General features: G+C 48.5%; 200 protein-coding genes, 6 pseudogenes and 2 riboswitches (2 of these 208 cut by a window edge). Of the genes and pseudogenes, 63 read left to right on the top strand and 143 right to left on the bottom strand.

Features of this window, described 5'->3' with window-relative positions; all coding sequences use genetic code 11:
• A protein-coding gene (locus tag D5E69_RS19975; protein ID WP_159130112.1) for a hypothetical protein crosses the window boundary here: on the top strand, nucleotides 1-1,595 show its 3' portion. The gene continues 664 nt to the left of window position 1, outside the view; the window shows 1,595 of its 2,259 coding nt (coding positions 665-2,259); the start codon falls outside the window, past its left edge; its stop codon occupies nucleotides 1,593-1,595.
• Nucleotides 1,596-1,633: 38 nt separating this feature from the next.
• Here D5E69_RS19975 and D5E69_RS19980 read toward each other — a convergent pair whose 3' ends face one another.
• Nucleotides 1,634-1,936, bottom strand: a complete 303-nt coding sequence (locus D5E69_RS19980; RefSeq protein ID WP_048006498.1) for a DUF3817 domain-containing protein — start codon at nucleotides 1,934-1,936, stop codon at nucleotides 1,634-1,636.
• A 360-nt stretch (nucleotides 1,937-2,296) separates the two neighbouring features.
• Between D5E69_RS19980 and D5E69_RS23720 the strand changes: the two genes are divergently transcribed.
• The gene (locus D5E69_RS23720) at nucleotides 2,297-2,356 is read left to right on the top strand and encodes a putative holin-like toxin (RefSeq protein ID WP_231578717.1); all 60 of its coding nucleotides are present in this window, start codon (nucleotides 2,297-2,299) and stop codon (nucleotides 2,354-2,356) included.
• A 189-nt stretch (nucleotides 2,357-2,545) separates the two neighbouring features.
• On the opposite strand, the gene D5E69_RS19985 is transcribed toward D5E69_RS23720, so the two are convergent.
• The 4 genes from D5E69_RS19985 to D5E69_RS20000 all read right to left on the bottom strand — a co-directional run bounded on the left by D5E69_RS19985 (nucleotide 2,546) and on the right by D5E69_RS20000 (nucleotide 9,509).
• The gene (locus tag D5E69_RS19985; RefSeq protein WP_159130113.1) at nucleotides 2,546-4,537 is read right to left on the bottom strand and encodes a sigma 54-interacting transcriptional regulator; all 1,992 of its coding nucleotides are present in this window, start codon (nucleotides 4,535-4,537) and stop codon (nucleotides 2,546-2,548) included.
• Between the two features lie 16 nt (nucleotides 4,538-4,553).
• The gene (iadA, locus tag D5E69_RS19990; RefSeq protein ID WP_063190704.1) at nucleotides 4,554-5,714 is read right to left on the bottom strand and encodes a beta-aspartyl-peptidase; all 1,161 of its coding nucleotides are present in this window, start codon (nucleotides 5,712-5,714) and stop codon (nucleotides 4,554-4,556) included.
• 27 nt (nucleotides 5,715-5,741) lie between these two features.
• Nucleotides 5,742-7,169, bottom strand: coding sequence for a Na+/H+ antiporter NhaC (gene nhaC / locus D5E69_RS19995; RefSeq protein ID WP_159130114.1), 1,428 nt, complete (start codon nucleotides 7,167-7,169; stop codon nucleotides 5,742-5,744).
• A 366-nt stretch (nucleotides 7,170-7,535) separates the two neighbouring features.
• Nucleotides 7,536-9,509 carry an acyltransferase family protein gene (locus tag D5E69_RS20000; RefSeq protein WP_159130115.1) on the bottom strand — a complete coding sequence of 658 codons (1,974 nt, stop codon included), beginning with the start codon at nucleotides 9,507-9,509 and terminating at the stop codon, nucleotides 7,536-7,538.
• Between the two features lie 190 nt (nucleotides 9,510-9,699).
• Between D5E69_RS20000 and D5E69_RS20005 the strand changes: the two genes are divergently transcribed.
• Nucleotides 9,700-10,236 (top strand): hypothetical protein, encoded by a 537-nt coding sequence (locus D5E69_RS20005; protein WP_159130116.1) that lies wholly within the window; start codon nucleotides 9,700-9,702, stop codon nucleotides 10,234-10,236.
• A 48-nt stretch (nucleotides 10,237-10,284) separates the two neighbouring features.
• On the opposite strand, the gene D5E69_RS20010 is transcribed toward D5E69_RS20005, so the two are convergent.
• From D5E69_RS20010 to manA, 22 genes are all read right to left on the bottom strand, one after another.
• The gene (locus D5E69_RS20010; RefSeq protein WP_159130117.1) at nucleotides 10,285-10,725 is read right to left on the bottom strand and encodes a hypothetical protein; all 441 of its coding nucleotides are present in this window, start codon (nucleotides 10,723-10,725) and stop codon (nucleotides 10,285-10,287) included.
• Nucleotides 10,726-10,797: 72 nt separating this feature from the next.
• Complete coding sequence (locus tag D5E69_RS20015) at nucleotides 10,798-11,556, bottom strand: ABC transporter ATP-binding protein (protein WP_048012434.1); 759 nt, start codon at nucleotides 11,554-11,556, stop codon at nucleotides 10,798-10,800.
• A complete protein-coding gene (locus D5E69_RS20020; RefSeq protein WP_048012435.1) occupies nucleotides 11,553-12,347 on the bottom strand; it encodes an ATP-binding cassette domain-containing protein in 795 nt (264 codons plus the stop codon). Before D5E69_RS20020 ends, D5E69_RS20015 begins: the two co-directional genes overlap by 4 nt.
• Nucleotides 12,347-13,156: a nickel transporter permease gene (nikC, locus tag D5E69_RS20025; protein WP_249931625.1), complete on the bottom strand. Its 810-nt coding sequence runs from the start codon at nucleotides 13,154-13,156 to the stop codon at nucleotides 12,347-12,349. The genes D5E69_RS20020 and nikC overlap by 1 nt, the downstream gene beginning before the upstream one ends.
• A 10-nt stretch (nucleotides 13,157-13,166) precedes the next feature.
• Nucleotides 13,167-14,108 (bottom strand): nickel ABC transporter permease, encoded by a 942-nt coding sequence (gene nikB / locus D5E69_RS20030; RefSeq protein WP_048012437.1) that lies wholly within the window; start codon nucleotides 14,106-14,108, stop codon nucleotides 13,167-13,169.
• Nucleotides 14,105-15,640, bottom strand: coding sequence for a nickel ABC transporter substrate-binding protein (gene nikA / locus D5E69_RS20035; RefSeq protein ID WP_197082213.1), 1,536 nt, complete (start codon nucleotides 15,638-15,640; stop codon nucleotides 14,105-14,107). The genes nikB and nikA overlap by 4 nt, the downstream gene beginning before the upstream one ends.
• Nucleotides 15,641-15,750: 110 nt before the next feature.
• On the bottom strand, nucleotides 15,751-16,023 hold the full coding sequence (locus D5E69_RS20040; RefSeq protein WP_053072174.1) for a hypothetical protein: 273 nt from the start codon (nucleotides 16,021-16,023) through the stop codon (nucleotides 15,751-15,753).
• A gap of 124 nt (nucleotides 16,024-16,147) precedes the next feature.
• Nucleotides 16,148-17,599, bottom strand: a complete 1,452-nt coding sequence (locus tag D5E69_RS20045; protein WP_048006492.1) for an ABC transporter substrate-binding protein — start codon at nucleotides 17,597-17,599, stop codon at nucleotides 16,148-16,150.
• Between the two features lie 48 nt (nucleotides 17,600-17,647).
• Nucleotides 17,648-18,502: a carbohydrate ABC transporter permease gene (locus D5E69_RS20050; protein ID WP_082139787.1), complete on the bottom strand. Its 855-nt coding sequence runs from the start codon at nucleotides 18,500-18,502 to the stop codon at nucleotides 17,648-17,650.
• Nucleotides 18,503-18,633: 131 nt separating this feature from the next.
• The gene (locus D5E69_RS20055; RefSeq protein WP_048006490.1) at nucleotides 18,634-19,572 is read right to left on the bottom strand and encodes an ABC transporter permease; all 939 of its coding nucleotides are present in this window, start codon (nucleotides 19,570-19,572) and stop codon (nucleotides 18,634-18,636) included.
• 318 nt (nucleotides 19,573-19,890) lie between these two features.
• Nucleotides 19,891-21,351: a response regulator transcription factor gene (locus D5E69_RS20060; protein ID WP_048012439.1), complete on the bottom strand. Its 1,461-nt coding sequence runs from the start codon at nucleotides 21,349-21,351 to the stop codon at nucleotides 19,891-19,893.
• Entirely contained in the window at nucleotides 21,352-23,103 is a 1,752-nt protein-coding gene (locus tag D5E69_RS20065) for a sensor histidine kinase (protein ID WP_159130119.1), read from the bottom strand.
• Nucleotides 23,104-23,166: 63 nt separating this feature from the next.
• On the bottom strand, nucleotides 23,167-26,253 hold the full coding sequence (locus D5E69_RS20070; protein ID WP_159130120.1) for an alpha-mannosidase: 3,087 nt from the start codon (nucleotides 26,251-26,253) through the stop codon (nucleotides 23,167-23,169).
• Nucleotides 26,254-26,265: 12 nt separating this feature from the next.
• A complete protein-coding gene (locus tag D5E69_RS20075; RefSeq protein ID WP_159130121.1) occupies nucleotides 26,266-27,579 on the bottom strand; it encodes a glycoside hydrolase family 125 protein in 1,314 nt (437 codons plus the stop codon).
• A 12-nt stretch (nucleotides 27,580-27,591) separates the two neighbouring features.
• Nucleotides 27,592-30,267, bottom strand: a complete 2,676-nt coding sequence (locus tag D5E69_RS20080; protein WP_159130122.1) for an alpha-mannosidase — start codon at nucleotides 30,265-30,267, stop codon at nucleotides 27,592-27,594.
• Complete coding sequence (locus D5E69_RS20085) at nucleotides 30,267-30,890, bottom strand: YesL family protein (protein ID WP_053429510.1); 624 nt, start codon at nucleotides 30,888-30,890, stop codon at nucleotides 30,267-30,269. Before D5E69_RS20085 ends, D5E69_RS20080 begins: the two co-directional genes overlap by 1 nt.
• Nucleotides 30,883-31,776 (bottom strand): ROK family protein, encoded by an 894-nt coding sequence (locus tag D5E69_RS20090; RefSeq protein WP_238284482.1) that lies wholly within the window; start codon nucleotides 31,774-31,776, stop codon nucleotides 30,883-30,885. Before D5E69_RS20090 ends, D5E69_RS20085 begins: the two co-directional genes overlap by 8 nt.
• Complete coding sequence (locus D5E69_RS20095; RefSeq protein WP_159130124.1) at nucleotides 31,754-33,154, bottom strand: glycoside hydrolase family 1 protein; 1,401 nt, start codon at nucleotides 33,152-33,154, stop codon at nucleotides 31,754-31,756. Before D5E69_RS20095 ends, D5E69_RS20090 begins: the two co-directional genes overlap by 23 nt.
• A gap of 195 nt (nucleotides 33,155-33,349) precedes the next feature.
• Entirely contained in the window at nucleotides 33,350-34,807 is a 1,458-nt protein-coding gene (locus D5E69_RS20100) for a cell wall-binding repeat-containing protein (RefSeq protein WP_159130125.1), read from the bottom strand.
• Between the two features lie 218 nt (nucleotides 34,808-35,025).
• Nucleotides 35,026-36,981, bottom strand: a complete 1,956-nt coding sequence (locus D5E69_RS20105) for a PTS fructose transporter subunit IIABC (RefSeq protein ID WP_048006481.1) — start codon at nucleotides 36,979-36,981, stop codon at nucleotides 35,026-35,028.
• A gap of 436 nt (nucleotides 36,982-37,417) precedes the next feature.
• On the bottom strand, nucleotides 37,418-39,343 hold the full coding sequence (locus D5E69_RS20110; RefSeq protein ID WP_159130126.1) for a BglG family transcription antiterminator: 1,926 nt from the start codon (nucleotides 39,341-39,343) through the stop codon (nucleotides 37,418-37,420).
• A gap of 670 nt (nucleotides 39,344-40,013) precedes the next feature.
• Nucleotides 40,014-40,961 (bottom strand): mannose-6-phosphate isomerase, class I, encoded by a 948-nt coding sequence (manA, locus tag D5E69_RS20115; protein WP_159130127.1) that lies wholly within the window; start codon nucleotides 40,959-40,961, stop codon nucleotides 40,014-40,016.
• Nucleotides 40,962-41,224: 263 nt separating this feature from the next.
• Here manA and D5E69_RS20120 point away from each other — a divergent pair, with 263 nt between their 5' ends.
• Complete coding sequence (locus tag D5E69_RS20120) at nucleotides 41,225-42,436, top strand: SGNH/GDSL hydrolase family protein (RefSeq protein ID WP_159130128.1); 1,212 nt, start codon at nucleotides 41,225-41,227, stop codon at nucleotides 42,434-42,436.
• A gap of 71 nt (nucleotides 42,437-42,507) precedes the next feature.
• On the opposite strand, the gene D5E69_RS23430 is transcribed toward D5E69_RS20120, so the two are convergent.
• Nucleotides 42,508-42,669 (bottom strand): hypothetical protein, encoded by a 162-nt coding sequence (locus tag D5E69_RS23430; RefSeq protein WP_200843171.1) that lies wholly within the window; start codon nucleotides 42,667-42,669, stop codon nucleotides 42,508-42,510.
• Nucleotides 42,670-42,810: 141 nt separating this feature from the next.
• On the opposite strand from D5E69_RS23430, the gene D5E69_RS20125 reads away from it, so the two are divergent.
• Together D5E69_RS20125 and D5E69_RS20130 are read left to right on the top strand one after the other, a co-directional pair.
• Entirely contained in the window at nucleotides 42,811-44,532 is a 1,722-nt protein-coding gene (locus tag D5E69_RS20125) for a pyruvate oxidase (RefSeq protein ID WP_048012449.1), read from the top strand.
• A gap of 63 nt (nucleotides 44,533-44,595) precedes the next feature.
• On the top strand, nucleotides 44,596-46,176 hold the full coding sequence (locus D5E69_RS20130) for an FMN-binding glutamate synthase family protein (RefSeq protein ID WP_063191887.1): 1,581 nt from the start codon (nucleotides 44,596-44,598) through the stop codon (nucleotides 46,174-46,176).
• A gap of 36 nt (nucleotides 46,177-46,212) precedes the next feature.
• Here the strand turns inward: D5E69_RS20130 and nadR are convergent, their stop codons facing one another.
• From nadR to D5E69_RS20155, 5 genes are all read right to left on the bottom strand, one after another.
• Nucleotides 46,213-47,235, bottom strand: a complete 1,023-nt coding sequence (gene nadR / locus D5E69_RS20135; protein WP_063191888.1) for a multifunctional transcriptional regulator/nicotinamide-nucleotide adenylyltransferase/ribosylnicotinamide kinase NadR — start codon at nucleotides 47,233-47,235, stop codon at nucleotides 46,213-46,215.
• A 1-nt stretch (nucleotide 47,236) separates the two neighbouring features.
• Nucleotides 47,237-47,932, bottom strand: a complete 696-nt coding sequence (gene pnuC / locus D5E69_RS20140; RefSeq protein WP_063191889.1) for a nicotinamide riboside transporter PnuC — start codon at nucleotides 47,930-47,932, stop codon at nucleotides 47,237-47,239.
• Nucleotides 47,929-48,480 (bottom strand): cysteine hydrolase family protein, encoded by a 552-nt coding sequence (locus D5E69_RS20145; protein WP_048012453.1) that lies wholly within the window; start codon nucleotides 48,478-48,480, stop codon nucleotides 47,929-47,931. Before D5E69_RS20145 ends, pnuC begins: the two co-directional genes overlap by 4 nt.
• 18 nt (nucleotides 48,481-48,498) lie before the next feature.
• On the bottom strand, nucleotides 48,499-49,275 hold the full coding sequence (locus D5E69_RS20150) for an NUDIX domain-containing protein (protein ID WP_159130129.1): 777 nt from the start codon (nucleotides 49,273-49,275) through the stop codon (nucleotides 48,499-48,501).
• Nucleotides 49,276-49,820: 545 nt separating this feature from the next.
• Nucleotides 49,821-50,468 carry an SDR family oxidoreductase gene (locus tag D5E69_RS20155; protein WP_159130130.1) on the bottom strand — a complete coding sequence of 216 codons (648 nt, stop codon included), beginning with the start codon at nucleotides 50,466-50,468 and terminating at the stop codon, nucleotides 49,821-49,823.
• A 220-nt stretch (nucleotides 50,469-50,688) separates the two neighbouring features.
• Here D5E69_RS20155 and D5E69_RS23435 point away from each other — a divergent pair, with 220 nt between their 5' ends.
• The 5 genes and pseudogenes from D5E69_RS23435 (at nucleotide 50,689) to D5E69_RS20175 (ending at nucleotide 55,464) form a co-directional block, all read left to right on the top strand.
• Nucleotides 50,689-50,859 (top strand): hypothetical protein, encoded by a 171-nt coding sequence (locus D5E69_RS23435; protein WP_187427033.1) that lies wholly within the window; start codon nucleotides 50,689-50,691, stop codon nucleotides 50,857-50,859.
• 96 nt (nucleotides 50,860-50,955) lie between these two features.
• Nucleotides 50,956-52,296, top strand: a complete 1,341-nt coding sequence (locus D5E69_RS20160) for a sigma-54 interaction domain-containing protein (protein WP_249931526.1) — start codon at nucleotides 50,956-50,958, stop codon at nucleotides 52,294-52,296.
• A gap of 225 nt (nucleotides 52,297-52,521) precedes the next feature.
• A complete protein-coding gene (locus D5E69_RS20165) occupies nucleotides 52,522-53,817 on the top strand; it encodes a CitMHS family transporter (RefSeq protein WP_159130132.1) in 1,296 nt (431 codons plus the stop codon).
• Between the two features lie 17 nt (nucleotides 53,818-53,834).
• Nucleotides 53,835-55,166: an acyclic terpene utilization AtuA family protein gene (locus D5E69_RS20170; RefSeq protein ID WP_159130133.1), complete on the top strand. Its 1,332-nt coding sequence runs from the start codon at nucleotides 53,835-53,837 to the stop codon at nucleotides 55,164-55,166.
• Nucleotides 55,148-55,464: pseudogene (locus tag D5E69_RS20175) on the top strand (AtuA-related protein). Before D5E69_RS20170 ends, D5E69_RS20175 begins: the two are co-directional and overlap by 19 nt.
• Before the next feature lie 114 nt (nucleotides 55,465-55,578).
• Here D5E69_RS20175 and D5E69_RS20180 read toward each other — a convergent pair.
• Together D5E69_RS20180 and D5E69_RS20185 are read right to left on the bottom strand one after the other, a co-directional pair.
• Nucleotides 55,579-55,986 carry a hypothetical protein gene (locus D5E69_RS20180; protein WP_053072179.1) on the bottom strand — a complete coding sequence of 136 codons (408 nt, stop codon included), beginning with the start codon at nucleotides 55,984-55,986 and terminating at the stop codon, nucleotides 55,579-55,581.
• 262 nt (nucleotides 55,987-56,248) lie between these two features.
• Nucleotides 56,249-57,367, bottom strand: a complete 1,119-nt coding sequence (locus tag D5E69_RS20185) for a transglutaminase-like domain-containing protein (protein ID WP_213085563.1) — start codon at nucleotides 57,365-57,367, stop codon at nucleotides 56,249-56,251.
• Between the two features lie 229 nt (nucleotides 57,368-57,596).
• Between D5E69_RS20185 and D5E69_RS20190 the strand changes: the two genes are divergently transcribed.
• The 3 genes from D5E69_RS20190 to D5E69_RS20200 all read left to right on the top strand — a co-directional run bounded on the left by D5E69_RS20190 (nucleotide 57,597) and on the right by D5E69_RS20200 (nucleotide 59,183).
• Nucleotides 57,597-58,466: an alpha/beta fold hydrolase gene (locus D5E69_RS20190; RefSeq protein ID WP_249931527.1), complete on the top strand. Its 870-nt coding sequence runs from the start codon at nucleotides 57,597-57,599 to the stop codon at nucleotides 58,464-58,466.
• Nucleotides 58,467-58,519: 53 nt separating this feature from the next.
• On the top strand, nucleotides 58,520-58,723 hold the full coding sequence (locus D5E69_RS20195) for a hypothetical protein (RefSeq protein WP_048012463.1): 204 nt from the start codon (nucleotides 58,520-58,522) through the stop codon (nucleotides 58,721-58,723).
• A gap of 214 nt (nucleotides 58,724-58,937) precedes the next feature.
• Entirely contained in the window at nucleotides 58,938-59,183 is a 246-nt protein-coding gene (locus D5E69_RS20200; protein WP_048012464.1) for a hypothetical protein, read from the top strand.
• Between the two features lie 158 nt (nucleotides 59,184-59,341).
• Here D5E69_RS20200 and D5E69_RS20205 read toward each other — a convergent pair whose 3' ends face one another.
• Nucleotides 59,342-59,962 (bottom strand): hypothetical protein, encoded by a 621-nt coding sequence (locus D5E69_RS20205; protein ID WP_079514432.1) that lies wholly within the window; start codon nucleotides 59,960-59,962, stop codon nucleotides 59,342-59,344.
• Nucleotides 59,963-60,264: 302 nt separating this feature from the next.
• Here D5E69_RS20205 and D5E69_RS20210 point away from each other — a divergent pair, with 302 nt between their 5' ends.
• Complete coding sequence (locus D5E69_RS20210) at nucleotides 60,265-60,843, top strand: hypothetical protein (protein WP_159130136.1); 579 nt, start codon at nucleotides 60,265-60,267, stop codon at nucleotides 60,841-60,843.
• A 114-nt stretch (nucleotides 60,844-60,957) separates the two neighbouring features.
• On the opposite strand, the gene D5E69_RS20215 is transcribed toward D5E69_RS20210, so the two are convergent.
• From D5E69_RS20215 to D5E69_RS20230, 4 genes and pseudogenes are all read right to left on the bottom strand, one after another.
• Nucleotides 60,958-61,407, bottom strand: coding sequence for a DUF1569 domain-containing protein (locus D5E69_RS20215; protein WP_148794628.1), 450 nt, complete (start codon nucleotides 61,405-61,407; stop codon nucleotides 60,958-60,960).
• A 49-nt stretch (nucleotides 61,408-61,456) separates the two neighbouring features.
• Nucleotides 61,457-61,776 (bottom strand): annotated as a pseudogene (locus D5E69_RS20220) (hypothetical protein); the annotation flags it as partial.
• 394 nt (nucleotides 61,777-62,170) lie between these two features.
• Nucleotides 62,171-62,752, bottom strand: coding sequence for a class D sortase (locus D5E69_RS20225; RefSeq protein ID WP_159130137.1), 582 nt, complete (start codon nucleotides 62,750-62,752; stop codon nucleotides 62,171-62,173).
• Between the two features lie 23 nt (nucleotides 62,753-62,775).
• Nucleotides 62,776-68,994, bottom strand: coding sequence for a SpaA isopeptide-forming pilin-related protein (locus D5E69_RS20230; protein ID WP_159130138.1), 6,219 nt, complete (start codon nucleotides 68,992-68,994; stop codon nucleotides 62,776-62,778).
• Between the two features lie 110 nt (nucleotides 68,995-69,104).
• On the opposite strand from D5E69_RS20230, the gene D5E69_RS23505 reads away from it, so the two are divergent.
• Nucleotides 69,105-69,242, top strand: coding sequence for a hypothetical protein (locus tag D5E69_RS23505; RefSeq protein ID WP_187427022.1), 138 nt, complete (start codon nucleotides 69,105-69,107; stop codon nucleotides 69,240-69,242).
• 497 nt (nucleotides 69,243-69,739) lie between these two features.
• On the opposite strand, the gene D5E69_RS20235 is transcribed toward D5E69_RS23505, so the two are convergent.
• The 3 genes from D5E69_RS20235 to D5E69_RS20245 are packed head-to-tail and all read right to left on the bottom strand — an operon-like array spanning nucleotide 69,740 to nucleotide 71,566.
• Complete coding sequence (locus D5E69_RS20235) at nucleotides 69,740-70,069, bottom strand: tRNA-Val4 (RefSeq protein ID WP_159130139.1); 330 nt, start codon at nucleotides 70,067-70,069, stop codon at nucleotides 69,740-69,742.
• A gap of 16 nt (nucleotides 70,070-70,085) precedes the next feature.
• Nucleotides 70,086-71,276, bottom strand: coding sequence for an EndoU domain-containing protein (locus tag D5E69_RS20240; protein ID WP_159130140.1), 1,191 nt, complete (start codon nucleotides 71,274-71,276; stop codon nucleotides 70,086-70,088).
• Nucleotides 71,273-71,566, bottom strand: coding sequence for a hypothetical protein (locus D5E69_RS20245; protein ID WP_159130141.1), 294 nt, complete (start codon nucleotides 71,564-71,566; stop codon nucleotides 71,273-71,275). The genes D5E69_RS20240 and D5E69_RS20245 overlap by 4 nt, the downstream gene beginning before the upstream one ends.
• Nucleotides 71,567-72,025: 459 nt before the next feature.
• Here D5E69_RS20245 and D5E69_RS20250 point away from each other — a divergent pair, with 459 nt between their 5' ends.
• Nucleotides 72,026-72,829, top strand: a complete 804-nt coding sequence (locus D5E69_RS20250) for a polysaccharide deacetylase family protein (protein WP_159130142.1) — start codon at nucleotides 72,026-72,028, stop codon at nucleotides 72,827-72,829.
• A gap of 143 nt (nucleotides 72,830-72,972) precedes the next feature.
• Nucleotides 72,973-74,010 carry a LysM peptidoglycan-binding domain-containing protein gene (locus D5E69_RS20255; RefSeq protein ID WP_159130143.1) on the top strand — a complete coding sequence of 346 codons (1,038 nt, stop codon included), beginning with the start codon at nucleotides 72,973-72,975 and terminating at the stop codon, nucleotides 74,008-74,010.
• 292 nt (nucleotides 74,011-74,302) lie between these two features.
• Here the strand turns inward: D5E69_RS20255 and D5E69_RS20260 are convergent, their stop codons facing one another.
• The 7 genes from D5E69_RS20260 to D5E69_RS20290 all read right to left on the bottom strand — a co-directional run bounded on the left by D5E69_RS20260 (nucleotide 74,303) and on the right by D5E69_RS20290 (nucleotide 80,443).
• The gene (locus D5E69_RS20260; protein WP_159130144.1) at nucleotides 74,303-74,713 is read right to left on the bottom strand and encodes an IS3 family transposase; all 411 of its coding nucleotides are present in this window, start codon (nucleotides 74,711-74,713) and stop codon (nucleotides 74,303-74,305) included.
• Nucleotides 74,714-75,036: 323 nt separating this feature from the next.
• Nucleotides 75,037-75,615, bottom strand: a complete 579-nt coding sequence (locus D5E69_RS20265) for a hypothetical protein (RefSeq protein WP_159130145.1) — start codon at nucleotides 75,613-75,615, stop codon at nucleotides 75,037-75,039.
• Nucleotides 75,615-76,205 (bottom strand): hypothetical protein, encoded by a 591-nt coding sequence (locus tag D5E69_RS20270; protein ID WP_159130146.1) that lies wholly within the window; start codon nucleotides 76,203-76,205, stop codon nucleotides 75,615-75,617. The genes D5E69_RS20265 and D5E69_RS20270 overlap by 1 nt, the downstream gene beginning before the upstream one ends.
• Nucleotides 76,206-76,272: 67 nt before the next feature.
• Nucleotides 76,273-76,839, bottom strand: a complete 567-nt coding sequence (locus D5E69_RS20275; protein WP_160140911.1) for a TasA family protein — start codon at nucleotides 76,837-76,839, stop codon at nucleotides 76,273-76,275.
• A gap of 138 nt (nucleotides 76,840-76,977) precedes the next feature.
• Nucleotides 76,978-77,526 (bottom strand): signal peptidase I, encoded by a 549-nt coding sequence (locus tag D5E69_RS20280; RefSeq protein ID WP_142129539.1) that lies wholly within the window; start codon nucleotides 77,524-77,526, stop codon nucleotides 76,978-76,980.
• Nucleotides 77,527-77,913: 387 nt separating this feature from the next.
• A complete protein-coding gene (locus D5E69_RS20285; RefSeq protein WP_159130148.1) occupies nucleotides 77,914-79,059 on the bottom strand; it encodes a hypothetical protein in 1,146 nt (381 codons plus the stop codon).
• Between the two features lie 1,195 nt (nucleotides 79,060-80,254).
• Nucleotides 80,255-80,443: a hypothetical protein gene (locus D5E69_RS20290; protein ID WP_159130149.1), complete on the bottom strand. Its 189-nt coding sequence runs from the start codon at nucleotides 80,441-80,443 to the stop codon at nucleotides 80,255-80,257.
• A gap of 48 nt (nucleotides 80,444-80,491) precedes the next feature.
• Here D5E69_RS20290 and D5E69_RS20295 point away from each other — a divergent pair, with 48 nt between their 5' ends.
• Complete coding sequence (locus tag D5E69_RS20295) at nucleotides 80,492-80,998, top strand: SGNH/GDSL hydrolase family protein (protein ID WP_159130150.1); 507 nt, start codon at nucleotides 80,492-80,494, stop codon at nucleotides 80,996-80,998.
• A gap of 102 nt (nucleotides 80,999-81,100) precedes the next feature.
• On the opposite strand, the gene D5E69_RS20300 is transcribed toward D5E69_RS20295, so the two are convergent.
• From D5E69_RS20300 to D5E69_RS20350, 11 genes are all read right to left on the bottom strand, one after another.
• Nucleotides 81,101-81,724, bottom strand: coding sequence for an acyltransferase (locus D5E69_RS20300; protein WP_159130151.1), 624 nt, complete (start codon nucleotides 81,722-81,724; stop codon nucleotides 81,101-81,103).
• Between the two features lies 1 nt (nucleotide 81,725).
• Nucleotides 81,726-83,336 (bottom strand): ATP-binding cassette domain-containing protein, encoded by a 1,611-nt coding sequence (locus D5E69_RS20305; RefSeq protein ID WP_159130152.1) that lies wholly within the window; start codon nucleotides 83,334-83,336, stop codon nucleotides 81,726-81,728.
• A gap of 17 nt (nucleotides 83,337-83,353) precedes the next feature.
• Nucleotides 83,354-84,157: an ABC transporter permease gene (locus D5E69_RS20310; protein WP_159130153.1), complete on the bottom strand. Its 804-nt coding sequence runs from the start codon at nucleotides 84,155-84,157 to the stop codon at nucleotides 83,354-83,356.
• An 11-nt stretch (nucleotides 84,158-84,168) separates the two neighbouring features.
• On the bottom strand, nucleotides 84,169-85,281 hold the full coding sequence (locus D5E69_RS20315) for a capsular polysaccharide export protein, LipB/KpsS family (RefSeq protein WP_159130154.1): 1,113 nt from the start codon (nucleotides 85,279-85,281) through the stop codon (nucleotides 84,169-84,171).
• A 2-nt stretch (nucleotides 85,282-85,283) separates the two neighbouring features.
• Nucleotides 85,284-88,523 carry a capsular polysaccharide export protein, LipB/KpsS family gene (locus D5E69_RS20320; RefSeq protein ID WP_159130155.1) on the bottom strand — a complete coding sequence of 1,080 codons (3,240 nt, stop codon included), beginning with the start codon at nucleotides 88,521-88,523 and terminating at the stop codon, nucleotides 85,284-85,286.
• Nucleotides 88,524-88,612: 89 nt separating this feature from the next.
• A complete protein-coding gene (locus D5E69_RS20325; RefSeq protein ID WP_159130156.1) occupies nucleotides 88,613-89,038 on the bottom strand; it encodes an HIT family protein in 426 nt (141 codons plus the stop codon).
• Between the two features lie 14 nt (nucleotides 89,039-89,052).
• Nucleotides 89,053-89,580 carry a KdsC family phosphatase gene (locus D5E69_RS20330; RefSeq protein ID WP_056538928.1) on the bottom strand — a complete coding sequence of 176 codons (528 nt, stop codon included), beginning with the start codon at nucleotides 89,578-89,580 and terminating at the stop codon, nucleotides 89,053-89,055.
• Between the two features lie 12 nt (nucleotides 89,581-89,592).
• On the bottom strand, nucleotides 89,593-90,570 hold the full coding sequence (locus tag D5E69_RS20335; RefSeq protein ID WP_159130157.1) for a KpsF/GutQ family sugar-phosphate isomerase: 978 nt from the start codon (nucleotides 90,568-90,570) through the stop codon (nucleotides 89,593-89,595).
• 47 nt (nucleotides 90,571-90,617) lie between these two features.
• Nucleotides 90,618-91,445 (bottom strand): 3-deoxy-8-phosphooctulonate synthase, encoded by an 828-nt coding sequence (kdsA, locus tag D5E69_RS20340; RefSeq protein ID WP_159130158.1) that lies wholly within the window; start codon nucleotides 91,443-91,445, stop codon nucleotides 90,618-90,620.
• Entirely contained in the window at nucleotides 91,445-92,173 is a 729-nt protein-coding gene (gene kdsB / locus D5E69_RS20345) for a 3-deoxy-manno-octulosonate cytidylyltransferase (RefSeq protein ID WP_159130159.1), read from the bottom strand. The genes kdsA and kdsB overlap by 1 nt, the downstream gene beginning before the upstream one ends.
• On the bottom strand, nucleotides 92,145-93,350 hold the full coding sequence (locus D5E69_RS20350) for a capsular polysaccharide export protein, LipB/KpsS family (RefSeq protein ID WP_159130160.1): 1,206 nt from the start codon (nucleotides 93,348-93,350) through the stop codon (nucleotides 92,145-92,147). The genes kdsB and D5E69_RS20350 overlap by 29 nt, the downstream gene beginning before the upstream one ends.
• Nucleotides 93,351-93,856: 506 nt before the next feature.
• Here D5E69_RS20350 and D5E69_RS20355 point away from each other — a divergent pair.
• Nucleotides 93,857-94,825, top strand: a complete 969-nt coding sequence (locus D5E69_RS20355) for an LCP family glycopolymer transferase (RefSeq protein ID WP_283957839.1) — start codon at nucleotides 93,857-93,859, stop codon at nucleotides 94,823-94,825.
• Between the two features lie 36 nt (nucleotides 94,826-94,861).
• Here the strand turns inward: D5E69_RS20355 and D5E69_RS20360 are convergent, their stop codons facing one another.
• Nucleotides 94,862-96,217, bottom strand: coding sequence for a PTS transporter subunit EIIC (locus tag D5E69_RS20360; protein ID WP_159130161.1), 1,356 nt, complete (start codon nucleotides 96,215-96,217; stop codon nucleotides 94,862-94,864).
• Between the two features lie 255 nt (nucleotides 96,218-96,472).
• On the opposite strand from D5E69_RS20360, the gene D5E69_RS20365 reads away from it, so the two are divergent.
• A complete protein-coding gene (locus D5E69_RS20365) occupies nucleotides 96,473-97,672 on the top strand; it encodes an enolase C-terminal domain-like protein (protein WP_159130162.1) in 1,200 nt (399 codons plus the stop codon).
• Between the two features lie 17 nt (nucleotides 97,673-97,689).
• On the top strand, nucleotides 97,690-98,394 hold the full coding sequence (locus D5E69_RS20370) for a GntR family transcriptional regulator (protein WP_159130163.1): 705 nt from the start codon (nucleotides 97,690-97,692) through the stop codon (nucleotides 98,392-98,394).
• 28 nt (nucleotides 98,395-98,422) lie between these two features.
• Here the strand turns inward: D5E69_RS20370 and D5E69_RS20375 are convergent, their stop codons facing one another.
• The 4 genes from D5E69_RS20375 to D5E69_RS20390 form a co-directional block, all read right to left on the bottom strand.
• The gene (locus D5E69_RS20375) at nucleotides 98,423-98,605 is read right to left on the bottom strand and encodes a hypothetical protein (RefSeq protein WP_159130164.1); all 183 of its coding nucleotides are present in this window, start codon (nucleotides 98,603-98,605) and stop codon (nucleotides 98,423-98,425) included.
• A gap of 20 nt (nucleotides 98,606-98,625) precedes the next feature.
• Nucleotides 98,626-99,159 carry a DUF6241 domain-containing protein gene (locus D5E69_RS20380; RefSeq protein WP_159130165.1) on the bottom strand — a complete coding sequence of 178 codons (534 nt, stop codon included), beginning with the start codon at nucleotides 99,157-99,159 and terminating at the stop codon, nucleotides 98,626-98,628.
• Between the two features lie 113 nt (nucleotides 99,160-99,272).
• A complete protein-coding gene (locus D5E69_RS20385; RefSeq protein ID WP_159130166.1) occupies nucleotides 99,273-100,814 on the bottom strand; it encodes a glycosyltransferase family 2 protein in 1,542 nt (513 codons plus the stop codon).
• Nucleotides 100,815-101,022: 208 nt separating this feature from the next.
• Nucleotides 101,023-102,009, bottom strand: coding sequence for a C40 family peptidase (locus D5E69_RS20390; RefSeq protein ID WP_159130167.1), 987 nt, complete (start codon nucleotides 102,007-102,009; stop codon nucleotides 101,023-101,025).
• A gap of 337 nt (nucleotides 102,010-102,346) precedes the next feature.
• Between D5E69_RS20390 and D5E69_RS20395 the strand changes: the two genes are divergently transcribed.
• Nucleotides 102,347-102,808, top strand: coding sequence for a hypothetical protein (locus D5E69_RS20395; protein ID WP_213085564.1), 462 nt, complete (start codon nucleotides 102,347-102,349; stop codon nucleotides 102,806-102,808).
• A gap of 318 nt (nucleotides 102,809-103,126) precedes the next feature.
• Here the strand turns inward: D5E69_RS20395 and D5E69_RS20400 are convergent, their stop codons facing one another.
• The 3 genes from D5E69_RS20400 to D5E69_RS20410 form a co-directional block, all read right to left on the bottom strand.
• Nucleotides 103,127-104,563: a HAMP domain-containing sensor histidine kinase gene (locus tag D5E69_RS20400; protein WP_159130169.1), complete on the bottom strand. Its 1,437-nt coding sequence runs from the start codon at nucleotides 104,561-104,563 to the stop codon at nucleotides 103,127-103,129.
• Nucleotides 104,547-105,233, bottom strand: coding sequence for a response regulator transcription factor (locus D5E69_RS20405; RefSeq protein WP_048014367.1), 687 nt, complete (start codon nucleotides 105,231-105,233; stop codon nucleotides 104,547-104,549). The genes D5E69_RS20400 and D5E69_RS20405 overlap by 17 nt, the downstream gene beginning before the upstream one ends.
• A gap of 111 nt (nucleotides 105,234-105,344) precedes the next feature.
• A complete protein-coding gene (locus D5E69_RS20410; RefSeq protein WP_159130170.1) occupies nucleotides 105,345-106,115 on the bottom strand; it encodes a hypothetical protein in 771 nt (256 codons plus the stop codon).
• A 253-nt stretch (nucleotides 106,116-106,368) separates the two neighbouring features.
• On the opposite strand from D5E69_RS20410, the gene D5E69_RS20415 reads away from it, so the two are divergent.
• The 3 genes from D5E69_RS20415 to treC all read left to right on the top strand — a co-directional run bounded on the left by D5E69_RS20415 (nucleotide 106,369) and on the right by treC (nucleotide 110,736).
• Nucleotides 106,369-106,698: a hypothetical protein gene (locus D5E69_RS20415; RefSeq protein ID WP_159130171.1), complete on the top strand. Its 330-nt coding sequence runs from the start codon at nucleotides 106,369-106,371 to the stop codon at nucleotides 106,696-106,698.
• Between the two features lie 298 nt (nucleotides 106,699-106,996).
• A complete protein-coding gene (gene treP, locus D5E69_RS20420; RefSeq protein ID WP_048007554.1) occupies nucleotides 106,997-108,412 on the top strand; it encodes a PTS system trehalose-specific EIIBC component in 1,416 nt (471 codons plus the stop codon).
• A gap of 629 nt (nucleotides 108,413-109,041) precedes the next feature.
• Nucleotides 109,042-110,736 carry an alpha,alpha-phosphotrehalase gene (gene treC, locus D5E69_RS20425; RefSeq protein WP_159130172.1) on the top strand — a complete coding sequence of 565 codons (1,695 nt, stop codon included), beginning with the start codon at nucleotides 109,042-109,044 and terminating at the stop codon, nucleotides 110,734-110,736.
• Nucleotides 110,737-110,792: 56 nt separating this feature from the next.
• On the opposite strand, the gene D5E69_RS20430 is transcribed toward treC, so the two are convergent.
• On the bottom strand, nucleotides 110,793-111,245 hold the full coding sequence (locus D5E69_RS20430; RefSeq protein WP_159130173.1) for an NUDIX hydrolase: 453 nt from the start codon (nucleotides 111,243-111,245) through the stop codon (nucleotides 110,793-110,795).
• The gene (locus tag D5E69_RS20435; protein WP_159130174.1) at nucleotides 111,242-111,784 is read right to left on the bottom strand and encodes a histidine phosphatase family protein; all 543 of its coding nucleotides are present in this window, start codon (nucleotides 111,782-111,784) and stop codon (nucleotides 111,242-111,244) included. The genes D5E69_RS20430 and D5E69_RS20435 overlap by 4 nt, the downstream gene beginning before the upstream one ends.
• A 221-nt stretch (nucleotides 111,785-112,005) precedes the next feature.
• On the opposite strand from D5E69_RS20435, the gene D5E69_RS20440 reads away from it, so the two are divergent.
• Entirely contained in the window at nucleotides 112,006-112,371 is a 366-nt protein-coding gene (locus tag D5E69_RS20440) for a YwqH-like family protein (protein ID WP_048014360.1), read from the top strand.
• 27 nt (nucleotides 112,372-112,398) lie between these two features.
• A complete protein-coding gene (locus D5E69_RS20445) occupies nucleotides 112,399-112,890 on the top strand; it encodes a hypothetical protein (protein ID WP_048014359.1) in 492 nt (163 codons plus the stop codon).
• Nucleotides 112,891-112,923: 33 nt separating this feature from the next.
• On the opposite strand, the gene D5E69_RS20450 is transcribed toward D5E69_RS20445, so the two are convergent.
• The gene (locus tag D5E69_RS20450; RefSeq protein ID WP_159130175.1) at nucleotides 112,924-113,496 is read right to left on the bottom strand and encodes a YybH family protein; all 573 of its coding nucleotides are present in this window, start codon (nucleotides 113,494-113,496) and stop codon (nucleotides 112,924-112,926) included.
• Between the two features lie 148 nt (nucleotides 113,497-113,644).
• Here D5E69_RS20450 and treR point away from each other — a divergent pair, with 148 nt between their 5' ends.
• Nucleotides 113,645-114,367: a trehalose operon repressor gene (gene treR, locus D5E69_RS20455; protein WP_048004934.1), complete on the top strand. Its 723-nt coding sequence runs from the start codon at nucleotides 113,645-113,647 to the stop codon at nucleotides 114,365-114,367.
• 84 nt (nucleotides 114,368-114,451) lie between these two features.
• Here treR and D5E69_RS20460 read toward each other — a convergent pair whose 3' ends face one another.
• Together D5E69_RS20460 and D5E69_RS20465 are read right to left on the bottom strand one after the other, a co-directional pair.
• The gene (locus D5E69_RS20460; protein WP_048004933.1) at nucleotides 114,452-115,132 is read right to left on the bottom strand and encodes a response regulator; all 681 of its coding nucleotides are present in this window, start codon (nucleotides 115,130-115,132) and stop codon (nucleotides 114,452-114,454) included.
• A 30-nt stretch (nucleotides 115,133-115,162) separates the two neighbouring features.
• Entirely contained in the window at nucleotides 115,163-116,305 is a 1,143-nt protein-coding gene (locus D5E69_RS20465) for a sensor histidine kinase (protein ID WP_048004932.1), read from the bottom strand.
• A gap of 458 nt (nucleotides 116,306-116,763) precedes the next feature.
• On the opposite strand from D5E69_RS20465, the gene D5E69_RS20470 reads away from it, so the two are divergent.
• A complete protein-coding gene (locus D5E69_RS20470) occupies nucleotides 116,764-117,396 on the top strand; it encodes a YigZ family protein (protein WP_159130176.1) in 633 nt (210 codons plus the stop codon).
• A 324-nt stretch (nucleotides 117,397-117,720) separates the two neighbouring features.
• Entirely contained in the window at nucleotides 117,721-118,917 is a 1,197-nt protein-coding gene (locus D5E69_RS20475) for an LCP family protein (protein WP_249931528.1), read from the top strand.
• Between the two features lie 276 nt (nucleotides 118,918-119,193).
• On the opposite strand, the gene D5E69_RS20480 is transcribed toward D5E69_RS20475, so the two are convergent.
• The 3 genes from D5E69_RS20480 to D5E69_RS20490 form a co-directional block, all read right to left on the bottom strand.
• Complete coding sequence (locus tag D5E69_RS20480) at nucleotides 119,194-120,243, bottom strand: glycosyltransferase family 4 protein (protein WP_159130393.1); 1,050 nt, start codon at nucleotides 120,241-120,243, stop codon at nucleotides 119,194-119,196.
• 80 nt (nucleotides 120,244-120,323) lie between these two features.
• On the bottom strand, nucleotides 120,324-121,433 hold the full coding sequence (locus tag D5E69_RS20485; protein WP_159130178.1) for a glycosyltransferase family 4 protein: 1,110 nt from the start codon (nucleotides 121,431-121,433) through the stop codon (nucleotides 120,324-120,326).
• A gap of 17 nt (nucleotides 121,434-121,450) precedes the next feature.
• On the bottom strand, nucleotides 121,451-122,179 hold the full coding sequence (locus D5E69_RS20490) for a WecB/TagA/CpsF family glycosyltransferase (protein WP_159130179.1): 729 nt from the start codon (nucleotides 122,177-122,179) through the stop codon (nucleotides 121,451-121,453).
• Between the two features lie 262 nt (nucleotides 122,180-122,441).
• On the opposite strand from D5E69_RS20490, the gene D5E69_RS20495 reads away from it, so the two are divergent.
• The 5 genes and pseudogenes from D5E69_RS20495 to D5E69_RS20520 all read left to right on the top strand — a co-directional run bounded on the left by D5E69_RS20495 (nucleotide 122,442) and on the right by D5E69_RS20520 (nucleotide 131,983).
• On the top strand, nucleotides 122,442-123,902 hold the full coding sequence (locus tag D5E69_RS20495; protein ID WP_048015256.1) for an O-antigen ligase family protein: 1,461 nt from the start codon (nucleotides 122,442-122,444) through the stop codon (nucleotides 123,900-123,902).
• Nucleotides 123,903-123,911: 9 nt separating this feature from the next.
• A complete protein-coding gene (murJ, locus tag D5E69_RS20500) occupies nucleotides 123,912-125,432 on the top strand; it encodes a murein biosynthesis integral membrane protein MurJ (RefSeq protein ID WP_159130180.1) in 1,521 nt (506 codons plus the stop codon).
• A gap of 2 nt (nucleotides 125,433-125,434) precedes the next feature.
• On the top strand, nucleotides 125,435-126,607 hold the full coding sequence (locus D5E69_RS20505) for a glycosyltransferase family 4 protein (protein WP_159130181.1): 1,173 nt from the start codon (nucleotides 125,435-125,437) through the stop codon (nucleotides 126,605-126,607).
• 87 nt (nucleotides 126,608-126,694) lie between these two features.
• Nucleotides 126,695-128,466 (top strand): annotated as a pseudogene (locus tag D5E69_RS24115) (LTA synthase family protein).
• A gap of 715 nt (nucleotides 128,467-129,181) precedes the next feature.
• Nucleotides 129,182-131,983: a glucosaminidase domain-containing protein gene (locus D5E69_RS20520; protein WP_159130184.1), complete on the top strand. Its 2,802-nt coding sequence runs from the start codon at nucleotides 129,182-129,184 to the stop codon at nucleotides 131,981-131,983.
• A 24-nt stretch (nucleotides 131,984-132,007) separates the two neighbouring features.
• Here D5E69_RS20520 and D5E69_RS20525 read toward each other — a convergent pair whose 3' ends face one another.
• The 3 genes from D5E69_RS20525 to D5E69_RS20535 form a co-directional block, all read right to left on the bottom strand.
• Nucleotides 132,008-133,180, bottom strand: a complete 1,173-nt coding sequence (locus D5E69_RS20525) for a CDP-glycerol glycerophosphotransferase family protein (protein WP_159130185.1) — start codon at nucleotides 133,178-133,180, stop codon at nucleotides 132,008-132,010.
• Complete coding sequence (tagD, locus tag D5E69_RS20530; RefSeq protein WP_056539031.1) at nucleotides 133,173-133,571, bottom strand: glycerol-3-phosphate cytidylyltransferase; 399 nt, start codon at nucleotides 133,569-133,571, stop codon at nucleotides 133,173-133,175. Before tagD ends, D5E69_RS20525 begins: the two co-directional genes overlap by 8 nt.
• A gap of 430 nt (nucleotides 133,572-134,001) precedes the next feature.
• On the bottom strand, nucleotides 134,002-135,540 hold the full coding sequence (locus D5E69_RS20535; RefSeq protein ID WP_159130186.1) for a glycosyltransferase family 2 protein: 1,539 nt from the start codon (nucleotides 135,538-135,540) through the stop codon (nucleotides 134,002-134,004).
• 236 nt (nucleotides 135,541-135,776) lie between these two features.
• Here D5E69_RS20535 and D5E69_RS20540 point away from each other — a divergent pair, with 236 nt between their 5' ends.
• The 7 genes from D5E69_RS20540 to D5E69_RS20570 all read left to right on the top strand — a co-directional run bounded on the left by D5E69_RS20540 (nucleotide 135,777) and on the right by D5E69_RS20570 (nucleotide 147,920).
• Nucleotides 135,777-136,364: a hypothetical protein gene (locus tag D5E69_RS20540; RefSeq protein WP_159130187.1), complete on the top strand. Its 588-nt coding sequence runs from the start codon at nucleotides 135,777-135,779 to the stop codon at nucleotides 136,362-136,364.
• Between the two features lie 8 nt (nucleotides 136,365-136,372).
• On the top strand, nucleotides 136,373-139,111 hold the full coding sequence (locus tag D5E69_RS20545) for a CDP-glycerol glycerophosphotransferase family protein (protein ID WP_159130188.1): 2,739 nt from the start codon (nucleotides 136,373-136,375) through the stop codon (nucleotides 139,109-139,111).
• Nucleotides 139,112-139,283: 172 nt separating this feature from the next.
• Nucleotides 139,284-140,105 carry an ABC transporter permease gene (locus tag D5E69_RS20550; RefSeq protein ID WP_159130189.1) on the top strand — a complete coding sequence of 274 codons (822 nt, stop codon included), beginning with the start codon at nucleotides 139,284-139,286 and terminating at the stop codon, nucleotides 140,103-140,105.
• A gap of 17 nt (nucleotides 140,106-140,122) precedes the next feature.
• The gene (tagH, locus tag D5E69_RS20555; RefSeq protein WP_159130190.1) at nucleotides 140,123-140,932 is read left to right on the top strand and encodes a teichoic acids export ABC transporter ATP-binding subunit TagH; all 810 of its coding nucleotides are present in this window, start codon (nucleotides 140,123-140,125) and stop codon (nucleotides 140,930-140,932) included.
• Nucleotides 140,933-141,173: 241 nt separating this feature from the next.
• Complete coding sequence (locus D5E69_RS20560) at nucleotides 141,174-143,324, top strand: CDP-glycerol glycerophosphotransferase family protein (protein ID WP_159130191.1); 2,151 nt, start codon at nucleotides 141,174-141,176, stop codon at nucleotides 143,322-143,324.
• A 213-nt stretch (nucleotides 143,325-143,537) separates the two neighbouring features.
• On the top strand, nucleotides 143,538-144,602 hold the full coding sequence (locus D5E69_RS20565; RefSeq protein ID WP_159130192.1) for a C40 family peptidase: 1,065 nt from the start codon (nucleotides 143,538-143,540) through the stop codon (nucleotides 144,600-144,602).
• 198 nt (nucleotides 144,603-144,800) lie between these two features.
• Entirely contained in the window at nucleotides 144,801-147,920 is a 3,120-nt protein-coding gene (locus D5E69_RS20570; RefSeq protein WP_159130193.1) for a S8 family peptidase, read from the top strand.
• Between the two features lie 79 nt (nucleotides 147,921-147,999).
• Here D5E69_RS20570 and D5E69_RS20575 read toward each other — a convergent pair whose 3' ends face one another.
• Together D5E69_RS20575 and D5E69_RS20580 are read right to left on the bottom strand one after the other, a co-directional pair.
• A complete protein-coding gene (locus D5E69_RS20575; protein WP_159130194.1) occupies nucleotides 148,000-148,674 on the bottom strand; it encodes a hypothetical protein in 675 nt (224 codons plus the stop codon).
• 31 nt (nucleotides 148,675-148,705) lie between these two features.
• Nucleotides 148,706-149,584: a helix-turn-helix domain-containing protein gene (locus D5E69_RS20580; RefSeq protein ID WP_063191946.1), complete on the bottom strand. Its 879-nt coding sequence runs from the start codon at nucleotides 149,582-149,584 to the stop codon at nucleotides 148,706-148,708.
• A 532-nt stretch (nucleotides 149,585-150,116) separates the two neighbouring features.
• Between D5E69_RS20580 and D5E69_RS20585 the strand changes: the two genes are divergently transcribed.
• The gene (locus D5E69_RS20585; protein ID WP_156183346.1) at nucleotides 150,117-150,440 is read left to right on the top strand and encodes a hypothetical protein; all 324 of its coding nucleotides are present in this window, start codon (nucleotides 150,117-150,119) and stop codon (nucleotides 150,438-150,440) included.
• A gap of 30 nt (nucleotides 150,441-150,470) precedes the next feature.
• On the opposite strand, the gene hutG is transcribed toward D5E69_RS20585, so the two are convergent.
• The 8 genes from hutG to D5E69_RS20620 form a co-directional block, all read right to left on the bottom strand.
• Entirely contained in the window at nucleotides 150,471-151,412 is a 942-nt protein-coding gene (gene hutG / locus D5E69_RS20590; RefSeq protein WP_063191947.1) for a formimidoylglutamase, read from the bottom strand.
• Complete coding sequence (gene hutI, locus D5E69_RS20595; protein ID WP_159130195.1) at nucleotides 151,396-152,664, bottom strand: imidazolonepropionase; 1,269 nt, start codon at nucleotides 152,662-152,664, stop codon at nucleotides 151,396-151,398. Before hutI ends, hutG begins: the two co-directional genes overlap by 17 nt.
• Nucleotides 152,661-154,334 (bottom strand): urocanate hydratase, encoded by a 1,674-nt coding sequence (gene hutU, locus D5E69_RS20600; protein WP_048004905.1) that lies wholly within the window; start codon nucleotides 154,332-154,334, stop codon nucleotides 152,661-152,663. Before hutU ends, hutI begins: the two co-directional genes overlap by 4 nt.
• Nucleotides 154,327-155,856, bottom strand: a complete 1,530-nt coding sequence (hutH, locus tag D5E69_RS20605) for a histidine ammonia-lyase (protein ID WP_159130394.1) — start codon at nucleotides 155,854-155,856, stop codon at nucleotides 154,327-154,329. Before hutH ends, hutU begins: the two co-directional genes overlap by 8 nt.
• Nucleotides 155,857-155,965: 109 nt before the next feature.
• Entirely contained in the window at nucleotides 155,966-156,412 is a 447-nt protein-coding gene (hutP, locus tag D5E69_RS20610; protein ID WP_048014200.1) for a histidine utilization transcription antiterminator HutP, read from the bottom strand.
• Nucleotides 156,413-156,547: 135 nt separating this feature from the next.
• Entirely contained in the window at nucleotides 156,548-157,021 is a 474-nt protein-coding gene (locus D5E69_RS20615; protein ID WP_048004902.1) for a hypothetical protein, read from the bottom strand.
• Nucleotides 157,022-157,428: 407 nt separating this feature from the next.
• Nucleotides 157,429-157,755: a hypothetical protein gene (locus D5E69_RS24000; RefSeq protein WP_347566717.1), complete on the bottom strand. Its 327-nt coding sequence runs from the start codon at nucleotides 157,753-157,755 to the stop codon at nucleotides 157,429-157,431.
• Entirely contained in the window at nucleotides 157,752-159,914 is a 2,163-nt protein-coding gene (locus D5E69_RS20620; RefSeq protein WP_347566718.1) for an NEW3 domain-containing protein, read from the bottom strand. Before D5E69_RS20620 ends, D5E69_RS24000 begins: the two co-directional genes overlap by 4 nt.
• Nucleotides 159,915-160,359: 445 nt before the next feature.
• On the opposite strand from D5E69_RS20620, the gene D5E69_RS20625 reads away from it, so the two are divergent.
• Genes D5E69_RS20625 through argH form a run of 5 tightly spaced genes read left to right on the top strand, consistent with a single transcriptional unit; the run spans nucleotide 160,360 to nucleotide 166,935 of the window.
• Nucleotides 160,360-161,529: an ROK family transcriptional regulator gene (locus tag D5E69_RS20625; RefSeq protein ID WP_249931529.1), complete on the top strand. Its 1,170-nt coding sequence runs from the start codon at nucleotides 160,360-160,362 to the stop codon at nucleotides 161,527-161,529.
• 16 nt (nucleotides 161,530-161,545) lie between these two features.
• Nucleotides 161,546-162,628 carry an extracellular solute-binding protein gene (locus D5E69_RS20630; protein ID WP_159130197.1) on the top strand — a complete coding sequence of 361 codons (1,083 nt, stop codon included), beginning with the start codon at nucleotides 161,546-161,548 and terminating at the stop codon, nucleotides 162,626-162,628.
• 15 nt (nucleotides 162,629-162,643) lie between these two features.
• Nucleotides 162,644-163,753, top strand: coding sequence for an ABC transporter ATP-binding protein (locus D5E69_RS20635; RefSeq protein WP_048015276.1), 1,110 nt, complete (start codon nucleotides 162,644-162,646; stop codon nucleotides 163,751-163,753).
• Nucleotides 163,750-165,441, top strand: coding sequence for an ABC transporter permease (locus tag D5E69_RS20640; RefSeq protein WP_159130198.1), 1,692 nt, complete (start codon nucleotides 163,750-163,752; stop codon nucleotides 165,439-165,441). The genes D5E69_RS20635 and D5E69_RS20640 overlap by 4 nt, the downstream gene beginning before the upstream one ends.
• A gap of 12 nt (nucleotides 165,442-165,453) precedes the next feature.
• Nucleotides 165,454-166,935, top strand: coding sequence for an argininosuccinate lyase (gene argH, locus D5E69_RS20645; RefSeq protein WP_048014197.1), 1,482 nt, complete (start codon nucleotides 165,454-165,456; stop codon nucleotides 166,933-166,935).
• A 157-nt stretch (nucleotides 166,936-167,092) separates the two neighbouring features.
• On the opposite strand, the gene D5E69_RS20650 is transcribed toward argH, so the two are convergent.
• A complete protein-coding gene (locus D5E69_RS20650; protein WP_156183347.1) occupies nucleotides 167,093-167,242 on the bottom strand; it encodes a YwzD family small protein in 150 nt (49 codons plus the stop codon).
• Nucleotides 167,243-167,507: 265 nt separating this feature from the next.
• Nucleotides 167,508-167,582: riboswitch (cyclic di-GMP riboswitch) on the top strand.
• A gap of 15 nt (nucleotides 167,583-167,597) precedes the next feature.
• Here D5E69_RS20650 and D5E69_RS23920 point away from each other — a divergent pair.
• The 6 genes from D5E69_RS23920 to D5E69_RS20675 all read left to right on the top strand — a co-directional run bounded on the left by D5E69_RS23920 (nucleotide 167,598) and on the right by D5E69_RS20675 (nucleotide 176,016).
• On the top strand, nucleotides 167,598-167,726 hold the full coding sequence (locus tag D5E69_RS23920; RefSeq protein WP_258523289.1) for a hypothetical protein: 129 nt from the start codon (nucleotides 167,598-167,600) through the stop codon (nucleotides 167,724-167,726).
• A 165-nt stretch (nucleotides 167,727-167,891) separates the two neighbouring features.
• Nucleotides 167,892-168,557, top strand: coding sequence for a hypothetical protein (locus D5E69_RS20655; protein WP_079514307.1), 666 nt, complete (start codon nucleotides 167,892-167,894; stop codon nucleotides 168,555-168,557).
• A gap of 9 nt (nucleotides 168,558-168,566) precedes the next feature.
• A complete protein-coding gene (locus D5E69_RS20660; protein WP_159130199.1) occupies nucleotides 168,567-169,793 on the top strand; it encodes an efflux RND transporter periplasmic adaptor subunit in 1,227 nt (408 codons plus the stop codon).
• A 105-nt stretch (nucleotides 169,794-169,898) separates the two neighbouring features.
• On the top strand, nucleotides 169,899-171,476 hold the full coding sequence (locus tag D5E69_RS20665; RefSeq protein ID WP_159130200.1) for an alkaline phosphatase: 1,578 nt from the start codon (nucleotides 169,899-169,901) through the stop codon (nucleotides 171,474-171,476).
• Nucleotides 171,477-171,578: 102 nt separating this feature from the next.
• Complete coding sequence (locus D5E69_RS20670) at nucleotides 171,579-173,204, top strand: SWIM zinc finger family protein (protein ID WP_159130201.1); 1,626 nt, start codon at nucleotides 171,579-171,581, stop codon at nucleotides 173,202-173,204.
• A complete protein-coding gene (locus D5E69_RS20675; RefSeq protein ID WP_048015281.1) occupies nucleotides 173,197-176,016 on the top strand; it encodes a DEAD/DEAH box helicase in 2,820 nt (939 codons plus the stop codon). The genes D5E69_RS20670 and D5E69_RS20675 overlap by 8 nt, the downstream gene beginning before the upstream one ends.
• A gap of 184 nt (nucleotides 176,017-176,200) precedes the next feature.
• Here the strand turns inward: D5E69_RS20675 and D5E69_RS20680 are convergent, their stop codons facing one another.
• Together D5E69_RS20680 and D5E69_RS20685 are read right to left on the bottom strand one after the other, a co-directional pair.
• A complete protein-coding gene (locus D5E69_RS20680) occupies nucleotides 176,201-176,365 on the bottom strand; it encodes a hypothetical protein (protein WP_156183348.1) in 165 nt (54 codons plus the stop codon).
• Between the two features lie 18 nt (nucleotides 176,366-176,383).
• Nucleotides 176,384-176,746 (bottom strand): single-stranded DNA-binding protein, encoded by a 363-nt coding sequence (locus D5E69_RS20685; protein WP_048004891.1) that lies wholly within the window; start codon nucleotides 176,744-176,746, stop codon nucleotides 176,384-176,386.
• Nucleotides 176,747-177,006: 260 nt separating this feature from the next.
• Here D5E69_RS20685 and D5E69_RS20690 point away from each other — a divergent pair, with 260 nt between their 5' ends.
• On the top strand, nucleotides 177,007-177,450 hold the full coding sequence (locus tag D5E69_RS20690) for a YwpF-like family protein (RefSeq protein ID WP_048004890.1): 444 nt from the start codon (nucleotides 177,007-177,009) through the stop codon (nucleotides 177,448-177,450).
• A 94-nt stretch (nucleotides 177,451-177,544) separates the two neighbouring features.
• On the top strand, nucleotides 177,545-177,865 hold the full coding sequence (locus D5E69_RS20695; protein WP_048004889.1) for a helix-turn-helix domain-containing protein: 321 nt from the start codon (nucleotides 177,545-177,547) through the stop codon (nucleotides 177,863-177,865).
• Nucleotides 177,866-177,923: 58 nt separating this feature from the next.
• Here D5E69_RS20695 and D5E69_RS20700 read toward each other — a convergent pair whose 3' ends face one another.
• Both D5E69_RS20700 and D5E69_RS20705 read right to left on the bottom strand, forming a co-directional pair.
• Entirely contained in the window at nucleotides 177,924-178,067 is a 144-nt protein-coding gene (locus D5E69_RS20700; protein ID WP_079514301.1) for an anti-repressor SinI family protein, read from the bottom strand.
• Nucleotides 178,068-178,098: 31 nt separating this feature from the next.
• Nucleotides 178,099-178,221, bottom strand: a riboswitch (cyclic di-GMP riboswitch).
• Between the two features lie 313 nt (nucleotides 178,222-178,534).
• On the bottom strand, nucleotides 178,535-179,197 hold the full coding sequence (locus D5E69_RS20705; RefSeq protein ID WP_159130202.1) for an LPXTG cell wall anchor domain-containing protein: 663 nt from the start codon (nucleotides 179,195-179,197) through the stop codon (nucleotides 178,535-178,537).
• 245 nt (nucleotides 179,198-179,442) lie between these two features.
• Here D5E69_RS20705 and D5E69_RS20710 point away from each other — a divergent pair, with 245 nt between their 5' ends.
• Complete coding sequence (locus D5E69_RS20710; RefSeq protein ID WP_159130203.1) at nucleotides 179,443-179,664, top strand: hypothetical protein; 222 nt, start codon at nucleotides 179,443-179,445, stop codon at nucleotides 179,662-179,664.
• Nucleotides 179,661-180,224: a class D sortase gene (locus D5E69_RS20715; protein ID WP_159130204.1), complete on the top strand. Its 564-nt coding sequence runs from the start codon at nucleotides 179,661-179,663 to the stop codon at nucleotides 180,222-180,224. Before D5E69_RS20710 ends, D5E69_RS20715 begins: the two co-directional genes overlap by 4 nt.
• Before the next feature lie 48 nt (nucleotides 180,225-180,272).
• Here D5E69_RS20715 and fabZ read toward each other — a convergent pair whose 3' ends face one another.
• The 9 genes and pseudogenes from fabZ to spoIIQ all read right to left on the bottom strand — a co-directional run bounded on the left by fabZ (nucleotide 180,273) and on the right by spoIIQ (nucleotide 188,097).
• The gene (gene fabZ / locus D5E69_RS20720) at nucleotides 180,273-180,707 is read right to left on the bottom strand and encodes a 3-hydroxyacyl-ACP dehydratase FabZ (protein WP_048004885.1); all 435 of its coding nucleotides are present in this window, start codon (nucleotides 180,705-180,707) and stop codon (nucleotides 180,273-180,275) included.
• Between the two features lie 101 nt (nucleotides 180,708-180,808).
• The gene (locus D5E69_RS20725; protein ID WP_048004884.1) at nucleotides 180,809-181,066 is read right to left on the bottom strand and encodes a DNA-directed RNA polymerase subunit beta; all 258 of its coding nucleotides are present in this window, start codon (nucleotides 181,064-181,066) and stop codon (nucleotides 180,809-180,811) included.
• A 15-nt stretch (nucleotides 181,067-181,081) separates the two neighbouring features.
• Nucleotides 181,082-181,900 carry a flagellar hook-basal body protein gene (locus tag D5E69_RS20730; protein ID WP_148794514.1) on the bottom strand — a complete coding sequence of 273 codons (819 nt, stop codon included), beginning with the start codon at nucleotides 181,898-181,900 and terminating at the stop codon, nucleotides 181,082-181,084.
• Nucleotides 181,901-181,957: 57 nt separating this feature from the next.
• Nucleotides 181,958-182,770, bottom strand: coding sequence for a flagellar hook-basal body protein (locus tag D5E69_RS20735; RefSeq protein ID WP_048015314.1), 813 nt, complete (start codon nucleotides 182,768-182,770; stop codon nucleotides 181,958-181,960).
• 65 nt (nucleotides 182,771-182,835) lie between these two features.
• A complete protein-coding gene (gene mreB / locus D5E69_RS20740; RefSeq protein WP_048014190.1) occupies nucleotides 182,836-183,846 on the bottom strand; it encodes a rod shape-determining protein in 1,011 nt (336 codons plus the stop codon).
• Between the two features lie 296 nt (nucleotides 183,847-184,142).
• Complete coding sequence (spoIIID, locus tag D5E69_RS20745) at nucleotides 184,143-184,403, bottom strand: sporulation transcriptional regulator SpoIIID (RefSeq protein WP_048004881.1); 261 nt, start codon at nucleotides 184,401-184,403, stop codon at nucleotides 184,143-184,145.
• Between the two features lie 348 nt (nucleotides 184,404-184,751).
• Nucleotides 184,752-186,418: pseudogene (locus D5E69_RS20750) on the bottom strand (sodium:solute symporter family protein).
• A gap of 56 nt (nucleotides 186,419-186,474) precedes the next feature.
• A complete protein-coding gene (locus tag D5E69_RS20755) occupies nucleotides 186,475-186,777 on the bottom strand; it encodes a DUF4212 domain-containing protein (protein WP_048004879.1) in 303 nt (100 codons plus the stop codon).
• A 486-nt stretch (nucleotides 186,778-187,263) separates the two neighbouring features.
• Complete coding sequence (gene spoIIQ / locus D5E69_RS20765; protein WP_231579012.1) at nucleotides 187,264-188,097, bottom strand: stage II sporulation protein SpoIIQ; 834 nt, start codon at nucleotides 188,095-188,097, stop codon at nucleotides 187,264-187,266.
• Between the two features lie 239 nt (nucleotides 188,098-188,336).
• On the opposite strand from spoIIQ, the gene D5E69_RS20770 reads away from it, so the two are divergent.
• The gene (locus D5E69_RS20770) at nucleotides 188,337-188,771 is read left to right on the top strand and encodes a VanZ family protein (RefSeq protein WP_048014188.1); all 435 of its coding nucleotides are present in this window, start codon (nucleotides 188,337-188,339) and stop codon (nucleotides 188,769-188,771) included.
• 41 nt (nucleotides 188,772-188,812) lie between these two features.
• On the opposite strand, the gene spoIID is transcribed toward D5E69_RS20770, so the two are convergent.
• Entirely contained in the window at nucleotides 188,813-189,826 is a 1,014-nt protein-coding gene (gene spoIID, locus D5E69_RS20775) for a stage II sporulation protein D (RefSeq protein ID WP_048004876.1), read from the bottom strand.
• A 250-nt stretch (nucleotides 189,827-190,076) separates the two neighbouring features.
• On the opposite strand from spoIID, the pseudogene D5E69_RS20780 reads away from it, so the two are divergent.
• A pseudogene (locus D5E69_RS20780) lies at nucleotides 190,077-191,449 on the top strand (IS3 family transposase).
• 541 nt (nucleotides 191,450-191,990) lie between these two features.
• Here D5E69_RS20780 and murA read toward each other — a convergent pair.
• The 23 genes and pseudogenes from murA to D5E69_RS20895 form a co-directional block, all read right to left on the bottom strand.
• Nucleotides 191,991-193,295 carry a UDP-N-acetylglucosamine 1-carboxyvinyltransferase gene (murA, locus tag D5E69_RS20785; RefSeq protein ID WP_048004875.1) on the bottom strand — a complete coding sequence of 435 codons (1,305 nt, stop codon included), beginning with the start codon at nucleotides 193,293-193,295 and terminating at the stop codon, nucleotides 191,991-191,993.
• A 32-nt stretch (nucleotides 193,296-193,327) separates the two neighbouring features.
• Complete coding sequence (locus D5E69_RS20790; RefSeq protein ID WP_053072104.1) at nucleotides 193,328-194,077, bottom strand: YwmB family TATA-box binding protein; 750 nt, start codon at nucleotides 194,075-194,077, stop codon at nucleotides 193,328-193,330.
• A gap of 215 nt (nucleotides 194,078-194,292) precedes the next feature.
• Nucleotides 194,293-194,529, bottom strand: a complete 237-nt coding sequence (locus D5E69_RS20795) for a DUF1146 family protein (RefSeq protein WP_048004874.1) — start codon at nucleotides 194,527-194,529, stop codon at nucleotides 194,293-194,295.
• 268 nt (nucleotides 194,530-194,797) lie between these two features.
• Nucleotides 194,798-195,202 carry a F0F1 ATP synthase subunit epsilon gene (locus D5E69_RS20800; protein ID WP_048004873.1) on the bottom strand — a complete coding sequence of 135 codons (405 nt, stop codon included), beginning with the start codon at nucleotides 195,200-195,202 and terminating at the stop codon, nucleotides 194,798-194,800.
• A gap of 22 nt (nucleotides 195,203-195,224) precedes the next feature.
• Complete coding sequence (gene atpD / locus D5E69_RS20805) at nucleotides 195,225-196,628, bottom strand: F0F1 ATP synthase subunit beta (RefSeq protein WP_048004872.1); 1,404 nt, start codon at nucleotides 196,626-196,628, stop codon at nucleotides 195,225-195,227.
• A 44-nt stretch (nucleotides 196,629-196,672) separates the two neighbouring features.
• Nucleotides 196,673-197,533 (bottom strand): ATP synthase F1 subunit gamma, encoded by an 861-nt coding sequence (gene atpG / locus D5E69_RS20810; protein WP_048004871.1) that lies wholly within the window; start codon nucleotides 197,531-197,533, stop codon nucleotides 196,673-196,675.
• A gap of 83 nt (nucleotides 197,534-197,616) precedes the next feature.
• Complete coding sequence (atpA, locus tag D5E69_RS20815) at nucleotides 197,617-199,125, bottom strand: F0F1 ATP synthase subunit alpha (RefSeq protein ID WP_048004870.1); 1,509 nt, start codon at nucleotides 199,123-199,125, stop codon at nucleotides 197,617-197,619.
• Nucleotides 199,126-199,152: 27 nt separating this feature from the next.
• Nucleotides 199,153-199,689: a F0F1 ATP synthase subunit delta gene (locus D5E69_RS20820; protein WP_048004869.1), complete on the bottom strand. Its 537-nt coding sequence runs from the start codon at nucleotides 199,687-199,689 to the stop codon at nucleotides 199,153-199,155.
• The gene (locus D5E69_RS20825; RefSeq protein ID WP_048004868.1) at nucleotides 199,686-200,204 is read right to left on the bottom strand and encodes a F0F1 ATP synthase subunit B; all 519 of its coding nucleotides are present in this window, start codon (nucleotides 200,202-200,204) and stop codon (nucleotides 199,686-199,688) included. Before D5E69_RS20825 ends, D5E69_RS20820 begins: the two co-directional genes overlap by 4 nt.
• 182 nt (nucleotides 200,205-200,386) lie before the next feature.
• Nucleotides 200,387-200,599, bottom strand: a complete 213-nt coding sequence (atpE, locus tag D5E69_RS20830) for a F0F1 ATP synthase subunit C (RefSeq protein WP_048004972.1) — start codon at nucleotides 200,597-200,599, stop codon at nucleotides 200,387-200,389.
• Between the two features lie 79 nt (nucleotides 200,600-200,678).
• Complete coding sequence (gene atpB, locus D5E69_RS20835; RefSeq protein ID WP_048004867.1) at nucleotides 200,679-201,392, bottom strand: F0F1 ATP synthase subunit A; 714 nt, start codon at nucleotides 201,390-201,392, stop codon at nucleotides 200,679-200,681.
• 22 nt (nucleotides 201,393-201,414) lie between these two features.
• Nucleotides 201,415-201,900, bottom strand: coding sequence for an ATP synthase subunit I (locus D5E69_RS20840; protein ID WP_375540480.1), 486 nt, complete (start codon nucleotides 201,898-201,900; stop codon nucleotides 201,415-201,417).
• Nucleotides 201,795-202,016 (bottom strand): AtpZ/AtpI family protein, encoded by a 222-nt coding sequence (locus tag D5E69_RS20845; protein WP_048004865.1) that lies wholly within the window; start codon nucleotides 202,014-202,016, stop codon nucleotides 201,795-201,797. Before D5E69_RS20845 ends, D5E69_RS20840 begins: the two co-directional genes overlap by 106 nt.
• 694 nt (nucleotides 202,017-202,710) lie before the next feature.
• On the bottom strand, nucleotides 202,711-203,862 hold the full coding sequence (gene wecB / locus D5E69_RS20850) for a non-hydrolyzing UDP-N-acetylglucosamine 2-epimerase (protein ID WP_148794738.1): 1,152 nt from the start codon (nucleotides 203,860-203,862) through the stop codon (nucleotides 202,711-202,713).
• A gap of 17 nt (nucleotides 203,863-203,879) precedes the next feature.
• Nucleotides 203,880-204,509, bottom strand: coding sequence for a uracil phosphoribosyltransferase (upp, locus tag D5E69_RS20855; RefSeq protein ID WP_048004863.1), 630 nt, complete (start codon nucleotides 204,507-204,509; stop codon nucleotides 203,880-203,882).
• 199 nt (nucleotides 204,510-204,708) lie between these two features.
• On the bottom strand, nucleotides 204,709-205,950 hold the full coding sequence (locus tag D5E69_RS20860) for a serine hydroxymethyltransferase (RefSeq protein ID WP_048015285.1): 1,242 nt from the start codon (nucleotides 205,948-205,950) through the stop codon (nucleotides 204,709-204,711).
• Nucleotides 205,951-206,137: 187 nt separating this feature from the next.
• Nucleotides 206,138-206,680, bottom strand: a complete 543-nt coding sequence (locus D5E69_RS20865) for a TIGR01440 family protein (protein WP_159130205.1) — start codon at nucleotides 206,678-206,680, stop codon at nucleotides 206,138-206,140.
• Nucleotides 206,681-206,692: 12 nt separating this feature from the next.
• Nucleotides 206,693-207,133, bottom strand: coding sequence for a ribose 5-phosphate isomerase B (rpiB, locus tag D5E69_RS20870; protein WP_048004860.1), 441 nt, complete (start codon nucleotides 207,131-207,133; stop codon nucleotides 206,693-206,695).
• A 119-nt stretch (nucleotides 207,134-207,252) separates the two neighbouring features.
• Nucleotides 207,253-208,542 (bottom strand): methyl-accepting chemotaxis protein, encoded by a 1,290-nt coding sequence (locus tag D5E69_RS20875; protein ID WP_048004859.1) that lies wholly within the window; start codon nucleotides 208,540-208,542, stop codon nucleotides 207,253-207,255.
• A gap of 21 nt (nucleotides 208,543-208,563) precedes the next feature.
• The gene (locus D5E69_RS20880) at nucleotides 208,564-209,007 is read right to left on the bottom strand and encodes a low molecular weight protein arginine phosphatase (RefSeq protein WP_048004858.1); all 444 of its coding nucleotides are present in this window, start codon (nucleotides 209,005-209,007) and stop codon (nucleotides 208,564-208,566) included.
• A 1,282-nt stretch (nucleotides 209,008-210,289) separates the two neighbouring features.
• Entirely contained in the window at nucleotides 210,290-210,835 is a 546-nt protein-coding gene (locus D5E69_RS20885; RefSeq protein ID WP_079514545.1) for a manganese efflux pump MntP, read from the bottom strand.
• A gap of 133 nt (nucleotides 210,836-210,968) precedes the next feature.
• A complete protein-coding gene (locus D5E69_RS20890) occupies nucleotides 210,969-212,468 on the bottom strand; it encodes a tagaturonate reductase (protein ID WP_159130206.1) in 1,500 nt (499 codons plus the stop codon).
• Nucleotides 212,469-212,483: 15 nt separating this feature from the next.
• Nucleotides 212,484-213,976, bottom strand: a pseudogene (locus tag D5E69_RS20895) (UxaA family hydrolase).
• A gap of 131 nt (nucleotides 213,977-214,107) precedes the next feature.
• Here D5E69_RS20895 and D5E69_RS20900 point away from each other — a divergent pair.
• Nucleotides 214,108-215,091, top strand: a complete 984-nt coding sequence (locus D5E69_RS20900; RefSeq protein ID WP_159130207.1) for a LacI family DNA-binding transcriptional regulator — start codon at nucleotides 214,108-214,110, stop codon at nucleotides 215,089-215,091.
• Nucleotides 215,092-215,102: 11 nt separating this feature from the next.
• Nucleotides 215,103-215,768, top strand: a complete 666-nt coding sequence (locus D5E69_RS20905) for a rhamnogalacturonan acetylesterase (protein ID WP_159130208.1) — start codon at nucleotides 215,103-215,105, stop codon at nucleotides 215,766-215,768.
• Nucleotides 215,769-215,814: 46 nt separating this feature from the next.
• Here the strand turns inward: D5E69_RS20905 and D5E69_RS20910 are convergent, their stop codons facing one another.
• From D5E69_RS20910 to D5E69_RS20980, 15 genes are all read right to left on the bottom strand, one after another.
• On the bottom strand, nucleotides 215,815-216,996 hold the full coding sequence (locus D5E69_RS20910) for a GTP-binding protein (RefSeq protein ID WP_079514271.1): 1,182 nt from the start codon (nucleotides 216,994-216,996) through the stop codon (nucleotides 215,815-215,817).
• Nucleotides 216,997-217,015: 19 nt separating this feature from the next.
• The gene (locus tag D5E69_RS20915) at nucleotides 217,016-218,158 is read right to left on the bottom strand and encodes a SidA/IucD/PvdA family monooxygenase (RefSeq protein WP_079514269.1); all 1,143 of its coding nucleotides are present in this window, start codon (nucleotides 218,156-218,158) and stop codon (nucleotides 217,016-217,018) included.
• Between the two features lie 80 nt (nucleotides 218,159-218,238).
• Nucleotides 218,239-219,129 carry a TIGR03943 family putative permease subunit gene (locus tag D5E69_RS20920; RefSeq protein ID WP_079514267.1) on the bottom strand — a complete coding sequence of 297 codons (891 nt, stop codon included), beginning with the start codon at nucleotides 219,127-219,129 and terminating at the stop codon, nucleotides 218,239-218,241.
• Between the two features lie 13 nt (nucleotides 219,130-219,142).
• A complete protein-coding gene (locus tag D5E69_RS20925) occupies nucleotides 219,143-220,132 on the bottom strand; it encodes a permease (RefSeq protein ID WP_159130209.1) in 990 nt (329 codons plus the stop codon).
• 230 nt (nucleotides 220,133-220,362) lie between these two features.
• A complete protein-coding gene (locus D5E69_RS20930; protein WP_159130210.1) occupies nucleotides 220,363-220,998 on the bottom strand; it encodes a YesL family protein in 636 nt (211 codons plus the stop codon).
• A gap of 28 nt (nucleotides 220,999-221,026) precedes the next feature.
• Nucleotides 221,027-222,319, bottom strand: a complete 1,293-nt coding sequence (locus D5E69_RS20935) for a Gfo/Idh/MocA family protein (RefSeq protein ID WP_063191971.1) — start codon at nucleotides 222,317-222,319, stop codon at nucleotides 221,027-221,029.
• Between the two features lie 33 nt (nucleotides 222,320-222,352).
• A complete protein-coding gene (locus D5E69_RS20940; protein ID WP_063191972.1) occupies nucleotides 222,353-223,468 on the bottom strand; it encodes a glycoside hydrolase family 88/105 protein in 1,116 nt (371 codons plus the stop codon).
• 33 nt (nucleotides 223,469-223,501) lie between these two features.
• Nucleotides 223,502-224,344, bottom strand: a complete 843-nt coding sequence (locus tag D5E69_RS20945) for a carbohydrate ABC transporter permease (protein ID WP_048004850.1) — start codon at nucleotides 224,342-224,344, stop codon at nucleotides 223,502-223,504.
• A gap of 17 nt (nucleotides 224,345-224,361) precedes the next feature.
• The gene (locus D5E69_RS20950) at nucleotides 224,362-225,282 is read right to left on the bottom strand and encodes a carbohydrate ABC transporter permease (protein WP_142245814.1); all 921 of its coding nucleotides are present in this window, start codon (nucleotides 225,280-225,282) and stop codon (nucleotides 224,362-224,364) included.
• Between the two features lie 152 nt (nucleotides 225,283-225,434).
• Complete coding sequence (locus D5E69_RS20955; protein WP_053072105.1) at nucleotides 225,435-226,745, bottom strand: ABC transporter substrate-binding protein; 1,311 nt, start codon at nucleotides 226,743-226,745, stop codon at nucleotides 225,435-225,437.
• 598 nt (nucleotides 226,746-227,343) lie between these two features.
• A complete protein-coding gene (locus tag D5E69_RS20960) occupies nucleotides 227,344-228,627 on the bottom strand; it encodes an IS110 family RNA-guided transposase (protein WP_048007797.1) in 1,284 nt (427 codons plus the stop codon).
• A 305-nt stretch (nucleotides 228,628-228,932) separates the two neighbouring features.
• Nucleotides 228,933-229,604, bottom strand: coding sequence for a hypothetical protein (locus D5E69_RS20965; RefSeq protein ID WP_159130211.1), 672 nt, complete (start codon nucleotides 229,602-229,604; stop codon nucleotides 228,933-228,935).
• The gene (locus tag D5E69_RS20970) at nucleotides 229,601-230,020 is read right to left on the bottom strand and encodes a permease prefix domain 1-containing protein (protein WP_048014163.1); all 420 of its coding nucleotides are present in this window, start codon (nucleotides 230,018-230,020) and stop codon (nucleotides 229,601-229,603) included. The genes D5E69_RS20965 and D5E69_RS20970 overlap by 4 nt, the downstream gene beginning before the upstream one ends.
• The gene (locus D5E69_RS20975) at nucleotides 230,017-230,346 is read right to left on the bottom strand and encodes a PadR family transcriptional regulator (RefSeq protein ID WP_053429650.1); all 330 of its coding nucleotides are present in this window, start codon (nucleotides 230,344-230,346) and stop codon (nucleotides 230,017-230,019) included. Before D5E69_RS20975 ends, D5E69_RS20970 begins: the two co-directional genes overlap by 4 nt.
• 148 nt (nucleotides 230,347-230,494) lie before the next feature.
• Nucleotides 230,495-230,686, bottom strand: partial view of a response regulator gene (locus D5E69_RS20980; protein WP_249931626.1) — the end only. The gene runs 1,371 nt beyond the window's last position; only the last 192 of its 1,563 coding nucleotides appear in the window; its start codon lies beyond the right edge, outside the window — the gene reads right to left on this strand; it ends in the stop codon at nucleotides 230,495-230,497.

Genomic DNA, 230,686 nt, shown 5'->3' on the forward strand with positions numbered 1-230,686 from the left:
ACAAAGATCACCTCAGTGTCTACGTTGCCGACGAAGAGGACCAGTTCCCCATCATGGGAGATGCGGTCGAGAAGCAAATGCAGCGCGACATCGGCCGGGAGCAGGAGATGGCCGTGGATGTAGAATGGGAATACCCCAACAGGGCCCGACTGGTGAAGGCTGACGGGGAACTCGGAAAAGTCGTACCGACACCAGAGCCGGTTTATCAAACAAAGGTGTACCAGCTGAACGACGAGGAAGTGCTGATTGCAGGATCCACCGAAGAGGACGATGCGAAAGGAAAACTGACCGGGTTCATATACAACCACAACACAGGCAAAGCCGCCTCTGTAGACCCCATTTTCAACTCGTTATCCTTTAAGTACCTTGAAGACAGCGGGCTTTCGTTCCATAAAAACCTGGAGAGTACCTCCCTTTACTATGCATACAACAACCGATCCACAGGTGTATACAATATGGATTCTAAGATAATGAACGAATGGACGGCGGCAGATATTGTTGCTATGGAAAACGCCGATCCTTCCCATGAAAAATCGTTCAATTCCTTCAAAGGCTATATACTCGAAGGAGGGGCACTCGTGCTGAACTGGGTGATCTGGATTGTCATCCCGCTTCTGCTTCTTGCTGTCGTGTTCATTCTTCCTCCTATTTTCAGGATCATCAGAAGGAAGAAGCTTTCAGAAGGTGAAACAATGACTGCCGAGATCATAGAAATAGAGGAGACGGGCAGCTATCTGAACGAGCAGCCGGTTGTGAGAATCCAGCTCAGATTCATACATGAAGGGGAGCGGATCGAGAAGACGGTCAAAACCGTCGTTTCCTATGTTCAGATGCCACGTCCGGGACAGCAGATCCTGATCCACTATCACCAGAAAAAACAAAAGGTGACGCCGCTTAAAGAAGGGGATGAGATCAGGAAGACCCAACCGGAAATGATCAACGGGGCCGTGTTGCAAAAAGTGGAGTCCTACGGGATGGTCGGACGGGGACATGTCGTCCTGCTCACATTTGAAGACAATCGGGAAAGCTATCCCATCCCTACCGTCCAAGCTCCCGGATTTGCGTTTAAAGAGGGAGAAAAAGCCGATTTGATGCGAATCAACGGGCAACTGAAGATGGTCGCTTACGGTGACGAAATCATGAACCGATCCGGAAAAGACGTCACCGTCACGGGGACCGTCCTCCGTGCCCAGACGTTCCCGATCGCCCTGCATGATCAGACCCCGGTCCTCCTGGATCTGACGATATCCTCCAGTGGAAAATCCGTTCAAAGGACCGTGAGTCAGTTCATCCCGAGTCATATTACGGTCGAACCTGGCACCACCATCCAGATTCAAACCAAACAAGAAGACCTGGATAAAGAGCTTGCCCTCGCAAACGAAAAACAAGGAAGCGCCACGATCACCAGTGTGTCCTTTATCGGCGTGGTAGGAAACCTTCCTCTCGCCACCATTCACGCTGATCGAAACGGCATACAGTATGAAATCAAGCAGACGATCGACCCGATCACGGGTGTCATGCCAGGCGATGAATGCTGGATTGCCTATAACGAAAGGACGCATCAAGCACTCATCATCAAATACGCGTCCATATAAAAAAAAGCGTTCCTCTTCTGGAGGAGCGCTTTTCACCTTTATGCACGTGTTTCAAACTTGCGGAGGACCCTGTCATAGATAAAATTCCCGAACGGGATGAAGGCGACCAACACTCCTGCCACGGACCATTTCAGATGCCAGCGCACTTTGAACGTCACGTAAGCGAGGATCAACAGATAGATCACGAACAAACCACCATGAAGTGAGCCGACAATCGTGACGGCCATGGGGATATCCGCCATATATTTAAGCGGCATGGCGATCAAAAGCAGAATCAAAAGCGACATTCCTTCAACAAAACCGGCCTGACGAAGCCGACCGATACTCGTTGTATGTTGCATACTCAAACCTCCCTGAGCTAAAGCTTGTTTTCCTCCTTCTAATATAAACGAAAGAAGTGAGGTACATGCCTGAATCGGTCAAAGATTCGAAATTTGTTCATGATTAAGGAATGAAATCCCTTGTCCTGATCGAAGCAGAAAAAAATCGGGAACAACCCGCGACTCCTGGTAGAGCGACCAAAACAATCCGCAAGCCTGTCAAATATTCAACATGGGTCCTTTGTAAGAGAGTAGGACAATCCCAAAACGTGTTATAATAGAGGTACACAACATATATGGGGGCAGCGGCTCACCCACTCCTGATTTCATTCGGAAGGGGGTGATACGCTTATGATAGCAATAGGTGATGTGCTTCATCTGATGATTGCGTTTGGTTCGCTTATTGTGGCGATTATCGCGGTTACCGAAAAAAAGAAGTAACCATCGTCCCCATGGCCTTGAGGAAAATCAATGATTACTTCACTTTCGATTGACTCTTGTGAGCCGCTGCATTCATGCAGGTTATGTTGTGAAGGAGTCCCGATGGCAGTCGGGGCTCCTTGTTTTATTTTGGTTTCGTACTTCTATTATATACGCTAAGCCTGGATTTAGTAAAGAAATTACACAACATCAGCCGAATGAGACAAGCTTTTTCGCTTCATTTCTTCCCTCTTTTGTCACCGTGCATCCACGAGCCCCTTTATGGATGGTGATCCAGCCCCGCTCCTTGAGCTCTTGAATGATTGATTTCACTTTGGATTCTCCGATCGACATGCCCTTTTGCCTGAGCTGGTCGACCATTTTTCTCCGTCCTATTCCATATGTATGATAAATCGTGAGCAGCACCTGCTCTTCTTCGGAAAGGGCAGATGATGAAAATCCCCGGCCCTCTGCCTCCCTGATCAAATATGGAGGGAGATCAGGAAGCTCAATTCGTTCACCAGGGGGTCTGATATTGATGACGTACTCCACTACATTAGTCAGCTCCCGGATATTTCCCGGCCAGGGGTGCTGAACAAGGAACTGAAGGGCTTCCTCTGTAAACACCTCGTGCAGATGATAATGTTCTTCCTCTGAATAAACATTCAGATAGCTCAGCAATAATGAGGTGATGTCTTCCCTCCTCTGCCTCAAAGAGTGTGTCTGCAGGGGAAGGACGTTCAAGCGGTAATAAAGATCCTCCCGAAAACTCCCCTCCGCCACTCTTTCCTCCAGATTGATATTCGTGGCCGCAATGACCCGGACGTCGATCGGTACAAGTTCTGTTCCTCCGACTCTCCTCACGACCCCTTCCTGAAGGACGCGAAGCAGTTTCACTTGGAGGGACAGCGGCGCATCCCCGATCTCGTCCATGAAGATGGTCCCCCCATGGGCTTCCTCGAACAGCCCATGTTTCCCTCCTTTTTTCGCACCAGTGTAGGCCCCTTCTACATAACCGAATAGCTCGCTCTCGAGTATCGACGGGGAAAGGGCAGCGAAATTCACCGGCACAAACGCCTGCCCCGCCCGTCCCGAACCGTTATGGATCGCTTGGGCCAGCAGCTCCTTCCCTGTCCCGCTTTCTCCCTGAATCAGGATGGTGGAGTTGCTTTTGGCCATACGCTTCGCCATGTCGATCATCCGAGTGACCTCAGGATTCTTCGATGACAGTTCGTCGAATACGTGTCGCGGAATGAACCTGTGATGCTGGATCTTAGACCTGAGGGCCGTATCTAGGCGCCTGAAGCTATCATAATTCCGACATTCCACCAAATAGCAGATGACTCCCTCCTGATTTTCAACCCGGTCGACGGAGACAATGAACAAATTGCCGCCGATCTCGACGATTTCTTCCTCCCCCAGCTGATCAAGAGGCGTTTCTTCACCCATCAAGTCCGAAATCTTCTCCCCGTCGAAGATCCACTTCATTTTTTCGTTGGCGTAGGTAATGTTTCCATGCGGATCACAGAACATCAGGGCTTTGGAGTATTTATCAAAGATCGTCGTCAGCAACAGGTTGGAGCGGTCCAGCTTACGGTTGAGGGTGGAAAGGTAGCGCGTGAGATGCACAATCTCACTGACGAACTCTGAAGAAGCCAAGGCTCCTGCGTCTTCCAGGATCTCAAGCTGGGCCATGACCTCCGTAATGGTGGTGATATCCACTTGCCGATGACCGATGTTGATGACCTGCTTGACCCCTTCAGGAACAAGATGAGGTTCACCTGGTGTAATGGAGACATCGCAAGGTCGGTATTCCTTGATCCCCGGGTAATACGGATGGAAGTTGAACGAGTGGAATCCCTGGCTCTTCAGTTGTGCGATCGATTCGATGCAGCTTTCCTCTGTATCATTCACAAGAAGGATATCAGTCGTCTCCTGAAGGGAAAAGACGGGTTCAATGAACTCATAGCTCATGGTCCTCCTTGCCACGATGAGCTTTTGTCCGGAAGAAAGGTTGTTTGATATCATCCTGCCGACCAGGTCGCTTGTCACCAGGATGAGGGGACAGGACCGGTCTGGCTCCATCCCTTTCTCCAGTGCAAACCCCTTTACCTGTACCCGATCGCCCAGGTAGCGGTTCAACTGTTCCATCATGCTGTTCAATGTATTCTTCCCAAGGGAGACCACCGCTAATTCCTTCATCCATTACACTCCTTCTTTACTCAAACACACCACGCTTCACCACGTCATACCCTTCTACAAATACCTCACCATTTATAAAGACGTCGCGTACGGCCAACGCATCATCAAGGAGGATGAAGTCAGCAGCTCCTCCCTCCACGAGCATCCCCCGCCCATGCTCAAGTCCAAGTCCTTTTGCAGGGTTGGCGGTGAAAGGCTTGATGGCCTCCTCCAATGAGAGTCCTTCTTCAACAACGAGCTCCTGAAGGGCAGTCAGATTCGGTTCGACTCCAGCCACTTTCAGTCCGATCAGCTGACCGTTTTCATCAAAGGTCGGCAGGCTCCCATTCGCATCGGAGCTGACAGTGATCGCATCGATTGAAACGCCTTTATCGAGAAGGTAGGTGACGCCCTGTGCAGGCGAAAGACTCCCAGCTGCCGTCTTTGTCTGGATATTCGACGTCAGGTCGATCAGCCCGCCCCGACCTGCAAATTCAACTGACGCATCGAGCAGCTCGCTTGTACGGTTGATATGGGTCGGACTGAACAAGGAAATCGGTAAATCCGTCGACTCCAGTACGTCGTAAATCTGTTGGTACCGTCCTTTTCCCGAACCCATATGAAGGTGGATGAATCCTTTTTTCTTGGACAGCATCGATGCCACCCGGACATAGGAGGCGAGTCGTCTCAGTTCCTCGGTGGTCACGTAGGAAGCGCGGTGGTCTTCGATGGCCAGCTTCAACCCAAGTACTTCACTGAAGAACATGATGTCTTCCCGGATATCACCGGTGATCGAGTTCGGCGGATAGCCGTAGCCCCCCGTCAGCATGAAGGCGTTCATTCCCTCTTCCCGAAGTGACTTCACTTTGGACAGCAGACTTTTCGTGCTCCTACCCACGTCGTTGGTCCCCAACAGCCCCACCACGGATGTGATACCGTTCTTCACAAGGGAACTGAGTCGGACCTCCGGCGTGCTGGATGAAAATCCGCCTTCGCCTCCCCCTCCGGTCAGATGGACATGCCTGTCAACCAATCCTGGGATCATATGCATCCCGTTTGCTTCAATCACAGTATGATCAGTGGAGCCGAGGCTCAGGTCCGTTCCGATCTCGATGATCTTACCGCCCCCGACCAATACATCCCGGACTCCGGCGAATTGTGGTGTATATACGTTTGCTTGTTTAATCAATTTTAACATGAGTGATTTCCTTTCTGTCGTTGAACTTTAGATCGCTGATTTCTTAGGGTCTTCCAATGTCACAGGCTCGGTCTTTGCAATTCCAAACCCCGTATATCCATAGATGATGGCGAACACAAAGCCCATGTAACACATCACTGCCCAAGGAAGATAGTCGAGAACGGGTACGCCGAGCGTACTGGACATGTAGACGCCTGCCAGTGACCACGGGACGATTGGAACAATGACCGTTCCGGAATCCTCCAATGTACGGGATAGGTTCTTGGCATCCAGTCCCCTCTCCGCATAGACTTTACGGAACAGCTCACCAGGAATGAGGATGGACAGATAGGAGCTCCCGGTTGTCACCGCCATCGTGATACACGAGAGGACGGTAGCGAGGATGAGACTGCCAGTGGACTTCGCCTTTTGATTAATTTTCTCGAGAACCACCTCCAATGATCCTGTTTTACTCAGGATTCCGGCGAACGAGAAGGCACAGAAGGCAATCAGCGTCGTGCCCATCATGGAGCTCATGCCCCCTCGATTCAGGAGGTTGGCCACTTCGGGTGAAATCCCTTCCGATCCCGTAAGCATGTCGACATTGAACCCTGAAACGGATGAGAGCAGGGCGTTTTCAAGGCTTGCTCCCTGAATCCCCACCCCCAGGATGATGGCGACAATCGAGGATCCAAGCATGATCGGTATGGTCGGGTATTTCATGATCGAGCCAAGCAGGACGATGAGGACGGGAATGACCAAAAGGATATTCCACCCAAACATGGACGTGAGGGCCGACATCATAGCCTCCAGCTTGGCCGGGTCTCCGGCACCTTCTGTCATGGCAGATTTACCGACGAACAGATAGATCACCATTCCCACCAATGCAGCCGGGATGGTCGTGTACAGCATATGACGGATATGATCATACAGATTGCTCCCTGCGGCAGCAGGAGCGAGATTCGTCGTATCAGAAAGTGGGGAGATCTTGTCCCCGAAGTATCCACCTGCCACAATGGCCCCTGCTGTAACCGGGAGGGACACTCCCTGCACCATGGCAATCCCGATGACCGCCACTCCGATGGTCCCTACCGATCCCCAGGATGTACCGGTAAAGGTCGAGACCACGGCCGTTACCAGGAAGGCCGTGATGATCAGGTAATCAGGATTGATGAAACGGATACCGTAGTAGATCATCATCGGGATCGTCCCTGAAATCATCCATGTGCCGATCAGGATTCCGACCGTGATCAGAATGAGGATCGCCGGCATGGATTTAGCCACTTTCTCCACAATCCCCTCCTGCATCTCCTCCCACGATAGCCCTAAAGCAAGGCCGATCAAGCCGGCAATGATGGTGGCTGTTATCAACAATGGCTCTGCTTTCAAATGGAATACCCCGTATCCGACACCCAAAAGCACGAGCATAGAGACAATTGGCAGCAGTGCAAGTAACAAACCTGGTTTCTTCGTCATCTTTCATTCCCCCTCTTCTTTATTCTTTTCACAAGCAAGAACCGTGCCAACTTCACTTTTTACTGATTTATCTGAATTATCAAGAAAAACGGATACAATACACACACTTCAAACGGAGTCGAAACGGGATGAATGGGATGATTGAACACCCATTTATGTTGTACTGCATGATTCTGAACATAAAAAAAACGTTCCGAGCACCCTCAGAACGTTTCCATTTCCTTTATTCATTTACATTAACTCCACGCCAAGGACCTCAATGAGCGAAGGTAAAAACAGGTACAATGATCAGGACCCATCCTGACACCTCATCATCCTATCCATCGTACCCTATAGGTTCAAAAAAGGCCTGGCACATCTCAAATCTCAATTCAATGCCTCTCTCAGCGGTTCCTCCAACGGTCCGGCAAGCGTTCTGGAGAACAAAGTCGAGATATGGTGATAATCGCGGTATACATACACATTCCCGACCACAGGAGGGCAAGATCCATCCTGACAGAAAGAATCTGAAAGATCAGCGAACGTTACATTGGAAGGTTTTTCTTCGAGACTCTCCCATGGGGCTTTAGGGGAAAGGACGTCAGAGCGTTGGGCACTGCATCCCTCTATTCCATTCTTCTCCACACAGGCGACCGGGTCACCTTCCATGGCAGGGTTATCACGTACGGCAAAGATGTCCGTCACCCCCTCAAGCTTTTTCCACTGATCCAGATAGCCCTGAGGGACCGTATCCCCACTGCCGACATTCGCCGTCGTGAACACAAGGTCCGGTGGATCTTTTTTGATCATCTTCACCACCGATCTGTTCCAGTCCATGCAGGAGCTGTTCAATGCCCCGTCAAAATCATCAGCGGAGAATCGGCAGGCATCTTTATTGTAAATGTCGATCTGGAGGTGAAGTTCATCTGCCAGCTCCTCCAGTGCAGGGAACCAATGGCCGGAGTGTGAGCCTCCTACAAGGGCAATCGTATGTTCCGGATTCTTCGTTTCCCCCATGGAACACCTCGTCACCCGGTCATCCTCCATGTTGGAGAAGCAGTCAGCCTGGTCGTAAAAGGCGGGCAAATCTTCTTTCACGACCGTAGGTGACGGAGCGGGGGCTTTCCCTTTTGCAGGAGCGATGCCTTCCGATACCGCCCTCGCTCCCGGATAATCCGCGATGGCATACGTTTCTTCCCCTTTTTGATGAACGTAGTAGCCCCAAGCCGTATTAGAACCCATTACAGTAAAGAGAAAGAGCGCCAGCGTGAAGATGAGTTTCTTCTTCGATGTCCGGACGCTCATCTTGCGGACGGGCTTCTCCATCATCCTGACCGAAATATATGCCAGGATGGCAGCAGAGATCATAATGGCGAGACCCGGGATGAAGGTCATATTATTGGCACCCGTTTTGGCATAATAAAAAATCAACAGTGGCCAATGCCATAGATAAAAACCGTAGGAAATCGACCCGAACGCCTGAAACGGTTTGGATCCCAGGAGCTTTTCCACTCCGAAGCGGCTTCCATTCTCTGCTGCGATGATGATCATGATGACACCGCCTGTGGGAAGAAGCGCTGCATATCCCGGGAATACCGTCGATACCGGAAGCAGGATCCCCGTCAAGCAGATGATGGAGAGACCGATCCAACCGAAAACAAATCCCATGGCTTTCGTGAAACGCAGATACGGAAGCAGAAGGGCGAGAATTCCACCAAGGCTGAACTCCCATGCCCTGGCGAACGTATCAAAGTATGCCCAAGGCTGTTCCACGGCCGTCCGGTAGATCGAGTACGCCATGGATAGCGTGAACAAGACAAGAAGGACCCCGAGGAGCGTTTTCCTTTGAGGCTTCTTCCACACTTTCCGGGCAAGCCAAAAGGAAAACAGGATCACAAACGGCCATGTGAGGTAAAACTGCCCCTGAATGGAGAGAGCCCAGAAGTGCTGCAACGGGCTTGCCTGATTCGTCTGTCCGAGATAGTCCACGGCACTGGTCGCGAGATACCAGTTCTGAGTATAGGTGCCTGAAGCGACGACCTCTCCAATGATCTGTTTCCACTGACTTTCCGGAACAAGCAGGATTGATCCCACCACCACAAACAGGAGGACCGTGAAAGCAAGCGGGAATAATCGCCGCGCCAGACCGAGCCAATACTCTGCAAACTGGATCCTCCCCTCACGTTCCATCTTGGACACAAGTGAGGTGGTGATCAGATATCCAGAGACGATGAAAAATACATCCACCCCTCCGGAGACCGCTCCAATCCATATGTGATAGACTGCCACCAACAAGGCGGCAACCGTCCGAACCCCCTCTAATTCCGGGCGGAACTTTTTCTCGGGTACTCGTAAATCCATCTTCCCCACTCCCTGAAGTCATGTTGCTTCGATCATAGATCATGTGTGTAAAGAGAAGGTATGGAGAGTGTTAGATCTTTGTAAAGGATCTCTCTCCCCTACCGGTTTTATCTGCAAAGCATCCTCGCTTTTATTTTGTACTGCTCGTTCCACACCCTCCGTGGTAAACTTTAACAAAGGAGGAGATGGGATGATTAAGATGATCAAGCAGACCGACGAGGATACGTTTTATTGGGAGATCTGGGAGGAGGAAGAAGACCAGGAACTCTTGGAGCACTTCGGTATCGTGGGAGATCAGGGTGAGTCCCGGCGTTTTGTACTACCAACTGGAGAAGATGCGGAAGTATGGATGGAAGAAATCGCAGAGGAGAAAGAATCAGAAGGCTATGAATACCTCGACGAAGAAGAACTGCATGAGCTGGTGGTCCAATACAGCTATGAAGAAGACCAGATCGAGGAAGCCCTCGAACGGAGACATGCCGTGGAGGAATTGATGAACGAGTGCCTCGGATGGACGGGGAACGGTCACTGTGACGGAGGGGACATCGGGAGCGGAACAACCAATATCTTCACCTATGTGGTCCATGTAGAGCGAGCCGTCAAGTCGATCCTCGAGGATCTTCAGGAAAACGACTTGATGGAGGGCGTCAAGCTGGCATACGCCAACCAGGATAACGAAGAGTATGAAGCCCTCTATCCAAAAGGAGCTCAATTCGAACTCATCTGAAAAACAGAGCCCTATCCCCTGAAGCTTCTTCAGGGGGAGGAACGAAAATCACCAATATGCAGCAACCGTCATCAGGATCGTCACGAGAACTATTCCGAAGGTTGCAGCCATGAAAGGTGTGACAGGAAGGGATAGGCCCTTGACATTCCTGTCTGCCGATGCGGAGCTCGATATGTATCGCCGCTGAACGGTTTCCGTATTCAGTACCGGCCTGGCAAGAAACGGAGCTACCACCGCCGGAAGCACCAAAAAGAAACTGGAGATGAACATCGTGTTGAGGAGCTGGAAGTGATACGTGTAGTTAATCGCCACCACTACACTCAAAAGCAGGAAGAAGATCAGGCCCGACATCAAGGTGAACTGGCCCTTATACCCCCACCTCCCGTCCAGCTTTTTGTAAAACCAGGATTCAAACTTCACCCATCCCTTCGAGAGCAAGAAGATCAGGACTATGAGAAGTAATACATTCAGCACTCCAATCCACAGCAATTGGAACCCCTCCTTTTTTTACCATTATACCAAATAAACCCAATTAATGGGATGGGATTTGTCCAGACTCCGTCAAAAGATGGATATGAGCTCTTTTGTGTAGGTATCCCGATTTGGAGAGAAGATGTCCCCTCTGTGAAAATCGTCCACCAGCCTTCCATCCTTCATGACCATGATGCGATCGCTCATCTCATGAAGAGCGGCCAGGTCATGAGAGATGAAAAGATAGGATAGACCCAGCTCTTCTTTCAAATCAGTCAGAAGATCGAGGATAGAGGCCTGAGATACGACATCGAGACTAGCTGTCGGCTCGTCAAGGACGAGGACATCCGGTTCGATGCTGATGGCCCTTGCGATATTGACCCGTTGCCGCTGTCCCCCGCTCAGTTCATGAGGATAACGGGCGGCAAGTTCTCCCGGCAGCTCGACTGCATCCAGCAGTTCTTTGACAAGGAGTGATTCAGAAACGGCCGAAAAATGCTGGAGTCGGACATGCTTTCCAAGAAATAAGTAGGGATCGAGGAGGGAATCGGCAATTTTCTTCTTCGGATTCAGTGCTGCTGCAGGGTTCTGGAGGACAAGCTGCAGTCTTTTCCTGAAAGGTCTCAGCTTTCGATCAGATAAATGATCGATCCGTTCCCCCATCAAGTGGATCGCCCCCTTGTCCACCCGCTGCATTCCCATGATACAGCGGGCGAGGGTGCTCTTTCCGCTTCCACTCTCACCCATGAGGCCGAGACACTCCCCTTTTTCCAGTTCAAACGATACATCATTCAACACCGGACTCCCGTGGAACTGCTTAGTGACCCCTTTCACCAACATTGCATTCATACCGTTTCTCCCCCTTCCACGCCAGAACGAAGGCCGCGTCCCAATACCGGGGCCGATTCAATCAAGCGCTTTGTATAGTGATGGTGTGGATGATCGAGGATCCGATGTTTTCCACCTGTCTCCACGATGACCCCTTCTTTCATGACGGCAATCCGGTCGGCGTATCGCCGGACGGTACGCCAATCATGTGTGATGAAGAGGATGCCACATCCTGTCTCCTTTTGCCTCGAGGCGAGGAGCTGCAAGACCCGATGACCCGTCACGCTGTCGAGAGCAGTCGTGATTTCATCCGCAATGACCAGGCAGGGGGAAAGGAAGAGGGCGAGGGCAATCGCGATCCGCTGCAGCTGTCCACCACTCAGTTCTGAGGGGTATCTGGATTCCATGCCTGAAGCCAGCCCCACTGACTCCAGAGCTTCTCCCATCTTTCTCTTACACTCTTCGCGGCTCACCCCGTGAGCTTTACCGTACTCCTTAAAATGTTCCCCTATCGTCAGGAAGGGGGTGAACGAGCCATGATAATCCTGTGAAATATAAGCAATATCCCTGCCGAGCATCGACCTCATTTCACTCTTTGAAAGTGAGCCGAGATCACAGTCACCCAGCATCAGCCTCCCCGACACCTCCATTCCCCGGGGGAGCATGCGCCCGATTGCCTGGGATAACAGGCTCTTCCCACTTCCGCTCTCTCCGACAAGAGCGAGCCACTCCCCTTGCTTGACCAGGAGGGAGACATCATCCACGATCTTCTTACCTCTACTGGTTATCGAGACCCGTTCCATCGTAAGCATCAGCTATCCACCTCCCTTTTCACATCGTACAGATCCCTTACATGATCACCCAACAGATTCGTCACAAATACCGTGATGACGATGGCCATGCCAGGCGCGAGCATGAGCTGCGGCATCGTTTGGAAATATGGCCTTGCTTCATTGAGCATCGCCCCCCACTCCGGCGCCGGCGGCTGGGCACCCAGTCCGATGTAGGAGAAGGCAGATAGGAGCAGGATGATCTTCCCCAGGTCCAGACTGGCAAGGACCACGACATTCCCTACGAGATGGGGGAGGAGATACCTCCTCATGATGGCGCCTTGAGTCAGCCCATTGACCTTCGCCATCAGGACATAGTCTTTTCCTGACTCTGTGAGTACCGTACTCCTGACCAACCGGGCGTAATTCACCCATTTCACCAGCATGATCGAAAGGACGAGGTTCACGATGCCTGGACCCATCATCCCCGCCAATACGATGGCCACGATGGTATCAGGAAACGACAGGAAGCCATCAGCTATCCGCATGAAGATCCGGTCGACAAGTCCTCCTTTATATCCCGCATAGATCCCCACCGGAATCCCGATCAACAGGGCCGCTCCAAGGGCGAGCAGGCTGAAGCCCACTGTCGTCACCCCTCCCGACAGGATTCTCGATAATACATCCCGGCCAAGATGATCCGTACCAAGCAGATGATCCATGCTCATCCCCTTCAAGCGTCGAGCCAGATCCGCGTCATCCGGGGCATGGCCGAGGATGAGGAAGGTGTAGACAGACAAGGACCCGAAGAAAACGATGGCCAAAAGAATCAACAGACCCCGCTTATGCATCCCTTTCATATCAAACCCCTCCCCCTGCACGTCTCCACTCCGGTCTCAGAAGCCGGTAGGAGAGATCGACCGCTGTATTGACGACGAATACAAATAACGCCATGACCATGATATAGCCCTGGATGAGGGGATAGTCCCTCTGCCGAATCGCATCCACTACCATCTTGCCGATCCCCGGATAAGCGAAAAGGACTTCGATGACGACGACGCCTCCGATCAAGCTCCCAAGACTCACCCCGAAGACCGTGATCACAGGAGGAAGGCTATACCGCAGGGCATGGGCAAAGAACAGCCGGGTTTCTCCGATTCCCCTCGCCCTCCCGGAACGGATGAATTCCTGGCTGAGGGCGTCCGATAGATTGGATCGGAGGAGCCTGACGTACACGCTCGATATGGCGACACCAAGCGTCAAAGCAGGAAGGATCAACGTGGACAGCCCCTCCCTCCCCATCGTAGGGAACCATTGGAGACGCACTGCAAAAGCATCGATGAAGATCAATCCAAGCCAAAAGCTCGGTACCGCAGCACCGATCACAGAGAGGAATCGACTCAGGGAATCGATCCAGCTCCCTTGGTACAGGGCGGAAAGAGACCCTAAAGGCAAGGAGATGAAGATCATCACAAAGAGTCCCCCAGCCGTCAGCTCAATCGTGGCGGGGAGCCCTGCTTTGATCATGCTCATCACTGGCTGTCCTGTTACATATGAAGTTCCTGCATCGAGCTGGACAAAACGGAGGAGCCACTGCCCGTATTGCACAAGCAGCGGCTTATCGAAGCCCATTTCCTCACGGAGGGACTCCACCTGTTCCTGACTGACAGACACCTCGTCGACATTAAGGATGGTCAACACGGGGTCTCCCGGTGCCAACCTGACAAAAGCAAAACTTGCAAACGTGAGGAAGAGAAGGAACAAGCCCGTTTCAGCGAACTTCCTCCCTATGATGCGGATCATGGTTCCTTCACATCCAGTTCATTGGTGATCATATAGTACTCACTCTTGGTCGTCACCCAATTCTTCACACGATCACCGTTGTACGCCACGATGGTGGATGGGTGGAGGATAAAGGAGTTGATCATATGATCATGCACATAATCTGCAGCCGCTTCCGACAGCTCTGCCCGCTTCTCTTGATCCACAGTACGATTCAGTTCATCGATGATCGAGGTAAGCTCAGGCTCTTCTGCTCCGCTGAAGTTCAGCGCCCCTTTGGGATGATACGTCGCATTCAGGTAATACCCTGCATCTCCCCTGGGGGCCGTCAGATTACTGTAAGTGGCCAGATCCCAATCACGATTGCCCCCCATATAGTCTTCCGGCACATCGATCTGACGGATCTTCACCGCGATCCCGATCTTCTTGGCATCAGATTGGAACACCTGGGCAATCAACGGAAGGTCTGCACGGGCAGAGTAGGTAAGTAGCGTCAAGCTGAGGGGCTTCCCATCCTTCTGCATCACTCCATCTTTGATGGTATAGCCCGCTTTTTTCAAGTAAGCCACCGCATCCTCTTGGCCATCCTCTTCATACGAAGGAGCAAACGGCAGTGAAGGCAGGAATGGTCCGATGGCAGGCTCCCCATGTCCAAGCAGGATCGTATCGACGATTTCCTTACGGTCGATCAGCGCATCAATCCCGCGGCGGACGTTTACATCCTTCATTTCCTCCCGCTGCATATTCATCGTCATCTGATGAACACGGAAGGTCGAAGTGGAATCCACGATCATCCCCTTTTCCGCTTTGAGGGAATCAAGACTTTCCACTTCAGGACGATAGACGACATCCACCTGACCCGATTTGAGGGCAAGGGTCCGTGCGGAGGCATCTTCATTGAAGGCAAACGTTACAGCATCCAACTTTGCCGCTCCGTCCCAATAGTCCTTATATCTCTCGACTTCAAGCTTGCTTCCTGGGGAAAAAGAAGACAGCTCGAACGGTCCCGTTCCCACAGGACGATTGATGATATCATCCTCTGACACATCGATGATCGCCGTGTTCGGGTTCACAAGCTCCGAGATGAATTCAGGGAATGGCTCCGTCGTTTGGATCTTCAAAATCTGACCATCCGCTTTCATTTCTTTGATCTTCAGGGCATTCTTCACCGCTATGCTCTCTTTCACCGCTCGCGCCAACGAATCCTTGACGGCATCGGCATCAAGCTCTTTCCCATTATGGAATGTCACACCTTCACGAATATGTATCGTCCAGTTCTGACCGTCCTCCCCTTCAAAACTTTCGGCCAGCCATGGCGTGACCGTGAGCTTCTCTTCATCCAATTTCATCAGTGTTTCCGTAATACCTGCCCTCAAAGGGACATAGCTGGAATCCACATGGGGGTCCAATGAATTCGTGGCAAAATTATAGAGGAAGGATAGATGCTTCCCTTCTGTTTCTTCTCCCTTTGTCGCAGTGGCACCCTGACAGCCCGTCAACATGAGGGCTCCTGCCAGTAAACCAACCAGTATCATAGATTGAAATGTGCGCATAACATCGGTTCTCCTTAATACGTAATGATTTCGATTTAAATATATCGTAACCATTACGATTTATCAACAAGAAAATAAAAAAGACTCCTAGAATAGAAGTCTCTCTCCCTTTAAGCCCCTGCAGCCACAAGCAACCAGAAGCCGAATTTATACACAAACGTCACGATACCAAGAATCAAGCCGGTGTAGCTCATCCCCTTTGATTGATTCTGCCTGATGCCCACCGCACCGAATATAATCGCCAAGATCCACGCAGGCATAAAGAACCAGCCGATGATTGGGATAATACCGATCACAAATCCCACGATTCCCAACACCAGCGACGTCACGGCCATACCGTTATGATGCGGATCCTCCACCACTACTGCTTTTTCTGTTTCCATTCCATCACCCCCAGTTCACTTTATGAGGATGACTTTTGGATTATTCGTTGGTTTTTCAGAATGACACAAAGGGACGGTTCCTGTGCGTCATTTTTTGACGCATCGGAACCGTCCCGTGCTTCACTTATTGTTTCTTCTTCCACTCATCGTACTGTTTCTGGATTTCATCGAGTACTTTTTCCATTCCGGCTTCTTTCAGCTTTTTATTGAAAGCTGGGAGATATTCTTCCGGATCAACCGCGCCTTTGAGAAGGGCTGGTGAGAATTCGCTTGTTACGTTGGAGATGGCTGCAATTTCTGTACGTACGGGATTGGAGTCAAAATAGAATCCAAGAGCCGGTGACGGGGTAGAGTTCTTGTTGAACTCCTCGAATTTTTCCCATTTGTCCTTCGGATCATCTTCGTACAGCTTCAGGATCAGCTGGTTTCCGATGGCGAAGCTTGGCATGTTGTAGTTTTCTACACGTGCGGGAAGATCTTTGATTGTACCATCTTCGTTTTCTTCGTAGTGGGTTCCTTTAATCCCTTTATCAAGAAGGTTCCGGAGGTATTCATCGGAGTTCAATAGATTCAGGAACATCATGGAACGTTCAGGATTCTTCGATGTGGCAGAGATCGCCTGCATGGATCCTGTTACAGAGTTATTGAAGATATACGGTTCGTGAAGTTCCCTTGTCACAATCTCATAACCGGCAGAGCGGGACCATACGTCTTCAGCATACGGTTGATAGATTTCTTTGCGGACGAACCAGTTCGGCGTTTCAAGCGGCCAGGAATCCGTGCTAGTGGCAGCATCTTTTTGGATATAGCCTTTTTTATAGTACTCATGCATGGTTTTTAATGTTTCCATGGTGATCTCTTCTTCATATTTGTTCACGACTTCATCTGTATCCCCATCTAAGCGGAAAGCAAACGGAAGCTCTTCTTGAAGAATGGAATCGAATGGAAGATAGGCATCGAATGTTGCGATTGGTGTGACATTCTTCTCTTTCTCTTTGATGACTTTTAAAAGAGGCTCGAGATCTGCAATGGAATTCACATTCGAGATATCAAGATTATGCTTTTTAACGAGTTCGTTGTTAAAGGAAAGTACAGCCTGCTGACCTACCTCTTTGTTAGCCGGGACCGCATAGAGTTCTCCATCGATCTGAGCCCCTTCCAGGAAGGCCGGGTCGATGAGCTTCTTCATGTCCTTCCCATACTTGTCCATAAGATCGTTCAGGCCAAGGAAGGCGCCTTTTCTTGCATTGAGGGCATAGTTATTCGCCCATGAGCTTGTGAAGGCGATATCATAATTTTCCCCAGAGGTCGTGATGACCTGCATGCGATCATTGTATTCGCCCCAATCGAGCATTTTCATATCGATGGTGGCGTTGATTTTTTCCTTTGTATACTTGTTGACTTCCTTCATGACGTCTTTTGTATCCTTTTGAGGCGTACCGATCATATACCATGTAAGTTTCACTTCTTCATCAGTCGAGTCTCCCGATGATTTTTCACTTCCCCCTCCGCTACATGCAGCAAGGACACCAGTGAGCAGAAGCAAGACGAGCGACAGAATTCCGATTTTCTTCATGTTTCATCCCCCAATTCATAGTTTTGTTTCAAAAACATACAGAGGTGATCAGTCTTTCACACCGCCGATGGTCAATCCTTTAATGAAATATTTCTGGAAGAATGGATAAGACAAGGCGATCGGCAGGGTCGCAATGACGACCATGGCCATCCTTGCAGAATCCTGCGGTATCGACTTCAAAATGGCACTGTTCTGGTTGGAAAGCATGGCATTCTGCTTAATGAAGTCCATGTTATTCTCGATCCGCATCAATAGGGACTGAAGCGGGATCTTGTTGGGATCATCAATGAATAGCAGAGCATTGAACCAGTCATTCCAATACGCGAGCGTACTGAAAAGGGCGATGGTAGCAATACCCGGTATGGATAACGGCAGTACGATCGTGAGGAAGATCCTCATCTCTCCTGCACCGTCAATTCTGGCTGATTCGAGAATGGCCTCCGGCACTGAACGAAGGAAGAATGTCCTCATGATGATAATGTAGAATGCATTCACGGCCATCGGAAGGATGAGGGCCCACATCGTATTCTTCAGATCAAGGAACTGAGTCATGACGATGTAGAACGGGACCATCCCCCCGCTGAACAGCATGGTGAAGAAGGCAATGAATGTAAACTGTTTACGGAACTTGAATTGCTTGCGCGAGATAGCGTAGGCATACATGGAGATGACCGTCACGCTGAGGAAGGTTCCCACTACAGTCACAAAGATGGTGACACCATAGGCCTGTAACACTTGGGCCTTCATATCCCACAGATACTTATATGCATCCAGGCTCCACTGCTCCGGAATGAGCTGATAGCCATTCTCCGCAAGGGATTGCTCGTTGCTGATTGAGATAATGATGACGTACAGGAATGGGAAGATGCACATGAAAGCAAAGCTACCGAGCAGCACATGCATGAGGACGCTTGTCTTACCTGTGAATCCATAGGGGTTATACGATTTGGGCTTCTTGACGGCCGGCTTCCCCTTAAGTCCGACCTCCGTGGTCTTGGTCGTCGTTTCCACCTGACACACTCCTTTCGTTCAGATTAGAAGAGGGCATTGTCTTCGTCGATCTTCCTGACAATGTAGTTGGTGATCAAAATGAGGACGAATCCGACAGTAGCCTGATAAAGACCTGCCGCTGTGCTCATCCCGATATCCCCCATGGTCATGAGTCCACGATAGACATATGTATCAATGACATTCGTAACGGAGTAAAGCGGTCCGGAATCACGCGGAATCTGATAGAATAATCCAAAGTCTGCGCTGAAGATGCTTCCGATGTTCAAGATGGTCAGGATGACGATAAGCGGCATGATCATCGGGATCGTCACATGGCGGATTTGCTGCCACTTGTTCGCGCCATCGATCATGGCGGCTTCATAATGCGTCCGGTCAATACCTACAATGGCTGCCAAATACACGATCGAACTGAATCCGACCCCTTTCCACTGGCTGATGAAGGTGATGAAATACGGCCAGTATTTGGGCTCGTTATACCAGGAGACGGGCTCGATGTTGAAGTAACCGAGTACGCTGTTGAACAATCCCCTATCGACGCTCAGGAAGGCGAAGACGAAATAGCTTACGACCACCCAGGAAAGGAAATGCGGGAAAAGCATGCCCGTCTGATAGATTTTCGCCAGCTTCTGCTTGGTAATTTCACTAAGAATGATGGCTACTGCTACGGATAGGATTAGGCCGACGACGATGAAAAGAATGTTATAAAGCAGGGTGTTCCGTGTGATGACGAATGCGTCATTCGTGCTGAACAAAAATTTGAAGTTTTCGAATCCGACCCATTCACTCGTAAAGACGCTGGCAAAGAATCCGTCCGGGTGAAACCGGAAGTTTTTGAAGGCGATCACTTGACCGAACATGGGAATGTACTTCATGACGATCAGCCAGATGAGGCCTGGCAGGATCATTAAAAGCCAGATCCGGTTGTCGTATAGATCTTTGAAAAATTGTTTGACTCTGTTCATGTTTCTCCTCCCCTCGGTGCTATACTCTCATTATATGAAAACCCTTTCATTTGAAATAGTTGAGATATCTTAGATTTACTGGTCAAAGTAAATAGTTGTTTTTTTCAGTCAAAGGAATGGTGGATACGGCTTTTGGATTTGGAGGTTTTTTTGTAATGAGTGCATCTGTTAAACCGTTTATCTTCAGCGGTTTTAAAGCTTCCAATCTACTTTCCTGAATCAAAACGCAGGAGATAGCTGAGTGCTTTACAGTGGAAGAATTCTAACCAATCATCATCCCCCGATTCCCCTATAAAAAAATCCCTTTAATAAAAGGGATCAAACTCGCTGCTTCCTCCATTCTGAAGGAGTGGCGTTTTCGTATTTTTTAAACTGCTTATAGAAGTAGGTGGCGTCGGTATAGCCTACACGTTTACCGATTTGGCCAGCTTTCTCATGAGAGTTTAATAGGAGTTTCTTGGCCCGGTCAATGCGAAGTTTATTCAAGTACTTGGTGAAAGAGTCCCCGGCTTCCTTCTGGAAGAGCTGTCCAAGGTAGATAGGATTGATGTGGAAGCGATGGCCCAACGTTTTGAGGGACATATCCTCCGAATAATGTTGATGGATATACGTCAGGACCGTCTGGATGATCGGACTTCTCTTTTCTTCACCTTGACCTTCTCTTTCCATCCATTTCATACACGTGTCAAGAAGCCTCATCGCATCCTCCTCTCCTTCTATATGGAGGATCTCATGGATGATCTGGACATACTGACCGTATTCCAAAGATAAGAGGAAGCGCCCCTTCATCTGGAAGAAGGTATCAAGGAACACACTTTTCAATAGGAAGGGGTCAGAGGAGAGCTGAATGAAGACGTTGCCGAGTTCCTCGCGTACGCGTCCATACTCCTCGTTTGCCAGCCCCTCGAGCATCTCCGGCTTCAAGTAGTTCCGGACATCGATTGTCTTGATGGAAGGAGAGAGAATCATATCCTCTGCAAGGTGTTGCTCCTGATCGGGAAGGATCATCTTTAATTCACTCGCACGCTCCAGCTCCTTCATCACTCTTGGGGTTTCACCGATCTCTTCCACTCTTCCGCTTGTCACCAGGATCCCTTTCCTTTCGTCTACAATCGGGGTTATTCGCTCTAGCTCAGCTTCAACATGTGCAGGGTCCCATAAGATCATCAAGTCCCCTTGTGGAGTGGTGACGCAGATGGATGGCCCGGTTTCAATCTGTTTCTGAACCTTTACACTGTCACTGTCCTCGACTTTGAGAAGCCCGAGATGAAAGGGGACCGGGAGAGTCAATTCAGGATAGAGCGCCAGCCTTTCCTGAAATTCACGGAGGGGCATCTTCCCCATCATGTACCTCCAGATGGAGTGATCCCGCAGGATGAGAATCGATTCCTCTCCAAGATCCTGCTGATCGAGTTTATCTTTTATATGAAGAAGGGAGGAGACCAGTTCATCCTCATTCACCGGCTTCAATAAATAGTTTTCGATTCCCAGGACGAGCCCCTTTTTAATTAAATCAAACTCCTGGAATCCAGAAAGGACAATGGCTTTCACTTCCTCCTGTTCTTCCTTCAGTGCTTCAATGAGCTCGAGCCCCGTCATTTCCGGCATTTTTATGTCGGTGATCAGAACGTCGAATGCAATCGTCCTGGATAATTCCAGAGCTTCTCTGCCGTTTCTCGCTTTGGCCACCACTTCAAATCCAAGGGACTCCCAATCCAATAGATAGGTCAGTCCATCCAAGATCAATGGTTCGTCGTCTACAATCATCACCCGGATCATTTATTGCACCTCTTTCATGAATGGTAGAGTGATCTGTACGGTCGTCTTTACACCCGCTATGCTTTTTATCTCCACCCCGTATCCTTCTCCATATTTCAGTCGGATCCGGCGATGGACATTCCCCACACCGATGGAGCTGGTGGATCCCACTTCCTCCTTTAACCTTTCCATGATGCTGTGAAGTCGATCCTGCTCAATCCCGGTACCATTATCTTCAATAATGATTCTGGCCGTATCGCCCATTTTATGGATCGAGACACTCAAGTGATTATCCTGCCTATCCCTCCTGAACCCATGAATCAAAAAGTTTTCGATGAAGGGCTGCAAGATGAAAGGTGGTAGATAAAGGGACTTCAGCTCCTCTTCCACATACAGTTCAGTCGTCAGCTGATCAGGGAAGCGGACCTTGAACAGCTCGATGTATTGATGGGCATGATTGATTTCATCCTCTACAGGCACCAGGTCTGCGGACTTCAAGGAGTAGCGGAACAGGTGGGCAAGCTGTACGATCATTTTTGCAGACGTCCTCCCTCCTTCAGATAGCGACTTCATGCGGATCGCTTCCAAGGTATTGTAAAGGAAGTGTGGGTTGATCTGTGACTGAAGGTTGGCGAGTTCCGCTTCTGTCTGCTTCAGCTTGGAACGATACACTTTATCGATGTAATCATTCAGATCGTCCAATGTCTTATTGATGGTGTGCGAGATGTCAGTGAGATCATCGTCTACATGGGTCGTCTCGATACGTGCATCGATGTTCCCTTCCTGGACTTCCTTCATCTTGTTCATGATTTCATCCAACCGCTTGGAGTACCCCCTGAGTGCAAAGTAAGGAAGGATGATGGCTATGGTCGTAAGCAGGATCAAAAGGAAAAAGATCGTCGTTTTATACGTGAACAGCTGAGCGATCTCTTTCTCAGGTACAATGGCCGTCACCATGTGCCCGCTCACCGGCTCTATGGATGACTGGATATAATACCGGCCATGATCATCCACCTTCTTTTGCACGGCACTGTAGGAAAGACCGTCAATGAGGGATGTGGGGGCTTTTCCATAGCTGTACAGAATATCCCCCTCCTCATTCGTGATGATAAACGCACTTTTCGCAGGCATATCCGTAAGGGTGAGGAGACCGTCAATGGAGTCGTACCCGAAGTACACCATCGCTTTCCCAAGACGGTCCATGGAGACAGGATCATTGATCTGCTCCTCCACGACAAACATATCCTTAGGCTCTGATGGTTCATCGGTAATGGGAGAAGCTCCTTCTTTATAATGATTCCCCTGTTTCCATCGGCTATGGTCGAATAGATACATATATTCTGTCCCCAGACTTTCATTCCGGATCCGCAGGGCGATCGATTCAGGGTCTCTGGAAAAATAGTTCTTCACGAAGATATCAAAGTTGTATGGGACGAATGAATCACTGTTGGAAAACTTATCGAGCCGGTAGCCGATATAGTCTTGATAGTCATGCTGCAGGGCAAATGCCAGATCCTCGATGAGGGGCTGCTCCTGATACAGTTGCTGGATGCCCTGTCTTACGAACTGATGCTTGCCCTGCAGCTCCGATTTGATCTCGTTGATGATCGTTTCCTGGCGGTCAATTTCCCTTTGAACGATAAAATCAGAATAATAGTCTGTCAGAAAGACAAATAAGACGGTCATCGTCAGAAAAATGATGAGGGAGTATGTAAGAAAGACCCGGTAAAACATCCTTTTGCTGATACGTCTAATCGGCTGTAACGCTTTCATTTCATCACTTCCTCATCAAGGTAAAAAGGGAACAGGAGCTGTGAGCTCCTGTTCACCCTGAAATCACTTTTCCAGTTCGATTGTTTTTATTTCATATGGGTGGAAGGTGAGGTCGATTGGACCTGAAGTGTATTCCGAAAGATACTCATCTTCCATGAGGTTCACTTCCCGCCATTTCCTCACGTCCATGTTGATCCTGCAGGACGTGGTGGCTCCTTCCATTTCATGAAGGCGCACAATGAGCGTACCCCGCTCTTCCGCCTTCTTGACTGTATCGACGATGACGCCCGTTCCGCTGATGGAGAGGAGGGAATTTGTAAACTCCTCAGAGGCCGTTCCCTTCATAACCCTGATGGGGGCATTCAGGTAGGTGGCTTCCCTTTCTACATCATGCTTGGCCGTTTGTCCCGCAAATGGATACAGGGAGTAGACAAAATGATGGTGACCGATATCGGCCTTCGGATCCGGATAAACCGGACCTTTGAGAAGGGAGAGGGCCATGACATTGTCTTTGATCGAATAGCCGTATTTGCTGTCGTTCATGAGGCTGACGCCATAGAATGGTTCTGAAAGGGCCGCCCACTTGTGAGCGACGGATTCGAAGCGTGCCACATCCCAGGACGTATTCCAGTGGGTCGGTCGTTTGACGTTCCCGAACTGGATATCATAGATGGCTTCCGTCGACCGTATCGCTACGGGGAATTCCACCTTGAGGAGCTGTTGACGGGCTTCCCAATCCACATCCGTTTCAAAATCGATCCGTTTGGAATGGGCATAACAATGGATCCGCTGAATGATCTTCACCTGCGGGGCTTCCCACCTGAACTCGATGGTCGTCTGCAGGGGCCCATTATCAAGTATAGTACAGTCCTTCAGTAAATCAATAGACTTGGATTTTTCCATATAATACAGATCAAGATCCCAGGCATCATGGGCCATCGGCTTATCTTCATAGAGTTTCAGGACATTCCCTGCACGTCCCGGCTCGATCATTTCGCGCCCTTCCGCTTTATCGAATATGCTTGTGAATTGACCTTGTTCATTCCAGGATAATCGATAGAATGGCGTTTCCCATGATCGATGGGTAAGATCAATTTCGCTCAAAGGAGATTCCTCTGAAGGACTTGCTCCCGTTGCGGTCAGCGTGCCATATGCAAATGCCTTCACATCCGGCACCAGTACAAGCGTGCCCCCTCCTGACAAGGGTTGGGTCCGTACCGGTTTCCCCTCGTGTTCATAGGAGTCGTGCTCACCCGGGACTGTCATCAGGACCGGTGCTGTGTATTGATGGGGATGCATGAATGACCAGTTCTGCTTTTTGCTGATAATCTGTGATTCCAAGTCGGATACAACACCCTTTTGGATGATTCTCGCCTCATCATACTCAAGATGGGCGTCCTCATACACTTCGTTGATGGAGGAACCCGGGATGATGTCATGGAACTGATTGAGGAGGATTTTCTTCCACCCTTCTTCCAAGGCTTCCCCGGCATACCGCTCCCACCCGTTTAGCAAAGCATGCCAGGCAGCAAGGAACTCCGCTTCCCTGTAGGACAGTTCAAGCTGCCGATTCTGTTCTTTCATCCTGGCTTGGGATGTGTATGTTCCACGATGGTACTCGAGGTACAGCTCTCCGTCCCATGTGTGTACATACTGATCGGTTCCATCCACGGTCTCGTGAAGCTCATCAAAGAAATCCGAGGCACGCGTGGATTGAACATGAGGCATGCCCGGCACATCAGACAGCTTCCGCTTCATCTCGATCATCTCGCGGTTCACTCCGCCCCCACCGTCCCCATAGCCGTAAGCAAGGAGCAGATTCCGGTTCACATCCTTATCCCGGTATTTTTCCCAGATGCCCTTCACCGTCTCTCCAGTGACGAGCCCGTTGTACGTATAGAACCAGGAGTCTGCAGGCCTGCCCGGTTCCGGGGTCGTGATGAAGTGGGTCAGGATCTCGGAACCGTCGATCCCCCGCCACCTGAACGTATCATGAGGCATGCGGTTATACTGATTCCAGCTGATCTTGGTGGTCATGAAGGTATCAATCCCTGATTTTCGCAGAATCTGCGGGAGCGACCAGCTGTAGCCGAAGACATCCGGAAGCCATAGCGTGCGATTTCGTCGATCGAATTCCTTCTGGAAAAAGGCCTTTCCATAGAGGAGCTGCCGGACGAAGGATTCGCCCGACGGGATGTTGCAGTCGGCTTCCACCCACATGGAGCCTTCCACTTCCCATTGACCCTCTTCGACTTTTTTTTGGATGGCTGTGTAAAGCTCAGGCTCTTCCTCCTTCACCCATGCATACAGCTGCGGTTGACTCTGAATGTAGGTGTAATCCGGGTACAGCTCCATGAGGCGGAGAACGGTTGAGAATGTCCTTTTCGCCTTCTCCTTTGTATGTTTGGTGCGCCACAACCAGGCAAGGTCGATATGGGAATGACCAATCGCATGAACCGTCACTTCGGAGTGCTTCTGCCACTTGTTCTTTTCCGCTTCCAGGACAGCTGCTGCCTTCCTCACGCTTTCATAAAAAGACTCTCCCCGATCGGTCCAGTCAATTTCGTAAAATACCCTGTTCAGGAGGGCAATCAAGTTGGAGCGCACACCATCATGTTCGTCCAGCTCCTTGGCCGTTTCCAAAATGGCTTTGGATTTGAAATAGAATTCGTCGACCTCACCATCAAGGAAGCCCCACCACGCTTCTTTCAACCGGTAGTATTGCTCCGACGGGTTCCCACCGCCTTCAAGACCCGACCATAGCTGAATCGTCACATCGAATCGGCCTCCTTCAGGGAGGATCACTTCACGATGATTGGAATCTACCCCCTGAAACGGTCGTCCGTTCAGGTAAAGGAGTGACTCGAACCCGGAGTTGTTTCCCCCGCCGGTTCGCCCGAGGTCGAGATAAAGCACTGCTCTCCGCTCATCCTCGGGTACATGCAGAGTAGTGTGGAGCCACAAATACCGGTCCCGCCCGGACCACGTATCGTGTACATTCATTTCTCCCTCGAAATGGGTTGGAAGGAGATTCTCTTCTCCCTGCTTCGGTTCGTGGACGCTAAATGGGCCGAGCCCCCTGCAATCACGGTAACGAAGTCGATCCAGTTCGTTCAGTCTATTTTCGATTTTTTGGATTGAGTAAAACATACGGACCCTCCGTTATGAAGTGTGGTGTGATTGGGCAAGCGGGCTTTCCGGAACATGGATGCCCAACTCACTCAGGATGAATTCACTGAACATCGAGTTCGCCCATGCGAACCAATCGCGTGTGAATTCTTCCGGACGATCGGCATCAAATCCTTCATGCATGAAACCTGTTCCCCCGTGGGTGTTCTTGAACATATCCACGATTGCGTCCCGTTCTTTCCTGGTGATGGCTGTCATCCCCTGAACCGCCAGGCCGATATGCCAAATGTAGTGATCCGGGGTATGCGGGCTGCCGATTCCGGAAGCCTTTTTGCCTTCGTAATAGTAAGGGTTGTGACGGCTGAGGATGAAGTTTCGGGTATTCACGTACGTCTCATCTTCTGCGTCTGCATACCCCATATATGGAATTGCCATGAGGCTAGGTACGTTCGCGTCGTCCATCAGGTTGTATCGTCCTGCACCATCTGTTTCGAACGAGTAGATCTTCCCGAATTCCGGATGGTCCACTACGGCATGTGCTTCGATGCCATCGCGTATTTCACGACCGAGTGCCGCCATCTTTTCACCCAGATCAGATTCTCCCATCGTAACGAGCATTTCCTTTGCATAGCCGAGGACAACGGCTGCGAACATATTGGCAGGCACAAGATACCCGTATAGGCAGGCATCGTCACTCGGACGGAATCCGGACCACGTCATGCCTGTCGGTACGGAATAGCCGCCCTTTCCGTCGCGCAACAGCGTATCGGATACGCGGCAGTCATCACGTTGGAACCGGTAAGGGGAGTTTTCTTCATGGTCCTGCTCCACCCTCCATAGATCATGGATCACAGCAAGGACTTCCTTAAGCGTCTCATTCAGAACCGTCTCGTCTCCCGTCGCCTTCCAGTATAGATAAGTGAGCTGAATCGGATAGCAGAGGGAATCCACCTCGTACTTACGCTCCCAGATCCATGGTGTCATGTCGGTGTGATCCTGTTGATGCCCTTTATTGTCCGCTGTCCTGTTGAACGCATTGGCATAAGGGTCCATGAGGATGTACTTCCATTGTCGCTGGATGACTTCCTTCAGCATGGAGGCGATTTCCCTGTCCTCTTTGGCCAGGATCAAGTAAGGACGAACCTGTGCAGATGAGTCACGGAGCCACATGGCCGGGATATCACCTGTAATGACAAAGGTTCCCTCTTCATCCTTCTTCAAGGTGGTCTGGTACGTATTCAAAAAGCATTTTTCGAATAAAGTATACACTTCGGGATCGTGCTCGTAGGCTTTCTTTACCTTCTCCAGTATGTGTTGAAATGAGGCTGGTATCACTTGTTCTGTCATCGTCTCCACTCCTTATTCTTCATCAATGATCATGGTGATGATCTCATACGGTCGAACGGCGCATGCCGCTTTTCCTGTACCGATCTGTTCCTTCTTTTCTTCAAGTATGGTAGAACGGTAGATCACGCTGCCCTCTACGGTCAACAACTGCTCCTCCGCTGTCGGATTGAACCAGCGGACGATGATCCCAGTTCCCTTCAGTGATGGTTTGATGGCCGTAAGCGTAAGGGACTCTCCTGTCCACTTGAAGGGGGCTTCACCTCTTGAGCCGTTCCCATCATTCCGCTCGACCTGGACCACGGTCGGATCGAGCGGATAGCTGTACGCTCTGTTATACATGTTGGATTCAAGAACCGATCCTGCATGAGGAATGATCATGAAGGATGCCGATTGCTCCCCGATGCACTGTGCTTCCGGAGTATCGAACACACCCCAGTCACCCAGTTCCCCGACAGACCGCAATAAGGTGAGCTCCACGACGTTTCCTCCTGTGATCTCGTATTCATGGAGACCGATGCCTGCCACCGTGAGACCCTGAATCCCGTCATCAAGACTCGCGAATCGTTGCATATGGTGGTCGAATGTCGGATTCGCCCACTGCCTTTCCGGTTGATTGGGACGCTTGACAATTTCGAAGATGCTGTCCGCATAGTGATGGTCATTTCCCTTGCCGACCGGGAATCGGGCCCGTATACGGTGATCCCTTACCTGATTATCCATCTTCACATCCACCTTCAGCCCCTCTGCTCCTTTCAGGAGGGTGAGGGTCGTCGTGATCGTGAATTCCGTCAACTCTTCTGATCGCGTTGCAGTCCGCTCCGGGTGCCATACCAAGTTTTCACGTTCTTGCTGGAGATGTTCATGAGCGCTTTTCGGGATGATCATGGTTGTGCGGATCTCAACGATGGATTTGTATGGGGTATCCGTGACGACATCGATAGCAGACAGGGCATCTTCCGTCGTAAACCTGAGGCGATCTCCGGTTTCCTTGAACATGTATTCGTTCCCGATATCACCGCTATCCTCATAGACGCCGAGATTCGGATATTCATAGCCTGTGCGTTTATCCACAAGGCTATAGCTTCCATTCTCATGGATGGTCACCAGAAGGTTCCCGTTTTCAAGCTGACGCTTCTCCTCGTTCCACATCCCTTTTCCCACTATTCTTTCATCTGAAGGAATGAGGTGTACCACTTCATAGCCGAGAGCCGTCGTGAAGTCGATGGGGAACGTGATGCTGATCTCCCTGCCGTAGTAAGGACGCCTGAAGCCATCACGCGGCAGATCATATCCGAAGGAAACGCCATGGTCCTCTACATGGACCGGGATCAACGTCCCATCAGCGCGCTCCAATGCATATACCGGAAGCTCACGACCTTTTAATAACCCAGGGATCTCACGGAAATCCCTGTCGCTGAAGTAGATCTTATCCACCATCACCTTTTGGGTGATCACCCGGGATGATGCTTCCGTATGTAAAAGGATAAGGGGTACTGCCAACGGATCGGCATGCCCGGTATCAAGGCCTGACGCCATGTCGCGGAGCTGCTCATGGATAAAGCGCTGCGCTCCCTTCTCCACCTTCTCGAATCGCGTCACCATCTCCCTGTGGACTTCATCGACACTGCACCCGCAGATGCTATCGTGTGGATGATTCTCCATGAGGAGCTTCCAGTAGTATTCTGAGAAATCCCGATGCAGATCCCGATCCCCCACAAGAACACCAAGGGGTTCAAGCACTTTCTCCAGCAGCAGCTGGCAGCGGTCGTTCGCCTGCTTCAAATAGATGCGCGCTGAAGCCGTGTTCACAAGCGTTGACCAACCATCGGTCTTTTGATTCCTCAGCTCCCCACGGATCGTTTGCAGATCATCGGGCAGCTCGTTTTTCACGTCGTCTATGTATGCTTTGAAGCTCGAATGCTTAAACGTCACATCCGGCATGAGTTCGTTGGCGACTTCAATGGCCGTCGTAATGTCTGCCTGCAAGGGTTGATGATCGCATCCGTTCATATACAGGAGCTGGGAAGTCGAGGCAAACCGCTCCGACTCCGCGAGCTTCTTCTCCCAATAGACCCTCGCCTCTTCACGGTCTGAAGGAACTTCATTTCCATTCGAGTACCAGTTGGCAAACAGGATCCCGAGCACCTGCGATCCGTCCGGTGCTTCCCAAACCATCTCGGAATAAGGCGACGAGAACTCATCATGGTGCACCTGGTTATTAAAGCCCGTCGGGGTCACGCCCCTTCCGAAGGCGGCTGTATCAATATTGGCCTGCTTAAGGAGCTGGGGTGCCTGACCGTAGACGCCGAACGTATCAGGGTAGTAGCCGAGATACCCGTCCTGCCCCCACTCTGCCGTGTCCTTCATCCCATACAGGAGATTGCGGACATTGGCCTCCGAGCTTGTAAGAAAGGCATCCTGCAGAATGTACCACGGTCCGACGATGAGCCTGCCCTCCCGGATATACGCCTTCACTTCCGCCTCCCTTTCCGGCCGGACGCCAAGGTAGTCATCTACCATGATGGTCTGCCCATCAAGGTGGAAACTATGAAAATCAGGATCTTCCTTTAATTTCGCGAGAAGATCATCGAACAGTTTGACCAGATAATATTTATGTTCTTCCAAGGACATGTACCATTCCCGGTCCCAGTGGGAATGAGAGATGATATGCGCTGTCTTTTTCCCCATCAAGCTTTTCCTCCTGTCGCTGCAAATTGGTTATAGCGGTTCATGGATACCTTCATGATCCAGTAGGCCGGCATGACGCCCAAGGCAAATGGAATCAACCCAGGCATCTGATAGATGAGATAGCCTACCATCGTGAGGCCGATCGTGATGACCAGGTTCTGCTTGAAGCTGATCAGGGTGAGGATGAATGGCTGGATCAAATAATGTTTGAGCGATTGCTCAAAATGGACGTAATACGGGAAAACATATAAAAATGAAAAAACATATAGGATTGAGAGGAATAGGATGATTGCCGTGCTGAACAACACGACGATTCCTTTCAGTTGGGTAACGAGATATAGATCCAGGGCAAGGAAAACACCGATTGATGTATAAATCCATCCGATTGCATTCGTCTTCCAGAAATGCGCCTTGTAGTAGCGATGATAGCCATCGTAGATCGGCTCTTCGAGACCGCCCTTCAGCCATCTCCGTGTGGTGGCGAATAGGGCCGTTGTGGCAGGAAAGAAGCCCAGAACGACTCCACCAAGAAGGATATGCATGAACCAGATCACATTGAGCTGCATCGTCTTCCAGATCCAGAGGCTCGCTTCTGTGAACAGACTTCCCAAGCGATTAAACATGTACATCTTCCTTTCCGTATGTCTTCCTCCACACATAGGCTGCCCCTATGAGCTGAGCCTGGTCCAAATGGGTACAGACTTCCACAGTCGGCTTCACCTTTGCAATCGGCTTGGCCGTCATGACATGATCAAGCTCAGTCTGCAACCGCTGAAGGAAGCTCGGCTGTCTCGTAATGCCTCCGCCCACGAGGATTTTCTCGGGATCAAGCATATATTGAAGATTGAATATCCCGACAGCCATCGTATGGAAGAACTGATTGAGGGATTTCTCTGCTGCTGCATGACCCTTTTCAGCCTCTTCGAACACACGCGAGCCGGTCCATGCGGCTCCATGTGGGGGCTCATCCTTCAGACGCTTCGTCAGGGCAAATGATGATCCACGTTCACTCCACGTTTCATGGCCTTCCATCAGGGAATAACCGAATTCTCCACCATGGAGATTCGCTCCCTTATGCAGCCGACCGTTGATGACGATCCCTCCGCCGATCCCTGTGCCACACACGATGCAGGCAAATGTATCACAACCGGCACCAGCCCCGCTCCACTGCTCTGCAAGGGCCGCACAATTGGCGTCATTCTCCATTGTGACCGGCAACCCGTATCGTTCGTGGAATAAAGCACGCAGATTCACGACATGGATGAAATTCACCGCACTATGCCCGAGGACAAAACCGGCATCCGTTACGCTGCCTGGAGAACTGATGGCGATCCCCTCTATATGGTGGTCCCTCTGCCATCTTCCCAGAACCTGATCGACATGAACGCTGAATTCCTCTACACTGACAGGCGTCGGGACCTCCTCTTTCAGAACAATGTCAGCATGACTGGTGACCAGGGCGAATTTCGTGAACGTCCCACCGATATCAATGGCGAATAGATGTTTCATCACATGCCGCCTCTCCCGGTAATCGATTCGATTCCGCCAGTTTCCTGAACCAGTCAGCACTCTTCTTTTTCCTGCGTTCGCCACTATCAAGATCGAACTCAACAAGACCGTAGCGGTTTTTGTATTCATTGAGCCATGACCAGTTATCGATATAGGTCCATACATGGAATCCATAGCAATTGGAGCCTTCACCAATTCCCTTATGGAGCCATTTCAGGTGCTCTTCAAAAAACTCGATCCGGTACTCATCCTGTATGGATCCCGCCTCGTCCCTGAAACGGCCTTCCCCCTCGACACCCATGCCGTTCTCAGCGATAAACCAAGGGATATTCCCGTATTCATCACGGATCTGAATGGCGATGTCATAGATCCCCTTCTCATAGATCTCCCATCCCCGGTGCGGATTCATCTTTCTATCAGGCCACTCGTAATGGAGGAAGGAACGATCCAAGACATGTTCAGCCCCCTCATCCCCTGCCTTCACCCTTCTCGGCTGATAATAATTGACCCCGAGGAAATCCACCGGGTTGTCTTTGATCAACTTCAGGTCATCGGGGTACATGTTGACATTGATGCTTTCATTCCGTATAAACTCACATAAGACATGTGGGTATTCACCCTTGACGACTGGGTCAAGAAAACTCTTATTGAATAGGGCGTCTGCTAGTTCTGCCGCCTTCACATCATCCACATTCTCTGATCTCGGATAACTCGGCGTCAGATTCAGTACGATGCCGATCCTTCCCCGATGCTCATTCTTCCGGAAAGCCTGTACTGCCTTGACATGGGCAAGCAAGGTGTGGAACCCAGCCTGACAGGCTCTCCTGATGTTGAACACACCAGGTAGATGCTTATCATTCAAGTAGCCCATCTCTACAGGGACAATCGGTTCATTGAAGGTCACCCAGTCCTCTACAAGATCCCCAAAACATTTAAAAGCCGTTTCCGCATATAAGGCGAAAGCTTCCGCTGACTCCCTGATATCCCATCCACCTTTCTCATAAAGCCAATACGGCATGTCAAAATGAAAAAGATTCACCACGGGGCGGATGCCCTGGTCAAGCATTCTGGTGAACACATCACGGTAAAACTCCACTGCTTCGTCATTCAACGTGTGACCGTCGGGCATCAGCCTCGTCCATGAAATCGATGTACGATAGGAATTGAACCCGAGCTCTTTCATCAGTGAAATATCTTTTTTATAATTGGCATAAAAACCTGTTGTCTCCTCAGGCCCAATCCTTTGATAAAAGACGTGTGGCTCTTTCTGGAACCAATGATCCCAAACGCTCGGAGACTTCCCCCCTAGGCTTGAAGCCCCTTCCATCTGAGGCGCCGATGAAGCCGCTCCCCACATAAAACCTTTCGGGAATTCCATTATCCCCACCCCCCTTTTAGAAATCGCTTACATTTTCTCTTATCCCTATCATATAGACAAAAAATCAACCATGGAACTGCCTGGCAGGAAGTCCTTTAATAAAGGCAGGAAAACTTTAATATGGACAGTTTATGAGAGCGAATTGGTGGCACCCAAGAAAAAAACCTTCCGCCATAAGCGGAAGGTTCACCTTGATTACTTCACATATTTCTCGAACGTCATGTTCTTGGAGTAAATCTCTTTAGCTGCATCTTTCCCAACATAGCGCAGATGCCACGGCTCGTAAGCATACCCGGTTTCATTTTCTTTTCCTTTAGGGTAACGGATGATGAACCCATATTTATGGGCGTTTTTCGCGACCCATTTTCCTTCTTTCGTGTTGGCGAATTTTTCTACGAGGCCATAGCCGACGGATGGACTGGTCACATCCATGGCAAGACCGGTCTGGTGCTCGCTTGTTCCCGGTTTGGCACTGATTCGGCTTGCGTACTTTTCCCCGTAGGTGCGTTTGTAGTAGTTATACAGTTCCGCCTGTCTGTCGTAGGAGCGGTAGCCGGACTGTGCGTAAAGCTTCACGTTATCTTTCCAAGCCGCCTTCATGAGGGCCTCGAAGTTCGGGACGGCGCGGCTGTCCATGAGACGCTTTGGATCGTTGTAGCTGAAGGCGAATTTAACCTTTGGTTCTACGAGTTTCGCAGCTTTATAGTCTTTCCCTACAGCGACTTTTTTGTTCACGAGGAGATGCTCGATCGGCTGTTTGAGCTCGGCGCCGACTTTGTTGTCAATGATATTCGTACCACCTATGACGGTGAACTGCGTCAATTTGTTTTGATCGATGACGACTTTGACAGGGGTGGAGACGTAGGTTTTCTCCACGAAGAGGAGCCCCCCTCCGTCTTTCGCTGCCAGAGCGGATGCCGATACTGCATCGGTCATATCCTTTCCAGTGACCACATACGATTTCTTTTTCGTGCCCATGAGCTTGGCGATTTGTGCAGATGTGTCGTAGCGATCGCTGCCACTGATCCTGATTGGTTTAGGAAGCTGTTTCTTCACTTTTTCCGAAACGGCTTTTGTACGACCGATCACGATGGTGCTTTTCTTCCCTTTCAGCGCTTTTTTCGTAGCTGCCGGAAGACTGTCGGACTTGGTTAATAGAATCGGCATCTTATTCTTAGCTGCATACGGGGCAGCAGCCAATACATCGTGCAGGTAACCACTGTAAGCGACCACAGCCTTAGATGAAGCCGGAAGCTCCTTTGCCACCAAAGCAGCCGTCTCGTAGCTGTCTTTCCCGCCGATCCGCTTCACCTTTGCCTTGATCGTTTCATCGATCACCTTGTCAGAAAGGTTCTTTTTTCCACCAAGGAGAATGATGGTTTTCGGGTTCAGCCGTTGAATTTCCTTGCGTGTGGCTGAAGACAGTGCGGTTGGATTCGTCAGAAGCACCGGGGCATCCAGATGCTTGGCAAGCGGTGCAGCAACAGCTGCTTCCGAAAGATCCTTCCCATTCACGAGGATGACGGTCTTCGCCCCGCTCTTCCATCCTTTTTTGGATACAGCGACCGACGTCTGGTACCGGTCATTGCCACTGATACGGTCAAGGGAATATGCAGATGCAGTCTGGCCGCCGACGAGTATCAAGATAATCACAGCGAACAGGCTTGATAATGATATTTTATACATGCTCTTCAATTGTTTTCCTCTTTTCACTAATCAACTAGTTACATGAAAAATATTCCTGTTCCCTAGTATAATAGTTTCATATGGAGATAACTAGCAAAATTTGCTTTTTTTCGACAACATGACACATGGGGACGGTTCCTTTGCGTCATTTTTTTGACGCATCGGAACCGTCCCCTTGCTTCACTCTATTCTATTTTTTCCAGTAGTGTGTAGGCTTGTTCTTTTGTTTGGACGGCGAGGAGCTGGTTGCGGAAGTCGTCGTCCATGAGCTGGCGTGATAGGAGCTGAAGGATCTTCAGGTGTTCGTTGCCGGCGCTTTGCTTCGGTACGGCGATCATGAAGATGAGCTTGGCTTCGGATCCGTCGAGGCTCTTCCAATCTACTCCGTCCCGTTTGATGCCGAAGACGACGCTTGGCTTCTGGACCGAATCGGACTTACCGTGCGGAATGGCGATGTTCATGCCGATTCCGGTGGAGCTTTCTTCTTCACGGGCAATGATGGCTTCCTTGAAGTCTGCGGTTGAAGCGATGCTTCCATTGGCGTGAAGCTTGGTGATCATTTCGTCGATGACGTCATCACGGGTCTCCCCGGCGAGGTCGATCTCGATCAGATCGAGGTTCGTGATATCGGTCAGGCGGTTGATTTCAACCGGTGCTGCAGCCTGTGTTGCCTCAGGCGCAGTTTTGTGTACGGCAGGTTCTTCCACTTTCTCTTCTTCCGGTACGCTGACTGAGACACCTTCAGGAGTAAGGGCTTCTTCCACAATGTCTTTTTTCAATAGATTCACAACGATGGCTGCGACGAATGAGCCGACGATGACGGCGACGAAGAACATGAATACATTATCCACGGCACCAAGTACGGCAACGATTGGACCACCGTGTGCCACGCGGTCTCCTACGTGACCGAGCATGGCGATGACGGAACCGGTCATGGATCCGATCATGATGCTCGGGATGACGCGGAGTGGATCTTGTGCAGCAAACGGGATTGCTCCTTCGGTGATCCCGAAGAGTCCCATCGTGAACGATGCTTTTCCTGTTTCTTTCTCGGCGGCATGGAATTTCTTGCGGCCGATGAATGTTGCGAGTCCCATGGAGATCGGCGGGATACAGATGGCCGCGGCAATCGGGCCCATGATCTCATAGTTTCCTTCTCCGATCATGGCAGATCCGAAGAGGAAGGCGACCTTATTGACCGGCCCACCCATATCGAATGACACCATGGCTCCAAGGATCAAGGCAAGAAGGATGGAGCTTGTTCCCTGCATACCGGCGAGCCAGTCTGTCAGGACTTCAAAGATATTCGCAACCGGCGCCCCGATCAGATAAACGAAGGCAAGGCCGACGATGAGGGAGGCGAGTACCGGGATGATGATGATCGGCATGATCGGCATGATGGCTTTTGGTACTTTGATCTTCTTGATCAAGAGAGCGGCATACCCTGCAAGGAAACCGGCGATGATCCCACCGATGAATCCGGCTCCTGCTTCACTTCCATAAAAACTTCCGTTGGCGGCGATGAATCCTCCGACGACACCTGGTGCAAGACCCGGCCTGTCGGCGATGCTGTAGGCGATGAACCCGGCGAGGATCGGCACCATGAACGTGAAGGACGCAGAACCGATGGCTTCGATATGCTTCCAGAATGAATCATCCGGAATGACGAGTCCGCCCGGCGTTTTCTGGCCTCCGAGTGTCAGGGCCACGGCGATGAGCAGACCGCCGATGACGATGAACGGAACCATGTACGATACGCCGTTCATAAGGTGACGATAGATTGGGTTTTCTTTCTTATCGGACTTCTTCTCGGTCTGTCCGCTTGATTGATGGATCGGAGCATCTCCGTCGATCACCTTTTGGATGAGTTCCTTCGGCTTGCGGATCCCGTCCTGCACGCCCGTGACGAGGAGCTGCTTGCCGTTGAAGCGGTCTTTATTGACGGTTTTATCAGCGGCGATGATGATGCCTGCTGCTTCCTGGATGTCTTTATCGGTCAGTTCGTTCTCGACACCGATGGAGCCCTGTGTCTCGACTTTTATTTCGACGCCCATTTCTTTGGCTGCTTTTTCGAGGTTCTCGGCGGCCATGTATGTATGGGCAATTCCATTTGGACATGAGGTGATGGCTAGTATTTTCATAGTGTTTGTCTCCTTTATCGAAATCGCTTACATTTACTATACACCGAGAATCCTGTCGAAAAAGGTCAAGTTGTTACCGGAGGTTGTGGTAAAAGTGGATATATTGTTTTTCCCGGGGTTATGATGCTTGGCTACAAATACCTTGGTTCCATAGATTGGATGTGTCTTTCCGCTTCGGTCGACCGCTTTCCTGCGAGGCGGGCGGTGAGCCGCTTCGGCAGGCCTGCAGGGTCTCACCTGCCCGCTACTCCCGCTGGAGTCGGTCGACCTCCACTGCAAGACACTTGTGCGAAATAGTAGAATAAATTCCTGACGATTGGTCTGTAAATAGAATCCCGCACGCATACTTATGTCTCTTTTCATCACGAGCCGAGGAATTACTAACCCTTTCATCTCTGTGTTTCATTTAAAATACTAAATAAAAAAAGAGGCCGTTTCACACGGCCCCGAGATGGGTCAGGAATGTCATGGCGTCACGGTCGGAGAGGAGCTGCTCGATCCGTTCCGGGTTCTCGGTGAGGTGCGAGATTTCCTGGAAGAGCTGGCGGGATTCGGCCGGTTCGGTGCTTTTGACGGCGAGGAGGAAGACGAGGGAGACTTTCTCCTCGCCCCATTCGATCGGTTCACGCAGGGTGGCGATGGCGATGGCCGACTGGTGGATGAGGTCGGGATGACCATGGGGAATGGCGATCCCTGCCCCGATGGTGGTTGCCGACATCCGTTCGCGGATCATGGCATTTTCTATGTAGGCATGATCGACGAACCCTTTGTCCACGAGGGTCCCTGCAAGCTTCCGGATCAACTCGTAGCGGCTGGAACCTTCCTGTTGAAGAAAGACGAGGAATGGGTTGGCGAACTTCAGGATGACCGATTCCTTTTGTCCCCTCTGCACCGGGTCCTCGAGGTACGTCAATCGCTCCTTCAGCCTTTCTTCATCTTGTTTTCCGAGCAGCGGGGAAACGACGATCGCCGGGACGCCCATGTCGGGAAGGCTGATCGTGGAAATGATGAGATCCGCCTCGCTTGTCTCGAGGAAGGACTGCAGCTCCCCTTTACCGATGCTTGCCAGCACAAGGACAGACGTGAATTTCCGCTCGATTTTTGTACGAAGGAGCTGGGACATCCCCATCCCCATATGACAGACGATGACGACTCTTTTCACGTCTGTTATGGATTGTTGCAGGCGCTCGAGTGATGCCTGGAAGTGTAGGGTGATATAGGCGGCTTCCTCTTCCGGCACCTCGATGCCTGCCAGTTCTTCAAGGACGAGCATGATCCGGTCGAACATGAACGGATACATCCGCTTGATGTCCCCGAGCATCACATTTGTGACTGGAAGTCCGTATGTCAGGCGATTCAACGTGGAATTCAAGTGCACGGTCAGACCGTTGAAGAGTTCCGGGTCACTGTAAAAATCCACGCCGTGCATCTCGGACAGCTTCCCGAGAAGAAGATCCGTCACTTCCCCGAGTCGATTGTCGTGGCCGGTGAGCTCGCGGATCGCTTCGTCGTCCTGATATCGGAACTTCCCACCAAGGAAGTGCAGGGCCAGGTATGCCTGCTCCGCTTCGGGGAAGCGCACGGAAAAATACGGCTCGATTCCTTCGAGGAATGCCACCGTCCACCCATATTCTTTTTTCACCATAATCATCGTTTTTTCTTTTTCCGAAAGGGAGATCGTCTGCTGCAGCTTCGTCCGCTTGATCATGAGGAGGGTATGAACGACGATCCGTTCGAAGGTTTCATCGGTCAGATGAAGATCGAACCTCTCCTGCAGCTCTTCAAGCCTCCGCCGCACGATGGTGATCTCATGCTGGGTGAATTGAGCGCTAATGAAGGAATCCGCCCCATCATCCACGAGTTGTGAAAGCCGCGTCAAAGCCAGACGACGGTTCAGCTCGGTCCCTTCGATCGTGAGCCCCACCTTCTGCTTTGACAGAAGCTCCAGATCAAACCGTTTCAACCAGTCCCCGATCCGTTCGAGGTCCTTCCTGATCACCGACTTGCTTACATAATACCGGTCTACCAGGTTCTGCACGACGACAGGGTCTGTATTCATGAGAAGAAAGTACGCAATCTGGACGATCCGATCCTCCTCATCCACATGACTGCTTCCCCTCGTTTGCAGTTCGCGGTATAGCTCCGCACGGTCGCGTCCGCCGATTTCCAGGCAGATTCCCTGACCCGGCTTCCGGATCAACTCCGCCGTCGGATAGGCTGCAATGGATTCCTGTATCACCTTGAGGTCGTTCCGCACCGTTTTTTCGGAACAGTGCAGCTCCTCACTGAATTCTTTGATCAAGACATATTCATGATGCCGGCTCACCAGCATCCGCAAGATCTCCTGCTGTCTTTCATTCATGCTCGTCACCTTCTCTGTTTTGACAGGGAGTTTTATCTATTTATGATACTTTTTGCTTACGGAAATGTAAACAAACGTTTGGATGGGGGGCATGGATTGAGTACTGTCCCGGGTGGTGGGGTTAAACAGTTGTTTAGGTTTGGTGGTGGTATGAGATGCTCCACCCGTTTGTAGTGGGTGTGAACAATAATCGGAATGTAGAATGGCTGGGCGTGTTAGCAGAGCTCTTATTTGCTTCTTTTTTCAAGACCTAGCGGAATGGTTCGCTTATTTGCAAATTGGGTCCTGATATCAGCGATACTAAAGGTCGAAAACACTCCATCCCACCTCTATGACATCATTCGACAATTCTCGCAGCCGCTTTTCCCTGTTTTAAGGGTTCGGTCACTGTCTGGTAGGTCCAGTGACCGCAAATACTTGCGAATCCCCAAAAAATATTTGCAAAAATCCAAAAATTATTTGCGGAACTGAAAAATTTATTTGCGAGTCTGATTTCAGGTCTTTTTTTTATTTGCGAACGAAGGTGTTTACATATGATTGAATGACATCTCTTGCACTCAACATGATTTCCATACGAACCCCGCCTAATATTTGCGAACCCGAACCTGATCCAGCCAACACAAAAAAAGAAACGCAAAACCAAAAGGTCCTGCGCTCTTCCCTTAATCCATTACACATGAGAAACAATCAATTCAACCTGACCTTCCACTTCAAACGTTTCCACATCGGCAGGGATGATGAGATGCATGCCCTTTTCCAAGACGTGGTCTTCTCCCTGCACGCGCAATGTCCCGGCTCCGCTCAGTACGCTGGCGAGCTGGAACGGCTTGTCCTGGATGAAGGATGCGTGGCCGTTCACTTCCCATTTATGCACGGTGAAGTATTCTGCTTCGACGAAGGTGGTGATGGTCACGCCGTCGCGGCTGTCGACTTCCGGCTCCACGGATTCCGCGGTATGTGGGATCGTGGTCACGGCGATGGATTTGTCGATGTGAAGCTCACGGGTGTTGCCGTCTGCATCGGTACGGTCGTAGTCGTATACGCGGTACGTCGTATCAGAGCTCTGCTGCGTTTCAAGGACGAGGGTCCCGGTGCAGAGGGCGTGGATCGTGCCGCTTGGTACATAGAAGAAGTCGCCGGGTTTGATCTTCACGCGACGGAGCAGATCGCTCCACACACCTTTTTCGATCATGCTTGTGAATTCCTCTTTTGAAAGGGCGTTGTGGCCGAAGATCATGTCGGCTCCTTCATCACAGTCGATGATGTACCAGCATTCAGTCTTTCCTAGCTCGCCGTTCTCATTGATATTTGCATAGCTGTCGTCCGGATGAACCTGAACGGACAGATCGGCGTTGGCATCGAGGATCTTCGTCAATAATGGGAATACAGGTGAATCGTAATTCCCGAATAATTCAGGGTGCTGATCCCAAAGTTCCCCGACGGTCTTCCCTGCGAATTCCCCGCTTCGGACGGTACTTTGTCCGTTCGGGTGCCCGGAAATGGCCCAGCACTCACCGGTCTTGTCAGAAGGAATGTCATAACCGAACTGATCCCTGAGGGCCGTCCCTCCCCAAATTCGTTCCTGGAACACGGGTGTTAAGAATAATGGTTGATTCATGATGATCCTCCTATGTATGTAAGAATGAACAGAGCCATTCCTTTTTTCTTCCCCACCTATTTTCTTACATTGTGAGAAGGGTTTCAATCTTTTTTATTCCATTGCCGTGTGGGAGGGGGATGCCAGGAATTGTTCATTGACTGTTCCACCGCACTCCCCTATCTTGGAGCCATATGACCAAATCATAAAATTCGCTTGCCTTGGCATTACTATATAGAGAGATCGGGTAAGGAATACTGTCAGTCTTAAATGAGGTGAAAAAGGTGAGGATCTTTTTATACATAGCACTTGCCGCGGTAGTGGTCGGTGGCATCCTTTTTGTGAATCAAGGAAAAGAAGAGAAGGTGAAGGAAAGGCACTGGATGGGCGCCTGGATGACGGCGATGCAGGAGCCCTTCGATGACGGTGAATCCCATGAAGGGTTCAAGGATCAGACCGTGCGCATGGTGGTCAAACCCCATGTGGACGGAGATCAGGTTCGAATCCGGCTGTCAAACGTGTTTTCTGATGAAGAGCTGAAGGTCGATAAAGTGAGTATCGGCATAACGAAAAAAGGGGCGGAAACAAAGGAAGATCCTGTATCCGTCTCCTTTGACGGTAAAAAGGATGTACGCATCCCGGCCGGCGAAAGGACCTACAGTGATTCGATCCCCATCAAGATCTCTAAAGATGAAGCTCTGACGGTGAGCCTATATTTCAAAGGGGAATCAGGACCTGCCACCTGGCACCCGCGGTCGATGCAGACGACCTATTCAGCTGATGGAGACGCCGCTGGCAAGGCAGGAAAAGACGGATTCAAATCCATTGAAAAAGGATGGTACTGGCTCGATGGGGTCGATGTGCGGACCGATAAGAAGGTCAAAGGGTCCATCGTCGTCCTCGGCAGCTCCATCGATAACGGGAACGACTCAAAGGTCGACTCCAATCACAGGTGGACGGACTATCTGTCCGAGCGGATCAATGATGAGTCAGACGGAAAATGGACGGTCCTGAACGCAGGAATCTCTGCGAATCAGCTCCTCGACAGTCCTGAGGAAAAAGGGGAAAAAGCCCCTGATCGACTGAAGAGGGATGTGTTTGAACAAACAGGCGTGAAAGGCGTCATCGTCCATCAGGGAATCAACGATATCCGCCATCACCCGGAGACAGATGCCGTGACCATCATCGATGAAATGAAGGCCATGATCAAGGAGGCCCATAAGAACGGCGTCGAAATCTATGGAGTCACGATCTCCCCATACAATGACTCAGGAAAATACACCGCGGAAGGCGACCGGACGCGCCGCAAAGTCAACGCATGGATGCGGAATAGCGGTGCCTTCGACGGGGTGATCGACTTTGATAAAGTGCTGCGGAATCCCGATGATCCATCCAGACTCCAGCCGAAATACAATTCAGGGGACGGACTGCATCCGAATGAAGCAGGGTACCGGAAAATGGCCGAGACGGTAAAATTGAAGATGTTTGACCATTGAGAGAGGGCGGCAGAGGCCTATCCCCAAAATGAGTAAGGAGCGGTCCCACCTAGGAGGGACCGCTCCTTTCATTACCTCCTCACAAACGCCCTTCTCTCCGCATATTCCGTACACTTCCTGCACACGAGCACCGGCTCCCCGCGGTCATTCATGTAGCGCTGCGGTTGCACGGGCTTCCGGCCGCATACCGCGCAGCGGGATGGCTTGAACCATTGTCTGATTGCATTGAACATGGTGGTTCCCCCTTGAGAACAATCGTTACTTCCAGTGTAGAAAAATCCTCCTCCATTATGCAATCATTTCTACTTCCGTAGTTTAGTTGGAAAGAAATAGTGGTAGAGAATGAAAGACATATACACCAGGAGGGAATACTTATGGCAAAAACGCTGGCAGGACATGCCGCTGCAGACGTCCTTCAAAACTGGGACGTTCAGCATATCTTCGGGATGCCCGGTGATTCGATCAATAACTTTGTAGATGTACTTCGCGGAAAGAAAGACGACATTGAGTTCATCCAGATCCGTCATGAGGAAGTGGCGGCACTGGCCGCCTCGTCCTATGCAAAGCTGACCGGGAAGATCGGTGTCTGCATGACGATCGGCGGACCTGGCGCGATCCATCTGTTGAACGGACTGTATGACGCAAAGGCCGACGGAGCACCGGTGCTGGTCCTCGCAGGTCAGGTGGCGACAACGGAACTCGGCCGTGATTCATTCCAGGAGGTTCATCTGGCACGCATGTTCGACGACGTTTCGGTCTATTCAGAGACCGTAGCCTCGGCGGAAGCTTTCCCTGACATGCTGAACCAGGCCATCCGCACAGCCTATGCGCGAAATGGGGTCGCCGTCCTCGTCATCCCGGACGACATCCCGAGGGACAAAATCAAGAATGCAACTTCTTTCACATCGAGTCTGACATCATTCTCAAGACACATCCCTCAAAAGGAGGATCTCATCACCGGTCTCAACTTCATCGAAAATGCCAAGCGCCCTGTCATCCTGGCGGGAACCGGAACGAAAGCGGCAAAGAAAGAGCTCGAGGCATTCGCCGATACGATCGGGGCCCCGATCATCTTCACCCTTCCCGCTAAAGGCGTGCTGCCGGACCGGCATCCTCTGAACCTCGGACAGCTTGGTCAGATTGGGACGAAGCCTGCGTATGAAGCAATGGAAGAAACAGACCTCATGATCATGATCGGGACCTCCTTCCCGTACCGGGATTATCTACCGGATGATGCCGAAGCGATCCAGGTCGATGTGGATCCCGCCCAGATCGGGAAGCGGTACCCCGTTTCCGCCGGCATCGTAGGGGATACGGCCCTCGTACTGGAGGAATGGAATAAGCACCTCCAGCGCAGGGACGATCGCTCCTTCCTGGAAGAGTGCCAGAAGAATATGCAGAACTGGTGGACCCATATCGGGAAAGACACGGAAGAAACATCCACACCACTCAAAGCACCCCAGGTCATCCCTCACATCGAGCGGATTGCAGACGAGGATGCCGTCCTTTCTGTTGATGTCGGAAACGTAACCGTGTGGATGGCCCGCTACTTCAACATCACCAATCAGGACTTCATCATTTCCAGCTGGCTGGCCACGATGGGTTGCGGACTGCCGGGTGCCATTGCAAGCTCGCTCGCCTATCCGGACCGACAGGCCATCGCCGTCTGCGGAGACGGTGGTTTCGCGATGAACATGCAGGACTTCGTGACCGCCGTTAAATATAAGCTTCCGATCATCGTGGTGGTGCTCAACAACAGCCGCATCGGCATGATCAAGTATGAACAGGAAGCAGCCGGTCATCTTGAATACGCCACAGAGCTTCAGGAGATCGATTTTGCCCAATTCGCCAAGTCATGCGGAGGGGAAGGCTATCACGTGAAGACATACGAAGACCTCGGACCTGCCTTCGATATGGCGAAAGCATCGAATAAACCTGTCATCATCGATGTTGAAATCGACCTTGAACCTCCCCTTCCAGGCAAAATCACCTGGGAACAGGCCCAAGGCTATACGAAACATATGATGAAGAAATTCTACAAAGATCACAGCGTCGAAATGCCGCCTCTCAAGAAAGCTTTGAAGCGCCTGTTCTGACCATGATTCGGCCGGGCATCCGCCCGGCTTTTTTCCATTCAATCACTAAAGGGGGTCTTCCTCATGGAAACGATATTACTTTGGATCCTGCTCATCCTCCTTGCACTGGTCATCCTTGTTCCCGCCGCCTTTCTTTTTTACATATGGCGGGTCGATGAGCGCCAGGAGGAACATGCGATCCTGCGTCACTATCCCGTTCTCGGCAAGATGCGATATATCCTCGAAAAGATGGGACCAGAGCTCAGGCAATATTTCTTCAATAATGATTCTGAAGGGAAACCCTTCTCCCGAAATGACTATACAAGCACCGTGAAATCCGGCAAGTATAACACCCGCATGCTTGGCTTTGGTTCGGAGCGCGACTTTGACGGGGAGGGCTACTTCATCCGGAATACCCTGTTCCCCGTCCAGCGCGATGAACTGAACGTGGACAATGAGAAAAAGGTGCCGACGAAAGTATATAAGATTGATAAGGACAACCTCTTCAACCGCAAGGAACACCGCGAAGAAACGTTGGCCGATCCCTTCCTCCTGAAAGATGAAGACGCTCCCATCATTGGAGAGCATACATGCCGCCACCCCTTCCGCGTCAAAGGGCTCGTCGGACAGTCGGCCATGAGCTACGGCTCCCTCGGGGGCAACGCCGTCACCGCCCTGTCGACTGGACTCGGCCTTGCGGGCGGGACATGGATGAACACCGGGGAAGGCGGATTATCGAAGCATCATTTAAAAGGCGGTGTGGACATCATCTGCCAGATCGGACCCGGGCTATTCGGTGTGAGGACGAAAGACGGGGATTTCTCCTGGGAAGAATTCAAGAAGAAAAGCGACCTGAAGGAAATTAAAGCGTTCGAATTGAAGCTCGCCCAGGGTGCCAAGACCCGCGGCGGCCATCTTGACGGCAAGAAGGTCACTCCCGAGATCGCTTCGATCCGGAACGTGGAGGCGTGGGAGTCCATCGACAGCCCGAACAGATTCCGTGAGTTCAATTCCCCGGAAGGCATGCTCGACTTCATTGAACAACTTCGTGAAGTCGGTGGAAAACCCGTCGGCATCAAGCTCGTTGTCGGGAACACCGGGGATATCGAAGAGCTCGCTTCCTTCATGGCCAAAACGGGCCGTCATCCCGATTTCATCACCGTCGACGGTGGAGAAGGCGGGACCGGTGCATCGTATCAGGAGCTCGCCGATGCCACGGGTGTGCCCATCAAATCGGCCCTTCCCTTCGTCCATGATACCCTCGTCCAACACGGGGTCCGGGACAAGGTGAAAATCTTCGCATCCGGGAAGCTCCTCACCCCCGACAAGATTGCGTACGCCCTCGCCCTTGGAGCCGACTTCGTCAACATCGCCAGGGGCCTCATGTTCTCCGTCGGTTGCATCCAGGCTCAGGTATGCCATACGAACAACTGTCCCGTCGGGGTTGCCACCACCGACGATAAGCTTCAGGAAGCACTCGTGGTCGAAGAGAAGTCCTTCCGTGTCTGCAACTACATCCTTTCCCTCAGGGAAGGGCTCTTCAACCTTGCAGCAGCGGCCGGCATCGATTCCCCGGCGAAATTCACCCGGGATCATATCGTCTACAAGGACCGGGACGGCCGGCTGATGCCCCTGTCTCCCGATGTCCCGCAGAAAGCCCTGTAAACACAGCAAAGCCCGGTGATTCCACCGGGCTTTCTTCTATTCCAGGATTCCATTCACAAGCCGGAGCGCTTCCTCCCACTTCTCCCGGTACGAACCCGTGAGCGTAGTGAACGGAATGCCGTTTTCCTCCAGCAGCTTCTGTAGCCGCTCGTGATTCTGCCTTCGGACGGCCTCTTCCCCGTGCATCCGCCAGCCATCGTCCACCCACTCGACATCAGGCTCAAGGAACAGATACAGATCATATTCCTGGGCTTTTGCGATGGAATCCAGTACATCCTGATGCTTCGCGTTATACAATTCCGAATAAAATTGGGTCACCGTCGCCTCCGTATCCACGAACAGGACGCGATGGCTCAGGATCGATGACTTCTCTACCTGACGCTGCTGCTCATAAGCGATCATGGGGTAATCCTCATCAAGCAGCACCCCGTCATATCCGCCGATCTCCTCACAGCGCGTCCGGCCATATTCCGCCACATAGTTGGTATTGAACGCCGTAGCCAGATTCCGCACGAGCGTCGATTTTCCGCAGCTCTCTGTACCGACCACCACGACTTTTTTCACGAAATACGATCTTGCCACAGACGGGATCATATCCCAGTGACGGTATACCCCGTCAGTCCTGATCATGGTGGCAGAGATCGGGGCGAACATCCGCTCTTCATCCAGGATGATATGCTCGGCACCGGGATAGCACTCCCGGAAAATATCCGAGTATCCCCGTTCAGACGAAAAGACCGCATCAATCGGCTGGCCGATCGCCTCCTTGATCAGGGCTGCCCCGTCTCTCCAGTCATAGTCCTCATCTCCCGCATCGTCTTCGATCGACACTATATGAACATGCGGCATATCCTTCGTGAGCTGATGGAGCCAGCGCAGTCGGACCGTCGCCGGAACATAGGGGAAATCCGTCCGGGCACAGATCTCCCGGTCCCGCTTTTCAGAGTGTGACAGGACGACATACAGCTCCTCCACCATGGTGGACGCCTGAATGAGGGCATACACATGCCCCTGATGAAGCGGCAGGAATTTCCCTCCGTAGAATCCGATCTTCTTCATATCATGCTGCCTCCATCCCCTGTTGACTGCCGATCCGTCTCCAATTGATGTAGCCGTAGACGCTGTTCACAAGGAACGCACTCCACATCACGAGCATGGCAAAGTCATTGCCTCCCTGTGTCATCAAGGTGGTCAGCCATAGGACGATGGAGAGGACGTTCACCATGATCCAGACGAGCCACTGCTCCGTAAACCGCTTCAACATGAGGAGCTGCGCAATGACCGACAGCACCGTGGTGGCAGAATCGACCCACACATTGCGGCCGCCGATTTCCTGAAGGATGAGGGCATAAGCCGTGAACCCGACGGCGAATCCCGCAATCGTCCACATCCACCCGGACTTACTGAGGGAATGGACGACCACATCCTCCCCACGGGCATCACTCTTCACGGTATGACGGCTCCACAGATAGATCCCCACAAACTGGAGGGGGAAATAGAACAGGCCGTTCAGCATGACCTCCCCATACAACCCGTAGCCGTACGCGATGTACGCATACAGTCCGGTCTGGATGATCCCGAAATAGTAATTGGCAATCTTCCCCTTCGCCACCAGCACCACACACATCATCCCGGTCAGGGACACGATCAGTCCGAGGAGAGTGTCATCGAGTGCAACGAAAAGATACAGATTGATGACCGTAAAGACCGCCAGCCAGCACTTCTCAAACAGCGTCCAGTCCTTGAAGACACTCATCTGACATCAGCCCCCAGGGTGTGTTTGAAATGGTCCAGCGCCCATTCATGCCCCGCCTGATTGAAGCTAGCAACAGCTTCCCGGTGCACGACCATGCTGTACCCGAGGTTGTAGCCATCCACTGCCGTATGGAGGACGCAAATGTCCGTACACACGCCAACAAGGTGGATCTCCCGGATGCCGCGCTCCTTCAGGCGCAGATCAAGCTCCGTTCCGGCGAACGCACTGTATCTCGTTTTATCGAATTCAAGGATCGAAGCGCCCGATGCTTTCACATCGTCATACGCCGTGCGGACGGCTCCGTATAGCTCCCGGCCTTCCGTCCCCGCGATATTATGAGGCGGGAACAGTCTGGTTTCGGGGTGGAACTCATCCCCTTCGAAGTGGATGTCATTTGCCACGACCACATAGTCGCCCGCTTCAGCAAATTCCCTCATCAGCCCGGCAATCTTTCCTTGGATCACTTGCCCCGGCTCCCCGCACGTGAGCTTTCCTTCATCCGCTACAAAATCCACCGTATAATCAATCACAATCAATGCCCTCTTCATTGTTTCTCCCCCTAAAGATTAATAGATTGATGGTGCAGGTGCCTCTCCCCTGAAGCGGAACAATCGCGTCGCCCGCTTCGCCGTCCTCGTTGTGGTCTTCACATTTCCTTCCCTATCCGTGACAGGCTCCAGGAACGGGTACTTCGGTGCATCGCGGTTGAATGCCGACACATTGGCAATCCCCGGGTCATCCGTCATGAGAAGAAGAAGGCTCCTCAGCTCAGACAGCGTGAATGCCTCGGGCAAAAACTCTTTCGCCACCGTCGTCTGTAGCATTTCCCCCTGAATCATCCGGAAGGCATCATTCAGCATGTCACGGTGATCAAACGCAAGATCCAACTCCAGCGCTTCCTCCCACGTGAACAGCTCCACCTCCGCTGCGTCTTCTGACGCGGTCCGCCCTGCCAGGTATCCTGCCTTCACAATCGCATAGAATGCATTCGAGAGGATCCACCCACGGGGATCACGATCCGGCGCATCGTACACGGCAAAATGCTTCAGATGGATGCGATCGACCCCCGCCTCCTCCTTCAGTTCGCGGATTGCCGCTTCAGCCGCCGTCTCCTGCGGCCGGACGAAACCACCTGGCAGCGCCCACTTCCCGGCTTCGATATTCGGTTCCCCTTCAAGATTGAACTCTGCCCTTTTGATGAGCAGGATCTTCAGCGTCGGAACCGGCGGCTTATGTTCCTCCGGATAATGAAGGTCGATGGTGAACACCGCAATGTCGCTCGTGTATCCGTCCGGAGTAGTGAAGGATGGCTGGTTGGTGTATGAGGATGTAGTGTGTTTCATGACAGGCTCCTTTTTAATTTGCGATTTGTTAATTAATATCAGTGTACGCTGTGGAGGGAGGATTTGGCAAGTGTTTTTTTGCGGGGCACGCAGTCTGGCACTCAATTTGCTACAATTTTTGTATCCTAGTGAAATGGTACGGGTATTTGCGAACGGAGGCCATTTACCATGAGTTCCCTTCACTGATCCCGCCTCCAGAGCACCTAAATCCTTTAAAACTAGCTCATTTTGATTGAAATCGACCATCTTTAAGCCCTCTCAGTACCTCCCCCACCCCCATTCCCTTCAATTATTTGCGAAAATCAAAAATTTACTTGCGCGTTTTTGAAATTTATCTGCGAAAAATCCAATTCTATTTGCGAACTCATTTTTCTGCCATCCCTCTATTTGTATAAAAAATAAGATACATATGAATTAATAAGGTTATCATCGACCATCAGCGATTATTTGCGACTCCCAACCCTCCAAACCTCCCTCTCCCAACTCCAAACCAAATAAAAAAAGCAGAGGAATTCATCCCCTGCTTCCGTCAAACATGTATCCAATTAAATGCCGCTCAATGCATCCTCTACAGAATGATCGCCGCTCTTAATGAACACGGATTTCTTCTTCAGATTGTCCTTCCCGATCGCTCCTACAAGAACACGAGCCACGTCACCACGAGGAATCTCATAGCTTCCCGGGTCACCGGTCAGCTCTGCCTTCACGTCGACCTTCCCTGTTGGTTCATCATTTTTCAATGGTCCGGGGTGGACGGTTGTGTAGGCGAGCGACGATTTTTGCAGATAGTCGTCGGCCATATGCTTGGCAACGGCGTATGGTTTCATCTTGTCGCTCTCTGAATCCGGGTCCAGACTGTCGGTCGCGCTCAGCATGACGAAGTGTTTCACGTCATGTTTCTCTGCGTAGTTCACCGCTTTGACGGCACCCCACAGGTCGATGAGCATCGTTTTGTCAGCGCCTGTGCTTCCGCCTGATCCGGCCGCGAAGACGACGGCATCCACATTATCGAACGCATGGGAGAAATCTTCTTCAAGATCCCCCAGTACGACTTTATCAGCACCTGCTGATTCGAGATCTTTGATCTGTTCTTCTTTTCTCACAAGGGCAACGGATTGATGATCCGACTCCTTCAGCTGTTGGATCACCTGGGTTCCTACTTGTCCGTTTGCTCCGATTACTAAGACGTTCATGATATCCCTCCATAATGTACTTTACTGAATATGTTCATACCCTATCTATTCCCCTTTATTTCTCCATCAAACGTCACGACTCTCTCCGTCCATATCCCCTGTGACGACATTGAGAACTAGAAACCTACTAAAAACAGGTAAAAGGAACGATTCCACTTTCTCTCAAAACGAAACCAAATACTTCCTGTTACCGTATGATTGGTATAAGGAGGAGATGTTCATGACATGCAAAGAATGCAACGGAACTGAATTCATCAAGGCAACGGATTTCATCAATCTTCGACCTCTTCATAAAAGAATGAGCGTGGGGACGGAGAAGATCTTCACGATCTGTGCCGGATGCGGAGAAGTGGTATCCATTAAAGTGCGAGACACCACCAAGCTGAAATAGATTGATTAGTGAGCGGTGGTATAATCCCCTTACATACCATATAATTTAAATTATCAGAAAAAACAAATGGGGGATTCCATGCTTTCACAGAATCAGATGGTAGACTGGCTAGAAGGCGTTATAGAAGCCATCCATGACGGAATACTGGTCATTGACCGGAGTGGAACCGTTCAATTGATCAATGAGGAATATACACAGATAACAGGAGTCAAACGAGAACAAATCATCGGAAAACCATTAATACAGGTACGTCCCAGTGCCAAGCTCCCTCAGGTCTTAAAAGATGGACGAGCCAGGGAAGGTGTCTTTCGCAAAGAAAAATCCATGGAATATGTAGTAGACATGGCTCCGATCATCAAGGATGACGAGGTCGTCGGGGCAGTATCGGTGTGCAAGAGCATTCCGGAGGTCTATCAGCTTTCTGAGGAATTAAAGCGAAGTCGGAAAAGGGTACAACAGTTGAAGCAGGCGTTCGGAAGGATTCATCAGGCCACCTACACGTTCTCGCACATCATCGGACAAAACAAAGACCTTCTCCACATGATCGAACGGGCAAAGAAAGCCGCCGCCACGAACCTGAGCATCCTGCTGACTGGAGAATCGGGGACAGGAAAAGAACTTGTGGCCCAATCCATCCACCATACCAGCAGTCGATCCTCGTCTCCCTTCGTCCCAGTGAACTGCGCAGCCATCCCAAGTGCGCTTCTGGAGAGTGAACTGTTCGGTTACGAAAAAGGGGCTTTCACCTCTTCTAATGAAGACGGAAAGAGCGGCCTGTTCGAACTTGCCCATGGGGGAACGCTGTTCTTGGATGAAATTGGAGATATGCCGGTTGACCTTCAATCTAAGCTGCTTCGGGTACTTCAAGAAGGTACGTTCCGTAAAATCGGTGGTCTTGAAGAACAAAAGGTCGATGTACGGATCATTGCCGCAACAAATAAAGACCTGCCCAGTATGGTCTCGAACAAAAAGTTCAGGGAAGACTTGTTCTATCGGATCAATACCATCCAACTGGCCATCCCGCCACTCAGGAAGCGTAAAGACGATATACCTGCCATCCTGACATCACTCCTTAAAGAGCAGGGGCACACGGGGATTCAGGTTGCCCCACAAGCAATGAATACACTTCACCAATATGAATGGCCGGGGAATATACGGGAACTGAAGAATGCCGTCCACTACGCCATCAGCATGTGTGAAGGAAGCACCATATCGGTGGAGCATCTTCCAGATACCATTCGCCCAACGACAGGCTACCGTCCAACAGACAGCCCTCGACTACTTGAAGACGTTTTAAGAGACACAGAGAGAGAAGTGATTGTAAGCGTTTTAAATAAAACCGGTACCTCTGTGATCGGAAAAAAAGCCGCCGCCAAACAGCTCGGTATTTCCCTTGCTTCCCTCTATAACAAACTATCAAAATTGAATATCACCTGACTGCTCGCGCATAAACAGACTGTTTGTGCGTTTTCCAGTTTTATAGAAACGCATTTCCAAGATGTTAGAATTCACTTCCCCCAATAGGTTTCTCCCCTTTTGCCTTAATAAAATTCCAACCTTTTAGAAATCCCCTTATCCGAACCCCTTATTCTCATGCGCTTTTTGTCTTGGCACAATTGTTGCATGTATAGTTGTAAGCGCTTTTATTAGGAGGAGAATACTATGTTGGCTTTACTCGGGTTTTTAACCATTGCGGTGTTTCTTTATCTGATCCTTTCTAAAAGAGTATCGGTCATCGTCGCTCTCATACTGGTTCCCATTGTGTTCGGCCTGTTCACGTCGTCCATTTCGGAACTTGGGGAAATGATTCTCGCAGGAATCTCGGGTGTGGCCCCAACCGGCATCATGCTGGCGTTCGCCATCCTGTTCTTCGGAATCATGAACCGGGCCGGACTGTTTGACCCGTTCATCTCAAACGTCCTGAAACTGGTCAAGGGCGATCCACTCAAGATTGTCATGGGGACAGCCCTCATTGCCATGGCCACCCATCTGGATGGTTCAGGGGCCTCAACCTTCCTCATTACAATCCCAGCTCTATTGCCGATCTATGATCGACTTGGCATGAGCCGACTCGTCCTTACAGGGGTCACCGCACTTAGCTGTGGCGTCATGAACATGGTTCCTTGGGGAGGACCGACAGCACGGGCTGCAAGTTCCCTAGGGGTCGATGTGTCGTTGATCTTCAACCCCCTTCTTCCTGCCATGGGAATTGGACTGATTTGGGTCTTGTTCGTCAGCTATATCATCGGGAAGAGAGAACGCAAACGGGTTGGTATCAAGGAATTCAACTACGACTTCCACGCTGAACTGAGTGAAGAGGAGCGAACAACACGTCGGCCGAAGCTTATCTGGCTCAACCTATTGATTACGGTCATCACAATTGTTGCCCTGATCAAGATTTGGCTACCACTTCCAGTCATATTCATGGTGGCCTTTGCTATCGCCCTCCTGATCAATTATCCCAAACCGAAAGATCAGCAGGACCGCATCACCGAGCAAGCTAACGGAATGGTCTCTGTCGTTTCCATCATCTTCGCTGCCGGTATCTTCACCGGCGTCCTATCAGGATCGGGGATGATTGAAGCAATGGCGACTGCCATGGTGAGTGTCATACCAGAAAGCACTGGGTCCTTCATGGCGCTATTCGTTGCCATTACCAGCATGCCCCTGAGCCTGGTCTTCACCCCTGATGCGTATTATTTTGGTGTGCTGCCTGTCTTAAGTGAGACGGCAGCCGCCTACGGGATTGCTCCCGAAGTCATCGGCAGAGCCGCTATCCTAGGGCAGATGACCACGGGCTTTCCACTGAGTCCCCTTACGGCAGCGACATTCCTTCTCATCGGTTTAGCCCGCGTCGAGCTCGGGGACCATCAGCGTTTCATCTTCCTATGGGCATTCGGATCCACCATTGTGATGACGATTGCCGCATTCATTACCGGAGCCCTTTCATTTTCGTAAATTAAGGAGTGTTCATTATGCTAAAAATCGGAGCTGGAACCGGGTTTGCAGGTGATCGGATCGAGCCTGCCCTTGCCCTTGTCGAGAACGGAAACATCGACTATCTGATCCTGGAGGGCTTGGCGGAACGGACCATTGCCCTTTCGCAACAACAAAAACGGATGAATCCGGATCTTGGATTCAATGAGTATCTGGAAGAAAGAATTCGGCTTTTACTCCCTTCCCTTCTCTCTCATAACGTGCGGTTGATCACCAATATGGGCGCGGCCAACCCTACCGCAGCGGCCAGAAAGATTCAAGAGGTAGCAGAGGAAATGGAGCTGGATTGTAAGGTAGCAGCAGTCATTGGCGATGATGTTCTGTCCAAACTAAATCCTCATGCCATCGTGCATGAAACTCAAAAGCCTGTTGAAGAATACACACCTCTGATAAGCGCGAACGCCTATCTTGGGGCAGAGGCCATCCTGCCAGCCCTGGAATCAGGAGCAGACATCATTGTGACAGGCAGGGTCGCGGATCCTTCCCTGTTCCTCGCCCCCATGATCCATCACTACCAATGGGATCAAACCAATTACCAGCTCCTAGGTCAGGGGACCCTGGTCGGACACTTGTTGGAATGTGCCGGACAGGTGACGGGAGGGTATTTTGCGGATCCATTGTATAAACCCGTCGATCACCTCGACAATCTCGGCTTCCCCATCGCTTCCGTCAAGGAAGACGGTACGGCCATCCTGACCAAATTGCCGGGGACAGGGGGAGTGGTAAACGCCATGACTGTGAAGGAGCAGCTCCTATATGAGGTACATGATCCGACAAGCTACTTCACGCCTGATTGCGTGGCGGACTTCAGCACGGTCATCATTGAAGAAGTCGGACCCGATACCGTCAAGGTCCAAGGAGCGACGGGGCGAAAACGCCCGGATACATTAAAGGTGTCCCTCGGCTATCATGCCGGCTATCTCGGGGAAGGGGAAATCTCCTATGCAGGTTCCACTGCCACTGAACGGGGACAACTGGCCGCTGACATCCTCGAGAAACGGCTGGGCGGGATGGGTGACGAAGTCAAAATCGATTTGATCGGTACGACCTCTCTCCATCATGGTGAACATGAAGGCTTTCGTCCATACGAGGTCCGACTACGCGTGGCTTCCCTATGTCCATCACGAAAAGAGGCTGTCAGGATAGGTCATGAAGTCGAAGCGCTTTATACAAACGGTCCAGCCGGTGGCGGCGGTGTACGCAAGCGGGTCGAAGAAGTGATCGGAGTGGTCTCCACCTTCATGGACCGCTCCCTGATCACGTCTCATTCTGAGCTACTGGAGGGATCCTCATGGCAACAATCAAATTGATCGAAGTGGCCCACAGCCGCACAGGAGACAAAGGAAATACGCTGAACTTCTCCCTCATTCCCTATAAGGAAGAAGACTACGATCTACTTAAAGCTGAGGCAACGGTTGAACGTTTTGCTGAACACCTGCGGCACATCGTGAAAGGGTCGATCACACGATACGAACTACCCACTATCAAAGCGTTGAACTTTGTATGCGAACAGGCTCTGCTCGGGGTGTGACCACATCCATTGCGCTCGATACGCATGGAAAGAGCATAAGCAGCGCCGTCTTGGAAATGGAGATTGAGCGACCTTGAAACAACAAGGACCCCACCCGTCACAGGTGAGGTCCTTTTACATGCATGACGAACTTTCCAGAAGGTTCTCCATCCTGGGCCGCCCCGTCATGGATCTTTCGCGTAAAGCGGCCGTTACATCAATTCATTCTCCTTCTCAAAAGCCACTTTCTTTTCATTATCAAACGGAATATGGGTCTCATCTTCCTTCGGCTTGACCTCACGGAATGCGATGGCACCGGCGGCAATATACAGCCCTGCTGGAATGAACATCAGGAAGATCGATGGAGGAAAACTAAGGACTCCCACTCCAATCATGATTCCACCGAATACTTTATTATTCATGCGATTGGCAAGGCACCCGACCACGAGTCCCCCAACCTGCACCAAAAGGAAACCGATCGTCAAGAAAACGGTGATCATTCCTGCATCCGAGTCACCCTCATCGAAGAAGGCCCACCCCAAGAATAATCCAAAAAAGGACATACAGATTCCGAGAAGCCCTCCGATTAATCCTAATAAAAATTCTGGTAATCTCTTCATTTCCCTTCACCTCTCCGCACCGGTCTTGTTGTTTCATTACATTTGATCTCTCTTTTTTCCATTCTCTTACTCCTTCTATGTTGTTTGTGAGATTTGATGCCCTCCAGATCTCGGTCACGAATCCCTAATTATGTAAGTTTCTCATATCTTTACCCAGGTCGGTAGCTACTTAATCCCTAGGAGGAAATTCTTAGAATATTTTTTCGTTGTGGTAGTTCCTTTTTGAATTCTAAAGGTTCCCCAGCCGAAAAAGAGAACCCCTTTACACTCCCCCCGTTTTTCCCCATGCTGCCACAAAAGACAGGGCCATCAGAATGAATACGATCCCAAATGCCATCACCCGCTCTTTCCTCACGAGTGAGATCAAGGCATACCCCATGAACGATCCGGTGTACACGAGGTCAAAGATGCCTCCACCCGTGACCCATGACAAAAGCACTCCCACCAAACCGATGAAAAACAAAGCCCTTTTAATATAAACCGTTCCTTCCAACCATGGGGGTCCTTTCACCTTCCAGGTTCCCAATAGCTCTGTGACCCCTAGGTCCCGGTATGGTACGTTGTCATCGAATTTTATGTACACCGGCTGAAGATACGGCGCCGCTCCGTCGAGTGACTGCTGCCCCCAGCAAAACGATTGCCCATTGATGGGCAGGACGTTGAATAGGACAGGATCTTCTTCGTCCTCATAAGCAGGCATCAAAGGCAGTTCCGCATCTTTTGAGAAGACGATGCGTCTTCCCTCTGTCCTTCCAAAATAACGTTCCCAGTACAGCGTGGGAACATCGCTGCCAAAGAAGCGATGAGGCTGCCGCTTCTGAATATTCGCCATGCTTGTATCGACGGGGATCCATCCCTCCCCTTCAATGTAGCACTCATTCCAGACATGGGCGTTCATCTTTCCGTTTGCCCAGCTCCCCACGATGGTCCGTGCCGGCACCCCTGCCGCCCGGCACATGGCCGTAAACAGGAAGGAGAATTCCCCGCAGTCGCCCTTTCCCGTCTGAAGAAATGATGCCACACCCCTTTCGGAAGGGGGATAAACGTAACGGAACCCCTTGACGATGTGCATGAAGATCACCCGTGCTTTTTCCTTCGGATCCGTCAAATGACCCGTCAGCTCCTGTGTCTTCTCCTTCACCTCATCTATAGAAGAAAGCGTCGTATCCCTGAGGTAAAACAGACGCTCCCCAGCAGACAGCTCCTGTTGATCCGGCGTGTATTCGCCTTGCTCAAAGGTGACTTCCATTTCCGTCCCTTCTTCAAGAACAAAATAACCAAGCTCTTCGCCCGTGGGAAGGGCAGTCACCGTCTTGGGTTGCTCCCCTGTCACTACTGCACCTGAAGGAATCACCATCCAAAGGGAGAGTGTCGGGCACACTGAATTTTTATACGCATAACGAACATGGAAACTCTTCATCTTTTCATCAGTCCCTTTACAGTATCCTTATACGTTACCATTCCAGATTTCTTCCCATTCTCCTCCCAACTCTTTCAAGTTCCGCAGGACTTCCCTACCGATTCGGTAAAGTGTAATGCAAGTTGGTTGATATCCACATGGAAGAGGCGTAATCTTTCTCTCTGCTAACACGTTTGAGAGGATGATTGATATGTTGAAAGATGGATTCGTAAAAGTAAATGATGTCAACCTGCACTATGTAACGGAGGGCGAAGGAGAGCTCATGCTGTTCCTCCACGGGTTCCCCTACTTCTGGTACAACTGGCATCATCAGCTCGAGGAGTTCTCGAAGGACTACCGCGTCGTCGCCGTGGATATGCGCGGATACAATCTGTCCGAAAAGCCTGAAGGGATCGAGTCCTATGAGATGTCCACGCTCGTCGAGGACGTCAGACAGCTGATCGAGGCATTCGGAGAAAAGGACTGTACCCTTGTCGCCCATGACTGGGGCGGTGCCATTGCCTGGACATTCGCCTACACCCACCCTGAATATGTGAAGAACCTGATCATGTTCGATGCGCCACATCCGTACACATTCCGCAGGGAGCTTGCCAACAATCCGGCACAGCGTGAAGCGAGCAGCTACATGGGCTTCTTCCAACAGGATGATTCCCATGAGATCCTGCTGGCGAATGAAGCCGGACGTCTACGGAAGATGATGACGGAGCCAGGGAAGAAAAAAGGCTATCTGACCGAAGCCGACGAAGACAAATACGTCGACGCCTGGACACAGCCGGATGCCATGAAATCCATGCTTCATTACTATCGCGCCATCTCCTTCTTCCCGTTCGAAGAGCATGTGCAAAAGCCTCTTGACCTGAAGCATGACATGTTTAACGCACCGACGCTCATCCTTTGGGGAGACGCTGATTCCGCCTTTGAAAACAGTAATCTCGATGGCCTCGGAGACTATGTGAGCGATCTGACCATCCACCGCTTCGAAGGCGTCGGACATGCGCCGCAGCACGAGAAGCCTGAAGAAGTAAATGCCTATATGAGGGCGTTCTTGAAGAAGGACTGACTCCAAAGGGCTGTTGTCACCAATTTGGAAATTCGTGACGTACGATTCAAACGATGGGAAGGAGTCACCCCTTTGATAAACAAAGACTGAACCCAGTCCTGCTCTACGTAGCCGGAATGGTGATCGGTATGACCATCGGCCTCGTTGTATTTGCTCCCATATTCGAGGATATGGTCCTACGGATCGTCATGGGCATCGTCCTTGGCGTCACGACCGGATGTTCCCTTCAGCCCCTCGCTCCCAAGATCAAGCTATAATCATGAAACGGCGGTCCCTGCACCGCCGTTTTATTTTTTCCCGTACCTGCTTCAATAAACATAGGGAGTCCTAGTTGCAGCCGACTGAACCTTTTTTTGTCACCCCCCTTGAAAAAATACCCATAATGCGGTTAGATAATAGATAGGTATTTTATATCATGCCATTATACATATCTATAAAAATCTGTATGTACCAAGAAAGGAGCCACCTCTTATGAGTGAACGCACAGTCATTGCCGTCCCGCGCAAAAGCGTCGGACTCTCCCTCGTCCTCACCTTCTTCTTCGGATCCCTGGGAATGCTCTACTCAACCGTAGCAGGAGCCCTCATCATGATTGCCATCGAATTCGTGGTCGGATTCCTGACATTCGGTATCGGCCTCTTCTTCACACACATCGTGTGTATGATCTGGGGAGCCGTTGCAGCAAGTAATTATAATAACCGGGTGTTTGGGCAGTAAAAACACGAGTAGGTCACCGCGATATGTGCGGTGGCCTTTTTGCTGGATTTTCTCCTTATCAAAAAGTGTATAGGTGTTCATGGTCATCAAACAAAAAGTGCCCTGTAGGGAGACTATTCACGTCTTTCCCACAGGGCACTTTTTAGGCACTACTTTGCTTATTCCTCTGTACCCGCTTCAGCTTCTTCTTTTAAATCATCCATCGCATCTGGATAAATGATTTCATCAAACTGCTTGCCTGTCGATTTATCCTCGACGGCTACTTTGATCTTGATCTTGTCACGGTCCTTCCCGTCAAATACCTGGTACATCATCCCCGTCATCCCTACTGTGATGGAGGCAAATGCATCCATGCTGTTTTTGTAGGATTCCTCATCCGTTACCAGCATGGTGAATTCAGTGAAGTCCTTATTGTAGGTGATATCTTCGATGGACTCAAAGCCGTCCTTTGCTTCATCAATAGACTCTTCCATACCCTTAGCCATTTCTTTCATCATCTTTTTATGATCCGCTTTGGACATGACGTATGTCAGGGAGCCGTCATCGTTCTTCTTGACTTCCTTCACGCCTTCTTCCTTCGCCTGTTTTATCATATCATCGACATCTTGCCCTTCGGTGAACTCAGCCGGTAATGTAATTTCCACGTTCAAAAGACCCTTTTTCACTACTTTTTCTTCCTTTTCATCTTTCTTTGTATCTGCTTTCCCGCTGCTGTCAGATGACGAGCATCCCGCCAGCAATAGAGCAAGAACAAGCATGCCCACCGCTAATTTCTTCATATTCCTTCACTCCCTATTTTTGGTTGCATTTTACACACATTGACCATTCTAGAGATTCTGGATAGGTTTGTAAATAGGGACTTTGGGATGATTTCAGCGCTTTACTACGATGCATTCTCACATGGAAAACTACCTGTACTTAAACGCTTATTGCTACTGATCTGCCCATCACTTTCAGAATAAGTACCCATCCTAAATATCCCAAAAACCCCTTCAAAAAGATGGAAGAGAAGGTTTCGTTTATATAAGGACCGGGGAAAGAATACTAATTACTCTGTTCGTTCTTAAAGGAGGGGATTTTCGTGAACCGGGAAGAAGCACTTGAAAGGCTGGAGGAAGTCGAGTACCTCCTGAAAGAGGTCGAGCACTGCGAGGCGATCATTGTGAAGAGGCGGCGCATGACGGGGATTCTGTTCTTGTTACTGTGGACGATCGGCATCCTGTCACTGTTTTATTTCGTCTTATTACCTGTACTCGATATGCTCTGGATTTCCCTTCATGCGAAATTCTTCCATACAATGGACATCGCCCTCAGCTCGTATCCGTTCATCACCTTCACCATCGTCATCATTCCGACGATCTATAACGGACTGAAGATCTCAAGGGCCAATGAAGCAGCCGTCCTGTCGGCGCAGGAAACCATCAACACCCATTTCTCCCAGGCAGCCGACCTGCTCCCCCTTCCACCCGAGCTGCAGTACTCGGACGAAATCCCCGTCCTGAAGGACTTTTTGTATCTTGAGCAGGCCGACACCATCGAGGAGGCCATTGATATGCGAATCAGTGCCCTTCCCCCTTCCTCTGAGGAGGAAAAAGAAATCACTGTTCCCACCTTGATCGGGCAGTCCGCCCCCTGCCTGTCAGACAAAAGAAATGAGTGAAGACCTTCTAATTTAGCGGAGGTCTTTTTTTGTTAAAGACTTTGTTAAAGCTTAATGTTGTTTTTTATTATGACAAAAACACTTCTATTTTTTGTAAGTGTTTTCTTTGGTTTACTAAACTCCAAATTGTTTTAAATGATGGTCAAGGTGCTTATAAATTCCTTTTCCCCATTGCTCAGAAGTAAGTTTCCCGAAAAAAGGATGTGGGTGATTTGCACACTCTTGAGTACCCTTATTTTGAAAATTTATAATTTTTTGTTTTAATTTCTCCTTTTCTGTATCAAATTCTCTTTCATCTACAATCAAAATTGTAGGGATTGTGGACATATTTCGGGGTAATGGCTTGTCATTATATAAAATTGGTTTCACAAACTTCCCAATTAATCTCCCTAATAAACCTCTCGAAGGAAAAGTGTTTCCCATTGCAATGTCTTGAAAGGATGAACAATGTGCCAGCATTTTTGCAACATCCATATTGCCCCATTGTGGTTTGGAATTTGGGCTTAAATTGTTGATTCTATTTAGAATTTCTTCTGCGTGCGACTGATTAAAAATATCCTTCATTTTTGTGCCCCCTTTGCATATTTGTTACCACATATCCCTAATTAATTGTTCATCTATACTGCTCCGTTAGTTGAATAAAGAGTATGCTTATTGTGAATTTAAATAACCTCAGTTTATCAAATGTTTCAACAATTAGAATTAAATCCTCTTTTAATTATCATATCATTGACCGTAACTTCGTTAAGTTGATGTTGGATACTTTGCAAGGTAGTTATAAAGGTACTTAGTTGCCACGCCGTTAAATCTCTGTATCCATCTTTTCAGTTTACTGTGATAACTGTTGACGTTTTGAATATGATAAAGACCCTTTGTGCGGACCTTTCCGTCTGATTTGAATTGATAAATGGCCATACATTTGTTAGTAGCGTATTTGCCGTTCAGAAAACTCTTGTAAAGTGTTTCCTGTTGAAGATGAGGCAGTGAGAGCATCTATGAGAAATGCTCGCAGTCCTTGTTTTTCTGTTGAGAATATCTGTCGTTCTCATTTTCATCACCAGCCTTTAGTTGTTACCCTCATTGTAGAACGAATGTTCTAAAAATTCAATTATTAACAACAGTCTTTAACATAGCCTTGTTAAAAATAGCTTAGGCACGACTGGATCATCACACCCTAAAAAATGTTCTGTGGTCAAATAAATTGCAATTATGGAGCTGCAAAGAAAGGCGCCTTTTCCTTGTTCCACTATGTCACGGTAAATTTTTTGTTTTACTCCTCAAAAAAGCTCCCTTATACAGGGAGCTTTAATTACTTACCTTTCCCTCATCACCCAACCAAAGTACCCGTCAGAATAATCCGTTGGGTGCCGTCGAGGGTGCAGGTGACGAGGGTGATTTGATTTTTGTTTGGTTGATCGTCCAGGACGTGGGTGTCGGTGGGATCGATGATGGTGGTGCTGTCGATGATGTATTCGTATGTGGTGCTGCCCTGGTGGAGGAGGACCTTTTCGCCGGCTTCGACTTCAGGAAGCTGGCGGAAGTGACGGTCTCCCCTGTACCCCCTGTGCCCGGCGATGGTGAAGTTGCCTTTGCCGGGGGTTTGGTCCGATTTGATCTGGGTTAGGGCGATGCTGAGGTTTTCTTGGGTCGGTTCGGGCAGGACCTTTTCCTTCAGGTCGATGGCCGGGATTTCGAGTTCCAGGACATCCTTCAGCTGATCCTCTGACACCGATAAGTTCCGGACGCTTGAGAGATCGACCGGTTCTCCTTCTGCCCGTTCGATAAGGGAAAGGGCCTCTTCCAGAGCGGCTACTTCTTTATCCTTTTGCCATTCATACACGAATGGGATGGAGAGCAGGATGAGTCCGATCAGTACAAGGGACAGTCCTGCCTTTGTTTTTTTCTTCATGGGCTCATCCTCCACTAGTCAGATCACTCTTCGATTCCGCGTTTCCTTCTGGCCGTGATGACGATCGTTCCTGCCGAGATGAACAGGAGACCTGCGTACATGAGGTAGCGCATCCACTCTTCACCGGTGTACGGCAGGGTGTTTTTCGGTGTGCCGGATGGGGTTGAGTCCATCGGGGTCCCGCTTGCAGGTTCGGATGGTCCGGATGGCTTGGTCGGTGTTGTCGGTTTTTCCGGTTCTTCTGGTACAGGCGGCTTTTCTTTGGCATCGTTTTTGACCACAATCGTGATCACGCCTTCTTGCCCTACTTCCACTGTGAATGGAATCGGCTCATCCGATGCGACATAGCCGTCCGGTGCTTTGGTTTCCACCAGGCTGTAGGTGCCTGGCACCAGTCCTTCTATATAGGCTTCGCCTTCTTCATCCGTGGCGACGGACAGGAGGATTTCTCCGTTTTCATCGAGTATGTCGAACTCCGCTCCTTGGAGCTTGCGATCGGTTTGGCTGTCGACTTTCAGGATTTTCAGGTTTCCAAGGATCATGAGATTTTCGAAGACGATCTCAAGGGTTTCTTGTTGACTCTTCACGATTTCGAATGGAATCGGTTCGTCATCGAGCTCATATCCGTACGGTGCCTGTGTCTCGATCAGCTGGTAGTTGCCCGGCTTCAGTCCGTCGATGAAGAGTTCACCGTCTTCATCCGTCTCGAGATCCTTTGCCAAGACGTTCCCTTCTCCATCAGTCAGGTCGAACAGGGCGCCCTCAAGGAGGTAGCCTTCCTCATCGATCTTCGTCAATAGTACGGAGCCTGTTGTCAGGTCATTGATGACCTCTACGTTCAGTGCAGTCTCTTGGCCAAGCTCGATCTCAAATGGGATCGGCTCAGATGGGAGGTCATAGCCTGCGAGCGTTTCCGTTTCCACGAACTGATAGCTGCCCGGCTTCAGGTCATCGACTTTGAGCACGCCATTCTCATCGGTGGTCAGATTCTCTGCGATCAAAGTCCCGTCCGTTCTCCACAGATCGAACTTCACGCCTTCAAGTGTGTGGCCCTCTTCCCCTTTTTTCGTCAGGATGACGGAGCCTGTGGCACGTTCGTTTTCAATGGTGACAGTGGCAGGGATTTCTTGATCCGGGTCGAAGACCACTTCCACGTCCACCGGTATTTCGTCAAGTATGTGGCCGAACGGGGCCTTGGTTTCAATGAACTGGTAGTGACCAGGCTTCAGGTTGTCGACGGTGATGATGCCGTCTTCATCCGTGGTCAATCCCTTCCATTCTTCCCCTGTTTCTTTATTTCGGAGTGTGAATTCCGCTCCTTCCAGTGCTTCTTTCTCTTCCCCGACTTTTTGCAGCTGGACCGAGCCGGTCTTCAGCACATTGATGGCCTTCACCTTGGTTGCCGTTTCCTGCCCAAGCTTGATCTCGAATGAAATCGGGCCGGTTCCAAGGACATAGCCATCGATGCTTGCCGTTTCGATGAACTGATAGTTCCCTGGTTTCAGGCCATCGAATTGAATCCTTCCTTCGGCGTTCGTCTTCAATCCTGTTCCGCCTTGGACCGGCTCACCGTTCTCGCGGACAAGGTCGAAGGTGACACCCTCAAGGAGCTTGTCGTCCTCTCCCATTTTCTCCAAAACAACGGAGCTGGTGGAACGCTCATTTTCCTTCGTAATCTTCAACGGTTCCTGCGGATTGAATGGAATCGCAAAGGTCAGAGGGGTTTCATCGAGTACATGCCCCTTAGGTGCTGCGGTTTCCACGAACGAATACGTACCCGGCAGCAGGTCGGTCACGGTGATGGTGCCGGACTCATCGGTCTTCAGGTCGGTCTTCACTTCCTTGCCATCGGCATCAAGAAGCTTGAAGACGGCATCCGCGAGCTTTTCCTTGTCCTCACCCAGCTTGGTGAGTTCCACGGCCCCGCGTTTCAGATCGTTGGTGATGGTGATTTCAAGCGTTTTTTCCTGTCCAAGCTCGATGGTGAACGGATGAACGGGATCTTTGCCCACGAGATACCCATCCAGCGTCTGCTTCTCTACGAGCCTGTAATTGCCCGGCTTCAGATCTTCCACGAGGAGGATTCCGTTTGCATCCGTGGTGAGTCCTTTACGAATCTCTTCTCCATTTTCTTTTTGAAGGTCGAAGGTGACACCCTCAAGCTTCTTCCCTTCTTCTCCTACTTTGAGGATCCGGACAGATCCCGTCGTCTGGTCATTTTCAAACGTCAGCTTCAGGTGCTCCGTTTGGCCTTTGACGATCTCGAATGTGAGTGGCTCACTTTTCAGATCATGTCCTTTCGGTGCCTGTGTCTCAATCAGTTCGTAGCTTCCCGGTCTCAGGTCAGTGATGACCAGCTTTCCATCCTCGTCGGTTGTCAGATTGTTTCTGCGCTCATCCACGTCTACCCCGACGAGATTGAAGACGGCATCCTTGAGTGTGGTTCCATCTTCACTCAGCTTCGTCAGCTCGACGCCGCCTCTGATGATGTCATTGGTCACGGTGATGGTGGTGGATTCGGTTTGGTCCTTCTTGATGGTGACCTCATATTCTTTGCCTGATCCTTTGTATCCGTCAGGCGCCTGTTTCTCAACGAATGTGTAGGTACCCGGTTCAAGGTCCTTCACGACGATCTTACCGGATTCATCCGTTTTCAGGTCGGACCTGACCACTTCGCCTTTGCTGTTCTTCAGATCGAAGACAGCGCCCGGGAGGACAGATTTCGTTTCTTCATCGATCTTGGTCAGTTCCACCTGTTGCTTGATCTTGGTATTATCCACGGTGATCGTATTGCCCGGCTTGGTATCATCTTTCGGGTCGTACGGCTGATCAATGGTCACTTCCTTGGACTCGAAGCCCTTCAGATAGCCGTCTGGAGCTGAATCTTCCATGAGGATATAGTCGCCATAGAGCAGGCGGTTGAATGTGGCGATCCCGTCTTCATCCGACGTGGCGGTGGCGATGGTGACGCCGTTAACCGGGTCTTTAAGGGAGAAGGTCGCGCCTTTCAACACATCCCCTGTCTCTTTGTCGACCTTCTTCACCTGAAGGCCACCGACTTCCCCGCTTCCGTCCCCTTTTCCTCCGGTCCTCTGCACAATGATCGATGCTTCGCCTTTCTTCACATCTTCCCTGGCATTTTCACCTTTGAAGTCGACGGTGTTGCTGACTTTCCCACCGACCTTCTCGAGGATGAGTGATTGATACTCCAGGATGTAAGCGGTGGATACTTCTTCCTTGAAGTCGATCGTGAAGGAATCCGGGTCCTCCTTGAGCGTCAGGACGTAATCCTTTCCTTCCGTCAGTTCCTCCTTCTTCTTCACGTTCCCGTTCGGTTCCACGGTCGTGGAGTAAAGCTTGAAGGAGTCCTTGATCAGCATCTGATTCGGACTCGGTGTATCAAGGATCCTTGCTTTTTGAACGGTGGACTGACCGAAGTTGATGTTGATCTTCCAGTCGATGACCTTGCCGTTCTGCTTGCCTGACTTGGCTGTATACGTGTCTCCGTTCGGAATCGAAACGGAGGCATTAAGATCCGTTTCCTTCTTCTCTCCATTGTAGACCGTGGCCGTATTCTTATAGGATGCCTGGACGAGGCTTACATCCTTCACACTGGTCTTGTAAGTGATTTTATATGGAGAATCGACCGGGTTTTTGAAGATGATCTCGAAGCCTCGCTCCCCCTTGTCGTTATCGATCATCTTGACGGTATAATCGCTCGCCGGTACCCGTTCACCGTCCCTCGTGCCGTTGCCTCCACCCGTAAGATCCATCCGGTACACTGCGATGGAATCCTCCACGAGCTTCTGATTCCCCTGCATGTAATCGACCACGCGGAGCTGATCGAGCTGCTTCAGGTTATAGTTCACGCCGACATTCCAAGTCAGAAGCTTATCGACGGCATTATAGGACCCGTTCTTGAAGCCGTTGAACTGGGTATAGGAATCAGGGGTGAACCGGGAGATGGCCTCCAATGTCCGGTCTTTCCCCTGCTCATCCTTCCAGAACAATTCGGCTTTGTTCTCCAGATACTTTTTCCCTTTATCCGCTCTCTTCTCGTAATCGAAGGCGGTCGTATAGGTGATGCGGTGTGAGGTGCTGATATCCTTCAGGAAGACGATTTCAAAGCCATCCTCCACTTCTTCGAGGGTATAGTCCGTCCCTTCGATGAGGGTTTTTCCTTTGGTCTCGATCTTCAATGTTTCCCGTTTGAACGTGAGACCTTTATTCGTGAAATCATCCTTGAGGACGACATTCTTCATGAGTTGCTCATCCAGGTTGAAGTTGATTGTCCATGGGATCGTTTTGTCTTTGTAATTCGGTGAGCCGTGGTGCTTGAATAGGATCTGCTGGCCGATCGTCTGGCCTGCATCCTTCCTGATTTCACCCGTCGTCACCTCATTGACGATGTTTTCATTTTCATAGACGCGGTCGATGGCTTTCGTTTGATAGGTGATCTTGTAGGCAGCATCGATATCTTGCTTGAATTGAAGGGTGAACCCACTGCGGTTCCCATCGGATTTGTCCACCACGTCGTAGTTCGTGAACGGGGTGCTGCCGGATTCATTTCCGTTCTCATTGATCGTGATTTCATTGACCGTCAGGGTGTCCTTGAGCAGTTCCTGTGATCCATTGAAGAAATCCTCGAGGACGGCATCCTTTTGGGCGATGTTCTTTTGGTTATAGTTATACCGGACTTCCCACGTGATGAGCTGCTTGGCTGCATCATATCCGACGACACGCTTCTGAAGCGGCTGCCCCCTCTGGACCTTCACCGTGGCTTCTGCCGATTTCTCCCCGCCATCGGAGGTCAAGGTCGCCTTATTCTTGAAGTCGGTTTGATCCTCGTCCGTCACATTCGTTTCGTATACAAGGCGGTAAGCAAGATGGATATCATCATTGAAGTCAATGGCGAAATCCTGCCCGCCTGCCGTCTTCGCGATCGTATAGTCACCCGGTGATACTTCTGCTCCCAGGGTCGTTTCCCCGTTCAACTTCGTCTCCAGATGATAGAGCTTGATCGAGCCTTCCTTCAGCTCCTGACCTTCCTGGATCGGGTCTTCGAGTCTTGCATTCTTCAAATCTCCAAGATTCTTATTAAAATCGACCGTCCATTTGATCGTTTCGGCATTATAGGCGCGATTCGGGTCCCCTTTTTTGCTCACATCAGCGCCTTTTGATGGATAGTCGATTTCGATCGTAATGGATTCCTGACCCTCGATGGGCGTGATGACGATCGTCTTATCTTCCGTCACGATCGTCTCTTTATCAAGCTCGGTCCATACTTCCAGCGTTCCTTTGATATTCGAGAACTGCTCGATGAAGTCCGTGAACTCGACGGTTGCTTCTCCCTGCTTGTTCACAGAGAAGTAGCCGACAATCTCATCATTGAACCTCATTTCGGAACGGACGATCTCATCATAGATTTTCAGCTCCGGTGGCATGTTGAACTTGAACACGTCCCCACCCTTATAGCCATGACCATTCTTCAGGGCCCATTCGTACTTCACCGACACAAGGGAGTCTACGGTCGGCTTATCCTGTGGATTGCCTTGGCGGTCTTCGAAGGAAAGGGTCGCTTTGGTGAGGATGTTTTCTATGATGATCCCATCCACGGCCGCGCTTTTCTTCACTTCTTCTTTCTTTTCTTTCTCGTCCTCTTCTATCACTTCCTCTTTGGCCGGTGCATCGGCTTCAGCGGTGTCGTCCTCGACCGTCTCCTCCTTCACCGTGTCATCTTCGGCAGGGGCCTCAGCTTCAGACTCCTTCACCTCTTCGTTCACAGGGGCCTCCGTTTCTTCTTCCGCAGGAGGTTCCACTTCCTCTACTTCACTCACAACGGAAATGGAGATTTCCCCATTCGCTTCAGGATGGTCGGCTGCTGCTTCATTGAACACTACCTTCAGGCCTTCCCCATCAGCCGTATAGCGGCCAATGGCCTCATCACCGGCGAGAAGCTCCCCTTCCTGGGCCGCTTCCACCTTAAGCGGTTCCGGAATCTCCTTGTGATAAGGTTGATCGGCTGTAACCGTTGAACCCTCGAGGGTCCAATGGATGTTCATGCTGGTAATGTTCTGTGTCCCATCGTTCTGTACGGTTTCTCCCTCATCGGTCAGATATTCGACCGTTTGAAAGAGATCCTCTGCTGTTCCTTGTGCCTGCGCTCTCGGTGAAAAGATCCCTGTGGCCAATGTCTGGAGTATGAGCATGATAATCAGTGAAACGGATAAGCTTCTTTTCATCTTCCCCATCCTTTTTTCTATAATTTGCCTTCCTAGCCAACGACCTGAACGTGGACATCACCTGAGCGGATGAGCATTCAAACGAGTAGAAAAATAGGTTTGATCAGAGCATGGTTCTTCAGGAATATGTATTCGTGCTGACCGCTTTTCCGAAAGCAGACGGGAAAGGCGGCAATATGATCCAAGCGAGTGATCTGTACGCACATCAGGAACCCACCATCCAAAAATCATCAACATCCATCTTATAAACGCCTTCAAAAACAAGTCAATGGACTCAACAAAAGCTCTCAAAACTCCTAAACAATCAACAAATACAGACGAGCCACCCGACAAAATACGATAAAAAGAACATAAATCACCTCATTTTGTTCTTTATAAAGAATTAACTAGATGCTACCATCCGGTTATCCGTATTGTCAATGTTGTTTGTGGATTGATTTTTGTTGGAATATAAATGGGAGTTTGATATGGGGGAAATGAGGAGTTTTCGAGGCAAAGGATATAAGTACAAGCCTTACACGGGAAATTTCAAGAATAAAAGGAGACGAATCTATGAAAACTGCCAAATGGCTGCCTTCACCTCGATAAGGTTTCTTACACAACCATGTTTTTTACATACCTTTCTCCAAAACAGCTCACAACAAAAAAACCTCGAATGGCGTTAGCCAATCAAGGTTCCCAATTTCAATAAATATATTTACAAAATGTTATTAACTTCTATAGTAAGTTATATCTAACATCAACTTTAAAATATCTCTAGAATCTTCTCTTTCCATATTATCAGCAAATCTAGAAATTCCTCTGTTTCAATTTTATTCTCACAGTGTTCATCAATTCGGTAATGATGTTCAGCAATTGTGAAGTCTTTTTTGATCATTACACTTGTAGCATTTAATGTGATTTCAAAGTTTTCATTTATCCCTTCAAGAACATTCTTAACATACCCTATATACTCATCGGCTTCTTCTTCTGATGTAATATCTTGAATGAAATCCGAAAAAACACTTAATTCCTCTGGTAACACGAGCATTAGATCACCAAATGGATCTTCCTTAAATTCATATAAGTACTTCATATATCCGCGTCCTTTATTATTTTTTATACAATGGATAAGCTGTAGCTATTGAGCCATCTTTATTCAAGTACATTTCTATTTTTATTCCTGAAGATGTTACGCCTTTAAACTTATTAGGCCCTACTTGTTTTTTATTATCAAAAGCTTCATCTATAGCTTTTAGAACATCAACACGATTCCATTCCTTTGGGAAGAAGGTCGATTTGGCTACTTTCTCAACCCCATCAATATCAACTTTAGCTCGATAAATGCCATTTTTATCAGGGATACTTTCACTCCCTTGAATAATCTTTCCACCCCTCATGCTCTCATGATGATATCCTACTGCTTTTCCACGTCTATTAATTTCACCGTGATAAATATGTTTCATTGTTTGATTATTATATTTACCCTTCCCACTAAACCGTACAATCGTATCCTTAGCCTTCCCAACTATCTCACGGGCTGACTTACCAATTCCCTCGGTTATCTCTCCAACCGTCTTCCCTGGTACATGACCAACGCCCTCCAACACCGGATCAAATCTATTTAGTTGGCCAAACACATTAAAGTTCAAACTTAGTTCAATGTTCTTCACATTTTCCGCAGTCTGCTTCAAATATGCCGATGTTTTAGCAATTGGTCCCTTAATAACGGTGTTGTAGCTGGCTTGTGCCATTTTCTTGAGGACGGCGGGGTTGAGGACGTTTTTGGTTTGTTTGATTACCTCGGCTCCGTTCTCGATGAGTTTAAGAGCTTTCAGGCCCTTTACTCCCATTTTCCCTAGGAGAACCACGCCTTTGGCTGGTGGGAACAGGGTGGCAAGGGTCATTCCGGTGGCCATGGCGCGCTGCCAACCGGTGATTTTTTTGCCGGTGACGGGGTCGTATTCGGCGAAGATCCGTTCTGCATCGTATACGCCTAAGAGTTCGAGTCCAAACTCCCCGGTTTTATCCCAGCCATTTTTGTCGGCTTCCAGGATTTGAGCCCGTGTGAGCATGACGCCCTCTTGGAGTTCATCGAGTTTGGATTGGTATTTCTTCATGTGGTGTTCAAGCTCTGCTTGTACGTCCTTGATTCGCCCAGTATTAGCCTGAGTGATACCAACGAGGAAAGAGCTGAACGTCCAACTCAGTTTACCTAGGGCATCGTCCACCTTGTCTTCTGATTTCTGGATGCCATCTGCCAATTCCTTTAACTGATCAGGATCGACTTTGATCTCTGTCATTTCAGCTCCCTCACTTTCTCAAAGAGCCGATCGATTTCGCTATTTATTTCAGCCATGAGGTCCCTATGAACATCATACACAATCTGCTCCGTCTGGTTCAATTCTTCCACTAACGAATCATATGCTTGTCGGGTTTTACCGCTCCATTCACTGGAATAAGTCTGATTAGTATGTCGAAAGAGCCCCGCACTGTCTTCAAATTCTATGAGAGCTTCCCTAACATTCTCAAGATTATTGGTCAGGGCCGCCGCTTCGGCTAAATATTTACTCCGCTTCAGCTCACGTTCCACTTCTTTTAAGACGTCTAAGATAACAAGCCCTCCCTTTTACAGTATTCTTCCAATTCTATTCTACTGGAAAATCACTACCATCTGAATGGATCATATGAACCAATTGTGATGGCTCTAACATGTGATAAACTCGCAAAAATGTTGCCATTAAAGACGTTCAACCCTATAAGGTCAAATGTACCATTTTGTATTATTTATGTAGTTAGAAGCAGCTCTGCTGCACAACCGGTTAGACTACCACTTTAAGCAGAGCTTCCTCGATTCCTGCTGTCGAAATCAATTGAATCCCACCGAAAATTCAGTTTTTATTTTCCATAAAAGGTTTTATTCTGGTAATATAAGGTGAGAAACGACGGGGAAGGATGACCCGGTTCAACCGTCCCCTATTGTGAAGATAGTAGACAACCAGATGATTCTTGAGGATTTACATATATTTTTGAAAGTTTAGGAGGAAGTGCGATGGCTCGGCGCAGACGATTGAATAGAAGGGGGAAGATCGCGGTGGGGCTTTTGGTTGCCTTGACTGCGGCTCTGTTCTTCTTCCTGGGGGGAAATGATAAGAAAGAGCCGCAAAAGCCGGTGAAGTCGGCTTCTGCTGGTGTGGTAGAAGAAAAACCCATTCTTGAAAAAAGTGATCTTTACCTGACATTTGACGACGGTCCGTCTGAGGAGTCGGGTCGTCTTCTTGATATCTTGAATGAATTCAATATGAAAGCCACCTTCTTCATGCTCGGACCCCATATGGAGAACCATTCAGAGGTCGTCAAGCGGATGAAGGAGGAGGGATTTGGTCTTGCCCTTCATGGTACTTCTCATCAAACAGAGGAAATCTACAGCGGACCTCTGGCGCCGCTTCATGAAATGGTGGAAGCGCAAGCCATCCTTGAGGAACAGACGGGGGTGAAGTCCTCTCTCATCCGCCTGCCCTATGGGAGCGTTCCTTACCTGACGGTGGAAATGCGCGGGAATCTGTCACAAAAGGGGTTCCGCATTTGGGACTGGGACATCGACAGCCGTGACTGGGAGCTGAAGGATGAGCGGTTTATCCAGCACACTATAGAAAGGATCGAGCATATGATCGATGCAGGGGAATCGCCCGTCGTCCTCCTCCATGACCGCCCCGAGCTCACCGACTACCTGCCTGAGCTCCTCCGTTTCATTGAAATCAAGGGATACAAGACGGGCGTTTTGACCGACGAGATGCAGCCGGTGACGTTTCATTGTGAGGGACGATGCCATTCCTATGTGGCGAATGAGGGGTAAATCGAAAGAACCGAATGGGTGCAGTCCGTTCGGTTCTTTTCATTTGTAGAAAGATGCTTGCGAGGTTGTTTATTTCCGGGCTTTGTTCTCTTTATAGAATACAGTCCCTTGGCTGAATACACGCAAAGGAATGATGGCTACCCATGATCACCTTACTTTCGACCACTTACATTGTACAATCCGGAGACACATTGTATAGCATCGCACGGCGCTTTGATGTGACCGTAGCACAACTGAAGATATGGAACGGACTGCCGTCAGATACCATCCAAGTCGGACAGGTCCTCGTCGTCAGCGCCACTCCGGAATCGGACCGTCCCCTTACGACTTACACGGTCAAGGCCGGAGACACGCTCTACAGCATTGCCGGGCGTTTTGAGATGACCCTTGATGAAATCATGAGCCTCAATCGCATTACCGATCCGAGCCGCATACAAGTAGGACAAGTCCTTCAGGTGTATGACAACAGCGGCGAACCCGCTCCCGAGCTCACCACCTATGTCGTCCGAGCCGGCGATACCCTCTATAGCATCGCACGGCGCTTCGGCATGACCCTTGATGAAATCATGAGTCTAAATGACATTACCGACCCTAGCCGTATCCAAGTCGGGCAGGTCCTTCAAGTCTATGACAACGGAGGGAACGGGGAAGCACCGGTGCGCGTGACGGCGAGTCAGTTGAACGCAATTGGCTGGTCTTACAATTATCTATCCGACAGCATCCTGGCTGATCTGAATCTCTGCCTGGAGCGATTCCAGATCACAACCAAATCCCGCTTATGCCATTTCCTGAGCCAGTGCAGCCACGAGTCCGGCGCCGGCCGCTATACAGCCGAAATCGCCGATGGCTCGGCCTACGAAGGCAGACAGGACCTCGGGAACATTTACCCGGGCGACGGGCCGAAGTTCAAAGGCGGAGGATACATCCAGCTCACCGGGCGCTACAACTACACCCTCTTCTCACAGTCTGTCGGTGACCCGGAGATCGTCAACCAGGGAGTTTACTATGTCGCTGAACATTATCCGTGGCAAAGTGCCGGCTTCTGGTGGGAGCTGAACAATATGAACGCCCTTTGTGATACCAACCCGACGGTGCGTCAGGTCACGCTCAAGGTAAACGGAGGAACCAGAGGGTTGGAAGAGCGGACGCGGTATTATGAGAAATGTGTGGCGATCTTTTAGTTCTATGATTCTCAAGGTAACTGGAAGGGAGTAGTCCAACTAACGTTGGGCCACTCTTTTTTGCTAAACGTTTGATTAAAGTAAGGCTATCCGCTTATTAGATTAGGTGGATGATATATCCTTTAAGGGAGAGAATCGAGATCAGCAAGGAAGGAATGCCAAGCTAACATCCTATATTTTTTATAAAATCTATATCTATCCATAGATGCGGTAACTTTACCTATAAATATAAACAAGATAGTGGTTTCTTTCAACACAGCACAAAAAAATGGAGTTTCAATCTGATTTAAAGTCAATCTGGTTTACCCGCCAGTCCCATCTCTCTCATGAGTCGAAGAATGGTCTTTGGATCATGCTGAAAGCCCATCATCTTCAAATGTTCTGTCACCCGCCGATAGGCGTAGCGCCCCTCGTACGTATGGGCAACCAGAAGGATCTGGGCTTTGACGTCGGCATATTTGTCCGGGCGGTCCAACCGTTGTTCCCAATAATAATAGGTGCTGCGAGGAATCTCTGCTACTTCCACCAGAGACATAACATCGTATTGCTCTTTAAGTTCCTGGATTACTCTTGCCTTTGTCTTATTGGAATACTGTTCTTGCTCACCAGCAAGCTTGATCAGACACTTTTCGTAGGCAGTTACAATAGAAGAACATGATACTCCACTTGAATGATTGGATGACTCCTTCAATCTTATCGACATTGTCCAGCGACTCCTTAATTTTGAGAGAATTTCTTATGAGAGGTTTGGCAACTGGTTACACATGTTCTCTCTTAAACCAGTGACATCCACCTTTATATCGGCTGAATTTTTGCATAGTTAAAGAGTGATACATGTACCGTTTCAGTGAAAATTTATATAAGATTAAATAGAACAAAAAAGACGTCCAATCGTCTATAAGCCTTACGATAATGACTTGCTCTGCAGTACATTACCCGCTCCTATAAAGCATTCCCCATAAAAAAATCCGACACTGTTAGACTGGCTAACAATATCGGAGCCTCAATCCAATTGATGATACGAATTCACTCTACTTCCACCGACTTATCAGATTGAACAGTCACTTCATTGGCTGCCGGTGCTGATTTATCTTCTTCTTTAGGAGGTTCAGGAGTTGATGCTTCCGGTGCAGCCTCGGCAGGCTCTTCCACAGCCGGTGGACTTTCAGGCTCCTGCTTCACTTCCTCTTTTGCGGGTTCAGGGGCCTTCTCTACTGGGGCAGGCTTCTTCTGAGGTTCAGGCGTTTTAACAGGCTCCTTCTCCTTCTCCTTTTCTTCTACTTTAGGAGATGGTTCCTGTGCCTTTGTCTCGTTTTCTTCCTTCACGCCCTTCGGCTTATCGCCGTCCTTACAATGAGGATTATTCGTCTTTTTGCCTTTTTCACAGTGACAATTCGGCTTATCCTTTGCCCCGTGCCCATGACACTTATTGTCACTCTCACTATCACCTTCATCTTGAAAGGTAAGCGTCATTTCGAAACTCGTTTGTTTCGTGTCATAGAATAAAGCATACGTGTTAAATGTATGCAGCTGCTTGGTCAGGAGGAAACTGCTGAACCCGATTGCCAAGATGAGATAGAACAGACGCAGTTTTGATGATTTCATTATTCTTGACCTGCGTATAGAGTGAGGTCGAAGTCTGTACGAGCACCCTGTACTTCGTTTCCTGCAGCATGGCTAAGAGTGGCAACAATTTTGTATTGTTCACGATTATACTGCTGGGCTGATCCCTTGGGTGACAACGTTCTTTGATGAAGGAGTCCAGGTTTCCCTTTTAATTCTCCCAAAGTACCATTAAAGACTTTTTTCCCAGAGCGATCCGTAATTAAAAACGTTAAATTCTCTTCCAATGACTTTCTTGCTGCTTCATTGTCCTCTGCTCCTGATATTGAATGAATCGTAATGCTCACATTTTTCATCACTGCATTTACGCTTCCATCATTCTGAACGGCAAAGTACTTTTCCGCAGATTTCTTACCGGGTTTCCAGTATCCATCCCCTTCGTATGGTCCTTCTGGGAAACTAAAAAACAGTGGCTCTGGAAGTTCTTCATATGCAGAGATTTTCAACGTACCCATCTCAATCTTGTTCCCTGCACTTGAAGCCTCTGAATAGAAATCGGAATAGGTGGTTCCACCGAAACCGGAACTAAATAACGCTGCGCCAAGGACAACAGCCAAGTGTCTTTTCTTCATGAATTCAACACCCTTCTAGTAAAGATAAAGCCGGACCTTTGGTAGCGCCCGGCTATGAATTAGAGAGTTAGTCTTTTTGAGAGAGTTTCCAAGAAATATTTCCGGAGAGCTTCAAGCCTTGAAGGTGATTCTGGTTACCACTAACTCTGTTTACTTTTACAACTGGCTTTATTGTATAACTTTGACCAGCAGCAAGAGTCTGTCCTGCTAGATAGGCATTTGCTTGATCGTACAGAGCAGGAAGTTGACCAATTGGTACTTCACCAATAGAAGATCCATTTACATAAAGACCAATTTTAATATCGTTATATTTCGATAGGTCACTGATGTTATTTCCATTTCCATCTTTTAAGATGTAACTATCCACATTCACAGATAGTTTCCCATCTAAAGTACCATTATTTTTCACTGTGATGCTTTGACCTTCCACTACAGATCCTGGCTTTAAGTTTTCACCGTTCAATAATGCTCCAACATCTCCCGTTTGCTGAAGCTTCAATGTACCAAGCTCAATTTTATTCCCTGAAGAACTAGCTTCCGAGAAGAAATCCGAATAAGTGCCTGTAGACGCTCCAGCTCCGATTACCAATGCTCCAGCCATCATGGTTCCGATAAGTGCTTTTTTCATTTTCATTATTTTCATTTCCCCCATCGTTTTAATTGTTTTTGACCGTACGAACTAATGAATGGTATTAGACAGATGAATCAGGCAATGATTGTATGTACCTGATAATGCGCTGCTTCCTCACCTCCCTTCATGCTTCAACGGATATTACGATTCCACTGGGTATGGGCGGCTGCCGCGGTCTTTTTTGTTTTTTCGCTTTGTGATGAATTCCATGATGATCAGGGTAAGACCAGGAATTCCGATGAGGACGATCATGCCCCAGATACCTGTTACTTTATCCATCAGGAGACCGAAAGCAGGAATTCGTGCTACATAGGTTCCGCGCATTTCGTCTCCTTTGATCATTTCCGGATCTTTTGAAGGATTGGCATCCCCTTTTGTTTGATACGATAGGCCGCCGTCTTCCTTCATTGAGGTGATGCGGTGGGTCACGAGCTTTCCGTTATGTTCGAATGTGACGATGTCACCTTTTTTCATTTCCTTCACAGGGGTGTCTTTCACGATGATCATGTCACCTGGCTCGATGACCGGGCGCATGCTTCCCGATAAGACGGTCAGGAATTTGTAGCCAAAGACTGAAGGAATCTCTCCCGGGTTCATTTTGGTTTGAGCGAACAGCATGACATTGAATGCGACGAAAAGCGCCAGTACCCCCATTAACAGATAGCCAAAGATCTTCCCTACTTTTTTCACTGTTATCCCCCTTGATTTTTGTTCTTTAAAACGAACAATCGAATTATAAGAAAACACCAACCAGAAGTTGGAGTGTCTGTTTCACATGTATTAATTTACCACGTTCACTCACCGTAAGAAATAGAAACCTGTCGACAAAATCAGCACAAATACCCAATAACAATGTATTACTTTCAGTCTATTCTATGAAAATATTAGGTACGTCTCACTTCAATCTGTCGAAATACGACGAATAATAATTCATTATAAAGAACATAATGTATTGGCTCTCCTTGATTTTTGTTGAAATTATTATTCAACTAAATTTGTTTTACCCCTTTCACTTCTATAGGTAGCGGCATTTAAACCAAGAAAAAACGCGAACCCATGAGTTCGCGCATATCTCCATCACCAGCCCGCGTAAAATTGGATATTCACCAACGACACATAGCTTCCATTATTCCTTTCAACCGCCAAATTACCATTAACATCAAGCAATACTTTAGAATTGGTATCATCGTTTGAGTAGCAGCCAAAGATATGATTATTGTATTTTGGACGATATCCAACTGGCAAGGTAAGAGCTATGACTCCCTGGCCGACTCTTCCGTCCCGAATGATCCCCTGTAAATGAACCACTCCAGCATTGTCCTTTAGTGCTCTTGCCTTATAATTCGTTTCATTATAACTCTTCCAATTGTTCGTTAATTCAATATCTATAGGAACGACATCCCTGTTTATCTGTCCACCCTGTACACCTTCCAATCCAATATTGGCGCCATCCACCCAAGGTGTGACCCCATTACGATATACCTCAGCCGCTTGTGCTCTGATGGCAACGCTTGAAGGCGTGTTTCCATGCATATTGGTACTATCCACCCTTACACTGGACCCATTCTGCGATAGAATACATAAGCTTTGGCCGTTAAAATAACTCGAATTAACGCTGCCTCTTGAACCATCAAATTCTACAGCAGGTTTTGAGGATGCCCTAGCAAATCTACAGCGATGAACCGTTCCATACTGAGTCCTGGAGAAGCGAATGCTAGCAGAAGTCTTTTCTGGTTCTCCCATGAATTCAAAGTGATCAATCCTACAAAGCCCACTTATATCATAGAATGTCATGGATTTGACTACTATTCCTGTTGGAGTATCAGCATTTACAGTACCATCCATACGTTGGAAATAAATCGCAGCACCCGATATCGATTTCACTACGACTTCTTCGTTATACGTACCATCCTTCACAAAGATAAAGCGATCGTAATTGATGACCTTCGGAATACTGTCAACTGCTTGTTGGAGGGTCTTAAACGGTCTGGCTGCACTTCCATCGTTTGATCCGCTCCCCCCTACAGAATCGACATAGATATTAACCCTCGATGAAGTCAGACCTGCGACCTTCTGTAAATTCTCCGAGTTCACTATTTCTAAATTCCCTTGATTAGAACCAACATACATTTTATGGGTATCTGTTGTAACTGCGGGTACACCTAAGCCCAATTTAGGCAGGTTTTCTTCTAAGTAGCTTGTAAATTGAATCTGATCAGACATATTCTTCCTCCTTCATTGTTGCTCGTACCTTATTAAAAGAAGAAGAAATAGATAAAATCACAACTAACCTAAGAAAATCTGACCCCCTCATAGAAATTCACTCTATTAGGGAGTATAGTTTTCGGACCGTCAACCACCCCTCTCTTAGCTTGTTCACCCCTATCACGGATATAACCATATGTCCCCTTATAGCAAAAAGTCACTTTTTTGAAATTGAATAAAGAAATGAACTTGATTTCTTACTTCAACTTGTACGAGTGTGTTTTTCTCCTTTTAGGAAGAATATCCAGAGTGGACTATACGCAAACTGACACTACTCTACCTTATATCGAACACTGAGGTTAAAAGCTAAAAGCATTAGCGGTCTTACCCCTACTTAAGCCCAACGACAAAAAACCAGCCCGTAGGACTAACTAGCCTAGTTCCAACAAGTCTCTTTAGCCATTGACGCATTAAAATGTTCGAAAAGCGAAGATTTCCTACAGGAGCCATCAGCGTGTATGCTGGTATGCCTATCTAATATTGAATTCTCTGTCAGTCAACCACACACCAATAGGATTTGTTTAAATGGCAACAGCAACCCAAAAGGTGTTTTACTGCCTTTTAGTTATAGGTCAGTCTTCAATTACTTTTCTAATTAATACAGGTCATCCACCTGTTATCTACTAACTTACTGACTTATGATAGTCACCTTCAATTAAATCTTCTCTGCTTCCTCTTATCCTCCATCTCAATTCACACATAAGCCGACGGATTGTCTTTGGGGCGTGGCGGACCCTTTTCCTCATCAAGTTTTCTATTATCCGTCTTTAGGCATAGAGCCCTTTGTACAAGTGGGCAACCATGAGGAGGCCCTTTTTCACTTCGGTGTATTTATACGTGCTGCGCATGCGTTTTCCCCATTAATGAGTCTTACAGGGGATGTCAGCGGCTTGGACAAGTGCCAAGATTTCTTATTGATCCTTCAGTCCACTGATGACTTGAATAGGTCTCTTGCCTACAAGAATATACAACTACTTCAGATGGAATTCGGTCATTTCATGACTAGGGCGTTTGTATTATTATGAAGTACTTTTTGTATACATCTTCTAGCCACTCTTAGTTTTCGTTAGGGAAAGTGATATTCCCTCATCATTTTTTAGTTGTATTGATTCGTTCTTATACGCAATTACCAGATTAGGAAATTCGTATAATTTTAGTATCCTATCCCAATGAAACGGTCGTTCTTAAGCATCAAACACTTGAATAAAGAAGCTGTCTTCACCAGTAAAGAGAACCAGATCTCAACACCAGATGCCAAAGCAGAATCCCCTGCGCCATCCAGCTCGGTCGAAACACTCGCCAGCAACTGGCCCGCAGCCGCAAAAAAGAGCTGCTCAGCCATCAGAAGGACGGAGACCCCTTCCACCTGGCCATCGTCGGATCCCCTGCAATGGGGAAGGAAGACAACGGATGGGGACCAGCGCTTAAAGCCAAGATTGAAGAATCCTACAAAAATCTCGTGAAGGTTACCCTATATGAATACGACATCTCATCGATCGAGTTCACCCAAGGAGACGCCACAGAAGAAGTCCTGAGCGAATCACCGGATCTCGTCCTCTATAAACCCTTCTCCCTCATCAACAATACAGTCGGCGTTCCAGAGGACCAGAACGAGGAAACCATCCTCACCATCCAGAACAAACTAAAAAAAGCCAACAAGCACGCCACCCTGCTCCTGCAGCAATCTTATCCGATCGGTGGCGCCACCTATTATTCAAGGGACATCAAAGAGCTGAAAGCATTCGCAAAAGAGCAATCCGTCCCTTATCTTGATCACTGGGAAGCCTGGCCGAAAGGTGATGAGCTTGAAGATTATCTTGTGGAAGATCAGGATGGACTGAATGAGAAGGGGAATGAGGTTTGGTTAAAGTATTTAGAGAAGTATTTTATTAAGTGACATACTTCGAGTTACCTTATTGACATGTAGTAACAAGCAAAGCAGCTAGACTCTGGCAAGCTGCTTTGCTTTTATTATAATATTCGTAACTATGAAGATTGATTAAAGTCTTTTCCTATCCCAATTTACGCCTTTATTCACTACTTTTGCTGGTGTTCCAGCTAAAGTACAATTCGGTTCATCGAAACGTTTGGTAACAACAGATCTTCCACCTACAATACAATTATCTGGAATAGCCGCACCCTTAGAAATCAATGCACCTGCTGAAATCCATACATGATGTCCGATTTCTACATCCTTGGCCAAGTTCGTTCTCACGCCTGTCTCTGCATCAACAATTGAGTGGGCATCAGTTGTTCTAACATCAATATTGTTGGAGAACATACAGTCGCGTCCAATAGTTATGTTTTTATTCTCCGATGCTAATAGGTAAACATTATGTTGGAATGTAGTTTTACTACCTATCTTTACAACCTGCCTGTTTCCCTTTAGAAGAATGTGACCTTGAATTTTACACTTCGCACCTATATATACTTTGTTATTATTACCTTTTATTTCTATAAAAACATTTTTTAAATTAGTATTTTCCCCTATTGTAACAGTATTCCCAGTCCCATTCACAAATAATTCTACTTTTCTCAAAGAAACAGTTTCAGGGAGAACTAGAGTATTTCCTTTTCCTGTTATATTGGTATTTAAATTCGGGATCGATTCTTGTAGCTCCATTTTAATCTCCTTTTTCTTTTCTTAATGTAAGCTTCATTGTCCGGTCTTCCGCATTAATCACTATTTTATATTCTTTTGTGGTTAAATAATACAATCTATTTTGATTACTAACTACAGAAGATTCTTGTAATAATTGATTTAAAAAATCATTATTTAGGTCTATATCCTGTATTGTTATAGAGTCAGCTTTACCGTCTTCATTAAAGTGGTACGTAACTTTATCGAAGGAATACTCTAAATAATCTCTTCCAAAATCATCGCTACCTTCATCCGTCAATTCAAGTAGTTTATCTTTAATTTCATCATGGGTCGCTTCTAGAAATGCCAGATAATAACTATATGAATTAGTGAATATTTCCGGAAGGAATTCTAACATATCTCTAACAGATACGTCGAAATCTTTAGATTCCTTGAGAATTTCTACATTTGTATTTTTGGTGTAATAGAGTTGACCGTTATACTCTATAGAGTACTCTTTCCCTATTTTCTCTTTTGCAAATACTTCAGTACCAAAGGGAATCTCTTCAGTATCCCCTTTTAATTCGCGATCCTTAAATATCTTTACCTTCTCTTTAGATGCAATCGCCTCTTCCTCTAGTATTTCCGGTATTATTTCTTGGGGTATGGACTGATCAGGTGTCTCACCACCTCGATCTAACGTCTGATCGTAGATAGTATTGATAAATCCAGATGTCTTCACTTCAAACATTTGTAATACTGCAAAAGTTAAGAGCATGACACCAAAAAAGATCATTGATATATCTCTTATTCGTTTTGACACACGAATTTTTTTGGTTCTCTTGCCTAATCGATCACTTCCACCAAAGTCCAGTTGACTCGAAAGATTATCTTTCCTATATTGCTTTTTATCAACTTCACTAAGCTCGTTAAACCAACTGATAAACTCTTTATAGTTCTGAAGAACTTCCTTTTTATCACCAAATTCTTTTAACTTCCCAAAGTGTAGCCACATAACCCGGTCTGAAAATGAGCGTATTTGTCCAATAGAATGACTTATAAAAAAGATGGTCTTTCCCTGTCTTTTGAACTCTTCAATCTTTTTCAAGCACTTCTCATAGAATGTGCTGTCTCCCACCGATAAAGCTTCATCAATTATCACTATGTCCGGATTCGTATAAGCAGAAATAGCAAAACCTAATCGCGATTTCATCCCACTTGAGTAGTTTTTAACAGGCTGGCTGATAAATTCTCCGACATCTGCAAATTCAATAATTTCCGGGATTAATTCTTCAATTTTACTTTTATGGATACCAAGCATTAAACACTTCAATTCAATATTTTCAAGGCCACTAAGATTATTGTTTAATCCAGCGGCAATAGCAATAAGAGAAGAGTCCCCCTCTAACTTAATTGAACCTGAAGTAGGTTCTGTCACTTGAGCAAGAAGGTTTGAAAGTGTTGACTTACCAGAACCGTTAATCCCCACTACCCCAATGCTTTCTCCATGAAAAACCTCAAACGATATACCTTGAAGTGCGTAAAACTCTTTGGATTTCTTCCTAAATCTAAATAAATCCAGCAATTTATGAAACTGTTTTTTATAGAATACATAACTCTTGGAAACATTCTCAAATTTCACTTTTGGCTTCATGATATATAAGCCTCCAACTACAAATAATCAATAAACTTCTTTCTGAATTTCATGTGGAGCGCTGCCCCGACGAATAACATTAGCAGTGTTACCACCCAGAAGTAAAACATGATATTCAGGTCTGCAAAAAACCATTTCTGATATAAAAAAGTGTTTCTAAAACCATCAATAATATAATAAATTGGATTAAGCTTTACGATGGGATCAAAGAAAGCCGGCATCATCTTTATGTCCCACAATATAGGAGATAAATAGAACAGAATTCTTAAGGTGGATTGCAACAGCGATTGAAAATCCCTTACAATAGTCGATATTGTTGAAAACAATAAAGTCGTTGCATATAGGAATACAATCATACAAAAAACATAGTAGGGATACTGAATTAAGTAGATGCTTGGTTCAATTCCTTTAAAATGCAGGATAACTGCCATAATTAAGGTCATGACTATAAAATTAAACAAATTGCTTACTATGCTAACAGAAGGAAGTATACTGATTGGGAATTTCATTTTAGAAACTAGCCTTACTTGCTTGTATACGCTGTTGGAACCCTGATTGATAGTGGGGTTGATGAAAAACCACGGAATAATCCCTACTATTAAAAAAGTAAAGAAAGGAAAGCCATTGACCTCTCCTCCACTTCGAATGCCTACACCGAAAATCAACCAGTATACGGAAATTTGGATAGCTGGATTAAGGAACTGCCAGACTACCCCTAAGTAATGCATTAAATACTTGCCTCTAATTTCATACACGGAAAGCCTGAAAATCAAATGAATATTTACTAATTGTTCTTTTATAATTTGTAAGACTGATATCATAAAAATTTCCCTTACTCTTCAGATTTATTACGACTTTTGTTAATCCGTTGAATAGTTTCTTCTAAGGACAATCTCTCCATGGTTAAAGGGTCTGCGTATCTTGGATATAAAATGTAGGCTCCAATCAAAAGCTGTTCTTTAGTAAGCATTCTTTTTCGTCTGTCTACATTCTGCCGATCATCCGTTAGTCCCCAGCCAGAATAGAAAGGTGCTCCCAAAGTCGTCACTTTAATCCCTCTAATGAGCGCTTCAAACCCCGATAATGATGTAATGGTATAAACGTGATCAACTGTGTTCAGCGCATCTGCCAGACCAACAGGTGAATCAATGACCTGAACGATGTCCCTTACATCTTCAGGATTTGACTTCATTTTCCTTCTACCGCTTAATACGTCCGGATGAGGTTTATAAAAAACCTCACAGTCCGGATTTTCTTTTACGGCTATCCTTACTAAATCATTGTTTGAATATCTTATCCGACTTCCCTTCCTAATGGAAGCATCGTCTTCAACTTGGCCAACAACAAGAACTCTCCTTAGTTTCTTTGGGCCATATATATTACTTATATTTGAGGAAGGAAGATGATTATACTTACTTAATTTAAGCATCTGGAGCATATGAATGACTTTATTCGCCCTTTTTTCCAAATCCGGATGTTCTCCAAAAGGGAAGGTATTCAGTAAATATTCCAAATCACTTTCTTTGGTCGAGTCAAAGTACATTCCCCTTTTATCTAAGCAGATAGAGTATGGGGGCGTAAGCATAGCGCCCAACCCCACCGATCGTACGAACCCATCTTCCAATCTATAAAAAGGTACTTTTTTTACGTTTGAATGTTTAGAGAAATACTTATCACTTTTATCATCGTAACCCCATGTAATGATAACGTACTGATTTACCCACAATGAGATAATAGTAAGAATTTTAGGGTTAATGTATTTAGGAATGAACAAACAGGTATATTCATCGAGCAGTGCTTCAATAGCGCCTTGTTTCCATTTCGAAACCCTGAAAACCAAAGCAATTGTTTTTGAATTACCTCTATGGCTATTAATAAACATGATTTTCACAAAGAAACGTACATACTGTAAAGCGACGTTGACTATTTTTTTAACCATTTTCATGTTTAATTAGCTTGTGTAACCAATGTTTGTTTTCTTTTTTTTTGATTAATTAAGAAATTGATTACATCAAAGATTGTACCAGGACCTCCGTTTACAGGGTCTAAGTAGTTAGGATAAATCATGTACGCTGCTGCAAACATTTCAACAAGAGATCGTTTTTTATTTCTTCTATCATTGTTCAATTCATCATGCGTTAATCCCCAGCCTGCATAAAATGGCATGCCATAGCAATGCACTTCTTTACCAAGCATTAATGCCTCAAACCCAAACTGAGAAGTCACTACATAAACTTTGTCTACCTTTTCCAGAAGTGAAATCGGATTACAATCCTCAGACAAGAAGATAGTACCATCCGCTACGTCTTCAGGGGAGATATTCCCCTGTTTCTTTCCAGAAATTACATCAGGGTGAGTTTTGACGTAAATATCTGCTTCAGGATTGTCCTTAACGGCTTTTTTATACATTTCTATGAAACTCTGTTGCTCAGCAAGTCCCAGTGAGATAGACATATCACCAAATGTTTGATCGACTACTAGAACTCTTTCTCTACCATTCTCTTGGAACACTCCATCTTTTAGCATAGGTGCATGATTATACTTGCTTAAATAATTCTGACGAATCAGTTCCATCGCCTCTTTTGCACTCGTCAATATGTCATGTGTTTCCCAACCGTCCTGATTAAGGATGTTTTCTAATCTAGATGGTCTAGTGGCATCATAGTAAATCCCGACATCATCTACACATAAAGAAAGTGCAGGACTACCATTAACACCGAGGCCCTCTGATCTTAAGAAACCATCTTCTAACCCAATATAAGGAATACCATTTGCATTAGAGAACTCAATAGCTTTTTTTGCACTTTGCTTCAAACCCCATCCCACTACAAAGTCTAAAGCATCTTTGTTTTTTGAGGGTTTGAATTCAAGATTCGACCCTGGAAGTAGTGAACTCAGATTTGGTATATCTTTAATACCTTTAGAGAATACACCAATAATTTTATCCTCTAATTTAACTTTATTGAGTTCCTCTTTAACGTTAGTTACATTATCTAAGGACTCTACTTCTGTTTCTGAAAGATCCTCTATATTCTCCTCATCACTATCATGATTTTCCCTAAAGAATTCATTCACTTGTGTATCGTTCAATGATTTTAAAAGGTTTATTGCTTCAGTAAAGGAACAAATCTTCTTAGTGAAAGGATTGATATATATAGTGTGTTTAACAAAGATACCCGCAAACAATTCAGTTGGACTAAGCTTTCGGTTCCGTCCCTCAACCAACCCGCGATCGTCCGTCAATCCCCAGCCTGCATAAACCGGGTTACCAAAGGTTGTTACTTTTTTGTTTCGAAGTATGCCTTCCAAACCTCCCATAGAATCAAGGGTATAGATATGATCTACACTTCCCATTATGGCTGACAAATTAGTAGGATCTTCTAACACAATTACCGAAGAGAGCATATTGTATTTAGAAATGATATGGGGATTACCAATTAATTCTTCAGGATGAGGTTTAAATATGATTTGTGCATCCGGATTCTCACTCTTTGCCATCCAAATGAGATCCTTATTCGTCATAAGATTCTTTTTAACACTTTCATTCATTCCTAGTACTAAAATTTTTGTTGCATTAGAATTGTCTATTTCGTAGGATTCTTCTAAACCGTTTGAGACATTTGTAATCGATACACCTGATTTCAAGTAGTGTTCCAATAACTCCGACGACTGCTTCATGAGTTCTTTATCATCTTTGAAATTAAATTCATTAAGAAGGTCTAAAAGTTGATGACTTTCTTCAGAACAATTATCAATCATAATCGAGAACGTTTTTTTACCTGCTACCTTATTCTCACTTGTTAGGAGATGAGTAAACATATCACTGATGACCTCAACATTGATCCCTTCATCATTCGCTACAGCTACAAGCTTGTTATCCATATAATCTTCCGAAACATAAAGGAAATGATTTGATTTCTTTCCTATTTTCACTCTTTTTCTGAAATCTTGATTAGATTCATTTAACGATATGAAGACTATATGATCATCCGGAAATAATGCCGTGAAGATTGATTTCTGATTCTCATCAATTCCTAATATATATCTGTGAATTGAAGAACCGTCACCTTTAGAGGCCTCATTAAATTTCTTTAAATTCCCCATAATATCTAAAGCTTCCTCAAGTTGAATGATTTTCTTAGTGAAAGGATTGATATAGGTTGGGTATAAAATATAAGCGGCAGCAAAAACCTCTTCAATGGTTAATACTCTTGTTCTGCGAGTATTGACTTGTCTGTCATCAGTAAGACCCCATCCCGAATAAAATGGTGAGCCCATTGTTGTAACTGGAATTCCTCTTAGCAATGCTTCAAAACCTGATAATGATGTAATTGTATAAACGTGATCAATTGTATTAAATGCATCCGTCAAACTTAATGGTTCTCTAATTACACTTGCGATACCTACAACATCATCTGGATTGGATTGCATCTCACGTTTCCCAAATAACACGTCCGGATGGGGCTTGTAGATAATTTCAGCATCTGGATTTTCCATTTTTGCTATCCAAACGAGGTCATTATTATTCATTGTTACTTCACAGCCCCGCTTAATAGACTGGTCGTCTTCAACTTGACCAACAACTAAAACTCTTTTTTTAAGTTTTGGACCGTAGATACTTTCCACATCTTTTTCATTTACGTTATTGTATTTACTAATATTCATTTCTTTTATTAGTTCGATCCCATGTCGGGCTCTCTCCAGCAACCTAGGATCTGCATTAAAGTCAAATTCATTTAGGATAATCTCTAAGTCGCTCTCTTCTGTGGCATCATAATAAAGAGCTTTTGAATCAATACACATTGAAAGGGGGAAGCTCTTTTCCGCTCCCAATTGAACAGATCGTATAAATCCATCCTCCATCCTGAAGAATGGGATCCTCTTTTGTTCAGCATATTTTTTTAACCTTACAGGCTCTTTATAACCCCAAACTACAAATACTTTATCCTTGAATTTCTCTACTTCACGAATGGTTTTGTTGACAGAAAGATTATCGGGTACAAATTCCACTTGGTAATCCTTTAAATATAGTCTTGTATGGTCATGTTTCCATTTGCTAAAACCGATTGCAAAGGCGATAGGTTTTTCAGATTTTTGTTTAGGTTTAAATGATCTATATACCCGAGATAGAGATTGAAAGTTTTTTTCTCCAACAGTCGCCTTGATTTTTTTCTTGAAATTCCCCAATTGGATCCCTCACACTTGTTTTTTTTTTCTACATAAAGAATAAAATGCAGGAATAATCCTACATTTTATTGTTCGAACATTTTACGACCTCAACTATTAAATGCAGAGATAATTTGATCTCTTAGAACCTCGTATTGTTCTGCGTTTATAGAGACTAGTTGAGAACCTTGAGTCGCTGCTTGAATCAACAGGGTGCCTTTTCGGTCTTCTTTAGTCGTTCGGGGTATCAAATGTAAATGAATATGTCTAACCTGCTCACTAATTGTAACTGTATAAAGACGTTCTAAATCAATTACTCGATTTAAAGTCACTTCTACGTCCTTAATCATTGATCCCATTTCGGCTAGTTCAGCAGTTGAAAAATCCTTCCAATTTTCAATATGTTGCTTTGGTTCAAGATAGATGTAACCTGGAATTTGAGAGTGGAAATCACCGAGATATACTACCCAATTTTCGCCTTCATACAGAGGTGCTTCATTACCATTATGTTTTGTGCAAATTGGACAATTACCCATCAAATTCATCCCCTCTACTGTGTAATTGCGACCTTACCATCAAGATAGTCTTTGATTAGTAAGCGGAAATCCTGTTGTTCAGAAATGACTGACTCAATCATTTCCCTGACAGCACCCTCTCCACCCCGCAATTTTGTTATTTGGTGAGCATACTCTTTCACTATGCTTACTGCGTTATCAGGTGCCACAGCAAGTCCGACCCTTTGCATGATGGGCAAGTCATTGATGTCATCACCCATATAACATACTTCCTGAAGGGTGATATCCATATCCTTCATGATGCCTTCGAGAACAGGGAACTTGTCATGAATACCCTGATATACGTATCCAACTTTGAGTTCCTCTGCCCTTTTGGAAACGGCCTCTGACTTCCTGCCAGTGATGATGGCCGTTTTGATTCCTGTGTAATGGGCCAAGCTGATTCCCATCCCATCCTGGGTATGAAATGGCTTATACTCGACTCTGTCAGAGCCGATATATAATTTCCCATCCGTCAGTACGCCATCTACATCTAATACAATCAGTTTGATTTTGTTCGTCATGATGTCCCTCTCTTATAGCCCTAGATTTACAAGATCCTGAATGTGAATCATTCCGATTGGTTTGTTCAGCTCGTCCAATACCGGCAAGACATTGACCTTGCTTTCCTCCATCACCTTCAATGCTTCAGCAGCCAATGCATGCTCTTCAACGATGACCGGTGATGGATTATACAAATCGAATACGGTACTGTTCAGGATATCTTGTGAAGCTGTCAACGCCCTCCGGATATCCCCGTCAGTCAATATGCCCATTAGTGTATTTGTCTCATCCACCACTCCGGTAGCACCAAGTCCTTGCGCGGTCATTAAGAATAAAGCCTCTTGAATCGTCGTTCCTGGAGAAACCATCGGGTTCTTGTTCGAGGTATTCACCACATCCTTGGCTGTCATCAGGAGTCTTCTTCCCAATGAACCGCTTGGATGGAACAGGGCGAAATCGCTCGGACCGAATTTCCTTGCTTTTAGTAGCGCTACGGCAAGTGCATCTCCGAGTGCCAACGTGACGGTGGTGCTCGTAGTTGGAGCAAGTCCCAGTGGACAAGCTTCTTCTGCCTGCCCGATGCTGAGGGCGATATCAGATTTATTCCCCAGCGTAGAGTCGGTATTCTTAACGATCGCGATCATTCTGGACCCGATTTTCTGGATGGAAGGCAATAGGCTGAGTACTTCATCTGTTTCACCACTGTTGGAAATGGCGATGACGACATCATGCTTCGTCACCATGCCTAGGTCCCCGTGAAGACCTTCGGACGGATGCAGGAATAGTGATGGTGTTCCGGTGCTTGCAAGTGTGGCATTGATTTTCCTGCCGATGATACCGGATTTCCCCATACCTGTGATGACGACTCTTCCCTCACAGCTCAACAACATTTCCAAAGCACGATTGATATCATCACCGATGGTTGTAGATAGTGCCAGTATCGCATTTGCTTCCTTCTCCAAAACATCCCTAACATCTTCCACAAAGTCAACAGTTTTTGTACTTAACATATTGCCCTATCCCTCCTAGAAAATTTTAATATGACGCCGGTTGCAGATTAATATTGTTTGATCAATTGATCAATTTGCTTAATTGGTTTCAATACTTCTTCAAGTTCATGAAGCTTGACCATATTCGGTCCGTCAGACATGGCTTCATCCGGATTCGGGTGAACTTCCATAAAGATCGACGATACTCCGATAGATGCTGCTGCACGTGACAGATGGGGAACGAATTCACGTTTCCCTCCTGTAGTCGTTCCATTTCCACCAGGGATCTGAACGCTGTGAGTTGCATCGAATACAACAGGAGCTCCGAGCTCAGACATGGTGATAAGGGAACGCATATCTACTACCAGGTTGTTGTACCCGAATGTTGAACCACGTTCAGTGAGAAGGATTTGTTCATTGCCTGTCTCTTGAAGCTTGGTGACGACATTTTTCATATCCCATGGAGCCAGGAACTGTCCTTTTTTCACATTCACGATTTTATTCGTGTTCGCTGCTGCGACCAATAGGTCCGTCTGGCGGCATAGGAATGCAGGAATCTGGATGATGTCCAATACTTCACCTGCTTGTTCCGCTTGACTCGCTTCGTGGATATCAGACGTTACGGGCAGATCGAACTCCTTTTTCACTTTGGCAAGGATCTCCAGACCCTTTTCGATTCCAGGGCCACGCTCAGAATGGATGGAAGAGCGGTTCGCCTTATCGAAAGAAGCTTTGAACACATAAGGGATGTTCAGCTTGGTTGTAATTTCCTTGATGGTTTCAGCCGTCTTCATGACAAGATCTTCACTTTCGATCATGCACGGGCCAGCAATCAGGACGAAAGGATTGTTTCCTCCGAATTTAACATTTTCATTTAATACGATTTCTTTTGTCATTATGCTTGTCCTCCTAGAATTCGTTCCACTTTTGCTATATCTTCAGGGGTGTCTACACCCACTGCTTCATACGTTGTTTCCACGACTTTGATCTTGTAACCATTCTCAAGAAGCCTCAATTGCTCGAGCATTTCCAACTCCTCAAGGGAGGAAGCCGGCAGATTGACGAACTCAGCAAGAATGTCTTTCGGATACCCATAGATTCCGAGATGCTTGAACGTCTTGGCCGTTTGCAGGCCTGAACGGTTATAAGGAACCTGGGAGCGCGAGAAATAGAGGGCATTGCCCCGATTGTCCGTGACCACCTTTACCACATTAGGGTCTGCTTTGTCGTTCTCTTCTTTAATCTCTACTTTCGCCGTAATCACCGCATCTGCAGATTCCTTAGCGCTAGAGATGAGTTGGTCGATGAGTTCCGGCTTGATTAGTGGCTCATCTCCCTGAATGTTTACGAAGAAATCCCCTTCGATCTTGGAGGCGACTTCCTGGATGCGATCGGAACCTGTTTCATGATCCGCTCTGGTCATGACCGCTCTTCCACCGAATCCTTCCACGGTGTTGAAGATTTCCTCGTGATCCGTTGCCACGATGACTTCATCGATAAGCTTACTTTCCTTCGCACGTTCAAAAACGTGCTGGATCATCGGCTTTCCTTGAATGAGAGCGAGCGGTTTACCAGGGAATCTCGATGAACCGTATCTAGCTGGAATAACTGCTATGAATTTCATATCCATGTTCCTCTCTATTTTCCATTGCCAACATATGGGCAGCAATTTTATCTGCAGTTCGTTTATGCTTGGATTGCAGCGATCCTTCTATTTGATAGTGAAAACGCAGGTAATAGATGAACTTTCTGATGCGCCCTCGGTTAACTGTAGTGTGAAGAGACTTATTCAGAGTCTCCGGGAGCTCTCCTGGAGTCCTAGCATGATGGACAACCCCTTCTATATTGTAGAAGGCATCCCCAAGCGTAACGACACGCTTTGTTTTGGCCAGGGCCTCAATTCCCACCGTCGAATTGATGGTAACGACAGCTTCTGCCTTTTCAATCAACGTGTGGATATCAAATTTCTCTACAAACAGAACTTCTTCTTCATTTTTGTATCGCTCTTTCAAGTCATCATAATTGACCCTAGACATATCCTCAGGATGTTCCTTCACCACGATGTGAAGGTTCTTGCCCTCGGCTACATTTATCGCCTTTACCGCATTGAAGGTGTGATCTAGTAAATCTCGCATATCTTTTATATGGGGTGAGTGATAGAGAATCTGGGTGTCCCTAGACACTTGAAACGGCAGAAAGACATATTCTTCTGGAAGCTCGACCTCATCCTCTGTTTGTCGTGAAAAAGTCCGCTTCTTGAAGAAATACTTCAGCCCTTGCCAGAATGTGATATGGACATAGTAGTTGGGATGTATGTGTAGGCTGCTTCCAATCATGGAAAGCAATTTCACGAATGCCACGACCAGCAGGCTTTCATTCTTCTCATGAAGGTGATCTGACTCAGGAGTGAAAAGATGTTTTTTCAACCTTTTCTCATCCAATTCAATTGCATCGTAAAACGAGGCCGAGCGTGGGATCGAAGACATTTCATTAATTCCTTCAGGGTCACACGTGATAGTATATGGACGGAAGAGTCCATCCTCAAAGTAAATCACGTCCAATCCTCTTTTGTGAGCGATTACTTTTGTCACCTGATCGATCCAATGGTATCCATTGAAAAGACATACGACCTGGACACCATGTTCATCTATGAATTTATCAATATAGTGCATATACCTTTTATACATCTTCAATTCCTTGGTGGGAACCTTTGTGTGAAGGATTCTCTCACGATATGTAATGTTATAGATGGAGAGCTTCATTAATTCATCATCACTAATTGGATATTCTTCCTTGTTCACATGAAACGGTACAAAGGTAGATGGTACACCGTTCTTGAATAATAGTTCGCCGAGCTCAAATTTCAGAAGATGACAAGAATGACCTCTTTCTTCCAATGAAGCTGCAATATTCATAAAGAAGGTTTTGTTCCGATTGCCCCTTAGGAATAAGTAATTCGTCATTTGCCCCTCCCGCTTTCCATTTATGTCGAAGTATAACATAAATCTGTACAGATTTTTTCGAAATCTGAAATATTTTACACCTTTTTGTCATATTATAAGCAAATACAAGTCATTAGTCTGTAAGTAATAAAATAGATATCTTTTTCACACAACGGTAACATTATAGTCTTACATATTCTAGCAAGCAAGAGGCAATGTTACATTTATAAGCCTTTTATCCTAGTATACTTCATTCCCGGGCTTTTTTACATGAAAAAATTAGTTGATTAGTAAAAAATCTCTACCCAATAAATGTCGAATCTGCTATGTTATTAATTAAGTTGAGAAAAGGAAGGGTAAAGTGAATGAGATCAGATAAACATGCTGGTATAAAGAAGAGAAAATGGCCGAAAGTTGTCGGAATCATCTTTCTCGTATTGTTACTTGGTGGAGGAGTCTATGGATATACGGTATATAAATCTCTGAATGATGCAGTCGGTGCTATGCATGACCCATTGAAACGAGAAAAATCGGAAAAACGTGCCGAAAAGGTAACATTTAAAGAGCAGGATCCATTCTCCGTCCTTCTATTGGGTACAGACGGATCCTTCAAGCGTAAGGGTGATGTCGGCCGTTCCGATTCAATTATCGTTCTGACAGTGAACCCTAATCAGAAGTCTGTGAAAATGCTTAGCATCCCGCGTGATACCCGTACAGAGATCGTGGACAAAGGGACTGTTGATAAAATCAACCATGCTTATGCCTTCGGGGCTGCCAAAGGCGGTCCTTCCGAAGGGGCTGAATGGTCGATGAACACAGTGGAAAATCTTTTGGATATTCCGATTGATTATTATGCCACCATTAATATGGATGGCTTCAAGGATATCGTGGATGCTGTAGGCGGAGTCACAGTCAATAACGATATCGACTTCGTACAGGACGGATATACATTCAACAAAGGTACTCTCACTCTTGACGGAAAGAAAGCACTCGCCTTCTCCCGCATGAGGCATGAAGATCCCCGTGGGGACTTCGGACGTCAGCTTCGTCAACGCGAAATCATCAAAGGAGTCATCAATCAGGGGGCCAGCCTCTCTAGCCTCTGGAACTTCGATGATATCTTCGATGCTCTTGGAGCAAACGTAAAAACCAATCTTTCCTTCAAGGAAATGGTCGACATCCAGAAGAACTACAAAGCAGCTGCAGGAAATATCGAGCAGATCAAAATCGAGACCGGTGAAGGCACGAAGATCGATGGGATTTACTACTACGTAATTCCTGATGCCGAGCTTGGCGAGATTCAAACGACCCTTAAAAAGCATCTTCAAATCTAAAAAAACCGCTTGGGAATCAAATCCCAAGCGGTTTTCTTATGCTTCTACAGCGACTTCTTTTTTCTTAAGCGTGAAGAACGTAATGGCGAACCCGACACCAAGGGCAAGCAAGATCCCAATGATGGCATACGGGAAGTATGGTCCGATGTAGGCCACCAAGCTGACGATACTGGACAGGATGTACCCGTAGATGCGGACACCCATGATGGCGAAGAATGCTGAACCGGCCATGCTGGCAAGCGTACAGGCCAGGAACGCTTTCTTATAGCGGATCAGGACACCGAATAGGGCCGGCTCCGTAATTCCAAGCAGCGCCGAGATGGCTGCTGACAGGATGATCGATTTTTCTTTCTTACCTTTTGCCTTGAAGAAGACGGCGAATGTCGCTCCGGCGATGGCCATGTTGGTCATGAAGAACATCGGCATGAGCATGTCGAAACCGTTGTCTGCGAAGTTCTGCAGGGCGATCGGCGTCATGGCGTGATGCATGCCGAAGACGATGGCGATCGGGCGGATCCCGCCGACGACGATACCGGCTAATACCGGTGATAATCCGAATAACATTTCAATGAAGGCAGCAAGCAGGCTTCCTACATATGCTCCCAGTGGCCCCGTTGCGATCAAGGCGAACGGGATGGTGATGAACAGGGTGAGCGTCGGGGTGAAGACGGTTCGGAGGACGCTCGGCATGAACTTGTCGACGTACTTCTGGATATAGCTCATGGCCCAAATGGACAGGATGATTGGGATGACGGTTGCGCTGTAGTTGATGACCGGTACAGGCAGACCGATAAAGGTGAACTGACTGACTTCTCCGAGCTTGGCGGCATCCAGTAGGGACGGGTACATGAATCCACCCGCTACGGCAAGGGCCAGGTACTGATTCGTCTTGAAGATATTCGCGGCCGATGCTGCCAAGAAGAACGGCAGGAAGTAGAACACGGCGCTTGCGACGAGGTCCAGGATGATGACGGCGTCGCTTTCTTTATTGAGGACTTCGAGGGCGATGAGCCCGGCGAGGATCCCCTTGATCATCCCCGCTCCGGCGATGGCCGGTACGATCGGTCCGAAAACGCCGGATACGATATCGAGGAGTGCTCCGAAGAACCCTTTCTTTTTCCCCGGTGCCTCGCTTTTCACGTCTGTTGTCCCGAGCTCTGCGGTCAGGGCTTCGTGGACTTTCTGGACGTGGGTGCCGACGACGATCTGGTATTGATCGTTCGTGAGCTGATCCCCCATGATGCCTTCCAGTTCTTTTACTTTGGCGCGGTCGATGGCGTCAAAGTCGTGGAGGTCGAAGCGCAGGCGGGTCATGCAGTGCCACACCTTCTTGATATTATCTTCTCCGCCGACAGCGGTGATAATCTGTTTGACCAATTGTTGATCTCCCATGTGAACCCCTTCTTTCTGTCTGTGGTGTTGTCGTTGATTAGCCATATCGTAGCACAGGGATCCAAAATTGAAAACGTTTTATAAAATACCAATCACAACACCTAAACCCTTGCTACATAAGGTTTCATCGTCATTTTTATTAAAATTGGTACGGTAAATACCTCCTATCTCTTGTGAAAACATGACCAAATTGACCGCGGTGATTTGCCTGTGTTTTACTTGAGTCATCGCAAACGAAATGGAAGGTGTGTCCACATGGAACCGAATCTTATTACACATATAGAAGCTGTCGTCACGAACCCCCACCGTCATAACTTTGTTGTCGTGAAGGTGGAGACGAGCAGCGGCATCACCGGGTACGGCTGCGCGACGTTCCAGCAGCGTCCGCTCCCCGTCCAGATGGTGGTGGAGGAATACTTGAAGCCGATCCTCATCGGCCGGAACGCACACGATATTGAAGATCTTTGGCAGATGATGATGGTGAACTCCTACTGGCGGAACGGTCCGATCATCAATAATGCCATCGCCGGAGTCGACATGGCCCTGTGGGATATCAAGGCGAAGCTTGCCGATATGCCTCTCTATCAATTATTCGGAGGGAAATCGAAGAGCGCCATCGCCGCTTATGCCCACGCGGACGGTCTGACCCTGGATGAACTGTTTGAAGGTGTCGATGCCCTGGTGGAACGTGGATTCCGCCATATCCGCTGTCAGCTCGGGAAGTACGGCGGGAAGAATCATGCCATGCATCTGCCGGATCAGCTCATGGACGGGGAATACTATGATCCCGACATCTACATGCGCGATGTCGTAAGGATGTTCAAAGCGCTCCGTGAGAAGTACGGATATGAACTCCATTTCCTTCATGACGTCCACGAACGCCTCTCTCCGAATCAGGCGATCCGCCTGGCGAAGGAGCTTGAGCCGTATCAACCGTATTTCCTTGAGGACGTGCTCCCTCCGGATCAGAATGAGTGGCTCGGTCAGCTGCGCAGTCAGACTACGACACCGATTGCAACGGGTGAGCTTTTCAACAATCCGATGGAATGGAAGGATCTCATCGTGAACCGCCGCATCGACTATATCCGCTGTCATGTGTCCCAAATCGGTGGCATTACGCCGGCCTTGAAGCTCGGGGCCCTTTGCGCGACATTCGGCGTGCAGATTGCCTGGCATGGTCCGTCGGACATGACCCCGATCGGTGTTGCCGTCAACACCCACCTTAATATGTTCCTTCATAATGCCGCCCTCCAAGAGGTACAGGAGCCGGAAGACGTGATCCGCGAGATGTTCCCGGGTGCCGTCGAGGTGAAGGAAGGCTATATTTACCCGATCGAACGGGGAGGAATCGGCGTCAGCTTTGACGAAGACATGGCGAAGGGGTATCCTTGCGTGTACAGGAAGCACGAATGGACCCAGTCCCGCCTGCCGAACGGGACGATCCATACTCCTTAACGGAAGGAGAGGATGAGATGAAGAAGCGGGAATTCATCGCCGATGATCTGCTGAGCAAGATCTATCAGAATAAATACCCGCCTGGAGGCAAGCTCCCGACCGAACGTGAACTTGCCGATCAGTATGGGGTGTCGCGCTATACGATCCGGGAGGCGCTGAAGAAGCTCCTCAACATCGGGAGCATCCACGTTGTACAGGGCTCGGGGATTTTCGTCACCGATACGATCACCCAGAGCCCGTTGATCTCCAACTCCCTGCAGGAGAAGAAGTTCAAGGACATTGAATCCAAGGTCGTTTACTTGAAACGGGAAAAAGCATCAGCTTCATCCCAGCGGATCTTCGACAGCCAGAGTGATGTCTGGTCCTTCAAGCGCGTGCGTCTCGTCGACTACCAGAAGGTACAAATCGAAACGTCCCTTGTTCCCGCGGAGCTCTTCCCGGATCTCGATGAAGGCGTGATTGCCCAGTCGGTCCATGAGTATGTACAGAGATGCGGGTATGACATCTCCCATTTCATCACGAGCTACAGCGCCGTCAATGTCTCAAAAGAAGATGCGGGCCTGCTGAACTGCAAGAAGGGGCTCGCCGCGATGAAGATCGTGAACCGCGGGATCCTGAAGGACGTTCAGGTGTTTGAATACAGCGAGCTGATCAATCTCGATTATTCGGTATCTTACTTCACACCGTTCAATACGAATAAGCATCAGTTCCGGAAGAACTGAAGAAGCGAGCCCACGAGGCTCGCTTCTTCTATGTTCTCAAGGTAGTCAAAAAGTAGACCAGCACCGTCCCGCCCTGGATGATGGCCGGAACGAAGGCGTATTCGTTCGGCAATACCCAATACAGAATCATGCTGATGATGAGGATCGGCATGACCGCGAACAGCCACAGCCTCACCTTCCGATTGGACAGATTGAATTCGAACCGTTCCATGCGTTCCCCTCCTTTTCTCCTTATCGGGTTTCCCTCGTCTGCTTTTCAAGATACTCTTTCTCCTGTTTAGCGGGTAGAAGGCCCTTTGCTTTCCCGATGTTGCCGCCCATGAGGCTCCAGACGGTGTTATGGTCGCCGACGACCTGTGAGAAGTCTCCTTTTTGCCATTGGGTGAGGATCTCCCGGTACTCTTCATCGTTCTTGTAGTTTTTCTCATCCAGCTGCTGCAGCAGGAAGGCGATCCGCTCATCGGTGATTTCGAAGAACGACCATTTCTCCCCTGCCCTCACCTTCTGGTGGCTCATGGCGTGGATGTATTGCCGCATCAATTCTTCTGATATCGGGGTCTTGACGTCTCCTTCAAATGGGTTGCCGTCCACTTTACCGGTGAAAGTATGTTTATTCGGCTTTACACCCGCTGCCGAAGCTGAACCTTCTTTACTTTCATGCGCAGACTTCCGTTCGGGCTCAAGACTCTCAAGGGTAATATAGACACCCACCACGGTCACCAGAAGGACTGCTCCCAGAATAATCCCCACCCATTTCCTGCTCATACACGTCCTCCTTTTTCTCTCTTATGGTATTTATTTCTATATAACGCAGGCTGATTCCTGCCCGATCACGCCCTTCCCATACAAAACAAAAAAGAGCCCGTGAAGAGCTCTTATCACTTTACCTTGAGGGACAAATTCCCTTTATTCGTTTGGTAGAGTATGGATGTTTTTTCTTTTCCATCGAGCTGATACCTGGTTTCTGACTCTTTTACCACCATTACGGACTCGTAATCGTCGTAGCGGAGGGACAGGATATATTTGCTCTTCTCCAAGAAGGCAAGGGGTTCCTTTGTGAAGGTGAGGGTCACCAGGGTTCCCTTCTGTTCGACAATCCCTTCCAGGATGAAGGTATCCTCGATGAAATAGCGGTCTTGCAGTTCGACAGCCTGGATTTCAGGAATACTGTGGCCGGTCAGCTCAATGTCGAAAACGACACTCTTCCCTGCCTGTCTTTCATCCACGACCTTCGCCTGGACAGGGATTTCAATAGGAATCGTCGTGCCATCGGAAAGTTGGGCGATCCTGTACGGAAGGCCTCCCCGTTCTTCCTGCAGGGCCTCAGCTCCGGAAGTTGCCCATTCGGCCAAGGCCACGACCCGTTCATATTCCCTGTTCACAAGAAGACAGAAGTATTCTTTGTTCAATGGCTTCTTTATGGTTTCTTCCAATGTGTAAGGGCGATTATAGCTTGAAAACAAATAGAGGACTTCTTCGAACTTCTTAAAGTATGCCTGCTGATTTTCACTGTTCACGAAATGTTTCCGGTTGAATAACCGGGTGATGCTGTCGAACTCCACCAGCCGGTTCACGATCATCTTTTCCTCTTCAGGTGGAAGATTCTTATCCAACACATATTTCAACACCTGAATATTGGTATCCATCTTTTCAATAATATCCGTCTGTCTGGTCAGGGACATATTATCAGAGAAACGGTTGATGTAATAGATAGGCGCAGTCGTGGTTGAGATCGTACCGACCGACGTGAGTACATCGATGAAGAACTGCTTATCTTCTGCATACTTCATCTCGGGGAAACGGATGTTGTGCTCCTTCAGGAAGGAAAGCCTCATCATCCTTGCAGTCGGCCCGAGGTGGTAGAAGATATGGGGAATGGAATACGGCGAAACGCCTTTCCTCACCTTGCAGGATTCATAGCGTCCCACGAGTTTCTCATTCTTTGAGTTCACCTGAATCGTCTTCCCTACACCGTAATCCGTCTTCGATTCCTCCATGAGATCATATAGTTGGCGGACAGCATCGTGATCCAACCAGTCGTCGCCATCAAGGAACATCAGGTAGGTGGAATTGGCCAAGTGAACCCCGAGATTCCTCGGGAACGCTGGAGTGCCAGTGTTTTCTTCCAGGAATACGGCGACGATATTATCATACAGATCGACAAATTTCTTCAGCATTGGACGTGATTTATCCCCTGATCCATCGTCGATGACAATCGCGGTAATATTGGAGAACCCGAACGTCTGCACGATCACCGAATCGATGGCTTTGATCAGGTATTTCTCCGCATTGTACACGGGGATGACCACCGTCACCTTGGATTTTCTTTTAAGCGCGGCATTATTGAAGACCGTATATGGAACTTTATCAAAATAGGTATCTTTCTCCGTTTTAAATGGCAGTAAATCTAAGAGTTTCAAATTCATTTCTCCCACTATCATAATAGATTGCTTCTAAACAATACCCGTTTCACAAGGAAAATCACCATGATTTCATTTCTTTTATTTCCCAAGGTGAGGGCTTCCAATGATTAGACGTAGATGTCCCGGGGAAAGTTCCATCATTTATCCAAATAAAAAAAAGCTGTAAAGAAAAGAATTGATATCTCTTCCTTACAGCAAGTGGGTATTAGAAGCGCTTATATCCGACAAACTTCGGAGCCCAATAAGTATTATTCAGCTTCGTCACCACAACGCCGCTGTCAGATGCATGGATGAATTCCCCGTTTCCGAGGTAGATTCCCATGTGGCTGATGCCGGCTTTGTAAGTATTTTCGAAAAATACGAGGTCACCCGGAACCGGATTGGAGACGGATTTCGCCTGGCTGTAGTAGCCTTCCGTGCTCGTACGGGAGATGGAGTAGCCCGCTTCATTGAATACATAGTAGATGAACCCGCTGCAGTCGAATCCGGACGGCGTCGTACCGGCCCATTTATACGGGGTGCCAAGGTACTTCTTCGCCACGTTCACGACCGTGGATGATGACGGAGTCTGAGTGCCCGTAGTCGCGGTGTTGACTGTTCCGGTTGAAGTGGAAGTAGAGGTCGAGCCATTCACCTTGAGCTTCTGACCGACATAGATTGTGTTGGACGTAAGCTTATTCCATGACTTCAATTGTGAAATGGTTACATCATATTTGTACGCGATGTAGGATAAAGAGTCACCGGATTTGACCGTATAGCTTCCGGATGTCGACGGTTTTGAAGCCGTCGTAGTCGAGGTCGAAGTGGACTTCGAGCTTCCGGACACGATCAATTTTTGACCAGGATAAATCAGGTCACTCTTTAGATTGTTCCATTTCTTCAGATCCGCTACATACACATTGTACTTCTGGCCGATCTTCGACAGGTAGTCCCCGGATTTCACGGTGTATGTTGTAGTGGATGATGATGATGACGTTGTCGATTTCGACACTTCCAATACTTGATTCACATAGATCATATCGGACTTGAGTTTGTTCATGGATTTCAGACTTGAGACACTTGTATTGTATTTAACGGCGATTCCAGAAAGCGTATCCCCAGACTTTACTTTATAAGAGGCAGCCTCAATCGAATCGACAGCCATAGATGACAGAACAGCAGCAGTTGTAAAAGCGATTATCGTTTTCTTCAAGATCTTTCTCCTTCGCAAATAATGTCGTTTTTGCACGCCTACCCATTATCTCCGAACTAGTCCGATAGGTTAATAGGCTTATTTTCTTATGTGAAGAAAAACATGGAAGAAAGCCCAGTATAATCACGTTTAGTAATTTGTGGTAATGATGGTAGTTTGGTTTGTTCATAGGTGGTTTGGGGTATTTATGGGGGCTGTTTCCTATATTGGGTGTGGAATAAGGAAGTAATTAACATTTTTTGGGATAATAAGGTATAATACTAATCAGAACGGTTTACCGTATTTTGAAGGGAAATGGGGTCGGGTGTTGAAGAGGATTTTGCTTATTTCTTCTATATTGTTTATTGGGATTGTTGTGGGGGTTGTGGTGTGGGTACAGAACGAGGGGCAGACTGCTCCCCTGTCGATGAAGGATAAGATCGAGGCCGCCGCTGAGGAGATTCATGTCCAGGACATTCTGCAGAGCCACTCGATTGATGATGGGTTAGAAGCGGTTTTATTCCTTCTGAAGGACGGTCGGATCGGATATGCCCTCGTAAAGGATGATGAGATTCACCACGTATTGTGGACGGATACAAACCAAACCTATGATCAGTACCAACATCACGTCATCTTACTGGGGAAGAAGGAAGATCCCGCCCATACACGTCTGACGGCGACGATTATACGGCCCCTTGACCAGCCGAAGTACTATCGTACGGTTGAGTTGGGAGAGGGCGAGTATTATCTGGCATCCTTTGAGATTCCGAAAGAGGATGAGCAAGTTCGGTTTGGGGAAGATGGATGGCGGTTTAACTAATGTTGATTAGGAAGCCTTAGTTGGATGGGCTTCTTTTTTTATGGATTGTTGAATAAGGGGACTGCAAGCGCTACTCAAATGCACGAAAATCGGCTGAAATGGAAGGCTGGCAGGGTGATTGATCCTGTGCGCCAGCCCTTTTCTTTCAACTCTAATGGATTTACTTTCAACTTTTGCCGATTTACTTTTAACTTTCGTTGATTTACTTTCAACTTAGATGTTCGACTCATTTCCCACTTTCAACTACGCTACAATACGTTCAACTTCGAGTGGTTACTTTCAACTTTCATTGTTTATTTTCAAGTCTCGTGACAGCTCCTATCTAATAGGAAACTCCACCACAAACATCGTTCCTTCAGACGAGCTACGCTCCAGGCGAAGGCTGCCTCCGTGGGCCTGGGCGAGCATCCGGGAAAACGGCAGTCCCAGTCCGAGACCACGCGTCTTGAGCTTCTTCTCTTCCCCGCGGTAGAAGCGTTCAAAAATCAGTGCTTGTTCGGCTTCCGGAATCCCGCTCCCAGTGTCGCTGACCGATATGGTGCAGGAGTCCCCCGCCCGCTCGAGCTTCACACGCAAACTGCCATCCGCTTCTGGTAGGGCCTGGCGCGCGTTGTTCAGGAGGTTGATGAGGATCTGCTCGACCCGCAGGGTATCCACGTCCGCTTCCATGTCTTCAGGAGGTGTCTCCACTTCCAGCTGGAACGACTCGTTCACCTGGGTCTGCTTCCACTGATTCACGATATCCTCCACAAGGTCGTTCATGGAGACGGTCTCTTTCCGCACGGGGATGGCTCCTGATGAGAAGGAGTTGAAGTCAAGAAGATCACCGATCATCCGCTGCAGGCGGTCCACTTCCTTCAGGGAGATGTCGAGGAATTCCTTCGCTTCGTCCTCGGTCACGACCTCGTCCTTCACCGCCTGGATGAGGCCGCTGATGGAGGTAACCGGCGTCTTCAGATCATGGGTGACACCGGCAAGGAGTTCCGATCTGAGCTGTTCCAGATGCTGAAGCTTCTCGGCCATCTGCTGGAAGGAGTCCACGAGCTCATAAATTTCCTTCTCCTTGGCGGGTTCTTTCAGGCTGACGTTGTAATTCCCTTCGCTTACGACTCTTGCCGCACTCGCGACTTCCGAGATCGGAGCCGACAGCTTGCGTGACAGATAGTAGATGACGAGCCAGCCAAGCAAACCGAGGCTCACCAGGAGGATGGCGAGTAGCCGGTACTCCTGGTTCACTTTCCCGAGATCCTTCTCAAGGTTCAGCATGACCACATAGCCGAGGACATCGTCTCCGTTTTTCACCGGCTGGCTGATGGCGTACGCCTTCCCTTCTTCACCGAGGGCGATTTCCACTTTCCTCTTCTCAAAGAAAGTCGTCGAGATCTTTTGTGCCTGTGGCTGAGCTCCCGGTGGTCCTCCGCGGAAATGGTTCTTGTCGGAGAGGACGTTGCCTTCGGGGTCGACGACGAAGGTGGACGGCGGCTCATCAAGGTTCAGGAGCTTGCTCCGCTCTTCGACGACGTCCTTCAAGACAGGCGGAATGAGGATCTGTCCGTCTTCCGTCACGATCCGGTCGGCGAGCTCCTGGGCCATGACCTGGGTCAGGTTCAGGCGGTTATCGATCGTCGTCTTCCTGATCCAGATCGCCGAGATGAGGGCGATGACGAGGAGTCCGACGACGAGGGTGATGAGGTAGCGGGTCGTCCAGTAGCGGAGGAGCGTCTGGCGGCCCGGCTCTTTAGCCTTGGTGAACACTGAACTGGTACCCCAATCCCCTGAGCGTGCGGATCTCCCCCTGCTCCTTCGGCCACTCCTCCAGTGACTTCCGGATCCGCTTCACGGCAAGATCCACGGCGCGGTCGCTTCCTTCATAATCCATGCCCCACACCCGGTCAATGAGCTGCTCGCGTGTGAACGTCTGATTCGGATGGTCAGCGAGAAAAAGGAAAACGGAAAGATCCCGCGGCGTCAGGGTGATCTCCTCCCCTTTCAAGTGAACGGTATGGGACTGGCGATTTATTTTCAGATCACCATAGAGCCTTACACTTCCCGTATCGTACACGGGGCCGCTCCGCCTCAGGACGGCCTGGACGCGCGCGACGACTTCATCCCCGATGAACGGCTTCGCGATGTAATCATCGGCACCCGATGTCAGCCCCTTGAGGCGGTAGTCCACGTCGCCGAGGGCCGTGAGCATGATGACAGGCGTCGGCGCAAGAGTCCTAATCGACTCCAGGACCGACCAGCCATCTCCGTCAGGCAGCATGACATCAAGAAGCACAAGATCCGGCTGCACATTGGTATAATCCTTCATGGCTTCCCTACCTGAGTACGATTGCACAACGTCAAAGCCGCTTTTCGCCAGGTACGCCTTCAGGACCCTGGATATGGTGATTTCATCTTCAACGATCTGTATGGTTTTCATATGAGAAATCCTCCTATAGAAGCATTATAAAGGAAAAACGGGTGGGGAAGAAATGCTTGGGGAAAAAGAAAGAGTGCCAGGGGGACGGCACTCTCATTTATATGAAAGGGGTCAAAGGGTCACGCTGGTCTGGGATGCATCCAGATCGGTCTTGTCTTCAGACTGATCGCCTTCCTTCGTACTGCTGTCTGGACCGTGATCACCGCCACCGCGCGGGCCTTTCATCTTCACCCCGAGATCCTCAAGCTGCTCATGCGCTTCTTCCCGGGTGATGGTCCCCTCGACCGCCTTCTTCAGGATGGCCTGGGCTTTTTTCTTCGTTGCTGCATCCAGATCGGCAAACGGATCCGGCATCTTGTCGAGGTCCAAGTCGATATCAAGCTCATCAAGCTCCTTCTGCGCCTCTTCCTTCGTGATCATGCCGGCCATGTAGCGGTCGCGGATGTCATGGGTCTTCTGGTGAGTCTCCTCATCCATCCCGTCCGGTCGCTGCGGCATCTCGATACCGAGGTCAGCGATCTTTTCATTCGCTTCTTCCTCTGTCAGATCACCCGACTTCACCTGATCACGGATGTCATCCAGCTTCTGTCTGGTCTCATCATCAAGCTCCATGCCAGGCCCACCGTGATTACCACCGCGCCCCGGACGACGGATCCCCAACTCATCGAGCTTTTCTTTCGCCTCATCCCTCGTGATGGTCCCATCCTCCACCTTGCCCTTGATATCATCCAGCTTGGACTTTGTTTCCTCATCAAGCTGCTGCTTCTCCTCCACCTGCGGCTGATCCGCCGTCTCCTGTGTCGTCGCCGTATACGCAGCCGGCGCCAGGATTCCCAATGACAATGCACCCGCCACCACTTTTGCCGATAGTACATTCAACATCTTACCTACCTCCAGTTCATTTTGAATTTGTAGATTTTAGCCTTGCAAGATTGATTGTAGGGGGTGAATGTGTCAGGAGGATGTCGGGGGAGAAACTTATCTTCCTGAATTCGCTACTAATTCAGGTTTATCCATGGTTATTTCTGTATATAAACCTTTATATAAGAAAATCCCCCACCACGAAACTTTAATACATCACTCAAAGAATGAGACGCATATGCCATCAATTCCAGATTAGAGAAGAGGTTAAGGTATGGGTTATGATTCTTTGATCAAAGCTTTAAAAGACCATAGGAAATCTACCATAGTAATGGAGTGGGAAAATGGACTGAAAGTAAGTGGGAAATTAGATACTATTTTTGAAACAGATAATGGATATGAAGATGATGATGTTAATTTCAAAGAATACGACTCAGCTATATCTAGAGTGGATAACATTTTATCTGAACCATATGACGTGAACAATGTTATTTATAAGTGGCTGGCTAATAATCAGGGTGATCTTATAGAGGTATCACTTTATAATGACTGTCCGAGTATACTTAAACTAACAAACGGAATAACAATCTGGAAACACCGCTAATCCACTATTAAAATATGCAATGAAAACTATTTTAAAGTCGTCACACCAACCCCAAAATGGGTATCTACAACAGGATGCCCATTTTGGGGTTTTTGCTATGAAGTATTATAGTCATCAAATATGAAAACGCTATACATTTTCATTGACAACATGTATATACAAGATTACAATTGAACTATATCTTGTATATACAACACAGTATTTTGGAAGCGTTACCGATAGATTAGGAGTTTCTACTCATTCCATATGGGGAATGGTTGTTACAAATGTAAGCGAACACATTTTGGGAGGGATACACATGAGTGTGGATAGACAATCGGTTAAACAGATCATCGAGGCCATCGGGGGAGCGGACAATATTTCGACCGCGACGCACTGCGTGACACGTCTTCGTCTTATTCTGAAGGATGAAGGAAAAGTAGATAAAGAGAAATTGGATGATATCGATATCGTAAAGGGATCATTCTCTTCAAACGGACAGTTCCAGGTCGTCATCGGGCAGGGGCTCGTCGATAAGGCCTATAAAATCCTTGCTGAGGAAACAGGCATCCAGGAAGTATCAAAGGAAGATGTAAAGAATGAAGCATCCAAGAATTTGAATCCGCTTCAACGGGCCATCAAGACCCTGGCTGACATCTTCATCCCGATCCTGCCGGCCATCGTCATGGCGGGTCTGTTGATGGGGCTGAACAATATCCTTACGGGTCCCGGGATCTTTTTCGACGATAAATCCGTCATCGACGTCTATCCACAATGGGCAGACCTCACCAATATCATCAACCTGATCGCCAACACGGCCTTCACCTTCCTGCCTGCACTCATCGGTTGGTCGGCCATGAAGCGTTTTGGGGGAAATCCGCTGCTTGGGATTGTCCTTGGATTGATTCTTGTCCATCCGGACCTTCTCAATGCATGGGCATACGGATCTGCTGAAAAAATCCCGACGTGGAACATCTTCGGTCTTGAAATCGATAAAATCGGGTATCAGGGACAAGTCCTCCCGATCCTCGTTGCTTCTTATGTATTAGCGAAAATTGAGCGTTTCTTGGATAAACATGTTCATGATTCCATCAAACTGTTGGTTGTAGCACCTGTTGCCTTGCTCGTCACTGGACTGCTTTCATTCATCGTCATCGGTCCGATCACGTTCTTCATCGGTAACCAACTGACAGACGGCGTCATCTGGATCTTCAGTCACTTCGGTTGGCTCGGTGGCCTACTGTATGGTGGATTGTACGCAGTCATGGTCATCACCGGGATGCACCATACGTTCCTGGCCGTCGACCTGCAGCTCGTATCCAACACAGGCGGAACATTCCTATGGCCGATCCTGGCACTATCCAACATCGCACAAGGATCTGCCGCACTCGCCATGATGTTCCTTGCGAAAAAACAAAACCAAAAGCTGAGCGGCCTGGCCGGTACCTCCGCCCTATCCGCTTATCTCGGAGTCACTGAACCTGCCATGTTCGGGGTCAACCTGCGCTACAAATTCCCGTTCATCGCAGCCATCATCGGTTCCGCCGTCGGAGGCGTCCTGCTGGCCACAACAGGCACCGAAGCCTTCTCCATCGGCGTAGGAGGAATCCCAGGTATCTTCTCCTTCAAACCGCAATACTACCTGACATTCGCCATCGGAATGGTCATCTGTATCATCATCCCATTCCTGCTCACCATCCTATTTGCCAAATTCAGCAAAAACAAAATCAGCTAAAACAGTTGAACCAACTTGTATATACAAGTTAAAATGAGGGAGCGACAAGGACAACCAGTCCCGCTCCCTTTTTACTAACTAAAAAGAAAAGCAACCTGGTTAGGTCGCTACACACAATTGATTTTGGACAGAATGGGGAATGGTAGCCTTAAAGAGAAGGGGCATGTATATAAACAACCATGAAGTAGGACAGGAATGTCGAACATACCATCCTACCTACCACCATAAAGTGCCTTGCAGCGAAGGCCACCTGACTCCTACGGGAATAGAGGGTAGCTTGAGACCCTGGAGGCGCAGCCGAAGCGGCTCAACACCCTCCCGAGGAAAGCAGGTGGCCGCAGCGGAAAGGCACGAACCCAATCAAATAGTCTATGAAATAGAAGAATTTTTTCACACCTATTAAAACGGATGTCGAACATACCATCCTCTCTATCACAACAAGTGCCTTGCAGCGAAGGGCGGCCGACTCCTTCGGGAATAGAGGCAAGCTTGAGACCCTGGAGGCGCAGCCGAAGCGGCTCAACTGACTCCCCGAGGAAAGCGGACGACCGCAGCGGAAAGGCAAGAACCCAATCAAATAACCCATGAACCACACCCTAAAAAACCACACTAAAAGGAAGGTGTCCCAAATGACCCAACAACCACAACCATGGTGGAAAAAAGCAGCCGTCTACCAGATCTACCCCAAAAGCTTCAACGACACAACAGGAAACGGAGTCGGAGACATCCAAGGCATCACCCAGAAACTCGACTACCTCAACAAACTCGGCGTCGACGTCATCTGGCTCACCCCCATCTACGAAAGCCCGCAGCGCGACAACGGCTACGACATCAGCGACTACTTCTCCATCCACGCCGAATACGGCACCATGGAAGACTTCGAGAACCTCCTGAGCGAAGCACACGCCCGCGGCATCAAAATCATCCTCGACATCGTCATCAACCACACCTCCACAGAGAACCAGTGGTTCATCGAGTCACGTCAGTCAAAAGACAGCGAATACCGTGACTTCTACATCTGGCGCGATGGCAAGCCCGACGGATCCGAGCCGACGAACTGGCAGTCGAAGTTCGGAGGAAATGCCTGGCAGTATGACGAAGCGACCGGTCAATACTACCTTCATCTCTTCGACGTCACACAGGCAGACCTCAACTGGGAAAATGACGCTGTCCGCCGCAAGCTCTATGACATGATGCTCTTCTGGCTAGATAAGGGCGTCGACGGCTTCCGCCTGGACGTCATCAACTTGATTTCAAAAGATCAGCGTTTCCCTGATGACGACGGCTCCACGGCTCCCGGAGACGGACGCAAGTTTTACACGGACGGTCCTAAGGTCCATGATTACATGCAGGAGATGAACCGTGAAGTCTTCTCGAAGCACGACATCATGACCGTCGGGGAGATGTCGTCTACGACGATCGATAACTGCATCAAATACTCACGTCCGGACCGGAACGAACTCAGCATGACGTTCAACTTCCACCACTTGAAGGTGGATTACCCCGGCGGTGAGAAATGGACGGTCGCCGACTTCGACTTCCAGCAGCTCAAGGACATCCTTTCCACCTGGCAGAAGGAAATGCACGACGGCGGAGGATGGAACGCCCTCTTCTGGTGTAACCACGACCAGCCACGGATCGTGAGCCGCTACGGAAATGACGGAGAGTTCCATAAGGAATCGGCGAAAATGCTCGCCACAACAATCCACATGATGCAGGGGACGCCTTATATTTACCAAGGAGAAGAATTCGGGATGACGAATCCGAAATTCACGAGCATCGATGAGTACCGGGACGTGGAGTCGATCAATATGTTCAACATCATGAAAGAACAAGGGAAATCGGAAGACGAAATCCTTGAGATCCTGCGTCACAAATCCCGCGACAACTCCCGTACTCCTGTTCAGTGGGATGGAAGTGAAAATGCAGGATTCACTACAGGACAGCCCTGGATCCCTGTTGCAAAGAACTTCCGGGAGTTTAACGCTGAAGCCGCAATGGATGATCCATCATCTGTGTTCTATCATTACCAAAAGCTGATCAAGCTAAGGAAAGAGTACGACGTGATTACGGATGGTGATTACCAGCTCATCCTTGAAGACGACCCACACCTGTTCGCCTATGTGCGCAACGGAGAGAATGAGAAACTGCTGGTGGTGAATAATTTCTACGGAACAGACGCCACATTCACCCTGCCTGAAGAGGTGGACGTGAATGGGTGGACGAGTGACATCTTGCTCTCCAACTATGAAGATACCGCCAATGTTTATACCCATATGAACCTCAGACCTTATGAATCCGTCGTGTTCCGCTTGACGAAATAAGTTCACCATACAAAAACCGGGCAGCCCCTTCAGGCTGCCCGGTTTTTATATGGTGATCATATCAAGCCAGGACTTAATTCGTTGATGATCCTCCTGGCTTTGGAGACCATCGGGGATGGCAAGTCATCAAGGGCGAAGTACCTGAGCTCCCGGGATTCTCCACTGGCCTCGAGGGTCCCTGTGACAGTATGCGTCACGTACACCGCTGTGACACCGTAGATTTGATCGCCGTTCGGGTAAGTGTGGCACTCATCCGGTCCCGAGAGGATCCGGATGAACTGCAGCTCCCCTGCGAGGAGCCCCGTTTCTTCATGAAATTCCCGGGCAGCCGTCTCTTCAAGGCTTTCCCCATACTCCATCACACCGCCGGGAAGCCCCCATATATCGGCATCCGTCCGGTACTGAAGGAGTAGTTCTTTCTTCTCATTTATACACAGGACAGTGGATCCCACCACCATAAGTGGCCGGGTTCCCACCAATCTCCTCATTTCCCTGATGTAATCACTCATCCCCACACCCTTTGGATGACAGGTGCGTCTATCGTGAAATCCAACCGATAGATATCCGGGTTTGATAGGGTCTTCCACTGTGTGAAACCGAACGCATCATCGAATTTTTTCAGCAGAAGAGCCATCAGATTCCCATGGGTCGCCATGACCGTGACGGAGTGATGACCTTGAAGGATCTGATCGATTACCTCCATTCCCCTCTGCATCGCTTGGAGGCTCGACTCTCCTCCTGGATATGAAAGCTCCAGATCTGTGAAGGTCCGTTCCAGCATCGTGAGCCAATCGGGATGATACTGCCCCGTCAACACCCTTTCCGAGAGGCGGGGCTCTTCTACAAGGCGGATCCCGTGATTCTCTGCCAGCCCCTTTACCGTCTGGACCGCCCTTAGATAAGGACTCGTCAAGATGGTATCGACATCGATATCTTTAAAAAATGCCGTGATACGCCCCGCCTGCTCTTCTCCTTCTGCGGTCAAGCGGGCATCAGGTGCCTGCCCTTCAGCTTTACAGTGGCGGACGAGATAGATGGTTTTCTCCATGTTCTTTCCCCCTTTTATGTCATTATTCGATTCATGTAGAATAATACCCTTTTTTGTAAAAAGTTTGATTATATTCTCTGAATATGGGTATATAGTAACCTGTACCTTATCTCCTCTCAACTACCTCCTTTTTTGGTATCTTAGACCTATTTATCTTAAATGTTTCCATTTGATACCATAACATAGGTATATACAACACATTTTTGAAGGGGCTGAATCCTTTGTCCTACCTATCATTCATGGTCACGCAGATCGGGGAAAAGCGTAAGCAGCTTGAACGTCTGAGGACCTCCAAAACCAACATGAATCAACTCCAAGGTGAATTCAATCAGTATACTCAAAAAGTAAAGCAACCCGAGCTCAGTGCAACGACCTGGCAGGGGACCCGTGCCAACGAGTTTGAAGAAGTCCGGGAACAGTTCAATGAAGCCTATCGGGATATCTCCCAAAGTCAGATGGACTCTGCCATCACATCCATCGAATCGAAGATTTCCTCTCTCGAAGCAGAGATCGCTGCCCTTGAAGTGAGTATGGACAAAGAGGTCAAGCGTCTCGAAGAAGAGAATAAGAAGGACCCAATGATGTAACGAACCTCTTGAGAAGGGATTTAGTCCATGACACCAGAACAACATTTCAAGCGGAATACATACCGCATGATTCTGCTCGTATTCGGAATTCTTGGCCTGATAGTGGGAATCATACCACTGATCACTGCCTTGAGTATGATCAGCAAGCATCCTCTTACGGATTATCTTGCCTTCTTGATCGCCGGGGGTGTGAATATCCTTGTTGTTGGCATCATCTTTTGGATACGCGCACGCTTCTTTCCAAAGGTGTCCGCGTCCGAGGTTCAGCCTTCAACGCCCGGTCCACCTGAAGAACTGACGCCACTGAAGAAGTTTTTGAGAATCGCGATTCTCGTTTATGCACTCTTCATCGTAATCGCGTCGACAATTTCTTCCGGCACTTTGTTCATCGTCTCTCTCATCCACGGCGAGCTCACTTGGAAGAATGTAGCGGGAATCGCATTCGTGCTTGTCTTATCATACGGATTTGCAGGCATCATCCTGTGGATCCGTTCCAGGTTTTTAAGGAAACCCGCATAAAAAGGACTGCCCCATCAGGAGCAGTCCTTTTTCTCATTCCTCGTTATCGCTTGCCTGGAAGAAGATCGCTACAACCTTCCATCCGTCATCCTGACTCTTGAATACCGTTACCTGACGGCCGGATCGCGTCACTTCTTTCCCGCTGTCGGGATCCTTGGTGGTTGCGCTGATTTCAGCGTATACGTCTGCCTTCGCTTCATTGAAGTTGATGATCTTGACGTTTTCAGCTGTACGCTTCGAATCGACAGAATCGAAGATCTGCTTCACGTACTTTTCTTCATCTTCATATTTGAAGTTGATCGGTTGTTTCGAGATGAGATTCATATACGCATCATAGTCCTTCTCATTGAAGGTCTTGATATATTGATCAAACGTCTGGGTCAACTCTTCTTTATCTTCTGCAGGGATTCCTTCTGCTTCCTCCAGCTTCTGGGCCCGTTCGACAATTTTGTCATTTTCGGAGGTCGGGAGCTCTTGCTGAACTTGTTCCTCGCTCTTTTTGCTTTCATCCGCCTTGGATTCTTCAGAAGTCTTCTTGTCTTCCTTCTTCTCTTCGTCTGCGCTGCACGCCCCGAGAAGCAGCGTACTGATGCCTATACCCAACATGATTTTTTTCCAATGCTGTTTCGACAATGCTCTTCACCCTTATTCATTAGATTTGCACTACCTCCATTCTATTGAAAATATTCGCAACACTCAAGTCGATTCTCAATTCTTTGTGACAGATATGGTAAAATGAGAGCAGGTGATCATAATGACAAAACGGAATAAATATTATCAGATCTATACCGATTTATCGGACCATATACAGAACGGTACCTACGCACCCGACACGATCCTCCCTTCGGAGAATGAACTGTCCGACATGTACGATACCTCCCGGGAAACGATCCGCAAGGCGCTTACGATGCTTGCACAGAACGGATACATCCAGAAGCTGCGCGGAAAGGGATCCCTTGTCCTGGACGTATCCCGGATGAACTTCCCCGTCTCGGGACTCGTGAGCTTCAAAGAACTGCAGCAATCCATGGGCCGCGAATCGATCAAGACACATGTTCACCGTTTCGGTCTCATCCTGGCTGATGATCAGCTCGCCTCCCTTCTCCAGACCACCGTCGGCGATGAAGTATGGGAGGTGGCCCGCTCCCGTGAAATCGGCGGGGAACGGATCATCCTCGATAAGTCGTATTTCCTGAAGTCCCGCGTCCCTCTCCTCACCCAGGAAATCTGCGAGAATTCGATCTATGAGCATCTTGAAGGCACCCTCGGTCTCCCCATCGATTTTGCCAAAAAGGAAATCGTCGTGGAGCCCTGTACGGAAGAGGACGAAAAGCTCTTGGATCTGAAAGGGTATGACCATGTGGTCGTTGTGCGGAACATGGTCCACTTGAAGGACGCCGTCCGGTTCGAATATACCGAATCACGCCACCGGCTGGATATGTTCCGGTTTGTGGATTTTGCGAGGCGGAAGCATTGATAGAGGAAGAGCCATGGTGGTTGCCGTGGCTTTTTTCTGCAAAAAAAGAAGGCAGCCAGAACGGCTACCTTCTCAAAATCCGTATTATCGTACTTCCACCCAACCATTTTTGATGGCTGTGACAACTGCTTGCGTTCGGTCGTTCACATTCATCTTCTGAAGGATGTTACTGACGTGGTTCTTGACGGTTTTCTCACTGATGTAGAGTGCTTCACCGATACCACGGTTGCTCTTCCCATCTGCAAGCATCTGCAGGACTTCACACTCACGGCGTGTGAGGAGGTGAAGCGGGCGGCGAACTTCGGATTGCTGGAATCCGCCAGAGTTGGATGCATTCGCAAGGCGGCGGTATTCGGCCACCAGGTTGTGCGTCACTTTCGGATGGATGTATGATCCACCTTCAGCCACGATCTTGACTGCTTCCACAAGAGCGTCGGAATCCATTTCTTTAAGAAGATAGCCGAGTGCTCCTGTTTTCAGAGCATGGTTTACGTAGTTCTCATCATCGTGGATGGAGAGGATGATGACTTTTGTCTCCGGATATTTATCCATGAGCTCGCGCGTTGCCTCGACGCCGTTGATTTCGGGCATATTGATATCCATGAGGACGACATCCGGCTCGTGCTCTGCCACCAGACCTGAGGCATCAGCTCCGTCATCCCCTTCTGCTACTACGTTGAATGAAGGTTCGAATTCCAAAATCCGTTTTACCCCTTCACGAAATAGCTGATGATCATCGATGATAACGATATTAGTTGTTGCCATGTCATTCGCCTCCCTAAACCTTAGAAAAATTTACATATTCAGAGGTACGCGGATCAGTATGACTGTCCCGCCTCCTACTTTTGAGTCGATCGTGATGTCTCCTTCCAGAAGGTCGACACGCTCTTTCATCCCCATGATGCCAAAGGATCCCGTTTTTTGTGTATGTAGATCGAATCCCTTGCCGTTGTCTTTGATGACGACGGTTATATTGTCTTTCTTTACTTCCACTTTTACTTGAATGTGTGTGGCCTCGGCATGCTTGAGCGAGTTCTGGACGCTTTCCTGAACCATTCTGAAGAGGGCGACTTCGAACTTCGGCGGGAGCCGGATATCGAGACCCATGTTGATGAACTGGATGCTCGTCTTATCGTTGTATTCTTCGATGGTACTCAAGTATTTCTTGAGTGTCGGCACGAGTCCCAAATCATCAAGTGCCATGGGACGCAGGTCGTAAATGATTCGACGGACCTCATAGAGTGCCGAGCGGACCATGCGTTTCAGATCGCGGATTTCCTTGATCGCATCATCGGTCGTCTTCTCACGGAAGACCCGTTCGATGAGATCGGAACGGATGAGGACGTTTGCCATCATCTGGGCCGGTCCATCATGGATTTCCCTGGAGACACGCTTGCGCTCATCTTCCTGGGCTTCAATGATCTGGAGGCCGAAATCCTGACGCTGCTTCGCGTCTTCAAGGGCTTCATTCACTTCACGTAAATCACTGTTCAAATAATTGAGAACCACGGAAATCTGCGAGCAGAGATTCTCTGCCTTATCGATCGTTTCCCCCAATGACCTCATACGTCGTTCAAGTTCATCGCGGCGATCGCGCAGCTGCTTTTCCTGCTGTCGGTTCATAAGAAGTTTCATCTGGAAATCGTGGGCTTTTTCATAGGCGTCCCTCACCTGGTCTTCGGAGTAGGTCTGAAAATGCTTGCTCACCTCAGAAAGCCTCAGGCGTGCGAGCCTTGACCTCTTGTGGAGCTCATCCCCCTCGTCGATGACCTGAAGGACCTTATTCTTAACATCTAATAGTTCTTGCATTAAGTCTTGGTAATCATTACGGCATTGCTCACCGATCTGAAAGATTTCACCCTTGCTCTCATCGACCGTGTCGATCATCTTCTCAAGGATTCCATCCAGGATCTTGGTGTCGATTTTTTTCAGTGACACGGTACACCCCTCTTTTGTTCCACGATAATCATGGACATCGATTAGAGTTGGAAACGCTATACTTCTATACTAAGTACACATCCAACAATGTTCAACACGTTTCGGGTGAAAAGACAGTGACCTAAGTCCCAATCAGCATCGAAACATCGCATTCTCTAACCATTTCCATAGGGATAGTTGAAACTCCTTTATTCATCTAGGCATATTCCTACATCCTTTACATACCCAAGGAAGGCATTGGGAAAAACCTGTACCTTTCCAGGAGGTAGAAAGTATGACTATCAGCGTCCATTATACCATGTCGCCTATAGGAGGAGATTAAAGTTTCATTACATTGTATTACCATTATTTCATGTAATACCAACTATTCCCTCGAACGAAGTCGTTCCCTTGTGCATTATGATTCATTTTTTTATATAGTAGGAATAGAGTATTCACGCCGATAGGAGGTAAGCGAATTGCTTCATAAATATTATACTGTAAAAGGACCCGGCGAGAACGAGATCGTCATCGAGCGCTCACGCTTCATCGCCCATGTAGCCCGTGCGGAAACCGAAGAAGACGCTCAGGCGTTCATCGCCGATATCAAGAAGAAGCATTGGGACGCAACGCATAACTGTTCAGCCTACATGATCGGGGAGAACAACCTCATCCAGAAGGCCAATGACGACGGTGAACCAAGCGGAACGGCCGGCGTTCCCATGCTTGAAGTGTTGAAGAAACGCGACCTGAAGGATACCGTCGTGGTCGTCACCCGCTACTTCGGTGGCATCAAACTCGGTGCAGGCGGCCTCATCCGTGCGTACGGAAAAAGCACATCCGAAGGCTTGAACGCGACTGGTGTCGTCGAACGGAAGCTTATGCGCATCATGAAGACAAAAATCGACTATACTTGGCTCGGAAAAGTAGAGAACGAAATCCGTTCCTCTCACTACCAGCTCAAAGAAATCCACTATCTCGACGCTGTCGAAGTAGAGGTCTATGTCGAAGAAGCAGCGAAGGATGACTTCACTTCCTGGATGACCGAACTCACCAATGGACAAGGTGAAATCAGTGAAAGCGAAGTGGAATATTTGGAGACGCTTATATAAACACTAAGGAGACAGATTCCACGGGATCTGTCTTTTTTCATCAAGTGGAGTACGATGGATGGAAAACGGGTATGGAACCATGTTGAGCATGATTGAAGTTGGCTCTAATGTATACCTACTATCTAGAGGATTGCAGCCGCGGGGTTTGTCCCGCTTTTTTTGTAAGTGTACTGTAATAAAAATTTCATTTTACGGTGGTTATGTAACATAGTACAATTGAGCTTAGGTAAAAAACGCGAATATTCTTAGATATTGTAGGTATTACTCGAAAAAAGGAGCTTCTTAAATATGTCGCATAACGGAATATATCGAGATGATCACATCATGAAAAAGAAGAAACGCCGCAGAAGAATCTTCTTCTTCCTCATCATCCCCCTTCTAATCGTCACCTTTTCAGCCGCCGCATTCGGTGCAGTCGTTCTAAAAAAAGCAGAAACCGTATTCAATAAATCCTACGATAACATCGACGGCCGTGAAAAATCCAACCTCCGCGAAACCGCAGTGAACCCCGACGTTGATAATGTATCCATCCTGTTCATCGGTGTCGATGGCAGTGACGTACGCGGAAACACAAAGGACCGCTCAGACGCACTGATGCTTGCCACCTTGAACGAAAAAGATAAATCAGTGAAACTTGTCAGCATCCCGCGTGACTCGTATGTCTACCTGGAAGACGCAGGCTATAAAACGAAAATCAATCACGCCCATGCCTACGGAGGACCGAAAGCCTCCATCGAAGCAGTGGAACAGCTCATGAACATCCCGGTTGACTACTACGTGAAAATGAACTTCAATGCCTTCATCGATGTAGTCGATGCCCTTGAAGGCATAAATGTCGACGTTCCATATGAATTAAAAGAGCAGAATTCAAAGGACAAAGCCAATGCCATTCACCTGATGCCTGGCGAACAGACCCTGGACGGGGAAGAAGCCCTTGCACTGGCAAGGACCCGACACTATGATAATGACATCGAACGCGGTAAACGCCAGCAGATGATCCTCCAGGGAATCGTGAAGAAAGCTGCTTCGGGCAACGCCATCACGAAGTATGACGACATTCTTGAAGCGATCGGGAACAACATGGCCACCAACATGACGTTCAGCGAAATGAAAGCTTTCTCCAGCTACGGCTTGACCAAGAAGCTGTCCATCGAGAACATCACCCTTGAAGGTGAAGACACCTACATCGACGGCGTATACTATTGGCTCCTCGACGAGACAAGCGTCGCCAACACCAGCCTGGAGCTGAGAAACCACCTTGGACTGTCCCAATCGCAGACAGCGGATAACATCAACACCGAAGAAAACGGTGAAGAAACCGACCCTTATGGCACCGAAGATGATACGACCACTACAGAAGAAGAAAGCGATCCTTACAGCGAGTCTACCGATGAATCCGGAACGTATGATGATACTTCGGATGACACCGGAACCTATGATGAAACCGGAGAAGATACGGGCCCTGCACTGGAAGAGATTCCTCATGCAGAGACCGAATCCGATCCTTATGCAGAACAGTGATTGAAGAGCACCCGCCTGGATGGCGGGTGTTTTTTGTTGTGGTGGGAGGTGTGGTGCGGTGGTGCCAGGCACCTTTTGCTGTTTTGGTGCCAGGCACCTCTCTCCCTTTTTGTACCTGGCACCTTTTCCCCTTTTTGTACCTGGCACCTTTTCCCCTTTTTGTACCTGGCACCAAATGGCCGTTTGGTGCCAGGTACAAAAAAACACTCCCCTCAACCCACCAAACGCAAAAAAACAGCCACCCCTCAGGGTTGGCTGCTTTCTGCATCAAACATCTTACTTCTTACTTGTCCGCGCCTTTACGAACTTGATGAGCGGTTGGTAGTTGGAGTTGACCAAGCCGATGCTCTCGATGAACCATTCGATGGCGAAGAGCAGGATCGTCAGGATGATCAAGCCTCCCCAGACGGTGGACATGGAGAAGATGATGGCGGCCAGGCTGAACATGGCAGCCATGGCATAGATGATGATGACGGTTTGTTTATGACTGAAGCCCGCCCTCAGCAAGCAGTGATGAAGATGGGATTTGTCCGGTGCGGACAATGGGCTTTTGTTCTTGTACCTTCTGAGTATGGCGAAGAAGGTATCTGAGATCGGTACTCCAAGAATGATGAACGGGATGACGAGTGAGACCATCGTGACGTTCTTGAATCCGAGGAGGGCCAGTACGGATATGATGTATCCGAGGAAGAGGGAGCCGGTGTCCCCCATGAAAATCTTGGCCGGATGGAAATTGTAGTACAGGAAGCCAAGGGAGCTTACGAGTACGATCATGGCGAGCGTCATGACGAAGATATCGCCTTTCAGCATGGCCATGAAGCCGATGGTGGCAAGTCCGATGGTGCAGACACCCGCTGCCAGCCCGTCGAGGCCATCAATGAAGTTGATGGCATTGGTAATCCCGACGATCCAAAGGATGGTGATCGGGATACTGAGCAATCCGAACTTCAGCTCTGTGTCGAAGAACGGAATATTGATGAAGTTGATTTTCACGCCACCTAGGACGACGATGAGAGCCGCTGCAATCTGGCCGACAAACTTCCATTTTGCTGATAGCTGGAAAATGTCATCCGCCATCCCCGTCAGGAGGATCACGCCGCTTCCGATGATGATCGGGAGGGCGTATTGATCTTCAGGACGGAGGATGAGATATCCCGTGATGAATCCGATATAGATGGCCAGTCCGCCAAGGCGGGGCATGATTTTGCTGTGCACCTTGCGATCCTCCGGTTTGTCGGTCGCACCCACTGCGAATGCAAACCGCTTAACAAGGGGTGTGATCGCGATGGTGAGGGCAAAGCATATGAGTAATGTCAGAATTAACATTGGCATTGTTATTGTACACCTCTTAATCGTTAATCTACCCGGTTGGTCGATTGATGAATACAGGTAATTCTTAGATGCGGCTATCCGAGCAGCCTCAAATATACATTATAAACGTTCTTGGCGAAATGCTCTACTGAAAAATTGTCCCTGCTGTGCATTCTTAACTTTTGTCCTATTTCATGGAGGCGTTCACTCTGCTTCAGTTCAATGGCGGTGAGAAGCTTTTCCGTCAGGCTCTTCTCATCATCGATTGGGACGATCCACCCGTAGTCTTCTGATGGGATCAGGCGGTCAACCCCACCGACGTCCGTGGTGATAACGGGAACATTGGAACGTGCGGCCTCTAACAGTACAAGAGGAAAGCTCTCACTATAGGATGTAAGGAGTACAAGGTCCGACAGAGGATATAATCGCTCAACATCATTGCGGTGACCAAGGAAGCCTACGCAGGATGAGAGTCCGTTAGCCTGGACGAAGGCTTCCAGTCCTTCCCTTTCCGATCCGTCACCGACGATGAGGAGTTTGATTCCGGTCTGGTGGTGGTGTTGAATCAGGTTTCGAAGTGCGGTGAGTGCCAGCTTATGGTTCTTCACTGCTTCGAGCCTGGCCACCATCAGCATAACGAAGTCTCCTTCTTTTACCCCTAATTCTTCCCTTTCAAACGGTTTCGACAGCGGTTTGTCGAAGTCGATTCCGTTCAGGATGACGGTGATCTTTTCCGAGGGGATGCCGAGATCCATCAGGATGGTTTTGAACCGCTCCGAGATGGCAAGGAAATGGTCTGCCTGCTTGAGGGCATTCAGGTTGGTCCTGGTGAAGACTTTCCCGGTGATCCCCTGGCCCATGAAGTCATCACGGGGATCACTATGTACAGTCACCACCCACTTCACGCCTGTCCTTTTCCGGATGAAGGGGGCATAGCAGTTCGCTCTCGCTCCGTGGGTGTGAATCATGTCGATTCCATGCTTTCTTATAAAGGTACCAATTTTTCTGACAACCGTAAAGTCGAATTTTGACTTTTGATCAAAATTTACCAGTTGGATGTTCTGCTCAACCCCACGCTTATACATTTCTCCTTTTTCAAAAACTCCGAGAAAAAATTCTTCCCGGCTCAGTTCATTTAATAAGGACAGGATGTGAAACATACCTCCGCCGCTTTCGTTGCCGGCATTCAGGTGCAGAATCTTCACGGTGGGACCTCCCAGCGTTAGTGTTTGGATTTCATGACAGTGATGATGAATTGTGGAAGCACGAGCATCCTTCTCCAGCGGGAAGGCTGCTTCAGGAGACGGTAGAACCACTCCATGTACACTTTTTGGAATAGTACCGGTGCTCTTTTGACGTGACCGGCCAGGACATCGATGCTGCCGCCGACTCCCATGAAGACCCCTTTTTCCACTTTGGGCAGATTGGCCGCGATCCATTTCTCTTGCCGCGGGAACCCAAGGGCGACCAGGATGACATCCGGTTTGGTTCGCTGGATGTCTTCAATGATGGTTTCATCGTCATCTTGGAAATAACCGTGATGATGGCCGACAAGATCGAGCTTCGGATATTTTTCCTTTACATTGCGGACCGCTTTTTCGATGATTTCTGGTTTAGCACCTACAATATAGAAGGAAATGGGGTTTTCATTCCCGAGTGCAAGCAAGTCCTCCATTAGTTCAAAACCAGGCACGCGCTCAATCAGGGGTGTCTTCTTCATCTTTGAGGCGATGATCACACCGATGCCGTCGGGGACGATGATGTCGGCCGTCTTAAGTATGGCGTGGTATTCCCGGTCTTCCCTCGCCTGCATGACGATTTCTGGATTGGCCGTGACCACAAGTGCTTTCTTTTCTTCTTTTATATACTGATGATAGAGATCATGTACGACCTCGGATTTACGTTGATTCACAAAAGGTACGTCGAGTATGGTGATGGTTTGATTTGTCATTATCGTGTCTACCTCTCTTGTCGATTCTCCCCTTTATTCTATCCCAGCCGCCCCGCTACTGAAACAGTTATTGTGTTACAACTCCATGACGTTGGAGGAATTTCCGATTCGATTCTATAATAAGATAGATTGTCGGCGGATGGTTCCATGTCATCAATTTTTTACCATTCCTTTAGGAATCTTTACAAAATGTTAAATAAAACAATAAATTCGTTTATTAAGCTTATACTAGGAAATAACCTCTCAGAAGGGTGGTCATGTTTTGTTGTCGAAGCTTCAGCATCTGGTATTGTTGGCGGTCATTGCGCTAGTGGTACCTTCCGTATTTACACATCCGGTGGTTGCCTATCTCTCCACCCTCCTTAGCTTATTCTTCATTGCATGGAATAAGAAGAACGGATTGTTGCTCTTATTCATATACTTCCCAATCCGCCCGTTCTTACTAGAATTGAATCCTGGCTTCAAGCTCATGGGCGACTGTCTGCTGATCGTCTTGTTCCTTGCCGCCCTTTACGGGTTCATCCGGGACCGTGGTTCGTGGAAGACGTATGCCTTTACGGGCTTCATCCTGCTGTTCTGTCTCGTCGGGACGATTGCAGCCTTTCAGACGGGCGTCGGCCTGTCTGCCATTATCTTTCAGAATCGCGCCTATCTCATCACCTTCCTGATCCTCTTCATCGTCGGTCAGTGGAAGATGAATAAAGAAGATATCGGATATTTCCTCCAACTCTCTATCGTGATGGGGTCAATCCTGTCTGTACACGGAATCATCGAGTACCTCTTTTCTAGGACATTTCTTGTTCCGGAGGCATGGACGAACTGGAATCTGTCCTCTGTAAATGAGATGAGGGTGTACGGCCTGACGGCGAATCCGAACGTACTTGGTACATATTTATCCATCTGTCTCTTTATCACCCTTTATGTCCTGTCCGTTGCGAAGCGATGGCGGATCCTTTACGTCCTTGCCTCCATCCTGATGCTCGGCACCCTCTGCCTCACCTACTCCAGGGGTTCGATCCTGGCATTCGGGATTGCCTTCATCGTCTATGTGCTGTGGAAGAGGGCTTGGAAAATGGGGGCGGGACTGATTCTATCCATTGTATTGGGGCTCTTCCTCATCTATTACCCTGCCGGTATTGCACGGGAAGAGATCGACGCCCATACGATCAGCGATGGGCATATGCCCGATGTTCCACAGGAAGAAGTTGAGCCTGACAGCGCACCGCCGCCGAATGAACGGTCATCCGCATTCTCCAATCGCTTCAAGGAAATATTCTCTGACGACATCATTGAGAAAAGCAGCCAGTGGGGCAGGCTGTATGTGGTATTCAAGGGGCTTGATATCTATCTCATGAATCCTGTGATCGGGACAGGATTCGGGACGTTCGGGGATTCTGCGACGCTGAGCTACGGGACACCGATCGCCGAGAGGTATCAGCTGCCGGACAGGATGTACTCGGATAATCAATACATCCAGCTCCTCGTGCAGACCGGGACACTGGGGACAGTGAGCGTCTTAGCATTTGTGGTGGCGATCTTCATCATCACGTGGAAGAGGAGAAAAGACCCCATTGCTCCGGTGCTTTTCTGCCTGACCCTGGCGACATTGCTCATGGCCCTGTTCTATAATGTACTGGAGGAGAAGATTCTTACGCTGTATTTCTACTCCGTACTGGGCTATTTCCTTACGAAAGAAAGGACGCCCCATTCTCTTGAAAAATGAGGAATTCATATGAAATCGCTCATCAAAGCCGTCGGGCTTGTCACAATCATCTCCGGTCTTGGAAAACTGCTCGGATTCGCACGGGAGAGCATCATTGCCGCGTACTTCGGCACATCTGACGTAGCAGACGTGTTCTTCGTCTCGAGTCTTGTCCCGACCCTGCTCTTCACAGCGATCGGGACGGCAATTCAGGCAGGGACGATTCCGCTCTTCATGGAAGCACGTGAGAGAAGCAAGAGGGAATCTCGGGAGCTCATGAGTCTCCTCGGCACGTTTTTCCTTGTCATTTCCATCGCCTTCATCGCAGTGACGCTCCTCTTCACGGAGCCGCTCATGAAGTTGATGGCACCGGGCTTCACCCCGGGTCAGCTCGATCTAACGGTGGATCTTACGCGCATCATGATCCCAAGTATGATCTTCCTGACGTTGACGGCGATCTCGACAGGAGTGCTGAATGCCAACAAGCAGTTCGTCCTGCCGGCGTTCACGTCGACGGTGCAGAATGTGGTCATCATCCTGGCGACCGTCCTCCTTACGAATACATACGGCGTGTACGGGCTCGCCGCCGGTGTCCTCATGGGTGCTGCCGGACAGTTCTTCATCCAGTATCCTTCGTTCAGGAAAGAAGGGATCGGATTCAATTTCGCCTTCAAGGAAAACAAGGAGCAGATCAAACGCATCATGATCCTGTTCTATCCGATCATCATCGCGGCGATTTCCATCCAGCTGAACAGCCTGGTGGACCGCATGGTGTCATCGGGACTCGAAACGGGAAGCGTCTCGGCTCTGAATTACGGGAACCGGCTTCTCTGGCTCCCCCTCAGCGTGATCCTGACGCCGCTGATCACGGTACTTTACCCGTCACTCGTGGAAGGAGCACTCGAGAGCTACAAGCGATTTTTCACCATCATACATAAAGGGACGGCGATCATCCTGTTTGCCGGACTACCCTTCACGGTGCTGCTTGCCGTGAGTGGGGATGACCTGATCCGTCTGGCCTTCGAGCGGGGAAGCTTCGATGCGGGTGCAACCTCCATCACCTTCCAGGCCCTCTTCTATTACGGGATCGGCCTTGTCTTCTTTGCCCTCAGGGACTTTCTGATGAACGGGTTCTACGCCTTGAAGAAGACGAAGATCGCCATGTACTCTTGTCTCGGTGCGGTCGCGGCCAACGTGGTCCTGAGCATCATCCTGGCAAGGTTCATGGGTGTCGGAGGGATCGCCCTCGCATCGAGCATCTCCATGCTCATCCAGTGCATCGTGCTCTTCAGCTATTTGCTGAAGGGATACGAAGAAAAGAAAACCTACTCAAAACGACTCGGAAAAGAATCAGGTAAGCTCCTCCTCACGACGGCAGGAGCTGCAGCAGGGGCGCTTGCGACAAAGGCCTTGCTCGCAAATGACCTGAACATCATCATCCATACGGCGATCATGACCGCCGTCATCTTCATCATCTATTGTATGCTGGCCTTCCTCTTCAAGGTACAGGCCGTATCACCGCTCACCCAAAAGCTGAAAAGGAGCCGATAACCATGAAGATCCTTTTATCCACCATATTCGAATACCCCCACGAGGGCGGCCTCTCCACCCATGTGGCGACACTCAAGAACGGACTCGAGGCCCTCGGGCACCATGTGGACGTCCTTTCCTTCACCAACCTGAATCCACTCGTGCGAAAAGCATACGCCCAGGCACCGGGATTCATCGCGAGTAAGATCAAACCTGGGTCCGGCCAGCTCATGAACGATCAAAACCGGATGACGCTTATCCACAAAGAAATGAACAAGCTCAAAGGACAGTACGATGTCGTGAACACCCAGGATGTTTATGCCACATTGGCAGCGGAAGGAACCGGGACCCCCGTCGTGGAGACGGTACACGGCTACTATTCCTTCGAGGCCATCAGCCGAGGAGCGATCGCAGAAGGCAGCAAGGAAGACATCACCGTCAGAGAGCGCGAAAAAAGGGCCTACACCCTCGCTGACGAAGTCGTCACCGTCGATCAGCGGATCAAGGAGTATGTGAAGTCCATGTCAGGGGTTGAAGCGACAGCCATCAAGAATTTCATCGATGTGGAAGACTTCGACCCGGGGAAACTTGATCTGTCAGGCATACGGGAGGAATTCGGCATCCCGGCAGATAAGAAGATGCTTTTCGTCCCAAGGAGGATGACGGAGAAAAACGGGGTCATCTATCCGACCCTTGCCCTCAGGAAGGTCCTTGACCGCCATCCTGATACCGTCCTCGTCTATGCAGGGACCGGTGAACAGATGCCCGCCATCAAAAGGGAAGTCGAAAAGCAGGGCCTTGATGGAGATGTCCTTCTCCTTGGCACGGTGCCTCATGAAAAGATGAAGTATCTGTACGGGACGTCGGACGTCGTCCTCGTGCCGAGCGTCCATTCCTACGGTGTCGAAGAGGCTACCTCGATTTCCGCCCTGGAAGCGATGGGTTCACGATCCCCTGTCATCGCCGGCGCCGTCGGCGGTCTGAAGGAAATCATCGAGCACGAGAAGGACGGTCTCCTCGTGACGGAGAAGGATGTGGACGGCCTTTCCGAAGCGATCCTGAAGGTATTGGACTCAACCACATTCGCCGAACAGCTCGCCCGGAACGCCCGGACGAAGATTGAGCAGATGTACTCCCATCACTCCGCCGCCGCACGGTTTGAAGAGATTTATATGAAAGCCGCCAACAAGGCTTGAGCCCATCGCTCAAGCCTTTTCTTATGGCGTATAATCCCAAAGGGGAAATCATACACTAATTCCTATACTCTATTGGGATGTGACTGTATGCGTACGCTTCGAAACCCACTCACTTACATAAATGAACTCCTGTATATCCTGCTCTTCTTCAAAGTGATCCTGTTTCACACGTTCACCGATACCCCCTTATCAAGCGGTGTCTTTTCCACCTCCATCGGTTTCCTTCTTGCCTGCTACGGCCTGTCATTCTTGTTCAGCGGGAAATGGCGTCTTGCATTCAGCGGACTGATTTCCCTCCTTGTGTCCTTCGTCTTCCTATCGAATGCGGTGTACCTGGATTACTACAGCTCCCCCATCACCCTGTCGATCTTCGGGCAGATGGCCAACCTCGGTGGACTCGGCGATAGCATCACGTATCTGTTCAAGCTCCGGTACCTGCTCTTTGTGGCCGACCTGGTCATTCTTCCTTTCTTCCTTTGGAGCAAGTTTCGCTACACGAAAAAAAGAGAGATGGTAAAGGGCGTGATACCCTTTCTCATCCTCGGTCTCCTCTTCCTGGTCATGAAGCCCGCAAAGCTCATGTTCGTTGACGGCATGGAGAACCCGGTCCAGGCCTACGATTCTCTGGATCACGTTGTCCAATACGGCCTCATCGGCCATCACATGCTGGATTCGTATTCCTACATCAGGGACCGGAACTACAAGCTGACTGCCGATGACAGGAAGCGGATCGGAACGGCCTTCGCTGCTGAACGTGACCCGGCCGATCACCCTTATAAGGCCTACGGGAAAGATAAGAATCTCATCATGATCCAGGTGGAGTCCCTCCAAAGCTTCGTCCTGAACGAAGAGATCGGAGGCAAGGAAATCACCCCGACCATGAACCGGATGCTGAAGCACAGCCTGTCCTTCCCGCACTTTTACGCCCAGACGATCGCAGGGAATAGCTCTGACGCCGAATTCCTGACGCAAACCGCCCTATACCCTTTAAAGTCCGGATCGGTCTTCTTCCGCTATCCGTCCAATACGTACCACAGCATCGGAAACTCACTCAAAGAGGACGGGTATTCGACCCTCGGCGTCCATGCAGACGAGAAGACGTTCTGGAACCGTCATCTGATGTATCCGTCCCTCGGCTTTGAGGACTACAAGACCATCGAACAGTTCCCCCAAAAAGAACTCGTCGGAATGGGCGTCGGCGATAAAGAAATGTTCACGGAGACAGCCGGCACATTGAAGGAGCAGCCTTCCCCTTTTACTCCCTGATCGTCACCCTGACCAATCACATGCCGTATGATCTTCCTGTGGAGAAGAAGTCCCTCTCCCTCCCCAAGGAAGTGAACGGTACGTTGCTTGGGGATTATCTCCAGACCGTACGCTATACCGATGAAGCCCTCGGGCTGTTTTTAAAGGAACTGGAATCCGATGGACTGCTTGAGGACTCCATCATCGTGCTGTACGGCGATCACAACGGGATCTTCGAGCGTGATAAGTCCCTGATCGAGAAATGGAAGGGCAAATCGATCTCTACCGAGGAATGGTACCGGGAATACGCCACTGTGCCGTTCATGATCTACAACCCAGGCATAAAAGGAAAGGAAATCGATGCGTATGGCGGCCAGGTGGATGTGTACCCGACGATTGCCTCCATCATGGGGACCTCCTACACATCGGGGCTCGGTGAAAACCTTCTTGGTTCACCGTCCGGGACCGTCGTGATCCCGAGCGGCGGGTATGTGACGAAGTCTTTGATGATCGGGAAGGACAGGATTGTGGAAGGGCTGGGAGCGCAGGAGCAGGAAATGCTGAATACTTCGGAGCTGATTATTAAAGGGGATTTTTTGCATGGTAATGAATAAGCACAAGCAACAGAGGTTTCACTACCAAATTTCGCAATTAGATACAAGGATATAATGACAGGGGGTTAAAATGGATCAACAACAAACAGCTCGGCGACCGCCGCTTTCGTTTTAAACGTACGACCCATACTCTAGGTCCATTGGCAGAAAGAGATGACTGTCAATTTAGGCCAATGCAATCGCCTTGAATTCACACAAGGATGGGATGATTACAATATCAAACTTACACCGACCGTTATCCATTTTGAAAACGACAAAGAAATGGGAGGATTGAAAGGTAGCAATCTAAGGAAGATTTCGCATCCTTCTTCAAAGAGTTCCCCCCAACCAATAATCTGTTTTTTATTAATATGCCCAAGAATCACTGGGCATTTTTTATTTTATTGTTTTAACTCTTCACATCAAATTACACACCCTTTTCGACTACGCATCTTTCGTCTTATTTTCACAATATTCGACATTATCCTTCATATTGAATTTATATCTTAAGACTCACTTCTTTAGGACCTTATATTGAAATACTTATGTTAAATTTCCAGACTTATATATAAATATAATTAAACACAAGGGCAAAAAGAATTATTTTACGAAGTGCTTTTTACCATAATGACCATACTATTCTATGTCGACATATGGTAGAATAACTTTGTCATATAAGTAATTATTTTGTAGATTACTTAACTATTAACTATAATGGAGGGATTATCAAACGCGTATGTTTTCTTACAAAAGAATATTTTCTTCACTGCTTGCACTGACGTTGGTCTTCTCAGGATTTTCTGGTCTGGCTCAGGCAGCATCGAATGATGTCGTGCAGAATGCCCTTGTCAAGAACGCCAAAAGTGATTCAATCATCCATGTTTATTCAGAACCTTCTGAGGACAGCGACATTCTATCCGACCTGGAAGGTGATGCTGTCATTTCTGTAGAAAAGGAAGAGGGTCTTGATCCCTTCTTCACGAAAGTTGCCTATAAGGACGACGAATCAGGGAAGGATATTACAGGTTATGTTCTCTCTGAATTCATTGAAATCACCGAGGAAACAATTGACGAGGACACTGTCACTGAACCTGAAGAGCCGGTCGAAACAGATGAACCGGTCGCAGAGGAACCTTCCGACGTCCCTTCTGAAGAAGTTGCAGAAGAAGACGGGTCAGAAAAACCTGCAGAAGAACCGACAACAGACGATGCTTCTTCTTCAAAAGCCTTTGAAGAAGAAGCGGTCAAAGAAGAGGAAACTCCCAAAGAAGAAACTTCGGTTGAAGAGCCGGATGTTGTTGAAGAAGAGAAAGTTGAACCAAAAACAGCAATGCGCGCTACTACCTTCGCCGCCGCTTCAATGGACATCGGAGGAACGCCTTATGAGGGGATTGCATTAAAAAGCCCCACCGCTGTCTATGAAAAAACCTCTCAGACTTCAAAGAAGCTAAAGACTTACTCTCAAGGAAGCGTCTTGAAGTACAAGTCCTTGAACTCAAATTGGTATGTGGCTACCGTCTATCTGAATGGAAAACCGACAACTGGTTACATTCCTAAGAGAGACGTCAGCAACATTACCACAAAGCAAGTAACCATTCAGGGAGTTGCAGTGAAAGAACCGACACGAATTTACTCTCTTGCTTCCACTGGCTCATCCGTACTAAAGACATATAATCAGGGCAGTTCACTTAAGTATCAGACACTCGCTAATGGATGGTACGTATGCGTCGTTTCAGTGAACGGTAAGTATGTGAAGGGATACATACAAGAATCGGACGTTCAGCAGCCCGTCAGCAATCAAATGACATTAAAGGGTATCACCAAGCAAACAACCAACGTTTACAAAACAGCTTCCACGGGCGCAGGGACATTGAAAAGCTACCCCGCTAACTCTGTTTTGACATACCGCACATTTATCAACGGATGGTATGAGGCTACAGTTTATATCAACGGCAAAAAGACAACCGGGTACATCCAAGCAAGCGACGTTTCAAATGTCAGTAACACTCAAACGGACATTAGAGGCGTAGCCAAAATCGGTATGACTCCGGTTTACAGCGGTATCACTACCGACTCTTCCGTATTGAAGAGTTACCCCGCAGGAACCGTACTTCTGTACAAATCATTCATCAACGATTGGTACGAAGCTACGGTCTATATAAACGGAAAGCGCACCACGGGATATATCTATTCATCCCATGTAACCAACGCAACGAATAGCCCTCAGTCGATGAAGGGATTGAGTATCAATTCAACCAAAGTTTATACCGGTGCAAGCAGTTCTTCCGACGTAATCAAAGAATATCCCAACGGTACTCCGCTTTCATTCAAGTCATTTATTAGCGGTTGGTACGAAACCACCGTTTCCGTAAACGGAACATCCAAAACCGGCTATCTTGATGCAAGTCAGATCGAATTGATCCTTTCTAAACAGGAAGATCAACAGGGTCTTGCATTAAACAGCCCAACCACCGTATACGCAAAGGCATCCACTTCTGCCGATTCCTTGAAATCGTATTCTAAAGGCACTGTTCTTAAATATAAAACCTTGTCCGAAAATTGGTATGAAGCTATTGTTTACATTCAAGGTGAGAAAAAGACGGGTTACATCTATAAAAAAGATGTTAAAACCCTTGGCACAGACGTCATTCAAGATTCCACCGACTACGGATTGACTATTGAAGAAATGCTTGCAAAGCAGATGAAAAACAGTCCTCAAACAGACAAATACCGTAATGATCCAGCTTATATCTATGCAGATTATGTAGATATGAACAAAGGAATCGTAACGGAGAATAAAGTCAACGTCCGTTCATCTCCTACAACAGCAAGCTCAGCAAATATTGTTCAGATGTTGAACAAAGGCGATGGCGTCATGGTCATCGGCAAGTCAGGTAATTGGGTTGAGGTACGGATCACATGGAAGAATGCTACTTCATCCGATGTCATGCAATATCTCAATCCTGACAACGTCATGTTTGGAAGTAAAGAGTACTACCAGTTTCTAAAACTTTCTCTCCCTGCGAATTTGAGCGTATCTGAAATTAATCAAAAAATCCTTAAAGGCAAAGGCATCTTGGAAGGAAAAGGACAAGCATTCGTGGATGCAGCCAATAAGTATAAAGTAAACGAAGTGTACCTCATTTCACATGCTATGCTAGAAACCGGGAACGGTACTTCTAAATTGGCAAAAGGAATCGTTAAGAACGGTAAGACCGTTTACAACATGTACGGATACGGTGCATACGACAGCTGTGCCCTCGAGTGCGGTTCACAAGCCGCATATGATAATGGCTGGTTCACACCTGAAGATGCAATCATCGGAGGGGCACAGAAAATCAGTCAAGGATATATCTATCGTGATGGGTTCCAACAGGACACCTTGTATAAAATGCGATGGAATCCGGAAAGCACACATCAGTATGCAACGGATGTAGGCTGGGCAGCGAAGCAGGTGGGCAGTATATACAATATTTATTCACTGCTTGATAATTACACCCTCTACTTCGATAAACCCTTCTATACTTTGAGTAAATAAGAAAAAGGCTACAGGGATGAGCAATTATCCCTGTAGCCTTTTTGCTATATATTCAACAATATTTTTGCTAGATCTACCAGCTGAATATTCATTCCAACGCTTGGAAAAAGCAACAATGTGATCTTTGTTGAATTTATATTCCTTCAGAATCGCAAGTACTTCATCAGAGGTTAAAGCGACAGGTCCTGGAATAAGATCAAGAAACTCCTTCCACATGCCTCTCTCTTCCATATAGGCATCCCTGTCATACATGAAGAAAATGATCGGTTTCTCCAATAGTGCAAATTCGAACGGAATGGAAGAGTAGTCGGTAATCAAAATATCAGCTACGAACAACAGCTCATTGATATTCCGGTGCGCGGATGCATCTACTACGAAGTCCTTCAGTTCTTCTGGTACGTCGAATTGATTCCGTACAGCAGGATGAAGCTTGATGACCAGCTTATGATCCTCGCTGAATTCCCGGGCAATACTATAAAGATCAAGCTTCATTTCTGCATCGCTCAGGCCTTCTTCACGGTATGTCGGAGCATACAAAATGACCTTTTTTCCTTTCAGAAGGGGGTAAAGACGGTGGATCTTCCCCACTGCTTTTATTTTCTTCTCTTCATTGAAGAAGATGTCGGTCCTTGGAACGCCCATCTTCAGCATACGCTCTTCCCCAAGGCCGAACGCGCGCGAAAAGATCTGCCCCATGACATCCGATCCCACTGCCACCTTCGTGAAACGGTCATACACATTACGGAAACGCCTTTCCGCCAGCTTCCCCCTGCTGGTGATGGAAGGATCCTCCAAGCCAAACTTTTTGATTGCTCCGTTCGCATGCCAAAGCTGGATGCATTCAACCCCCACCTTAAAGTCGGACTTCGCCAGGAATCCATAATAGTTATCGACGAATATAATCTTGGACGTTGCCAAATGATAAACAGAGCGAAGATAGTCCCACGGTTTCTTCCAGCTGAATAAAAGGGTTTCTGCATGGTCGAACTTCCTGAAGGTTTCAACCATCTTTTCTGTTGTTAAAAAAAGAGTACGACAAGAATACTCTTGTCGCATCATCTCTTTGTATATACTTTTGTTATTTTCACTGAACGAAACGACGAATGTGACCTTATCCTGAAGAGGGGACCATTTCCCTACTTTAAAAAGGACTTTGAAAATGAACAAGTATAAGATGATGGCTAGTTCCCTAGCCATTATTAACGGTGAAAAGGTCATTCTTGATTTTGGAAGTGGAGATCCCGATTGTTCTTGGAAGGTAAACAACCTCGCAATGTTCTTTTAGGAAGTCAAATTTGCCCTCCCAATCATCTCCCATGACGAATACGTCGATATCACGTTCTTTCACGTCTAAAACTTTCTGCTCCCAGTCGTTCTCGGCAATAACCTCGTCCACATACCGAATGGATTCAAGGATCATCTTTCTGTTTTCAAAACTGTGATACGATTTTTTATTTTTCAGTTCATTGAACTCATCTGATGAAATAGCCACAGTCAGATGGTCGCCTAGCTGCTTCGCTCTTTTAAGAAGATTGATATGACCCCAATGCAGTAAATCAAACGTTCCGTACGTAATAACCTTTTTCATTCTAGTCTCCTCCTATGATTGTTACTTTGACAGTTTCGCTTTATATTTAATGGCCGTAGTATGACAGATTAACAATAAGACAATTATAGTATTTTTATTTTACAGCAGGTTTATGGGAAATTTACAATCTTGTAATATCTCATGTCGAAAATTGAAATCTTTCCCATCATCATTATTTTAATCGAGCTACATTTTGTTATCAAGCACGTCTTGTGAATAATACGTGAACGCTCGTACCTAAACAACAATACCCATAAGGTAAATCATTTACACTCCATTTACCATCATTACTTTTTTCCATCTATGCCATTTTGGATGGCTTCAACTTGTACACTGTATGCATCACTGTACCATAATTAGAAGGATTACTCGTTTACAAAGTTCTTACGTTTATATGAGAAAGGAGCTTCTTCAAGCTCCTTTCTCACTACTATTTAATAGAAAAACCAAGGTTATTGGCTTTCGTCGCATAGAATTTATATTCTTTTTGGTTATGGATGATTCGTTCATCGGGAAGGATTTTGATATTGATGAGCTTGTATTCATTGTAGCGGACGAACACTGTGTAAAGATCCCGATCAAGATGATCCATTTCATCTGCCTGTACTACAAACGATCCTTCATTACCGTGAATCGAAAATTCACACGATATCTCTTTATCCACTTTCTTTCGATTACGGATCAGGATTGCATTCACATTAGCAACATCCGCCCCGTAAATGCTGAACGTCTGCCTGAACACCCCATCCTTCACCTCTCCACCCGTAGACCAGGCAACCATCGGGACTTCGATGAAACGCTCATCTCCCTCAAGGAAGGGAAGTTCAAAATGAGGGAGGCCATTTAGGATGGTGTAGGTTTTATCCTTTTCCTGTTTAAGCCACGTGAACATTCGTATGAAATCTTCCCTTCTTCCTTCTGTATACAATCTGGTGGCCACTTTATAAAAGGGGGTCTTGAATTCTTCCAGGAAGTCATACGTCAGGTTCTTTGTGGTTTCAATAACATCGTTAAAGATTTCGAAGAAAGCCTCTTTCTCTTTGGACTTCACGAACAACTGACTGTCAAAGGTACGGAGGAAATCATATTCATAGATCCTTGTAAGTGCCGTTTTTTGCATGTGGAGGGGCAGGTTTTTCGATTGAATATACTTGATGACTTCAAGATCATTCCTTCTTTTGTCCAATACATCCGTAGACCGGGTAAGGGAAGACTGGTTTTCCTCAAGGCGATTGACGAAATAAATCGGCTTCACCGTGGTTGATACTGATTTTGCGCAAAAGAACAAGTCAGAAAAGAACAGCTTATCTTCTCCAAATTTCATTTCAGGGAAACGGATGCCATTTTCAATGAGGATATCCCGTCTCATCATCTTGGCAGTTGGACCCATGTGATAGAAGAAATGCGGCACATCAAAAGGAGAGATCTGCCTTCTTTCTTTGACCGATGCAAATTCGCCTATGATACTCTCCCCGTTTTTCTCTACTTTAATGGTCTTCCCTACTACGTACTCATCACCCGTCTCTTGAAGAATCGAAACAAGATGTTGAAGCCCTTCAGGATGCAGCCAATCATCAGCATCGAGGAAGGTAATGAATTCTGTCTCTGCCAGTTCAATCCCAATATTCCTGGGCGTTCCCGGTGATCCTGTGTTCTCATTCAGTTCAATGAGGATGATGTTTTTATGGACCTTGGCATAAGAGCGAACGATTTCCGTGGTCCGGTCGTTGGAACCATCATCAATGATCATATGGTTGATCTTATCTTCCCCCAGCGTCTGATCCAGTACAGATTGAATGGTTTTCCCAATAAAGTCTTCAGCATTATAAGAAGCGGTCACCACCGTTACGAGTTTCTTATTTTTAAAGAGTTTCTTCATCATTCCGCCTGGGTGGTTGACTGACATATACTGTTTATGTTTGATGATATTCATTGCCTTTTCATTGAAATTCTTATCTATTAATGCCACCTTAAGCCCTCCAAATGTTTTAACCATCAGTGTGATGTAGCTTCGTTGATTATACCCCATTTCCAGCAACATAAGCACCGGAATGGTAACATTCCTTTCATACCACATAATTAAAGTCGTTAAGGAAAAAATAACGAAAATTGAGACGTTTGTCACTCCTTGTCGAAATTGGAAAAAAGAATTATGATAAGTGAAGTAAACAAGGTATAAAAATCAGAATGAATGGTGATTGAAGCATGCTGAAAAAAGTACTTAAAAGAACGTTTCAAACAAAGAAAAAAAAAGGACCTAAACTAAAGCACAAACTGGAAATCATACAGAATGACGAAAGCGTTTCGATCAGTGGTTCGTTATATAAGGAAGACTATACGGTCGAAAGCCTATGGCTCGCTTCCAGGCATGATTTTGAAAAACTCCGACTCATCTCGAAGAATGAAAGGGAAGTAAACCAGTTCAGCTTCTCATTCGGCATTCCTGCTCTAATCGAACAACTTTCTGTAGATCATGACGGATCTGCCTATGACTGGTATATCAAAGTTCGACGGGATATTTCTGAAATTAGTGAAGATGCCTATGCAAAACTTGAAGAGAAAGCAACTTTTCTTGAGAAGGGCGGTGTACGTTACGCCTCCTACTATATTCGACTCGGCCGCTTCTCAGAAACGAGAAGGAATGAACTGGGATTTGTCGAACACGGGGGACACTCAGGTATTGTTTATCTAACAAAAAAAGGGAATCTTTCATTCCTCCTTGACGGGGAACCAAAGACACCTGTAAAAATACAAATTGATCGGTTGTTCTCCCCCCCGGTTCTATTGAAGTAACAGGTAAATTGTTCACACGAAATTCGGCAGTAAAGCATTCCACCTTCCTTCTGCGAGGACGGAAGACCGGCAAAGAATACCTTAAAGAAACCACTCTCGAATGGGACGGGGAAACTGTGAATACGTTCGGATTGAACCGATACGAATACAGAACAACATTCGACTTCCGTGCGCTATGCAAAGGTGAGAATCTTCCGGAAGATATTTATGATCTGTTTCTTAAGCTTGAACTACATGATTATTATGAACCAAAAATTGTAAGGGTTGGGAGACCTGCTTTCAAAGGACGCTTCCTCATAAAAAACACATCCTACCCATCAGATGATAATATTTCGATCATCAACCCATACTATACGTTCAAGGCTTCCAATCTATCCTTTGAAGTGTATGAATATCGTAAGGATACATTTGATTTCCTAAAGTCAAAACTGCGTTTTGCTTGGTTCCACCGTGTAGCGAATAAAAGCAAGGATGTGTGGATTGTTGGAGAGCGGCCCTATAAGGCCCAGGATACAGGCTACTACTTCTTCAAATATATGCGTGAAAATCACCCTGAAAAAAACGTTTATTATGTGATCGAGGAGCATTCACCTGAACGCAAAAACGTAGAACCCTTAGGTAATGTCATCACCTTTAAATCAAAAGAACACATCTGGTACTCTCTGATCTCGACTAAAATCATCTCATCCCATCACCCTGACTATCTTTACCCGGTTAGAACCAAGCGCTTTCAAAAAGCTGTTAAAGCCACTAAGGTATTTCTTCAGCATGGTGTCATGGGGACAAAGAATATGGTGGCCAATTATGGGAAAACGGCTGATGGGTTTGACACAGACCTGTTCATGGTTAGCTCTGATTTTGAAAAGCGCATGATCGTCAATGACTTCGGCTATAAGCCTGAGGAAGTCTTTGTTACTGGACTCTCTCGCTTCGACAGCCTACTGAAAGAAGATTTACCGCTCAAAGACCAGATCCTGATCATCCCTACTTGGAGGGATTGGATCACAACCGATGATAGCTTCATGGAAAGCGACTATTATGAACGGTACAAAGAATTGGTTTTTCATCCCGGACTCCACTCTTTCGCGAAAGAACACGGTATGGAAACCATCTTCTGCCTGCATCCGAATATGCAAAATTTCACCTCCTATTTCTCACATGCACCTATCACATTAATCAATCAAGGAGATGTGGATGTACAGAGGCTCTTAAAGGAGAGTAAATTGATGATCACGGACTACTCTTCTGTCGGTTTCGATTTCAGCTTCTTGCGCAAACCCATCATCTACTACCAGTTTGATCGTCCTCGTTTCATCGGGAAACGGCCTTCTCATCTGGATCTCGATAATGACCTGCCCGGAAGCATCGCCTTTGAGCTGGACGAAGTATTGCATGCGCTGACTAAATACGAAAAAAACCAATTCAAGATGTTGGCCGACCATCAGAAGCGTTCAGATCAATTCATCAAATATCGGGATCTCCAATCATCTGAACGCATTTATTCTGTGATCCAGGAAGCTGATGTAAAAACAACCGTGAGGGAAAAGGTTGCAGAGAGCCCTGTTTATCAAATGGCCTTCAAAAAATTCAGGAAGAGTAAGTACTATTTCCCTACGATGAAAAAGTTCTATTCCATTGCAAGAAGGATTCTACCAACCGACGATAACCTCATCTTGTTCGAGAGCGGTGTCGGAAAACAGTACGCGGATAGTCCTCGGTACATTTATGAAGAAATTCTCAAAAGAGGATTACCATATAAAAAAGTGTGGGTATACAATAAATCCATCCCTGTTACGGATGAATCGTTGATCCAAGTCAAAAGGCTCAGTCCGCAATACTATTACTACCTGGCTAAATCACGTTTCTGGATCAATAATCAAAACTTCCCTACCTACATCAAAAAGCCCAAAGGGACAACGTATTTGCAGACATGGCATGGGACACCCTTAAAGAAAATGCTCTTCGATATCGAAAATATCCAAGGTAGATCGGAGGGGTATCTGGATCGGGTACATGGCGCGACCAAACAATGGGACCACCTGATTTCACCAAGTCCATATGCATCCGAGGCTTTCCGGAGTGCGTTCAGATATACCGGTGATATTATGGAAGTGGGCTATCCGAGGAATGACCTCTTCCATCATGACAACCGATTCGATATTCAAACGCGTGTTAAGCGAAAATTAGGGCTGCCTCAGGATAAGAAGGTCATCCTTTATGCCCCGACCTTCCGTGACAATGAGACAAAAGGCAAGAATAAGTTCGTGTTCGATATCAAAATGGATCTCCATCGTATGCAGGAACAACTTGGAGAAGACTATATCATTCTCCTACGTATGCATGTGGTCATCAGCAATAAGTTACGGATTCCAGAAGAATTGAGAAGTTTTGTCTATAATGTATCCGGATATCCAGAGATACAGGAACTAAGTCTGATCTCGGATGTGCTCATCACGGATTATTCATCCGTCATGTTTGACTTCGCCAATACTGGGCAACCGATCCTATTCTTCACCTATGACTTCGATGAATATAAAAATGACATCCGTGGTTTTTATATGGACTTCGAACATGAAGCACCAGGGCCTCTGCTGTATGATACAGACGGACTCATTGATTCGTTGAAGCGACTCGATGAAGTCAAGGCGCACTATCATAAGAAGTACGATGAATTCCAGAATAAATATTGCTATCTCGAAGACGGGAACGCTGCCAGTCGAGTGGTGGATCGTCTGTTCGACCGGTAAAAAGGACGTATTCTGCGTCCTTTTTACATCTTTCACCAATACTAATAAAGTGTTGAACAAATTTTGATTTTGAGGCAGAATAGTCTTGACCCGTGGACCAGGGTCAAGAAGTCGAAGTTGCCCACAGGGTCGGGGCGACCATTTCAGTTAAGGCTGAAAGAAAGGAATCGATATGAAATCAGCTATCACCGTATTAAGGGAGCAGATTCAAAACTATTATTTGATTCAACGCCTCTCTTTATATGAATTAAAAAGCAATAATAAAAACAACTACTTGGGCATGCTTTGGGAAGTATTGACTCCGGGCATCCAGCTTGCCATTTACTGGTTCGTATTCGGGTATGGATTGAAAAGCGGTGGACAGGGCCGCGGTGATGTAGACGGTTTCCCATTTTTCGTATGGCTGCTGTCAGGTATGGTCGTTTGGTTCTTCATCAACCCAGGCATCGTCCAGGCGTCAAGATCCGTGTATACAAGGATCAAGATGCTGTCCAAGATGAGTTTTCCAATGAGTGCCATCCCTTCATATGTGATTATGTCAAAATTTTACCCTAACCTTTATTTGACTGGTATTACAATCATCATCTTCCAGTTCATGGGGTATCATATCAATGTCTATTACTTGCAATTACCGTACTTTATGTTCGCAGTCATAGCCGTGATCTTTTCTATATCATTGATCACTTCAACTCTTTCCACAATGGTCAGGGATGTGCAGATGGTCGTGCAGTCCGTCGTAAGGATGCTCCTCTACCTGACACCGATCCTCTGGAATATGGAGGAACTATTGAGCAAACAGCTTGTGACGATCATGAAGCTGAATCCTTTTTATTACATCGTGGAAGGCTATAGGAGTGCTCTCTTGGGACAAGAATGGTATTTCATTGAACACTGGCAATACACACTCTATTTCTGGGGCTTCGTCCTGGTCGTATTCTTGTTCGGTTCTTTCATCCATGTGAAATTCAGAAGACACTTTGTTGATTTTCTGTAAGGAAAGTAGATGATACTATGTCTAAAACAGTCATAATCAAAGATCTAACAAAAAAATACAAACTATATAATAAACAATCAGAACGAATCCTTGATATGATCACACCTAAAAGCTTCGGAGAAGACTTCTACGGTCTGCGTAATGTGAGCTTCGAAGCTGAGCAAGGAGATATCATCGGGCTTGTAGGTGTCAACGGGTCAGGGAAATCCACCCTGGCCAATATTATCGCGGGAATCATCCCTGAAACATCCGGAGAAGTGACGGTAAAGGGGAAAACTGCCCTTATCGCAGTTGCTGCAGGTTTGAATAACCAATTATCAGGCAGGGAAAATATCGAACTGAAATGTCTGATGCTCGGATTCAGCAAGAAGAAAATCAAAGAACTGGAACCAGAAATCATCGAATTCTCCGAGCTCGGGAAGTTTATCGACCAGCCCGTAAAATCGTATTCAAGCGGTATGAAATCACGCTTAGGTTTCGCCATCTCTGTTACGATCGATCCTGATATTCTAATCATCGATGAGGCATTATCGGTGGGAGATAAAGCATTTGCTGAGAAAAGTTTCGAAAAAATGGTGGAATTCAAAAAGCGCGGGAAGACCATGTTCTTCGTCAGCCATTCCACCAACCAGGTGAAAAAATTCTGCGAAAAAATCCTATGGCTCGAATATGGCCAAGTCAGGGCATTCGGTAGCGTCAAAGAAGTCATTCCCCAATTCGAAAAGTTCTTCCAAGATTATAAAGCCATGTCCAAAAAAGAAAAGAAGCAATTCCGTGAAGAAGCCCTCAAGCGGCAAAGTGGAGAAGAACCTGCTGCTGCGAAATAGCCACAAGCAAAAGACCGTTTCAACCGAAACGGTCTTTTGCTTTTTGAAAATGGTATTATTTCATATCCTGATTAGGGTATACTGATAACAGAAAAAATAGTCAGTACTACCTATAAACATGGTCCTTTAACAAGGCAAATGTGGAAGAATATACAGGTGAGATTCCTCAAAATGGCGCTAGGATTTCTCCAGTATATCCTTTATAATACGTTGTTAGATTGAGAGAGGAGTCACTGTTTTAATGGAAGAGCAAAGTATCAAACACCGACAGCTTAGTCATCTTTCCATAGATGACATACCTTCAGGAAAGAGATTGTCTATCGAGGCCGGCTTTCTTCAGTCGTTCGTCGATGATCTTCATACGTATCACTTCGTGCTGCAGGAAAGGAACTCGGAACGAGTCATACCCTTCCCTTCATCATATAAACGGATTGAAGATCAAATGGCATTGATTAGGGGAGAACTACTTCTGGATCCACATCTTGAATTGTTCGAGCCCTATGCATACTGGGATCTTTATCTTCACTCATTTAAAAAGGATGAGGACGAATCAGAAACAGGTTCGGATGATGAAGGTAAATTTACTCGGATCAAAATGAATCTAGAAGATATCCGGCTACACTCTTTCTTTGAAGGAAACGAATTATTTTTTCCTTATCGCACAAAAAAAGGAAATGTTTCATTCAAAAAGCAGGAACCTGTCACTATCGGCCGTCTGGAACAGGTGGATCTTAACGAAGAAAACATCCTTTCATTTTCCGGATATAGCATTTATGCAGCCCATCCCGAAACCCCAATGAAAGTTCTCGGTCGTCAATTAGTGATTACAAATAATACCGATGATGAGGAAATCAGGCTGCCGTTGAGTGAAGTGAAACGTGATGATTTGTCTTCCCTTTATGGTCATTTCGACTTTTCTTCGGCAGGATTCAACGGTAAACTTCCTTTGGAAGAATTGAAACGATTTTCCACCAACAATTATTATAAATTCTATGTAGAAACGGAAGTTCAGAGCCCTGAAGGAATCGAGTACATCCGGAGCCCAAGGCTTGACTACTTCCCGAGGAACCCTATGAATCAATACCACCTCTCCAGCTTCAAGAGTGAAAATAAAACGTGGAGGATCCGGGTGAAACCAACCAAGAAATCTAGATACCTCACCGTGAGGATCTTCCAATATAATTCAATAAAAGAAAGTGCCCGTAAGATTAAAAACTTTTTGATCCGTGTCAAAAGAGGTAGGATCGTTAAGCGGACCTATAAGCTCGTCTTTTCATTTCTTGGAAAGCTGCCAGCAAAGAAAAAACAAATTGTCTTTGAAAGCTTCCTTGGAAAGCAGTACAGTTGTAACCCTCGTGCCATCTACGAGTATATGCTTGAGAATCATCCTGAGTACGATATGTACTGGAGCATCGATCCACGGAGCGCTGCCGTATTTGAAGGCAAGGGACTTAAGACGATCAATCGCTTCTCAATTCCGTGGCTCTTCAAAATGGCCCGTTCGAAATACTGGGTTTCCAACAGCAGGCTGCCGATCTGGATACCAAAACCAAGTCACACGACCTATCTTCAAACATGGCATGGTACACCGCTGAAACGCCTTGCGGCCGACATGGACGAGGTTCACATGCCTGGTACCAACACGGCTAAGTACAAGAAGAATTTCCTACTGGAGTCGAGCCGTTGGGATTACTTGATCTCACCAAACCGTTATTCTTCAGAGATATTCGCCAGGGCTTTTGGCTTTGAGAAGGATATGATTGAATCCGGTTATCCGCGGAATGATTTCCTTCATAATGCGAATAATGCAGAGACCATGAATTCGTTGAAAGAACGCCTTGACCTTCCTTTGGATAAAAAGGTGATTCTCTATGCACCTACGTGGCGCGACAATGAGTTCTACGCAAAGGGTAAATACAAGTTCAACCTTAAGCTGGAGCTTGATAAGATGCAGGAAGAGCTTGGCGATGAGTATATAGTCCTTCTCCGCATGCACTACCTGATTGCCGAGAACCTGGATATCACTCCGTTTGCCGGATTTGCGTACGATGTATCGCATCATACGGATATCAGCGAGCTGTACCTCATCTCTGATCTTTTGATTACCGATTATTCGTCTGTGTTCTTCGATTATGCGAATCTTGGCCGTCCGATGATCTTCTATGTGTACGATATCGAGAATTATCGCGATACGCTTCGCGGGTTCTATTTCGACTTTGAAGCACAGGCCCCTGGTCCACTGGTGAAGACCACCGAAGACGTGATCCGTCATATCCAACACCCGGATCCAGCATCCCAGGCGAACTTCGATGCTTTTTATCAAAAGTTCTGTTACCTCGAAGATGGAGAGGCAAGCAAACGAGTTGTCGAAAAAGTGTTTAAAACGAAATAAATGTGGGTAAAAGACGCAGGTGATCCCTGCGTCTTTTTTTGTCGATTTTTCTCTCTCCCCTCCCATTTGCTCTTCCGTCATTCGGCACGTTGTGATAACACAGTCCAAAGTACTATTTCTTTTTACATTTTTGGTGATTTTACTCCCTTTTTTCTATTAATTTATGGTAAAATGACAAAAAACTATCAATCTATACATAGAAGGAGAAACCCATTGAAAAAAACGATTGTAACATTTGCTGCTACCGCCGTTCTGTCTTCTACCTATGCATCTGCTGCCGCGGCAAGTTCGCACAAAGTAGAATCAGGAGACTCCCTATGGAATATTGCCCGTAAGTATAATACGTCTGTCTCGAATTTGAAATCGCTTAACAATCTGAAATCTGACATGATCTTCCCGAACCAGGTCCTGAAGGTGAAGGCAAAAGCCTCCACTGCACCGTCTAAACCTTCAACGCCAGCGCCGGCACCGTCTTCGCCAGCTAAAACCTATACGGTCAAATCTGGGGATACGCTGATTGCCATTGCCAACCGCCACTCCATTTCACTCGGTGAACTGCAGAAATGGAACGGGATTTCAAGCCACTTGATTTACCCGGGACAAAAACTAGCGGTTTCATCCGGCGGGTCCGGATCTTCTTCCCCTGCACCAGCACCGGCACCTTCCAAGCCTTCACCGGCACCCGGAAACAGTGCAACAGGTTCTTACAAAGTTGTATCAGGGGATACCCTTTCCCACATCAGCTTGCGCTTTAACATGAGCGTGAGCGAGCTAAAGAAACTTAATGGACTATCGGGTAATATGATTTATGTGGGTCAGACACTTAAGGTGAACGGTGGTTCTTCTTCGTCTCCATCACCTGCACCATCTCCATCACCTTCGGCACCTAAGGAAGATACGGTCACTTCTTTTGACGTCAACCGCCTTCTCTCAGCTGCAAAAGGACAGATCGGTAAACCGTATGTATGGGGTGGATCGACCACTGCCGGCTTCGACTGCAGCGGATTCATCTACTATGCCTTCAATCAGGCGGGCGTCAGCATGTCCAGAACGTCTTCAGAAGGATACTACAGTCGCTCATACTATGTCGATAAACCGGCAATAGGAGATATTGTATTCTTCTCGAATACATACAAAAAAGGCATCTCTCATCTGGGAATCTATGTCGGCAACAACCAGTTCATCCATGCAGGTGACAATGGAGTCGAAATCTCCAGCTTGAACAACTCGTATTGGAAATCCAAATTCGACAGCTTCAAACGCTTCTACAGCCTCTAATCACTACCTGGTACTATGTTCCCAACAGGAATGGAAATGTACTACCCGGCAGTGTAAACCGGTTGCCCCTGGCAGCCGGTTTTTTCGTGTCATTATTTGGCGAATAATATTTCGCTTTTACGTCAAGAAATATATACCAATTAAGAGGGTTATGTGGTTTAATTAATTGATTTTACTAATTAGATATTGGAGGATACTATGAGGAAAAAGTTGATCAAGAGTTTACTAGCTTTGATTGTGATTTTCAGTATTTGCCTGCCACAGCTCCCTCAGGCAAACGCCGCAACGGTGATTGAAGAATTGCCGCTTGCCATGTCGGAATTAACAGAAGGGAGTTTTATTGGTGATGATCATGTTCAGTGGTATAAAATCACCCCTGGAAATGACACCATCGAACAGTTCACACATCTGAGAATCAAGCTTGAATCCGAATCCGAGGTGAACATGAGTGTCTACTCCAGCCTCGAGAATGCCACCAATGACAATACGTTCGAACAATACAGAGGCTATTCCTACGATCAGGAAACCGCGTCCATCGATTTCCCGATCTCATGGGTGGGCCCTTACTATATCAAACTGGAAAGCTATGTAGAAGAGGATGAAGAGGGCAAACTGTTGCCTAACCCTTATAAAATCAGCTACGACGGCGTGTCACTTCCACCTTCCAATGGGGCCGTAGGAGAAGAATGCCCTGCAGAGCTCAGCGTCGAGAAAAAGAAAAACGGAAAAGTGATTTTATCCGACCTTCGTTCGATCCGTGAGAACCTTCTTGCCAAAACAGATAATGGGAAAGAACTGACGGCTGTTTATTATAAGTCAGCTCCATTCATCACGTCTAAAATGCTGTTTGATAAAAACCTGCGTGAAGACGTGTATGCAAACCTGTCCACTTTGAAAAATCTCTTGAGTGACACAGCGAAGAACGGCGGATCAAGTACGTATGCCATTTCTGACAAAGAGCAGGAAGCCATCAGCAACCTGTACGCGATTGCCCATGATGCCGTACCGGGTCCCCTGAAGACCCAGCTTGAAAACTCCGTTAAGAATGTGGATCTTTCAAAGCTATCCGGCACTTCTGTCTCGCAAGTAGTCTCAAAAGCTGGTCTCAGTACGACAAGTTCAACCGCTGATCCTTCCCGCTTGATTGTGAAAGTGAAGGACGGTCAGCCGACAAGTCGCGTCAAATCCAAAGTAGAGTCTTACGGAATTAAATCTGTGGATGACTTATCAAAAAAAGAATTGAAATCAGACCGTTTCCTTGTCGTGGAAGTGAAGAATAATGGTAAAGGATTCTCGGCAAGCTCAAAGACGACCGCCAATCAAATCGCCAAACTTCCTGAAGTCGAATTCGTAGAGCCGGTCCAGACCTACACGGCTCTGTCCGCAGACGTTCAGTATGAGCATCAATGGTCTTTAAATAACGGCGAGAAAAAAGGCAGCGATATCGGGTATGAAGCCCTTGAGGAACTGTTGAAAAATAAGAAACTAGACAAAACTGTGATTGCCGTTGCTGATACTGGTGTCGATCACACCCTTGCCGATCTTTCGGGTAATGTCCTTGTAGACAAAGGATACAATTTTGTGGATCGAAACGATGATGCCATGGATGACAATGGCCACGGGACACATGTTTCTTCAATCATTTCTGCAAAATCCGATAACCATTACTCCATGGCCGGGATCAATCCATATGCTGAAATCCTGCCAATCAAGGTCCTTGATTCATCCGGTGGCGGCGATACCGAACAGATCGCAGCCGGGATTATGTATGCAGCCGATAATGGAGCAAAGGTGCTGAACCTGAGCCTCGGAGGCGGATACAGCCGTACGATTGAATATGCTCTGCGTTACGCAAGTGAAAAAGGGGTTACCATCGTAGCCGCAAGCGGTAATGACGGTATGGAGGAACTGAACTACCCTGGTTCTTCTAAATATGTAATCGCAGTCGGTTCAACCAGCAAATTTGATATCGTTTCCGATTTCTCGAATTACGGAAAAGGGTTGGATCTTGTAGCGCCAGGCTCGGACATCCCTGCCCTCCTTCCAGACGGGAACGTCACCTACATGAGCGGAACATCCATGGCGACACCACATGTTGCCGCAGTAGCCGGTCTGCTCCTTTCTCAGAAACCAACGATGAAGGCTTCTGAAGTGCAAGCACTCTTAAACAAGACAGCCGTCGATGTCGCTTTCGACGAACAGGATAACCCGTATACTGGAGAAGAAGAATATTGGGATGAAGAAGTAGATGGTCCATACCCTGTCGAGGTCTTACCGCCTGGATACGATCACGTATCTGGATACGGCCGCCTGGATGCATTCAGTGCCGTCAGTACACTTGACCTGGGGGCAACCATCAATCCGATTCTTAATAACTCAAAAGCCGTTACAGGGAAAGCCAAGAACGGATCCACAGTCGAAGTATGGAACGGGAAAAAGTCACTCGGCAAGGGAACCGTCAAATCCGGCTCCTACAGCGTTGCCATCCCGGTTCAGAAAACCGATCAGATCCTGACCGTCGTCATTACGAACGGCTATGCAAAGACATCCGTGAAACAAGTCGTGGAAAAAGCACCGGACAAACCGAAAGTCAAAAAAGTCACGAATAAAGATACATCCCTGTCAGGTACGGCGCAGGCAAACCTGAAGGTGAATATTAAAAATGCTTCCCGCAAAGTCATCGCAACGGGGAAAGTTGATAAAAATGGTTCATTCAAAGTGACCATCCCTAAACAAAAAGAAAACGCGGTCCTCTACGTAACCGTGCAGGATGGCTACAAAGAAAGCTCTGAAACGAAAGTGACCGTCATCGACGTGATCCCACCGGCTGCTCCAAAGGCAAAAGCAATCAGCGATAAGAGCACCTCCATTACCGGGACAACCGAAGCAAAAGCTCAGGTCGTCGCCAAGGTGAAGGGTAAACAGATCGCGAAAGCCAAAGCGGATGCAAAAGGGAAATTCACCCTTAAGATCAAAAAGCAAAAAGCAGGTACCACTGTAGTTGTTACCTCTACCGATGCTGCAGGCAATACGAGCAAAGGCACGAACTTAAAGGTAGCGGACAAAACACCACCTGCTGCACCAAAGGTGAACAGCGTCAACGACAAAAGCACTTCCGTCAAAGGTAAGACTGAAGCCGGTGCCACCGTCACCGTCAAAGTGAAGAACAAAAAACTCGGTGAAGCCAAAGCCAACAAAAAAGGCGAATTCACCGTCAAAATCAAGAAACAAAAAGCGAAGACCGTTCTATCTGTCACAGCCAAGGACAAAGCTGGCAACGTAAGCAAGGCGAAAAACGTGACGGTGAAAAAGAATTAATCCAAAAACCGCTCCAGGGTTCCATACCCGGAGCGGTTTTCTTTGCATAAAAAAGACACCGGACCTTCTTCCTCCGATGTCATGCTGCTTCGTACTTCCTGCCTTTCTCCCTTTTCCGTAATTGAAGGCCCACAAACAGCGAAACCAAGCCGGCAAATGCTGTTGAAATCAAGGTCAACACCGGGTGATCCTGATAAGGGAGACTGGTATGGTAGCCAATGTTATCTTCCGTCAGCCCCCGGATCCACTGGGTTTCGAGCTTGGAATTCGCACCCGATGAGAAGGTCGACTTTTTTACGACGCCATTTTCATTGATCCGGAACGTCTGGAACTTCTGGTCGCCCTCTTTCATGGCTTCCGGCGTCAATCGGAGGGCCGCAATAAACCACTCTTCCCCGGTTTCCTTTTCCTTCATCAGCTTGTACTGGACAATGCCCTTGAACGCCTTCATGTCGCTCTTTTCATCTGTTTGGTCTCCTGGCACCTTCACCTTGGCCCGCTCCTCTTCCTGAAGCTCCAGGAGCACCTCAGGGCCATCCCGGTACGTCTGCACCTTCACCCCATGGAATACCTGAACCGTTTCCGCATCCTCCGGTGACTGGAACGAATAGCGCTTTTCTATTCCATTCTGATACACAAGCTCCCTGACTGACTGCACGGTGAAATAAAGGACGATGGTGAGCAGGACGGCTCCTGCGGCGAGTAGTAAGACTGAGATGAGTTTTGATAGATTGAAGGGTTTGTTGGTGGTCATTGGGATCACTCAGATCTGAATTATTCTTAAATCACTTTACAGAGAGTTCTTCAATTTTTTTATTTATCAAAGGGATAAATTTATCATCCTGTTGTAGTTCAAAAACAACCAAAGCTTTTTCCATATACGATTTGGCTTCAAGTTTTTTCCCTAAGAGCTCAAAGTTATATCCAATTTGATAATGGAATTGTCCTAATAAATACAAAGTATCTTTTTCTAAAGACCATTTTATTGCATCTCTACAGTACTGATTAGATTCAGTCAGTTTATTTAACCTTGTTAAAACCCTAGTCATGTTATACAGTAACCTGCTTTTAATCGTGTAATCGTTAAGATGAGGTAAAACTTTTATATGATCCTGAATTTCTTCAAATATGTCTAATGCCTTTTCTAAATCTTCTTTAACATATATAGCGCCAATCGAAAGTAATATCTCCAACTCTCTTTCGGTTAAGACTTTACTAATAGACTGTGTCATTTCTATTGCTTTCCTTAAAGTTAATATTGCTTTATCTACATCTTTTTCGACTTCGAATATATATATTCCTTTGTGCCACAGTAATAATTGATAGTTTCTAGAATTCTGAGCGAACAATGGATTTTCTTCTTCTATTTTTACAATATCCATCATTTCCTTATACTTATGTTCTCTTCTTGCAATTTTTAATTGCTTCGTTACTTCTTGCACATAATCTAACCGGGGTGTCATTCCTATATCAAAAAAATAATTTACATCCACCCCTAATTTTTGAGAAATTAAATATAGTGTGGAAGCATAAGGGAAAACAATTCCTTTTTCAATTTTACTTATTTGAGCTTGAGTGCATATACCCAACGATAATTCTTCTTGAGAAAGACCGATATTTTTTCTTAATTCTTTGATTTTTTTTCCTACCGCTGAAAAATCCATCAATTTATTCTCCCCTAAAAATATTCCTAAAATTATATTTCCGAAAGAAATCTTATGATATGCTATGTGAGCATGCTGAAAAATAGTCTATAAGACCTCACATTACAATTATCTTAATACGATTATTGTGTTTTAATAATAATAACACTTTTATGTATATAATAGCCGAAAAAACTTTATTTGAGAAAGGGATGAAATACCTATGAAGAAACGTTTGTTCGCAATTTTAACCGCTTCCATACTAGTGTTTGGAGTTGCCGGGTTAATTTCAAACCCAACAAGTCTTCCCACTCTCCAACGCGAATTACCTAATGAATACTAATAAACTTATCACTTCCTTCGAGGAAGTTTTTTTTATTGAACTACACTTCACTTCCACTTTTGTAAATATGCCTAAAGTTATATAAATACTCAAAAACAGAACATATTTACCCAAAATCAAAGATGCATCAATTATATACCTTACTGAGCCAAAATCCCCTTGTTTTTAAGGTGTGGTAGTATAAAAGTACAATAAAAGAAAGGGGGCTTCATGATGAATAGCATAAGCATGAAAGTAAATCCTCTATATTCTGAAATTGATTTGTCGATTCAGTTCCATTTTGAGTTCTTGCAAGGTGATTGCAAGGTCGGGGAGGCACTCGCATCCACGTATCCGATCGAGAATCATCAGCAAGCCCTCAAGCCTAAGCATTTGTCGTTTCCAAAGGTAGAAAAATGTGCAGTCATTGATTTGTTTGATGTCGTTGGGGATTTGGAGAAGGGCTGTCTGAAAAAGCTCCACCACTTCCTGAAGGTGATCGGAATGAAAGAAGTTCATGCAGGTTATGACATACAGCGAGAAAGCATGGTATAAGAAAAGGCGGTCCTCATGGGCCGCCTTTTCTTATGAGTTGAGGACCGCTGCCGTTTCCACTACAAGGAGCGCTGCGATCCGGCTCGTCATATCCCTGAAATCAAGTGTAGGGTCGATCTCCACGATATCCATGGCCGTGATCTTAGGGTGCTTCAGAGCCTCGTGGAGGCCTTTCAGAAGCTCTTCAGGACTCATGCCTCCTGGACTGATGGCAGGGCAACCCGGAGCGTAGGATTGATCGAGGACGTCCATGTCCACGGACAGATAGATGACGTCAACCCGACCCTTCAGCATCTCGATTCCCTGGCGGACAAGTTCTGCCGTCCCCCTCTCCCTTACGTCTTTCATTGTATGAACCGTCACACCCTGATCGAGGGCGTATTCATGATAGGCTTTTGCATTGCTGTAGTTGCGGATGCCGATCTGGATGAGATTCTCTCCCTTTATGATTCCTTCCTGTAGCAGCCTTCTGAACGGGGTCCCGTTGGTGGGTCCGCCATCCTCTGTGTTCCGGAGGTCGTGGTGGGCATCGAACTGGATGGTCCCTACCGTCCCTTTTTCTTCGCAAAAAGCTTTGACAGCGGATGTGGTGATGGAATGATCCCCTCCGAGCAGGATCGTGAACGGAGCCGCTTCCTGAGTCATTACATGACGGACGGCTGTGGTGATCCGTTCATGTGATTCCATTATGGAGGTCGGGTGCATCACGACATCGCCAAAATCGATGAGGGGGGAAGTGAAATCTTGCCCGCTCTCGATCCTGTAGGTGGTGAATCCATTCAGGGCGTTCCGGATCGCACCCGGTGCGAAGCTTGCCCCTGAATGGGAAATGGACGGCTTGGATAAGGGGACGCCCAGGATGGCCGCTGCTCCCCTTTCCCCTTCTTCCCACGGCTTCAGGAGCTCGGCGACCTTTGTGGTATAACGATCCTTGAATGCCGCCTGCCCTGCCGGTTTAATAGGCATATTCATGGTCGATTCTCCTGCGGTACACGACGCGGCCCGATTTCACGACGGCAGCCGTGTGATTGACTCCGTAATGATACGGGATGTAGTGGTGGTTCGGTGCATCCCAAAGGACGATATCCGCCTTCCTGCCGACGGCAATCTTCCCGGCCACGTCTCCACGGTTGATGGCATGGGCCGCATTGACGGTGACGGAGTTCCAGATCTCCTCCGGTGTCATCTTCAGCTGCAGGGAAGCGAGGTTCATGATAAGCTGCAGGTTTTCCGTCGGTGAGCTTCCCGGATTGAAATCCGTTGAAAGCGTGACGGCGGCCCCTGCCTCGATCATACCTCTTGCATTCGCATATTTCCCTTTGTTCAGGTAGAACGACGTGCCCGGTAACAGGACGGCAATCGTATTCCCTTCCCCGAGGGCCTTGATGCCTTCAGGGGATGCCCCGACGAGGTGATCGCCGCTGATGGCACCGATCCCGACGGCCATTTCCGTACCGCCTAGAGGATCGATTTCATCTGCATGGATTTTCACCGAGAAGCCCTTCTCTTTTGCTTTCAGAAGGAAAGCTCTGGACTGGTCCACGGAGAATACCCCGGTCTCACAGAAGATGTCGACGAATTCAGCAAGCTCGTCTCTTTCGATATCTTGCAGCAGATGTAGCATGGCATCCAAAAACGCCTCTGGTTCCTCTTTGTATTCAGGCGGGATGGCGTGGGCTCCAAGGAACGTCGAGACGATCTCGACTGGATGCTCATGGTTGAGCTGTTTGGCGACCCTGAGCTGCTTCAGCTCGGTTTCCTTATCCAGGCCGTAGCCCGATTTCGCTTCGACCGTGGTGACGCCATGGGAAAGCATCCGGTCCAGGTGGAATTTGGCCTTGGCTAGGAGCTCTTCCTCCGTCGCCTGCCGTGTAGCGCCTACGGTGGAAAGGATGCCTCCTCCCTGCTTGAGGATCTCGAGATACGGGACCCCCTGCTGCTTCAGGGCCATTTCGTGCTCCCTTGATCCCCCGAATACGAGATGGGTATGGGGGTCGACGAGACCTGGCGAAACGAGCTTCCCTCCTGCGTCCAGCCGCTCTTTTGCATGAAGGCTTGCTGCCTCTTCCTGTGTCCCGACCCAGGCAACGAGGCCGTCCTTGATGGCAATGGCCGCGTTCTTTTTCACTGGGAGGTGCTTCATGTCTTCTCCCCTGACCGGCCCCTCTCCATGGTCCATGGTGAGGAGCTCGCCAATATGTTCGATGATCAGATCGTATGTCATTCTTCATTCCCCCTCTTCATCGGGATATGGATCCCATGCTTTTCCGCGGTCTCGTTGGCGATGTCATACCCTGCATCTGCGTGACGGATGACGCCCATCCCCGGATCCGAGGTGAGTACCCGCTCCAGCCGTTCCTTCGCGAGGTCCGTGCCGTCTGCCACAGCAACCATCCCGGCGTGGAGGGAGTAGCCCATGCCGACTCCACCGCCGTGGTGGAAGGAAATCCACGAACCACCTGCTGCGGTGTTGATGAGGGCATTCAGGATTGCCCAGTCACCGACGGCATCGCTTCCGTCCATCATGCTTTCGGTTTCCCGGTTCGGGGAAGCGACGGACCCACAGTCGAGATGGTCGCGTCCGATGACGATCGGTGCTTTCAGCTCCCCGTTTCTCACCAGTTCATTGATGGCAAGGCCCATCTTCACGCGCTCTCCGTATCCGAGCCAGCAGATCCGTGAAGGAAGCCCTTGGAATGCCACTTTCTCCTGGGCCATATCGATCCAGCGGTTGAGGGCCTCATTCTCAGGGAAGAGCTCCTTGATCAGCCGGTCCGTCCGGTGGATGTCTGCAGGGTCACCTGAGAGGGCTGCCCAGCGGAACGGTCCTTTACCTTCGCAGAAGAGCGGACGGATATAGGCCGGGACGAAGCCAGGGAATGCGAAGGCATCCTCGACACCTTCATCCTTGGCAACCTGACGGATGTTGTTGCCGTAATCGAAAACGATGCTGCCGCACTTCTGGAACTCGAGCATCGCCTCCACATGCTTCGCCATGCTCTTCTTGGAATGGTGCGTATAGCGTTTCGGATCGGAACTTCGCAGCTCTGCCGCTTCCTTGAGGCTGTAACCTTCCGGGACATACCCGTTCAATGGATCATGCGCCGACGTCTGATCGGTGACGATATCGATCTTCACCCCGCGGCGGAGCAGCTCATGATGGACTTCTGCGGCATTCCCAAGAAGGCCGATGGAGAGCGCTTCCCCTTTATCTCGGGCTTCATGGGCCATCAGGAGGGCTTCATCAATGGAGTCTGTCTTCACATCGCAGTACCGGGTGTCCAGGCGCTTATCGATCCGTTCCTCATCCACATCGACGGCGATGACGACCCCTCCGTTCATGGTGACGGCAAGGGGCTGAGCACCGCCCATCCCACCGAGTCCGGCCGTCAGGGTGATGGTACCCTTCAGGGATCCGTTGTAATGTTTTTTGGCAAGGGCTGCAAATGTCTCGTATGTGCCCTGGAGGATTCCCTGGGTCCCGATGTAGATCCAGCTTCCCGCCGTCATCTGCCCATACATGATGAGTCCCTTCTTGTCGAGCTCATGGAAGTGATCCCAGTCCGCCCATTTCGGTACGAGGACGGAGTTGGACAGAAGCACCCTCGGGGCTGCTGTGTGGGTCCTGAATTTGCCGACAGGCTTACCCGACTGGATCAGGAGGGTCTCATCATTCTCCAGTTCCCGTAAGGAGCGGACGATGGCATCGAAGGATTCCCAGTTCCGGGCAGCCTTCCCGATTCCTCCGTATACGACGAGCTCCTCAGGGATTTCCGCTACTTCGGGGTCAAGATTGTTGTAGAGCATGCGGAGGACCGCTTCCTGTTCCCACCCTTTGCATTCAATCTCTGTTCCTTTTTTCACACGTACGATTCGTTTATCCGCTTTAACCATTGGTCGTTTCCTCCTTCGTCTCAGTCGAAATGATGGTGCGCAGTTGAATGGATTGAAGCCATGAAGCTGCGGCTTCGATATCTTTCGAGAATATACGGTCCTTGGTGATGCTCGGGATGACCTTGCGTGCCTCATTGTAGAAGCGCTTCGTGCTCGGTGCCATGAGATCCACTCCCCGGTGCTCCACAGCTTGAAGGCTGCAGACGAGCTCGATGGCCACGACGCGCCGGGTGTTCTGAAGGATCTGATAGGCGTGGCGGGAGCCGATCGTACCCATGCTCACATGATCTTCCTGGTTCGCAGACGACGGGATGGAATCGACGCTCGCCGGATGGGCCAGGGTTTTATTTTCCGATACAAGGGAGGCGGCACAGTATTGCATGATCATCGCTCCAGACTGAAGACCGGGCTCGGGGCTCAGGAACGGCGGCAGGTCGCTCAGCTGCGGATTGACGAGGCGCTCGATCCTCCGCTCGGAGATATTGGCAAGCTCAGCGACGGCGATCTTCATGAAGTCCATGGCGAAGGCGATCGGCTGACCGTGGAAGTTACCTCCCGAGATGATCTTCTCACCGTCTTCAAAGATCAGTGGATTATCTGTCGCCGCGTTCATCTCGATCTCGAGCTTTTCCTTCACATAGTCGAGGGCCTGCCACGAAGCGCCGTGCACCTGCGGGATGCACCGGAGTGAATAAGCATCCTGGACCCTGAGCTCCCCCTGCCTCGTCGTCAGTCTGCTGCCCTGGAGATAGCCCCGGATCCGCGAGGCTGTGTCGACCTGCTGCGTATAGCCCCTGGCCAGATGCACATCTTCATCGAAAGCATCGGTGATCCCCCTCAGTCCTTCCATTGTGAGGCTCGCGATCAGCTCGCTCTGATGGGCGAGTTCTTCTGCTTCCAGATAGCCGATGACCCCCATGGCCGTCATCGCCTGCGTTCCGTTGATCAAGGCAAGGCCTTCTTTTGCCTGGAGCTGGATCGGGAAAATGTTTTCTTTTGAAAGGACGGTCAGGGTGTCATGGATCCCGCCGCGATAGTGCACCTGCCCTTCTCCCATGAGTGCGAGGGCGAGATGGGAAAGGGGGGCAAGATCTCCGCTTGCACCGAGTGATCCCTGCTGTGGAACGACGGGATGGATTTCCTTATTGAGGAACTCCACCAATCGCTCAACGATGACGGGCCGCACGCCCGAGTACCCTTTCAGCAGGGCATTCGCCCTCAAGAGGAGCATCGCCCTCGAGACGTTCTCTGGGAACGGATCCCCCACTCCGCATGCGTGGGAGTGGATCAGGTTCAGCTGCAGCTCTTCTACATCCTCAGGATCGATGAGAACATCACTGAACTTCCCGAATCCTGTGTTGATGCCGTATACGACCCGCTTTTCCTTCACGATCCGCTCAACCGCTTCACGACTTTTCTTTACCCTGTCCATGCTTTCCTGCGATAGGGTGACGAACACCTTCTCATCGATTACCTGCTTTGCCTGAGCCAATGTCAGGGAGCAGCCTGTCAATTCCACCATCACGATCACCTCGTTATAATTGTTTGTCCACATGAAAAGGAGGCTCGGTCAAAGACAGAATCCTGTCCTTGACCGAGCCTCCTTTCGACTGATTTCTATAGGCTCTTATTTACATATGATTGATTCCGAGACCGATCGTCTCATGTTCAAGTCCCTTCACCGGGGCACCGATGGTCCCATATAGGGCGACGGCGATCCACTCGCCTTCCTCTTCCCTGGGATAGGGTGTTCCCCTGACGACCGCAAAGCTCAGCCCCACTGTCCTGAGAACCTCTCCCAGCTGGGCATGGCCCCTCGTGACGCCCGTGAGTGCTTCCATGATGGCATGGTAAAGAGCGTGCATGTCGCGGTACAGGTCTTCACGGACGATATCGCTCCGCTTCGCAGCGGTCTCGATGGCCGCGACGATCTTTTGGCTGTCCATCGATCCGATCCTGCCGGTGCAGTAGCTCCAGTTCAGTTCGTTGAAATGTCGGTTCCAGTCCTCTTCTGACCTCTCGGTGAGAAGAAGGAGCATGGCATTTTTGCCGATCCGGTTATTCCCTGCTGTTTTCATGGAGTCATCACCTTGAGAGAAAATTCTAAACATACTAATAACTATCTTCATTGTATGTAGGATATCGGCCAAGGTCAACGGAAATCATCGTGATTTTAGAAACTTAGAGAGGTAGTTCGGTAGCGGGGTAAAGCCTCATTCCCCCACGCTTCTTCCTCTTTTGTACACATTGGGCTTCCATTGGAAGGTGACCGTTCTGGCATCGGTCTTTAAACTGAAGAATGAGAGTATATCACTTTTTATGTCGTCATCGAGGGGGTCTTCATGCGGGTGGGAAGGCAGGATATTCAATCGGGTCATCGTATTCGTTTTTTCCACAATGAGCTTGCATACCGCGATCGTGTTCGCGTCGATATCCACACATTTGAATGGCAAGGAGCTTCCTTCGGCGATCGGAAGGGCATACAGGGTGCAGCCTGCCGTTTCCATGATAAAGTTCGAATACAGGATTCCCTTTAGAGGATGTGAAAATCCGGGCGGTCTGCAGATCGCGACGATCCCTTCCTTGTAGTGCTTCCCTTCGAAGAGGAGCAGGTGCTTATTCTTCCAATCGGCCTTGCGTCTCGTCAGATCATACTCTTCGAAAACAATCAGATATTCTCTTGCCATTGTATCCTCCTTTATAACTAGTAATATTTTACTACTTCTGGTTTATTCTACATATAATGTGGTTTTTCCTCCTTGTTTTACAAACATAATAGTATTTTTTAACTTTATAATGCTATTATCACCACCCTTATAGCGGGTGTATGAAATAGGTTCTCTATACCGCTCATGATTTTTGTGCAAGACTTCGCTTTCCTCGGGTAGCCCTAGAGTCGGTCTCACATCAGCTACTCTTCCCGCAGGATTCTCCGTCTTGCACTCCAATCAACCGCTTGAAACGATGATGGTCATGAAACAAATGAAGAACCCGAACTATTGCCTGATCGCAGGCAAGTGAATTCGGGTTTTTCTATGACTCAAACACTTTGACCCAGCCTGGTTTTCAGGTGGACCTTATTCAGACGCCATGATCATTCCCCTTGACCATAGCTCAGGAGATTGGTAAAGATGCGATAGCCTCCCGGAACCTGACCTTGTATCTGGCGATAGAAGACCAGATTGGTATAAAGATAGGTGCCTTCTCCGTAAGGCGCCATGAGGATTCCCCCATCGAATGATTCTTCTCCTGGATCATTCATGCGGACGAATGTTTCATAACGGCTATCCCAATCCATCGGGTAGTAGAGGCCCCTTTCCTGTACCCAGTTGTCCCAGTCGTTCTTGGAGAGAACATTAGGATAAGAGAAGAGACTGGACTCAGGCTTCAGGAGCTCGACGTCTGCATTTTCATCCGTCACCCTCCAGCGAATGGATGGATTACCGATCGTGAGTGGATAAGGTGCCGTTGTGGCTGCATCCCATCTGTCATTCGGTTTATGATACTGAACGACAAGATGTCCCCCTCCTCCACGTACGTCTTCAACCGTTCGTTATTCTCGGTGAGTGCATCGCGGGAGAGATAGGCCCTGATCCCCGTGACGATCGTATCAAATTGGGATAGATCGCCGGAAGCGAGATCCTCATCCGTCAATTTGGTTATATCCATTCCGACATTGGACAGGTAGTCAGCCACCTGATCGAAGCCGCTCTCGATATACCCAACCTTCATTCCTTCAGGGGTCAGGAGCTCGAAGGAAACCCCATTGATTCCTGCATCATACTGGTAGTAAAACGTACCGATGTGACTGTAGGTGATTTCCTGGACCGTGGTACCGAATGTTTTCCCGTCAACCTTTGCCTGTGCCCTTATCTTGAAATCCCCTTCTTCAATCTCTGCAGGCGAATGAAGGACAAAGTCAGCTGATTTCTTTTCTTTATGTTCCGTTAAGGGGACGTCTACTGATGAAGGCGTAACCGTCCATCCTTCAGGGACCTCGAGGGAAACCCTGGCATTCGCTTTTCCTTTCTTGTAGTTCGTCACCTCGACACTGACGGGTACGTCGGCCTTCACATCCGCCGTGTTCACGACAAGGTCTTCCGGGCTCATGGTAAGACCGACATCCGGAAGGACGGCAATGGTGCCGTTCAGCTCCTCTTTCTGCACCGTTTCCACTGAACCGGAACGGAACTTGACCAATGCCTGGATCACCGGTTCTTCATACGCATGGTATGTTTCTGCGTCTTCTGGAACATCCACTTTGAATGTGAACGTTCGCTCTTCACCCGGCTTCAGGTTTTTCTTCTTCGTCTTTTTCGAGAAGTGGAAAGGCGTGTCCAGGGTGACATCTGCATTCTTCAGAACATGGTTGCCCCCATTTTTCAAGGCCACCTCCACTTTTACTTGCTGCCCACCTGTCAGCACGTCGGATTCCGATGTTGCCTGGACATCAAGACCGGATGACATGTAGCTTACATTCATGAGCTGCTCTTCCTTCAAGGATAGCTTGTGAAGGAGATCCTCCTTCAATCCTGAGTCAAGTTTGGCTTTCTTCGTCTTCTTGATGGCCTCTTCTACCAGCTTCAAGGATTTCTGGGCCTCTTTGAATGCTTCAGAACGATCCGGATAGCTGGAAATCGTCCGTTCGAGCTGGCTTTGGAGCTTGCGATACTGCTTCACGAGAGATTTCTCTTTCTTTGGAAGCTTCCCCGCCCATTCGTTGAAATCATAAGGAACCCCTTTAAAGAGCTGGTCCTTCCCGGAGGACGAATCACGGGATTTTACCAATTCAAGGTGCACCTGTCTTGGAGCCACGGGGATCTCGCTCCCCATTCCCTGGCTTTTATGGAGGAAACGGGATTCTTCCCCGATTTGAGGATATGATTTCCCGTAGATGTCATCGAGCATGCCGATTTCAATCGATGATGTGGCGCTCTCTTTTGACTCTGCCGGTAAGTAAAGTTTTTTGATTTTCCAAGGGGACAGGCCTTCTTTAAGGTGGTCCGGATAAACGGACGGATCGGCTGCATCTTCAAATGCACGCTGAGTCAGGATCGATATCGCCCTGTGATGTCCATGCTGGGAATCGACATCGCGGAAGGACGGCATCACGATATCCGGCTGATAGGTTCGGATGAAGCGGATCAACCGCTCATAGGTAAGGTCTTCCCCCCATTTGGAGAGGGTTTCTTCTGGAGTCTTCGAAAATCCGAAGTCATAGATGGGATCAGAGGTGGTTTCACTGAGGTGGTATGCTTTTACGCCTGTCACTTTCGCTGCTTCAATCATTTCCCTCGAACGGATGATGCCCAGGGCATTGTCGAGCTCTTGGCCGATTTCATTCTGGCCGCCTTCCCCCCGGTTGGCAATGAGGCTGGACGTCTTCACTCCCAGGCCCCTGGAGAGATAGGCGAGGAAATCACTCCGTTCATCGTCAGGATGCGCTCCTGTATTCAGGAAGGTTACGGTCGTTTCAAGTGGTTTGAGGGCACTCCAAAGTTCGGGGTCCTCTTCGCGGGCCAAAGGATTCATCGGAAGGACAAGTAAGAAGGCGATCAGAAGGCAAATCAGTTTCTTCATGTTCATGCTCCTCTCAAATTGGATTACCGCATGCGAATGACATCCCTCCTCCGGGTTGGTTTGTTTATCTTTTTAACGAACTGAAGGTTGTTTTTTCCGTTCTTTTCATTAGTAGCACAGGCATATATTTCCTGTAAATGGGTCAATGACCCGACCAGTAAAGCGCTCACATGTCATAAGGAGGAAAAATTCGACAAAATCGTTGGAGGTCCTACCCGATTCCACTAGCTAGGAACACAGCTTCACGTGTTGATATGACGGGGTTTTCAACTTTTCTTATCAAGTGGGTACAAAGTATGTCATTTTGTCGATTAATTCTGAATAATAAAAATATTAATTGTGAGAGGAACAGAACTACTGTATATTTTTAGTTGATTAGTTAGGTTCACTAACAAAATACGAAAGCCGTGATGCAATGAATCAACGTGTGCCACAATCGAAAGCAATGAACAAAAAACGAGTATTGCACTGCATTCAGCAAGAATCCCCCATCTCCAGAGCCGGTATCGCCGCAAAAATCCATCTCAGTAAGCCGACCGTCTCCCTTCTCGTCGATGAGCTTCTCCAGGAAAACAAAGTGTATGAAAAAGGCATCGGGCCCTCCTCATCACAGGGAGGAAGAAAGCCCATCCATTTATATTTCAATGCACGTGCAGCTTACGTCATCGGAACGGATATTGGCGGCACGAAAGTCAAAACCATCCTCTCAGACCTAAACGGCACCATCATCCACACCAAAAGCTTTTCTACTGCCAGCCACCTAAGAACCGGTTTACTTGAACAACTGTCGAAGGACGTCTCCTCCATGCTAGCTGCTGAAGGGATCGACGTGACGGATGTCCTCGGAATGGGCATCGGTGTGCCCGGAATTACGAAGAACGGTGTCGTCATCGATGCCCCTAGTCTCGACTGGGTCCGCTATCCCATCCAATCAGAAGCCGAGCGCCACTTCCCTTTTCCCGTTTATGTGGAAAATGACGTGAATGTGGCCGTATTGGGGGAACAGTGGATCGGAAACGCCAGGAATAAAAAGCATGTGCTTTTCATTGCTGTCGGCACGGGAATCGGCAGCGGGATCATCATTCACGATCAACTATACCGGGGGTCCACCCATGCTTCCGGGGAAGTGGGCTATATGGTGACGGACAGACGCGACCTGGAGGGTGACTTCCAGCCGATCTTCCATCGTTACGGCTATCTCGAGAGCGTGGCCGGAGGGAAGGCAATCGGGGCAACGTTCACCCGGTCCGTGGCCCTAGACCCGGCCCACCCGGCTCATCAAGCGGCCATGGCAGGTGAACTGTCTGGTGAACTTGCCTTTCGATACGCATCTGAAGGCGATGCCGTCGCCATGGCGATCGTGGATGATGCCATTACGCAATTGGGGTATGGCATCATCAATGCTGCAAGTGTATTGAATCCTGAAGTCATCATTTTAGGGGGTGGTGTCTTGAAATCGGCAGATTATATCTTGCCGAAGCTTGAACGGATGGTCAATGAGTATCTTCCCATCCCGGTTGAGCTGAAAGTGTCTGAATTAGGGTCGAATGTCGGTGTGATCGGGGCCGTTTCTTTATTTCTCCGAGAGCATGAAGGCACTGGCCACTTATTATGATCAGGGGGAATGAACGATGCTATTAAAGAAAAAACAATCGGCTTTTGCGGTGTTATCACTGTCAGCCATGCTTGTCCTTTCCGCATGCGGGGGATCAGAGAAAGGTTCAGGCAGTGAAAATAAAGAAGGCAAGGACTTCGAAGATAAAATCGTCGTCTACTCCCCTCACGGGAAAGATATTCTCTCGAAATTCGAGCAGCAGTTCGAGGAAAAATACAACATCGACGTGGAATGGCTGGACATGGGTTCTCAGGAGATCCTTGACCGGGTCCGTTCCGAAAAGAATAATCCACAAGCCGATGTATGGTGGGGTGCCCCTTCCACGAACTTCGACCAAGCCAAGGATGAAGGTCTGTTGACACCATATGAACCGACGTATGCAGACAGTCTGGCAGACGGCTTCCACGATCCAGACTGGAACTGGTCGGGAACAAGCCAGACACCGGAAGTAATCATGTACAACAGCAAGAAGGTCTCTGCTGATGAAGCACCGAAGGATTGGGATGAACTCCTTGATTCCAAATGGAAGGATGAAATCATCATCCGCTATCCACTGGCCTCTGGAACCATGAGGACGATCTTCTCTGCCATGATCTACCGTGACTTCAAAGATTCAAATGATCCGGCCAAGGGCTATGAGTGGCTCGAGAAGCTGGATGCCAATACGAAGGAATACTCGGCCAACCCTGAAATGATGTACAACAAGGTAGCCAAAGGCGAAGGAACCATCTCCGTCTGGGCCATGCCGGATGTCGTCATGCTGAAGGAAAACAAAAATTATCCATTCGAATTCATCATTCCTGAAAGTGGGACGCCTGTATTGACAGAAGGGATCGCCCTCGTCAAAGACGGCCCTCATCCGAAAGCTGCTGAAGCCTTCTACGAATTCGTCAACACGCCGGAAGCCGCTAAGCTGTTGGCTGATGAATTCTACCGTATCCCAACCCGGGACGACGTAGAAGGACTCCCTTCATGGATCACGGATACCGAAATCAAAAGCATGGAGATCGATTGGAAGGTATTCCAGGAAAACAGCGATGAATGGATGAAACATTGGGATGAGAACATCAAAAACGGGGACAAAGAAATCAAAGAATAGGAAGTGTAAGCGAAAATGGCGTCCATACAAATAGATAGCGTCCAAAAAACCTTCGGAAAGGTCACAGCAGTCGATCACCTTGATCTTGCCATCAAAGATGGTGAATTCTTCACCTTCCTCGGTCCGAGCGGCTGCGGGAAAACGACAACCTTGAGAATGATCGCAGGATTCTACTATCCCACCAAAGGGGTCGTCCGATTCGGTGACAAAGATATGACGCGGGTGCCACCAGAAAAGCGGAATACGGGTATGGTGTTCCAAAACTATGCCCTATTCCCTCATATGACTGTTTTCGAAAACGTGGCATTCGGTCTCAGGGTCCGTAAATTGAACATCAAAGAAGTGAAAGCGCGGGTGAAGAATGTCTTGGAGAAGGTACGCCTCGACCAATATGCCGAGCGCCAGGTCAGCCAGCTCAGCGGAGGTCAACAGCAGCGCGTCGCCCTCGCCCGGGCCCTCGTCATCGAGCCTGAAATCCTCCTACTCGATGAACCGCTCAGTAACCTGGATGCGAAACTCAGGGACGAGATGCGGAGCGAGATCCTGCGGTTGCAGAAAGAGTACAACATCACGACCATCTATGTTACCCATGATCAGGCGGAAGCCCTTTCCATGAGCGACCGGATCGCCGTCTTCAATTACGGCGTCTGTCATCAGGTAGGGACGCCTGCCGAGATCTATAATGAGCCCGCAAACGATTTTGTAGCTAGTTTCATAGGGGAGATCAATCTCTTGCCGGCCGCCATCGAGGAACGGGAAGGGGGAATGGCGTACGCCACGGTGCTGAGCGGGGCCCTCCCCCGCCCCATTGCGGTGCGCGGGAATAACATTATCACTGCCGGTGCTGCGGGGCAAGGCACCGCACTATCAATCCGTCCAGAAGCGATCAATCTTGTTGACTCTTCAAGGAGCGCAGATGAGAACGTATTCCCAGGCGTCATCAAGGAGATCCACTTCTTCGGCTCCGTGATCAATGTCATGGTCGAAGCGGACAACCAACTCATCCGCGTGCATACGCTTAATGGTGAAGGGTCACGCTCATTGCATGCAGGCTCCCCGGTTTTCATCGAACTGCCGAAGGAGCATATCCGGGTGATTCCCATGGTCAGCGGTGATCCCTCATGATGAAGAACCGCGATCATCGTCTCACCCTATGGCTGCTCATACCAGTCCTGCTCGTCTTGATCGCTTATGTTCTCTACCCGTCGCTTCGGACATTCCTTGAGAGCATGAACACAAAAGAAGGAGTCGGCCTCGGGAACTACGGGGATTTCTTCACACAGGAATCCAAGACGAATCTTGAGGCATTATGGAATTCCGTGTACATTTCCCTATTGAGCGTCCTTGCCAGTGCCATCATCGGGGTGCCCCTTGCCTTCATCTTCAATCGATATGACTTTCCCGGCCGGGGGTTCTTCTCGACGGCAGCCATCATGCCCATCGTCCTCCCTTCCCTGGTCGGGGTCATGGCATTCATGTTCCTTTATGGCGAAACCGGGCTTGTTCCGAATGCCATCAAGGATTTGTTCCATCTTGACGAAGTTCCGTTCAAGATCGGGGGCGTCTCCGGCATTCTCATCGTCCATGCCTATACGATGTATGTGTACTTTTATATGACCGTTTCTGCGGCAATCAATAAGATCGATCCTTCCCTCGAGGAAGCAGCCCATAATCTTGGAGCAAGTCGATTCAGCGTGTTCTGGAAGGTCACCTTCCCGTTGCTCACACCTGCCATTGTGGCCGCTTCCCTCTTGGTGTTCATGATCTCCATGGCATCATTCAGTGCGCCTTTCCTTCTCGCAGGAGGATTCAGGGTGCTCAGCCTGCAAATCTATTTTTCTAAAATCAATGGCGATATGGAGGTCGCTGCGACTCAGTCTGTCATTCTGTCCATCGTTTCGATCAGCTTCCTTTTGTTCATGAGGTGGTATCAGAACCGCAAGGACTACCGGATGGCCTCGAAGGGGATCGGCGCTCACCGGAGCGAAGTGAAGAATCCCTTCATGAAGTGGGTGCTGGTGGCGACGGGGATCATCGGGGTCTTCATCCTGCTCCTGCCTCATTTCACGATCCTTCTTCTCTCCCTTGTGCCCGATGGTACGTGGACCTGGCAGACCTATCCGTCCGTATTCAACTTTGAGAACTACCGGCTTCTCTTCGAAGATCCAAATATCTTCAAGCCGCTGAAAAACAGCTTGATTCTATCATTTATTGCGACGGCGGGGAATCTCGTATTCGGGGTCCTGACCTCCTATCTTCTCGTGAAGCGGAGATTCGTCGGGAAGGGCTTCGTCGACGTCCTTGTCATGATTCCCTGGGCGCTTCCGGCAACGGTCATCGGGATGAACTTGATCTTTGCCTTCAATGAACCTTCCATTTTCTCGTTCGGAAATATCCTGGTCGGGACGTTTTGGATCCTGCCCCTTGCCTATTTCGTCAGACATATCCCGCTTGTGGTCCGCTCGACGAATGCCGCACTGGAACAGCTCGATGATTCCATTGAAGAGGCGGCCAGAAGCCTTGGTGCAAAATGGTTCTATACGTTCCGCAAAGTGATCCTTCCCATCATCATGCCCGGCGTCCTTGCGGGGACATTGCTGGCCTTTGTCGAATCCGTAGGGGAATTCCCGACATCGGTGTTGTTGTACACGATTTCAAACAGGCCCATATCCATTGAAATCATGAATCAGCTCCGCATGTTCAATATGGGGCAGGCGGCAGCCTACGGGATGATCCAGATCACCTTGATCGCCGTCGTCCTCCTGATCTCGAATAAGGTATTCGGAGTAAAAGCTGAGAAATCTTTATCCTAGGAGTGGAACGATATGAAGAATATACAAGAATTCATCCAGAATGAGGGGGATGCGTTTCCGGGAAAAACATATGTAGAGGAATTGTTGAAGCCCGTCTTCAATGACCAGCGGGACTATCTGTTCCATGTAATGTTCGATATCCACCGGGCCCACTGTATCATGCTCATGGAGCAGGGCATCATCCCAAGAGAAGATGCTGCATTGATGCTGAAGGGGATCGATGCCGTCTCCAAAACCGACATCGGAAGCCTGTCATATGAGCCGCAGTTTGAAGATTTATTCTTTATGATGGAGGCAAAGATCGGGGAAGAGATCGGGAGCGAGCTTGCAGGGAAGCTCCATATCGCAAGGAGCCGGAATGATATGGGGGTGGCCATGTACCGCCTCGTCCTCCGTGGGCATCTCCTTCAGACGCTGGACGCTGCCATGGATCTCGGGGATATCCTTCTCCGTCAGGCTGCGGCCCATAAGGATACGGTCATGACGGCGTACACCCACACCCAACCGGCCCAGCCTACCACTCTGGGTCATTACCTCCTTGCCGTCCATGATGTGCTCCAACGTGACATCACCCGGCTGAAAGCCGCCTACGCTACAGTGAACCGTTCTCCCATGGGCGCTGCAGCCCTGACGACTACGGGCTTCCCTATCAATCGGGAGCGCGTTGCGGAGCTTTTGGGTTTTGAAGGGCTCGTGGAGAATTCCTATGATGCGATTGGCGGAGCCGATTATCTCCTCGAGACAGGGACCGCCCTCATGACCTGCATGGTGAATACAGGCAGGTGGATCCAGGACTTCCTTCAGCATGTCACAAGGGAATTCGGGACGTTCAAGGTGGCAGATCCATATGTCCAGATCAGCAGCATCATGCCCCAGAAGCGGAACCCGGTATCCATTGAACATTCAAGATCGATTGCAAGCAGCGCCTACGGGGATGCTCTTGCCGCTGTCAATATGATCCACAACACGCCGTTCGGTGACATCGTGGACACCGAAGATGATCTCCAGCCCCACCTTTACCGTGCCTTCCACAATGCCAATCGCGTATTGAAGCTCATGTACGCCGTCATCGCGACCATCTCTGTCGATAAGGAGCATGCCAAATCCATGGCGAAGAAATCGAGCATCACCATCACGGAGCTTGCCGACACCCTTTCCCGGGATTATGGAGTCCCGTTCAGGAAGGCACATGGCATCGCAAGCACCATCTCCAAGCGTTCGGTTGCTGAAAGAAAAGAGCTCTATGAATGGAAGGTTGCCGACATCAACGAGCTGATCGATGAGGTACAATTGTCGGATGAGGATTGGCAGCGGATCATTTCACCTGATTACTTCGTGGAGATCCGCTCGGTCCGTGGAGGTCCGAATGGTACGGAGGTAGGAAGGATGATTGGGGATCGCATGGAGAGGATGAAAGAATGCAGAAGAGCATGGGCTGAGAAAAAAACAGTCGTCGAAGAAACGCATGAGGCCCTTCATGCGTTTGTGATATGATGGTACACCGCTGAACGACTTCCACGTCGTTCAGCTTTTTTATGGAGCATTATGATTGGAAATGTCAGGTTGATTCCATATATAATGGTTACAACCCCATTCCTTCAGTCGGGGCATCCAATTTATTTTGAGAGGAGGATAAACTCGCCTCACGAAATTAAAGCGTTTCCCCCCTGGTACCTATTCCGGATTGCAGTTCTTGCTCCAGCCACTGAATCATCTTCGCCGTATCCATATCCCCTTGTTGCCCTTTGTCGAATGCCTTTTGCAGCACGGAAAGAACGTGCTCCTTCACTTTATTCTCCATTCGCTATACTCCTTTCTGTGTTTACGTAGATTTCCGAGCGTCTATAAACCACATACTACCAAAAACATGTGCCATTTGACAGATTTTTTATCCTATTCACACAAAAAACACATTATTTACGCGTATTTAACGAAATTCTTTAAAAAATTTAGCGAAAATTGTCGAAATGTTGTATGATTTTAAATAGTTAAAAATAGTGTCGAAAAATAGTTCATTTTTACTATTACAGTTTACAGTAAACAAACCGATAATGATTGTGTGTCGATTTGTCTCATAGCAAAATCATCGAAAGGTGATGACGCAAAGCTACAGGGGCTAACCATGCCAGCCAGCTGCCAAATCAGGAGGGATTGTAATGTCGTTTTTAACACCTGAAGAAATCATCTTAAAGAAGAGGGCCAAAAAGAAGCTCATGTACGCCACCCTTTTCATCTTCACCATTGCTATCATTGCAGGGACCACTGTTCTTGCATACAACATGTAAAAGTGTCCTCAACGGGCACTTTTTTTATTTGCCCCCTGTTCCTTACCCTGCATTCTGATCCAATAGTCCACTCTTCACCAAATGCCTTCGACAATTTATGGTAATATTTCAGAAATTTCGATAGAATAAGAGAAGGATTATCACTATGTTGGAGGCTACTTGTCTATGCACACAGAAGCAAAGCTCATTCAGGGGCTCAAATCCCCATCCACCTTTTTTTACCGCCTCGGTGAAACCGAGATGGTGCCTCGTTTCGGAAAGAGGATGACCTGGCTTTTTGTCCTTTCCGCATCGGTATTCGGATTTCTGGCATTCTTCGGGATCGGGATGGATTCCCTCGCCAAAGAAGCGACTTCCCTTACCCCTTTGGAATATGAACTGGAAAAGACCATGTTCTTCTTCGGGCGTCTGATTGCGGGTCTTCTTTACGCCGCTTTGATCCTTTTCTTTTCATCGCTGGTGTTTTGGACGATCTCCGATCACGGCGAATACCGCAAGATTGTGATGGTGCAGGGATTGACGCTTTTGATCCTGCTTCTGGAGAAGCTCACATTCGTGCCGCTCTCCTTATTCTTCTCAATTGAATGGTATTCTTCACCCTTTTCTCTCGGAGTCATCGCCCAGTCCATCACATCGAAGTCCTATGTGGTGTACCTGCTTGGCGCCATTTCCTTATTCAAGGTGTGGATGATCTACCTCCAGTATCGCGGGATCAAATATTTGACCCGTCAGAAGAACTGGATCATCTGGCTTGTGATCGTACTGGTCAACGTGCTTTTCTGGGCATTGAATGCCCTGCTTGCTTATCTTGATCTTTCAACGTTAATTTAAAGGTGATGAATGATGAAGAAACTTATCCGCTACAGCATCGTAACCGTGAGCCTCGTGTTTGTGGGCGTGAATACATACTTAATCGAAAAAGCCGACAGCAGGGTCGAGCGGGAAGTCCGCATCAACCACTGGGAACTGAGCCGGCAGGAAACCCTCAGGGAAATGCTCTACAAGCCTGGAGTTGTCATTCCAGAAGAAGATCAATATCTCTATTTCAATGATGAATCTGCCACCTTCAAGAAGTTCCTTGTAAAAGAAGGGGAACAGATCAAATCCGGGACCCCGCTATATGAATATGAGGTCACTGACCAGTTCCAGCAACGCGACGTGTTGAAATCGGAAGTGGAGAAGCTGGAAGAAGATGCTTCCAACGTGAAAGACTCCATCAGCGAATTATCCAAGCTGATCTCTTCCCTCCCATCCCCTTCTTCCGATGAAAAGGATGCCCCTATCGAAGCTGGGGCCTTACAATCAGAGTATGACATCAAGCGAGAAATGGTTTCTAAACAGCTTGAAGCCGATCAACTGGAGAACCAGATCAAAAGCCTCGAACGCCAGATTGCCGCTATTGATTCATATGAAACGACCCTTACAGTGGAAAGCAGCGTAAGCGGGACAGTAAAGAGCCTGTCGCACGAAATCCAGAATCCCCTCATCACGATCGCCTCGGATTCCACTGTCGTCACGACCGACCTGACCGAGAAAGAGGTCGATGAGGTGAAGGAGAACCTGAATGTCCGGGTGAAGCATGATGGGAAGAAGTCCCTTGAGGGGATCATCACCAAAGTGGATCGTCTCCCAAAAGCCGATCCCCATCTGAAGACCGAGAGCCTGTACCCCGCTGAGGTGCAGGTCCAGGAAGCACAGTGGAGACCCGGACAGCACGTATCCCTTTCCATCATCATGGAGGAAGCGAAGGATGCCGTGACGGTCCCTGTCTCTGCCATTGAGAAGGTGGACGACCAGTCTTACCTCTGGATGATGATGAAAAACGGCACCGTCAAAAAGCGCAAGATCGAGACAGGGCTTGAAGTCGACGGACGCCAGGCCATCACGTCGGGTGTGAAAGCCGGGGAAATGTACGTAGAGGAACCTGACGAGATTGCATCCCTGAAGGATCAGGAGAGGTTCATCACAGCCCTTGATTGGCGCAGGCTCAAAATCCGTGATTTCAAGACTCTTGACCGTGCTGATGTATACACTAACCTGATGCTTGGAATACTGGAGCGAAAATAGATTGACTCGACACCGTCCATATAAGGACGGTGTTTTTTTATCCCTCATTATCAGCGCTTCCTTGGTTCATACTAAGTTCAACGATGAATAAAGGAGACATACTCTATGAACGGATTGAAAAAGACCGCCTGTATCCTGCTTCCCCTCATCCTTCTGGCGTTTACGGCTCCCGATGAGTGCCTTCATGCCGCTGCCCCCAAAAAGAATGTCATCTTCATGATCATGGATGGCACGAATTCAGATGCTGTCACCCTTTCAAGGTGGTATAAGGGGTCACCGCTCCATCTTGATGGCATCCTCACGGGCGGGGTGAGGACCTACTCCGCCGAATCGGCCATCACGGATTCTGCCGCTGCAGGTACGGCCATGGCGACAGGGGTGAAGACAAAAGCCGATTACATCGGCATGGACCCTGAAGGCCTCCCCCTCATTACGGTACTCGAAGCCGCTAAATTGAACGGCTATGCTACAGGGATCATCTCCACCTCCCCCGTTCAACATGCCACACCTGCCGCCTTCACCTCCCATGCCATCACACGGGAGGAGTTCAGTTCCATCGGTGAACAGCAAGTGTATCAGGATCTCGATGTTGTGCTTGGAGGTGGAGCCGCCTGGCTGGCACCGAAGCAAAAGAACCATCCCCAGGATGACGCTATGCTGAAGACTGATGAAGTCACCCGCAAGGATGGAGAGGACTTGAAGAAATCCCTGCGAGACGCCGGGTATGCCTACGTGGACACCAGGAAGGAACTACTCTTGGAGCCTTCAGCAGGAAAGCTGTGGGGTGCGTTTGCTTCAGAAGACCTTTCTTATGATCTGGACCGCCGCGAGCTGAAGCCGCATGAGCCTACCCTGAGCGAGATGACCCGGTCTGCCATCTCCCACCTGTCCAGGGAAAAGAAAGGATTTTTCCTTATGGTTGAAGGAAGCAAGGTCGACTGGGCCGCCCATCAGAATGATCCCGTAGGCATGATCAGTGAGATCCTGAGCTTCGACCGTGCCGTCGGGGAGGCCCTAGCGTTTGCCAAAAAAGACGGGAACACGATGGTCGTCGCCGTGACCGACCACGGCAACAGCGGGCTCACAATCGGAAACGCTGACCTTGACGGGTCGTATAAGCATCAGTCCGTGAAGCACTTCATCGATCCATTGAAGAAAGCGAGGCTCACGGTCGATGGCGCTGCCTCCCTTCTTGAGGGCAAAGATGCCGGTCACGCCCTCGCTGCATACGGCCTGGACTCTCAATCATGCCGGTGGAGCCCTTCCAAAAAGGAACTCAAGGCACAGATGACCTCCTCCCTTTCACAAAAAGCAGGGCTCGGATTCACTACGCATGGACACACAGGTGAAGATGTATTCCTTTATGCCTTCGGGCCCGGTAAACCTTCAGGACTCCTCGAAAACACGGATCTCCCCGTAAAGATGGCGGACTTCCTTGGCTTTTCTCTGGACAGCTACCGCTCTTGGTACGTAGATGGGAAGACCTTGCTTGAAAAACAGGGATACGACGTGACGTTGAAAACCGGGACGGCCAATCCCGAGATGATGGCCAAAAAAGGGAAGACGGTCCTGCGCTTCCCCGAAAACAAAAACTTTTACATGTCGAATGATGACAAGATTCCACTGAAAAGCGTCACAGTATTCAACGGGAAGACCTTTTATATCCACATGGATTCCATGTAGGCCAGTTCGACAAAAAACACAGCGGCCCCTCTTCCCTCCTCTTCGCACCCGATTTGCGTTATAATAAAAGAATGCGATTTTATAGATTGGAGAGGTTAGCTGATGTCGATTCGTATTGAGGAACTGAAGGAACAACTTTATCACTTGAGCGAATCCCTCGAGGAAGTACTTGACCCTAAGCGGGAAGCGGACCGCAATATCGTTTCCAAGGGGCTTATGCTCTTCAGGCAGAATTCGGTCTCACAGGTGAAGGTGCGCGATGAAGAAGTGACGGCACAGGTCCAGGATGTGACGCCTGTTTCCGTCGGGCTGAACTTCACCTTCCCCCTCATCTCTTCTTGTTCTTGCCCTCAGGACGTCTTTTGCCGTCATCAGCTGGCCGTGTTTTTGTTCTTATTGAATAAGACGGGAAGCGTCAGTGAGTGGGTCGGCAACTGGCGGAGCGGGAAACCCGATACAGCCGGCGGTCTTGAAGACTTGATGAAGAAGCACGGGGGATTGAAGAAGGCGAGCGATCTTCTCAAAGAGCGGAAAACACGGGGGAATACCCCTGAGGAGTGGTGGGAGTACTTCCATACCCTCCTGAAGCCGGATGACTTTGAGCTCCTTCAACGACAGCCCTATATCATGGATGTACTCGTGCAGAACATCATGAAGCGTTTCATGAAGGAATCCCCATTCGAACGGGAATGGAAGCCCCTATACAAGCTGTATGCCACGCTCTATCTGACGATCCATCTCGACCGGTTCATTCAGGAAAAAGGCGTGAAGCCGGGTACGGAGCAATACAGCATGTATGATTACCTTCTCGGTGAAATGGAGGATGCACTGGAGAAGATGTCTGTGCACGCCATGCCGTTCAGCTTCGATCCATTCATTGCGTTCCTGAAGGAAAAAACCGTCTGGCTCAGTGACTCCACCAAAAACAGCACCTTGATCAAGGCCGAAGTGTATCGTTTCCTTTGGTACTTCCTCTTTAAGCAGAAGGCTTGGAGGCAGGAGGAGATCAAACGGATTTCCGAGTCGGGCGAGGACCTTCAGACATTCGATCATCTTGCCCTCCTGCACCACTATCTGATGCTTGAGGAGTTCGATAAAGCCGATGGAGTGGCGAAGGGCCTCGGGAGTGAACTTGTTTCCTTCTCTGAATTCTGGTTGCGCAAGTTCTTCACCGGCAGACGATATGAAGCGGGACTTTTCCTTGTCAGGCATCTCCTTGAGCGCCTGCCGGAACACATCGGATACCTCGATCAGTTCGAAGCATCCCGTTTCGTCCGCTGGTTCATCCGCATCATGCCCATGGACTGGCTCACGGAAAAAGATCCGATGCTCGTCAAGGAGCTACTCCTTGCCATGCTTCCCTATAGCTTCTTCCATTACAATGAATACCTCATCAATGTGAAGGAGTACAAGGAGTGGGTGGAGCTGCAGCGTTATATGAACTACAGCATCCCTGAAATGGAAGGGATGGGGCTGAAGGACCTAACGAAGGAACAACCGGAGCTCGCCCTCCCCCTTTATTTCAGCGGGGTCATGAACTCGATCGAACAGAAGAACCGTGACAGCTACAGACAGGCGGTCCGCTATATGAAAAAGATCCGGACCATCTACCGGAAGCTGAAGCAGACAGAGAAATGGGATCAGTTCCTATCCTATATACTTGACCGTTATAAACGCCTCCGGGCTTTCCAAGAAGAATGCAGAAAGGGTAAGTTAATCGATGCTTAAATTGTCTTCAGTCAAGATCAATGTCGAACCATCTGAATATGGCGACCGTTTTGTGCTGACCGCACAGAATGAGAACGGGGAGTGGATCCACCCTGCCGAATGGAAGGGCCAGCTTTTCCTTTGGCATGAAGAGAGCTACTACGGCACCCTCATCGAAGAAGATGGGATGAGTGTATCTGCAGGACACTGGGATTTCCTCACCTTATTGGCAGGTGAACAATTCAGCTCCCTTGTGAGCTGGGATTGGAACGATTCCGGGCAAGCCTATCTTTCCGTCGCACCGGTCCTTCTCGGAGCAATCGAAGCGGGAAAATGGCTACCACGTTTCGATGAATGGCAGGAACAAGGGCTCCAGTTCCACGTTCCCGATGAAGTGTGGGATAATTTCAACAGCGAATTCTGGGACGAAACCCTCCCGGATGGCCGGACTGTCAAGGAACTGACGGATACGTGGTTCCAAACCTCCCTCCAGGACGCCATGAACGCCGGAGGGTCTGGCGCCATGAAGCGGATCAGGAAGCTGAAGGAAAGCACCCTGACGCCTGAAGAGCTTGCCGCTTACTTTGACGAGCAGCGCTGGAGCGAGTGGGTCAGCGGCGAAGAACAGGACCTCCCCTTTACCATTGGCCTGCGCATCACAGAGCCGCTCGATGAGGAAGATACGTGGGAGCTTGAAACGATCCTCCGGGACAAAAAACGGACCAGCCGCGTGATCTCCCTGGTGGAGGATACGGTACCCGCTGCTTGGAAGCCTCATCTGAAGGAAGTCAGCGCCGAACAGGAGCGTTGGGGGAATATGCTCCCGATCCTGAGAGATGAAGACGGGAAGCTACGCACGAGCCTCGGCGAACACGATGCATGGGACTTCCTCTCGATCCTCAGCGAGAAGCTCATCGACCTGAATATCGAGATCCTCCTTCCATCCTGGTGGGAAGCGATGAAGGATGCACAGGTGCTCGTGAAGGCAAAATTGAAGAATACAGATACGACGTATCGCCCTTCCTTTGTGGGCCTGAATGCCATGCTCGATTTCGACTGGCGTCTGTCCATGAACGGCGTCAATCTGTCTGAAGAGGACTTCAACCAGCTCGTCGAAGACCAGCGCCGCCTCGTCAAGATCCGCGGACAGTGGATGAAGCTTGATCCCGCCATGATCCGGCGTATCCAGCAGATGATGACCAAGGCGAAGGAAGAAGGAATCTCAATCCAGGATATGCTCGAGCAGGAGCTTGTCCCGAATGACGGGGAAGGCGGCATGACCGAGGAAGGTGAAGATGAGGACGGGACGAAATATGCCCGCATCCAGCTTGAACTGAACCGTTCCATGAAGAAGATGATTCATCAGCTGACGAACGTATCCACCATCCCGATCACACCTGCGCCTGATGACTTCATCGGTGATCTCCGGCCGTATCAGGAGCTCGGGATGAGCTGGATGCTCTTCCTGAGGAAGTTCGGGTTCGGCGCCTGTCTTGCCGATGATATGGGACTCGGGAAGACGGTTCAGCTCATCACCTATCTCCTTCATGTGAAGGAGCATGAAAAGACCGATTCACCTGCCCTGATCATCGCGCCTACATCGGTCCTCGGGAACTGGCAGCGTGAACTGGAGAAATTCGCCCCATCCTTGAATGTAAGACTCCATTACGGTCAGATCCGGGCGAAAGGGGAAGAGTTCCAAAAAGCCCTTGAAGGAGTCGACGTACTCCTCACGTCGTACGGCCTGTCCCATCTGGATTTCGAGGAGCTGTCAGAGGTGACCTGGAGCTCCATCTCACTGGATGAAGCCCAGAACATCAAGAACTCCAATACGAAACAGTCCCGTGCGATCCGGAAGCTTAAAGGGAATCATCATATTGCCCTGACCGGGACTCCGATGGAGAATCGCTTATCCGAGCTGTGGGCGATCTTCGATTTCCTCAATCAAGGGTATCTTGGTGGATTCACCTATTATCAGAAGCACTATATCGCCCCGATTGAGAAGGACGAAGATGAAGAGAGGGTCAAGGCTTTACAGGCCAAGATCAAGCCGTTCCTCCTGAGACGTACGAAGAAGGATCCAGAGGTGGAACTCAATCTTCCTGAAAAGCTCGAGCAGAAGGAATACTGCGCCCTCACGGCTGAACAGGCGGCGCTGTATGAGCAACTCGTCAAGGACACCCTGGCCAAGGTGGAAACCCTGAGCGGATTCGAGCGCAAAGGGTTGATCCTGCAGATGCTCAATCAACTCAAACAGCTGTGCAACCACCCTGCCCTCTACCTAAAGGAGCCGGATCCCAAATCGATCCTGAGCCGCTCGGAGAAGATGCAGAAGCTGAGGAGCATCGTGGAGACGGCACTCGATTCAGGGGAAGCATGCCTCATCTTCACCCAGTATATTTCCATGGGAGAAATGATACAGGACATGATGAAACAAGAATTTGATGTCGACGTCCCTTTCCTTAATGGCAGCATGGCAAAAGCCAAACGGGACGAACTCGTCGACCGCTTCCAGAACGGGGAGTTCCCCGTCTTCCTTCTATCGTTGAAAGCAGGAGGCACCGGGTTGAACCTGACCGCCGCCAACCATGTGGTCCACTATGACCGCTGGTGGAACCCGGCAGTCGAAAATCAGGCGACGGACAGGGCCTACCGGATCGGACAAAATCGATTCGTCCACGTCCACAAGCTCGTCGCTTCCGGTACACTTGAAGAAAAGATCGATGCCATGCTTACGAAAAAGCAGGCGCTCAACGATGAAATCATCCGCAGCGACCAGTGGGTCACGGAGCTATCCGACCAGGATCTCCAATCCCTGCTCGTATTGGACTAATGCCAGGCCACCCCACCGGGTGGCCTGTTTTTTTGCATAAAAAATCCGGTCTTCGTGGAAGACCGGTCTACAGTAGGAGAGATTGAGGAGTTGATTGATTCTTTATATGAAGTCTTACAGAGGTTGGTGTTGCGAGGTTCAAGCGTATAGGTTGGTGATAAGTAAAAGGGTGTATTGGGGATTCTTAAGATGAGGGGATCAAGGAAGGGCCCGCATATTCATAACCCTGTTCAAGGGCGGTGATCCGCTGGGATAGATAAAAGTTCTCTACATTGGTGCGCGCTACTTTCTTGATGAGGTCTTCGTTCAACTGCTCCAAACGATCGATTCGTATTTCCAGCTCTTTCATACCTTCTTCTCCTCTTCATCAAAATGGGATTTCGATCGCTTCCTTCCTTGTTTCTTCGGGAGGCTTGCTGTCGAGGAAACGGACGTTCTCGGCTACCACTTCCGTTACATATGTGCGCTTTCCCGTTTCATTTTCGTAGGATCTCGTCTGGATCCTTCCTGTCACTCCGATAACCGACCCCTTCCGGCAGTATTTCTCCGTATTATCCGCCGCCCGGTTCCATAGCGTGCAGAGGACAAAATCCGTATCGATCTGCCCCTGCTGATTCTTGAATTGTCGGTTCACGGCCACGGTCACATTGAGGACCGATTTCCCTTCAAGGGTCTTCCTGGACTCGGGGTCCTTGGTCAGCCTGCCAACAAGCGTCACTTGATTGATCACATGTTTAACTCCTTTCTTCTGAAATTGTTATCATCATAGCCCCTCCCTGCACTCTTGTAAAATCGTCAATTTAGCAAATTCATAGGGGCATTAAAGAGAATAACAGGAGTTTCTCCTAGGGAAACTCCCTTTTTCCAGGTGAAATCCACCGTGAAAATGCAAAATTCACCTCTAGCGTGATTTTTCTCGTTGGCGAATTGAATTAGGGGTGTGCTCCTTCATATGATATAATTTTTAAAAACCCTTAAGGAGGTTCGGTGATGAAAACATTCAAGGTGGTTTCGCTGCAGGTAGTGCAAAACGAAGAACTCATGGATTTTGATATCGTCGATGGCCTGATCATCAATAAAGAAGATGGAAAGAAAACGTGGCTCGTAGAAACCCTCCTGACCAAAGATCATATTGAATTCTTCCAAGAGGCCCAGCAAAAAAGCGAGGAGCTTGAGATCCAGGTCGTCATCTCCCATAAAGAAAATGATCCTGCCGCCTTCATGACATCGATCAGATGCATCAAAGAGCTCGGCGGGAACATCAGCATCATGTTTGAAGGAAAGCTGAAAAAGCAGAAGAATGAATACGCCGAACTCCTGTTGGACGATTTGATTCAAAAAGGGATGTCAGGCGAAGAGCTCCTGCGTGCATTCAGGGATAAAATGGTGGAAAAACCGCGGATTCCTGCCAGCTCAAAGGCCGGTACCTCATAAACATACACAATTATGTAAAAACAAATAGAGCCTTTCTCTGTATTTTGCTATACTAATAACAACGAGAACGAAAACCCTCAGGCAGGTGAGCTCATTGATCGGAGAACGAGTAAGGAAATATCGCACGGAAAAAAAGATGTCCATGACGGAACTGGCTGATCGGGCAGGCGTCGCCAAGTCCTATCTAAGCTCCATTGAGCGAAACCTTCAACAGAATCCCTCGGTACAGTTCCTGGAAAAAGTGTCGGCGGCACTTGGAATTTCCATGGATGCCCTTCTCCATGATGCACCAGAAGAAACACCACTGGACTATGAATGGATGAAAATCACCGAAGAAGCCATGGATTCCGGTATTACGAAAGAACAATTCCGGGAATTCATCGAGTTCAATAAATGGAAGCTTGGACAAAAATAAAGTCTTGAGAATCATCTATTCTCAAGACTTTATTCATCGGAATGATTTCTCAAGAGACTCACCCAATGCTTTGATATTGTTTATGTGAACGCTCTGTCTGTGGTGCTTCAAGAAATTCCTTGACCTCCCTCAGCGTAATCCCTGCTGTTTTTGCCTCTTTCATCAACTCTACCCATTCTTGATCCAATTCTCGATTAACCATTTCATTCCCTCCCAAAATACATGAATGTATTTCAGGCAATCCAGCCGTCCTAGTATTCGATACGCTCCTGCTGACGGGAATCCTTGCGCATACGTCCAACCTTAGACCTGTGACTTTGCGTCCCTGCCTTTCAACAGGTTTGCCTTTATCTGATTACCTGACTGTGGATGTAATACCATTATAATCCTTATATGTGGAAGAAGATGTTGGATTTTGTCGGCTCAGTAAAATTCTTTACCCTAAATTCCATCAAAATAACCACTTTTACACACTATTCAGAAAATTTTTAATTTTGTTGTTTTTCCTTGTCGAATCTACAGTCTGAGAAATTTCCCTGAAACTTACGGGAGGTTTGACTGGAAGATCCGTCAGGTCGTATCCGCACGCAGGGCAGATCCACTCCCCGCTCTCGGCACTGCTGAAAGATGGACGCGTACAGCGGCTACAATCTTTTTTAAACATAACCTTCACCCCGTACTCTCAGATTTTCGTTTCATCAGAACATTACACGCCAGGATGATGATTCCCGTCGCCATAAGCAGACCCCCGATCAACAGCCATCGGTAAAGATCCGTTCCGGTGTTCGGCAGGAAACCTGTCGGTGAGGGTCCGCCTCCCGTAGAGACCGCCGTTCCACCGTTCGTCCCTTCAACATCCTTCAGACCCGTGTCAGGAGATAAGAATGAGGAGGCCTGCACCTGGATCTCAAATCGTGCCGCGGTTCCTTGGAACTCGTTGCCCAGCTCATAGGGCATTTTAACAATGAAGATCAGTTCATCCGCTGAGCCCTGCGCCAGCTCCCTTGCTTTGAAGGATGAGGCATCCTTCAATTTCCCATCGAACAGAGTCGTTTTGCCACGTAGCATCGTCAAATCCAATTCGTTGTATAGAACATCCGTCTCCGATAGATTAACCACAGCAAGCGTGTAGGTGATATCTTCATCCCCATTATTTCGGACGGTAAGCGAACGTTCTACCCAGTCGCCTGGTTTTGCGTTTTCGATATTGAACAGATAAGGGCCACCTGGTTCAATTGAAATTCCCGGTCCTTCCCCATGGGCAGTCGATAGATGGAAGAACCCGAACAAAAGGGGAAAGAGAATAAAAGAGAGCAGCCGATGCTTCATCATATCCATTCCTTTTTATCAGAGATCGGAACAAAATAGATTGTTCGTTTTAATGAACACTTAAGTGTAGTATACGATTTAAAGGAACCCACTCAAAACATCATATGAACCGATTTAGGGTAATTATTCCATTCATACCGTCTTTATACTCGTCCTCCCGCTTGTTTTCTGAATGTTTTGTACTTTATAAAAGATATATTGTTCTCTATAATGGAATCAAAAACCATAGGAGGAGTTCGATTTATGTCATGGATAAGCCGAAAGGAGATTCGTATAAAGAAAAACTTGCCCATAACCGAACTGTGCCGGCAATGGATCATTTTCACGCCTTCCACCCTTTCCTGGAGACCAGCAGGAAGCCATCCGGTACAATCGGGGTTTCATTGGAGACGGAGGATTCTCCTGTTCTGTGGATTGAATTTGGCCTCTCAAAAGAGGAATTCAGCGAGCTCTTCCACGTTCATCTATGAATAAATGGATTTCGCTCGTTGGAATTCTACTGATTTGTACTGGCCTTGTGTATGTGGGGGCGTCCCTCTTCGGCATCCAGCATCAGAAGCACGTTCAGGGTGAATCAATGGCTGCCGCCCAAAAGGCGGTCAGTGCGGGGGCGAGTGGTCCCTCCGGAGATCGGCAGAACGGGGAGGCTATCGGAATCCTGCGCATTCCCGCTCTTGACAGGGAGGTACCCATCGTGACGGGGGCTGATGAGGATGATTTGGAAAAAGGGGTGGGCCATGTCCCCTCCACTGCCCTCCCAGGGGAAGGTGAGCGGATTTTCCTTGCTGGACACCGTGACACGGTATTCACGCAGATGGGTGAGCTGAAGCCTGGAGACGTACTGGAGATCCACATGGCTGAGGGGACCTTCACCTATGAGATGACAGACAGCTTGATCGTTGATCAGGATGATCTGTCGGTGATGGATCCTGCGGGGGAAGAGGTGTTGACGCTATCGACCTGTTATCCCTTCGAGTACCTCTCCAGTACCGATCAGCGCTACATCATCCATGCGCGCCCCGTCCATTGATCCCTTCACATGAAAAAAACCGATCCATATGCGGACCGGCTTTTTGCTTTATTCGCTTTTTTCTCCAAGGGCAAACATCATTTCAAGCTCGCAGGCTACTTCCCCGTCAACGGTGGCAACGCCCTTCCCTTTTCCGATGGCTCCTTTGAAGCGGACCATTTCGACTTCAAGTCTGAGCTGGTCCCCTGGTTTCACCTGACGCTTGAAGCGGCATTTGTCAATTCCAGTAAAGAAGGCCAATCTTCCTCTGTTCTCTTCCTTCTTCAGCATGGCAACGGCTCCAACCTGGGCAAGGGCCTCGACGATGAGGACACCGGGCATGACCGGGTAGTCCGGGAAGTGACCGTTGAAGAATTCTTCATTGGCCGTGACGTTTTTGATGCCGATAGCGCTTTTCCCTTCTTCTACTTCGAGGATGCGATCTACAAGAAGAAAAGGATAGCGATGCGGGATGATGTCTTTGATTTCATTGATATCTAACATGAATGGTCCTCCTACAGTGGTATGTCCCCTTTATTGTACAGAATTGACGGGGAGAATGGAATAGAACGAAGAAAAGGCCCGGAGCTTCAGGGGCCTTTTCTTTATTTTGCTTTTTTCACGATGTCTGCAATATGCTGCCATGTTTCGGCTTTGAACACATCAGAGGCTTTTCCGTCACCGATGACGGCATATCCAAAAACGGCTCCAAGGGCAAGAAACCCGGCGAACAGTACGAGGAATAAAAGGACGCGGAGCCAGATCGGGAAAAGGCGTACCCGTACCCATCTGGGTGCAGCCTGTTCCTCGGCTGTCTTCGTTTCTTCAGTTGGTTGCTCTTGCAACAGTTCTTTTTCGCTCATTTGTTCAAAACTCCTTTAGCGTATACCGTTGACCAATCCCATCATCTGATCGGCCATAGTGATGGATCGTGTCTGGAACTGATAGGAACGCTGGACATTCAGAAGGTCCGTCATTTCCTTACCCATATCCACATTCGATGCTTCCAGGGACTCTTGGCTGATGGAAATGCCCGTTCGCCCGGCGCCGGTCAGATTCGTCAGGACCTCGTTCCGATTCACGCCGACATCGTTCCTGAGTCCGATCAGATTGCCGCCGAGCTGTTCGAGGAACTGGGGTCTGGCAATCGTCACGATGCCAAGGTCTACGTTTTCGGTCCCCTCTGGTCCTGTGATACTCAGCACACCATTGTCGCCAAGCTCAAAGGTGGAAGCTTCACTCGAAAATGTGATGGGGTCATCATTTTCATCCAGGATAGGAAATCCGGAAGCATTCACGAGCATGGATCGGCCGTTATCCATCGGCGTGGAGTAAAAGGCACCGTCCCGTGTATAGCGGACATCGGTCCCATCATCCACTTTGAAGAACTGGCGCTCATCCTTCAGGGCGAAGTCAAGGGACCTTCCCGTGGCCTTCAAGGTGCCCTGCGTGAGGTTCAAAGCGGTTTTGGATAGCCGTGCCCCGCTTCCCTCCCTGACGCCAAGGGGAGTGAGCCTGCCGCTTTCAAAACGGTCCACACGCTGGTTGTTCACCTGTTGGACCAATAGATCGGAAAACGTCGCTTCCCTCTTCTTATAGCCCGTCGTGTCGGCATTCGATAGGTTGTTCCCGATCAAATCCATTTGCTTTTGAAGCTGACCGAGAGTGTTTGTGGCTGTCACCATCATCCGGTTCATGATTTTGTCCCCTTTATTATAAGGTAACTCTTGGCGAATTTCATTGACAATCTTTTACTACCCATTGACACGCCCGATTTCATTTGCGGCTTTGTCCATGCTTCGATCATAGGCCTGAAGGACCTTTTGATTCGCTTCGAACGCCCGATAGGAAGAAAGCATATCGGTCATGCTCCGAGACGCGTCGACGTTCGATCGTTCGAGCTGCCCCTGGACCATGGTGAAGGTGCCTGCCTGAGCAGGGGTAAGAGCCGTTTCCGATGAGAAGAGGCCATCCCCTTCTTTCACCAGGTCTTGGGCATTTCCCGTATAGGCGATGCCCAGCGAGGACTCCTGTGCTCCGTTCACCAGGATCTCCCCATTCTCTCCGAGGGTAAACTCATCGGAATCAAGCTGGATCCGCTCTCCGTTCCCATCAAGGACATAGTGCCCGCTGTTCGTGGTGAGGAATCCGTTCCCGTTAACGGTGAAATTCCCATTTCTCGTGTATCGCTCTTCCCCGCCATCTCCTTCAACGGTGAAAAGGATGGCTCCCCCTTCATCCGGGAGGGTTCCGGTAATCAAGGCGATATCCGTGGCATTGCCCGTTTCCTGCAGGTCACCTTGAGTAAAGGTAGGGATGGTTTCCTGCATATAGACACCCGTATTCAAGCTCCCGATACTCCGGTGAAGAGGAAGGGACAATCGATTGTCGGTCGGGACCGTCGTCGAATCCATGCGTTGCATGAGCATTTCTGGGAAAGCCCGCATCGCAGCCGTATCCGCTTTATAGCCGGGCGTGTTGGCATTGGAAATATTATTGGTCAGCATTTCGGTTTTCCGTTGCTGTGACAGCATACCGGATGCCACCGTATAGAATCCTCGAAATATAACGTCCACCTCATTTCTTTCGTCTCTTCTCTTACATCGGAACCTCGCGCGACTATTTCAGTCGATCAGCCTATTTTCCGGCGTGAAATTTTATCGATATTCTCAAGCATCAGACCCGTTCCGACAGCTACACAGTCCATTGGGTTCTCCGCTACAAGGACCGGTACTTTCAATTCTTCAGCAAGGAGCGTGTCCATGCCGTGAAGCAGCGCTCCTCCTCCTGTCAGGATCACACCGCGGTCGATGATATCTGCTGATAGTTCTGGCGGAGTCTTCTCCAGGACGTTCTTGGCTGCCTGGACGATGACAGATACTGATTCACGAAGCGCCCCTTCGATTTCTTTTGCCGTCACGGTCAGGGTACGTGGAAGACCTGATACCATGTCACGTCCACGGATGTCCATCTCATTCATCTCGCCTTCGCGATTTTCGGAGAAGACCGTACCGATCTTGATCTTGATGTCTTCCGCTGTACGTTCACCGATGAGGAGCTTGTACTCGCGTTTGATGTAATTCAGGATTTCATAATCGAATTTATCCCCTGCCATCTTGATCGACTGGCTTGTCACGATATCACCCATGGAAAGGACCGCTACATCCGTGGTTCCCCCTCCAATATCCACGACCATATTCCCGGTCGGGTTGAAAATGTCCATGCCTGCTCCGATGGCTGCGACTTTCGGCTCTTCTTCAAGGTAGATTTTCTTACCGCCGCTCTTCTCAGCTGCTTCCTTGATGGCTTTTTGCTCTACGCTCGTGATGTTCGTCGGGCAGCAGATCAGGATGCGTGGCTTCGACATGAATCCTTTCACGTTCAGCTTATTGATGAAATGCTTCAGCATCGCTTCTGTTACATCGAAGTCCGCTATGACTCCATCCTTAAGTGGGCGGATCGCGACGATATTCCCAGGCGTCCGGCCAACCATGCGACGTGCTTCTTCCCCTACTGCCAATACTTTATTCGTATTCTTGTCCAATGCGACGACGGAAGGTTCGTTAAGGACGATCCCCTTCCCCTTTACATGAATCAATACATTTGCTGTACCTAAATCGATACCGATATCTTTCGCGAACATTTAATGTGACTCCCTTCTTATCTATCAATTGATCTATGGTTTATTTCCTATGTAGTTACGGTTTAACGTTAAGGTAAAATCTTCACCTAATTAATTATATTACCATAAACGTGTCGAAAGCAGGAGTTGTTTGTCAAAAAAATGAATTTTATTTCATATGCCCTTCATGACCATACGGAGCAGGCAAAACGCCTTGACCCCACGCTCCTTTTCCAGCTGAAAAAACCTTTTACACGTTACCTCAGACGCAAAAATACGCCATCCGCCCTTCTTCCTGCGGGCGTGGCGCATCGGTTTCAGCTGTGAAGTTCCTCTTTCCTGTATTTTTGCTTCGTTGCTTCTCCCCCTCTTAGGTGTCGGATCGATTTATGATAATCCAGTATCGTCTTCACTTCGTTTGCAAGCTCCGGATTGATTTCAGGCAGCCGTTCCGTTAAATCTTTGTGGACCGTACTTTTGGACACGCCAAACTCCTTCGCAATGACGCGAACGGTTTTCTTTGTCTCCACGATATACTTGCCAATCTTGATTGTTCTCTCTTTGATGTAATCGTGCACACCACTCGACCTCCCCAAATTGGATGTGAGAAGTGTGAAATGAGACTCGCTTCGCATGAGTGATTAGTATAAGTTACGTTGCCGTTATGGCCCGTGGTTTACAGCGTATAAACATATATGTGACTGATTCGCTATGGGATATGGACGATTCCTCACCTCAAACACTCTCTGTATTGATAGGTTTGTTTCATTTTATTAGCATTTGTCCCCATATATGCACACTTTACCGAATAAGGACAAGGTGACGTTTGAATTTTCAGAAAACCTTTTGTGGTATGCGACATATTCTGATCTATTTCCTGAGAAATAAGTCGAAAACGCCCCCTTGAGATCAGGGGCGTTCTGTCTTCATCCTTTAAAATCTACATCTTCATCGATCCATACCTCTCCATCCTTGTATGTCATCTGCTCTGGATACCTAAGGTTCTCCACTTCATCCTGAAGTTTCTGCGACGGTGCAGGGGTTAGGAGTGATACGGTGATATTGGCAATGATCGCTGCCAGGGCCCCGAAGACGCCGGCACCTGTGTCGATGATCCCGAGGATGGTATGACCATCCCTTGCCAGGAAGATATACAGCAAGGTGACCCCCAGGCCGACAAGCATGCCTGCCACCACTCCATGGGCGTTGGAGCGCTTCCACCAGACCCCGAGCAGGAGTGCAGGGAAGAATGTTCCCGAGGCAAGAGCAAACGCCCACGCAACGATCTGGGTGATCACACCAGGCGGATTCAATGCCACTAGACCGGCAAGGAGCGTGGCTATGACAATTGTCCAGCGGGCAACGGCCAGACGATTTGCATCTGTTGCCCCCGGCTTCATGACCCTGTAGTAAATGTCATGGGCAAATGAAGACGAGATGGCGATGAGGAGTCCGCCTGCAGTGGAGAGGGCCGCAGCCATGGCCCCCGCTGCAACGAGACCGATGACGAATACACCCAGGTTGGCAATCTCCGGGGTGGCCATGACGACAATATCATTGGAGATGATGATCTCCTGCCACTGAAGGATGCCGTCGCCATTTGTATCCGCCACTTGAAGCTTCCCTGTATCGACCCACGACTTCGTCCATGCAGGGAGCTCGCTGATCTTACTTCCGGCTACTTTCGTCATGAGGATGAACCTCGAGAATGCTGCATAGGCAGGGGCAGACAAATAAAGGATCCCGATGAAGAGAAGCGCCCATGCCCCGGACCAGCGGGCTGCTTTCATCGTGGAGACCGTATAGAATCGGACAATCACATGGGGAAGTCCGGCGGTTCCGGCCATGAGGGTGAACATAAGGGCGATGAACTGCCATTTTGATCCGTTCGTGAATGGTGCAAAATACTCCGACACACCGAGCTGCCGGTCCAGTTCACCGATCTCTTCCACGATCCTCCCGTACGACAGCCAAGGAGCCGGATTCCCTGTCAGCTGCAGTGACATGAAAATGACGGGGATGAGATAGGCAATGATCAGAACAAGGTACTGTGCCACCTGCGTCCAGGTGATTCCCTTCATCCCTCCGAAGGCTGCGTAGAACGCGATGAGCACGACCCCGATCATCGTCCCGATCTTCGCATCGATTTCGAATAATCGTCCGATGACGACCCCCGACCCGGAAAGCTGTCCGATGGAATAGGTGAAGCTGATGATGATGGTACAGATCGCCGCCGTGATCCGTGCCGGATGGCTGTTGAACCGGTCGCCGATGAATTCCGGAACAGTGTAACGTCCATATTTCCGGAGCTGAGGGGCCAGAAGGAACGTGAGAAGGAGATATCCCCCCGTCCACCCCATGATATAGGCCAGACCGTCATACCCGAGGATCATGACCGTTCCTGCCATCCCTATGAAGGAGGCTGCGCTCATCCAGTCAGCACCGATCGCCATCCCATTGAAGATCGGTGGGACCCCCGGCCAGCCACATAGAAGTCCGATGTTTCTTTTGCTTTGTTGTATACAGCGATACCAATATATAAGGCAAATGTAACCAAAATGATGATCGTCGATACTAACAGCTGCGAATCCATCTATCCGTTTCCCCCCACACTCTGTCTATTTTCTTCATCCTAATTTCTCTCATTTATTAATGGTCCAGCGTCTTCCCGTAGCTGAGGGCTTCGTTCTTCTTCGCGTCGATTCCATACTTCCGGTCGATTTTGTCACTTACGACTGCGTTGACGAACAGCAGGAAGATGAAGGTGACGACCGCTCCTTGAGCTCCCATGAAGTAATGGAAAGGAAAACCGCCTATCGTAATAGAAGATAGTGGTTCCGCGAGCAGGACCACACCGAATGACGCTATGAACCAAATGACCAGATACACACCCATATAGATGTTTTTCTCTCTGAAATACCGATCGGCTTTCAGCTTTTCAATCTTCTTCATTCCGTTACCCCCTTCTATTCACATTATCTCAGACTGAAAATGAACTTCACCGTTTCAAAAAACGGAGCCGGCACCATGGCAATCTGGATGATCAGGAATGCAAAAAGTGCCATGAATGGAATGGCCAGATAAAAGATTTTCTTTTTCCTAATGGTGAGAAAGATGCAGAATCCCGTGAGCACAAGAAAAATGAAAAAGTAAATGGATGACACCTCCTTAATGTAAGCGTTTTCTAAAATGAACAGACGTCTCCTTCCTGAATACTTATTCATCATTATGTATAGGGTGCAGGACAGGGTCAATCAAAAAAAGTCGACAGAAATCTCAGGAATCATGAATTTGTTTTCTCACAATAGTAAGATTCCTCTCTCAGAACCGGAAAGCTGCCTGATTTATTTTTCCACTAAACTAACTTCCTGTCGAATGACCACGGAGGTTCTTGACCCACAAAAAGAACCGGCCGCAATGGGCCGGTTCCGTATGGGATCATTCTTCGTCTTTAGTATCAGCTGCGTCCGGGGTAGTGCTGGACTCATCGGACTCTTTCTTCTCCGCGCCTTGTTTAGGCTTGGCTTGTCCTTCGTTTCCTTCAGACTCTTTCTTTTCTTCAGCAGCATCTTTCTTCTCTTCTGTACCTTTGTCTTCAGAAGCTTGCTCTGTGGATACTTGTTGATCCAAGTCAGCTTCTTGAAGAGTGGCAAGGGACTTATTGAAGTACTCAAGCGGATTTACGGCTAAGCTGTCTTTGCGGATTTCAAAGTGTACGTGTACTCCTGCTTCTTCGTTCAGACCGCTCTTGCCTGCTTTCGCAATTTCCTGACCTTGCTTGACTGTGTCACCTACTGCAACCTTGAAGTCTTTGACTGATTGGTAACGTGTGACGACACCTTTGGAATGCTCGATTTCAATCGTGTTTCCAAGTAGGGCATCTTCCTGAACCTTTGTGACTTCTCCACTCATGGCAGCAAGGACATTGAAGTTCTTACCTTCTTTCGAGATGTCGAGCCCTTGGTTCGGGTAGTACTCATTTCCGTGGACGATGAGCGCTGCTTCCTGTTCTTCGGCCGTGGCATTAGCATCATAGAATTCTTTCTCAATGACGGTTTCATCCGGCTTGGCAACTGGCATTACAAAGTTTTCGAGTGAACGGTTGACTTCTTCTGCAGGTTGATCAAATTGATTTTCGGTAGGAACTCCATCATAGCTGTAATCCTTTGCTTTCTCGTTCACATCATTTGATGCCTGGTACCACAAAATCCCTGTGATCACGACTGCTGCACTTGCCAAGTAGATTGCTGGATAGGCCCAGCGCCTTTTCAAAAATTTTGGAGAAGTATGTTTCTTTTCTTCCTCTCTCATTTTCATCACCTCAGCAATCATTCTGAACAGAATTCAGAAAATATATACACGAGGTGAAAAATTTTTAAATGCTTATCTTTCGACAAAACGAATCGTTCTATGCACGATTTTTTACATCTCTTTGAACTTTTATGCTGATAGGAGAAAAGGAGCGCTCCCCGTGCTACAATGAGAGGATGAAACGAAAGGACGATGTCTGAATGAAATCTGTATTGAAAATCGGGCTGACCGTAGCCCCTTTCTTATATATGCTCTTGATCTGGTATCTCTCAAGCAATCCCGATGACAAGGTCCTGAGCCTCCAAGAACGAGATCTGGATCGTTTCATCAAGGAATCTCTCCACCTGATCGAGTTCGGGATCCTTTACGCCCTATTTGTCCTTGCCCTTCTAGCTCATGGAAAACTCACCTATGCTGTCAATACCGTTGCCGCCTTGATTGCCATCTTTTATGGATTCACAGATGAAATCCATCAGGCCTTTGTTCCGGCACGTTCTGCCACCATGATCGACGCCGCCAAGGATCTGATCGGTGTCACCGTCCTCTATTGGCTCGTCAACCACACGTACTTCCGCTCTCCAGACCGTCCGCTGGGCCGTTGGTTAAAATCAGTAGAGAACTATTTTACAGCGTAAATGAAGAAGCGCCAGGTCCGTAGAGTGGACCTGGCGCTTTTTCAGCGCTGTGCCGTGACTTTTTTCAACAAGGTATCTGCCTGTGTAATCTTCACGTCCTTATAATAATGCTGGACGATCTGCTTATAGTCCTTTCCTTCCTCAGCCATCCCGTTAGCTCCGTATTGACTCATACCCACGCCGTGACCGAAGCCTTTCGTTGAAATGACGATATGATCGCCTTTCAGTGACCAGGTGAAGTCCGATGATTTCAGATTCAGCTTATCGCGTATCTCCCGTCCGGTAAACTTCTTGCCGTTGATCTCCACGTTGGCAACCCGCTTCCCTTCCGTGCGCCCGGTGATCGTACCGACGCTGCCATCCTTCGGCAGGGTGACCCCCAGCTTCTTTTGAAAGTCGCTTGTCTTGATCACGACTTGGTCTTCAAATTTCGGGGATTTAGAATCCCAAGGGCTCTCGACACTCCGTAAGTATGGGAGCTCATTCTCCCAATAGGATTCAGAGTTCTCGGTGTACCCGTTGCTTGTCGAGAAAAAGGCAGCCGTGATCGGCTTATCTTTGTACGTCAGGACTTTGCCCATCGTCCCATGTACGGCATCTTTGATTTTTTTGATTTTCCATTCATAGTCCGCTCCCCATAGTTTGGCGAGCTCTTTCTCATTCTTGTATACCTGATGGGCAACCGTGTCGGTCACATCGGCACCTTTGGGTACGTTGGAGTCATCCACTAGAAGCTGATTCACAATATAGGTCCTGGCAGCCAGCGCCTGGGCCTTCAAGGCTTCGGGTTCAAAGTCGGCAGGCATTTCACCGGCTACGACTCCCACGACGTACTGCTCGAGGGGCAGTTTTTCGATGAGGTCGTCGTTTGAACGATAGACGGCCACCTCCATGGATTGGTCCATGTCTTTGTTGGCGGTTTGTTTGGCTTTGGCTTCGTCCAGGTTGGCTGTTTCTTTTCCTGATGAGAAGGGGAGTACCAGCAGAGCGGGAATCGTGATGATGATGATGATAAAGAGTGAGAAGGTGAGTAGTACGGGTTTCCATTGCTTCATGTGCGCTGCCTCCATATAAAGTGAAATAGGAGATGGTGGTGCGTTTCTCCTCTTTTCAAATGTATGGGGGTGGACAGGCTTTTATGAATGATTATTGTGGTCATTTTTAATAAGTAGAGGGATTGGTTATGGAAGGGATGTTCCGTTCTGCTACGGCCACCCGCTTTCCATGGGGCGTGCGGTGAGCCGCTTCGGCGTTGTGCTGCCCCCTTATTACTAGACACCCCAATCCTAAAAGGAGGGGTTATAAATGAACAAGCACACCCGTACGTTTAAACTTCAACTGGCCAAACGTTACTTGGAGGATGAAACGGTTAGTTTTCGAGATTTAGCTTCACAAGAAGGCGTGGATGCTGCTGCGCTGGGCTATTGGGTCAAGTTGGTTCGCCATCATGGTGATCAAGCCTTTTCTTTTCCCTATACAACGTATTCTCCTGCCTTTAAACTAAAGGTACTTCACTATATTACGGACAAGAATTACTCCATTCGAGAGGCATCTGCCTATTTCCACCTTCCCGATCCCTGTATTGTGCGCAGGTGGTTGAGAAAGTGGGAGAAAAGGGGACGAGATGCCTTCGATTCAAAGGAAATGAGGGCCTTGACGATGACTCCTAAACCACCCAATCAACATAAGAAATTAGAAGACATGACTCCCGAAGAGCTACGAGCACACGCCGCCTATTTAGAGATGGAGAATGCTTATTTAAAAAAGCTGAGAGCCTTAGTTCAGGAGGAATCATCACCAAACAGATCAAAGCGAAAGTAGTATTTGAACTAAGGAATGCGTTCCCGGTGATTCAGCTCATCAAAGTAGCGAACCTCCCTAGAAGCACCTATTACTTCATCAAAAAACAGTGGGACCAACCCGATCCTGATCGGAAGTGGAAAAGAAGAATTACCTTGATCTTCCGCCGTCATTCAGGCCGTTATGGTTACCGTCGGATTACGGATGTACTCCAGGCAAAAGGGTATGACATCAATAAAAAGAAAGTCCTTCGCATTATGAAAGCCCTAGGGCTCCAGTGCCTGGTAAGAAAGAAGAAATACCGGTCTTATGAAGGGGAAGTTGGAAAAGCGGCGCCCAACACCCTCGACCGAAAATTCATGGCATCGAAACCGAACCAAAAATGGGTAACCGATGTGACGGAATTCAAGATTGCCGGACAGAAACTGTACTTGTCCGCGATGTTAGACCTGTTTAATCGAGAAATCATTACGTACACGCTTCACACGAAACCTAGCTTTGATTTAGTAGAAACGATGTTACTTCAAGGAGTCGAACGTCTACGTGAAGGCGATGACCTTCTTCTTCACTCTGATCAGGGCTGGCACTATCGCATGCCTAAGTACCGAAGGATACTCAAGGACCATCACATCACTCAGAGTATGTCTCGGAAGGGAAACTGTTATGACAACGCCGTGATGGAGAATTTCTTCGGCATCATGAAATCAGAGTTTCTCTACAGAGAAACTTTTCGGAACCTCAAGGAGTTCAACCGAAAATTAGAAGAATACATGGATTACTACAACCACTTGCGAATTAAGTCTACGCTCGGTAAAAAGAGCCCGGTAGAATACCGACTGTACACACAACGAATGAATCAAAAAGTGGGTGTCCAATAATTTGGGTCCAGTGCACGTTGCCTGTAGGGTCTCACCCTGCCCACTTTTCCCATAGGAGTCGGGTGGCCTCCGCTTCACTTCACTTTTGGTGATATGTAGATTCTACTCTTAATATTTCCTCTTACAATAAGAAATGGTCATATATCTATCTTTCATGGGATGACTTCCTTCAAATGGCGATGGAGCTAAGTCACTCCTGGTCTCTTTAGGGCTTTTAAGAATTCAGGTAGGGACGTTTCGTTCCGCTGCGGGTGGCCGCTTTCCGGCGGGGAGGGAGTTGAGCCGCTTCGGCTGCGCCTCCAGGGTCTCAACCTTCCCTCTATTCCCGCAGGAGTCGGCCACCCTCCGCTGCTCTTCACTTTTGGTAATATGAAGTATGGATTTTAGAAAATGGGCTATGCGTGTTCATCGTTTACTTGATGGACTCATTCCTTAGAATAAGTAGCTATATATTTATACCTACTTATTCTCCACTAACCACTGAGCCATATATATAAAAACGGACCTCCCGTTGATAGGAGGTCCGTTTTATTGGATACGCTTATGCGTCTTTGATCATGGTTTCTTCTGTTGCTGGTGTTTCGTCAGCTTCGTTGACGCGTTCGATGTCTGCGCCTAGGGCTGCTAGCTTTTGGTGGAAGTTGACATAGCCACGGTCAAGGTGTTTTAGTTCTGTCACCCTTGTGTAGCCGTCTGCTACGAGTCCTGCGATGGATAGGGCTGCGGCTGCACGAAGATCGGTTGCAGCTACTTCTGCACCTTGAAGGGCAGTTGGTCCATCCATGATGACAGAACGGCCTTCGATCTTGATTTCGGCGCCCATGCGACGGAATTCTTCCGCGTGCATGAAGCGGTTTTCAAATACCGTTTCCGTGATGACGCTTGTTCCGTCAGCTGCAAGGAGCAATGCCATCATTTGGGATTGCATGTCTGTCGGGAATCCAGGGTGTGGCATCGTTTTGATGTCGACGGATTTCAATGAATCAGGACCGATGACACGAACTCCTTCCCCTTCATCGATGATCTTGACGCCCATCTCCTCCATTTTGGCAATAAGAGAAGATAAATGCTCAGGAATTGCACCTTTCACAAGAACATCACCTTTAGTGATGGCGGCAGCAACCATGAATGTTCCGGCTTCAATACGGTCCGGGATGATGCTGTGCTCCACTCCATAAAGGCGATCGACACCCTCGATGCGGATTGTTCCGGTTCCGGCACCTACTACGTTTCCTCCCATTTTGTTCAGGAAGTTCGCAAGGTCCACGATTTCCGGTTCTTTTGCAACATTTTCAAGGATTGTTGTTCCTTCTGCAAGAACGGCAGCCATCATGATATTCTCAGTGGCACCTACGCTAGGGAAGTCGAGATAGACTTTGGCACCATGCAAGCGTCCGTCAACTTCAGCTTCAATGAAGCCGTTACCGACTTTGACTTTAGCACCCATTGCTTCGAATCCTTTAAGATGTTGATCAATCGGTCTTGAACCGATCGCACATCCTCCAGGAAGAGCTACACGGGCTTTACCTGTACGTCCAAGAAGTGAACCCATCACAAGGACGGATGCACGCATTTTACGTACATATTCAAAAGGCGCCTCTACGAATAACTCCCTTGACGCATTGACGGTGACTTCACCGTTCGCGAATTCTACATCTGTATTTAAATGACGTATAACTTCATTGATCGTATATACATCGGAGAGTGGTGGTACGTTTTTGATGATGCTTTTTCCTTCACTTGCTAATAATGTAGCAGCGATGACTGGTAAAACGGCATTCTTTGCTCCTTCAACTTGCACTGTACCGCTTAAACGCTGACCGCCGCGGACGATAATTTTTTCCAAGAGTATTCCCCTCCGCGTCCAATTTCTCTATATTAATATTCAATAATCAGGATGGGTGTGCCAATGACAAAGGTTGTCTCAGCGCCCATTCCACTTTTCCGTAAACCAAGTTGAATGTTCATGTCTTGATGCTGTTTGGTTTGAATGGTCCGTGACAATTGTTCCGAGTAGGCTGAAATTGAATGAAACTCTTCCTCTTTTAAGGATTCCAATTCATTAGCGTCTAATGTGTCCATCATTTCGACGGCTTGATTCGACAAAACTTCCTCAAGCGTATCACTGAATTTGCCTTTAATACAAGAGAATATCAAGGGTTCATCCGTGAAAATTTCTTCCGCATTTGGGATATATTCACTTTTGATATACGCCTTGGCGCTCTCTCCCCAAGTGGTCTGACTTCCGCGCAGCTCATACATAGTATACGACTGTGATTGCCCGTTTGTGAGGGTATGTAAAATCTTAATGGTTTCTGTTCCGTGAGACGTCTTGCGAAGTCCCGTCACCACTGTTTCTTCCTTCGATTTTTTCGTTACCCATTTGAATCCGGAAAATTTCTCCTGAATCAAATCACTGTGTTTGGCAAACTCTTCTTGTGTGAAGCTAGATGCGTTTTCTCTTGCATACAGAGACCATTCATTGACCTCCCCACCAGCACGTTCGACGGCAAGATCAAGTTTTTCTATATCGGTGAAACGCTTCGCTTCGATAGTGTTGTTCCCATTACTGACATAAAGAAAACCAATTATAATGAAAAAAATTACGAAAATGTAAAAGTTACGCACGATCATTCCTCCCCTTTAGTAAAAGTCTTTCCGTCAGGGTGAGGAACATACTTGCAACTTATCGTCATCTTTTTACAAATCTGTCTTCTTTCAGTCATGTGATCGTTTTCATAATGAAACTTTTTCACAAAGGGCGTAAACACAAAATTAATCTTACTCAAAACTGGTACCTTTGAGAACATGCAGGAAGACCTATTTTTTGTAAGGGTTTGACCCTATTCGAAAAGGGTCGGCAGCTGCTGGGTCCATAAGTAATAGTCCAACAGGAACCTGCTGACGGCAGAACCAATGGCAATGGTCAGTAGGATGTACAGGAGTCTCCCTTGGGCGACCCTGTTTTTTTTAAGGAGCTTATCCAATTGGATGGATTGGAGAGCCCAGAATGTAACTGCGAACACCACCAAGTGAATCAGCATGCTGATCAGCGCCTGCTGGCCAAATGTTACTCCCATTCCCACTCACTCCATAAAAAAAATTAGACACACATAGACTATTTTAACACATTACCTTTGCACTACAATAGTTATTTTTGTAAATGTCAGGTTTTTTTGAGCTGTGTTTTTTAAAGTCCTGTGGATCTGTCCCACGTTTCATTTTACTCCCTTTGTGTAGGTAAAGCTACTTGGAGCACGCAGGATTTTTACTTATTTTTTGTTTCTTCATTATATAAAAATCCACCCTTGAGACAGGTAAGCCCCAGGGTGGATTTTCAAGATCGTATTAGAAGTTACGCTCTGACACGTTGATTCTGTTCATGGCACGTTTCAAGGACAGTTCAGCACGGCGGAAGTCGACGTCATCCCTGCTTCCTTGAAGGCGTCCTTCTGCACGTCCTTTGGCTTCCTTGGCACGTTCGATGTCGATCGCTTCTGCCGTCTCGGCAGATTGTGCAAGAATTGTCACCTGTTCAGGACGGACTTCGAGGAAGCCGCCGCTGACAGCTACAAGCTCAGTGTCGCCACCTTTTTTCAGGCGAACCGCACCGATTTGTAGTGGAGCAACCATCGGAATGTGTCCAGGCAAGATCCCAAGCTCACCGCTTTGGGCTTTCGTACTTACCATGTCCACTTCTGAATCGTACACTGGGCCATCGGGAGTGACAATATTGACTTTTAATGTCTTCATTTTCTTCCCTCCTGGTCCGCGATTATACCTCTACGCCCATTTCTTTAGCTGCAGCCAGTACGTCCTCGATCGGGCCTACCAGACGGAATGCATCTTCAGGAATGTGGTCGTATTTGCCGTCAAGGATATCCCTGAATGCTTTGACTGTATCCTTCACTTCTACGTATGAACCTTTTTGTCCTGTGAACTGCTCGGCCACGTGGAAGTTCTGTGAAAGGAAGAATTGTACACGACGAGCACGGTGAACAGTCAGTTTATCATCATCGGAAAGCTCGTCCATACCGAGGATTGCAATGATATCCTGAAGTTCTTTGTAGCGTTGCAGGGTTTGCTGGACGCTACGTGCTACGCTGTAATGCTCTTCTCCAACGATTTCAGGAGATAGTGCGCGTGAAGTGGAAGCAAGTGGATCCACGGCAGGATAGATACCCATTTCCGAAAGCTTACGCTCAAGGTTCGTCGTCGCGTCAAGATGGGCGAACGTCGTTGCAGGAGCTGGATCCGTATAGTCATCCGCTGGTACATAGATCGCTTGGATCGATGTAACGGAACCGACGTTGGTCGATGTGATACGCTCTTGTAATTGACCCATTTCGGTCGCAAGTGTCGGCTGGTAACCAACGGCAGATGGCATACGTCCAAGAAGGGCTGATACCTCTGAACCTGCTTGCGTGAAACGGAAGATGTTGTCAATGAACAATAGAACATCCTGGCCTTGCTCATCACGGAAGTACTCAGCCATGGTCAGACCCGTCAAGGCAACACGCATACGTGCTCCTGGCGGCTCATTCATCTGACCGAATACCATCGCTGTCTTCTTGATAACGCCTGAATCGCTCATCTCGTGGTAAAGGTCGTTCCCTTCACGGGTACGCTCCCCTACACCGGCGAATACAGAGATCCCACCGTGCTCCTGGGCGATGTTGTTGATCAATTCCTGAATCAAAACGGTTTTACCTACACCGGCTCCACCGAATAGACCGATTTTACCACCCTTGATGTAAGGCGCTAGCAAGTCGACTACTTTGATTCCTGTTTCAAGAATTTCCACCTCTGTGGAAAGCTGATCGAATGTTGGTGCTTGTCTATGAATCGGGTCACGACGGATCCCCTGCTGAAGAGGCTCATCCAGGTCGATTGAATCACCCAGTACGTTGAATACACGTCCAAGCGTGATGTCACCTACCGGTACGGAAATCGGTGCTCCAGAATCGAGTACTGCCGCTCCACGCTGCAGCCCGTCTGTAGAGGCCATGGCGATCGTGCGCACAGAGTCATCCCCAAGGTGAAGGGCAACCTCCAGTGTAAGTTCGCCTCGGTCTGCGATTTGGACCTTCAATGAGTTGTAGATATCCGGTAGCTGCCCGCTAGAGAACTTGACATCGACAACCGGACCCATTACTTGAAGAACATGTCCTGTGTTCATCTCTTTCCCTCCTAACTGGCTTTTGACGATTGATACGTCTCTTTCTATTCGAGTGCTGCCGCCCCGCCGACGATCTCAGTGATTTCCTGAGTGATCGCAGCCTGACGCGCACGGTTATAAGACAATGTAAGATCGCCGATGAGTTCTTTTGCGTTGTCCGTCGCATTTCGCATGGCCGTCATACGTGCCGCATGCTCACTGGCTTTACCATCGAGCAGTGCACCGAAGATGAGGCTCTCTGCGTATTGCGGAAGAAGGACTTCAAGGATCTCTTCAGCGCTTGGTTCAAATTCATAGGAAGTAAGCTTGGTAGAAGTGGATTCAAGTTCCGTCAACGGCAGAACCTTCTTCTGCGTTACATCCTGCTGGATTGCACTTACGTAGTGATTGTAGAACATATAGAGCTCGTCATACGCCCCGTCCGAGAACATGGTGACCGTTTTATTGGCGATATCTTTGATATCGGCAAAATTCGGCTGATCCGGCAGTCCTACGACCCCTTCAAGTACATGGTCCCCGCGCTTCTGGAAGAAATCGCGACCCATGCGCCCCAGTGCAATGATCGTATATTCATCCTTGGAGCTGTGACGCTCCTGGATTGTATTGCTGACAGCACGCAGCACACTGCTGTTATATGCCCCCGCCAAACCGCGGTCAGACGTAATGACCAAGTAGCCGGTTTTCTTTACGGGGCGGGAGACTAGCATTGGATGCGTTACGTCGGTGCTTCCGAGGGATATGGAGGTGACGACTTCCTGGATCTTTTCCATGTAAGGAACGAATGATTTCGCATTCATCTCGGCACGGTTCAGCTTGGAAGCAGAAACCATCTCCATTGCCTTCGTAATCTGACTTGTTTTCTTCGTAGACGTAATACGAGTTTTAATGTCGCGTAACGATGCCACTGGTTCTCACCACCCTTTTTTGAAAATGTTAGACCCTGTCCTTGAATCCAAGACGGAAGGTGCCCCTCAGGACACCGCCCATATTACTCGGATTTTGCGAAAGTCTTTTTGAATCCATCGATGGCCGCTGCCATTGCGCTGTCTTCAGGAAGACCTTTCGTTGTGCGGATTTGATCCAACAATTCTTTTTGGTTGTGGTCGAGCCAGCTTAGGAATTCACCTTCAAAGCGACGGATATCCGCAACCGGGATATCATCGAGATGACCCCTTGTGAGTGCGTAGAAGATCATGACTTGTTTTTCAACCGTCAATGGTTTGTTCAAGTCCTGCTTCAATACTTCTACTGTACGCGCTCCACGGTTCAACTTCGCTTGTGTTGCTTTATCAAGGTCGGAACCGAACTGTGCGAATGCTTCAAGTTCACGGAACGCTGCAAGGTCAAGACGCAACGTACCTGATACTTTCTTCATCGCTTTGATCTGTGCGGATCCACCTACACGTGATACGGAAAGACCTGCGTTGATCGCCGGACGTACACCGGAGAAGAATAGGTCGGATTGTAAGAAGATCTGTCCATCAGTGATGGAAATGACGTTAGTCGGGATATAAGCGGAGATATCTCCTGCTTGTGTTTCAACGAATGGCAATGCCGTGATGGAACCTCCACCTTTTGCATCGCTTAGCTTCGCTGCACGCTCCAACAGACGGGAGTGCAAGTAGAATACGTCACCAGGGAATGCTTCACGACCTGGAGGACGGCGAAGGAGCAAGGAAAGCTCACGGTAAGCGGATGCTTGTTTAGACAAGTCATCATATACAACTAGTACGTGCTTACCATTATGCATGAACTCTTCACCCATCGTGATCCCACAATAAGGTGCAAGGAAGAGCATCGGTGCCGGTTGTGATGCAGATGCCGTTACGACGATGGTGTAGTCGAGGGCACCGTGCTTACGAAGTGTTTCCACGGCATTACGAACCGTTGATTCTTTTTGTCCGATTGCCACGTAGATACAGATCATGTCTTGATCTTTTTGATTAAGGATTGAGTCGATGGCTACAGACGTCTTACCTGTCTGACGGTCACCGATGATCAATTCACGCTGTCCGCGTCCGATCGGCACGAGTGCATCGATCGCCTTGATTCCCGTTTGAAGCGGCTCATGTACGGATTTACGATCCATTACACCAGGAGCTGCGCCTTCAATCGGGCGTGTTTTCGTTGTAGGAATCGGTCCAAGACCATCGACTGGTTGACCCAGTGAGTTTACAACACGACCTACAAGTTCCGGTCCAACCGGTACTTCCATGATCCGTCCGGTACGACGAACCTCATCGCCTTCACGAATGTCTTTATAAGGCCCGAGAATAACGATACCTACGTTGTTTTCTTCTAAGTTCTGTGCCATACCCATGACACCAGTAGAAAATTCAACAAGCTCTCCAGCCATGACATTGTCGAGGCCATGAGCACGAGCGATACCATCCCCGATTTGGATGACAGTACCTACATCGCTTACCTTCATCTCAGACTGATAGTTCTCAATTTGCTTCTTTATCAGCGCGCTGATTTCTTCCGCCTTGATGCTCATGAATTTCACCCCTCATTTATACGAAAGTTAACGAACCAGTTCACGTTCCAGACGATTCAACTTACCGGCAAGCGTACCATCGAAGATCCTGTTCCCAATGCGGATCTTCAAGCCTCCGAGGATGTTGGTGTCTATCACATTCTCGATTCTAAGTGATTGTTTACCTACTTTGTTAGCAAAAGATGTGGAAACGGCTGTTTTCTCATCTTCTGACAGTGGGCGTACAGAGTACACGATGGCATCCGCGATTCCACGTGCTTCGTTGGAAAGATCGATGAATGCGTCCACCACTGCCACGACCTGATCTTCACGATGACGATCGGTCAGGAGTAATAATGTATTCAGGACAGGTGCCGAGACCCCCGCAAATGCTTCCTGGATCAAGGTTTTCTTCTTGACCGCCGTAAGCTTGGGATTCTCAAGCAGGCTGTTCAATTCTTTGTTTTCTGTAAAAACGGTTTTCACTGCGCGGAGCTCTTCTTCGATCGCTTCAAGCTTCAGTTGCTCCTGGGCGATTTGAAAGAGGGCAAGTGCATAGCGTTTTGCGACTGTGGAGCTGCTCATCGCTGATCTCCTGCCTCTTTGATATAGTCGTTGATCAATTGTTCCTGATCTTCAACCGAAAGCTCCTTTTCGATGACCTTCGACGCGATCATAACAGATAGGGATGCCACTTGCTCACGCAGGGCAGCCATCGCTTGATCTTTCTGCGTCTCGATTTCGCGCTTCGCTGATTCCTTCAGGCGTTCTGATTCCTGGCGGGCTTCAAGGATGATCTGACTGCGTTGGTCATCCCCTTGCTTCTTCGCGCTCTCGATCAGGGCCAGGGCTTCCTGACGCGCCTCTTTCAATAGCTCACGCTGTTCTTCGAGGTACTTGCTTGCTTCCGTACGGCTCTTTTCCGCCGCATCGATCTCCCCTGCTATATGGTTCTCACGTTCTTGCATGATGCCCATCAACGGGCCCCAAGCAAACTTTTTCAATAACGCAAGAAGGACTAGAAACAGGACTAGCTGTACTATAATATCTCCACCTGTGAAGCCTCCTCCGGCTCCAAGGACAAATGCGTTTGATAGCACGCGGTTTCACTCCCTTCAAGAGTCAATGCCTATATGGTAATGCCTTATTTAATGGCCGTGACGCCCCCATCCCCCGAGAGGTCAAAGGACCGCCCGACCTTTCATTCCAAGTCAGGATGTTACTTTACATAAAGGAATGGCGAAGGTTCTCATCGAATGATCTTCGCCATTTCAATCTGCTATTATCGATTCATTACGATGAACGCGATAACTACCGCGATGATAGGAATCGCCTCAACCAATGCAACCCCGATGAACATAGTAGTTTGGAGCATTCCACGAGCTTCCGGTTGACGAGCGATCCCCTCAACTGTACGTGACACGATAAGACCGTTACCAATACCTGCACCTAGTGCTGCTAATCCGATTGCAATTGCTGCTGCTAAAAGACCCATTCCCATTTTAATTTTCCTCCTTTAAATGTATAGAAATCTGAGTTTAATATTGTTTTGTTCAAAAAGAACAGGGTATATATTAATGGTCATGACTAACTTTATGAGACATATAGACCATCGTTAACATAACAAAAATGAATGATTGGATTGCTCCAATGAATACCGAGAAACCTTGCCAGGCAAGCGTCGGGATGATAGCCCCTATGAGACCACCGATTCCCTGGTGGGCTAAACCTGTAATCAATAGCGATAGCAGGATCTCACCCGCGTAAATGTTACCGTAAAGACGAAGACCAAGCGTCAGGGTGTTCGCAAATTCTTCAATGATCTTAAGCGGGAATAAGAAACCCATCGGTCTGAAGAAGTCTTTACCATACTCACTGAAGCCTTTCATCTTGATGGCGTAGTAGTGAGTCAACACAACAACCATTACGGCCAGTGTCATTGTGACGACCGGATCAGCTGTTGGAGATTTCCACCAAAGTGTATGGTCGATCACGACCGAAAACGGAAGGCCAAGCATATTTGATACAAAAATGTACATGAGGAGAGTAAGACCCAACAGATGGAAGCGACCTCCAGTCTTCCAGTCCATATTACTCTTCACGATGTTCTTCACAAAATCCATAACCCATTCCATGAAGTTCTGGGCGCCCGTTGGCTTTAGCGCCAGTCTGCGGGTACATAACACGGCAATTAAGAATACGACCACGGTCGCCACCGTCATCATCATGACGTTTGCCAGGTTGAATGTAAGGCCCAAAAATTCAGCTGTAGGATTTTCATGTTGCAATGAAATTCACCTCTCTTCCCCGCTATTTATGTGGCTGTAGCTGCTGAATAAAATAATCTATCATAATAACAATATAAATTGTCATTAATCCAATGATCGCGCTGTACAAATGAAAATATTCTGGATACTCAATTGCGATGATCGCAACAAAAGCAGCTCCCGCCATCCTTGAGTATGTACCTAATGACCGGACCTTCTGCCCTGCCACGACGGCATCCCCGAAGCGCAACGTTCTCCTCATGATCAGCCAGTGACTGAACAGACTTACGCTTGTCCCTAAGATGAGCCCAAGGAAAATAGACTGATAGGAAGTGAAACCCCAACCGAGGACGTAAAAGGAAAGGAGGAAAAGTATGTACTTCCGATGCCTGTTAAAGAGCTCTTGAAGTTCTGGCATTGACATTAATCTCCCGAATAGAAATGTTGGACTGTGCGAAGCATGGTGTAGATTCCTGTTGTTAACCCGAGAAGCAGTCCAATGATTAAGAATAGTGGTTCGGTGTCCCATAATCCATCCAGCCATCTCCCCCCGAAGATCCCGATTAACATGGAACCAACCAGCTGAGACAGAATGGCAGAATACAAGGCCACCCCTTGATACGGGCGTCGATTTGGTTGACGCATAGTGTCATCCCCACACAGGAATTATAGTGGAAAAACATAGATATAAAACCGTTTTCATTCTGTGGAAGTTTTTGTGAAAACCTTACCATTCTATATCCTTTGTAAGCATACAATAGGGTAAAATCAATGTCAATGCGTACAAAGTAAAAAGTCCACAACCTATCCTAGTGTTCCAATATTGTTCACATTTTAAACACAAAATAAGAAAAGCGGAAGGGGCTTGTTCTGAGGCGACAAGCATAAGGCGAAGACATCGGAAAGCGCTCTTGGCCTTTTTGATGTCTTTGACTTATGACCTCGAGCCTCAAGCCCCTGGAGCTGGACACCAAGAAATGCGGAGGCGGGTCGTTCTGACCCGACAAGCATAAGGCGAGAATGCAGAAAGGCGCTCTTGGCCTTTTTGGCATTCTTGACTTATGACCTCGAGGGTCACCCCGCCGCAGCTGGATCCCATAGAAATACGGAGGGACTCGTCCAGAGGCTATTCACATCAACAAAAATCATTCACTATGTATTCATTTATCCTACTTAACTATTCATTTCACTCAACATTGCTCACCACTGAGCAAACTACCCGAGCATTAAGATACCACAGATTCCGTTGAGACAAAAGAGGAAACTACTGGTTTGTGCCTATTTTTTGTGAAAAAGGAAAAAGGTACACGCATGCAAGCGTGTACCTTCTATATTATAGTCATTCATTTGGAGAGAATGAGTCTGGTCGATCTTCCAGATGACCGAAGTGATAGCGGATCGCTTGGGCAATCCTGTATGAAGCCAGTCCGTCTCCATACGGGTTGGCCGCTTTGGACATGGAGCTGTGCGCTTCAGGATCGGTGAGAAGTTCATGGGCGAGCTTATAAATGTTCTCTTCCTCATTCCCGGCGAGCTTCAGCGTACCTGCTTCGATTCCTTCCGGCCGCTCCGTCGTATCACGAAGCACGAGGACCGGCACTCCAAGGGATGGGGCTTCCTCTTGAACCCCACCTGAATCGGTGAGGATCAAATGGGCCCTTGAGGCGAAGTTGTGGAAGTCGATGACATCAAGTGGTTCAATCAGATGGATACGGGGATCCCGGCCCAACACTTCATCCGCCACTTCACGTACGGCGGGATTCAAGTGGACCGGATACACCACTTGGATATCTTCCTGTTCTTCCACCAGGCGCTTGATGGCCCGGAACATGTTCCTCATCGGCTGCCCCAGGTTTTCCCGGCGATGCGCTGTCAACAATACGAGGCGATCTGATCCGATTCGATCAAGTACCTCATGGTGATAATCTTCTTTGACCGTTGTCTTCAGTGCGTCAATGGCCGTATTCCCTGTGATGAAAATACTCTCTTCCTTCTTGTTCTCTTCCAGAAGATTCCGCGCCGATTTGTCGGTCGGAGAGAAGTGGAGATCAGCCATGACACCAGTCAGCTGGCGATTCATCTCCTCCGGGAAAGGTGAGTACTTGTTCCAGGTACGAAGACCGGCTTCGACGTGTCCGACGGCAATCTGATTATAATAGGCTGCAAGACTCGCCACAAAGGTGGTTGTCGTATCACCGTGCACAAGAACGATATCGGGCTTGGCTTCTTTCATGACACGATCCAGTCCTTCGAGGCCTCTGGTCGTGACATCAATCAATGTTTGCCGGTCCTTCATGATGTTCAGGTCATGGTCAGGACTGATATCGAAGATCGACATGACCTGATCCAGCATTTGACGATGCTGGGCGGTAACCGTCACGATTGTTTCAAAGCTTTCCGGATACTTCTTCAGTTCAAGGACAAGGGGCGCCATCTTGATGGCTTCCGGCCTTGTCCCGAAAATGGTCATAACCTTGATCGGATTCGCCAATGATTTCATCACCCTTCTTATTTCGTTCCGTACAGACGGTCGCCTGCGTCACCTAGACCCGGTACGATATAGCCTTTTTCGTTCAACTTCTCATCAAGGGCCGCAATGTAGATATCCACATCAGGATGTGCTTCCTTGATTGCTTCGACCCCTTCAGGACATGCGACAAGGCACATGAAACGAATGCTTTGGGCACCGCGCTTCTTAAGGGAGTTGATTGCCTCTACGGCAGATCCGCCCGTTGCAAGCATTGGATCGACGAGGATGAAATCGCGCTCTTCTACGTCACTTGGGAGTTTCACATAGTATTCAATCGGTTTGAGGGTTTCAGGGTCGCGGTAAAGGCCGACGTGACCTACTTTGGCTGCAGGGATCAGCTTCAGGATCCCGTCAACCATACCCAATCCGGCACGCAGGATCGGAACGATCCCCAGTTTCTTTCCTGCCAGCGTCTTCGCCTGTGCAGGGCTTACCGGCGTTTGAACCTCGATATCTTCAAGGGGCAGGTCGCGTGTGATTTCGAACGCCATGAGTGTGGCAACCTCATCCACCAGCTCGCGGAATTCCTTTGTACCCGTTTCTTTATCACGGATGAATGTTAACTTATGTTGGATCAATGGATGATCAAATACGTATACTTTTCCCACTCGACTCTCTCCTTTAAGTTTGATTTATGTAAATAAGCGATAGACTTCCTTTACACCTCTGATAATTGTACATAAAAGCGATTTGAAGAGCAACACGGGATTCAGGGTGTAATGGAATCGTTACATATTCTACATGTTCTTTTATTCTATCAGTCCAGCAAAAAGCCCCCCGACCAAGATGATCAAAGGGGCTTGCACATTATTGCTCCGGATATAATTCGAATCGGCTGGTGAGATCCGTTACACGCTTGCGTGCTTCTTCCAGTTTCGTTTCATCCTCATGGTTTTTCAGTGTAAGGGCGATGATGGACGCGATCTCGTCCATCTCTCCTGCGCCGAAGCCCCTGGATGTAACGGCTGCTGTACCGATACGGATACCGCTTGTAACGAACGGGCTTTCCGGATCGAACGGGATGGTATTCTTATTCACGGTAATGCCGATATCATCAAGTACCTTCTCAGCTACTTTTCCTGTCAGGCTCAATGAGCGCAGGTCGATCAGAAGAAGATGATTATCAGAACCGCCGGAAACAAGGTTGATTCCTTCTTTCGTAAGGCCTTCTCCAAGACGGGCTGCGTTATCAATGATGTTTTGAGCGTATTCTTTAAAAGAATCCTGCAGCGCCTCACCGAATGCCACCGCTTTTGCCGCGATGACATGCATCAAAGGACCGCCTTGGATACCAGGGAAAATGGATTTGTCGATTTTCTTCGCGAATTCTTCTTTGCACAGGATCATACCGCCGCGTGGACCGCGAAGCGTTTTATGTGTCGTTGTCGTAACGAAATCGGAATATGGTACTGGGTTCTGGTGAAGTCCTGCTGCAACAAGACCGGCGATATGAGCCATGTCCACCATGAGGTAAGCACCGACCTCATCCGCGATTTCACGGAACTTAGCGAAATCGATCTTGCGCGGGTATGCACTCGCTCCGGCTACGATGAGCTTCGGCTTATGCTCAAGAGCTTTCTGACGTACATCTTCATAATTGATCAATTGATTCTCTTCATCTACACCGTACTCCACGAAGTTGTATTGAACCCCGCTGAAGTTCACCGGACTGCCGTGAGTGAGGTGACCCCCATGGGACAGGTTCATACCAAGGACTGTGTCTCCCTGTTCGAGGATGGTAAAGTAAACTGCCATGTTGGCCTGGGCACCTGAGTGAGGCTGAACATTGACGTGTTCTGCGCCGAAGAGTTCTTTTGCACGGTCGCGGGCGAGGTTTTCAGCCACATCGACATGCTCGCATCCACCATAATAGCGACGGCCTGGATATCCTTCTGCGTACTTATTCGTCAACACGGAGCCTTGGGCTTCCATGACTGCTTCACTGACAAAGTTCTCTGACGCGATCAACTCGATCTTAGTACGCTGACGTTCCAATTCTTCTTGAATTGATGCATAAAGTTCCGGATCTTGCTTGGCAATCTTACTCATACGTATCCTCCTTCAATTCATGGACCCGTTTCTACCGGGCTTTGATTCATTCAATCACATTCTAACATGATTGAGCTAAAAGCGAAATAAAAAGAAGCATTTATTAAAAATGTTCGGTTTTACACAAAAACCCTCCTACATACAAGGGCCTTTGCACATAAAAAAAACACCCGACAAAGGGTGCTCTTCACTCATAGACCGCACGGTTTCCACCGATCAATTTAGGGCGGGTCCTTGCCAGGGTGACGTGGGCATGTCCGAGACTGCGCACGCTGACCCGCACCGGAACGGCCACATGCTTCAAATGCATGCCGATGAAGGTATCACCGATATCAATGCCTGCATCGGCCTTGATATGTTCCACAATGACAGGATCCTGAAAGCGATGATAAGCATGGGTGGCCATGGCGCCTCCTGCTTTCCTCACCGGTACGACCGTGACTTCGTCAAGATCTCTTGCCTCGGCTGTTTCACGTTCGATGACAATCGCCCGGTTCAAGTGTTCACAGCATTGAAAGGCAAGGGATACGCCTGATTGATCTGCGTACTTCCTCAGCTCTTCATAAATCAATTCAGCTGTATCAATGGTCCCTGCAGTCCCGATCTTTTCCCCCATTACCTCGGAGGTGGAGCAGCCGATGACGAGGACCTGTCCTTTTCTGAGTGGAACCTGATCATGAAACTCCTGAAGAATGGTCTGAAACGCTTGCTTCAGTTGGATGTGATCCATGATGACCTCTCCTCACTTCTCTTCGTAGCTAGTGATCTTCCCGATGCGGTTTGAATGCCTGCCACCTTCGAATTCGGTCTGGAGCCAGGTTTTGGCGATTTCACGCGCAAGCCCAGGTCCGATGACGCGTTCACCCATGGCAAGGATGTTGCTGTCATTATGCTCACGGGTCGCTTTTGCACTGAACACGTCGTGTACGAGGGCACAGCGAATCCCTTTCACTTTATTCGCAGAAATACTCATTCCGATACCGGTTCCGCAGATGAGGATTCCTCGATCGAATTCACCATTGGCCACTTTTTCGGCAACCGGCAGCGCATAATCCGGATAATCCACGGATGTGCCGCATTCGCAGCCGAAGTCTTCATACTGAAGGCCAAGCTCATCCATCAATGATTTTATTTCTTCACGGATATTCACACCGCCGTGATCGGATGCAATTGCGATCTTCATCTGTCATCCCCCAATTCACTCTTTCCTTCTATTTTGCCACAGGCACCCCATTATATAAAGGAATTGAATTGTTTTTTTCGTTTAACGGGAAAAGCACGGGAACCCCCGTGCTTTTTGGATCATAGATGGAATTTTGTAATGGTTCCTTTGAGTGACTCCGCCTGTGATTTCAATTGATGGGCGAGTTCTTCCACGTTCTTCATGACCCCTGCCTGCTCATTCGTTGCTTCAGACACTTCTTCCGCTCCGGCAGATGTTTCCTCTGCGATCGCCGCGACTTCCTGCGACTGGTTGGACGTGAGCTGGATGCTCTTCATCTGATCGTCCACGAGGACAGAGATCGTCTTGACGGAATCCACGACTTCATGGATGCTTTTGGTCATATTCTGGATGACGCGGTTCGTCTGTTCACCTTTATCCGCTTCCCTGTTCGCGGTGGTCACTTGATCTGTGATCTTACCGACTACCAGCCCGACCTCGGTCTGGATGTTTTGGATCAATCCGGATATTCCCTGGACCGCTTTCCCGCTTTCATCAGCAAGGTTACGGACTTCCTCTGCAACAACCGCAAATCCCTTACCGTGTTCCCCGGCCCTTGCCGCCTCAATGGATGCATTCAGAGCAAGAAGATTCGTCTGGTTGGCGATGTCCCCCACGAGCTGGATGATCTGCTCGACTTCCCGGGCGTGGCCCTCAAGTCGCTTCACGGCCTCAAGGGACGATTCATTCCCCGTCGCCAATCGATTGATTCCTTCCACCAGTGAATGGATGACCTCCTTGCTCTCGTTCAATTCTGCCACCATGGTTTCAGACAGCTTTTCAGAGGATTTGGAATGATCCTGTACTTCCTGTGCGATGCGGATGACATCTTCAACGGATTCCGCCGTTGTCTGGATGGCCGCTGCCGAACTTTCTGCACCAGCAGAGATTTCGCTGATCGTCCTGGAAACGGAATTAGCCTGGGTGGACGCAAGTTCGGACGCGTCGGAAAGCTCCTGTACATACGTATTGGTCTTACTGAAATTCTCGTCGATGTTCGCCACCATTTCCCGCAGGTTATGAAGCATCTTGTTATACGCCACCCCGAGGGAGCGGATCTCATCATCGGATTTCGACAGTTCCACTTCTGTGGAAATGTCACCATCCGCCGCTTTCAACGCCGCTTGTTCCAGTCGTTGCAGAGGCTTATCGATATATCCTGCTGCAAGATACGCAAGGAACCCCGACCAGAAGATCCCCATTCCAAGTGTTGCGAGGGTAAACCAGAAATCACTTACATCGGATGCGAATGTCGGTTTGATGAAATAAATGAACGCGGCACTCGTCGTATACGTGATGATTGCCAGAAGTGTGGTGAATAGTACAATCTTCTTCCTGAGACCTTTCTTGGAGCCTTTCCCTTTAGCCATCCTTCTCTCTCCCTGTCTGCTTCACTCACGCTCCAGTTTGTCCATTAACTGACCGATCAAGGAATCCAGTTCGTTATATGTATGCCGGTAGATCTCAACGCTGCCTCCATACGGATCGGAAACATCAAGGTCTTCCGGGTCCTCGAGTACGTATTCCTTCAGCGTGAAGATTTTATCGGCGATATGGGGATATTGATCTACGATCGCCCATTTATGGCCCTGTGTCATGGTGAAAATATATGAAGCCCAGTCCAGTTTTTCACGTGTGATGGAGCTGGATTGGTGCTTATGTATTATATCGTTCTCTTTCAGCACTTCTTTAGCTTGAATTGAGGCATCTGCTCCGTCCATGGCGAAAACGCCTGCGGATTTCACTTGGATTCCTTGGTGGTTGTTATGTTTAAGGATTGCTTCAGCCATGGGGCTTCGGCAGGTGTTGCCTGTGCAGATAAATAGAATATTCATTGGATCATCCTCCTTCTTACCTATTATAAATTAATTTCCATTTTGGACAAAGAGCATTCATGCTTATTCGGTTGGAGCGTTACATGGTGGAGGTGGAAATGTAGTTTTTCTTCATGGGAGCCGTAGATGGGACGTTTCGTTTCGCTGCGGCCGCCTGCTTTCCACGGGGAGGAAGTCGAGCCTCCTCATTCTTGCGGGGTCTCGATCTTTCCTCTATTCCCGCTGGAGTCAGGCGGCCTCCGCTTCACTTCACTCTTGGTGGAGAGGAGGATTGTACTTTTTCATGAGCTATTTTTTATGATTCATGATAGGGCCATTGCATCCATTGGAGTTTTTGATGATTGATCGCTCACCTTTTGTTACCAGTTGGTTGCTTCTGAATTTTATTCTTATTCATGACGGCCGCAGACGGGACGTTCCGTTTCACTGCGGCCGCCTGCTTTCCACGGGGAGGAAGTCGAGCCTCCTCATTCTTGCGGGGTCTCGACCTTTCCTCTTTTCCCGCTGGAGTCAGTCTGCCTTCGCTTCACTTCACTACTTGGTAGAGAGTGGGCTTTGATTCTTCAAGAGAATGGTTTAAGATTTTTGATGCGTTTGGGAGCCAACCACCTTGCTCTTATTTAGAAAGAGGTTAAGACTCCAAGGATGGATTTCACTCTTTGAATAAAGATTTTAAACTGGAATCATGGTGTGGTTTATACACTTCAACCTTAAAGTGTTGATAAGATACTGACGCTAATGCCCTCTAAAGAGTGCAATGAAGCGGAGGGCGGCCGACTCCAGCGTGGATCAGAGGCAAGGTTGAGACCCTGCAGGCGATAGCCGAAGCGGCTCAACTGCCTCCCCGCAGGAAAGCGGCCGCCCGGAGCGAAATGAAACGAACTATCCCAGAATCCACACACCCTGTCACCATCAAGAGATTCACCTCTTTGCCATGAAAATATAAATCTACTTCCATCCAGTCCCTTCCCCCCTCTCCATCCAGAACTTGAAGCTTATACCCTCCAAAGAGTCCAACGAAGCGGAGGGCGGCCGACTCCAGCGTGGATCAGAGGCAAGGTTGAGACCCTGCAGGCGATAGCCGAAGAACTGCCTGCCTCCCCGCAGGAAAGCGGCCGCCCGGAGCGAAATGAAACGAACCATTCCAGAATCCTTACCCACCAATACCTTCAAGAGATTCCCCTATTTGCCGTGAGAATATATATGCAAAGAAGCTGCCGACCTCAACGGAATCCATCCATTCTATCAAGCTACCAAAAAGAAAAAGCCCCAAACAGGGACTTCAAAAAGGAAGAAGCAGCTTGATCCCGAATAAGAACAGGATGCTTCCGCCAAGTGCTTCGCTGTAGGTGCCTAGGACTCCTTGGAATCTCCTTCCTATGAGAAGGCCGGCCCATGTAAGGACGGTGGCGGCAAAACCGAAACAGGCGACTGCGGCAACGGTTCTTGCGCCGAAGATCCCGAGGCTCAGTCCGACAGAGAAGCTGTCGAGACTGACGCTGAGTGCAAAAAGGACGAGACCGAATCCTACGGGGGAAACGAGCGTTGTTTCCTCCTCCTTGAAGCTAGAGAGGAACATCTGGATCCCAAGAACAATCAAGAGGATGCCTCCTGCATATGTAGCAAATGTCCCGAACGTGTTGGAAAGAAACTTCCCCGTCATCATCCCGAGCAGCGGCATCCATACGTGGAAAATGCCCACCACGATACCGATATATAGGATCTGCCTTAACCTCAGTTGGAACATCCCCATCCCGATGCCAATCGAGAACGCATCCATCCCAAGTGCAAAGGCCATCAGCATTAGTGTCACCAATTCTCCGATCATTGTCATTCTCACAATTCCTCCCCCGGACATGCCTATAGAGAAATGTATGCATGTCCGGGGAGAATTAGACGAGAGTGTTTGGCTGAAACACAAAAAAGACGCCCTGCAAATGAGCGTCTTTTCCTTTACCATCCTACGATTTCACCGAACCGCTCCCAGCCACTTTTTTAACGGCCACGTCCATCCCTTCGATCAGGATCGTTTCGATATGAGCGGTCACCCGTTCTGCGAGCCCATCCATTGCGTCAAGGTCTTCTCCCCAGATGTCCTCACGGCTGAGGATGGAACGGACGGCAGAAAGAATAGTGATCCTGCCCTCTTCAATGGCCTGCCATGTGTCAAGAACGAGGGCGTTTACAATGGGGTTTTCCCGCGTCTCATACTCTTCTTCGCCTCTCTCGGCTATCAGTCCTTTTTCCGTGGTGCGAACCGGCTTGTAGTACACGAGCAGTGCAGCAAGGGCAAGGACCAATGTTTCCGGGAGGTCCCCACGCTCGGCATGGGTCTTCAAGCGGGGCAAAAGCCTCGATGTGTATTTGAAAAAGGAGTTCATTCCGATATCGAGTAGGAAATGCTTATTATAAGGGTTCAGGAAGCGGTCCACGACTCCTGAAGTAAACGCCTTTTTCACCTCCTCTTCCATTGGAAGGGCCTCCTGTATGTCCAGGAATCCCTGCTCTACGAAGGAGCGGAGGGAAGGGGTGGTCATCACGTCCAGGACTGTGTCAGCCCCCGCCAGGTATCCGACGGGTGTCATGAGGGTATGGGGACCGTTGAGGAGTCCCACCTTCAGGTCACGCTGTTCCTTCACTCCACCCCACTTTACATTGAGGCCGGCTTTGTGGAGGGGGAAGATTTCCTTGAATCGTTCATCCGCATCGATGGCGAACAGATGATAAGGTTCGCCGACCGTAATGAGCTCATCATCATAGCCGAGGCGTTCTTTGTACTCGGCTTCCTGACCCCGCGGGAACCCGGTGACGATCCGGTCGACCAGCGTGTCGCAGAATACATTCGAGTGGTCTAGCCATTCAAAAAAGGCTTCTGAATATCCCCAGTCTTCCGCTACCTTGTGCACGATGGATTTCAGCTTCTTGCCGTTGTCTTCAATTAATTCACACGGCAGGATGTATAACCCTTTATCCCCTGCCCCCTCGTAATACGTGAACCGATGGTGCAACAGGGCCGCCAGCTTCCCGGGATACGAAAGGGGCGAAGCATCACCGTCATACTGCTCCTCCTGGTAGACGATGCCTGCCTCCGTCGTATTGGACACGATGATTTGGAGGTCTGCGGATTCCACCGCCTGCTTCATGGCCGGCCAATCGGAATAGGGATTGATGCCTCCGCTGATGGAGGAGATGACTTCATGATAATCCACGGTCTCGCCATTCTTGCGCCCCCTCAAGACCGCCGTGTACAGATAATCCTGGGCGGCGAGCTTCGGCAGAACCTTCCCGTGGGGCGTCGGCTGCACGGCGATGATGGAGCCGTTGAAGACGCCCTGTTTATTCATCTCCTGGATCATCCAATCGATGAATCCCCTTAGGAAATTCCCTTCCCCGATCTGCAGGACCTTGGCCGGAAGATGCTGATAGGATGAGCTGGTGGGTACTTCTTTACTAAGCTTCATACAAAATCCTCCCTCTCACAGCGTGACGCCGTCTTTGAAAATGGAAATCTCCTTGAATCCGAGTCGTTCATTATGGGTGCGCGCTTCCCCGATGCGAGGCCCGTGATGTATTCAAAGAACTCGTCGGCGAGCTCTTCCTTTCCCCTGCCTTCGATTAGCTGTCCTGCATTGAAGTCGATCCAATTCGTTTTCTTCTGGGCAAGTGCTGAGTTCGTGGAGATCTTCACCGTCGGTACAGGACCTCCGAACGGGGTTCCCCGGCCCGTGGTGAACAGGACGATATGGGCGCCTGCAGCCGTAAGGGCGGTGACGGAGACGAGGTCATTTCCCGGACCTTGGACGAGATGAAGGCCTTCACCTTTCGTGCGGTCACCATAGGCAAGGACATCGGCAATCTCCCCGAAGCCGCCTTTCTGGATGTTTCCGAGGGACTTTTCTTCAAGGGTCGTGATCCCGCCTTTTTTATTCCCTGGAGATGGATTCTCATAGACGTTCTGCCCGTGCTTCAGGAAGTATTCCTTGAAGTCATTGACGAGGTCGACGATCTTCCCGAACACGGCTTCATCTTTGGCCCTGCTCATGAGGATCTCTTCCGCGCCGAACATCTCGGGTACTTCCGTCAGGATCGTTGTGCCGCCTTCCGAGATGAGTCTGTCGGAAAATGCCCCGACAAGCGGGTTCCCCGTAATCCCGGAGAATCCGTCCGATCCACCGCATTTCAATCCTACCTTCAACTTTGAAAGGGGTACTTCCTGACGTTTGAATGTCTTGGCATAGTCGGCGAGCTCTTCGATGAGTTCGAGAGATTCGGAGATTTCATCATCAGCGCTCTGGACTTCGATGAACTTCACCCTCCGTGGGTCATAATCGCCGATAACCTTCTTGAATTCTTCAATATAGTTATTTTCGCAGCCGAGACCCATGACGAGAATGCCCGCAGCATTGGGATGGTGGACGAGTCCGCTCAGGATCTTCTGGGTATTGTGAAGATCATCCCCAAGCTGGGAACACCCGAAGAGATGAGAGAAGCTGTGCACCCCGTCGATGCCTTCGAATTGATCACCGGCCATCTTTGCCACCATTTCCGCAGTCTTATTGATGCAGCCCACCGTGTTGATGATCCAGATTTCATTGCGGATCCCGACTTCCCCGTTTTCCCTGATATATCCTTGAAAGGTTTTGGTCGACGGCTTCGGTACGATTTTGTCATCTGTGGGCTTGTAGTCATACTGCAGCGTCCCTTTGAGGTTGGTCACCACATTGTGGGTGTGAATCCAATCTCCGCGGTCGATCGGCTCTGACGCCCTCCCGATCGGCATACCGAACTTGATAACGTTTTCATTTTTCTGGATCGGTTCCCTTGCAATTTTATGTCCGGCCGGTACGGCTTCCCTCAGGACGACTTCCCTGTCGCCATCCACCACGCGTTCCCCTGCTTCAAAATCCCTCAGTGCAATCAGGACATTGTCCCGTTCATGAATGACGATCGTTGAACTGTTCAATCCCATTCTCCCCCTCTTGTTGACAAAATAACAACGTTGTTATTATCATAGTATCATTCCTTTTTTCTGTCAATGAAGAGTTGTATCGACAACCGACAGAGAGATATAATGAAAACATAATAGTGCTGGAGGTTACCATGGGAGTCACAATCAAAGATATAGCAAAAGCGGCGGGGGTGAGCTTTTCCACCGTATCAAAAGCATTGCGGGACAGCCCACTTGTCAAGGAACCGACGAAAAAGCGGATCACCGAAATCGCCATGGAGCTCGGATATCAACCGAACGCAGCGGCGAGGAGCCTGGTCTCGAAGAAGTCCCATACAATCGGGATCATCTGGCCGACCATCGAAGGGACCGCCCACTCTTCCCTCATCACCCGCTTGAATACACAGCTGGAGCAGCTCTCGTATACGACCCTGATCTCCATCAACGATAAAGAATTCGCCATCAATCTTTTCAACCGCTATCAGGTGGATGCCATCCTTTGTTTTGATGACAATCCGGAGCTCCAAGCTGATACACCATCGGCGGTTCCCGTCGTCTCATACGGGATTGCCGATAAAGGAAGCGCATCGCCGACGGTAGACGTCCAGCGGAAAAAGGCCGTCTATATGGCGACCAATTATCTTTCCTCCATTGGTCACCGGTTCATCAGCTATATCGGGGTCATGGATAAACCGATTCAGGATGAAAAAGCGAAGGGCTTCAAACTGGCAGCGGAAGGACTGGGACTCCCCGGTTTCGCACACCAGATCGTGGACGTTCCGAAGCTTGAACCGTATGATGGGTACGTCGCGGCCAAGGAGGTCCTCCAAAGCGTTGAACGTCCCACGGCAATCATCAGCGGGAGTCATGATCTTTCCAAGGGGATCCTGAGGGCTGCAGCAGAGTGCGGAATCAAGGTCCCGGATGACCTTTCCATCATCAGCTACGACAACCTGCCAGATGAAAACGATACCCCCATCCCCCTCTCGACGGTCGGGGTCCCACTGGATCACATCACGTTACGCTTGACAGATGTCCTGATGGATGTCATCAATGAAGATGATATAGAAAAGGTCCTATTCCTGGAACCTGAGCTCAAAGTGACGGATTCTTGCCGTCCACCATCCAACCATTAGGAGGAGAAACCATGTCATTTTCCATTTTTCTTGCAGGTGATTCAACTGTAGCGGATTACCCTGAAACTTCTGCTCCACAAGCCGGTTGGGGGCAACAATTCCCGGCCTTTCTGGATTCGAGCATCTCGGTCCGGAATCATGCCGCTAACGGACGCAGCTCCAAAAGCTTCATCGACGAAGGAAGACTGGATGTGATCGAAAATGAAATCGTTGAAGGGGATTATCTCTTCATCCAGTTCGGTCACAATGACAGCAAGCAGGATGGACGATTCACGGATCCTTTCACCACCTATAAGGAGCATCTGCTCCGCTATATCGAAACCGCAAAAGAAAAGAAAGCGCATCCGGTCCTCATTACGCCAGTGGCGAGAAGGAAATTCGGAAGCGACGGCACTGTGCTGGACACCCACGGGGATTACCCTGCAGCGATGAAGGAGCTTGCACGGGAACAATCCGTCCCTGTCATCGATCTTCACAAGAAGAGCTTGAAGCTCCTGGATACGTTGGGTCCGATCCGGTCCAAAGCGCTCTATATGTGGATAGACCCGCATCCCAATTTTCCAGACGGCGCCATGGATAACACGCATTTTAATGAAGACGGAGCGCGGGAAATCGCCGCTATTGTAAAGAAAGAACTTGAAGGGGTCGTGCCAGAACTGACTCCAACAATAAAATAAATCAACAGAAGCCTGATCCTTTTAATGGGATCAGGCTTTTCTTCATTCAGTATTGAATAACGAAGGAAGGAATTGGATCGTTGAACTGCATCCAGTCCATTCCCATCTCATCATCTGTGAGAAGGCAACGATCCAAGGAACCCTCGATTTGGTGACGGTCCATATCCATACCGATCATGACGAGCTCGGTCATACGATCCCCGTATTCTGGATCCCACTTTTCCTTGAGCTCGGTTTCCTCTTCAAGAAGCTCGCGGATTTCACCTTCTGGATAGGTCGCAATCCATGGGCCAGCCCCTTGGATCATGATGGATGGACCCGCTTGTGAAAGAAGGCCGGCAGTATCGTTGCGGCTTGCAAGCCAGAAGAAGCCCTTTGCCCTTACAACCTCTTCCGGCCACCCTTCAAGCCATTCCATGAAGCGACCAGGGTGGAACGGCCTCACCCGCCTATAGACAAAGGACGAGATGTTGTATTCATCCGTTTCAGGGACATGCTCTTCCTGTAGCTCCTTGATCCATCCTGCACTTTGGCTGGCGGACTCGAATTGGAATGAATGTGTGTTCAACACCTCTTCAAGGTCGACCCTTGCATGGCTGGATTCGATGATTCTGGCATCTGCATTGAGCTTCCTCAGGACCGCCCTTAGCTCATTGACAGACTCCTCCGCAACCAGATCGGTTTTGTTCAAGAGGATGACGTTGGCAAACTCGATTTGGTCGATCAGCAGGTCGACGATTTCCCTTTCATCGGTCTCGTCTGCTGCCTGACTTCGATCGAGCAGCGTCTCCCCACTGGCAAAGTCGTGCCAGAAACGGTTGGCATCAACCACCGTCACCATCGTATCCAGCCTTGTTTTCCCGATCAGATCGACACCGGTCGCTTCATCGGCATACGTGAAGGTCTGGGCGACAGGCACCGGCTCGGAGATACCCGAAGACTCAATGACGATATAGTCAATGTCCCCTTGTTCCACAAGGCGATCGACTTCAATAAGCAGGTCTTCGCGCAACGTGCAACAGATGCATCCATTCTGAAGCTCCACAAGTTTTTCATCGGTCCGGGTGAAGCCCTCTTTCTTCACAAGGGACGCATCAATATTCACCTCGCTCATATCATTGACGATGACGGCGATCTTCCTACCCTCCCTGTTGTGGAGAATATGGTTCAATAACGTCGTTTTTCCTGATCCTAAATAGCCGCTCAATACAGTTACTGGTATTCTCAATGGTCTCTCTCCTTTTCATTTACATACTTCCGATGATTCGTTCCGCTGCTTTCCTCGCTCCTGCAATATTCCTGGCGACGGGACCGATCTCCAGTTCGGCCAGTGGTCCGGATACATAAAGGTGATCGCACCATTCCAAGTGCTCGTTGACGATAGGGAATCCGCATTGTGCACATACCAGCCCTTCCTTCCTGACCAGTTCACGGACCCACTCCGTTTCCATTATCTTTGGGCAAAATCCCGTTGCCAGCAACAGTGTTTTCCCTTCCCACCGGGAGTGCTTCAAGGAAAGCGAAAGGGTCGATCCATCCACCCCGCTTCCTTTCACTTCATCCTCGATGAATCGGTACTCACCACGGTCCTCCAGCCTCCTTAACCTGTGCCTGAGCTCGCTTGTCACTGACCCGCGATGGCGTGCATCGTGAATGGCTTGCCTCCTTTTTTTGTACGAAGGGAGTGAGTGGAATCCTCTCAAACACTTCGGACCGAGCCAGCCCGGATCACTGTCGAAATCATGGACCCGATAGGGATGCCTGCTGATTTGAACCACTCTCCCAGGATGTTCCCGAGCAAGCTTGATCACTAGATGGGCTGCTGTGATTCCGCCTCCCACAACGGCGATGTCAGGAGTGACCACCGGGAGCTTCTCTTGAAAGATATGCCCTACTTGGGTCGGTCGACTCGATCGCAACTCCTCGGCCCACTCGGGCACACTGAGCCTTTCATTCATCCCGGTGGCAATCACCAGATTCTTGCCTTCCACTGATCCCGAATCGGTTTCCACCACCCAGTGGTTCCCCGACTTTGTGACCCCTTGTACCCTCCCTTGCTGCCACCTCTCTTGCAAGCCGATGCTGGAGAAAATGGCTTCACTGTGACGATTGAAGAAATCAAGACCCGGCCTTTTGTATTTCCCGTAAAAGACGTCGGATCCCCCATCATTGAAGTAATGGAGGCTGAACGGATGAATATCACAATGATGGACGGATGGAGATCTTAAAAACGGCATGGAAATCCTTGATGTGAGGTCCTTCCACTTTTCGATGGGCCCCTTATGAGGATCTATGATACAGATTTGACTCGCAGGAATTCCTTTGGCCTTAATCAGATAGGTTGCGATGGTGCACCCGTGGATGCCGCCCCCTGCAATGATCCATTCCACCTTACCCACTCCTTTTTTCGTAATGATTACGATTTATAAGTCATTTGATACCCCGACCTCCCATCAAGGTCGGGATACCATCATTCGACTTTGATATAAAATTCTTCCACATACGGGTTTTCAGGCGGTTCCACCTTTTTAAAGACGGGATGCTTAATAACAGGCATCGCCATCCCATTGAATTCTGCCTTATCCAAGATCCCGCTCACTTGCACCCATGTGTCGGGTTCGAGGGCTGCGAGCTCCTCACTTCTTGAAAGGATCCCGTAAACGGAAGCATCCGCGACACAGCACGTCACCGTGAAACGTGATATGACCACTTCATTCTTTGAAAATCCTTCGTCTTTGTAAATGAAGCCCGTAAGCTGGATTTCTTTCCCTATCGAGGAGTCGAGCTGTTCATCGACGACGCTGAGCGTCTGGATGTATTGTTCATCCCTTACGATGATTTTTTCCTTCTGTTTGATCACATCTTTCAATTTCTCATAATCCTTCTCCAAGGGAAACGTCCCGACGGGATCCAAACTCGCTTCTCCTCCGTGGACCGCTTCGACCGCTTTTCCACTCGATCTTTCTCCTTCATGAGGAGTCAACGTGAATAACCCATTCCCGACCTTCACTCCTCGCTTGGCAGCCACGGACCCATCCAGAAGTTGATCGGGAAGCAGGAAACCTGTGACCAACGGGAGAACAAACAGTGAGTACACCACGAAGGGGCGCACCAACCCCCTTGGCACCTCATGGGCTTCACAGCCGCATTGACCCTTGGCATGGAATCCTGAGGTTCCCCGGATGATTTGAACCGCACCCAGAAGGAAGAAGACGCCTAACGCAAAATATAAATACCCATGCATCTTCGGTGCGACGAAGTTTTGAAGGTTGAATGTCAGAAGCAGCTTCAATAGGAGCAAGGCATAGCCGATCAATATCACCCCACGGATGTATGTATGGAACTGTTGGGTCGATTTCATGGTTCCCCCTCCTTCACGTCAAGATTCCAATCAGCATGGCACATGCATAGACCACGACGGTGACAATGAGAATGAACGCCACGACATATCTCTTCTTGAAATACGACAGCATCAGTAACGTGTTCTTAAAGTCGATCATCGGCCCATAAACAAGGAAAGCCAAAAGCGATGAAGCGGTGAACAAGCTGCCGAAAGAGGATGCGACAAACGCGTCTGCTTCCGAACAAAGAGAAATTACATAAGCGAAGATCATCATCACGGCAGGACCGATCAGGGCGTGTGACCCGATCCCCACCAGCAGCTCACGATCTAAGAACGTTTGAAAAATGGCTGCCACAAGGGCACCGATGATCAGGAATTTCCCCATATCGAAGAATTCATCACTCGCATGGGTCAACGTCAGCATGAGTTTGCTTCCTTGCTCATGATGATGTTGGTGAGGCCCGGTTCCTTTCAGCAGAGGATCCCTATTGTTGAATAACCGGTACCAAGCCCCGCCGATCACTACGGCAGCCACGAAACCGATCACCATCCTCCCCCACACGATCGTCCAGTCCGGCTGGAATGCATAATAGGTCGAAGCAAACACAATCGGATTCAAAATCGGGGCCGTCACCATGATGACAAGGGCCAGATGGGGCGGGACACCTTTTCGCATCAGCCTTCTCGCCACCGGCACAATGGCACACTCACAAACCGGAAGGATGGCCCCGACTATGGCGGCCGGGAAGATGGCCAGGTACGGGAATCGCTTCGGTATCAGCCTTTGCAATGTCTTCTCCGATACGAATACCTGGATCAGAGCCGAAGCAAATACACCGATCAGAATGAACGGGATGGCTTCCAATAGGATGCTAAGGAAGATCGTCGTGACATTCGCCAACCCGGAAGACAGGAGACTTGACGGAATTTCTATGAACTCACCGGCAAGGAATAGGATAACGAGACCGACAAACAACAAAAGTCCAGTCAGATCTTGTCCGATTGTTTTGAGTGCACTCACCTTTCTCTCCCCCCTCACACTACAAATCGTAATAATTACGTTTTATATTATAATCTACGTAACCCTGAAAAAACTATGTTTCATTTTTCCTTTTCTCATTTTTCTTGATCTTCCTATTTCATTTCTATGCAGCAGCCTATAAAATCTTTCATTTTTTCTCGAAATGATAGACTATCAAATTACTTTTGGCATTTAAAAAGGATGCTAGCAAGCTAGCATCCTTTTTTCTATCAACTGTGGATAATCTCGTTTTTAAACTTAATATCGTCTATTGCACTGAAGCCTTTATACGCAAGCCACATATTCAAATGAACGAATAATGTGAACCCGAAAAGCGGGATGAAACCGGGAAATGAGATGAAAAAGTAATAGGTCAACAGTGTCGCAATGATCATGAGTACGAGATTCCCCGGCTGTAGGAAACCGATGAACAGCGCCTGCTTGAAGGTCTGGAAGAACTTCAGGTTGTAATGGACATAGACAGGTAGAATATACGTGAGCAGGATGATCAGGACGAAGCCCATGAGCATGAGCAGGTACTGGATGATGGTATAGATCGTCCCTTCCATCTGACGGAAGAAGTGAAGGTCGACGTACCAGAGCAGTGCGAAGCCCGCCAATGAAAAGAACAGTCCGTTGGCACGGAAGAATTCTTTCCTGTAGGTACCCCAAAAGCTCCTGATGAGCGGAAGGTCTTCCACCCCCATGACCGCTTTACGGGTGACGGCATACATTGCCACTGTACTCGGACCTATCCCGAAAACCACTCCTCCAAGGAGGGTACAGCCGATCCAGAGCAGGTTCAAGATGGCAAAGTGCGTGATCCATCGGCAGAAGTTCAACACCCCATTGATCAATCGTCCCATTTCCATGGTATCCCTCTTTTCCGTTCCATTATTGGTGCATCGGTTCTTTCTTCATCAGTTCTTCAATCGTGACGGGACGGTGCTCCTTGACGGATCTCCATACTGCCTCACCCGTCATGACCGCATAGGCACCGTCCTCACTTCCAGATAGGATCTTATACGGGCGGAGCGGATCTTCCCCGAGGAAAAGATCTTCCTGGATCAGGGGATCTCCTCCGCCGTGGCCGCCCTGATTCTTCACGACATGGATCACTTCCTTCGATCCGAAGAGCGGGAAATAGTCGATGGTCTGTTCCGGAACGGGGAAGGGCACCCTGGACGGGGCATGGAATTCCGTCGTTTCCAGACGGCCCTTTGTTCCGTTGATGGCCAGTCGATATCCTTCGTATGGCAGGGAGAAATTGATGGAATAGCTTAAAAGGCTTCCCCTGTCATACTTGACGGTGGCGGTATACGTATCTTCAATGGCAATCTCCGAATCGAAGATACATTGATCGGGACGGTATCCGGTATACGTTTCCTTTCGCTTCTCGTCAGAAGTGATGTGGTCGTCTTCTACCGTGATGCTGTTGCTCCTGGAGTTCCATCTGGAATAGTAGGAGCAATCCCGCTTCACCTCGCAGGTATGGCAGTGACGCCCGTCGACCTGGTCAGGATTGTATTCACTCTCATTCCCGTAGTAGTTCAGATCTCCGTACGCAAAGACTTCCACCGGTTTCTGGTCGAGCCACCAGTTGATGAGGTCGAAGTGGTGACTTGACTTGTGGATGGACAGTCCCCCGGAATGATCCCGGTTACGGTTCCAGCGTTGGAAATAACTCGATCCGTGATACGTATCGATATACCAATTCAAGTCGACGGACGTGATCCGCCCGAGCTTCCCGGACAGGATAGTCTCCTTGATCTTGGTGTGATACGGGCTGTACCGGTAATTAAAGGTGACTGTGACCTTTCCCTTGCTCTTTTTCTCCGCCTCCATTACCCTGCGGCTGTCGGCGGCGTTTGTGGTCATCGGCTTTTCTGAAATTACATCAAGATCGTGATTAAGCGCTTTCTCAATATACGTGATATGAGTGTCATCGCGGCCTGCGACAATGATGACGTCAGGTCTCGTTTCTTCCACCATCCGTTCGAACTCATCTTCCTTATACTCAGGTACTCCCTGGGTGGACGGATGGTCCTGTTTACATACGGCAAACCGCTTCGGATCTTTATCCAGCAAGGCTACAAGTCTTGCCTGCTGGGTGAAGTTGTTCAGCATTGGCTGGATGAACATGGTGATTGCCCGGTTACTGACGCCGCAAACGGCATATTTCTTCATTATGCATTCCTCCCCTTTGTTCATTATTCCATTCTATAGCTCTGGAAGGATATCCTGCATTTCAAGACTGCAAAGCACGAAAGATCCGACGCCATGAAGATCATTTTCAATGACCGGCCGTTCCACGTAGTGTGTGTAGTCCCCCACCCCGGTGCCAATGCAGATTTCCGGCATGATGAAGAGACCGTTCTCGTCAAATTTCATCCGCTTCACAAGGGCGCGGTATCCTTTGATGGCAAACTCTTTGTAGCTTTCATCAAGGACGCCTGATTTCACGGCTCTTGCAATCGTGTAGATAAAAAGAGCCGAGCAGGACGTTTCGATCCAGTTTTTCGGATCATCGGACTTGTCGACCACCTGATACCACAGATGCTTTTCAGGATGCTGATAGGAAATCAGACTTTTGGAAAGATCCCTGAGGGCACCTGAGATTTCTTCTGTCGCCTGATGGCCTTCCGGGAGGAAATCGAGGATTTCATTAAAGGTGATTCCGTACCAACCGATGGCCCTTCCCCAGAATTCAGGCGATCGGCCCGTTTCGGGATCCGCCCAAGGCTGCACCTTTTGTTCATCCCATGCATGATGGTAAAGACCGGTCTTCTCATCAAGCGTGTGCTTCCTCATGAGACGCTCCTGTTCAAGGACCATTTCGAGGAGGGATGGATCATCGTACTCCTTCCCATAGTTCATAGCGAACACACCGCCCATATAGAGTCCGTCCAGCCACATTTGGTACGGGTAGCGGTCTTTATGCCAGTAGCCCCCGTCAGACGTGCGGTTGAGTGTCGGGAACATATTCAATAGTTTCGTAGCTGCGATCTTATACCTCGGGTCATCCGTTTCCCGGTCAAGGGTGAAGAGAAGGAGGCCAGCTTGGATGGCGTCCAGTTCCCTGCGGCTCCAGAGGAAGTTCCCGTTCTCATCGATATTGTGATCGACATATTCCTTCACATAATCAAAGAACGCATCTCCCCCGATCTTTTCCCGGAGTTGGAGCATGCTTACCAGGAACACCCCCTGATGATAATGCCATCTTCCATCAGGCGGAAGTTCACTTGCCTTGTAAGCTGACATGAGGGATTCGCAGGCTGCTTTCCCCCATGCAAGCGGTGACGTCAATTCATTCTTTCGATTGAGTGCTGTTTCCATTCCACGTTCACTCCCGTTTTAAGTTTTTTCACATTATCCTTTCAATCCGCTCGTACTGATTCCATCCACGATGTAGCGTTGGAAGAAGAAGAAAATGACGAAGATCGGAATGATACTGAGCGTCGACATGGCGAACATTGCTCCCCAGTTCGTGACGGAGTTCGGGTCAGAGAATAGCTTCAAGGCAAGGGATACCGGATACTTCTCGGGGGTGGACAAGTAAATGAGCGGACCCATGAAATCATCCCATCTCCAATAGAAGGAGAAGATGGCCGAAGTCATCATCGCCGGTACAACAAGTGGCACGATGACCCTGAAGAAGATCCCGAACGTGCTGCATCCGTCGATCTTCGCTGCTTCATCAAGCTCCACCGGAATGGTCCGGATGAACTGCATGATCAGGAAGATGAAGAACGGGATCCCGAAGAAGGTCGGGAGGATGAGCGGCAGATACGTATCGATCCAGCCGAATTTATTGAACATGATATACTGCGGGATCATGACCATCTCGAACGGCAGCATCATGGTAAGCATCATACAGATGAACCAGATGCTCTTCCCCCTGAACTTGATCCGTGCAAATCCATAGGCAATGATCGTGGAAGATATGATGCTCCCCACCGTGGCGACGACGGCAATGATGGCCGAGTTGATGAAGAAGGTCTTGAAGGTGATACCGGCGAACCCTTCCCAACCTGTGATATAGTTCTCGAAATGCAGTTCATCAGGTATCAATGAATAGGCGTTGACGAAAACGCTGGAGCTCTCTTTCAACGAGCTGCTGACCATCCAGACGAGGGGATAGATCATGATGAGGGTGAACACAATCAACAGCGTGTGCTGGACGATTTTGAACGTGCGTTTCTTATTCTGCATATGCGCTTCCTCCTTCCCTATTTGCTATCGGATTCATAGTGAACCCAGTGCTTGGATGTTTTGAAGATCAGACCCGTCAGGACGGCGATGATGATGAGCATGAACCACGCCATGGCGGATGCATAGCCCATATCGAAGTATTCGAATGCCCTTCTATACATATACAGGACGTACAGGAGCGTGCTGTTAACCGGACCGCCGTTGGTGACGACGAAACTCGGCGTGAAGGCCATGAAGCCCTGGATGATCTGCATGATCATATTGAACAGGATGACCGGTGTCAGAAGCGGCAGGGTGATGATGAAGAATTGCTTAATCGGTGAAGCCCCGTCCACGCTTGACGCTTCATAATACGTTTTCGGGATATTCCGCAGCCCTGCAAGGAAGATCAGCATGGAGGATCCGAACTGCCAACCGTACAGGACGATCAGCGTCCAGATTGCCGTCTTCGGGTCACCCAGCCATGAATGGGTCGGGATTCCGAGAAGGGCAAGGATGGAGTTGAATGCCCCGTCGTTCCCGAATAGCTGCCTCCACATGATGGAAACCGCGATGCTTCCGCCGACGACGGATGGAAGATAGAGCAGGGTCCGGTACAATCCGGCCATTTCGACCACCTTATTGAGGGCCAGTGCCACAAGGAGGGCGAAGATGAGGCGGAACGGAACGGCGACGCCGGCGTACATGAGGGTGACTTTGAACGATTGCCAGAACGTTTCATCCCCTGTGAACATCCGTACGTAATTGTCAAGGCCGATCCAGTTCGGCTCACTCATCAGATCATAGTCTGTAAATGATAGATACAGTGAATAGAGGATAGGGTATAAGGTCAATAGGAAGAACCCAAGAAGGAACGGAGAAATGAACAAGTAACCTGTCACATTCTGATAGTCGGATTTTTTCTTCCGTTTCGGACCGGTGGGCTTCAATTCGGTGATAGGCTTCGGATCAATGGCAGTCTCTCTCAGTACCGGAATCGGATCATCTGATTTATTCGGCAGCACGAAGGTCCACCCCTTTCTTCGATATGATGGAATAATGGCGGCCCGGTCAGGTTCTCCGGGCCGTTACAAATGCTATGGGGATAAGCTTACCTGCCCAGAATGCTTTCAGCTTTCTTGCGGAATTCTTTCGCTCCGTCTTTTGGTGACAGCTGACCGTACATGACGAGCTCATCCACTTCCTGCAGGGCACCGAGTACTTCTGACGCCTGTTGAGGATAGTTGGAATCGATCGGCGAACTGTTATCGGTCACCATTTCGATATAATCGAACACTTTCTTATCCGTATCGCTCAGCGTACTGGCCATTTCATTACGGATCTCTTCTTTGATCGGCACTCCACGGTCGGAACCACCGATTTCATACACTTCGATATTATTCGTGAAGAAGTCGATGAAGCGCGCTGCCTCTTCCTTATGCTTGGAGTTTTCACTGACCGACCAGAGCATGGCAGGTTTCAGGAACATCCCTTCCCTGTTGTTGTCACCCGGCAGAAGGGTCATGGCAAGCTCCTGCTCGCTTGCACTGTCAAGGGCCGTGGCCTGATTGGACCAGCGGAAATCAAATGGTGCTTTGCCGTGGACGATGAGCTCATCTTCCACCCCTTTGATCTGTTGGATCGTGTCGTAACCAGGTGCCACTCCTGCGTCTACCATCTTCTTGTTCAGTTCAAAGTAATCGCTCAGCAGCTTATCATCCTTATAGCCAAGGGCCGTTCCATCCTCATTGAAGAGCTTTTGGCCTTTTTCCCTCAAATAATATTCAAATAGATTCTTAGGTTCCATAAGACGGGTTCCGAATTCACCGGTTTTTTCGTGGACTTTCGTGGCAATATCCACATATTCATCCCATGACCAGTTGCCGTCCAGGTTTTCCACTCCGACTTCCTTCAGCATGTCGACATTGTAGAAAGCGGTGAGGGCGTTGGTCCCCGTCGGAATTCCAAGGATTTTATCTCCCTGCTTCCCAGAATCCATGATGATGTCACTTACGCCATCGACGTTGATGGTGCCGTCTTCCACATATTCAGAGAGGTCTGCGAGAAGGTTCTTATCGGCGTACTGATTGAGATACTCCCCGAAGTTCTGCTGCATGATATCAGGCAGATTGTTCCCGGCTGCCTGAGCGGCCATTTTCTCGAAGTATCCGTCAAAGCCCGTGAATTCAGATGTGATCTTGATATCCGGGTTTTCTTCTTCAAATTTCTTGATGATTTCCTGTGTCTGGTCATGACGGCTTTGAGAGCCCCACCAAGTCATCCTCAGTTCTACTTTGCCGTCCTTCGTCTTCCCGTCCTTGCTGTCTGAAGAACTTCCTGTTGAAGACGAACATCCTGCGAGGAACGTCGTCAACACCAATCCAAGAGCCATGGTTTTCATTACTTTCGGTTTCCATCTCATCCCTTTGAACCTCCCTTTGTATTGAAAGCGTTTTCTTATGTCTTGTTTTATCTTAATGGATTAGGAAAATTGATTAAATAAAATTTTCAGATATCTTTGTATAAAAAACAGACTTTGTTTTCTATTTCTAATACCGCTGTTGATTTCCGTGCAAGACTCCGCTTTCCTCGGGCGGCCCGTGAGCCTCCCTCATGAAAATTCAGTAGTTCTTATTATTCCTCGGTTTTTCTCAGGTTTTCGTTTGGGTTCAAAAGAGGCGACATAGTACAAGTAAACAGATTCATCCATATTTAAACATATATGGAAACACACTGAGTGTTTGAAGAAACTTGGCGTCTTTTTTTCCATTAATAGGTACTAACTTATGATCGCACTATTGGATCTCCACATACGACATGGCGGTGGACCCTCCCATTTCTCTCAGCGTCTATGCGCGTAAATTCCTTCGTTCGACCTGACCATGTGTGGTTGCCGGATATGCTCCTCGGGTGGGTCTATGCCCTAATGCTCGGAATAGTGACCGGCTTATCCGTGCTTCTTTTGATCACCTAAGAATCCATTAAAAAACCAAGAGATATTGATTGCTGAACCTCATATGTTAAGCTGCCTGCCCGTCTCTCATATGAGGGATATCGCGAAGCATATGTTCCTCACTAAACGCACACTTTCGTGTGCCTATTACAAATAAGACCTTAATCAGTTTACGTCCTAATGCGACAAAAGACTGTTTCCCTTTAAGAGGATTCGTTCGACGGTGTTTATAATACTGATGAAGGGCTTTAAAGGCGTCATTATGAAAAGTTAAAGGGCGGGCGACTTGATACAGAATCGAACGCAACCTTCGTCGCCCACGCTTAGTAATGGTCGTTTTCCCTCGATGTGTGCCGGATTGGTTCATCATCAAATTCAGTCCTGCTAATTTAATAATCTGTCGTGGATCTTTGTAATTTGATAAGTCACCAATCTCGGCAAAGAAACCAACAATGGTCATCGCTCCCACGCCATTGATCGCCATCATAAGATCTGCTCCAGGAACCGTGAGAACCAGTTCTTCAAGTTCTTCTTTCAGGTTGTCCAGACGTTCGTTTAAGGACTCATACTGATCAACGAGATAGCGAAGCTCTTCACGAGCCATTCGGAGACCTACGGTCATTCCAACACTGGAGTCAGCTGCTTTCTTTAAGTGGCGCATACGCGCCACCCCTACATTTTTGGTCCCTAATGCCTTTACGTCGTATAGAAGTTCCTCTTCTGTCTTCTGTCGAATATCTGTTGGAAGATAGCCTAACTTCAGAATTGCCATCGCCATTTTTCCATTCCACTTCTTAAACACCGTCATGAATTCAGGGAAATACCGATCCAGAAGGTTATGGATCTGTGCTTTGATGGAAGAGAGATCTTCTTGAATGATGTCAAAGAGTTTCACGCCTTCACGTAACTCGGCATAGATGCCTTCTGGCAAGGTAGGCTCATGATACCGCCCTGCCCTCATGACTTGGGCGATGACCTTCGCATCCTTAGTATCATTTTTGGTAGGCGAGTCATCATCCAGTTCTTTTGATTTCTTAACCTTCATCGGATTTACCACCACAGGGCGCTCGCCCTGTGATTTCAAGAAGTAAGCTAGATTCATCCAATAATGTCCCGTGGGCTCCATCCCCAACATCAAGTTCGGACGGGATGTGTCCGCACTTAATTGTCGAGCCCACTCTAGTAACAATTGGAAGCCTTCTAACGAATTCGGAAAAACCAGACGCTTCGATAAGTCGATTCCTCGATCATCAATAGCCCTGGCGACGTGTTTATGCTTGGCGATATCAATGCCGATGATTAAAGTCTGTTCATTAATTTGATTGAGTCGTTCATTTTGTGTAAAATCCATAGTTGAAGTCTCCCTTCGGTACTTAATTCGAGGTCATGCGCATGACACTCTCTATCGTACCAAGGGAGCTTTTTTTATGCACATCGCTAAAATCCCGCTTTATCCTCATAATCTTTTATAACAGGAATGCTCCTCGTCGCTTACGCTCCTGCGGGGTCTCACCTGTTCCGCTTTCCCGAAGGAGTCTACGCCTTGCACTCCAATCAACAGCTGGTGTCCTTTACATATCATTCTTAAACAAATGAAAAATCCGAACAATCCCATTCTCTCAAAGAATGATAAATGATTGTTCGGATTTCATAAAGTCACCTTGGCAAACCGTACCTATTCAAACCGTCACTCAACATTCCTCTTATAATAGTAAAAGTACATGCTGAGCGGCCACCAGGCGATGGCGAAGATGGGGTAGACGGCCCAGATTTCGTGGGGGTGGTGATGGTGTTGACGGTGATGAAGAATGCACTGATGTAGATGGAGGCGATGATGGAGAATTCGAGGTGCCTCTTGGTTTTTGCATAGTACATGGAGAGCGGCCACCATAGGAAGACGAAGGCAGGGTAGACAGCCCACGGATGACCCGGCTCGAGGAACAGGTTGAGGCCGACGTAATAAAGGATGGCGACGGCACTTCCGATCCACGAGGCTGCATAGGTCCTTGCCCATCTGCCGAGTACGGTAAAGACCGACCAGCCGATGATCGGGAAAACGGCATAAAGGGCCCACGGATAATGAGGTGTGGTCCTGGTATTCTCAATGACCAGATACAGGACAAGGATGAAGCTGACGAGGTACGAAAACACCTTGTACCTTCCTTTGCGTGTAAAAAAAACAGAGACCGGCCAAAGGATCATGGCGTATGCCGGGTAAAGGGTCCAGGTAAGGTCGGGATGCCGGAGCACAAAGATGTTCGTCAACGTCAGGAAGATGACGATGAGAACCCCTCCCCCGATGGCAAACGCGATATGCTGCTTTTTCATTTACGCCCACCCTTTTTCCTCAATCTGTAATAATACATGGAGAGCGGCCACCACAGGATGGCAAATGTCGGATAGACGAACCAGATGGTCTTCGGGGTATAGTAGAAATTGATGAACACGAAGAGGGCGATGATCAGGGTGCTTCCCCAAATGGAAAAGCCGAGGTTGATCTTCGTCATATCCTTTTTGGCTGTGGGAAGGGTCTCCCCTACACCGAGCTCACGCTTCAGATCCTTGATATCGCCGAAATCGACGATGGCTTTGTTGATGGCATCTTCTTCTTCCTTGCCCTCTGCCATCAGGTCATAGACCTTTTCCTCAAGATTCTGGATGATTTCCAGTTTCAATGCTTCTGTTCTCTCACTGTAGGGCACATCGTCAAACAAGTCCTCTACATGATGCTGGATCTTTCTCAATTTAACCCCTCCATGAACACATCTATGATTTCTTTCGTCTGCTTCCATTCTGCCGCCGCTTCCCTTAAATAGGCCCTGCCCAATGTGGTGATCCGGTAATATTTCCGTTTTCCTCCGTGGGATACATCCCCGAAATAGGACTCTATGAGGTCTTTTTTCTCGAGGCGCTGGAAGACCGCATAAAGGGTCGCCTCCTTGATCTGGAAGCGGTCGTCGGTCCGTTCGCTGATTTGCTTTGAAATTTCATATCCATACTGATCCTCTTCAAAGATCAGACGCAGGATGATGGAGTCCAGATGACCCCGGATACTGTCGCTTCGAATGATCGTTCACTCCGTTCAGTAAAGGGTTCTGAAGCTCCTTTACATTGGTATATCTCATAGAGTAATTTTACGTTTTATTACTCTATGTGTCAAAGTAATTTTCATATAAAAAGGAGGCGATCCATTAAGGATCACCCCCTTCTTCACCGAATCAAACCTGTTCCTTGTTCAAGTACTCCTTTGGTGTGACGCCGACATACTTCTTGAACACCTGTCCGAAATACCTCGGGTTATTGCCGAATCCCACCGCCTCTGCGACTTCAAAGACCTTGATTTCCCCGCTGCGTTCCATGAGATCGACGGCTTTTTGAATCCTTTTATTAAGAAGGTAATTGGAAAACTT

The sequence above is a fragment of the Rossellomorea marisflavi genome (assembly GCF_009806575.1).
Lineage (GTDB): Bacteria > Bacillota > Bacilli > Bacillales > Bacillaceae_B > Rossellomorea > Rossellomorea marisflavi_A.

Bases quoted from the DNA above. Each gene is read 5' to 3' on its own strand.
- D5E69_RS20315 (WP_159130154.1), bottom strand. From the start codon at position 85,281: ATGAAAATGGTTAAAAAAATAGTCAACGTCGCTTTACAGTATGTACGT.
- D5E69_RS20585 (WP_156183346.1), top strand. From the start codon at position 150,117: ATGATGAATAGCATAAGCATGAAAGTAAATCCTCTATATTCTGAAATT.
- D5E69_RS20505 (WP_159130181.1), top strand. From the start codon at position 125,435: ATGAAGATCCTTTTATCCACCATATTCGAATACCCCCACGAGGGCGGC.
- D5E69_RS20355 (WP_283957839.1), top strand. From the start codon at position 93,857: ATGAGATCAGATAAACATGCTGGTATAAAGAAGAGAAAATGGCCGAAA.
- D5E69_RS20935 (WP_063191971.1), bottom strand. From the start codon at position 222,319: ATGAAGAAATATGCCGTTTGCGGCGTCAGTAACCGGGCAATCACCATG.
- D5E69_RS20040 (WP_053072174.1), bottom strand. From the start codon at position 16,023: ATGGAAACAGAAAAAGCAGTAGTGGTGGAGGATCCGCATCATAACGGT.
- D5E69_RS20460 (WP_048004933.1), bottom strand. From the start codon at position 115,132: ATGGCAACAACTAATATCGTTATCATCGATGATCATCAGCTATTTCGT.
- D5E69_RS20845 (WP_048004865.1), bottom strand. From the start codon at position 202,016: ATGCGTCAACCAAATCGACGCCCGTATCAAGGGGTGGCCTTGTATTCT.
- D5E69_RS20575 (WP_159130194.1), bottom strand. From the start codon at position 148,674: ATGACCACCAACAAACCCTTCAATCTATCAAAACTCATCTCAGTCTTA.
- D5E69_RS20215 (WP_148794628.1), bottom strand. From the start codon at position 61,407: ATGAAGGATATTTTTAATCAGTCGCACGCAGAAGAAATTCTAAATAGA.
- D5E69_RS20015 (WP_048012434.1), bottom strand. From the start codon at position 11,556: ATGAATGCAATGTTGGTGAAAGGGGTCACTAAGCAGTTCCACGGGAGT.
- D5E69_RS20660 (WP_159130199.1), top strand. From the start codon at position 168,567: ATGATGAAGAAACTTATCCGCTACAGCATCGTAACCGTGAGCCTCGTG.
- D5E69_RS20375 (WP_159130164.1), bottom strand. From the start codon at position 98,605: ATGGAACGGTTCGAATTCAATCTGTCCAATCGGAAGGTGAGGCTGTGG.
- D5E69_RS20930 (WP_159130210.1), bottom strand. From the start codon at position 220,998: ATGGGACGATTGATCAATGGGGTGTTGAACTTCTGCCGATGGATCACG.
- D5E69_RS20290 (WP_159130149.1), bottom strand. From the start codon at position 80,443: ATGGCTGAGCAGCTCTTTTTTGCGGCTGCGGGCCAGTTGCTGGCGAGT.
- nhaC (WP_159130114.1), bottom strand. From the start codon at position 7,169: ATGACGAAGAAACCAGGTTTGTTACTTGCACTGCTGCCAATTGTCTCT.
- kdsA (WP_159130158.1), bottom strand. From the start codon at position 91,445: ATGACAAAAGAAATCGTATTAAATGAAAATGTTAAATTCGGAGGAAAC.
- D5E69_RS20520 (WP_159130184.1), top strand. From the start codon at position 129,182: ATGTTTTCTTACAAAAGAATATTTTCTTCACTGCTTGCACTGACGTTG.
- manA (WP_159130127.1), bottom strand. From the start codon at position 40,961: ATGAATCAACCATTATTCTTAACACCCGTGTTCCAGGAACGAATTTGG.
- atpA (WP_048004870.1), bottom strand. From the start codon at position 199,125: ATGAGCATCAAGGCGGAAGAAATCAGCGCGCTGATAAAGAAGCAAATT.
- D5E69_RS20225 (WP_159130137.1), bottom strand. From the start codon at position 62,752: ATGAAGAAAAAAACAAAGGCAGGACTGTCCCTTGTACTGATCGGACTC.
- D5E69_RS19985 (WP_159130113.1), bottom strand. From the start codon at position 4,537: ATGAAGGAATTAGCGGTGGTCTCCCTTGGGAAGAATACATTGAACAGC.
- D5E69_RS20415 (WP_159130171.1), top strand. From the start codon at position 106,369: ATGGGTTATGATTCTTTGATCAAAGCTTTAAAAGACCATAGGAAATCT.
- treP (WP_048007554.1), top strand. From the start codon at position 106,997: ATGAGTGTGGATAGACAATCGGTTAAACAGATCATCGAGGCCATCGGG.
- D5E69_RS20190 (WP_249931527.1), top strand. From the start codon at position 57,597: ATGTTGAAAGATGGATTCGTAAAAGTAAATGATGTCAACCTGCACTAT.
- D5E69_RS20165 (WP_159130132.1), top strand. From the start codon at position 52,522: ATGTTGGCTTTACTCGGGTTTTTAACCATTGCGGTGTTTCTTTATCTG.
- fabZ (WP_048004885.1), bottom strand. From the start codon at position 180,707: ATGTTAGATATCAATGAAATCAAAGACATCATCCCGCATCGCTATCCT.
- D5E69_RS20150 (WP_159130129.1), bottom strand. From the start codon at position 49,275: ATGAAACACACTACATCCTCATACACCAACCAGCCATCCTTCACTACT.
- D5E69_RS20820 (WP_048004869.1), bottom strand. From the start codon at position 199,689: ATGAGCAGCTCCACAGTCGCAAAACGCTATGCACTTGCCCTCTTTCAA.
- D5E69_RS20060 (WP_048012439.1), bottom strand. From the start codon at position 21,351: ATGATCCGGGTGATGATTGTAGACGACGAACCATTGATCTTGGATGGA.
- D5E69_RS20265 (WP_159130145.1), bottom strand. From the start codon at position 75,615: ATGAAATCATCAAAACTGCGTCTGTTCTATCTCATCTTGGCAATCGGG.
- D5E69_RS20880 (WP_048004858.1), bottom strand. From the start codon at position 209,007: ATGAATATTCTATTTATCTGCACAGGCAACACCTGCCGAAGCCCCATG.
- D5E69_RS20055 (WP_048006490.1), bottom strand. From the start codon at position 19,572: ATGAACAGAGTCAAACAATTTTTCAAAGATCTATACGACAACCGGATC.
- D5E69_RS20480 (WP_159130393.1), bottom strand. From the start codon at position 120,243: ATGTTAATTCTGACATTACTCATATGCTTTGCCCTCACCATCGCGATC.
- D5E69_RS20295 (WP_159130150.1), top strand. From the start codon at position 80,492: ATGGGGAAGGAAGACAACGGATGGGGACCAGCGCTTAAAGCCAAGATT.
- treR (WP_048004934.1), top strand. From the start codon at position 113,645: ATGACAAAACGGAATAAATATTATCAGATCTATACCGATTTATCGGAC.
- D5E69_RS20275 (WP_160140911.1), bottom strand. From the start codon at position 76,839: ATGAAAATGAAAAAAGCACTTATCGGAACCATGATGGCTGGAGCATTG.
- D5E69_RS20160 (WP_249931526.1), top strand. From the start codon at position 50,956: ATGGTAGACTGGCTAGAAGGCGTTATAGAAGCCATCCATGACGGAATA.
- nikB (WP_048012437.1), bottom strand. From the start codon at position 14,108: ATGATCCGCATCATAGGGAGGAAGTTCGCTGAAACGGGCTTGTTCCTT.
- D5E69_RS20650 (WP_156183347.1), bottom strand. From the start codon at position 167,242: ATGGAGAATAAAGTGAAGGAGCACGTTCTTTCCGTGCTGCAAAAGGCA.
- D5E69_RS20710 (WP_159130203.1), top strand. From the start codon at position 179,443: ATGGATAAGCCGAAAGGAGATTCGTATAAAGAAAAACTTGCCCATAAC.
- D5E69_RS20445 (WP_048014359.1), top strand. From the start codon at position 112,399: ATGACACCAGAACAACATTTCAAGCGGAATACATACCGCATGATTCTG.
- D5E69_RS20625 (WP_249931529.1), top strand. From the start codon at position 160,360: ATGAACAAAAAACGAGTATTGCACTGCATTCAGCAAGAATCCCCCATC.
- D5E69_RS20070 (WP_159130120.1), bottom strand. From the start codon at position 26,253: ATGTTTTACTCAATCCAAAAAATCGAAAATAGACTGAACGAACTGGAT.
- D5E69_RS20105 (WP_048006481.1), bottom strand. From the start codon at position 36,981: ATGAAAATACTAGCCATCACCTCATGTCCAAATGGAATTGCCCATACA.
- D5E69_RS20260 (WP_159130144.1), bottom strand. From the start codon at position 74,713: ATGTCGATAAGATTGAAGGAGTCATCCAATCATTCAAGTGGAGTATCA.
- pnuC (WP_063191889.1), bottom strand. From the start codon at position 47,932: ATGAGTGTCTTCAAGGACTGGACGCTGTTTGAGAAGTGCTGGCTGGCG.
- treC (WP_159130172.1), top strand. From the start codon at position 109,042: ATGACCCAACAACCACAACCATGGTGGAAAAAAGCAGCCGTCTACCAG.
- D5E69_RS20200 (WP_048012464.1), top strand. From the start codon at position 58,938: ATGAGTGAACGCACAGTCATTGCCGTCCCGCGCAAAAGCGTCGGACTC.
- D5E69_RS20195 (WP_048012463.1), top strand. From the start codon at position 58,520: ATGGGAAGGAGTCACCCCTTTGATAAACAAAGACTGAACCCAGTCCTG.
- D5E69_RS20560 (WP_159130191.1), top strand. From the start codon at position 141,174: ATGGAAGAGCAAAGTATCAAACACCGACAGCTTAGTCATCTTTCCATA.
- D5E69_RS20270 (WP_159130146.1), bottom strand. From the start codon at position 76,205: ATGAAGAAAAGACACTTGGCTGTTGTCCTTGGCGCAGCGTTATTTAGT.
- D5E69_RS20580 (WP_063191946.1), bottom strand. From the start codon at position 149,584: ATGGATTTTTCAGCGGTAGGAAAAAAAATCAAAGAATTAAGAAAAAAT.
- D5E69_RS20755 (WP_048004879.1), bottom strand. From the start codon at position 186,777: ATGAAGAAGATTGAAAAGCTGAAAGCCGATCGGTATTTCAGAGAGAAA.
- D5E69_RS20255 (WP_159130143.1), top strand. From the start codon at position 72,973: ATGATCACCTTACTTTCGACCACTTACATTGTACAATCCGGAGACACA.
- D5E69_RS20875 (WP_048004859.1), bottom strand. From the start codon at position 208,542: ATGGCTAAAGGGAAAGGCTCCAAGAAAGGTCTCAGGAAGAAGATTGTA.
- D5E69_RS20205 (WP_079514432.1), bottom strand. From the start codon at position 59,962: ATGAAGAAATTAGCGGTGGGCATGCTTGTTCTTGCTCTATTGCTGGCG.
- D5E69_RS20155 (WP_159130130.1), bottom strand. From the start codon at position 50,468: ATGAACGTCTTAGTAATCGGAGCAAACGGACAAGTAGGAACCCAGGTG.
- D5E69_RS20860 (WP_048015285.1), bottom strand. From the start codon at position 205,950: ATGAGTAAGATTGCCAAGCAAGATCCGGAACTTTATGCATCAATTCAA.
- D5E69_RS20715 (WP_159130204.1), top strand. From the start codon at position 179,661: ATGAATAAATGGATTTCGCTCGTTGGAATTCTACTGATTTGTACTGGC.
- hutG (WP_063191947.1), bottom strand. From the start codon at position 151,412: ATGAATATGCCTATTAAACCGGCAGGGCAGGCGGCATTCAAGGATCGT.
- D5E69_RS20250 (WP_159130142.1), top strand. From the start codon at position 72,026: ATGGCTCGGCGCAGACGATTGAATAGAAGGGGGAAGATCGCGGTGGGG.
- atpE (WP_048004972.1), bottom strand. From the start codon at position 200,599: ATGGGTCTTTTAGCAGCAGCAATTGCAATCGGATTAGCAGCACTAGGT.
- D5E69_RS20680 (WP_156183348.1), bottom strand. From the start codon at position 176,365: ATGAAAGAGCTGGAAATACGAATCGATCGTTTGGAGCAGTTGAACGAA.
- nikA (WP_197082213.1), bottom strand. From the start codon at position 15,640: ATGCGCACATTTCAATCTATGATACTGGTTGGTTTACTGGCAGGAGCC.
- D5E69_RS20705 (WP_159130202.1), bottom strand. From the start codon at position 179,197: ATGATGAAGCATCGGCTGCTCTCTTTTATTCTCTTTCCCCTTTTGTTC.
- iadA (WP_063190704.1), bottom strand. From the start codon at position 5,714: ATGTTAAAATTGATTAAACAAGCAAACGTATATACACCACAATTCGCC.
- D5E69_RS20675 (WP_048015281.1), top strand. From the start codon at position 173,197: ATGCTTAAATTGTCTTCAGTCAAGATCAATGTCGAACCATCTGAATAT.
- D5E69_RS20235 (WP_159130139.1), bottom strand. From the start codon at position 70,069: ATGAAGTACTTATATGAATTTAAGGAAGATCCATTTGGTGATCTAATG.
- D5E69_RS20960 (WP_048007797.1), bottom strand. From the start codon at position 228,627: ATGGATTTTACACAAAATGAACGACTCAATCAAATTAATGAACAGACT.
- D5E69_RS23920 (WP_258523289.1), top strand. From the start codon at position 167,598: ATGTCGTTTTTAACACCTGAAGAAATCATCTTAAAGAAGAGGGCCAAA.
- D5E69_RS20300 (WP_159130151.1), bottom strand. From the start codon at position 81,724: ATGGAGCTACAAGAATCGATCCCGAATTTAAATACCAATATAACAGGA.
- rpiB (WP_048004860.1), bottom strand. From the start codon at position 207,133: ATGAAGATCGCAATTGCATCCGATCACGGCGGTGTGAATATCCGTGAA.
- D5E69_RS20230 (WP_159130138.1), bottom strand. From the start codon at position 68,994: ATGAAAAGAAGCTTATCCGTTTCACTGATTATCATGCTCATACTCCAG.
- D5E69_RS20080 (WP_159130122.1), bottom strand. From the start codon at position 30,267: ATGGGGAAAAAGACAGCGCATATCATCTCTCATTCCCACTGGGACCGG.
- argH (WP_048014197.1), top strand. From the start codon at position 165,454: ATGAAGAATATACAAGAATTCATCCAGAATGAGGGGGATGCGTTTCCG.
- D5E69_RS20800 (WP_048004873.1), bottom strand. From the start codon at position 195,202: ATGAAGACATTAAAAGTCAATATTGTCACTCCCGATGGCCCAGTGTAC.
- D5E69_RS23430 (WP_200843171.1), bottom strand. From the start codon at position 42,669: ATGTTCAATGCAATCAGACAATGGTTCAAGCCATCCCGCTGCGCGGTA.
- D5E69_RS20840 (WP_375540480.1), bottom strand. From the start codon at position 201,900: ATGGGACACCGAACCACTATTCTTAATCATTGGACTGCTTCTCGGGTT.
- D5E69_RS20020 (WP_048012435.1), bottom strand. From the start codon at position 12,347: ATGCTTACGATGGAACGGGTCTCGATAACCAGTAGAGGTAAGAAGATC.
- tagH (WP_159130190.1), top strand. From the start codon at position 140,123: ATGTCTAAAACAGTCATAATCAAAGATCTAACAAAAAAATACAAACTA.
- D5E69_RS20240 (WP_159130140.1), bottom strand. From the start codon at position 71,276: ATGACAGAGATCAAAGTCGATCCTGATCAGTTAAAGGAATTGGCAGAT.
- D5E69_RS20330 (WP_056538928.1), bottom strand. From the start codon at position 89,580: ATGACGAACAAAATCAAACTGATTGTATTAGATGTAGATGGCGTACTG.
- hutI (WP_159130195.1), bottom strand. From the start codon at position 152,664: ATGACATACGATCTGATCATCGAACATATTGGCGAGCTCCTCACCATG.
- D5E69_RS20670 (WP_159130201.1), top strand. From the start codon at position 171,579: ATGTCGATTCGTATTGAGGAACTGAAGGAACAACTTTATCACTTGAGC.
- D5E69_RS20770 (WP_048014188.1), top strand. From the start codon at position 188,337: ATGAAATCTGTATTGAAAATCGGGCTGACCGTAGCCCCTTTCTTATAT.
- D5E69_RS20700 (WP_079514301.1), bottom strand. From the start codon at position 178,067: ATGGTTAATCGAGAATTGGATCAAGAATGGGTAGAGTTGATGAAAGAG.
- D5E69_RS23505 (WP_187427022.1), top strand. From the start codon at position 69,105: ATGGTTCTTCAGGAATATGTATTCGTGCTGACCGCTTTTCCGAAAGCA.
- D5E69_RS20635 (WP_048015276.1), top strand. From the start codon at position 162,644: ATGGCGTCCATACAAATAGATAGCGTCCAAAAAACCTTCGGAAAGGTC.
- D5E69_RS20410 (WP_159130170.1), bottom strand. From the start codon at position 106,115: ATGTTGAATGTACTATCGGCAAAAGTGGTGGCGGGTGCATTGTCATTG.
- D5E69_RS20475 (WP_249931528.1), top strand. From the start codon at position 117,721: ATGAAAAAGAAGAAACGCCGCAGAAGAATCTTCTTCTTCCTCATCATC.
- D5E69_RS20405 (WP_048014367.1), bottom strand. From the start codon at position 105,233: ATGAAAACCATACAGATCGTTGAAGATGAAATCACCATATCCAGGGTC.
- D5E69_RS20360 (WP_159130161.1), bottom strand. From the start codon at position 96,217: ATGGGAGATCAACAATTGGTCAAACAGATTATCACCGCTGTCGGCGGA.
- D5E69_RS20130 (WP_063191887.1), top strand. From the start codon at position 44,596: ATGGAAACGATATTACTTTGGATCCTGCTCATCCTCCTTGCACTGGTC.
- D5E69_RS20285 (WP_159130148.1), bottom strand. From the start codon at position 79,059: ATGTCTGATCAGATTCAATTTACAAGCTACTTAGAAGAAAACCTGCCT.
- hutH (WP_159130394.1), bottom strand. From the start codon at position 155,856: ATGGTGGAATTGACAGGCTGCTCCCTGACATTGGCTCAGGCAAAGCAG.
- D5E69_RS20145 (WP_048012453.1), bottom strand. From the start codon at position 48,480: ATGAAGAGGGCATTGATTGTGATTGATTATACGGTGGATTTTGTAGCG.
- D5E69_RS20890 (WP_159130206.1), bottom strand. From the start codon at position 212,468: ATGAAGCTTAGTAAAGAAGTACCCACCAGCTCATCCTATCAGCATCTT.
- D5E69_RS20570 (WP_159130193.1), top strand. From the start codon at position 144,801: ATGAGGAAAAAGTTGATCAAGAGTTTACTAGCTTTGATTGTGATTTTC.
- atpD (WP_048004872.1), bottom strand. From the start codon at position 196,628: ATGAACACAGGACATGTTCTTCAAGTAATGGGTCCGGTTGTCGATGTC.
- D5E69_RS20095 (WP_159130124.1), bottom strand. From the start codon at position 33,154: ATGGAATTCCCGAAAGGTTTTATGTGGGGAGCGGCTTCATCGGCGCCT.
- D5E69_RS20655 (WP_079514307.1), top strand. From the start codon at position 167,892: ATGCACACAGAAGCAAAGCTCATTCAGGGGCTCAAATCCCCATCCACC.
- D5E69_RS20725 (WP_048004884.1), bottom strand. From the start codon at position 181,066: ATGAGCGAAAAAGAACTGTTGCAAGAGCAACCAACTGAAGAAACGAAG.
- D5E69_RS20885 (WP_079514545.1), bottom strand. From the start codon at position 210,835: ATGATCGGAGAATTGGTGACACTAATGCTGATGGCCTTTGCACTTGGG.
- D5E69_RS20630 (WP_159130197.1), top strand. From the start codon at position 161,546: ATGCTATTAAAGAAAAAACAATCGGCTTTTGCGGTGTTATCACTGTCA.
- D5E69_RS20525 (WP_159130185.1), bottom strand. From the start codon at position 133,180: ATGGCTAGGGAACTAGCCATCATCTTATACTTGTTCATTTTCAAAGTC.
- D5E69_RS20665 (WP_159130200.1), top strand. From the start codon at position 169,899: ATGAACGGATTGAAAAAGACCGCCTGTATCCTGCTTCCCCTCATCCTT.
- mreB (WP_048014190.1), bottom strand. From the start codon at position 183,846: ATGTTCGCGAAAGATATCGGTATCGATTTAGGTACAGCAAATGTATTG.
- D5E69_RS20000 (WP_159130115.1), bottom strand. From the start codon at position 9,509: ATGGATTTACGAGTACCCGAGAAAAAGTTCCGCCCGGAATTAGAGGGG.
- D5E69_RS20050 (WP_082139787.1), bottom strand. From the start codon at position 18,502: ATGCATGTGCTGCTCGGTAGCTTTGCTTTCATGTGCATCTTCCCATTC.
- D5E69_RS20005 (WP_159130116.1), top strand. From the start codon at position 9,700: ATGATTAAGATGATCAAGCAGACCGACGAGGATACGTTTTATTGGGAG.
- D5E69_RS20795 (WP_048004874.1), bottom strand. From the start codon at position 194,529: ATGGGAGTAACATTTGGCCAGCAGGCGCTGATCAGCATGCTGATTCAC.
- D5E69_RS20550 (WP_159130189.1), top strand. From the start codon at position 139,284: ATGAAATCAGCTATCACCGTATTAAGGGAGCAGATTCAAAACTATTAT.
- D5E69_RS20450 (WP_159130175.1), bottom strand. From the start codon at position 113,496: ATGTTGGGTATAGGCATCAGTACGCTGCTTCTCGGGGCGTGCAGCGCA.
- spoIID (WP_048004876.1), bottom strand. From the start codon at position 189,826: ATGAAGCAATGGAAACCCGTACTACTCACCTTCTCACTCTTTATCATC.
- D5E69_RS20325 (WP_159130156.1), bottom strand. From the start codon at position 89,038: ATGGGTAATTGTCCAATTTGCACAAAACATAATGGTAATGAAGCACCT.
- D5E69_RS20310 (WP_159130153.1), bottom strand. From the start codon at position 84,157: ATGATATCAGTCTTACAAATTATAAAAGAACAATTAGTAAATATTCAT.
- tagD (WP_056539031.1), bottom strand. From the start codon at position 133,571: ATGAAAAAGGTTATTACGTACGGAACGTTTGATTTACTGCATTGGGGT.
- D5E69_RS19980 (WP_048006498.1), bottom strand. From the start codon at position 1,936: ATGCAACATACAACGAGTATCGGTCGGCTTCGTCAGGCCGGTTTTGTT.
- D5E69_RS20180 (WP_053072179.1), bottom strand. From the start codon at position 55,986: ATGAAGAGATTACCAGAATTTTTATTAGGATTAATCGGAGGGCTTCTC.
- D5E69_RS20690 (WP_048004890.1), top strand. From the start codon at position 177,007: ATGAAAACATTCAAGGTGGTTTCGCTGCAGGTAGTGCAAAACGAAGAA.
- D5E69_RS20620 (WP_347566718.1), bottom strand. From the start codon at position 159,914: ATGAAGAAACTGATTTGCCTTCTGATCGCCTTCTTACTTGTCCTTCCG.
- D5E69_RS20125 (WP_048012449.1), top strand. From the start codon at position 42,811: ATGGCAAAAACGCTGGCAGGACATGCCGCTGCAGACGTCCTTCAAAAC.
- D5E69_RS20430 (WP_159130173.1), bottom strand. From the start codon at position 111,245: ATGAGTGATTACATCAGGGAAATGAGGAGATTGGTGGGAACCCGGCCA.
- nadR (WP_063191888.1), bottom strand. From the start codon at position 47,235: ATGAAGAAGATCGGATTCTACGGAGGGAAATTCCTGCCGCTTCATCAG.
- D5E69_RS20490 (WP_159130179.1), bottom strand. From the start codon at position 122,179: ATGACAAATCAAACCATCACCATACTCGACGTACCTTTTGTGAATCAA.
- murJ (WP_159130180.1), top strand. From the start codon at position 123,912: ATGAAATCGCTCATCAAAGCCGTCGGGCTTGTCACAATCATCTCCGGT.
- hutU (WP_048004905.1), bottom strand. From the start codon at position 154,334: ATGGTTAAAGCGGATAAACGAATCGTACGTGTGAAAAAAGGAACAGAG.
- kdsB (WP_159130159.1), bottom strand. From the start codon at position 92,173: ATGAAATTCATAGCAGTTATTCCAGCTAGATACGGTTCATCGAGATTC.
- hutP (WP_048014200.1), bottom strand. From the start codon at position 156,412: ATGAAAACAGCAGGGAATAACCGGATCGGCAAAAATGCCATGCTCCTT.
- D5E69_RS23435 (WP_187427033.1), top strand. From the start codon at position 50,689: ATGACATGCAAAGAATGCAACGGAACTGAATTCATCAAGGCAACGGAT.
- D5E69_RS20940 (WP_063191972.1), bottom strand. From the start codon at position 223,468: ATGGAAACAGCACTCAATCGAAAGAATGAATTGACGTCACCGCTTGCA.
- D5E69_RS20335 (WP_159130157.1), bottom strand. From the start codon at position 90,570: ATGTTAAGTACAAAAACTGTTGACTTTGTGGAAGATGTTAGGGATGTT.
- D5E69_RS20955 (WP_053072105.1), bottom strand. From the start codon at position 226,745: ATGAGATGGAAACCGAAAGTAATGAAAACCATGGCTCTTGGATTGGTG.
- D5E69_RS20920 (WP_079514267.1), bottom strand. From the start codon at position 219,129: ATGAAATCGACCCAACAGTTCCATACATACATCCGTGGGGTGATATTG.
- D5E69_RS20540 (WP_159130187.1), top strand. From the start codon at position 135,777: ATGCTGAAAAAAGTACTTAAAAGAACGTTTCAAACAAAGAAAAAAAAA.
- D5E69_RS20090 (WP_238284482.1), bottom strand. From the start codon at position 31,776: ATGAAACATCTATTCGCCATTGATATCGGTGGGACGTTCACGAAATTC.
- D5E69_RS20110 (WP_159130126.1), bottom strand. From the start codon at position 39,343: ATGAATGAAAGACAGCAGGAGATCTTGCGGATGCTGGTGAGCCGGCAT.
- D5E69_RS20085 (WP_053429510.1), bottom strand. From the start codon at position 30,890: ATGTTTAATCGCTTGGGAAGTCTGTTCACAGAAGCGAGCCTCTGGATC.
- D5E69_RS20170 (WP_159130133.1), top strand. From the start codon at position 53,835: ATGCTAAAAATCGGAGCTGGAACCGGGTTTGCAGGTGATCGGATCGAG.
- D5E69_RS20380 (WP_159130165.1), bottom strand. From the start codon at position 99,159: ATGAGCAGGAAATGGGTGGGGATTATTCTGGGAGCAGTCCTTCTGGTG.
- D5E69_RS20065 (WP_159130119.1), bottom strand. From the start codon at position 23,103: ATGAAAGCGTTACAGCCGATTAGACGTATCAGCAAAAGGATGTTTTAC.
- D5E69_RS20965 (WP_159130211.1), bottom strand. From the start codon at position 229,604: ATGAAAAAGCAGCATATCGCGTTTGCCATCGGGGGAGGGGTTCTCATC.
- D5E69_RS20045 (WP_048006492.1), bottom strand. From the start codon at position 17,599: ATGAAGAAAATCGGAATTCTGTCGCTCGTCTTGCTTCTGCTCACTGGT.
- D5E69_RS20075 (WP_159130121.1), bottom strand. From the start codon at position 27,579: ATGACAGAACAAGTGATACCAGCCTCATTTCAACACATACTGGAGAAG.
- D5E69_RS20865 (WP_159130205.1), bottom strand. From the start codon at position 206,680: ATGGATCACATCCAACTGAAGCAAGCGTTTCAGACCATTCTTCAGGAG.
- D5E69_RS20365 (WP_159130162.1), top strand. From the start codon at position 96,473: ATGGAACCGAATCTTATTACACATATAGAAGCTGTCGTCACGAACCCC.
- nikC (WP_249931625.1), bottom strand. From the start codon at position 13,156: ATGCATAAGCGGGGTCTGTTGATTCTTTTGGCCATCGTTTTCTTCGGG.
- D5E69_RS20435 (WP_159130174.1), bottom strand. From the start codon at position 111,784: ATGGAGAAAACCATCTATCTCGTCCGCCACTGTAAAGCTGAAGGGCAG.
- D5E69_RS20945 (WP_048004850.1), bottom strand. From the start codon at position 224,344: ATGCAGAATAAGAAACGCACGTTCAAAATCGTCCAGCACACGCTGTTG.
- D5E69_RS20640 (WP_159130198.1), top strand. From the start codon at position 163,750: ATGATGAAGAACCGCGATCATCGTCTCACCCTATGGCTGCTCATACCA.
- D5E69_RS20730 (WP_148794514.1), bottom strand. From the start codon at position 181,900: ATGAACCGGATGATGGTGACAGCCACAAACACTCTCGGTCAGCTTCAA.
- D5E69_RS20370 (WP_159130163.1), top strand. From the start codon at position 97,690: ATGAAGAAGCGGGAATTCATCGCCGATGATCTGCTGAGCAAGATCTAT.
- D5E69_RS20615 (WP_048004902.1), bottom strand. From the start codon at position 157,021: ATGGCAAGAGAATATCTGATTGTTTTCGAAGAGTATGATCTGACGAGA.
- D5E69_RS20900 (WP_159130207.1), top strand. From the start codon at position 214,108: ATGGGAGTCACAATCAAAGATATAGCAAAAGCGGCGGGGGTGAGCTTT.
- D5E69_RS20905 (WP_159130208.1), top strand. From the start codon at position 215,103: ATGTCATTTTCCATTTTTCTTGCAGGTGATTCAACTGTAGCGGATTAC.
- D5E69_RS20305 (WP_159130152.1), bottom strand. From the start codon at position 83,336: ATGAAGCCAAAAGTGAAATTTGAGAATGTTTCCAAGAGTTATGTATTC.